This is a genomic window from Pseudomonas sp. BF-RE-21 (assembly GCF_019947305.1).
GTDB lineage: Bacteria > Pseudomonadota > Gammaproteobacteria > Pseudomonadales > Pseudomonadaceae > Aquipseudomonas > Aquipseudomonas migulae.
On sequence record NZ_JAGYGF010000002.1, the window covers coordinates 1 to 230,686 of the forward strand.

Genomic DNA, 230,686 nt, shown 5'->3' on the forward strand with positions numbered 1-230,686 from the left:
ATGGTGTGTCAGCCACACAGGTTTGACTGACACACCATCGCGAGCAGGCTCGCTCCTACATTTCGGGGTCAGGCAGGTTCAGCAACCGTGCCGAACGCACCTTGGCGCGACAGCAAAATCACCAGTCCGAACGCCCCCGCCGCCATCAACAACGGCAACGCATGACCGCTGATCCACTGACTACCAGCGCCAGCCGCCAATGGTCCGACCAGGCAACCAATGCCCCACAACTGCGCAATATGCGCATTGGCCCGCACCAGCGCATCGTCGCGATAACGCTCGCCAATCAGGATCAGCGACAAGGTGAACAAGCCCCCGGCACTGGCGCCGAACAGCACCCACAATGGCCAAATCAACAACGTGTCGATCAGCAATGGAATCGCCAGGCTCGAGAGCATCAGCACCACAGCGCAACCGGTGAACAACGTGCGTCGCGACAAGCGATCCGCCAGTGCGCCAATCGGCAATTGCAGCAAGGCATCGCCCACCACCACGGTGCTGACCATCGCCAACGCGATTTCCGTGGTAAAGCCCTGGCGCAGGCAATAGACCGGCAACAAGGTCAGGATCATCGCCTCGAACGCTGCGAACAGCGCCACGCCCCAGGCAATCGCCGGCAGGCCTCGGCAAAAGCCCCACAAGTCGCTGAAAGTCACGCTGCAGGCTTCGCTGGTCGGCGCACCGCTGCGGCCGAGCAACAGGAACGGTGCCGCCGTCAGCAAACCGACCCCGACCCAGAATCCATAATCGTGCTCAGTCCCCAGAACACCCAACAACAAAGGCCCGGCCAGCTGACTCAGCGCATAGCTGCTGCCATACAGCGCCACCAGCCGACCGCGCCATTGCTCGACCACCAACTGGTTGATCCAGCTTTCACCCAGTATGAAGACGAGGGTCAGGATCACCCCGATCATCAGCCGCAGCACCAGCCACACCGGATAACTCGGCAACAGCGCCAGCAAACCGATGGACGCCGCCCCGGCCCACAGGCACAAGCGCATCAGATTGGCCGTGCCGAGCCGTGCTGCCAGATGGCTGGAGATCTTCGCCCCCAGCAATACGCCAATCGCCGGCATCGCGGCCATTACGCCGATGGCAAACGAACCGTAACCCCAGCCTTCCAGGCGAAAGGACACCAGCGGCATGCTGACACCCAGGGCCAGGCCGACACTCAAGACAGACGCCAACACGGCGAAATAAGTCGCCCAACGCATGTTCCACGCTCCTGTGGATATTTTTTGTGCAACACAAAACACTGTGGGAGCGAGCCTGCTCGCGATGACGGAACAACATTCAACATTTTCGTCGACTGTTACACCGCTATCGCGAGCAGGCTCGCTCCCACAGGGGATTCGCGTCCTGAGGGGGAACCTGTTTTAGACAGGCTCCCCTACTGGCTTACAACTTGATCCAGGTCGCCTTCAGCTCGGTGTACTTGTCGAACGCATGCAACGACTTGTCACGACCGTTGCCCGACTGCTTGAAGCCACCAAACGGTGCAGTCATGTCGCCACCGTCGTACTGGTTGACCCACACGCTACCGGCACGCAATGCACGGGCGGTCAGATGCGCCTTCGAGATGTCCTTGGTCCACACCGCAGCAGCCAGGCCGTAAGGCGTGTCGTTGGCAATCGCGACGGCTTCTTCGGCGGTATCGAAAGCGATGACCGACAATACCGGGCCAAAGATTTCTTCCTGGGCGATTTTCATCGCGTTGCTGACGCCGTCGAAAATCGTCGGCTCAACGTAGGTGCCACCGGTTTCCTGCAGCGTGCGCTTGCCGCCAGCAACCAGTTTGGCGCCGTCGGTGTGGCCGGATTCGATGTAGGACAGCACGGTGTTCATCTGCTGGGTGTCCACCAGCGCGCCAACGTTGGTCGCCGGGTCCAGCGGGTTGCCCGGCTTCCAGGCTTTCAAGGCCTCGATCACCAGCGGCAGGAATTGGTCCTTGATCGAACGCTCGACCAGCAGACGCGAACCGGCGGTGCAGACTTCGCCCTGGTTGAAGGCGATGGCGCCCGCAGCCGCTTCCGCAGCTTCCTGCAGGTTCGGGGCATCGGCGAACACGATGTTCGGGCTCTTGCCGCCGGCTTCGAGCCAGACGCGCTTCATGTTCGATTCGCCCGAGTAGATCAGCAGTTGCTTGGCGATCTTGGTCGAACCGGTGAACACCAGCGTGTCGACATCGTTGTGCAGGGCCAAGGCCTTGCCGACCGTGTGACCGTAGCCCGGCAGCACGTTCAGTACGCCTTTCGGGATGCCGGCTTCAACGGCCAGCGCCGCGATACGGATGGCGGTCAGCGGTGATTTTTCGGATGGCTTGAGGATCACCGAGTTACCGGTGGACAGCGCCGGGCCGAGTTTCCAGCAGGCCATCATCAGCGGGAAGTTCCACGGCACGATGGCGCCGACAACGCCGACCGGCTCGCGAGTGACCAGACCCAACTGATCGTGCGGGGTCGCAGCGACTTCGTCGTAGATCTTGTCGATAGCCTCACCGCTCCAGCTCAGGGCTTGCGCCGCGCCGGGAACGTCGATGTACAGGGAATCGCTGATCGGCTTGCCCATATCGAGGGTTTCAAGCAGGGCCAGCTCTTCGGCGTGCTGTTTCAGCAGGCCGGCAAAACGGATCATGGTGGCTTTGCGTTTGGTCGGGGCCAAACGCGACCAGGCGCCGGAATTGAACGTGGCACGAGCGTTTTCAACAGCGCGCTGGGCGTCGGCGGCGTCACAGCTGGCAATCTTGCCCAGCAGACGGCCATCGACCGGGCTGATGCACTCGAAGGTCTCGCTGGAGACGGCATCGGTGTATTCGCCATTGATGTAGGCACGGCCTTCGATCTTCAGATCGCGAGCCCGTTGTTCCCAATCGGCACGAGTCAGGGTGGTCATTCGAGTGTCCTCCTCTTATTGAATACGAGCGCCCCGCGTTCTTCGCGGACGTCCCCAGGAATTCTGCCCAGCCAGCCTGCAATTCGGCCGAAGGCAACCGTCACCCTAAACCAGTGGCCGGGGTTGTTTCAATATATTTGACATAAGGTCGGTAAACGGCCTTGCGGTGTTCATTTTAATAAACATAGACTTTGGGCTTTCCAGCCATCTTTCCAGCCAATCGCGCCGCAATCACGGGGGATAACAATAATGAGCATCCAGAATATCGTCGATTTTAGCCAAGCCACTACCGAGCCCGAGCGTTACAGGCCGGACCCGGCGAAAATCTTGAAGGGCGACCCCGAGCAAGTGGTTTACAACCACTACAACAGCCCTTGCGGCCAGTTGAATGCCGGCGTGTGGGAAGGCGCGGTTGGCCAGTGGACGGTGAACTTCACCGAGCACGAATACTGCGAAATCGTTCAGGGTGTTTCAGTGCTGCGTGACCTCGACGGCAATGCCAAGACGCTGCGCGTGGGTGATCGCTTCGTGATCCCGGCGGGCTTTCGTGGCACCTGGGAAGTGCTGGAGCCGTGCCGCAAGATTTATGTGGCGTTTGAACAGAAGGCCTGACGACTTGCGTTGTTCGGGCCGGCCTCTTCGCGGGCAAGCCTCGCTCCTACAGTGGATTGCGTCCGCCCTGTAGGAGCGAGCGGTGCGACGATTCGACTTGCCCGCGAAGGGGCCCTAACAGGAAACGCAAAACCTTCAGGCAACAAAAAAGGCCCGTATCTCGCGATACGGGCCTTTTTCGTAAGAGGGAAAAATCAATTACTTGATTTTGCCTTCTTTGTAGATCACGTGCTTGCGAACAACCGGATCAAATTTCTTGATCTCGATTTTGTCCGGAGTAGTGCGCTTGTTCTTGTCGGTAGTGTAGAAGTGACCAGTACCGGCGCTCGAAATCAAACGAATCAATTCACGCATGATTAGCTCCCTTAGATCTTGCCAGCGGCGCGGATTTCGGCCAGCACGACAGTGATGCCACGCTTGTCGATGATACGCATGCCTTTGGCAGATACGCGCAGACGCACGAAACGTTTCTCTTCTTCAACCCAGAAGCGGTGATGCTGCAGGTTCGGCAGGAAACGACGACGGGTTTTGTTGTTTGCGTGGGAAATGTTATTCCCAGTCACCGGACCCTTACCGGTAACTTGACATACTCTCGACATGCCTCAGCCCTCTAAAACCACATGCCCAACCCGGCATGGGTTGGCCGCTTAATCTCTCAGTCATTTGGCGCCAGGCGCCGCGTTTCTTTAGAGGTCTTACCGGCTACACCTACAGTGAAGGAACCGGGCCCCTAGAAAAGAGCGCTGCTTTATACCAGAAAGACTGAGGTGCAACAACATTCCGTGCGCACCGACTTGATAAAAACCCCATTTTTCAGGCTGCGAGCGCCTTGGGTAAAGGCTATCGTCGATAAAGACCGCTCGTCGCAGAAAATCGGCCAACCGGCCAATCCAGGGGTTTTCTCGGCCGGCATTCACCGAAAACGATCGCACATAGTCCCCTTAAAATGAAAAAGGGGATAGTCATTTACAAAAGAGCCCTCTAGGGTAAGCCTTTTCCAGACTGCACTTGCAGATGGGCCTTCGATCTGTAAAGGAATCCGACCATGCGCCTCGCTGCCCTACCGCTGTTGCTCGCCCCGCTTCTACTGAGCCCGCTGGCCCACGCCGCCGCCCTGAGCGTCTGCACCGAGGCCAGCCCGGAAGGGTTCGACGTGGTGCAATACAACTCGCTGACCACCACCAACGCCTCGGCCGACGTGCTGATGAACCGTTTGGTGGACTTCGATACCGCCAGCGGCAAAGTGGTCGCCGGCCTTGCGGACAGCTGGGAAGTCAGCCCGGATGGCCTGACCTACGTGTTCAAGCTGCATCCGCAGGTGAAATTCCACCGCACCGAATACTTCAGTCCGACCCGCGAACTGACCGCCGAAGACGTGAAATTCAGCTTCGAGCGCATGCTCGACCCGGCCAACCCTTGGCATAAAGTGGCGCAGAGCGGCTTCCCGCACGCGCAATCGATGCAATTACCGGCGCTGATCAAGAAGATCGACGCGCTGGATCCGCTGACCGTGCGCTTCACCCTCGATCATCCGGAATCGACGTTCCTGCCGACCCTGAGCATGGGCTTCGCCTCGATCTACTCCGCCGAATACGCCGACCAGTTGCTGAAAGCCGGCACCCCGGAGAAGCTCAACAGCCAGCCGATCGGCAGCGGCCCGTTCGTGTTCACGCGCTTTCAGAAGGACGCAACGATCCGCTACAAAGCCAACCCGGATTACTTCCGTGGCAAGCCTTCGGTGGACCCGCTGATCTTCGCCATCACCCCGGACGCCAACGTGCGGTTGCAGAAACTGCGTCGTAACGAGTGCCAGATCGCCCTCTCGCCCAAACCACTGGACGTACAAGCCGCGCTGAAAGAGCCGACACTGAAAGTCGAAAAGACTGATGCGTTCATGACCGCGTTCGTTGCCATCAACAGCCAGCATCCGCCACTGGACAAGCCTGAAGTGCGCCAGGCGATCAACCTCGCGTTCGACAAGGCCAACTACGTCAAAGCCGTGTTCGAAGACACCGCCGAAGCCGCCAACGGCCCGTATCCGCCAAATACCTGGAGCTACGCCAAAGGCTTGCCGGGCTACGCGCATGACGTTGAAAAAGCCAAGGCATTGATGGCCAAGGCCGGCCTGAAAGACGGTTTCCAGACGACGATCTGGACCCGCCCGTCCGGAAGCCTGCTGAACCCCAATCCAAGCCTCGGCGCGCAACTGCTCCAGTCGGACCTGGCGGAAATCGGCATTCAGGCCGAGATACGCGTGATCGAATGGGGCGAAGTGATCCGCCGCGCCAAGGCCGGCGAACACGACCTGCTGTTCATGGGCTGGGCTGGCGACAACGGCGACCCGGATAACTTCCTGACGCCGCAGTTCTCCTGCGCGGCGGTCAAGTCCGGCACCAACTTCGCCCGTTACTGCAACCAGGACCTGGACAAGCTGATCAGTGCCGGCAAGACCACCTCCGAGCAAGGTGTACGCACCAAGCTCTATGAGCAGGCTCAGGCGCAGATCCAGCAGCAGGCGCTGTGGCTGCCACTGGCCCACCCGACGGCTTTCGCGCTGATGCGCAAGGAAGTCGAGGGGTATGCGGTGAGCCCGTTTGGCCGCCAGGATTACTCCAAGGTCAACCTCAAATAACAGCCACACGCAAAACCTTGTAGGAGCCAGCTTGCTGGCGATGGCGTCAGCACATTCAACACCCAAGCTGAATTTACTGGCCTCATCGCCAGCAAGCTGGCTCCTACAGGGTTCGCGCTTTGCCCTGCATCACATCCACCCATACTCGGCCATCGACAGCGGATCCCCGTCGCCGATGATGAAATGGTCAAGTATCCGCACATCGATCAAGTCCAGCGCCTCTTGCAGGCGCTTGGTCAGCTTTCGGTCGGCATGACTAGGGTCGGGATTGCCTGAGGGATGGTTGTGGCAAAGGATCAAAGCTGCGGCGTTGTGAGCCAAAGCGCGCTTGACCACCTGACGCGGATAAACGCTAGTGCAGTCGATAGAGCCGCGAAACAGTGATTCAAACGCCAGTACTCGATGTTTCGAATCGAGGAACAGACAACCAAATACTTCATGAGGCTCATGTCGCAGCATCGACTTGAGGTAATCACGCACCATCAGCGGATTCTCCAACACGGAGCTGTGGCGCAAGCGCTCAGCCAGATGCCGACGGGCCATTTCCAACACTGCCTGCAACTGCGCAAACTTTGCCGGCCCGAGCCCCAACTGTCCGCTGAATGCCTTTAGATCGGCCTCCAGCAAGGCGCGCAAACTGCCAAATTGACTCAACAAATGTCGCGCCAGATCCACCGCACTTTTACCGGACACGCCGGTCCGTAAAAAGATCGCCAACAGCTCAGCGTCCGAAAGGCTCGCCGAACCCAACTCCAGTAACCTCTCCCGCGGCCGCTCGGCCACCGGCCAATCGCGAATACTCATAGCACCTCCCTGTCTGTGGGCGCCGCTGTTCCGTAGCGGTCGCTGTGATATCGTAGCCCATCTTTTTTGTGGGCGATTTCACTCCTGGGGAGGGGGTATCGCTACGCAGTCATCAACGAAATGAAAGGCAGACCTATGCAGCGGCTGTATCGGAAACGCATCGTTCTGGGCGTCGGCGGCGGTATTGCTGCCTACAAGAGCGCCGATCTGGTTCGCCGCCTGATCGATCAGGGCGCCGAAGTGCGCGTGGTCATGACCCGTGGCGGTGCCGAGTTCATCACTCCGCTGACCATGCAGGCCCTGTCCGGGCACCCGGTTCACCTGGACCTGCTGGACCCGGCGGCCGAAGCGGCGATGGGCCACATTGAACTGGCCAAATGGGCCGACATGGTGCTGATCGCTCCGGCGACCGCGGACCTGATCGCCCGTCTGGCCCAAGGCATCGCCGACGACCTGCTGACCACGCTGGTGCTGGCCACCGACGCAGTGGTCGCCGTCGCTCCGGCGATGAACCAGGCCATGTGGCGCGACCCGGCGACCCAGGCCAACCTGCAAACCCTCGAAAGCCGCAGCATCAAGGCCTTCGGCCCGGCCTCGGGCAGCCAGGCCTGTGGTGACGTTGGCCTGGGCCGCATGCTCGAAGCCGTCGAACTCGCCCAATGCGCGGCGGACTGCTTCCAGCGTCAGGCGCTGACCGGTAAACACGTACTGATCACCGCCGGCCCGACCCAGGAAAACATCGACCCGGTGCGCTACATCACCAACCACAGCTCCGGGAAAATGGGCTTTGCCCTGGCCGAAGCCGCCGTTGAAGCAGGCGCCCGCGTGACCCTGATCACCGGCCCGGTGCACCTGCCGACGCCGGATCGCGTCACCCGCATCGACGTGGTCAGCGCTCGCGACATGCTCGCCGCTTGCGAAGCCGCGATCCCTTGCGACCTGTTCATCGCCTCGGCAGCAGTCGCGGACTACCGCCCCGAAGTCGTCGCCCCACAGAAACTCAAGAAAGACCCTACGAACGGCGACGGCTTGCTACTACAAATGGTCCGCAACCCAGACATTCTGGCCACCATTGCCACGCGCCCCGACCGCCCATTCAGTGTCGGTTTCGCCGCTGAAACCGAACACCTGCTCGATTACGCTGCGCGCAAGTTGAAAGACAAGAACCTCGATTTGATCGTCGCCAACGACGTCGCCAACCCGAGCATTGGCTTCAACAGCGAAGAAAACGCCTGCAGCGTGATCGACCGTGAGCTCCACGCCACACTTTTCGCCCAGACCAGCAAGAGCAAAATTGCTCGCCAGCTGATCACTTTTATCGCCGAACGTCTGAACCAGGTTTAATTTACATGCACGCTTTGCAAGCCAAGATCCTCGACCCACGCATCGGTACCGAATTCCCGCTGCCGCAATACGCCACCCCAGGCTCCGCCGGCCTCGACCTGCGCGCCATGCTGGAAAAAGACATCGTGATCAAACCGGGTGAAACCGTGCTGATTCCGACCGGCCTGTCCGTCTACATTGGCGATCCTGGTCTGGCGGCGCTGATTCTGCCGCGCTCCGGCCTGGGCCATAAGCACGGCATCGTGCTGGGCAACCTGGTCGGCCTGATCGACTCCGACTACCAGGGTCCGTTGATGGTTTCGTGCTGGAACCGTGGCCAGACCGATTTCAACATGGTGGTCGGCGAGCGTTTGGCCCAGCTGGTTCTGGTGCCGGTGGTTCAAGCGCACTTCGAGATGGTCGAAGAGTTCGTTGAAACCGAGCGCGGTGCGGGCGGTTTCGGGCATTCCGGCAAGCATTGATTTCTGGTTTTCAGGCTGGGCGCCCTGCCCGGCCTGAAGGGTGCTCTGCATTTTCAGAATGAAAATTGCATAGCCGTCATCTGGAAGGTTTAACACTGGAAAACAAGGCATTGGCTGGCCAAATCCTGGTTGGCGTTGGTGGCATGGCCTTTTCGCACCACGAACTCTCTGCGAAAAACGCCGTCATACCCTTCAGTTCGAGCCCGCCGAAGCGTTCTTCGCGCGCAGGTCCAGCCACTTTCGAGATGGAGCATTCCCACAGATGAGCAACCCAGCCCAAGTCGCACCCAAGTTCCCCGACAGCATTTTCCGCGCGTACGACATTCGCGGCACCGTCCCGGAATTCTTGAACGCTGAAACCGCTTACTGGCTCGGTCGCGCCATTGGCGCCCAAAGCCTGGCCCAGGACGAACCGAACGTCTCCGTTGGCCGCGACGGTCGCCTGTCTGGCCCGGAACTGGTCGAGCAGCTGATCAAAGGCCTGGCCGAGGCCGGTTGCCACGTCAGCGACGTCGGCCTGGTGCCCACCCCGGCGCTGTACTACGCCGCCAACGTATTGGCCGGCAAATCGGGCGTGATGCTCACCGGCAGCCACAACCCGTCGAACTACAACGGCTTCAAGATCGTCATCGCCGGCGACACCTTGGCCAACGAACAGATCCAGGCCCTGCACGACCGCCTCAAAACCAACAACCTGAGCAGCGGCAAGGGCAGCATCACCAAGGTCGAGATCCTCGACCGCTACAACACCGAAATCGTCCAGGACATCAAACTGTCCCGCCGCCTCAAAGTCGTGGTCGACTGCGGCAACGGCGCGGCCGGCGTGATCGCCCCGCAATTGATCGAAGCGCTGAACTGCGAAGTCATCCCGCTGTTCTGCGAAGTCGACGGCAACTTCCCGAACCACCACCCGGATCCGGGCAAGCCTGAAAACCTTGTCGACCTGATCGCCAAGGTCAAGGCAACCAACGCCGACATCGGCCTGGCCTTCGACGGCGACGGCGACCGCGTTGGCGTAGTGACCAATACCGGCAGCATCGTCTACCCGGACCGCCTGCTGATGCTGTTCGCCCGCGACGTGGTGGCGCGCAATCCGGACGCGGAAATCATCTTCGACGTCAAATGCACCCGCCGCCTGACGCCGCTGATCAAGGAATACGGCGGTCGCCCGCTAATGTGGAAGACCGGTCATTCGTTGATCAAAAAGAAAATGAAACAAACCGGCGCCCTGTTGGCCGGCGAAATGAGTGGGCACATTTTCTTCAAGGAACGCTGGTTCGGTTTCGACGATGGCATTTACAGCGCCGCACGGCTGCTGGAAATCCTCAGCAAGGAAAAATCCACCGCGGAAGAGCTGTTTGCGACCTTCCCGAATGATATTTCTACGCCGGAAATCAATATCCATGTGACCGAAGAGAGCAAATTCAGCATCATTGATGCATTGCACGACGCGAAGTGGGGCGAAGGCGCCGACCTGACCACCATCGACGGCGTGCGAGTCGACTATGCCAAAGGCTGGGGCCTGGTGCGCGCCTCCAACACCACACCGGTGCTGGTGCTGCGCTTCGAGGCCGATGACGAGGCTGAATTGCAACGCATCAAGGACGTTTTCAAAGTCCAGTTGAAGCGTGTTGCACCTGATCTCCAACTACCGTTCTGATTCACCCGGAGCCCTGAATGACCCTCGAACGCGAAGCCGCCGCCAACACCGCCAAGGTCCTGTCCGAAGCGCTGCCTTACATCCGCCGCTATGTCGGCAAGACGCTGGTGATCAAATACGGCGGCAACGCGATGGAAAGCGAGGAGCTGAAAACCGGCTTCGCCCGCGACATCGTGCTGATGAAAGCCGTCGGGATTAACCCGGTGGTGGTTCACGGCGGCGGCCCGCAAATCGGCGATCTGCTCAAGCGACTGTCGATCGAGAGCCACTTTGTCGATGGCATGCGCGTCACCGACGCGGCAACCATGGACGTGGTGGAAATGGTCCTGGGCGGCCAGGTCAACAAAGACATCGTCAACCTGATCAACCGTCATGGCGGCAGCGCCATCGGCCTGACCGGTAAAGACGCCGAGCTGATTCGCGCGAAGAAACTCACCGTCACCCGCCAGACGCCGGAGATGACCCAACCGGAAATCATCGACATCGGCCACGTCGGTGAAGTGGTCGGCATCAATACCGACTTGCTGAACCTGCTGGTCAAAGGCGACTTCATCCCGGTGATCGCGCCAATCGGCGTCGGTGCCAACGGCGAGTCTTACAACATCAACGCCGACCTTGTGGCCGGCAAGGTGGCCGAAGCGCTGAAAGCCGAGAAATTGATGCTGCTGACCAACATCGCCGGGTTGATGGACAAGTCGGGCCAGGTCCTGACCGGCCTGAGCACTCAGCAGGTCGACGACCTGATTGCCGACGGCACGATCTACGGTGGCATGCTGCCGAAGATCCGTTGTGCGCTGGAAGCGGTTCAGGGTGGCGTGGGCAGCTCGCTGATCATTGATGGTCGCGTGCCGAATGCGATCTTGCTGGAAATCTTCACCGATACCGGCGTGGGTACTTTGATCAGCAATCGCAAGCGTCACTAAGCGATAGCGCATACAAAAAGACCCCGCTCAGCCTGGCTGAGCGGGGTCTTTTTTTGTGCGGACGTGCGCCTGATAAATCGCGGCGCCGCCATCGCCGGCAAGCCGGCTCCTACAAAATCGATGAGATCCCTGTAGGAGCTGGCTTGCCAGCGATGGCGGCGTGCCTGGCACACCGCGTTGCATTGATCGCCAGCAAGCCGGCTCCTACAGGGTCAGACGCCGAATTGGGCGCGGTAGGCTTCTACGGCTGGCAGGTGCTGCTTGAGCTGTGGATCGTCGGCCAGGAATTCCAGCACCTGATTCAGCGAAACAATGCTGATCACCGGAATGCCGAAATCACGCTCCACTTCCTGGATCGCCGACAACTCGCCGTTGCCACGCTCTTGACGGTTCAGGGCGATGAGCACGCCTGCCGCCTTGGCGCCGTCCTGGGAAGCGATGATCTGCATCACTTCGCGGATCGCGGTGCCAGCGGTGATCACGTCGTCGATGATCAGCACATCGCCGGTCAATGGCGCGCCGACCAGGCTGCCGCCTTCGCCGTGGGCCTTGGCCTCTTTGCGGTTGAAGCACCATGGCAAATCACGGTCGTGATGTTCAGCCAGGGCCACTGCGGTGGTCGCCGCCAAAGGGATGCCTTTGTAGGCCGGGCCAAACAATACGTCGAAGGGAATGCCGCTCTCGACGATGGCCGCCGCGTAGAAACGACCCAGCTGCGCCAGGGCCGAACCCGAGTTGAACAGGCCGGCATTGAAGAAGTATGGACTGGTACGCCCGGACTTCAGGGTGAACTCACCGAAGCGCAAAACGCCGCGATCGATGGCAAAACGAATGAAATCGCGCTGATACGCTTGCATGAAAAAAACCCCAAATACCACGGATTTAGCTAATTAGGTTGACGCCGTGTATCATACACGCACGCGATTTTTGGGGCCATTTATGCGGATCATCAGTGTGAACGTCAATGGTATTCAGGCTGCAGTGGAGCGAGGTTTGCTCAGTTGGCTGCAAGCACAGAATGCCGACGTCATCTGCCTGCAGGACACCCGCGCCTCCGCCTTTGAACTGGACGATCCAGCCTTCCAACTGGATGGCTACTTCCTTTATGCCTGCGAAGCCGAAGTTCCCGCCCAGGGTGGCGTGGCTTTGTATTCGCGGTTGCAGCCGAAGGCAGTCATCAGCGGTCTCGGTTTCGAGACGGCCGACCGCTACGGGCGCTACCTGCAAGCCGATTTCGACAAGGTCAGCATCGCGACCTTGCTGCTCCCTTCGGGGCAGAACGGCGATGAAGACTTGAACCAGAAGTTCAAGCTAATGGACGACTTCGCCCGTTATCTGGATAAACAGCGACGCAAACGTCGCGAGTACATTTACTGTGGCTCGCTGTACGTGGCGCAACAGAAGCTGGATATCAAGAACTGGCGCGACAGCCAGCAATCCCCGGGCTTCCTGGCACCTGAGCGTGCCTGGATGGACGAGATTGTCGGCAACATGGGTTATGTCGATGCCCTGCGCGAAGTCAGCCGTGAAGGTGATCAGTACAGCTGGTGGCCGGACAATGAGCAGGCTGAGATGCTTAACCTGGGCTGGCGCTTCGATTACCAGATACTGACGCCGGGCCTGCGCCGCTTTGTACGTAGCGCTCGTTTGCCACGTCAGCCACGGTTTTCGCAGCATGCACCGCTGATCGTGGACTACGACTGGACGCTGACCATCTAGACGTCGTTACACAGACACAAAAAAGCCGACAGCAGTGTCGGCTTTTTTGTGGGCGCTGATTTTGCTTTCTGTAGGAGCGAGGCTTGCCCGCGAAAGCGATTTAACAGCCGACATTTATGCCGGATGTGACGGCCTCTTCGCGGGCAAGCCTCGCTCCTACAGGGCTGTGTCGCCTATTTGATCAACCGCCAAGTGAACGGATACCGATACGGCACCCCTTCATTGGCCTTCACGCCAGCAATGATCGTCAACACCAACGCACCGATCGCCAGCAACCCAAACAGGAAGAACCCGATGATCAACACCATCAGCAGGAAGCAGATGGCCGAAGCGATGGCGACGGTGATCTGAAAGTTCAGCGCCTCCTTGCCCTGCGCATCGACAAACGGGTCCATCTCGCGCTTCATCTGCCAGAGAATCAGCGGGCCGATCAGCGTGCCGAACGGAATCCAGATCCCCAGCAAGGCGGACAGGTGACAAAACATCGCCCATTGCCGAACTTCTTTGCTCGGGACGGGAAGCAGCTCTTGCTCGTCACTCATGTTGTCCTCCTTGTCTGGGATGGTTCCGGTCAGTCAGCCAGTGCAGCCTTTTGCAGTTCGAAGATTTCGGTCATGCCTTTCTTCGCCAGTTCAAGCATAGCGGTCAACTCTTCAGGCTGGAACGGCGCGCCTTCGGCAGTGCCCTGAACTTCGATGAAGCCGCCAGTGCTGGTCATCACCACGTTCAGGTCGGTCTCGGCAGCCGAGTCTTCCAGGTAGTCGAGGTCGAGCACAGGCTCGCCCTGGTACATACCCACCGAAACAGCGGCGATCATTTGCTTGAGCGGGTCGCCGCCTTTCAGGCCGCCGCGCTTCTTGATCACTTTCAAGGCATCGACCAGCGCAACCATCGCGCCGGTGATGGACGCGGTGCGGGTGCCGCCGTCAGCCTGGATCACGTCGCAGTCGACGTACAGGGTGACGTCGCCCAGCTTGGACATGTCCAGCGAGGCGCGCAGCGAACGACCGATCAGACGCTGGATTTCCAGGGTGCGGCCGCCTTGCTTGCCGCGGCTCGCTTCACGCTGGTTACGCTCGCCGGTGGCGCGCGGCAGCATGCCGTATTCGGCGGTCAACCAGCCTTGGCCCTGACCTTTGAGGAAACGCGGCACGCCGTTTTCGACGCTGACGGTGCAGATGACTTTGGTATCACCGAACTCGACCAGTACGGATCCCTCGGCGTGTTTGGTGTAGTTGCGGGTAATGCGGATCGAGCGGAGCTGATCGGCAGCGCGACCACTTGGACGTTTCATAGGGAATACCTGTACGGGGGACGGAAAACTGCCGAGCATTATAGAGCCGCGCGCCAATACTGGGCACTTCTAAAAAATCCGCCCGACGATTGAAGGCTCTGGCCTGAGCTTGGAACAGCGCTTTACCGACGGCCTGCAGCCCTTTGTCACACCGTGTGTTTGGGCGCATCCGCCCCACTGCGCTACAATCCTGCGCCTTTGCTGCCTGTCGGCTTTAATTCACAGATAGCGGGTCCGCGAAACCTTTGGTAACGCATCGACCTGCATTGCGAGGTACCTCCATGGTGCACAGCATGACCGCCTTCGCCCGCGTCGAGAAAGCCGGCGTCCAAGGCACCCTGAGCTGGGAACTGCGCTCGGTCAACAGCCGCTACCTGGAACCGCACTTGCGTCTGCCGGAGTCGTTTCGCGATCTCGAAGGCGCGGTCCGCGAAGCGCTGCGCCAAGGCATCTCCCGAGGCAAACTCGAATGCACCCTGCGCTTCACCGAAGAGAACACCGATAAACCCCTGCAAGTGGATCGCGAGCGCGCCGCGCAATTGGTTGCGGCCGCCGAGACCATCGCCGGCCTGATCAAGAACCCGGCCGCGCTGAACCCGCTGGAAGTCCTGGCCTGGCCCGGCGTGCTGGTGGGCGATGCCACCGACCCGCAAGCCCTGAATGCCGAAGCGCTGGCGCTGTTCAACGAAGGCCTGAAGGAACTCAAGGCTGGCCGCGAGCGCGAAGGCGCGGAGCTGGCACGGTTGATCAACGATCGCCTGACGTCCATTGAAGAAGACGTGGTGACCCTGCGTGAACTGGTCCCGCAGATGCTCGCCACCCAGCGCCAGAAAGTCCTCGACCGCTTCGCCGACATGAAGGCCGAAATGGACCCGCAGCGTCTGGAGCAGGAAATGGTCATGCTCGCTCAGAAGAGCGACGTCGCCGAAGAACTGGATCGCCTGAGCACCCATATCATCGAAGTTCGCCGGGTACTCAAGTCCGGCGGCGCTGCCGGCCGGCGCCTCGACTTCCTGATGCAGGAGCTCAACCGCGAAGCCAACACACTGGGCTCCAAGGCCTTCGACCCGCGCAGCACTCAGGCGGCGGTCAACCTCAAGGTGTTGATCGAGCAGATGCGCGAACAAGTGCAGAATATTGAGTAAGGCAAACCCGACATGACCCACAGCACCGGCACCCTGTACATCATTTCCGCCCCTTCGGGCGCGGGCAAGAGCAGCCTGGTCAAGGCCCTGACTGACGCTGATGCGGAGATCCGCGTCTCGGTCTCCCACACCACCCGTGCCATGCGCCCCGGTGAAGTGGACGGCGTGAACTATCACTTCGTCGAACGCAGCGAGTTCGTGAAGATGATCGAGCACGGCGATTTCCTCGAGCGCGCCGAAGTATTCGGCAACCTCTACGGCACTTCGCAAAGCCACCTGCAGCAGACCCTGGACGAAGGCCACGACCTGATTCTGGAAATCGACTGGCAAGGCGCCGAGCAAGTGCGCAAGTTGATGCCCCAGGCCCGTTCGATCTTCATTCTGCCGCCGTCCCTGCAGGCCTTGCACCAGCGTCTGACCAATCGCGGCCAGGACAGCGACGAGATCATTGACGGTCGCATGCGTGAAGCCGTCAGCGAGATGAGCCACTACGTTGACTACGACTACCTGATCATCAACGACGATTTCGCCCATGCCCTGCGCGATTTGCAGGCGATTTTCCGTGCCAATCAGCTGCATCAGAAGCGTCAGCAGCAGCGCAACGGCAAACTTTTGGCTGAATTGCTCGGCTAAACAGCTCTTCCCAAAACCGCTGCAAGGGCTTTACATTGGCACTTGCAGCGCGCTGAAGGGCTTGGTCAAAAAATCAGCGCTTCCCTAATCGCTGGTGATTTTTTAAACTGTTGAGTCCGCTCGCCCAACCGGGCAGCGCGCATATTGCATTCGCTCCGAGGAATACCATGGCCCGCGTAACCGTTGAAGACTGCCTAGAACACGTGGAAAACCGCTTTGAGCTGGTCATGCTCTCTACCAAGCGTGCCCGTCAACTGGCCACCGGTGGCAAAGAGCCGCTGGTTCAGTGGGAAAACGACAAGCCTACCGTTGTAGCGCTGCGTGAAATCGCTGAAGGCCTGATGAGCTACGAGTTCATCGCCGAGCAAGAAATCGTCCAGGATGAACCGCTGTTCGCAGCGTTCGAGGACGAGTCCAACGAGGCCGTCTAAGCCTATGCCTGGTCGACGTAGCACGGCGCGGGGTCACAGCGAACGGCAGGAGTCATCATGCCGAGCATAGACGCCCTCGCCGATCGCTTATCGACCTACCTCGGCAAGGACCAGGTCAACCTGGTCCGCCGAGCGTACTTCTACGCCGAACAAGCCCACGACGGCCAACGCCGCCGCAGTGGCGAGGCGTACGTCACGCATCCTCTTGCGGTGGCGAATATTCTCGCCGACATGCACATGGACCATCAGAGTTTGATGGCTGCGATGCTGCATGACGTGATCGAAGACACCGGTATTGCCAAGGAAGCGCTGCAAGCGCAGTTCGGCGAAACCGTGGCCGAACTGGTCGATGGCGTCAGCAAGCTGACCCAGATGAACTTCGAGACCAAGGCCGAGGCCCAAGCCGAAAACTTCCAGAAAATGGCCATGGCCATGGCGCGCGACATTCGCGTGATCCTGGTCAAACTCGCCGACCGCCTGCACAACATGCGCACGCTGGAAGTCCTGTCCGGTGAAAAACGCCGGCGGATCGCCAAGGAAACCCTGGAAATCTATGCGCCCATCGCCAACCGGCTGGGCATGCACGCCATCCGCATAGAATTCGAAGACCTCGGCTTCAAGGCCATGCACCCGATGCGTTCCGCGCGGATCAACCAGGCAGTCAAACGCGCCCGGGGCAACCGCAAGGAAATCGTCAACAAGATCGAAGAATCCCTCGGCCACTGCCTGGCCATCGACGGCATTCAGGGCGAGGTCAGCGGTCGTCAGAAACACCTCTACGGCATCTACAAGAAAATGCGCGGCAAGCGTAGGGCCTTCAACGAGATCATGGACGTCTATGCGTTCCGGATCATCGTCGACAAGGTCGATACCTGCTACCGCGTGCTGGGTGCTGTACACAATTTGTACAAACCGCTGCCGGGGCGCTTCAAGGATTACATCGCGATCCCCAAGGCGAACGGCTACCAGTCGCTGCACACCACGTTGTTCGGCATGCACGGTGTTCCGATCGAGATCCAGATCCGCACCCGTGAAATGGAAGAGATGGCCAACAACGGCATCGCCGCCCATTGGCTGTACAAATCCAGCGGCGACGAGCAGCCCAAAGGCACTCACGCCCGCGCCCGCCAGTGGGTCAAAGGCGTGCTGGAAATGCAGCAACGCGCCGGCAACTCGCTGGAATTCATCGAAAGCGTGAAGATCGACCTGTTCCCGGACGAGGTCTACGTGTTCACGCCCAAAGGCCGGATCATGGAGCTGCCCAAAGGCTCCACGGCGGTCGACTTCGCTTACGCGGTGCACACCGACGTGGGCAACAGCTGCATTGCCTGTCGGATCAATCGTCGTCTCGCGCCGTTGTCCGAACCGCTGCAAAGCGGCTCCACGGTCGAGATCGTCAGTGCTCCCGGCGCACGGCCGAACCCGGCGTGGCTCAACTTCGTGGTCACCGGCAAGGCGCGGACCCACATCCGCCATGCGCTGAAACTGCAACGTCGCTCCGAATCCATCAGCCTCGGCGAACGCCTGCTGAACAAGGTCCTCAACGGTTTCGACAGCGCCCTGGACAAAGTTCCGGCCGAGCGCGTCAAAGCGATGCTCACCGAGTACCGCCTCGAACTGATCGAAGACTTGCTCGAAGACATCGGCCTGGGCAATCGCATGGCTTACGTCGTCGCCCGCCGCCTGCTCGGCGAAGGCGAACAGCTGCCAAGCGCGGAAGGCCCGCTGGCGATTCGCGGCACCGAAGGTCTGGTGCTCAGCTACGCCAAGTGCTGCACGCCGATCCCGGGCGACCCGATTGTCGGTCACCTGTCGGCGGGCAAAGGCATGGTTGTGCACCTGGACAACTGCCGCAACATCAGCGAAATCCGCCACAACCCGGAAAAATGCATCCAGCTCTCGTGGGCCAAGGATGTCACCGGCGAATTCAACGTCGAGCTGCGCGTCGAGCTGGAACACCAGCGCGGCTTGATCGCACTGTTGGCCAGCAGCGTCAACGCGGCCGACGGCAATATCGAAAAAATCAGCATGGACGAACGCGATGGTCGCATCAGCGTGGTCCAACTGGTGGTCAGCGTGCACGACCGTGTGCATCTGGCTCGCGTGATCAAGAAACTGCGCGCACTGACCGGGGTGATCCGCATCACCCGCATGCGCGCCTAAGCCAACCTATTACAAGGAGTCATTCATGACCAAGACTGTTATCACCAGCGATAAGGCCCCGGCCGCCATCGGCACTTACTCCCAGGCGATCAAGGCTGGCAACACCGTTTACATGTCGGGTCAGATTCCTCTGGACCCAAAAACCATGGAACTGGTTGAAGGCTTCGAAGCCCAGACCGTCCAGGTGTTCGAGAACCTGAAAGCCGTGGCCGAAGCCGCTGGTGGTTCGTTCAAGGACATCGTCAAACTGAACATCTTTCTCACCGACCTGAGCCACTTCGCCAAGGTCAACGAGATCATGGGCAAGTACTTTGACCAGCCATACCCAGCCCGCGCCGCCATCGGCGTAGCCGCCCTGCCAAAGGGTTCGCAGGTTGAAATGGATGCCATTCTGGTCATCGAGTAATGCGTTCGGCGCAGCCCGAAAGGCTGCGCCAATGCCGTATGTATAAAAAGCGTTTTGAAAGGATTCCACCATGCGCACTGCGCTTGCTGTCTCGCTGGTCGCCCTACTCTTGGGCGGATGTGCCAGCAACCCTGCCGACCGCGACATCAGCGGCACCTGGATCAATCAGGTGGCGATCGATGCTGCGTCCAAAGGCGGCCCCCTGCGCGAAGCGCTCCAGGCCTATGGTCCGAACCTGGAATGGGACGTCAACACCAAGGCCGGTCAGGCCCGCTACACCAACGGTTTTGAGAACGTCGAAGGCAAGCTGCTGGGCGAAGCGTCCGGCGCCTGGAAAGTCGACTTCTACGGCAGTTCCGCCAGCGAGCTGAAGCGTGACGGCAAGCAACTGGCCCAAGTCGCCAGCGACAACGAACCCGCACAGGTCTTCGACCGCGCGCTGATCCCGGTGCCGGATGGCGCACCGATGGGTGCCAGCTTCGAACGCGCGCTGTATTCCGCCTACATGGGCGGTAGCTGGAAAGTCGTCAGCGGTCCTGGTGAAGGCAGCTCAGTGCAGTTCCAGGCCGACGGCCAGGTAACCGGTTTGCCGGGTGCGGATCGCTACGCGCTGTGCCTGGCGGGCGATTGCGCGTCGATGAGCGGCGGCAACGACAACATGTGGTTGCAACTCAAGGGCCAGGGCAACACCTGGATCTTTGCGCGCAAGGGCAAGGAACTGGAGATCCTCCAGGCTGTGAACACCGCGCAGGCAGACGAAATGCCGCAGTTCACGCCGGGTGATCGCAAGTGGTTGCTGGAAAAGCAGTAACCCGGCTCTAAAGCCAACGCAAAGCCCAATGTAGGAGCGAGGCTTGCCCGCGAAGACGTCGTAACATCCAACATCAACGTTGATTGTTACACCGTCTTCGCGGGCAAGCCTCGCTCCTACAGTATTGATGGGGCCCGGAAATCAGCAGCGGCCTTCGAGGATAGCGGCGTACCCTTCGCGATAGCTTGGGTACTTCGGCACCCAACCCAAGGCCTTCACCCGCGCATTGCTGCATTGCTTGCTGCCAGTGCGCCGCACACTCGCATCGTCGGCCCATTCGGTCACGCCCAGATATTCACGCAACCAATCCACCACTTCGCCCAGCGGTGCAGGCGCGTCGTCGACGCCGATATAAACGTCATCCAACGCCACACCGCGCCGATCCGCCTCAAGCAGAAACGCCAACAAGCCAGCCGCGTCATCCACGTGAATCCGATTGCCGTACAACGGCGGATCAATCGCCACGCGATATCCGCGACGAACCTGCGTCAGCAGCCATTCGCGGCCCGGGCCGTAGATGCCGGTCAAACGCACGATGCTTGCCGGAATGCCACTGTTGAGTGCCACTTGTTCCGCCTCCAGCATCAGTCGACCTGAATAGCCGGCAGCGATGGTCGGCGACGTTTCGTCGACCCACTCGCCGTCCTGCTGGCCGTAAACGCTGCTACTGGAAACGAACAGCAGGCGATTGGGCACCTGTCCGTAGTCGTCCAGCCACTCGATCACATGCTGCAAGCCCTCGACATAAGCGGCTCGGTAACCGGCTTCATCGTGAACGGTGGCTGCCGCGCAATACACCAGGTAGTCCACCGCACCGACCGGCCAGGTTTGCGGACAGTCTTTGTTGAACAAGTCGCCGGCAACGCCAATCACCCCCTCGGGCAGGCGCGAGACGTCACGGCGCAGACCATGGACCTCCCACCCGCAAGCGAGCAATTGTGTAGCCAGACGACTGCCGACATCACCGCAGCCGGCGATCAAAACAGAGGGCGCGGACATCAAAAAACTCCTATCGGAAAGCCACAGACTAGCGCCGGCAATGGACGAGCGGCTAGCAATGAAGGAAAAAAAGATACTCTATTACTTCTGTTAACAAGAATTACTTGCAATAATGCCCGCCACTTTTGTTCTCGGCCTTCGAGGCCTGGAAGAACATTTACCGTCTTTTCCTCTCAGGTCCGGCCAGCATGACACGCAATCAATTCCCCGCTTCGCCAACCAATCGACCTCGCGCCTGGAGCGCGGTGGCCGCCCTGTTGCTCAGCCTGATGCTGGCGCCAACCGCCGCCTTCGCTGACGCACAAGCCCCGGCCACCCCAGCCGCCGCCACTGCGCCCGCTCCCGCCGACCACTCTGCCGAACACGCCGCACCGGTTGCCACCGATCCGGCCCAGGCCGTAGACGCCGCTGGTGAAGACGCGCCGCAAGTCCTCGAAGCCGACAACAGCCTGGGCATGGCCCATGACCTGTCGCCGTGGGGCATGTACCAGAACGCCGACATCATCGTGAAAATCGTGATGATCGGCCTCGCCATCGCGTCGATCATCACCTGGACCATCTGGATCGCCAAGGGCTTCGAGCTGATGGGCGCCAAGCGTCGTCTGCGCACTGAAATCGTCCACCTGAAGAAAGCGGCCACCCTCAAGGAAGCCAGTGTAACGGCAGCCAAGCCCGGCACCCTCGCCAACCTGTTGGTGCACGATGCGCTGGAAGAGATGCACCTGTCGACCAACAGCCGCGAGAAAGAAGGCATCAAGGAACGCGTCGCCTTCCGTCTTGAGCGCCTGGTCGCAGCCTGCGGTCGCAACATGAGCAGCGGCACCGGCGTCCTCGCCACCATCGGCTCCACCGCCCCGTTCGTGGGCCTGTTCGGCACCGTGTGGGGCATCATGAACAGCTTCATCGGCATCGCCAAAACCCAGACCACCAACCTCGCCGTCGTGGCTCCCGGCATCGCCGAAGCCCTGTTGGCCACCGCGCTGGGCCTGGTGGCCGCGATTCCGGCCGTTGTGATCTACAACGTGTTCGCCCGCTCCATCGCCGGCTACAAGGCGCAAGTGTCCGACGCCTCGGCAGAAGTCCTGTTGCTGGTCAGCCGCGACCTCGACCACCAGCCTGAGCGCAGCTCGCAACCGCACATGGTGAAAGTGGGGTAATCGGCCATGGGCCTGCATTTGAAAGAAGGCGCAGACGACGATCTGGCCGAGAACCACGAAATCAACGTCACGCCGTTCATCGACGTGATGCTGGTGCTGTTGATCATCTTCATGGTGGCCGCTCCGTTGGCCACCGTGGACATCAAGGTCGACCTGCCTGCCTCCAGCGCCAAACCGGCGCCGCGGCCAGAGAAACCGGTGTTCCTCAGCGTCAAGGCTGACCAGCGCCTGTTCCTCGGCGAAGACGAAGTGAAAGCCGAAGCACTTGGCGCCACGCTCGACGCCAAGACCCAGGGCAAGAAAGACACGACGATCTTCTTCCAGGCCGATAAAGGCGTGGACTACGGCGACCTGATGAGCGTGATGGACAACCTGCGCGCTGCCGGCTACCTGAAGGTCGGACTGGTCGGACTCGAGACGGCAGTGAAGAAATGATCACGACGCGCCATAAGCTGACGCGTTACGGCGGTAGCCTGGCCGTGGTGCTGGGCGTCCATGCGCTGGCCATTGCGCTGGCGCTGAACTGGACGTCGCGCCCACCTATCGAGCTGCCGCCGCAGGCGATGATGGTCGAGTTGGCGCCGGTTCCGGCACCGCCTCCTCCGGCACCACCGAAGGTGATAACGCCGCCACAACCCCCTGCGCCGGTGGAAGAGCTGCCGATCCCGAAACTGGCCGAAGTGCCGAAGGCAGAAATCACCGTACCGAAGCCGGTCAAACCCAAGCCCAAGCCTCAACCGCCCAAGCCTGTGGAGAAAAAGCCGGAGCCGCCGAAGGAAAAACCGTCCGAGGAAAAACCGAGCGAAGCGCAACCGACCCAGGCACCGTCGGAGAAATCCGCTCAACCGGCACCGGGCCCATCACCTGCGCAGCAAGCGGCCAAGGCCAGTTGGCAAGGCACCCTGCTGGCGCACCTGGCCAAGTACAAAAAGTACCCGGCCAGTGCACAGGCGCGGGGCAAGGAAGGTTTGAACCGTCTGCGCTTCGTGGTGGACGGCGAAGGTAACGTGTTGTCGTTCGAACTGGTGGGCCGCTCGGGCAATGCCGATCTGGACCGGGCCACCCTGGAAATGATCAAGCGTGCCCAACCGCTGCCCAAGCCACCGGCCGACATGCTGAACAACGGCTCCATCGAAATTGTTGCACCGTTTGTTTACTCGCTGGAACGCCGCCGCTAAAGAGAACCCTGTAGGAGCGAAGCTTGCTCGCGAAAACGGTGTGTCATTCACGAATGATTCGACTGACATACCGCTTTCGCGAGCAAGCTTCGCTCCTACAGATTCTGTGGCGGTAACAAGATATGCAAAAGGCACCCGAAAGGTGCCTTTTGCATATCCGCCAGCGGCAAACCGGCGTTACCCGGTGTCACTCGACACACTCTCTCTGATAACGTGCGTCTATCGATTGCAGCCGGTATGCTTGGCCCGCAACTTCATGGACGCTCGCTATGACTCTTACAGAATTACGCTACATCGTTACCCTCGCCCAAGAGCAGCACTTCGGCCACGCGGCCGAGCGTTGCCACGTCAGCCAGCCGACCCTGTCGGTGGGCGTGAAAAAGCTTGAAGACGAACTCGGTGTGCTGATTTTCGAGCGCAGCAAGAGCGCCGTGCGCCTGACCCCGGTTGGCGAAGGCATCGTGGCCCAGGCACAAAAAGTCCTGGAACAGGCCCAAGGCATCCGCGAACTGGCCCAGGCCGGCAAGAACCAGCTGACCGCCCCGCTGAAAGTCGGCGCCATCTACACCGTCGGCCCGTACCTGTTTCCGCACCTGATTCCGCAACTGCACCGGGTCGCCCCGCAGATGCCGTTGTACATCGAAGAAAACTTCACCCACGTGCTGCGCGACAAACTGCGCAACGGCGAGCTCGACGCGATCATCATCGCCCTGCCGTTCAACGAAGCCGACGTCCTGACCCTGCAGCTCTACGACGAGCCGTTCTACGTCCTGATGCCGGCCCAGCACCCGTGGACACAAAAGGAATCCATCGACGCCGCCCTGCTCAACGACAAGAGCCTGCTGCTGCTCGGCGAAGGCCACTGCTTCCGCGATCAAGTGCTGGAAGCCTGCCCGACGCTGACCAAAGGCAACGACGGCGCCAAGCACACCACGGTGGAATCCAGCTCGCTGGAGACCATTCGCCACATGGTCGCCTCGGGGCTCGGGATTTCGATCCTGCCGCTGTCGGCCGTGGACAGCCATCACTACGCCCCCGGCGTGATCGAAGTGCGCCCACTGACCGCGCCGGTGCCGTTCCGCACCGTGGCCATTGCCTGGCGCGCGAGCTTCCCGCGTCCGAAGGCCATTGAAATCCTCGCTGACTCCATTCGCCTGTGCTCGGTGGCCAAGCCGCCCGCGCCGGTGGCTGCGGCTTAAGTCGCTGTCATGACCGAGTTGTCGCAAGTGTCGGTCACGGCACTCAAGGGTGTCGGCGAGGCCATGGCCGAGAAACTGGCCAAAGTCGGCCTGGAGAATCTCCAGGACGTGCTGTTTCACCTGCCGCTGCGTTATCAGGACCGCACTCGCGTTGTCCCGATCGGCCACCTGCGACCGGGGCAAGATGCCGTGATCGAAGGCACCGTCAGCGGCGCCGATGTGGTCATGGGCCGGCGCCGCAGCCTGGTCGTGCGTTTGCAGGACGGCACCGGCGGGCTCAGCCTGCGTTTCTACCATTTCAGCAACGCCCAGAAAGAAGGCCTCAAACGTGGCACGCGGATTCGCTGCTACGGCGAAGCGCGGCCCGGTGCGTCGGGACTGGAAATCTACCACCCGGAATACCGCGCCCTCACCGGCGACGAGCCGCCGCCCGTGGATGAAACCCTGACGCCGGTGTACCCGCTCACCGAAGGTTTGACCCAGCAGCGTTTGCGCCAGCTCTGCATGCAAACCCTGACGATGCTCGGCCCGACCAGCCTGCCGGATTGGTTGCCGAACGAACTGGCGCGGGACTATCAACTGGCGCCGCTGGCCGATGCGATTCGTTACCTGCATCACCCGCCGGCCGATGCCGACGTCGACGAACTCGCCCTCGGCCATCATTGGGCGCAGCACCGTCTGGCCTTTGAAGAACTGCTGACTCATCAACTCTCGCAGCAGCGTCTGCGCGAAAGCATGCGCTCCCTGCGCGCGCCGGCGATGCCAAAAGCCAGCCGATTGCCGGCCCAATACCTGGCCAATCTCGGCTTCAATCCAACCGGCGCCCAACAACGCGTCGGCAACGAAATCGCCTACGACCTCAGCCAGCACGAACCGATGCTGCGCTTGATTCAGGGCGACGTCGGCGCGGGCAAAACCGTGGTCGCCGCCCTTGCCGCGCTCCAGGCACTGGAAGCGGGTTATCAAGTGGCGTTGATGGCGCCGACCGAGATCCTCGCCGAGCAGCACTTCATCACCTTCAAGCGCTGGCTCGAACCGCTGGGCATTGAAGTCGCGTGGCTGGCCGGCAAGCTCAAAGGCAAGAACCGCGCGGCCGCGCTGGAACAGATCGCCAGCGGCACGCCGATGGTGGTCGGCACTCACGCGCTGTTCCAGGACGAAGTGCAGTTCAAGAACCTCGCGCTGGCGATCATCGACGAACAACACCGTTTTGGCGTGCAACAGCGCCTGGCGCTGCGGCAGAAAGGCGTCGGCGGGCGCATGTGTCCGCATCAACTGATCATGACCGCCACGCCGATCCCGCGAACGCTGGCGATGAGCGCCTACGCCGACCTCGACACCTCGATCCTCGACGAACTGCCGCCAGGCCGGACCCCGGTCAACACCGTGTTGGTCACCGACACCCGGCGCGTCGAAGTCATCGAACGGGTGCGCGGCGCCTGCGCCGAAGGGCGTCAGGCCTATTGGGTGTGCACGCTGATCGAAGAGTCGGAAGAGCTGACCTGCCAAGCGGCGGAAACCACCTTTGAGGACCTCACCGCCGCCCTCGGCGAGTTGAAAGTCGGGTTGATTCACGGCCGCATGAAGCCTGTCGAGAAAGCCGCCGTGATGGCCGAATTCAAGGCCGGCAACCTGCAACTGCTGGTCGCCACCACCGTGATCGAAGTCGGCGTCGACGTGCCAAACGCCAGCCTGATGATCATCGAAAACCCCGAACGCCTCGGCCTCGCGCAGTTGCACCAATTGCGCGGCCGCGTCGGTCGGGGCAGCGCCGCCAGCCATTGCGTGCTGCTCTACCATCCGCCGCTGTCACAGATCGGCCGTCAGCGCCTGGGCATCATGCGCGAAACCAACGACGGTTTTGTCATCGCCGAAAAAGACCTGGAACTGCGCGGCCCCGGCGAAATGCTCGGCACGCGGCAGACCGGTCTGCTGCAATTCAAGGTCGCCGACCTGATGCGCGACGCCGATCTGCTGCCCGCCGTGCGCGACGCCGCCCAGGCATTGCTGGAGCGTTGGCCGGATCACGTCAGCCCGCTGCTCGACCGCTGGCTGCGCCACGGGCAGCAATACGGCCAAGTGTGAGCACCGTCGCAGTTTCTGGACCCTGCCCTTAAACAAGCTGGTTATACTCCTGCAATTGTTTGAATACGGATACAGACCATGACTGAAGCTGCCCTCGTCCCCGAAACCCCGCACGCTCCGTCTGTTATTCGGCTGCTGCTCGCCAAACTGGGCATCGCCTACGAAGAAGTCCTCGACCACCACGGCCTGAACGCCTCGCGCAAAGTGCAAGCGGTGCTGCTCGACGACGCCGTGGGCGCGCTGATGGTGCTGTTCCCGCAAAGCCAGTTGCTCGACCTCAACCGCCTCGCCGAACTGACCGGCCGCCGCCTCGCCGCCGTGTCGACCGAGCGCCTGGAAAAGATGCTCGGCAAACACAACCTGAGCCTGCTGCCCGGCCTGCCGGCGCTGACCAGCTCGCCCTGCCTGTACGAAGAAAGCCTGCTGCGCGAACCGAAGTTGCTGATCAACTCGGGCGAGCCGGGCGTGCTGCTGGAAATCACCAGCGAAGCCTTCAAGACCATGCTGACCAAGGCCAGCGCCGCCAACTTCGGCGAGAACGTGAGCAGCATCCGCCCGAACCTCGACCGCCCCGACGATGACCGCGAGGAAATCACCCAGGCCGTCCAGGCGTTCACCGCGCGACGCATCCAGCAGCGCCTGGAAGCCACCATCGAAATTCCGCCACTGGCCGAGACCGCGCAGAAAATCATCAAACTGCGCGTCGACCCCAACGCCACCATCGACGACATCACCGGCGTGGTCGAAACCGACCCGGCCCTTGCCGCACAAGTCGTCAGCTGGGCAGCGTCACCGTACTACGCCTCGCCGGGCAAGATTCGCTCCGTTGAAGACGCCATCGTCCGCGTGCTGGGCTTCGATCTGGTGATCAACCTGGCGCTGGGCCTGGCCCTGGGCAAAACCCTCAGCCTGCCCAAAGACCACCCGCAACACACCACGCCGTACTGGCAGCAATCGATCTACACCGCCGCCGTCATCGAAGGCCTGACCCGCGCCATGCCGCGCGCCCAGCGCCCGGAAGCCGGCCTGACCTACCTCGCCGGCCTGCTGCACAACTTCGGCTACTTGCTGCTGGCCCACGTATTCCCGCCGCACTTCTCGCTGATCTGCCGCCACCTGGAGGTCAACCCGCACCTGTGCCACAGCTACGTCGAGCAACACCTGCTCGGCATCAGCCGCGAACAGATCGGCTCATGGCTGATGCGCTATTGGGACATGCCCGATGAGTTGGCCACCGCGCTGCGCTTCCAGCACGACCCAAGCTACGACGGCGCCTACGCTGAATATCCAAACCTCGTGTGCCTGTCCGTGCGCCTGCTGCGTAGCCGCGGCATCGGCTCCGGCCCGGATGAAGATATCCCGGATGCCCTGCTGGAACGCGTCGGCCTGACTCGCGACAAAGCTAACGACGTCGTCAGCAAAGTCCTCGAAGCCGAAGTCCTGCTGCGCGAACTCGCTTCGCAATTCACCCAAGCCTAAAAGCTTCGCGGGCAAGCCTCGCTCCTACAGGATTTCGTGATTCCTGTAGGAGCGAGGCTTGCCCGCGAAAAATCCACCTCGGTCTACCTGACCACCTCAAACCTTAGCGGCAGCCTTCGCCTTCTTCGGCTTCAAATACTTGGTCAACCCCTGAAACCAGATCACCAACGCCGGGTTACCCTTGATCTGAATCGACTTGTCCTGAATCCCCGTCATAAACGCCAACTGCTTGTTCTTCGCCTGCATCGTGGCAAAGCCATACGCCGCATCTTTAAACGCAATCGCAAACGCCGGCTCGGCATACACGCCCGACTTACTGGTAATGCGCTGATCCTTCACAAAGAAATGCCGCGCCACTTTCCCGTCCAGGGTCTGTAGCTGAAACACCAATTCCTTGTCACCCAACTGCTGTTGAAACGCAGGATTGGTCCGACTGGCCTTACCCATCAACAAACCCAGCATCCACAGAAGAAAACGAAATTTCATGCGCACAGCCTCAAAAGGAAAATGAACGGCCGGCGCAGTGTAGCGGCTTCGAGCGAGAACGCCACTATTGCGCAGTGTTAGAAGAAGATGCCGTGGTTTTTGACGCTGATGACTACCAAGTCATTGACGAAACGTTGTTGTTTAAAAGCTGATGCTTATTGAGGTTTCTACACTCACTCCTATCAGACATTTCCTGCTAAACGCCGAGCTGTCCATGAACTAGGCAACCTCTTACTTCACCGATAACCTTTGCCCGTCGCCGCGAAATCGGCGACCGGATGTGCAAGTCCGAAATCGGAGAAAACATTTTATTAACTCCAAGGATTTACACCTATGACCAATCCGACATCCAAATCGCCCGAAAATGAAGCCACTTCCCCCTACGAATCCTTAGATTCCAAGAAACTCCACGAAGCCGCCGAGCGCGCCCTCGACCATCACTTCGGCACAACTGCGGATAAACCATCGAAATCCCGCAAGGGTGCGCTCTTCATCGTCGCTCCCGACCTCCACACCGAAACCCTCCTGGCCAATGCCTCCGAAGACCTGCTGTCCATCAGCGCCATCGCCGCCGACCTGGCCGACGGTGTAGAAGGCTCCCGCCGCTCAGTCGCCCTGGCCCTCAGCAGAATGGCGGACGGTGTGCATCTGTTGGTGGAGCGAGCGCTGGACCACATTGATTCGCCGACCCCAGAAGAACATCGCGCCAAGGCGTAAGGCTGAACTGGCTAACCAAGCAAACAAAAACGGCCCCGATTGATGTTGCCAACAATCGGGGCCGTGTTCTTTTCTGGCTCAGGAACCCGGGCAGACCTTTGGTTCCTTCGCTTCAAAATAGGCTTTGTCAGGGTAATTGGGTACCAAACTAAAAGGACGGCCCACCAGAGCCGCCCTTATCTTTGTACGGCTACACGTTCTTTTCAGACGACTTCAAGTTACTGGCCTGATCAGCCACCAAGTCGAGCCAGCCACTGGGCTTGTCCTCTTCGTTCGCCGCATTCGCCAGCATACCGGCCAATGCACCCACGTCTTTCTTGCGAGCAGCTTCGACTGCTTCAAGCGCCTGATGGGCTACCAGGATTTTCTGCAGCGCCGGGGTGTTCGCTGTGGCTTCGGTCAATGGTTTCAGCGGTGGCAAGGCTGCGACTTTGGCCACCAAATCACCCGGCGCCTTCGTGAAGGTCCGTAGAGAGTCCAGATTATCGAGCATTGGTATTGCAATACCGGTAAGCGGATCGAACGCGCTGATCTCAGGCAAACCAACCTTCCCGGTAAGAATAGGACGAGCCACGTTCATGAGAGGGAGTGCCAGCAACATTCGCGGATCACGCTTTTTAATGCTCAAGCCAATACTGGCCACCGCGATACCGATACCGATGACGCGACCCGCTGTGGCAACCAAAGACAGTTGCTTGTTGGACTCGTTATCGAAATGCACCAGACGTATGCGGAAGTAATCCGTAAAGGGTTCGCGGGGACCAATGCCGGATGTGTTCATAAACCATGCACGAGAGTCGTGAACCTGATCATCGAACAGTGCAACCAGGTCTTCCTGGCCCTGCCGTACTTTGTTTGGTGCGCTGAACATCTCCTTGTAACGCGCCGTGCCATTGTCGTACAGGTAGTTGTACTCCTCGGCCTCATCCTCCTCATTGATCGCGTAGACCGTGCCGCCAACCAACATATCAATGATCGTGCTGCCGATTTTCCAGTCATCCAAAATGCCCCATTCTTTGAGGTAGTCATGGCGGAATTCGGCAGCAGCACCCAATAGCTGTACTTGGTCTAGGGGCGGATCGAAGGCTTTTTCCAAACGAATGTTGTCGACCTTTTCCTGGCCTCCGACAATCTGAACATTCAGTTGATATTCTTTTTCCTGCGCCTCGGTATACGTCGGCAGCGGCTGCCCTTGGGCGGCGGCAGCGGACTCAGCGGAGCGACGTGCATAGATCGCTTTCCATGCATCCTGTTTAGCCACGGGCATGTCTTTGTCGACGTTCGCAAAGAAACCACGCTGCGCCAGGCCACCGGCATAACGGTCGATGCGCCAGCCTGTAAGTAGTGCCTGCTCTCGTTTGATCATTTCTTCGAGGGTGCCGACTTTGACTTGAGACTGCCACGCGTTGAAGCGCTTGATCAGCTCGTCTGAAACGTTGAATTCGATCTCCGTATCAGGGGCCATAACACGCCAGATTTCATGAACGTCGGGTTGATGTGCCGGTTCGGGGACTTGCAAAGGTGCGCCTGCTTTAAAAGCTTCCGCGTATAGATGATGAAGCGGAATCTGCGATACCAAATAATCTGTACCCGGTAGTGCCTTACCCTGATTACCAGGTGAGTAACCGCCACCTACATCGGAGTGCACACCGGGGTACAAAAATTCTTCGGTTCCACTTCGATAACTGGATGCTTGTGTATCATCTCGTTGGCCCGCTGAGTTTTTGGGCCTGCGTCGAATAGAGTCCAAGGGAAAGCTGGCACGCTGCTCATGCGCCGATACCAAATGAACGCAACGTTTTAAAAAGTGACAGTCATCTGGCAAAGCAGTGCTCATGCACTTTTCTATAGCTTCATCAGGTAGGCGCATTGTGTCATCAGCCCAACCCATGTGGCCGGCGGCAAAGGGCATGCTATCCGCCATACCCACTGCCGCAACCGTGTCGCAGATGCCCAAAAATTCTATAGAAATAGGCAGTCCGGCAAAGCGGTATTCAGTTTGGCCATCGCTACCAGTGCAACGCGTCAATGTTTGCAGCCAATTGGCGAATGTCCGGGCTTGCGCGGCACCACGCGAAAATCCATACACATACAATCGCATAGCGAGAATATGAGGTTTAACTTCGGCATCGACGCGTTTTTTCAGCGCGTCTTCCAGTTTCTGAATCTCAGGTCGCATTGCTGCTTCGCGTTTTTTTTCTCCATTGGCCAAGAGACCACCGGTGAGCGCAGTCACTAGTCCAGTAGACATGGCATCTATCAGTCCGCGCATTTCAGGTACGTTGAGACCAGTCGATTCCAGTGTCTGCTTCAACGCATCGAGTAATCGAGTGAGTCCCCAGTTGATTCGGTTCTCACCCCCACTCGCAAACATAAGCCCACCATCGCTAGGCGTGTATTCGAGTATGTCAGGGAAAACCGTGCCTACTCCGGGGCTGTAGTAACGGAAATATCCTTGCTCCTGAGCTGAACTGATTCCGCCAATACTGGCATGGAACATTCGAGCAATATTGCTACGCGAGGACGGTGTCGATGCACCATCTGCCTGGTCATTGTTGTTGGTACCATCGAATGCAATGGTGATATGCAGGGACTTGCTGCAAGGTGGACCGCTTTGAATATTGCCTTTAGCCTGCAACAACTTTCGCTGCTGATTTCCAAACGCGGCTTCATCGCGTTTTTGCAGTTTAATATTTTTCGTTAACTGGCCTGGTTCTCTTGGCAATCGTCGAGCCAATGGAAAGTTTGGCGCAGCAAATGCGCTAGCAGGTTTAGGAGCACCTCCTGAACTCAAAATCTCGGACATACGGAGGACTCCTTCGAATTGAAATAAGCTCTATCTGGATAATCGGGGTGTTCCGGTGTATAGCACGTAGTAGAAACACGAACTTTATCGCAAGGCAGGAAATGAACCTGCAACGCACAAAACTTATCGTCATATTTAGGAATATCAACGACTGCTTTGTGATGAGTGTAGTTAGCGGCATGACGACTGTAATCGCCAGACTCGATTTGACCGTATTTATCCCGTTTTATAGCTGCACGCGGGGCCGGATCACTTTCCCATTCAATAATGGCTTTTAGTCCTGGATTCCAGCTTCGAGGTAGCGTGGTACAACAGGTTTGTGAACTTAACCCTCCTTGAAACGGACCTATATTGGGCCCTCCAGCGCCATTCACGGTAAATCGGTTGATGTTGCTAGATGTATGGTTATAGCCCGAGACCGGGGTGCCTAGCATCTCAGACTGTGCTTGACATGCACCTAAGTTCAACACACCAAAAAACAATAAAAAGGCATTGGCCAATCGGTGGTTGTTAGAGAACCTAATGTTGGGTACACATTGAGCGATCAAGCTATAACCTCGATAGAAAAAACTTGGCATCAACGCCGTGAAAAATTGCAGACTGCTTTCCTTACTTATACACCTAGACATATATTTGGCCGCTCCATATTTATCGGGCAATTAATTAAACATCCGGAAAACCGGGGTTGATGTTTGTGCAGGATCAAAGAATCAGACATGAAGTCAGCTCCTTAACCTGAAAATATGCTTTATCGGGATAGTTCGGATTTGAAGGCGTGTAGCAAGTTGTCGAAACCCGCACCTGATCACACGGCAAAAAATGAACCTGCAACGCGCAGACGCTTTCGCCGTATTGGGGAATATCAACAACCGCCCTGTGATATGAATACTTTTGTCTTTGTTCAGCCATGCGCTTCCTCCATGCGTCGGAGTAGGGACGCTCGCTCCAGGTACTGGAAGAACCGGGTTCAGGATCCTTCTGCCACTCGACGATTGCCTTCAGGTCCGGTGTCCAATGGCGAGGAAGCGCTCCACAGCAGACCTCACTGCCACCACCGTGGTGAGGCCCGATATTCGGACCACCAGCGCCATTCACAGTAAATCGGTTTATCGATGCGGACGTATGGTTGTAACCCGTCACCGGTGCCGCCAGCATTTTCGATGGAGCACTGCTGCAACCACTCAACATCACCACACCCCCTAACACCCACCCACGAACCAGCCAGGAAGAACTCATCCCCCCCAGCCCACGAGCGAGCCCCTCCATCAAATCAACGCCTTCGGTGGCTCATCAATCACAAACGGCGAGTTCTCCACCAGCCACTGCTCAATAAACGGTTCCCGCTCTTCCGGTTCCTTCAACCCCTTCTGATTCGCCGCGATCTGGCTGCGATACAAATGTCGAATAAGCCCCTCATTGCGGCTCAAGCCGTAGTTCTGCGGCACGGCGCAGCGGTCGACGCGGTAGGCGTCGGCTTTGGTCCAGGCGAGCAGGTTGGCGACTTGTGGGTGGTCGAACATGACGGGGCCGTTGGCCGGTGTGGGGGCGTGGCGGACGTAGTTGCCGGGCAGGCTTTGTGGGTGTTGGTCGCGGTCGAGCCAGTGCCAGGAGATGACGGCGGCGTGGAAGGCGTTGCTTTGTACCGGGGTCAGGGTTTCCGCGACGGGCAGCAGCATGCGCGGATCGTAGTAGCGCAGCACGCCTTCGGAGCGGCCCTGGTTCCATTTTGCCTGGGTGTAGCCGCGCAGGTGTTCGGCCAGCGCATCGAACGCCCAAGGGCTGAACAGGGCGACGACGTGTTTGTTGCAGTCGACGGCGCTGATGAAGGTTTTCAGCCAGGCGCGTTGGGCCGTGTCGACGCGCAGCAGCAGCGGGCCGAAATCGGCGATGGCGACTTCCGGGGTGTTTTCAAACAGCTTGGCCAGTTTTGGCCCGTCGGGCTGCTCCGCCAGTTCTTGCAGCAGCGGGTAGTCGAGGCTGGTGGCGTCGATCAACAGGTCGAGGTGCGACTGTTTCAGTTGCAGGGCGTTGACCCATAACTCATCCAGCCAGTGCACGTTGCTTGTGTACATGAAGTCGTCCTTTATCGTGCGGCCAGGGCCTGGGCGTTACGTTTGGCCCGGGCCAGGCATTCCTTGCAAACCGGGGGCGGCGCCATCGGTGCGTTGCCGAGAGCCTGAGGCGGCACGGCGCCGGCGATGTCTTTGTCCGCTGCACCTGGCAGTATCGGCGGTTTGATGCCGATCCCGGTCCCCGAGCCTGCCGAGCCGCCGGCATTGATCTTCACGATCGGTCCGACCACGGTCACGCCGCCGGCATCCAGTTTGATGAAGCTGCCACCGCCCTTGATGGTCAGTTCCGAGCCAGCCTCGATGACGATTTTCGCCCCAGCCTTCAGGTGAATCTCTTTCCCGGCGCTGGTCAGTTGTGCGGTGCCGAGTTTGACATGCTGGTTCTGCCCAATCGTCAGGTGATCATCCACCCGCGTTTCCACCTTGCGATCAGCAATCGTGGTGCGATGCTCTTCAGCCTTGAGCTCGGTGTAGGTGTTCTTCACCACCGTGTCATGCCGCTCATTGCCGACGCGAATCTTCTGGTCGTGCTCGATGTTTTCATCCCAATCCCGCTGGGCATGGATGAAGATTTGCTCCGCGCCTTTTTTGTCTTCTATCCGCAGTTCGTTGTACCCGCCGCCGCCCGGTGAGCTGAGGGTTTTGAACACGCTGCGGGTTTTGTTGGCGGGCAGGTCGTAGGGCACCTGGTTTTCCTTGTGGTACAGGCAACCAGTCACCAGCGGTTGATCGGGGTCGCCTTCGAGGAAGGTGACGAGGACTTCCATGCCGATGCGCGGGATGACGATGGCGCCGTAGCGGTCGCCAGCCCAGCTTGAGGAGACGCGCATCCAGCAGCTGGTTTTGTCGTCGGCCTGGCCTTCGCGGTCCCAGTGGAATTGCACTTTGATGCGGCCGTATTGGTCGCAGTGGATTTCTTCGCCGGCGGGGCCGGTGACTTTGGCGGTCTGGCTGCCGAGTACGCGGGGTTTTGGGTGTTGCAGTGCCGGGCGGTAGAACACGGCCCATGGGGTGGCGAGGAAGCGGTTGCGGTAGCCCTGGTGGAAGTCGTCTTTGTTGTCGGTGGTGTCGCTGGTCACGGACTCTTCGAGGACTTGCGGCTGTTTGCCTTCGTGGACGATTTCGGTGAGCAGCCAGAGGTCGTTCCACTCGGTGCGCGGGTGGTCGGACATTTCCAGGAAGTGGCCGCTGATCAAGCGGGTCTGGTCGCCGTGGCCTTCGGCTTGCTGGTAGTCGGCGCGGTGGCGTTCGAGGATGCGCTGGCTGAGGAATTTGCCGCGCGCGCGGTCGAGGAAGCGGCCGGGGTAGTCGTAGTCTTCGAGGTCTGGTTCGTCGCTCTGAACATCAGGCTTGTAGGCCGCTTCGAGTTGCAGCCGTGGTTTTTCGAAGTCGTAGTCGCGGCGGGTGGTGCGGCTGGTGCGGGTTTCCAGGCGCAGTTTGAAGCCTTTGATCACCGGTTCGTCGGCGACCATGCCGCTGCCTTGCACGTACGCGGTTGGCTGGCCGAGTTTGGGGAATACGGTCTGATCATCACCGAATACCAGCAAGTGAGCTTTTTCGCTGTGCTGGAAGTGGTAGTGAATGCCTTCCTCTTCGCACAGGCGCTGGACGAAATGCAGGTCGGTTTCGTCGTACTGCACGCAGTAGTCGCGGTCCGGGCATGGCTGGCTGAGCTGGAAGTTGTAGGCGTTGCCCTTGATGCCGTGTTCTTCGAGGATCAGCGCGATGATTTTCGGCGCGGACATCTGCTGGTAGATGCGCTGGTTGGTGCGGTGATGCAGGTATTGCAGGTGCGGCACCAGGGAGACTTTGTAGCGGGTCAGGCGCTTGCCGGCATCACCTTGGGCGACGCGGTAGATCTGGCCGTGGATGCCGCTACCCTGCGGATCGAACGCGAGGAATGCCTGTTTGTGCAGGAGTTTTTCCAGGTCCAGATCGGGGTTTTCGCTGACCAGTTCGAGGTCGAAACGATACGGCTGGCTGATGCCTTCGGTGCCGGTGAACGACAGCACTTGCAGGTCGCCCACATAGTCTTCGACAGTCAGGCTGAAGTGCGTTTCGTTAGCTGGGTTGAACATTGCTTGCTCCCTGTTCGGTAGTCATCCGTTACGCCCGAAGTCGCAGACGTTGCAGCAAAGACGAAGTGGCGCCCATGGCGTCACGCAGTTGTGCGGCGGTGATCGTTCGATCGGCCGCATCGAATGCCAGCGCCGTTCGCAGGGCTGGCCAGCAGTGTTTCGGTAGATTTTTCGGGGCGTGCAGCTCGCGTTCCAGGTGTTCGTCACGGGCCTGGGTCGAGGGCAAGCGGCGGAACGGGTGTTTGCCGCCCGCCAATTCGTAAAGCACGCAGGCCACGCCGTAGACGTCGGCGCTGGCGGACAGCGGCTGGCCTTCGAGCAGTTCCGGTGCGGCGTAGCCCGGTGTCCAGGCGTTGAAGCGGTCGCGGCTCAGGTGTGGCAGGCCTGGAAGGATGCCCTCCTCGGCCTGGCCCAGACCGAAGTCGAACAGGCGCACGCCTTCTTCGCTGAGCATCACGTTGCTTGGCTTCATGTCGCCGTGCAGCACGCCGCGCGCGTGGGCGTAGGCCAGTGCGTCGAGCAGCGGCAGCGCGATGTCGCGCAGTTCGTTCCACGGCAGGCCAAGTGGCCGCTCGCAGAGCAGTTTGTCCAGGGTCAGCCCACGCATGAGTTCCATGGTGATGAAGGCACGCTGGCAATCGGTGTCCACTTCAAAGGTGTGCGGTCGCAACACATTGTTATGGCGCAGGCGTCGGGTCAGGGCGAACTCGCTGTAGAGCAAGGCGCTGGCATCCGGCGATTCTGCAAATTCTTCGCTGAGGATTTTCAGCGCGATGTAAGGGTCGGGATCGCCGAACTGTTCGCTCAGCAAGTCCCGTGCACGGTAAACCGCGCCCATGCCGCCGGCACCGAGCAGGCGCTCGATGCGGTAACGGCCTGCCAGCACGTCCGGCAGTTCACCGACGCTGGCCCTTGTCGGCGCCAACGCGGGTTCCGCTTGATGCGACTTGGCAAACGCAAAGTAAGTCAGGTTATTGGCTTGCTCTTCGCTCATCAGCAGGTCGTCGAGCGGCGGCATGAGTTGGGTCATTGGCGGATCACCACGGCAGTCAGGTTGTCCCGGGCCGAGCCACGTAGCGCGCCGTCAAACAGACGCTCAAGCGCGACATGCGGCGCGGTCAGGCTCAGGGCGCTACCCAAGGCATCGCTGCTCAGCCCGTTGTACAAACCATCGCTGCACAACAGAAACGCATCGCCGGGGTAAACCTCGAGTTCGAGCACGTCCAGCGTCAGCTGCTCGGCCGCCCCGACCGCACGGGTCAAGGCATGCGCGGCGGGATGGGCACTGGCGTCTTCGACGCTCATCTGCTGCTCGTCGATGAGTTGCTGTTGCAGCGAATGGTCCTTGGACAGCTGGTACAAACGCTGGCCGCGCCACAGGTAACAACGGCTGTCGCCGGCCCAGATGCAGGCCGCGCGATTGCCTTCCACCAGCAGCGCCACGACGGTGCTGCCCATGATGCTGTCGTGGCGCCCGGCGGTGACGGTCAACTCCTGACCCAAGCGGCGGTTCAGCCAGTGCAGACACTGGCGAATGCCTTTGAGTCGTTCGTCGAAGTCATCCTGCGCCGGCAATTCCGCCAGGCTGGCGACGATCAACTGGCTGGCAACGTCGCCGCCCTGATGACCGCCCATGCCGTCCGCGACCACCCACAGCCCCTGCTGCGGACAGTCGAGGAAAGCATCTTCGTTGCGCGCCCGAACCTTGCCGGCATCGGTACGCGCAGCGCTGCGCCAGGGACTGGCAACCAGCATCAGAGCTGCACCGGCATGCGGAAGGTGCGCAGCACGCCCATGTCGAACGGGTTCGGCGTGCGCTGGCTGGTCAGCAAGTAGTTGGCGCGCAGGCCACCGACGTCCGCCTTCAGCACCAGCACGTCACGACCGCTGAGGTACTCGGTCTGCATCAGGTCGAACAGACGGAACAGCGACCACGGGCCGGAGTTCTTCTCGATGCCGATCGGGCGGCCCGCCATCTTGTCCATCACCAGGCTGGTGCGCCCGTCTTCAGCGTCAGTCGGCCATTTGAACGACACCGGCACAATCGGGCCGTGACGGTACTCGATGGTCTTGTCGCCGAACTTGAACTCGGAACGGCTGACGGCCGGGTCGAGGGTGTACGGCTCCAGTTTGAACTGCACTTGCGGTTCCGCCGGGTTGATCGAGAAGAAGCTCTGGCGGATCACTTGGGCCGCGGCCATCTGGTCGAGGTAGACCTTGGAGATCGGCATGCTGTGACCGTCAATGCTGCGCAGACGGTAGTTGCCCGGATCGCCACTCACGAACGGACGCATGTAGGTATCAAAGAAGCGATCGGCAATGCCCTGCGCCTTGAAGAACTCGCGGAAGTCGCTGATCGCCACGTCGCTGGTGCTGTGGGCGCTGAACGGGTAGCGCTTGTTGATTGCCTTGCCGTAGAAGCTGTACAGCTCGCTTTGATAACGCTGGTTCAGGTACTGGTAGGAATCGTTGAGCACCAGACGCCAGGTGTCTTCAGCCAGCACGTTGAACCACACACTGACCGGGCGCGGCAGACGGTTCGAGGCACTGCGCAGGTTGCTCAGCGCATCACGCTGGCCGCTCATGCGGGTCTTGGCCATTTCGAACGCGGCCTGCTCCGGCGCACTGGCGCGCGCAAGGCTCGACAGTTGCATTTGCAGGTCGTTGAGCGCCGTCAGCGCCGGGGTCAAATCAGCGGCCGGGCCGTTGTTGTCATCCAGCAAACGGTGCAGCGGTTCGAAGCGGCGTTGCAGGGATTTCTTCGCGGTGTCCGGCAGGTTTTTGATCGCCGCCATGTCCGAGGCTTTGTCCGCGGCGGCAGACGCCAGTTTGCCCAGCTTGCCCAATTTGCCTTTCTGCTCGCCCAGTGCGGCAGCGGCATCAGCCGCTTGATCGACCGCCTCGGCTTCTGCCGGGAACCGGGTGTTCTCGCGCACTTCCACCAGCAGTTGCAGCACCGGCGAGTTGGCCGAGGTCAGGCCCGCCAGTTGCTCGGCGCCCTCACTGAAATCGCTGATCGGAGGCAGTGCAACCTGGCCCACGGCTTCGCTCCAGAAGTTGGCGTAGTCGCGGAAATACAGCTGCTCCAGTTCGACCATCAGGCGACGCAAGTCCATGCCGCTGATGCCTGAACCTTCGCCCAGCACCCAGTTGTCACGCAGGATGTCGGTGACCAGCGCACTGCCCTGCACCGAGAAATACTGCTGATAACCCTGCTGGGTGTAGAAGCCCGGGATCACGTAATCGGTGCCGACAAACAGCGCACCTTGCGGGCCCAGGTGTTGGCTCAAACGGTATTCCGGCAGGTCTCGGGCCTGCTCGCGCAGCATCCGGTAAACCACGTTGGCCAGCGACTCGCTGCGCAATACCTGACGCGCCTGAGCCACCAGTTGATCGTTCAGCGGGTAGATAAACGGAAGCTTGAGCAAGCGCTCGAAGTGCGTGTTCAGGCCGTTCTGCACCGCCGTGTTGCCGGCGTAACGCAGGGACCAGTCAGTCGCGACCCAATCCTTGAGCCACACCGCATCGCGGCGATCTTTCATGTTCAGCATCAGGTACGCGCGCAAGCTGTTGAGCAGGCGTTCGCGGTCCTTCATGTTGGCGCGGATCTGCCCTTCCAGCAGGGTCGCGACCTTCGGCAGCAATTGCTTTTCGAGCTCGCGCTCGTAAGCCGCCTTGACCACCGGGTTGACGTCTTCGCCCTGATACAGACCGCCACGCTCGTGGTAACCCACGTCACCCTTTTTCGGGAACACCTGGGTCGCTGCGTAGCTGGTGTCGAGGGTCTTCAGTACCGCCATCGAATCATCACGGGCGGTCAGGGCCGAGCGCTGTTGCGTCCAGGTTTGTGCCAGGTTGCGCAGGTTTTCCAGGCGCTCATAGTTGGCCGAGAAACCGCTCGCCCACAGCAGGCCGAACAGGCCCAACGCCGCCAATGCACCGACGTACAACGCACGCTGGCCCCAATGGATGCGGCTGCGTTCACGCTTGTCCAGACCGGCCAGATCGGCCTCAGGGAAAATCACCCGGCTGAGCAAATGGTGAATGAACCGCGAACGGCCGCTGCGCAGGGTCGGCAATACGCCGGAATTGATCCCCAGATTGGCGCCGATGCCGGCGGTGGTCTGGTCCATTTCCTGGGTCAGGTGCGGTGCGCTGGTCAGGTAGAAACCGCGCAACTGGCTGACACGCTGGTAACGGTTGCCGGTGAACGCCATGTCGACGAACAGGCACAGGCGCTCGCCGATCTGCCCCAGTTGATGCGGGAAGTCGAGGATGCGGCCACGGCGCTGGGTGTCGCGCTCCTGGTGCATGCGCATGATCACCTGGCTGTTCAGGCGGCGCAGCAGCTCTTCGAACTCGGCGCGCAGCACGGTGACGTCGGTGCCGCTCTGCTCTTTGCGGAAGCTGGTGCCGAGCACCTGATCGCTCTCTTCGCGGGTCAGCTGGTCGAAGAACTCGTCGAAACCGAGCAACTGGTCAGCCTTGCTGAGGACCAGATAGATCGGCACATCGACGTGCAGTTTCTGATGCACGTCTTGCAGGCGCGCACGCACCTGACGCGCCAGCGTCTCCAGATCCTGCTCGTTAGCGCCCAGCAGCAATTCCACGGGAATGGTCACCAGCACGCCGTTCAACGGACGGTTGCGACGACGCTTGCGCAGCAGGTCGAGCAAAGTGCTCCAGGCGCTGCCGTCGACTTCGGCATCCGCCTGGGTCAGGTAACGTCCGGCGGTGTCGATCAGCACACCGTGGTCGGCGAAATACCAGTCGCAATGCCGGGTGCCGAGGGTGTCGCGGGTCAGTTTGCGGTCGATCTTGTTGATCGGAAACTCAAGGCCCGAGAAGTCCAGCAGGCTGGTCTTGCCGCTGCCCTGCGGACCGATCAGCAAGTACCACGGCAAATCGCTGCGCCAGCGCTCGCTGCGGCCGCGATAGAGGCTCGAGGTCTTCAGGGTTTTCAGGGCGTCCTTGAAACGCTCCTTCAACTCCTTCTGCTCTTCGTCGATCAACTCTTCACGGCGGATACGATCCTGACCATCCTCAGTCTCTTCGACCGCTTTCTTGCGTACACCGGCACGCCAGCTGACGAAGACCATGGTCAGGCCCCAGATCAGGAACAGCACACTGATGGTCAGCAGGCGGGAGGTCGAACCTTCCCAGAACTTGTAGTCATCGACGGCCAACAGCGGCCCGACAAACCAGACCAGCAGTGCGACGAACAGCACCAGCAGCAAGGTCCAGACCCAGGTCTGGCGCACGAACGCGCCGACTTTCTTGAAAAACTTTTTCATCACACGTCCCTGTTTACGGCTGCGACAGCGGCTGGGCCGCGGCGGAATCCAGCGGCTGATAAGGTTGCAGAACGGTGTCGCGCTGCTCGCCCAAGACCCAGGCGAAGCCCGAATACATCACCACCAGGCAGACCACGGTGAACAGCACCACCATCCACGCCGGCACGATGCGCACCAGGCTGCGACGCTGGTCGTTCAAGCCTTCCCAATGCGGCGACAGTTCACGCGGCACGTCGCCGCGCAGCTGACGAATCTGCCGATACAAGGCGTCGCGGATGCCTTCGAGTTCGAGCATGCCGCGCGCTTGCACGCGGTACTTGCCTTCGAAACCGAGGGACAGGCACAGGTACATCAGCTCCAGCATCGGCAGGTGCTTGACCGGGTTTTTCGACAGGCGATCCAGCAGCTGGAAGAACTTCTCGCCACCGAAGGTTTCGTTGTGGAAGCTGCTGAGCAGGCTCATCTGCGACCACTCGCTTTCGTTGCCCCACGGCGTGGTCACGACGGCTTCGTCGACCACGGTGCAGAGCACGTAACGCGCAGCCATCACCTGGCTGCTTTCGGCGCCGTTGTGCAGCGCACGCACTTCAAACAGTTTCAGCCCGGCGGTCAGGCGCTCGTTGAGCGCGTACATGTCTTCGCGGCTGTCGCTGTGCTTGAGGCGAACCACTTCCGACAACAGGTCGGAACCGGCGGCCACCAGCGAATTGAGGCTGATGTTGAAGGTCTCTGCCGGGCGCAGGCGGGCGGCGTAGATCATCCGCTCTTCGAGTTGTTCGAAACGCGGCGGTGCGGCGAAGTCGGTCAGCGGACTTTGCGCCGGGCCGTGGCCCTGGCGGTCGAGCAAGACGGTTTTATCGTCCTGATGGTGTTCCATGTCCTTGATCATGTCGGTCAGTTCCTGATGGCCCAGAATTTCAATTCAAGCTCGGCGAATTCGCCGGACACGTGGAACGCGAAGCCGCCGGAGCGCTCCAGTTGTGCCAGGTCTTCGGAACTGAGTTCGAGGATGAAATAGGTTTTGTTGGAGTGGAACGCGATCTGCCGTGGGGCCACCGGCAACGGTTTGACCTTGATGCCCGGCAGGTGCAGGTTGACCAGTTGGCGGATGCGTTCCACCGGGCCGACCTTGAGGTGCGCCGGCAAGCGGTGGCGCAGTTCTTCGGAATCGCAGTTGGCACTGGCCGCGAGCACGAACGACGCCGAGCCCAGCAGTTTGTGGTCGTGCAACGGCGAGACGATGATCCCGTACTGACGTGCTTGCAGGACCAGTTCGATGGCGTGCTGTTCGAGCACCATCGACAGCACCTGACGAATCGCTTCCATCAGTTTGCGAAAGCTCGCGCCCTGATCGCTGTGCTGGTAACGGCTGTCCAGACGCGGGCGTTTGCTGTCGCTGGAGAAGGTCGCCAGATCACCGAGCATGGTCAGCAGCGTGCGGTACAACTCTTCCGGGTGAACCTGTTCCAGACCGAGGTAGTGACGCAGCAGCAGCTCGGTGCGGTTGATCAGTTGCAGCATCATGAAGTCGCCGACTTCCGCGCCACCGACCTTGCCGTTGGAGCGGATGCGCTCGGCGATGGTGTCGCCCCGGTGACCGAGCATGCTGATCACTTCTTTCAGGCACGACAGCAAATAGCTGGAGGAATGCGCCTGAATGTAGGTCGGCACGAAATCCGGATCGAGGCTGATCACGCCGTCGGGCGTGGTGTCGAGCACGTCGCAGATCTTCAGCTTCACGTAGGCCTGATCGCTCTGCTGCTCGCCGAGCAACAGTTTGAAGTCCGGGCGACCGCAGCTGACCTGGCTGGCGGAGTCGTCGCCGGCGTTGGAGTCGGCCACTTCCGCTTCGTACGCGGTGTAGCGCGCCAGCACGTCGGATTGCTCCGGGCGGCGCGACTCGATGTGGTTACCGGTGACCAGCGGCAGCGCCAGGTAAATCGGCGTGTTGCCGGTGTTCGGCGGCACGTCCAGCGCCAGCGGCTCGGTGTTGCCGCCGAGTTCGAACAGGCTGCCATCCGGCAGAATCCCCGAGGCCTGGCTGATCACCAGTTTGCCCATGTTGAGGAACTGCAAATCGATGTCGAGATTGAGGAAACCCCAGGTGTAACTGCCCAACAACTGCGTGCGGGTTTTCATCTGGTGGTCGTAGTAGCGATCGTTGTGCTGGAAGTGCTGCGGACGCAGCAGCATGCCTTCCTGCCAAATGACTTTATGGGAATTCATGATCAGTCATCCGCCTTGGCGAGCTTTTCGTTGCTGTTGCGAATACCGGCCTGGTCGAGGGTCAGGTCAGCCTCGGTGACTTCCAGCGGGGTGACTTGCACCGTGTAGCGCCATTTGGTTTCCGGCAGGTCGCGGTAGGCCGCGAGGATCCCGACGTAACGGCTGCCCTCCTCCACACTGAGTTTCAGCTCAATGGTTTCGCCCGGGCGCAGTTCGAGTTCTTCGCTGGCCACCAGGTCCGGGGCCAGGGATTCCTTGGCGCGCTCGTACAGGCTGAAGAAGTCGGCATTCTCGAACGTCACCGGGTGCTTGAGCTCGAACAGACGCACGACAACCGGCGACGGGCGCCCGTTGAGGTCCGGGTTCAGCTGATCGCTGCCGGTGAGCTTCAGGTTGACCTTGGTCACTTTGGAATACGGCGACAGCGACGAACAACCGGCCAGCAGCACCAGCACCGCGAACGCAGTCAGCATCTTGAAAAAAGCGGTCGAGCAGCGAGACATGCGCATCATCCTTGGTGGTCGGTGTGAAGGGTGGAAATCAGGCGGATCTGTTCTTCGTAGGCCTGAGCGAAGTCGCGGGCCAGCAGGCGCTCACTCCAGTCATCGTCCTGACGCAAGGCCTGGTGATAACGACCGTACGCCCTCCAGCGGCTGCCAGACGTGGCCAGCAACGGCTTGTTGTCGCGCTCGAAACGCAGGGTCAGTTGCTGCGGCGAGAAGTGTTCCAGGGTGCCGCGAACGGCGGCGCGGCTGGCGGTCAGCAAGGCCACCTGATGCGCCTGCAAATCGCGGAACGCACGGGAGATCGACTGCTCGGCCGGCAATTGGCCCGGCTTGTTCGGCTGCAACAGAATGCCCAGCGCCTCACCGGCATCGACGGCGAATTTCAGCGGGTTCTTGTTCGTGCCTTGCACGGTGGTCTGGGCCAGACGCAGTTCGTTTTTCAGTTCGCTGCGGGTGCGCAGGCTCTGCTGCAAACCGCCGACGCTTTGCTTGAGCAGGCGTGCAGCGTTCAGCGCCAGGGCTTCGCGGGCGTCGTGGTCGAGGCCTTTGAGGTCCACGCCCAGCGCCGCACCGAAGTGCTCCCAGAAACCTTCGCTCTGGCGCTCAGGCGCTTTTGCGACAGGGCTTGGCGCAGGTTCGGCGGGGGCGTTGATCAACTCCGGCACCATCAGGCTTTCCATGTCGATGCGCGCATAATCGGCGCGCTGACGGGTGTCCTCGATCGTGGTGCTCGGGGTGATCAACTCTTCGATTTCCGAGTACACGCGCTCTTGTTGATCAAGGGCGTTCAGCGGATCGAGGTCAAGGAACGCGTCATCCGGGATGATGCTGCCCGCTGCTTGTGGGCGACCGACTTCGACGTCGAAGGTCGCCGGGTCGCGCACCAGCCGCGCACGGATCTCGAAATCACCCAGCACGTAGGTGCTGCCATGCTCGATGCGCATCGGTTCGCCCTTGCGCAGGCGTGCGCCGCTCCCGCCATCCTGGACACCGTTGCTGCTGGTGTCGGTCAGGAAAAACGTCCCTTCGCGAAAGCTGATGTCCACATGGTGATTGGACAGGTGACGCTTGCGGTCCGGGATGATCCAGTCGCAATCCTCGCCCCGGCCAATCACGCCGCCGGCCTGCTTGAAGGTCTTCTGGCACAGCTCCGTGGGCACGAACTGCTTGGTGTTCAGCATTTCGAAAACCAATTCCATGGTGATACTCCTTGCGGTCACTTGCCGCGATTGACCGCCTGCGGATCACCCAATGGGCGATAGGTGTTGTCGTTGAATTTGTAATTGCCGCTGCAGCCGCCAAGGCCGCATAGAACGACGAGGGTCAGCAGGACGGCTTGCCAGTGACGAACAGACATCAGAGGGTCTCCAGGGGTAGACAAAGCACAAAGCGCCGGCCCGTTCGGGCGGCGCTATCAGAAGCGAATGAGGTGAAATCGACGGTCATTTGCCTAGCCATCGAAGTCACCGAGATTGATGTTCAGGCGCCCGAGGCGGTACAGCAGCGTGCGACGCGGCAGCCCGAGTTCGCGGGCCGCGAGGGTCTGGTTGCCGTCGTTTTTGCGCAGACAATCGAGCAGCAGGCTGCGTTCGACCTGCTCCAGGCGTTCACGCAGGTTCAGGCTGTTGTCTTCCGGCACGGCTTCCATGCGCAGGGAGAAATGCTCGGCCAGCAACTCGCCGCCCTCGCACAGCAACACCGCACGCTCGACCAGGCCTTTGAGTTCGCGCACGTTGCCGGGGAACGCATAACCGGACAGGTGATCCAGCGCCGCATCGGACCAACGCACCGCATCGCGTTGCAAGAACGAGCAGGCCTTGTCGGCGAAGTGCCGGGCCAGGTCGAGGATGTCGCCTTCGCGCTGACGCAGGGCCGGCAACTCGATCGGGAATTGCGCGAGGCGGTAGTACAAGTCCTCGCGGAATTTGCCTTCGCTCACCAGCACCGACAAATCCCGGTGCGTCGCGGCGATGATGCGTACATCGATTTTGTGGGTGTCGTTGGAGCCCAGCGGACGAATCTCGCCTTCCTGCAACACGCGCAGCAACTTGGCTTGCAGCGACAACGGCATGTCGCCGATTTCATCGAGTAACAAGGTGCCGCCATTGGCCGCGTCGAACAGCCCGGCACGGTCGCGATCCGCGCCGGTGAAGGCGCCTTTGCGGTAGCCGAACAGTTCGCTTTCCAGCAGGTTCTCGGGGAACGCCGCGCAGTTCTGCACGATGAACGCCTGGGAACGGCGCGGGCCGCAGTCGTGAATGGCGCGTGCGACCACTTCCTTGCCGGTGCCGGTCTCGCCTCGCAGCAGCACGGTGTACGGGCTGTGCAGGACTTTGCTGATCAGCGAATAGGTTTCGCGCATGGCCTTGCTCTTGCCGATCAAGCCGTAACCACTGGCACTCGGGACGCTGGCCTTCAATGGCCGTGCATCACCGACCGGCTGACGCAGACGTTGCAGCAGATGCAGTTGGCCGAGCACAAACGACCCCAGTTGCCCGAGGGAATCGGCAAAGCCTTGCAGGTCCATGTGTCGGCGGCTGGCGCACAGCAGCAAACCTTCGACCGCCTTCTGCTGATTGACCAGCGGCACGCACAGCAGCGACTGCCACGGCGTGGCTTGCGGCGGCAGGAAGCTGGTTTCGTGCAGGCTGCCGCTCAGTTCGCCGAGGCTCACCACACGGTTCTGGCACAGGGCGAATTGCAGCAGTTGTTCACCGTTGTAATCCGCCGGCAGGCTCGCCGATTCGCGCGGCTGCAGAATGCCGTTGAGGCACTCGGCGTTCATCCCCAGGCACGTGTGGGTCGCGTCCAGCAGGTACAGCTGCGTCAGCTCGCAACCGCTGAGTTCCGCCACGCCGCGCACGAAGTCACCCAGCAGCGCAGCGCCATCCGCCGCGCGCGACAGGCTGGCGAACTGCGCCAGCAACGCTTCGGCATACACCAGCGGCTGCGGCACTTGAGTGAACATCACACCCACCTCAGGCGAACTCGCAGGTCACGCTGGCGCCGCCGTCGAGCGTCGCGTGGACGCGCTTGAGGCTTTCACCGGTTGCCATCGCGTCGAGCAAGCGATCAGCCACCAGCGGCAGTACGTGCAGGTCCAGCAAGTGGTCGATCAGACGCGCGCCGCTGTCGCTTTGGGTGCAGCGCTCGGCCAGGTGATCGACGAGGTCTTGCGAGTAGCTGAAATCCAGCTGACGACGGTTCAGGCGTTCGCCCAGACGACCGAGTTTGATTTCGATCAGCTCGCGCAGTACCGGGCCGCCGACCGGGTAGTAAGGCACCACGCGCATCCGCGCCAGCAGCGCCGGTTTGAAGTGTTTGCTGAGCACCGGCCGGATGGTTTCTTCGAGCACTTCGGCAGTTGGCCGTGCACCGTTTTCGCAAAGGTCGCTGATGCGGTCGCTGCCCAAGTTCGAAGTCATCAGGATCAGCGTGTTACGGAAATCGATCTCACGCCCTTCGCCGTCGTTGGCCACGCCTTTGTCGAAGATTTGGTAGAACAGGTTGAGCACGTCCGGGTCAGCCTTTTCGACTTCATCGAGCAGCACAACGGAGTACGGCTTCTGCCGCACGGCTTCGGTGAGCATGCCGCCCTCGCCGTAACCGACGTAGCCCGGCGGCGCACCGATCAAGCGCGAGACCGTGTGCTTCTCCTGGAACTCGGACATGTTGATGGTGGTGATGAAACGATCACCGCCGTACAGCAAATCGGCGAGGGCCAGCGCGGTTTCGGTCTTGCCGACGCCGCTCGGGCCGACCAGCAGGAACACGCCCACCGGTGCGTCCGGTTTGTTCAGGCCGGCAGCAGTGGCGCGCATCGAGCGGTCCAGTGCGTGAACGGCTTGTTCCTGACCACGGATGCGCGTGCGCAAATCGGTGGCAAAACTGGCGACCTTGGCGTTGTGTTCGCGGGCCAGTTGCGCCAGCGGCACGCCGGTCCAGGCGCTGATGACTTCGGCGACCAGACGCGGGCAGACTTCGAAGCTCACCAGGCGTTCTTTGACCTGAGCATCGGTCAGGGCTTTGTGAGTTTCGTTGAGCGCGGTTTCGAGGGACGCGACGTCATTCACTGTTTCGAGGGTTTCGATCACGGTGCCTTCGGCGTCTTCCTCAACCGTGACGGTCGGTTCGACGGCAGCCGCTTCGCGAGCCTTGGCCAGTTGCTGACGCAGATCCAACAGGCGCTCGGCCAGCTCTTTCTGCTCGGTCCACAGCGTTTCCAGCGCGACCATTTCGTCTTCGGCGGCGGCCAGACGATCTTCCAGCGCGTCGAGCGCTTCGTGATCAATCAACAAACCGGCTTCAGCATCACGACGCAGCGCCTGACGCTGACGGCCACCTTCAGCCAGTTCGCCACGCAGGCGCTCAAGGCTTTCAGGGGCGGCGGCGAGGCTGATGCGCACGCGGGCGCAGGCGGTGTCGAGCACATCGACGGCTTTGTCCGGCAGCTGACGGCCCGCCAGATAGCGCGCGGACAACTCAGCCGCCGCCACCACCGCGTCATCGCGCAGGTAGATGCCGTGGCTCTTCTCGTAGACCTGCGCCAAACCACGGAGGATGGTCACCGCTTCGCTCACGGTCGGTTCGTGCAGTTGCACCGGTTGGAAACGACGGGCCAGCGCCGGGTCTTTTTCGAAGTACTTCTTGTACTCCGCCCACGTGGTGGCGGCGATGGTGCGCAACTCGCCACGGGCCAAGGCTGGTTTGAGCAAGTTGGCCGCATCGGAACCACCGGCATTGCCGCCCGCGCCGATCAACGTGTGGGCTTCGTCGATGAACAGGATGATCGGTTTCGGCGAGGCTTTGACTTCGTCGATCACGCCTTTGAGGCGACGCTCGAACTCACCTTTGACGCTGGCGCCGGCCTGCAACAGGCCCATGTCCAGCGACAGCAGCTCCACGCCTTTCAACACTTGTGGCACTTCACCGGCGGCAATGCGCGAAGCCAGACCTTCGACGATGGCGGTTTTACCAACACCAGCTTCGCCAACCACAATCGGGTTGTTTTTGCGGCGACGGGCGAGAATGTCGACCATCTGCCGGATCGCGCCATCGCGGCACAGCACCGGGTCGAGTTTGCCGTCGCGGGCCTGTTGGGTCAGGTTGTGGGTGAAGCGCTGCAGCAGTGATTCACCCGGCACGGCAGGCTTGCCGGTGGCCGGTTGCTCTTTCTGCGACAGGGCGAATTCTTTCAGGCGCTCAATGTTCAGCTTGGCCAGCAACGACTGGTAGCGGCTGCCGGCGTAGCGCATCGGGTTGCGCAGCAGTGCGAGGATCAACGCGGCTTGCTCGACCTGGCTCTGGCCCAGTTCAAGGTTGGCCACCAGCAACGCGTCTTGCAGCCACTGCACCAGTTCCGGGGCGAACACCGGGTTGCGCGAGGCGCTGTGCTCGACCCGCGATTGCAACGCGGCGCTCAGCTCGCCGGCATCCACTTCGGCGTCTTGCAGCGCACGTGCGAGCAGGCCTTGCGGGCGCTCCAGCAGGCCCAGCAGCAAGTCTTCGACGAGGATCTTGCTGCCGCCACGGGCGACGCAACGCTCGGCAGAACTTTCCAGATCACGACGGGTTTCGGCGTCCAGCGCCTGGATAAGTTGTTGCAGGTCTACGTTGATCATTGGTCATCTGTCCTTAATGAATTTTGCTGCCCAGGGTCACCACGCCGTCCGCTTTTTCGCGGCCCAGCCAACTGGTCCATCCCAGGCGACAGGCGTTCTGCTCACCGATGCGCAGTTCGCGGATTTCTTCCTGGCGCAACACCAGGCGAATGTCGTAGTCGAGCGGGTCACGCAGGGTGAACCGCACCAGCGCGCACAACGGCTGGTAGCCGAAACCGATTGGCAGGAACTCGTGAAAGCGTTGCCAGTCGAGTTCGCGGATGTGAATGCGGAATTTGCCGCTGCGGTCGCGCACGTGTTCGCCCAGCACCAGGTCTTCGCCGAGCAGGCTGTTGGCGCGACCCAGACGGTTGCGCTGCTCGTCGAGAATTTCCACGCGGCGCTCGATGCATTGCTCGATGGTCAGCTCGGCGTGCTTGAAGTAGTAACGCAGCACCGCTTCGATCAGCGCCGCCGAGTGCGCCCGCAAGCTGAGCAAACCGAGGTACGGCAGCAGACGTTTCCAGTTCAGTTCCTGGGCCTTGCGGATCTCTTCGCCGCCAAGGCCGATCAAGGCAAACAGCTGCGCCGAGAACGGGTCGAGCGCGCCGCTCTGGAAGCTTGCGCGGTAGCGGTATTTGCGCCAGATCGGCAGCATCAGCCGTTGCAGGCGATGGTGAAACAGGTCGAGAAAATTGCGGGTCGGGTTGCCGTCTTCGCTGTCGCCCAGCGCCTGTTCGCCGTAGAACGCCGGCAGCGGCGAACCGGAACCGACCAGGCCGATCAGGTTGAACCGCAGGCGCGCACGCATGTGCCCGTGCTCATTGAAAAACTCCACGCGATCAACGTCGCTGCCAGGGAAACCCAGGCTCGGGTTGGCCTGGAACTCCAGCTGGTCGTACAGGTCGTCTTCGCTCAGGTGCGGGTGGGCCTCGCGCAGCCGGTCAATCACCAGCAGCACGGCCTGAAACAGCGAGTACTCGCGTATTCCTCGGGTCAGTCCGCTTAAAGAAGCGGCTGCAGGCCCATACGTGGTGTCCATTGGTACACCTCTCCCTGTGTGCTTTTTACCCGCAGCTCGTGGTACGAATTGAGACTGGCGTAAAGCGCGAAAAACTCGTTGAGAACCGAAGCGAAAACGAACAAGTCGCCCTCACCGATATACCCTTCCGGGTCGATGGTCAGCTCGGTGCGCAACCCGCGAACCGGCAACCCTCGGTGCAACCGGTCGACGTGGTGGTGCTTGATCGACTTGAGCCCGCCGAGCAGGCGCTTGCTGACTTTTTCCGCGTGTTGGTCGTAGTAGCGCGGCAAATCGTAAGTTTCGAGAATCACCTTCAACGCATTGACGTCGGCCAGGGACAAATAGTTAAGCGACATGTTGCTGATCAACTTCCAGAGGAAGTCGCGGTTCAGCGGCGGCGCGAAACTCGACGTGGCCGGGGTGATGTTGCGGAAGCTCAAAAACTCCGGCGTCTCTTCACAGGCCATGCAGATGTCGCCGAGCTTGAGCTTGCGCGGCAGGTTCTGGTTGGTGCACATCAGCTCGATCGACAGGGTTTCATGGGCTTCGGTGTGGCGGATGCCGAAGCTCAGGTAGGTGTCGAGGCCGTCGTGCAGCAAGGAGGAACGCTGGCGAATGCTGTAATGGGGACGGCTGTTGGGCACGTCGAAACTCGGGTCGTGCTCGAAGGATTCGAACGGCACGTACTCCTGATAACCGAGGCCGCCGGGCTTCCAGCCGGTCACGGTTTCCACCGAGAACACGCCGCAATTTTGCAGATCGAATTCGGCGGGCAGCAGCAGGTATTCGTCCTGCTTGCCGTCGAGGCGGATCGGCAAGGCGTCGTGCTTGAACAGGTTGACGATGGGCGTGCAATAGAGCTTCACGTTATCCAGCGTCGGACGCATGCGCATGATGCCGCTCTTGCGAATGTCGAAGCGCAATTCGAGGCCGCGCATCTGCTTGAGCGTGTCTTCCGGCAGGGCTTTGAGCAGGTCCAGACCGTTGATATCAACGAAGAGGAATTTGTCCTGGAAGGCGAAGTATTCCTGCAAGTAGCGGTAGCCACGGAAGGTGTTCAGCGGATACGGGATCAACGCTTCTTCTTCGGCAAAACCCACCGGCTGCACACGGTCGCCGGGCATCTTGAACGCCATCGGCGTGCCGTTGACACCGTTGATGGGCTTGCCGGCGCCGTCCAGCGGGATCAGCTCGATGCCTTCCAGATTGCGCAGCAGGCTCAGGTACAGCATCTGGCTGATGTAGCGCTCACCGGCGAAGTGCAGACGCAGGCGGCTCAGTTCCAACTCACCGAGGTGACCGTCAGCACTCATCTCCAGACGCAGGCTCAACAGAGAACCGTCGCCCTTCACCGAGTAATTCAGCGCGGCCAGATCCAGCGGCAACACCTCGGTTGGGTAGCAGGTGCGGAAGCGGCAGCGCACGTCATCGATTGGCACGCTCTCGATCGGCGTGTCGCGCTCGACCCTCAACGCAGGCCCCGAACGCTTCAACGGATCGAACTGCAAAATGCTGAACGCCGGCAGCGGCCGCATGTAGTTGGGCCACAGCAGGTGCATCAGGGAATGGCTGAGCTCCGGCAGTTCGTCGTCGAGCTTCTGGCGCAGGCGGCCGGTCAGGAACGCGAAACCCTCCAGCAACCGCTCCACGTCTGGATCTCGGCCGGCCTGCCCAAGGAAAGGCGCCAACGCCGGGCTACGCTCGGCGAATCGACGACCTAACTGGCGAAGTGCGGTGAGTTCGCTTTGGTAGTAGTGGTTAAAGGACACGGGGTACCTTCCTGGTGGTGGATCTCATGAAAAAACTGTCCTGTGGATTACGCTCGATGTCCGACCTGATCATTGGACGGAACTCAGCATTGCGATCAGGCATCGCAATGCCCTGCCCTTCCTCCATAGGGTCCGTACCATTAGAAAACCTCACGGAACACCCATTGATTGAATCGATAAAGCGCAGCCACCCCAAACATCGAGGCCATCAAGGAAGGAATTCCGACACGTAAGCTTTTGGATTTGGCAGACATCACGATCGATTTCACGAAATAACAGAAAGCGACAACCATCAGAGGAACAAAAAGAAAGGTGCAAAAAACAAACAACCCAACATGAGCATCCGCCTCTGTTTCCAATCCAAAAAATCCGCCGTTGACCGGCCATTGGCTTTTGGGCTCGGTGAATGTCATCAACCAAAATGCTGAGCAAACAAAAAAATAAACACCGTTCATTTACAGCCATCCTTGGGGTTCGAGCCGAGGGAGTGAAAACGAGAAAACTGGGGACAGTCCCTTTTAGCGCTCATGCACGGCCAGACCGATGATGCGACGGCTATTCATGTGCAACTCCAGCCAAGGCTTTATCGGCGCTCAGGACCTGGCTTTGCTGAAGGTAAATAACGCCTTCGCCGGCGAAGAACATCACACTGTCGGCAGTCAATGGCTGGCTGTTTTCATCTCCGAACTTCAGCCAACCCTGATCCCACAATGACCCGTCATCATTGCGGACCTGCACGAAATAATAGGGTGGTTCAGATTTGCTGATTTCTACGAACTGGCCACCATCGGCACCACCACGCCATTTCGCATTCGGGTACTCGCTCAAAACGCGAGGCTCATCTTTCGAAAAGTCCATGTAGGAAACGATCACCACCAACACCACGCTGGCGAGCACACCCATTGCCATGAGGAAGCGCTGTAACCAGATCATTTCGACACAGTCCGGGCGAACGGATGGGGACGCAAGAGGCGGGTCATCTCGTGACTCTTCCGTAAGAGTTTCGAGAGAGCCATCGGTCGATTGTCAAACGCAGCACAAACGCCAATACGCTCATACTGGTAGTGAGACCACCATAGGCAAATGCTCGCACCGGGTTGTCTGGCAGGAAATAAAACAACACAACACTCAGCATTACTGCTATCACCAGCAACTTCAACATGACCTTTGGCATAAAGAAAACTATAAGGTTGGCAAAAATAAAAAAATAAAATGTCAGCTCTGCGGTGCCACCTATTGCAGCCCCCCTGTCTGTAAAGCCCACATGCGACTTGTAATAAACAACACCAATATCGTGCACATAGAAATACAAAACGCCGACAAGCAGGTAAATAACGGCACCAACGAGAGCTTTCAAAATCACGCTTCCCATGTTTTGTATTTCGCAAACAGGCCTGCGTCAATCGACGTCTTGAGCCTTACATTAGAGGCTGGTTTGAGCACTGTACTTGCGACTGTCGCACCGCCGATCCCGAATCTTTGACCGCTCATAGCTCTTTTCTCGAGCACCAGCTCAAAGTTTTCAGAGTAAACATTCGGGACAGTCCCCTTTTCCGTAAGGTTAAGGAAAGCGCATGCTGTCATGTTACTTCACCAACGCCGGGTTCAACTTCAATGCAGTTTCGTCCTGCAAGTAAACTTCATCACCTCCGTCGTAACCCATAAAATCTTCGTTAGAAAGCTGGCTCCCGTCCTTCTTCACATGTGTCACCCAGCCTTTGGACCAGATATCACCGCTTTCATGGCGTATTTCAACGTAGTAGCTTGGGGGGCTCGACTTTGTAATTTCAAAGAAGGAGCCACCGTCTTCCGCGCCGCTCCAAAAAGCATTTGGATGATCTTTCAATGCAGGCCCCTTTCCGTCATCACGCTCCAGCAGAGCAAACACCGCCACTACGAGCAGAACAAAGATAATAGCGAGTGAGATGGCTAGTCTTTTCAGAGTCTTCATTCGTCTATTTCCAATTTGTCATCAGCAAAATTGTAATCAAGGTCTATTTCAGACAATTGAAATTGTGTCATATATAGAGTTGGAGCCACTGTACGAGAACGAAATGGAGGGGAAAACCCCACATTCTCTGCCAAGTCCGCAGCGAACGTTACGCAGTTATGGTTACCTAAATCGTAGGCCTTTCGCGTCTTGTCATTGTTTTCAGCAAACTTCCCGTCTAACCATGCCAACGCGTTTGCGTAAACGGCTCCTCTCAGCACGACGCCTTTAATATTCCCTGATTGGCCGTGACCTATGGAGATCTGCCTTAGCGTCTTTTTCAACGACGATTCAGTAATATGCCCGGCGACTATTTTTACGTCAGGAATACTGCCTTTTTGTACTCGTCCAGCCGGACCTGGTCCTTTGTATCGACCGTACTCATAGTATTTAGACACACCCGTTTTGCCGTTAATTAGCAGAACACCTGCATGACCAAGCAAAGGTGCTTTTGGAAACTCGATTTTGATTTTTTGACCAAACCAAGTGTCTTTATAGTCATCCAGTACATGGATTTCGAATTGGGGGAAAACCAGAGGGATGAGAAAGTCGTTATCCGCAGTCAAGTAAACCTGAATTGGTGAAACGTCGGCGGCAGGTGTGGTGGCGACAGTTGCCACCTGGACGGCTTGCGGCATCTCACTCCCCTTTTAGCAGCCAGTTCGGTTTCACCGAAATCTGGACGTTTTGTGATTGAGCTTTTTTGCCTAGTGCTTTCGAAAATCCAGCTGCATCGGTCTTACCGTGAACCTCTGTGCCATCTTCAAGCGTGGCGATGTAAGAGACATTCTTGAGCGGCGCTCCAGATGCTTGATCCATCAGTTGAACCCGAACGTCGAAACCAAAAATGTTCAGAGGCAACGGCGGAACAAACGGCACCGGCGAATGCGAATTCCCGATAATCACCGTCCCGGAACCGGCCGTAACCTTGTTGCCATGCGTCCCAACGGAATCCACCGTCGCAGCCGGTTTCCCGTTAATCAAAACCGTCGTCGCCAACCCGCCCGACATCGCACCACCACACGCCGAGGCATCGCCTTGGCGGGCGGCCGCGAGGCCGTCGAAGAAGACGTCGCCGGAACCGGCGGCGATCGGGTTGGTGCCGTGGCCGGGGAGCGGGCAAGCGGTGGGGTCGGATACGCGTGCTGCTGGTTTGCCGGACATACGAATCTCCTTAAGTGACCTTGACTTGACCGCTGCCATCCAGGCGCGCGGCGAAACTGACCTGGCGCTTGAAACCATCAACTTCCAGCAGGCCTTCGATGCTGAAGGACAGGCGAAGCTGATCGTTGTCACGCGGCAGGGAGATGACACGCACGTTGCTCAGGCGCGGTTCGTAGGCTTCGATGAAGCTTTCGATGGCCAGGCGGGCCTGACTCAGGGAGTCGTGCAGGCTCAGGCGCATGTCATTGAGATCGGGTAGCCCGTAATCGGACAGCGTTTGCACGCTGCCCGCACGGGTGCTGAGCATCTTGGCCAGATGGGCAGCCACGGACGCCATGGCGGAGACCTCGCGGCTCCAGCCGACGCGTTTGTCCGCGTCGCCACCCAGGCGTTCGAAAAGGCTGCCGTATCCAGTCATGAGTTAGCTCCGCTTACTCTTTGTCCAGCTTGCCAACCAGCGACAGGGTGAAATCGGCACCCATGTACTTGAAGTGCGGGCGCACGTTCAGGCTGACGCGGTACCAACCAGGCTCGCCTTCGACATCGCTGACGATGATCTGGGCAGCGCGCAGTGGACGACGGCCACGAACTTCGGCGCTCGGGTTTTCCTGGTCGGCCACGTACTGGCGGATCCACTTGTTCAGTTCCAGCTCGAGGTCGGTGCGCTCTTTCCACGAACCGAGTTGCTCGCGCTGCAGCACTTTCAAGTAGTGAGCCAGGCGGTTGACGATCATCATGTACGGCAGTTGGGTGCCGAGCTTGTAGTTCAGCTCTGCCGCCTTGCCTTCTGCGCTGATGCCGAAGAACTTCGGCTTCTGCACCGAGCTTGCGGAGAAGAACGCCGCGTTGTCGGAGCCTTTGCGCATGGTCAGGGAGATGAAGCCTTCCTCGGCCAGTTCGTATTCACGACGGTCGCTGACCAATACCTCGGTAGGGATCTTGGTTTCGATTTCGCCCATGCTTTCGAAGTGGTGCAACGGCAGGTCTTCAACCGCGCCACCGCTCTGTGGGCCGATGATGTTCGGGCACCAGCGGAATTTGGCGAAGCTGTCGGTCAGCTTGGTGCCGAACGCGTAGGCGGTGTTGCCCCACAGGTAGTGCTCGTGGCTGTTGGCGACGGTTTCTTTGTACACGAACGATTTGACCGGGTTTTCTTCCGGGTCGTACGGGTTGCGCAGCAGGAAACGCGGCACGGTCAGGCCAATGTAACGGGAGTCTTCCGACTGGCGGAAGCTCTGCCATTTGGCGAATTGCGGACCTTCGAAGTGATCTTTCAGATCCTTCAGGTCCGGCAGGCCGGTGAAGCTTTCCAGGCCGAAGAATTTCGGGCCGGCGGCGGCAATGAACGGCGCGTGGGACATGCACGCAACGCTGGACACGTACTGCATCAGTTTCACGTCCGGCGAGCTTGGGGACATGAAGTAGTTAGCGATGATAGCGCCTACCGGCTGACCACCGAACTGGCCGTATTCAGCGGTGTAGATGTGCTTGTACAGGCCAGCCTGCATCACTTCCGGCGAATCTTCGAAATCGTCCAACAGGTCTTCTTTGGAGACGTTGAGGATTTCGATCTTGATGTTTTCGCGGAAGTTGGTGCGGTCGACCAGCAACTGCAGGCCACGCCACGACGATTCCAGGGACTGGAAGTCCGGGTGGTGGAGGATCTCGTCCATCTGACGGCTGAGCTTGGCATCGATCTCGGCGATCATGCGGTCAACCATGGCTTTCTTGACCGGCTCACCGTTGTTCTGCGGCTTGAGCAGCTCTTCGATGAAGGCCGACACACCGCGCTTGGCGATGTCGTAGGCTTCGTCGTCCGGCGTCAGGCGGGTTTCGGCGATGATGCTGTCGAGAATGCTGTATTCGCCGTTCTCGTTACTCTTTTGCTGCGCTGCACTCGTGCTCATGTTGGCTTCCTTGGCTGATGGAGACTCAGGCGTCCTGGGCTGCGGCGTTCAGGCCCAGCTCACCCAGTACGCGACCGCGGGATTCGTCGTCGGCGAGAACGCCTTCGATGGCTTTGCGGAACGCAGGCGCGTTACCCAGCGGGCCTTTGAGGGCCACCAGCGCGTCGCGCAGTTCCATCAGTTTTTTCAGCTCAGGCACTTGCTCGACCAGGCTGGCCGGGTTGAAGTCCTTCATCGAGTTGACGCGCAGTTTCACGGCCAGTTCTTCAGTGTCGCTTTCTTCCTGAAGACGGTTCGGTACGCTCAGTGTCAGCTGCAGCTCTTGCTTGGCCAGCACCTCGTCGAAGGTCATCTTGTCGATGCTGATCGGCTTGCGATCTTCGACTTTGCGTTCGTCCTTGCGGTGGGTGTAGTCACCGATTGCCAGTAGTTTCAACGGCAGTTCGATCTCTTCCTGGGCACCACCGGTGGCAGGTTTGAACGTGACGTTGATGCGTTCCTTGGGGGCTACCGAGCCTTCTTTGGCCATGGCTTTTCTCCTTGCGGTTGTGGCCCTGGGGCCTATTCGAGTACCACTTCGAGATCGAGGTGGCACAGCCTGCGATAAATCTCTTCCTTGCGTTCACGTACGGCATGGTTCTGCGGCAACAACTCGCAGCAGCTATGCAGTAAATGCAGCACTTCCAGCGCAAGATCGGGCTCCCAGGCGTGCAGGCCTGAGTCCTGTAATGTTTGGTCGAGGGTTTCGAGTTGGGTCTTGGCCAGTTCGTATTTCTTGGCCATGAAGCACAGCCGCGCGAGGGCGAACTGCCAGAAGAACCGCACGCGCCCGCCGTTGGCGCTTTGCAGGCCCTGCTTGAGGATTTGCACAGCGGCCTTGAGGCCGTCCTTGCGCAGAATCGGCAGGACCTCTTCGAGGGCCAGTTCCCAGGCGGGCTGGGTGTCGGCGACTTCGACTTTGCGCGGCGCACTGGCGCTTTGCAGGTGTGGCATGACGTTGGCGCTGATCCAGGCGCGGGTGGCCGGATCGGCAAACGGCGCGCCGTCATGGAAGCGCAATTCGACGATGCCGGGCAGGCGCTGAACCAAAAGCGCGAAGTGGATTTCCACTTCGCGCATCGCCATTTCTGCGTTGAGTGCCTGGAGGCATTCCCAGACCATTCGCTGGCCATCGAACCAGAACGGCGCCTTCGCCAGGCTCGCCTCCAGTTCCACCAACAGGTCAGCGTATTTGCCTTGGTCGTAACGGTCCTGATAGGCCTTGAGCTTGTCCGCCGGCAAGCCGCGCAGCACGGTGATCTGCTCGGCATTACGTTCGGGGACAGCGTCGATGGGCAACCACAACAGCGTGCGATTGAGGCGCAGGGCACGCAGGTCGGTGGCTTTCTGCTTGAGCCACCAGGCGCACAATGGCCGGGAGCTTTCTTGCTGCGCGCGCAGGGCTTTGTGGGCTTCTTTTTCGTTGTCGATCGGCGCGCCGGGCGTCAGCAGTTGCGTCGCGACTTGTTTGACCTGAGCCACGGCCGCACCGACCACGCCTGGTTCCGGCTGGTTGTCGGCGGCGCGTTGCACCATGTTTTTCAGGCGGCGGGAGATTGGCAGCAGCAACGGCGCGTCGTCACCCAGGTGCTCGGTGCACGCAGCGTCGAGGCCTTCCAGGTGTTCCACCAGACGGCGGAACATCGGCAACTGCTCTTTGATCGCGACGTTTTCGGTCAGCACCTGCTCAAGACGCGGCACCAGCCAACTGATCGCAGCGGAGCGCGTACGCGCCTTGTTCGGGTGGACTTCGGCCCAGTGGCTTTCGCACAGGTAGTGCAGCAAACCGAGGCCGGCGAGCAGGCCTTGGAAGGATTCGCGCTGGTACAGGGCCCAGGTCAGCCAGGCGCCGACGCGCAAATCCTTGGACTGGGTGCGCAGCAGGTTTTCGCTGTTTTCACGGATTTTCAGCCAGTCGATCTGACCGCTTTCGTGCATGGACGAGGCTTTGGCCAGCTCGCTTTCCAGTGACTCATATTCGCTCGAAAAGCGAACATCCTCGCCCGCGAAATTCTCTTTGGAAACAGAGGCTTTTGCGAGATCGAGGTAATGAGCAGAAAGTTTGCTTGAGTAGGACATCCATGGCCTTTAGTTTGGATTACGGTCATACGCTCATTGGAGTTCCAACGGCGTGAGACAGAATCAAAGAGCTGCGAAATGTCTCATCCAATTGAGATCGTGCTCTTTCAAAGTGGGCGCATCGTACTCACGATGATGGCCACTAGCAAGCACCCGATTAAACAATAAGACGAAGCGCGTTTATCACTCGTAGGAGATCTCCCTATATGTAGCAAGGGGATCCCTGATGTCAGTTTAATAATTCAGCGCTCGACCCAACGCCCTGAAACCCTTGAGGTAGAGGCCTCCGCTTCTTTCACCTGAATTAATCGCATATTCATTGCCGATTGCTCCCTTTGGCAGGCGCGCAGCATGCCAAAAACTAAAAAATATAAATGTAGGAGCATTCCGAAATGTTACGGCATCGATGAATAAAGCGACGAGTGACAACTGCCGATAAGAAAAGTGCCATCACTATGATGGCCACTTTGAATTTAAAACAAAGTTCCAAAATGGAACTTCGGGTATCTGGGAAATATCACACCACTCTTCAAGATCCTTCCTACATCAATACTTTGCATGCCTTGTTAGCGTGCCCGGCATTTTGGCGACTTAATCCGGGCACGTATGGCTCGGTTTCGCCGATTTTTTCTTTCCGCTTAAGGACGAGCGACTACGTAGCAAAAGGAAAAGCGCATGCTTGCATCGGCCAACGTTGCTCACTTCACCCTTCTGATCCCGACGATTCGCAACGACTTCAAAGTGCTGGCCTTCGAAGGCACGGAAACCATCAGCGCCTTGTATTCGATCCAGGTTGACCTGGTCAGCGAGCATCCGGATTTCGATCTGGAAAGCTTGCTCAACCAACCCGCCTTTCTCCAATTCGGCCTCAACGGCGAAGGCATTCATGGCCATATCGAAAATGTGGTTGCGGGCGAATCCGGAAAGCGCCTGACCCGCTATCAGCTGACACTGGTCCCCAGCCTCTACTACTTAAAGTTCAGCCACAACCAACGGATTTTCCAGAATCTGACCGTGCCACAAATCATCACTCAGGTTCTCCAAAAACATGGCATGCAGACGGATGTGTTTACCTTCCATGTCAGCACCAGCGTCAAGCGCGAGTTTTGCACCCAATATGGGGAAAGTGACTTCGAATTCGTCCAGCGTCTGTGCGCTGAAGACGGTATTGCATGGCATCACCAGCATTCGCCTGAAAGTCATTTGCTGGTGTTCACCGACGACCAGGTCTTTTTACCGACTCTCGGCGCAACCCCCTATCGGCAAGGCGCCGGCATGGTCGCCGAGCATCCGGTCGTCCACCGGTTTGCCATGGGTTTCAGCACCCGCACCAGCACGGTCACACGCCGCGACTATGACCTGAAACGCCCGAGCCTGTTGCTGGAAAGTAGCTTCACCGCGGAATTCACCCCCGAGCTTGAAGACTACCGCTATCCGCTGCTGATGAAGTCTGAGAAACATGGCAAACAGCTAGTCCGCCAAGCACTGGAGCGACACCGCAGCGACTATCAGTTGGTCGTGGGAGCAAGCAATCAGCCGACACTGCGTAGCGGTTACTTGTTCGACCTGACTGAACACCCGCGCACAACCTGCAACGGCTTGTGGTTGCTGATGAGCCTTCGTCACGAAGGGAAACAACCGCAATCTCTGGAAGAGGCATTCATCAGCGACGCCCCACCCGCGGACGGTTTCACTCAAGGCTACCGCAACGGCTTCAACGCTATTCCGTCAGACGTGCTCTACCGCCCTCCTCTGCCCCCCCGAAAACCTGTGTTGGTCTGCCAGACCGCTCGTGTCACAGGTCCGCCCGGAGAGGATATTTTTTGCGACGAATACGGCCGGGTTCGCGTCGAAATGCCTTGGGATCGAACAGAACTCAACAGCGAAAAAAGCAGTTGCTGGCTACGAGTTGCGTCTAGCTGGGCAGGCGAGGGATTTGGCGCGGTGACGATCCCGCGCGTCGGGATGGAAGTGGTCGTGACTTTTCAGGAAGGCGATCCGGATCAACCGTTGATCACCGGTTGTGTGACCAACAAGGTCATGTCCGTCGCGCATCCACTGCCCGAGCACAAAACCAGAACGGTGCTGCGCAGCCAGAGCTTACCGCGCAATGGCGGCTACAACGAATTGTCGATTGAAGACCGCGCCGGGCGGGAAAAAATCTACCTACGCGCACAACGCGACATCGAGCAACTGATCCTCAACGACAGCCACAGTCTGATCAACAACGACCGCTTCGAACAGGTGGACAACAACAGCACCAGCCTGATCAGGGGCAAGGAATTACACACCACCCAAGGCGCGCGCAGCACGGTGATCGGCAGTGACGAGTTGATCACTATCAGCGGCAACAGCAGCACCACGTCCGCGGGTTCGCTGGTGATTCAGGCTGGTCAACAGGCTCATGTCACTGCCACCAACGTAGTGATCGATGCGGGCATGAGCCTGACGCTCACGGCGGGAGGTCACCACATTGTCATCAACGCGGGCGGGATTTTCAGCAGCGTGGCCATCGTCGAGGGCGGTGCGCCACTGGCGGGTATTCAGCCGTTACAGGCGCTACAAGCTCCGGCTCGCACTGCGAATGCCGCTATCGCCAACCCAATGTCCATCGTCGCCAGCGCCCGACAGCAGGCGGCGGACTACTGCCCGCTTTGCGAGGCCTGTCTTGCTGGCCAATGCAGCATCGGAGAAGTCGCATGAATACCCTTGAACAATGGCTGTTCGATCAATCCCGGTCCGCACGGGAACTCTATCTGGTGCTCGACTCAGACGGTCATCTCGACGAGCGCAACGCGTTAACCAAGGAACTGGGCGCCGAGCGGTACCGCAATCTGTATATAGGTACGGCGGCGAATTCAATGGCGCAAGCAGGCCCAGTTCTTTTTCAGCTGGGGACCGTCAAACATCCGGTCATTCAGGCGCTGCTCGATACGCCAGAGTGTCATTGGGGCTGGCTGGCAAGCGCCGCTCTCACGGACCTTGATGCTTTGGTCGCTCACTGGCGCGACCGGCTGGTGGTCGGTGAGCGCCCGAATCTGGCGCTGTATCGCTTCCACGATAATCGCGTACTGGGGCGCGCCCTCAGCTATCTGAAACCTGAGCAGTACGCCGATTATCTGGGGCCGATTGCCAGCGTTTGTTATTGGCACGCCGAGCAATGGACGGTCACGGACAACCCTGACCCCGGCAAACATCCGCTGCCCCTTGAGCCGGCGTGGCTGAAAACCCCGACGCCGGAGATTGTCTACGCGAATGTTCAGTTCGATAACACGCGCCGCTATTTGGTCCGTGAGCACACCGAAGTCCTGGCTCGGCTCGCCGCAGAGCGGAACGTGGATGACTGGTTGTGGGGCCTGATTCAACTGGCCCATTTATGGAATTGGCAGCAACCCGAGCAGGTGCATTTTTTGTTGACTCAGTGCTTGAAGGCACCGGGGTACTTACCGCCCAGGACATGGCAACCGAAGCCGGAAGAGGACTCGGCGGCGCATTTTGAGCGGGTGTATCAGCAAGTGCTGTATTGGCAGGGAGATGCGGACATATAAAGCGCGTCGTCAGCACCTTAAAAAGGTACGAAATCACCCAATCAATGCGAACTTTAAAAACGACAATATGAAAATAATTAAATTAGCAGCAAACAGAATTATCGTAATTTTGATTACGACCTCTTTAACTGGCTGCATTGGTTACACCCTAAAAACACCTGATCCTTATACACGCAGCGGAGACAAAACAACCCGTGAGTGGTGTGGGATTACGCTATGGGCTCTAATTTTACCAATCCCATTAATGCTGCCTGTATGCAAGGTGTACAAAGACCAAAAATTCAACTCTGATTTTTATGCCTGCGGCCCTCTTATGTTTCTAGGACCTTTAGTTCATAGCTACAAAGGGAACGCTTTGTGTGGAAAATTCCCCGGGTAATCAAAGGTAAGCGCAGAAGGGAACTGACCTTCTACATACCGGCTGATCGCAACACTTCCCCCTTTTTACTTTGGCTGCACGGAAAACAAGGATGAAAACCTATGAAGCATCAAAAAGCGCTGGGGTGCTGTGGAGCTGCTTTGCACGTGAAACGGGTTATTCAAAGCTTAACCCTCTCCGCTGCTCTTTCCCTTACTTTGGGTTGTACTGCTGTTGGAAAGCGAGAGACATTTACCTTCGTCCCCGATTTCCCGCCTGACTTCAAGTACGAACTGACGGCCAACTACGTGCCCGCCCAAGGGCAGACGTGCACCGTGCCGGGCGGGAAAGGTACTCAGCTCGGTTTCAACAAGGTCTACATGGAATACGAAGCGACTTCCGAGATCCCGCTTTACAGAACCGTGAGCGGCTGTCCGCTGGCGTTGAACCGTGTGGAGGTCGAGGTCATGGGCATCTTTGGCCCTGGACGGGGCAACCGGAGCTATGACGATGCCGTTATTGCTGTGCGCCCAGAGTTGTTAGAGCGACAAATGGGCACTTTCAACACTGACGGCGTAGGTGAGTTCTTTGGTGAGTGCCAGTGGGCTTTTCGCACAGTCGGCCCCAAGCGCTACCTGATAAAACTGCTTACTTGCAAAAGAATGGATGAACAGGGAAATGTCGCCCGAGGTCGCCCTTTCACGGCTTACACCCTAAACCAGCTACCTGGCAAAACCGTGAGGCTGAAGATCAAGTTGGCCGAGGAAGAACTACCTGCGATTGGTGATACTTGGGTAAAAGTGCCCGGTGGATGGAAACGCTGCATGGGCGACAACTTCGAAGACCAATACGCGTTTTGCTTCGGTAATCACGAGGATTTCAGCACCTTCAGGTTGGTGGATGAACGGACTTGCACCATTTACCCGGGATGCACGGAAAACAAGGAACAAACCCCATGAGTATTGAATCTTTAGCGGTAAGTGATGTGCCATTTATGGGGGGCAATATCCACGCTTGCCCACTGCGAGGTCATTCGACGAGCTTTCAATTAGTGGACGAGTTCGGTGATGGCAAGCCTTATGCCGGTTTACCCTACGAGATTACTGATTACGAGGATGCCGTTTACACCGGAAAGCTCGATGCAACCGGGGCCGGAAAGGTAGACAACCACTTCTGTGGCCCGGTATTGCTCAAGCTGAATCAGCCATATCAAGGGAGTGAAAAAACATACTCGTTTTTACGTGAAAGACCGAACTACCCACTCCCCATCACCGAACTACAAGTACGTGCCGAAAAAACACGTTTTTTCGACAAATCAGGCGTACGCACTCTCGCAAATCCAGCAAAAGACCTCGCGGATCCCGAAGCCTATTACCAGGTTGAAGTGAGCGAACTGGTCAAGCATGTTGCGCATTTGCCGCCCTTGACCTCGCGCAGCGCCCCACCCAACACGGTGCTACACACGCTGTTCCGCCAGCCCGCAAAAACCAGATCATTCACGCTTCAGAATAAAGGTGCCACGGATGGAGGAATGGGCGCTGTCATGACCCCGGCAGACATGGGCATGTCCGAACTGGGGTTCGTCCCGCCGACGCCCAAGCCAAAAGGCATCGCTTTACTGCCGAACAAACATCATGTGTTGGAAGTACGCCCGATGAGGGCGCTGCGGCCGATGTTGTCGACCAGCAACGAGTTTTGCGCACTCAACCTCTATCAACTGGCACTGATGTCGACGTTGAGTTACACCGATTTTGGTCAAGAGCCGAACACCCAGCCCGTAACCACCGACAACGTGTCATTTCCATTACGGCCCAGCAGCGGCAACTGGTTGGGTCATGCCTTGCCGCAATTTGAAGAGTTATGGCAAGTCGATAACTCACAGACTGAGAAGTTCTACCCCCTGTATGAAGAGGTGCCTTACTCCAAACGTCTGGAAGTGGTGCCGTTCGACCCGCAGTTGTATCCAGAGGTCAACGACCCTGAGTTGGGTGCGGAGCAGGAACACCCGACGAAGCTGCACTTCCTTGATGATCGCGAACTAGAGGAAAGCTCGGACACTCAGGCCTTTATCAGCCATCACGACGAGTTGATATTGATCAGTGTCAGGGGAACCAGTGAGAAATGGCCCGACGCTTGGCTTGATGCGGATGCCCACCAAGTACCCTTCGAGGAAGGGGATGGCAAGGTGCACAACGGTTTTTATCGGGCCGCGAAAGTGGCCTACAAGTTTGCCGTGAAGTATTTGGAAAAATTCTACAGCGGACAAAAGCTGGTAATTTGCGGGCACAGTCTTGGTGGTGCAGTGGCGCTGATACTGGCGGAGATGTTGCGACGCGACACCCAATACTCGCCAGACATCGTGCTTTACACCTACGGCGCCCCCCGCGCCGCCGACTCTACCTTTATCGAGGCTGCACAACCGCTGCATCACCACCGCGTCGTCTTCCACAACGACCCCGTACCGAGCGTTCCTTCCACCTGGATGAACACGCCGTCCAACCGCGTTCCGGTATATGCCACCCATGGAGCGGTACTTGCCTTCCACCCGGTCGGTGGTTTGGCTTTCTTCATCGGCGGGATCATCAACTTTACGGGTGACCCCTATGGGCATCACGGCAAATTACGTCACTTCATGCCGGTGGACTTCGGCGATGGACGTAAATCCTCCATTCTCTGGGAACCGGGTTGCAGTACGATCAACGACCATGGCTACGCCGAGGCGCTGCGACAGACCAATGGCTTGCCCAAGCGTGGTTCATTCCTGCGGCAGATAATAGACGGCGGCCATCACTCGATGGTTGGCAGCTACATTCCCGGCTGCTGGGCCACCCTGCGCCGCTGGCAGGAAGCGCAGGTAAAAAGACGTTCGCGGGTGACGTTGACGGAATTCGAACGGGTCAACGCCAATCTGGAAAACGTCAGAGGGCAACTGAAAGCATTGAGCACGAAAATCGAAAGGCAGTCTCGCGCTTATGCCAATCCTCAGCGAGATGCCCAAGACATCAGGGATCTTGAAAAAGAAGTCGAAAATCTCCGGATGACCCAAGCTCGCCTGGAAGCGCCGCACAAGCACACAGTTACCGTGGCCGATGTTTATGGCAGCCATGCCGACCAGCCCGAGTGGGTGCAAGAAATCCTGCTACGTTGGAGAGCCCATCCGAAAAATACTGCCCACGATCCACTGGCGATGATTCCGTCACCCCCGGAAGACAATGGCGCGGCTATTGCGGCAATTACGGGCGGGCATGCGGTGGGCAAACCCTTCCATTTGGATATTGATTCGATTGTGTAGCGCTTGCCCGAAAGAAAAAAAGTGGCAGTGTCGCTGCCACTTAAACACCACTTGACCGAGCTTGTTTAAAAGCCTTGTAAGTTACTTCCTGAGAGCTACAACACCTTGCGTCGTTGCCTACGGCTACGCCAGAATCCGCCGGCTTGTGCGCCTTGGGGGCGGTCGGTAACTTGGTTCGTGTCACTGCTCATCAGTGATCGGGTTTAGTCGCCCGGCTAGTCATCTACGGTTGCACAAGTGTCATCCAGTCAGGTGTTTGCCTGCACTTGATGGTGGCTGTGCGCATGGCGCCCTTGGGCGCGCCGGGTTTTTGGTGACTTTACCGGTCGACTAACTTGCGCACAGCCGCCTCCTTTTCGTTTAGTCGCGAAATGGTCACGGCCCGACTAAAGGAAAGTAACCATGTTCAAGGTCACACCAAACCCACCGGAAACCGATCCGGTTTCCCCATACGAAAGCCCCGACTCAAACAAACTCAACGAAGCCGCCGAACGCGCCCTCGACCATCACTTCCCGCCAGCCGAACCCAAACCACCGAAACGCAACGGCCAGCTCTTCAGCGTCTGCCCCGGCATCAACACCGAAGCCCTCCTCGCCAACGCCTCGGAAGATCTGCTGTCCATCAGCGCTATCGCCGCCGACCTCGCCGACGATGTGGACGGTTCACGCCGCTCCGTAGCCCTGGCGCTCAGCCGCATGGCCGACGGGGTGCACTTGTTGGTGGAGCGAGCGCTGGATCATCTGGATGAGCCCGAGATGGCGGCGGTTTTTGCCAAGCAACAAAGTCGGGGCGGTTGATCCGTCTCGCACGTATACCTGTAGGAGCCGGCTTGCTGGCGATGGCGGTGTGTCAGGCGACATTGATGTTGGTTGATAGGGCGCTATCGCCGGCAAGCCGGCTCCTACAGTGAGTGTTGTCGTCCGACATTCCGTTGGCATGCCCATTTTTATGTCGCGGCCTCGCCGCGCGGGAAGCCGGGGGATTCACCCGGCACGCAAAACTGTAGGAGCCAGCTTGCTGGCGATGGCGGTGTGTCAGGCAACATTGATGTTGATTGATCCACCGCTATCGCCAGCAAGCCGGCTCCTACAAGGGTTTTGTGTTGTCTCATCCGTGGGCGCCCGGCATGAAACTCGTGGCCATAAAAAATGGGCACCCAACCTGGTTGGCGTGCCCATTTTTTGTTCCGCTCACCCGCTATGCGGGCGTCGGTGCGTGTTACGGATTAACGCTGTCTTTCAACGATTTGCCTGGCTTGAACGCAACGGTGTTGCTGGCCTTGATTTTGACGGGCTCACCGGTTTGCGGGTTTTTGCCGGTGCGGGCGCCGCGGTGGCGTTGCAGGAAGGTGCCGAAGCCGACCAGCGTCACGCTGTCCTTGCGGTGCAGGGCGCCGGTGATTTCTTCGAGAACGGCGTTGAGAACGCGGTTGGCCTGTTCTTTGGTGAGATCTGCTTTTTCCGCGATGGCGGCGGCGAGTTCTGGTTTACGCATTAGTGAAGCCCCTTTGACGGTTTTTTGTTGTTATGTCCGTGCTGTTCTCGTTGGAACAGCGCCCAAAGCGCCGCAGGTGCTCTACTCTGCGGCAGACGGGAGTGAGAATGGCACGCACGGAAGAGCCGCGCCAGTCTCGGCGCGACGTTTGTAGGGGCAAAAGCGGGGTGATTCCGACAGAACGACCGGTATTTACGCCAGCAGCGCTGGAAGTTCTTTGTTCAGTGCGAGTTTTTCCATTACCGCCGTGCCTGTCAGGGCATAACCGAGCAGTTTTCCGGCGGCATCGCGGCATAAAACCTTGATGTCAGCGCCCTGCCCTTCGACGGTCCAGACGCCCTCCAAACCCCGTGGCGGCGGCGAAACCACCAACGGGCAAACCGGCGTTTTGACGGTGATCGGCATCGCGCCGTAGCTCACGGCTGTCGGGTTGCCGGCGAGGGTTTGTGCCAGCGCTCTCGCACAGCTCATGAGGGGCATCACGTACAGCAAATTCAGCCCGTCGACTTCGGCGCAGTCGCCCAGGGCGTAGATGTTGGCGTGAGAGGTTTTCAGGTGACGGTCGACCACTACGCCGCGATTGACCTGCACACCGGCGGCGGCCGCCAGGTCGATGCGCGGACGCAGGCCGATGGCGGAGACCACCACGTCACACGGGATGACCTGGCCGTCCGACAGATGCGCTTCCAAACCCTCTTCAACACGCTGCAAGCGGTTGAGCACCGGCCCGAGGTGGAAACGTGCGCCGAGGCTTTCCAGCCCGGCCTGGACCGCAGCGGCTGCCGCCGGGTGCAGCAAGGTCGGCATGACCTGTTCGCACGGTGCAACCAGTTGCACCTCGTAACCGCCAAGGATCAGGTCGTTGGCGAATTCACAGCCGATCAGGCCGGCACCGAGCAACAGCACCCGACGTTTGCCGGCCGCTGCCGCACGAAAGCGCGCGTAGTCTTCAAGGTCGTTGATCGGGAACACGGCGTCCGCCGCATCACCTTCGATGGGCACGCGCACGGTTTCGGCGCCCCAGGCCAGGATCAGGTCGCGGTAGATCACCGATTCTTCGCCGATCCACAGGCGCTTGTGGCCCGGGTCGATGCCGCTGATGCGCGTGTGGGTGCGCACTTCGGCCTTCAGCTGTTCGGCCATGGCGCCGGGTTCGGCCATGCTCAGGCCGTCGGCGTCTTTGTTTTTGCCGAAGCCCGTGGAGAGCATCGGCTTGGAGTAGGAGCGCCCGTCATCGGCGGTAATCAGCAGCAGCGGGGTTTCGCTATCGAGTTTGCGAAACTCCCGGGCAAGGTTGTAGCCAGCCAGCCCGGTGCCGACGATCACGACAGGTGCGTTCATTCCTTACTCCTCTAAATGTCTTAGTTGATTTCGATCATTTCGAAATCCATCTTGCCGACGCCGCAGTCCGGGCACAGCCAGTCTTCCGGCACGTCTTGCCACAGGGTGCCCGGCGCAATGCCGTCATCCGGCCAGCCGTCGGCTTCGTTGTAGATCAGGCCGCAGACCACACATTGCCACTTTTTCATTCAGGTACATCCTCAGGATTCAGGCTTATTGCCGGCGCGAACGGTCGATGGTTGCAGCGCTGCCGTCCGGCTCAGGGCGTTTTGTACTGATCGGGCCCGGCAGATGCAAGCCTGTTCGACGCAATGGGGCGCCGGATCAATCAAAATCACCGACCGACATGGTAAGCTCGCCGCCTCATTTGCTGCCAATAATGACTCACTGTGCCGCACTCAAAACCTCCTTTCTGGCTTCCCCAAAGCCGACTTTCGCCGCTCCCCGACACGTCTACCCTCGACTGGTTGTTCGACGAAGGTTCGCTGACCCGACGGCTGACCCGTCTGTCGAATGACCGCTTCAGCGTCACGCCGCTTTTCGAAGGCTGGCAACCGCTGCGCGCGGACGAATGCGCGGCACTGGACCTGGCCGAAGACAGTGAAGGCTGGGTGCGCGAGGTGTATCTGCGCGGCCACGGTGAAGCCTGGGTGTTCGCCCGCAGTGTGGCGGCACGCAGCGCGTTGCAGGGCGACGGGTTGCACATGGACGAGTTGGGCAGCCGCTCGCTGGGCGAGTTGCTGTTTTGCGATCAGGCGTTTCAGCGTCGCGCCATCGAGGTTTGTCACTATCCTCAGGAGTGGCTGCCGGTGGAGTGCCGGGCACCTGAATTGTGGGGCCGTCGCTCGCGCTTCGACCGTGGCGCCTTGAGCGTGCTGGTGGCCGAGATTTTCCTGCCGACCTTGTGGCACGCCACCCGCGCCCATCCGGAGAACTGCTGATGTACCAGAGCCTGCTCAAGTCCCTGAACCGCTTGAACCCTCGGGCCTGGGATTTCATTCAGCTGACGCGCATGGACAAACCCATCGGCATTTACCTGCTGCTGTGGCCGACGCTGTGGGCGCTGTGGATTGCCGGTAAAGGTTCGCCGTCGCTGGCCAACGTGGTGATCTTCGTGCTCGGCGTGGTGCTGACCCGCGCCGGCGGTTGCGTGATCAACGACTGGGCGGACCGCAAGGTCGATGGCCATGTGAAACGCACCGAACAACGCCCGCTGCCGAGCGGCAAGATCAGCTCCAAAGAAGCGCTGGTGTTCTTCGCATTGCTGATGGGCGTGAGTTTCCTGCTGGTGTTGTGCACCAATGCGCCAACGGTGTGGTTGTCGTTCGGCGGTTTGGCGCTGGCCTTCACTTACCCGTTCATGAAGCGCTACACCTATTACCCGCAAGTGGTGCTGGGCGCGGCGTTTTCCTGGGGGATGCCGATGGCGTTCACCGCCGAAACCGGCGAACTGCCGGCGGCGGCGTGGTTGCTGTGGATCGCCAACCTGCTGTGGACGGTGGGTTATGACACCTATTACGCGATGACTGATCGCGACGACGACTTGAAGATCGGCGTGAAATCCACGGCGATTCTGTTTGGCGAGGCGGACCGGGTGATCATCCTGACCTTGCAGGGGTTGGCGTTGGGTTGCTTGCTGCTGGCCGGGTCGAAATTCGAGCTCGGTGGCTGGTTTCACCTGGGATTGCTGGCGGCGGCGGGCTGTTTTGCGTGGGAGTTCTGGTACACCCGTGACAAGGACCGGATGCGTTGCTTCAAGGCGTTCTTGCACAACCATTGGGCGGGGTTGGCGATTTTTGTGGGGATTGTCTTGGATTACGCGGTGCGGTGAGGCGGCTGACGCCTTCGCGGGCAAGCCTCGCTCCTACGGAAACGAGGCCGCCGTTTCGGATCGGGCTTACATCTTCGGCCCTTGGAGCACGTGCCAGACGTCCTTCACTTTGTCGCCCGTTTTGTCACCCGGTTTCGCGTCCTTCTTGAAGTAGTACAGCGGTTTGCCCTTGTAGGCCCACTGCATCGTGCCATCGTCACGCGTGACGATTGTCCAGTCACCTTCGGCCTTGGCGCCCGCTTCCGCCTTGAACGGTGGCCAGTACTCTGCACATTCACCAGTGCACACCGACTTGCCAGCGGTGGTGTCCTTGTCGAACGTGTACAGGGTCATGCCCTTGTGGTCCGCCATCACACCGTCTTTCATCATCACAGGCTCAGCCGCGAAGGCCATTGCCGGCAACGCCAGGGCTGCGGTCAGCATCAAAGCCTTGAAGGAATGCGAGTATTTCTTCATGGAAACCTTCCTTTTGTGGTTGTCAGGATTCGGACTTAGAGCTTAGTTCAGGTTCGCGACAATCGCCGGGCGACTAAAATACTGTCACACGACTGCAATAATTCCGTTATCTAATGCGGCGCAAGACAGTTAAATGACAAGAGGATTAAAGGCATGGTTGGCAGGAGCATTCTGATCGTCGACGACGAAGCGCCCATTCGCGAAATGATCGCCGTTGCGTTGGAAATGGCCGGCTATGACTGCCTGGAGGCCGAAAACTCGCAACAGGCCCACGCGATCATCGTCGACCGCAAACCGGACCTGATCCTGCTCGACTGGATGCTGCCCGGCACCTCCGGTATCGAACTGGCCCGCCGCCTCAAGCGCGATGAGCTGACCGGGGACATCCCGATCATCATGCTCACCGCCAAGGGCGAAGAGGACAACAAGATCCAGGGCCTGGAAGTCGGCGCCGACGACTACATCACCAAACCGTTTTCCCCTCGTGAGCTGGTTGCGCGCCTCAAAGCCGTGCTGCGCCGCGCCGGCCCTACCGATGGCGAGGCACCGATTGAAGTCGGCGGCCTGCTGCTGGACCCGATCAGCCACCGCGTGACCATCGACGGCAAACCCGCCGAGATGGGCCCGACCGAATACCGCTTGCTGCAATTCTTCATGACCCACCAGGAACGCGCCTACACCCGTGGCCAGTTGCTGGATCAGGTGTGGGGCGGCAATGTGTATGTCGAGGAGCGCACCGTCGACGTGCACATCCGTCGCCTGCGCAAAGCCCTCGGTGATGCCTATGAAAATCTCGTACAAACCGTGCGCGGCACCGGCTACCGGTTTTCCACCAAAGCCTGATTCAGCCCTTTCCCGCCCGACAAGCTGACAAGGACGCGCGTTCAAGTGAACCAAAACTGGCATGGCACCCTGATTCGCCACATGCTGCTACTGGTCACCGCCTGCCTGGTGATCGGCCTGATTACCGGCTACTACGGCTGGAGCCTCGCTGCGGGCCTGGGCCTTTACCTGGCCTGGACCCTCAAGCAATTGCTGCGTCTGCACGAGTGGCTGCGCCTGCACAAACCCGATGAAGCGCCGCCCGATGGCTATGGCCTGTGGGGCGAAGTGTTCGACAGCATCTATCACCTGCAACGCCGCGACCAACGCGTGCGCGGACGCCTGCAAGCGGTGATCGACCGGGTCCAGGAATCCACCGCCGCGTTGAAAGACGCGGTGATCATGCTCGACACCGACGGCAACCTCGAATGGTGGAACCGCGCCGCGGAAACCCTGCTCGGTCTCAAGACGCCGCAGGACAGCGGCCAGCCGGTGACCAACCTGGTGCGCCACCCGCGCTTCAAGGAATACTTCGAGCAGGACAGCTACGCCGAGCCGCTGGAAATCCCGTCACCGATCAATGATCGACTGCGCATTCAGCTGTACATCACCCGCTACGGCAACAATGAACACTTGATGCTGGTGCGCGACGTGACACGCATCCATCAGCTGGAACAGATGCGCAAAGACTTTATCGCCAACGTTTCCCACGAACTGCGCACGCCGCTGACGGTGATCTGCGGGTATCTGGAAACCCTGCTCGACAACGTCGATGACGTGAACCCGCGCTGGACCCGTGCCCTGCAGCAAATGCAGCAGCAAGGCGGGCGCATGCAGACGTTGCTCAACGACTTGCTGCTGCTGGCCAAGCTGGAAGCCACCGATTACCCGTCGGACAACCAGCCCGTGGCCATCGATGGCTTGCTGCAATCGATCAAGGGCGACGCTCAGCAACTGTCCGGGCAGAAAAACCAGCGCATCACCCTGGAAGCCGATCCGACGATTCTGCTCAAGGGCAGCGAAGCCGAATTGCGCAGTGCGTTTTCCAACCTGGTGTTCAACGCGGTGAAATACACCCCGGCCGAAGGCAATATCCGCATACGCTGGTGGGGCGACGAGCAAGGCGCGCACCTGAGCGTGCAGGATTCCGGGATCGGCATTGACAGCAAACACCTGCCGCGCCTGACCGAACGGTTCTACCGCGTCGATTCCAGCCGCAACTCCAACACCGGCGGCACCGGGCTTGGGCTGGCAATCGTCAAACATGTGCTGCTGCGCCACCGCGCACGGATGGAAATCAGCAGCGTGCCGGGGCACGGCAGTACGTTTACCTGCCATTTCGCGCCCGCCCAGGTCACCAAATCCCGAGTCATCAGCACGGCCGACTGATACCGGCCAGCATTCGCCACTAGGCAAGCACCCGGTCAGCCGCTACATTGGCTGACTTGTGCCTGCCCTTCAGGCACCGCATTGACCCCCTTTTCGAATACACGGAACCCGCAAAACTCCATCATGGACCCTTCCCCTGGCTTGACCCTCGCGACACTCTTTGCCGACTTCGGCATGATTCTTTTTGCTCTGATCCTGGTGTTGCTCAACGGATTTTTCGTTGCGGCGGAATTTGCCATGGTCAAACTGCGCTCGACCCGGGTCGAGGCCATCGCTGATAAAAACGGCTGGCGCGGGCACATCCTGCGCACCGTTCACAGTCAGCTCGATGCCTACCTGTCGGCCTGCCAATTGGGTATCACCCTCGCCTCCCTGGGCCTTGGCTGGGTCGGTGAACCGGCGTTCGCGCACATCCTCGAACCGCTGCTGGAAGCCGTCGGCGTGCAGTCGGCCGAAGTGATCAAGGCCGTGTCGTTCTTCGCCGCGTTCTTTGTCATCTCGTACCTGCACATCGTGGTGGGTGAACTGGCGCCGAAATCCTGGGCCATCCGCAAACCCGAATTGCTGTCGCTGTGGACCGCCGTGCCGCTGTACTTGTTCTATTGGGCGATGTACCCGGCGATTTACCTGCTCAACGCCAGCGCCAACACCATCCTGCGCATTGCTGGCCAGGGTGAACCCGGCCCCCATCACGAGCACCATTACAGCCGTGAAGAACTGAAACTGATCCTGCACTCCAGCCGTGGCCAGGACCCGAGCGACCAAGGCATGCGCGTATTGGCCTCGGCGGTGGAAATGGGCGAGCTGGAAGTGGTCGACTGGGCCAACTCCCGCGAAGACCTGGTGACGCTGGAGTTCAATGCGCCACTCAAGGAAATCCTGGCGATGTTCCGTCGCCACAAGTTCAGCCGTTATCCGGTGTACGACAGCGATCGCCAGGAGTTCGTCGGCCTGCTGCACATCAAGGACCTGCTGCTGGAACTGGCCGCGCTGGACCACATTCCCGAGTCGTTCAACCTGGCTGAGCTGACCCGACCGCTGGAACGCGTGTCGCGCCACATGCCGCTGTCGCAGTTGCTGGAACAGTTCCGCAAAGGCGGCTCGCACTTCGCACTGGTCGAAGAGGCCGATGGCAACGTCATCGGCTACCTGACCATGGAAGACGTGCTGGAAGTGCTGGTCGGCGACATTCAGGACGAACACCGCAAGGCTGAGCGCGGGATTCTCGCGTACCAGCCGGGCAAGTTGTTGGTTCGTGGTGATACGCCGCTGTTCAAGGTCGAGCGTCTGCTGGGCATTGACCTGGACCACGTCGAAGCCGAAACCCTCGCCGGTCTGGTGTATGAATCCCTGAAACGGGTGCCGGAAGAGGAAGAAGTGCTGGAAGTTGAAGGTTTGCGGATCATCATCAAGAAGATGAAAGGGCCGAAGATTATTTTGGCCAAGGTGTTGATGCTGGATTGATCGGCTGATCCGGAACCGCATCGATCCCATCGCGAGCAGGCTCGCTCCCACAGGGAAACGCATTCCAATGTGGGAGCGAGCCTGCTCGCGAAAGCGTCAGTCCGGACTACAAATCATTGCTTGCCGAGCGCAAAGTTCGGCAGGTTGCCCACCGGTTGATTGAACTGGTACGGAATCGACACCAGCCCCATCCCCGTATTGCGCTGCACCACGAAATGCAGGTGCGGCCCGCTGCTGTTGCCGGTGTTGCCCGACAGCGCCAGCGGACTGCCCACCGACACCCGCTGCCCCTCGCGAACACTCACCGAACCCCGCTTGAGGTGCAAGTACACGCCCATCGTCCCGTCATCGTGCAGCACCCGCACGAAATTGCCTGACGGATCGTTGCCGCGCCCGGTCTGGGCATTCTCGGTTTTCACCACTACCCCGCCCCGCGCAGCAATGATCGGCGTGCCCTCAGGCATCGCGATATCCATGGCGTAGCGATTCTTGGGGCCGAAGTGGCTGTATTGGCCATTGGCCCCCTGGCTCAGCCGAAACGGTCCACCGCGCCAGGGGAACGGGTATCGATAGGCCATGGCGGCCCCTGAGGGATCACCCAGGAAGTATTCAAATCTGGGGGTGTACGCGAGCGGCCTTTCGGCCCGCGTCGCCGTGAGCAGCGCCAGACGAATGCTGCTGCGCGCCGGCATGACCCGGCGAATCGGTCGGCTCGGCGCACCGCTGACGTTCTGCAGCCCGGCAAAGCTCAACTCGATCTGTACCGGCGCATACAGGTCGTTGCGCACGTACACGCTGTCCACGCCTTTTTTCTTGGTGATGACGAGGTACACCTGACGCTCAAGGTGCTCGACCATGCGATCACGAAAAGTGAACACCTTGGCGCCTTTCGTGGGGCGGTCGCTGTAGGAGACCACGCCATTGGCATCGGTGGATTTGTAGATGGTCATGGCCATGGCCGTAGAGGACGCCATGAACAGACCACAGCAAAACAGCAGGCGCGCGAGCATGGGCAGGATTCTGTCGAGTAAGGCCTGGGGATGAGCCTAGCAGCTGCAATGGACCCGGGTAGTCGGCAGATGTTTCAAAATTGGCTGTTGCGCAGATGTGCGGTGTATGTGATGGCCCCATCGCTAGCAGGCTAGCTCCCACAGGGAAATGCATTCCAATGTGGGAGCTAGCCTGCTAGCGATGGCGGACTGTCAGGCGACGAAGGTTATGCGCCTGGAACGAAATGCTTCTGCGCCGTACCACGTGCTATCAAACGGGAGATGTAATCCAGCTTCTGCGCATCCTGGTCGACAAAGCGGAACGTCAGTTGCAGCCATTCGCTGTCGGGTTTCTGCTCGTGGGCGACGATGGCGTGCAGGTAACCGTTCAGGCGGGCGACTTCAGCGTTGTCGCCCTGCTCCAGATCGAGCACGGCGCTGTCGAGCACTTGCGGCAGGGCTTCGCTGCGTTTGACCACCAGCAGCGCTTCCTTGAGGCTCAACGCCTTGATCACGCATTGCTGAATGCCATTGGGCAGGCGCAATTGGCCTTGGCCACGACCACCGGTAGGTGCTGCAGACGCCGCCGGTGCTTTTACCGGCGGGCTGTTGAGCAGGCCACGGGACGGGGCAGCCGCCGCGGGTGCTGGCGCTGGTGCAGCGGCGGCAGGTCGGGCAATCGGTGCAGCAGCAGGTGCAACGCTGGCCATGGCAGGCTTGCCGCCGGTCAACGCGCTCAAGGAATCATTGCCGAACGCCGAGTTCATTTTGGTCGGTGCGCTGTTCATCAAGGTGTCGAGCTTGCCGACCTTGTTCAGCGCCTGCTTGACCTTGGTCAGCAGTTGTTCGTTGGTGAACGGCTTGCTGACGTAGCCGGATACACCGGCCTGAATCGCCTGGACAACGTTCTCTTTGTCGCCACGGCTGGTCACCATGACAAAGGGCATGGTCTTGAGGTTGTCCTGCTCGCGGCACCAGGTCAGCAGTTCCAGGCCGGACATTTCCGGCATTTCCCAGTCGCACAGGACCAGGTCGAACGCTTCCCGCGCCAGCAAGGCCTGAGCCTTCTTGCCGTTGACCGCGTCTTCGATCCGGATCCCCGGGAAGTAGTTGCGCAGGCACTTCTTCACCAGGTCACGAATGAACGACGCATCATCCACGACCAATACACTGACCTTACTCATCCATCACCCCTTTAAAAAATCCCGGCAAGCATACCGCTTTACTGATGGCGCATCGCCATAAACCTTCAGTCACGCCGGGACTTTTCGTTCGCGGGTGCTGCATTCAAATTCACAAACCCGTAAACAAAAACGCCCGGCCAAAAGGCCGGGCGCTTTACTTGGGCAATCTTACTTATCGTCAACTTTGCCCGGAACATTAGCGGTTTCACCACTTGTGCCTTCAACTTCTTCTTTCATGCGCTTGAGGCCCAAGTGACGCACGTCGGTGCCGCGCACCAGATAAATCACCAGCTCGGAAATATTGCGCGCGTGGTCGCCGATGCGCTCCAGCGAACGCAGCACCCAGATGATGCTCAAGACCCGCGAGATAGAGCGCGGGTCTTCCATCATGTAGGTGGCGAGCTCGCGCAGGGCGGTCTTGTATTCGCGGTCGATGATCTTGTCGTACTGCGCCACCGACAACGCCAGGTCGGCGTCGAAACGGGCAAACGCGTCCAGTGCATCGCGAACCATGTTGCGCACCTGGTCGCCGATGTGGCGCACCTCGACATAGCCGCGCGGGGCTTCGCCTTCTTCACACAACTGGATGGCGCGACGGGCGATCTTGGTTGCTTCGTCGCCGATGCGCTCAAGGTCGATCACCGACTTGGAGATGCTGATGATCAGACGCAAGTCGGACGCGGCCGGCTGACGACGGGCCAGAATGCGCAGGCATTCTTCGTCGATGTTGCGCTCCATCTGGTTGATCTGGTCGTCGATCTCGCGCACTTGCTGGGCCAGGCCAGAGTCGGCCTCGATCAGCGCGGTGACCGCGTCGTTGACCTGTTTCTCGACCAGCCCGCCCATGGCCAGGAGGTGGCTGCGCACTTCCTCGAGCTCAGCGTTGAACTGCTGGGAGATGTGATGGGTAAGGCCTTCTTTGCTAATCATGTTGGCGTCCTTGGAGCGTCCGGTAAGGTGCGGTGGACCGCAGCGTCAGTTCAGTGAGCAACAACAGCTTCCTAGCCGTAGCGACCAGTGATGTAGTCTTCGGTCTGCTTCTTCGCCGGATTGGTGAACAAGGTGTCGGTATCGCCGAATTCCACCAGTTTGCCCATGTACATGAACGCCGTGTAATCGGAAACCCGAGCGGCCTGTTGCATGTTGTGGGTCACGATGACGATGGTGAATTTCGATTTCAGTTCGTAGATCAGCTCTTCGACTTTCAGCGTCGAGATCGGGTCGAGTGCCGAGCACGGTTCGTCGAGCAGCAGCACTTCCGGTTCCACGGCGATGGTGCGCGCGATCACCAGACGTTGCTGTTGACCACCGGACAGGCCGAGTGCCGATTCATGCAGACGGTCTTTGACTTCGTCCCACAGTGCCGCGCCTTTCAACGCCCACTCGACGGCTTCGTCGAGGACGCGCTTTTTGTTGATGCCCTGGATGCGCAGGCCGTAAACCACGTTTTCATAAATGGTTTTCGGGAACGGGTTCGGCTTCTGGAACACCATGCCGACACGACGACGCAGCTCGGCCACGTCTTCGCCCTTGCGGTAGATGTTGTTGCCGTAGAGGTTGATTTCACCTTCTACGCGGCAGCCATCGACCAGGTCGTTCATGCGGTTGAAGGTGCGCAGCAGCGTGGACTTGCCGCAGCCGGACGGGCCGATGAAGGCGGTCACGCGCTGTTTCGGGATGTTCATGCTGACGTCGTACAGCGCTTGTTTGTCGCCGTAGAACAGGCTCAGGCCCGGCACTTCAATGGCCACGGTTTCCTGCGCAAGGCTCAGGCTCTGTTTGTCGCGGCCCAGGGCAGACATGTTGATGCCGTGGGTATGTGTTTCGTGCTGCATGGGAAGCTCCCTGTGCTGACAAATTCGGTTCGGTTGTCCGCTGGCCTCACATAATGGGCCAGCGGTGTTGCCGTCCTGTAGGAGCGAGGCTTGCCCGCGAAGGCGTCCTTGAAATCGCCTTCGCCGGCAAGCCTGGCTCCTACAGGGAGCGGCGCTAAATCAGCTATCCAGCGCTTTGTATTTCTCGCGCAGGTGGTTACGGATATAAACGGCCGACAGGTTCAATGTCGCGATCACCAGCACCAGCAGCAACGCTGTGGCGTACACCAGCGGTCGTGCGGCTTCGACGTTCGGGCTCTGGAAACCGACGTCATAAATATGGAAGCCCAAGTGCATGATCTTCTGGTCAAGGTGCAGGTACGGGTAGTTGCCATCCAGCGGCAGCGACGGCGCCAGTTTCACCACACCCACCAGCATCAGCGGCGCCACTTCACCGGCGGCGCGAGCCACGGCGAGGATCATGCCGGTCATCATCGCCGGGCTGGCCATCGGCAGCACGATCTTCCACAAGGTTTCCGCCTTGGTCGCGCCGAGGGCCAACGAGCCTTCACGCACGGTGCGAGGAATCCGCGCCAGACCTTCTTCGGTGGCCACGATCACCACCGGCACCGCCAGCAGCGCCAGGGTCAACGAAGCCCAGAGCAGACCCGGTGTACCGAAGGTCGGTGCCGGCAGCGCTTCAGGGAAGAACAACCGGTCGACCGAGCCGCCCAGCACGTAAACGAAGAAGCCCAGGCCAAACACGCCGTAAACGATCGCCGGAACGCCCGCCAGGTTGTTCACAGCGATGCGGATAATCCGCGTCAGCGTGTTCTGCTTGGCGTATTCACGCAGGTAAACCGCCGCCAGTACGCCGAACGGAGTCACGATCATTGCCATGATCAGGGTCATCATCACGGTGCCGAAGATGGCCGGGAAAATCCCGCCTTCGGTGTTCGCTTCACGCGGGTCGTCGCTGAGGAATTCCCAGACCTTGCTGAAGTAGAAACCGATCTTGGTCATCGTGCCCATGGCGTTCGGCTGATAGGCGTGAACCACTTTGCCGATGCCGATTTCAATCTCTTTGCCGTTGGCGTCGCGTGCCGTCAGGCTGTCGCGATTGAACTGGGCGTGCAGGTCGTTCAGGCGTGCTTCGATGTCCTGATAACGTGCGTTCAGCTCGGCGCGCTCGGATTCCATGTCCGCTTGTGCGGTGGCATCGAGCTTGCCGGCCAGTTCCAGTTTGCGACCGTGCAGACGGATGCGTTCGAGACCTGAGTTGATCGCGCCGATGTCGACTTTTTCCAGGGTCTTGAGCTGAGAGGCGAGCTGATTGACGCGGGCAACACGGGCCTGCAACTCAGGCCACGCGGCTTCGCCTTCAGCGATGACCTTGCCGTCCTGCTTGACGTTGACCAGGTAGCCGTAGAAATTGCCCCACTCGCGACGCTCGATGGCCATCAGCTCAGGCGGCGTCTTCTGGTTGGTCAGCCACTCGCCGACGATCCAGGTGAAGTCGTTGCCGTTCAAGTCACGGTTGCCGACCTTGATCAGCTCGCGGGTCATGAACTCCGGGCCTTCGTCAGGCACCGGCAGCCCGGCGCTTTTCAGGCGCGCACGCGGCACTTCTTCTTTCTGCACCACTTCGCCGATGACCAGGTGATTGGCCTGGCCCGGCACGTCGTAGCTGGCGTGAATCAAATCCGCCGGCCAGAAGTGACCCAGACCGCGCACGGCAATCACCGCCAGCAGGCCAATGGTCATGATGACCGCGATGGACACCGCGCCACCGCTGATCCAGACGCCGGGGGCGCCGCTCTTGAACCATCCATTCAGGGAGTTCTGTTTCACAGACTTCTACCTTTCTTAAAGCGACGAGTATTTCTTGCGCAGACGCTGACGAATCAGTTCTGCGAGGGTGTTCATGACGAAGGTGAACAACAGCAGCACCAGCGCCGAGAGGAACAGCACGCGGTAGTGGCTGCCGCCGACTTCCGATTCGGGCATTTCCACCGCGACGTTGGCCGCCAGGGTGCGCAGACCTTCGAACAGGTTCATTTCCATGACCGGGGTGTTACCGGTGGCCATCAGCACGATCATGGTTTCACCGACCGCGCGGCCCATGCCGATCATCAGCGCCGAGAAGATGCCCGGGCTGGCGGTGAGGATTACCACGCGGGTCATGGTCTGCCACGGCGTGGCACCGAGGGCCAGGGAACCGAGGGTCAGGCCACGCGGCACGCTGAACACGGCGTCTTCGGCGATGGAGTAGATGTTCGGGATCACCGCGAAGCCCATGGCCAGCCCGACCACCAGTGCGTTGCGCTGGTCGTAGGTGATGCCCAGGTCGTGGGAGATCCACATGCGCATGTCGCCGCCGAAGAACCAGTTCTCCATGAACGGGCTCATGTACAGCGAGAGCCAGCCCACGAACAGGATCACCGGGATCAGAATCGCGCTTTCCCAACCGTCCGGCACTTTCAGGCGGATGGACTCAGGCAGGCGACTGAAGACGAAGCCGGCCACCAGAATGCCGATCGGCAAGAGCATCAGCAGGCTGAAGATGCCCGGCAAATGCCCTTCTACATACGGTGCGAGGAACAGACCGGCGAAGAAACCGAGGATCACCGTCGGCATCGCTTCCATCAGCTCGATCACCGGCTTGACCTTGCGGCGCATGCCCGGGGCCATGAAGTACGCGGTATAGATCGCCGCAGCGACGGCCAGTGGCGCGGCCAGCAGCATGGCGTAGAACGCGGCTTTCAGGGTGCCGAAGGTCAGCGGAGACAAGCTCAGCTTCGGTTCGAAATCGGTGTTGGCGGCGGTCGATTGCCAAACGTATTTAGGCTCGTCGTAGTTCTCGTACCAGACCTTGCTCCACAGCGCGCTCCACGACACTTCCGGGTGCGGGTTGTCGAGCAGCAGCGGTTGAATCTTGCCGCCGGCCTCCACGATCACGCGGTTGGCCCGTGGCGACAGACCGAACAGGCCCTGGCCTTCCACGACCTGGTCCACCAGCAAGGTGCGGTGCGCGGTGCTGTGGAATACGCCGAGCTTGCCGGAAGCGTCCAGGGCGATGAAGCCTTTGCGACGCTCTTCGGCAGTGATTTCAACGATTGGCGTGGTGCCCATCTGGAAGGTGCGGATCTGCTTCAGGCGCAGTTCGCCATCCGGGTCGCGAGCCATGAACCACTGGGCCAGGCCACCTTTGGAGTCGCCGAGGATCAGTGAGATACCGCCCACCAGTTGGGTGCTGGCGGTGATCTCGGCTTCGCCGTTTTCGAGCAGCTTGTAGCGACCGTTGAGGCTCTTGTCGCGCAGGCTGAACACGTCGGCTTGCGCACGACCGTTAATCACATACAGCCACTGCTGGCGCGGGTCGACGAAGATGTTCTTCACCGGCTCGGTCATCTGCGGCAGATCGATGCGTTTCTGCTCGTTGGTGATTTCGCCGGTCATCATGTTCTCTTCGCTGGTCAGCGACAGAACATTGAGTTGCGAACCGGTGGAACCGACCAGCATCAGGGTCGAATCGGTGGCGTTGAGGCTGACGTGTTCCAGCGCACCGCCCGCCTCGTTCAGCGCAATCGGGGTTTCGCCGTACGGATATTCGACGGCCGGCGAGATGGTCTTCTTGCCGTCCGGGTAGCTGACTTTATAGGTGTGACGGAACACCAGCGCCTGGCCATTGGAGAAGCCCACCGCCACCAATGGATGGCCCGGTTGGTCTTCGCCGATGGAGGTCACGGTAGCGCCGGCCGGAACCGGCAGATCGACGCGCTTGAGTTCGGCGCCACTGTCGATGTCGAAAAACAGTGCCTGCCCTTTGTCGGAAACCCGCATGGCGACCTGGTTCTGCTCTTCCAGGGAGATCATCAGCGGCTTGCCGGCGTCCTGCATCCAGGCGGGCGTGATGGATTCCTTGGCGGTCAGGTCGGCACCCTGGAACAGGGGCAGGACGACGTAGGCAAGGAAGAAGAAGATCAGCGTGATCGCGCCGAGAACGGCAAGGCCGCCAACGAGGACGTACCAGCGGGTCAGGCGATCTTTGAGCGCGCGGATGCGGCGCTTGCGTTGCAACTCAGGCGTATTGAAATCAATTCGCTTGGGGGGATTTGTAGTCATGGTGGAATTGGCCAGATCATTCATGCGCACACCCTAGCGATCCTGTATGACAGAAAGATGACAATGCAGTGACGCAACAAATCCGCCGCCAGCGGGAACTGGCAGTGGATCAAAAATTTGGGGAGGCCGGGCTGCCGGAAATGGCAACCCTGAGCCTTGTAGGAGCGAGGCTTGCCCGCGAATGGGTCGTAACATTCAGTATCAATGTCGACTGACCCACCGCGTTCGCGAGCAAGCTTTGCTCCTACAGGTCCGGGATCAACCCGGACCTAGGGTTTTACTTTTTTGCGACTTCAGCGCCGCCTTCTTGCAGACCCAGGTCAGCCAGTGCTTTTGCAGCAACTTTGGCCGGCAGTGGGATGTAGCCGTCTTTCACTACAACTTCCTGGCCCTGTTTGGACAGAACCAGTTTCACGAACTCGGCTTCCAGCGGGGCCAGAGGCTTGTTCGGGGCTTTGTTGACGTAAACGTAGAGGAAACGCGACAGCGGGTATTTGCCGTTCAGGGCGTTTTCTTCGGTGTCTTCGATGAAGTCCTGGCTGCCTTTCTTGGCCAGGGCCACAGTCTTCACGCTAGCGGTCTTGTAGCCGATGCCCGAGTAACCGATGCCGTTCAGCGAGGAGCTGATCGACTGCACGACCGAAGCCGAGCCTGGTTGTTCGTTGACGTTTGGCTTGTAGTCGCCTTTGCACAGGGCTTCTTCTTTGAAGTAGCCGTAGGTGCCGGATACCGAGTTACGACCGAACAGTTGAACCGGCTTGTTGGCCAGGTCGCCGGTCACACCCAGGTCGCCCCAGGTTTTCACGTCGGTTTTAGCGCCGCACAGACGAGTGGACGAGAAGATCGCGTCGACTTGTTCCATGGTCAGGTGCTGGATCGGGTTGTCCTTGTGAACGAAGACAGCCAGGGCGTCCACGGCAACCGGGATAGCGGTTGGCTTGTAGCCGTACTTCTGCTCGAAGGCAGCCAGTTCGGTGTCCTTCATCTTGCGGCTCATCGGGCCCAGGTTGGAGGTGCCTTCAGTCAGCGCAGGTGGCGCAGTGGCGGAGCCAGCGGCCTGAATCTGGATGTTTACGTTCGGGTATTCTTTTTTGTAGTTCTCAGCCCACAGGGTCATGAGGTTGGCCAGGGTATCGGAGCCGACGCTGGACAGGTTGCCCGACACACCAGTGGTCTTGGTGTAGCTCGGGATAGCAGGGTCAACAGCGGCGAACGCGTTGGCAGTCGCAACGCCAGCAGCGACAAAAGTCATTGCCGCCATCAAACGCTTCAGTTTCATGCCTTACTCCTAGCAGATAGAGTGTGTTAGTCGGGGCCAAGTATCAGCAGGCCGTGTGAACACTCTATGGCTGAAATATGACAATTGGATGAAAGGCCAGTATTCCGTGTTTCAAAGTGATTCCGCGTTATCGTTCATCGCCGGCAAGCCGGCTCCTACAAGGGTTGTTGTAACGACAACGATCAACTGTAGGAGCCGGCTTGCCGGCGATGAGGCCTGTACTAGCGCCCCTTCTTCCAGAGATAACCGCCGACCACAATCCCGACGCCACAAATGATCGCCACGTAATACGCAGGCCCCATCGGGCTCTCCTTCAGCAGCAACGTCACCACCATCGGCGTCAGGCCACCAAAAATCGCATAAGCCAGGTTGTAGGAGAACGACAGCCCGCTGAAGCGCACCACTGCCGGAAAGGCTTTGACCATCACGTACGGCACCGCACCAATGGTGCCGACCAACAGACCGGTCAGGGAATACATCGGGAACAGCCAGTCCGGGTGGTTGAACAGGCTGTGATAGAAGGTCCACGAACTGATCAGCAGCGCGGCACTGCCGAACACGAACACCCGGCCCGCGCCGAAGCGGTCGGCCAACGCGCCGGAAGCCACACAACCGAGGCTCAGGAACACAATCGCCAGGCTGTTGGCCTGCAACGCGGTGGTCGGTGCGAAGTGGTAAACCGTCTGCAGCACGGTCGGGGTCATCAGGATGACCACGATAATGCCGGCGGACAGCAACCAGGTCAGCAGCATGGAAATCGCGATCGCGCCACGATGGTCGCGCAATACGGCACGCAGCGGCACTTCTTCGGCCAGGGCCTTGCGCAGTTGCAGCTCAGCGAAAACAGGGGTTTCGTGCAGCCAGCGGCGAAGGTAAACCGAGAACAGGCCAAACACGCCACCGAGCAGGAACGGGATCCGCCAGGCGTAATCCGACACTTCCACCGGGGTGTAAATGCTGTTGATCGCGGTGGCGACCAGCGACCCCAAAAGGATCCCCGCCGTCAGACCGCTCGTCAGGGTGCCGCAGGCGTAGCCGATATGCCGTTGTGGCACGTGTTCGGAAACGAAGACCCACGCGCCGGGCACTTCACCGCCAATCGCTGCGCCCTGAATCACGCGCATCAGCAGCAACAGGATCGGCGCCCACATGCCGATCTGCGCGTACGTCGGCAGCAAACCCATGATCAGGGTCGGCACCGCCATCATGAAAATACTCAGGGTGAACATCTTCTTGCGACCCAGCAGGTCGCCGAAGTGCGCCATCACAATACCGCCCAGCGGACGCGCCAGGTAACCGGCGGCGAAGATGCCGAAGGTCTGCATCAGGCGCAGCCACTCGGGCATGTCGGCCGGGAAGAACAGCTTGCCGACCACCGTGGCGAAAAACACGAAGATGATGAAGTCGTAGAACTCCAGCGCACCGCCAAGGGCGGACAGCGATAAAGTCTTGTAGTCATTGCGGGTCAACGGACGTGCGGGCTGGGTCGGCTGCGCGATGCTCGAGGGCGCTGTGGTCATGGCAAGGCTTCTCTTATAGTCGGATCTGCAACCTCAACAACGCTGGCGGAGGCTTGGGCAGGTCCGGCACGATAGCAAATTGTTCGAAAAAGCACATAGAGGTGCGTATTTGACGGTCAAAATGAGAACCGGACGGTCGTCTCGGAGTCTACCGACCGATATACTCGGGATCTTGCAACAGTTTGAAAGGGTTGCTGTGCGAAGACGCTGCTGGCCTACCAGTCGATTTCGCAGAGTTTCCCTTTAGGCGCCTTACGAAAAACGTGACGAACGTAGTATGTTCGGGGCTGAATCGTTTTTTCTGAGACGGCTATTCACCTGAAGTACCAATGAAGAGTCACGGGTCAGAGGCACCCCCGGAATGATAGAGCTCGAACAAGAAGATCCAATCCCGCAAGGCGACCTGGCCCTGCAAATCACCGCGCTTCCGCGTGAAACCAACGGTTTCGGCGATATTTTCGGCGGCTGGCTGGTGGCGCAGATGGATTTGGCCGGCACCGCAATGGCCAGCAAAGTCGCGGGCGGACGCGTGGCGACTGTGGCGATCGACCGTATGGCGTTCCTGGTTCCGGTGGCGGTGGGCGCTCAGCTCTCCTTCTATACCCAGGCACTGGAAATCGGCCGCAGCTCGATTCAGATGATGGTCGAGGTCTGGAGCGACGATCCACTGTCCAGCGAGTGGCGTAAAGTGACTGAAGCCGTGTTTGTGTTCGTGGCCATCGACGGCAGCGGTCGCACCCGTTCGGTTCCGCCACGCGCACGTTAAACACGGCGAGCGTTTTGCGGTCCATTGCAGTCATTGTTCCTGATCGAGAATTGCCCCATGAGCACGCCCAACGTTGAAGCCGTGAAACTGGATGAACTGAACTGCTGGCGCATCCGCCACGGTCAGGCCGAATTGCTGGTCGCCCAGCAAGGTGCGCACATCCTCAGTTATCAATTGGCCGGCCAACCGCCGCTGATCTGGCTCAACGACGAGGCTGTGTTCAAGACCGGCAAGAACATCCGCGCCGGCGTGCCGGTGTGCTGGCCGTGGTTCGGCAACCTTTCGCGCAACCCGCAGAGCGTTCAGGCGATGCGCGTCAGCAACGAACCGCCGAGCGCCCACGGTTTTGTACGGGCGATGGACTGGGAACTGGGCGGCATCGAAACCGAAGGTGAAAGCCTGAAGGTGGAATTCGTCCTGCCCTACCCCGATGGCGGCTTCCCCGGCTGGCCGCATCAGGTGGATTTGAAGTTGAGCATTCGTCTGGATGAGCAACTGCACATCAGCCTGACCAGCCACAACCAGGGCTCGGAAAAAGTCACGATCAGCCAGGCGCTGCACAGCTATTTCGCGGTCAGCGATGTGCGCAATGTGCATGTTGATGGGCTGGATGGCTTGAAGTACATCGAGACGCTGGAAGACTGGAAAACCAAGACTCAGACCGGCGACCTGCGTTTTGCCGGCGAGACCGATCGCATCTACCTCAATACCCCGGCGAAGCTGAGCATTGTCGACCCGGCCTGGGAACGGCGTATCGAGCTGACCAGCAGTGGTTCGCGCTCGGCGGTGATCTGGAACCCGTGGATTGATCGCGCAGCGGCGTTCAGCGACATGGCTGATGATGGCTGGCAACGGATGCTGTGCATCGAGACGGCGAATGTGATGGATAATGTGGTGACGCTGGCGCCGGGTGCGAGCCATACCCTCGGCGTAAGCATCGCCAGCACACCGCTATAAGCAACACCGCAAAACCAAATGTGGGAGCGAGCCTGCTCGCGAATGCGTCGTGTCAGACACCATTGATGTTAACTGACACACCGCTTTCGCGAGCAGGCTCGCTCCCACAGTTTTGACCGCCTACAGATCCGATTCCTTCACCACCCGCACTTGCGCCGCATCCAGCGCATACGCTGCATCGGCCAGGTCGTTGTTGACCTTCTCGATCTTCAACGTGCCGGTCACCCACAGCGGCGTGTAGATATCATTGAGCTTCAACCCTTTCGGATATCGCACCAGCACCAACTGGTTAGGCGGCGGTGGCGGCACGTGGATGCAGGCGCCCGGATACGGCACGAGGAAGAACAGCGTGCTGCGGCCCTTGGCGTCGGACTCCAGCGGCACCGGATAACCACCGATGCGGATGTTCTTGTCGTTCATCGACGCCACGGTCTTGGTCGAGTACATCACCGCCGGCAAGCCCTTGCTCTGCTTCATGCCACCCTTTTCGGTAAAGGTGCCATTGGCTTCGGGGGAGTTGTGATCGATTTCGGGCATGGCCTCGAGGGCTTTCTGGTCCGACTTGGGCATCAGTTCGAGCCAGTCGGTTTCCGGCAGTTCGCCGGCATGGGCAAGGCCCGAACCCAGTAAAAGGACAGTCAATAGAAGACGGCGCATGGAGGTGCTCGGTAAAGGAAGGACGATAAGTCGCCGAGCATTCTAGTCCTCCCGGACTGCGCAGCCGAGAGGACTTTGTCGCCTGAATCAGTTCTTTTTGATCAAGCCGTAGATCACCAGCAACACCACGGCGCCGACCAGCGCACCGATGAAGCCCGCGCCTTGACCGGCCTGGTAGATGCCCAGGGCCTGACCGCCGTAAGTGGCCGCCAGCGAACCGCCGATACCGAGCAGGATGGTCATGATCCAGCCCATGCTGTCATCGCCCGGTTTCAGGAACCGCGCCAGCAGGCCGACGATCAAGCCGATAAAGATGGTTCCGATAATTCCCATGGCATTTCCCTCTGATTGGATGGCTATGCCAAAGCCTAGTCAGACTTTGGCATCCTGCCATGAGAGAACGGCGGCCCCTGAATGGTTCCGCCGCTGCCACATGAAACTATTTATTCGGCGATGAGGGCTTCGACCTTGAGGATCTGTGCCGCCAGCGTCTCGCGGTCCGCGCAACGCAGGTTGGCGTGACCAACCTTGCGGCCGACCTTGAACGCCTTGCCGTAGTGGTGCAGATGGCAATCGGCGATGGCCAGGACTTTCTCGGTGTCCGGCACTTTACCGATGAAGTTGAGCATCGCGCTCTCGCCGACCTTGGCGGTCGAACCCAACGGCAGGCCGGCTACGGCGCGCAGGTGGTTTTCGAACTGGCTGCACTCGGCGCCTTCAGTGGTCCAGTGCCCGGAGTTGTGCACGCGCGGGGCGATCTCGTTGGCCTTGAGGCCACCGTCGACTTCAAAGAACTCGAACGCCATCACGCCAACGTAGTTCAACTGCTTGAGCACGCGGCTGGAGTAGTCTTCGGCCAAGGCTTGCAGCGGGTGGTCTGTGCTGGCCACGGACAGCTTGAGGATGCCGCTGTCGTGGGTGTTGTGAACCAGCGGGTAGAACTTCGTTTCGCCATCGCGGGCGCGCACGGCAATCAGCGACACTTCACCGGTGAACGGCACGAAGCCTTCCAGCAGGCAGGCAACGCTGCCCAGTTCAGCGAAGGTGCCCACCACGTCTTCAGCGGTGCGCAGGACTTTCTGGCCCTTGCCGTCGTAACCCAGGGTGCGGGTTTTCAGCACGGCCGGCAGACCGATGGAGGCCACGGCGGCGTCCAGATCGGCTTGCGACTGGATGTCGGCGAACGCCGGGGTCGGAATCCCCAGGTCCTTGAACATGCTCTTCTCGAACCAGCGATCACGAGCGATGCGCAGGGCTTCGGCGCTCGGGTAGACCGGAACGAATTGCGACAGGAACGCCACGGTTTCAGCCGGGACGCTCTCGAACTCGAAGGTCACCAGATCGACTTCATCGGCCAGTTGGCGCAGGTGATCCTGATCGCCGTAATCGGCCCGCAGGTGCTCGCCCAACGCGGCTGCGCAAGCATCCGGCGCGGGGTCCAGGAAAGCGAAGTTCATGCCCAGCGGAGTGCCCGCCAGCGCCAACATGCGACCCAACTGGCCGCCACCGATTACACCGATCTTCATCGTCAACAACCTCAGGCGATGCGTGGGTCTGGATTGTCCAGGACGCTGTCTGTCTGCTCAGCGCGGAAAGTCTTCAGCACTTCGTGGAACTGCGGGTGCTTGGCGCCGAGGATGCTCGCCGACAGCAGCGCGGCATTGATCGCGCCGGCCTTGCCGATGGCCAAAGTGGCAACCGGAATGCCTGCTGGCATTTGCACGATAGACAGCAGCGAATCGACGCCCGAGAGCATCGCCGACTGCACCGGCACGCCCAGCACCGGCAGGTGGGTCTTGGCCGCACACATGCCTGGCAAGTGGGCCGCGCCACCGGCACCGGCGATGATCACCTCGATGCCACGCGCCTCGGCCTCTTCGGCGTACTGGAACAGCAGGTCCGGGGTGCGGTGGGCAGAGACCACTTTCACCTCGTAAGGGATGCCGAGCTTTTCCAGCATATCGGCGGTGTGGCTAAGGGTGGACCAATCGGACTTGGAGCCCATGATCACGCCAACCAGTGCACTCATCGTCGTGCCTCTTCTCTCTGGGCGCCCGCAGGCGCGTCAAAAAACAACAAGCCACGCAAAATGCGTGGCTTGATTGTACGAAAAATGGCCGGACGAACCGGCCGAAGGCCGCGCAGTATACCTCAATGAAGCAGATAAACAGCCCCCGATGCGACCATCTGTCATACGGCGCAAAACCCCGGGTTTATTGACCTGAAGGTCAATCCCCAATCCCTTGTAGGAGCCAGCTTGCTGGCGATCAATGCGACGCGGTTTTTACTGACACACCGCGTTGCCTGGATCGCCGGCAAGCCGGCTCCTACAGTCCGGTGGGGGTCTGGGCGGCGCCGCCTTCGAGTTTGCGCCACAACAACCGTACGTTGGCCTTGCGCACCAACGCGCAGCGGTACAAACGAATTTCCAGCGGCACATGCCATTGCGGGCCGCCGCAGACCACCAGTTCACCGCGCGCCAGTTCGGCACGCACACTCAGTTGCGGCACCCAGGCGATGCCCAGGCCTTCCAGCGCCATGCTTTTCAGGCTGTCGGCCATGGCGGTTTCATACACCGTGGTAAACCGCAGCGCACGCTGGCGCAGCAAGCCGTTCACCGAACGCCCGAGAAAGGCGCCGGCGCTGTAGGCGAGCAACGGAACGCTGGCTTCGCCTTCCAGATCGAACAGCGGCTTGCCGTCGGCATCTGCTGCGCACACCGGCAACATTTCCGTGTGCCCAAGGTGCAGCGACGGGAAAATTTCCGGGTCCATCTGCATCGCGGCGTCCGGGTCGTAGAACGCCAGCATCAAGTCGCAACCGCCTTCGCGCAAGGCATGCACCGCGTCGCCAACGTTGGTCGCCACCAACCGCGTGGCGATGTTCAGCCCTTCGTTGCGCAATTGCGCGATCCAACGCGGAAAGAAACCCAAAGCCAAGGAGTGAGCCGCCGCGACTTGCATCACTTCGCCCTGCCCGCCTTCCAGATGATGAAGATGACGCAGCACTTCGCCGAGCTGTTCGACCACGGTCCGCGCGGTGACGAGGAACAACTGCCCCGCCGCCGTCAGCTCGATCGGCGTGCGCGAACGATTGACCAGTTGCAGCCCCAGCGCGGCCTCAAGGCTGCGGATCCGTCGGCTGAACGCCGGCTGCGTCACGAAGCGGCGTTCGGCAGCCTGGGAGAAGCTGCGGGTGGCGGCCAGAGCACTAAAGTCCTCAAGCCATTTGCTTTCCAGATTCATCAAGTCCTCCCGGACACGCACCAAATTAGGTCACACGTTCGCCACAGACACGGCGTCACACGGGCATTATGCCGAATATGCATAGGCCAGTGTTTAACAGCATTGGCCGAAAATTCTCTACAAGCCTAGCATTTGCGGTGTTCCGGCACAGACCGGGTCCATATTGAGATGATTTCTATCATGTCCTCCGCTGCATCATTCCGCACAGAAAATGACCTGCTTGGCGCTCTCGAAGTACCGGCTCAAGCGTATTACGGTATCCAGACCCTGCGAGCGGTGAATAACTTCCGCCTTTCGGGCGTTCCGATTTCGCACTACCCGAAACTGGTTGTCGGCCTGGCCATGGTTAAACAGGCCGCTGCTGACGCCAACCGTGAGTTGGGTCACCTGAGCGAAGCCAAGCACGCTGCCATCAGCGAAGCCTGTGCACGTTTGATCCGCGGCGACTTCCACGAAGAGTTCGTGGTGGACATGATTCAAGGCGGCGCTGGCACTTCGACCAACATGAATGCCAACGAAGTCATCGCCAACATCGCGCTGGAGGCCATGGGTCACCAGAAAGGCGAATACCAGTACCTGCACCCGAACGACGACGTGAACATGGCGCAGTCGACCAACGACGCCTACCCGACCGCGATCCGCCTGGGTCTGCTGCTGGGTCATGACGCTCTGCTGGCCAGCCTCGACAGCCTGATTCAGGCATTCGCGGCCAAGGGTCAAGAATTCAACCACGTCCTGAAGATGGGTCGTACCCAGCTGCAAGACGCCGTGCCGATGACCCTGGGTCAAGAGTTCCGTGCTTTCGCCACCACGATGGGCGAAGACCTGGCCCGTCTGAAGACGCTGGCCCCGGAACTGCTGACCGAAGTCAACCTGGGCGGCACCGCGATCGGCACCGGCATCAACGCCGACCCGCGTTATCAGGCTCTGGCCGTACAGCGTCTGGCGCTGATCAGCGGTCAACCGCTGGTTCCAGCCGCCGACCTGATCGAAGCCACCTCCGACATGGGCGCCTTCGTGCTGTTCTCCGGCATGCTCAAGCGCACTGCGGTCAAGCTGTCGAAGATCTGTAACGACCTGCGCCTGCTGTCCAGCGGCCCACGCACCGGCATCAACGAGATCAACCTGCCGGCGCGTCAGCCAGGCAGCTCGATCATGCCAGGCAAGGTCAACCCGGTGATCCCGGAAGCCGTGAACCAGGTTGCGTTCCAGGTCATCGGTAACGATCTGGCGCTGACCATGGCAGCCGAAGGCGGCCAACTGCAACTGAACGTGATGGAGCCGCTGATCGCTTTCAAGATCCTCGACTCGATCCGCCTGCTGCAACGCGCCATGGACATGCTGCGCGAGCACTGCATCGTCGGCATCACCGCCAACGAAGCGCGCTGCCGTGAACTGGTCGAGCACTCGATCGGGCTGGTCACCGCACTGAACCCGTACATCGGCTACAAAAACGCCACCCGCATCGCCCGTATCGCCCTTGAAAGCGGCCGTGGCGTGCTGGAACTGGTGCGCGAAGAAGGCTTGCTCGACGAAGAAATGCTCGCCGACATCCTGCGCCCGGAAAACATGATTGCTCCGCGTCTGGTTCCGCTTAAAGCCTGAACCGACGCGTTACTTGTAGCACCGCTCACCAGGTCGAGGGACTAGACACCTCTCACCTTTTGAGGGCTTGGGGATTTACTCCCCAGGCCCTTTTTTTTAACTCTTTTGCAACAACCCAGAACCTGTGGGAGCGGGCTTGCCCGCGATGAACGACAACGCGGTTTACCTGAAAGACCGCAGCGTCTGCATCGCGAGCAAGCTTGCTCCTACAAGAGCCCGACGCCGGTAACGTCGGGTGTTTCAAAGGCTTCGCTTCACCGAATGCACCACAATCGTGCAGACGGACGGCACTGTCATCGGTATAGTGCCGCCCCTCTTCGCGTGAGCGGTCGTCGGTAACGAGGCCCAAACCCATGCGAAACCCGAACTAATAACAAACCCGCAATATGAAATCGGGACGAACCTTCGCCTCGCCTGTTGTGCCGTGCGCACAGCGGTGTAACGCGATGTTTCCGACCGTCCAGCATTTGCCTACACAAAAAAAACAGCGAGGAATAATCCATGCTCGAAGTCATTAACGACTTCCTCTCAGGGAAAGTACTGATCGTGCTCATTGTCGGGCTCGGTAGCTACTTCACGATCCGCTCGCGTTTCGTTCAATTGCGTCACTTCTTCCACATGTTCGCGGTGTTCCGCGACAGCCTCAAAAGCAGCGCCGGGCAACTCAGCTCCTTCCAGGCCCTGATGCTCAGCCTCGCCGGCCGCGTCGGTGCGGGCAACATCGCCGGTGTCGGCATTGCCGTGACCCTCGGCGGGCCAGGTGCGGTGTTCTGGATGTGGGTGACCGCGCTGGTCGGCATGTCCAGCAGCTTCTTCGAATGCTCCCTCGGCCAGCTCTACAAACGCGCCGATGCCGACGGCACTTACCGTGGCGGCCCGTCCTATTACATCCAGCACGGCCTGCAGAAACGCTGGTTGGGCATGATCATGGCGTTCCTGCTGCTGATCACCTTCGGGTTTGCCTTCAACGGCCTGCAATCCCACGCCGTGACTCACTCGCTGAACAACGCGTTCGGCTTCGACACCACCTGGACCGGTCTGGCCCTGGCGGTGTTGCTGGGCCTGGTGTTCATCGGCGGGATCAAGCGCATCGCCAAGGTCGCTGACCTGTTGGTGCCGGTGAAAACCCTGGTGTACATCGGCGTGACCATCTACGTGATCGTGCTGCAATTCGACCACGTACCGGCGATGCTGATGACCATCGTCAAAAGCGCGTTCGGTCTGGACCAGGCCTTCGGCGGCCTGATCGGCAGCGCCATCGTCATGGGCGTGAAGCGTGGCGTGTTCGCCAACGAAGCAGGCCTGGGCAGTGCGCCAAACGTAGCGGCCGTGGCGTCGGTTGAACACCCGGTTTCACAAGGCGTGGTTCAGGCGTTCAGCGTGTTCCTCGATACCTTTGTAATCTGCACCTGCACCGCGTTGCTGATCCTGCTTTCGGGTTTCTACACCCCGGGCTTCGAAGGCGACGGCATTGCCCTGACCCAGAACTCGCTCGCCGCTGTGGTGGGTGACTGGGGCCGGATGTTCATCTCCGTGGCACTGGCGCTGTTCGTGTTCACCTCGATTCTCTACAACTACTACCTGGGCGAGAGCAACCTGCGCTTCCTGATCGGTGAAAACCGCAAGGCGCTGATCGGCTACCGCGCGCTGGTACTGGTGTTGATTTTCTGGGGTGCGATCGAGAACCTCGGCACGGTGTTCGCGTTTGCCGACATCACCATGACCCTGCTCGCGTTCGTGAACCTGATCGCGCTGTTCCTGCTGTTCAAGGTCGGCATGCGCATCCTGCGTGACTACGATGACCAGCGCGCTGCCGGCATCAAGACACCGGTGTTCGATTCGAGCAAGTTCCCGGACCTGGACCTGGACCTGAACGCCTGGCCAGCCAACCCGCCAGCTGCTGCCACCAAGGCTGAAGCTGAAGCGCAAGGCATACCCGCAGCGCAACGCTGATCGGTTAAAGTGCGAAAAACCCTGTAGGAGTGAGACCGGCTTGCCGGCGATGAGGGCGTGTCAGGCGACATTAATGCTGGCTGATAGACCGCTATCGCCGGCAAGCCGGTCTCACTCCTACAAGGGGAACTCATCGTTCTCGGAGCATCTCCATGAATTCCTCGACCTACCCTGCCGCCCAGCACGTCATGGTGCTCTACACCGGCGGCACCATCGGCATGCAAGCCAGCGAACACGGCCTGGCTCCGGCCTCCGGTTTCGAAGCGCGGATGCGTGAATACCTGCACAGCCAGCCTGAGCTGGTGGTGCCGCAGTGGCGCTTTCGCGAGATGTCGCCGCTGATCGACAGCGCCAACATGTCCCCGACCTATTGGCAGCAACTGCGTGAAGCAGTGGTCGATGCCGTCGACGTTCAGGGCTGCGACAGCGTGTTGATCCTGCACGGCACCGACACCCTCGCCTACAGCGCGGCGGCCATGAGCTTTCAATTGCTCGGCCTTAATGCGCGGGTGTGCTTCACCGGTTCGATGTTGCCGGCCGGCGTGACCGACAGCGATGCCTGGGAAAACCTCGGCGGTGCTCTGGTTGCTTTGGGCCAAGGTCTGGCGCCGGGTGTGCATCTGTACTTCCACGGCGAGCTGCTGGCGCCAACCCGCTGCGCGAAGGTGCGCAGTTTCGGTCGGCATCCGTTCAAGCGCCTGGAGCGTCAAGGCGGCGGAGCGAAGGCCCCGTCACTGCCAGCAACGTTGAACTACAACCAGAGCAAGCAACTGGCGAAAGTCGCTGTGTTGCCGCTGTTCCCCGGCATTGGCGCCGAGCAACTGGATGGCGTGCTGAACAGCGGCATCCAGGGCCTGGTGCTTGAGTGCTACGGCAGCGGCACCGGGCCGAGCGACAACCCCGAGTTTCTCGCCGCGCTTTCGCGGGCACGGGACAACGGCGTGGTGGTCGTTGCAGTGACGCAGTGCCATGAAGGTGGCGTTGAGCTGGACGTTTACGAGGCCGGCAGCCGCTTGCGTGGTGTCGGTGTGTTGTCCGGTGGCGGCATGACTCGTGAAGCGGCGTTCGGCAAGTTGCATGGGTTGCTGGGTGCAGGTCTGGACACCGCTGAAGTGCGGCGACTGGTCGAACTCGACCTCTGCGGCGAACTCACCTGACCCTGTAGGAGCCGGCTTGCTGGCGATTCATGCAACGCGGTGTGTCTGGAAAACCGCGTCGACTGGATCGCCAGCAAGCCGGCTCCTACAAGTGCTCGGCACATAACTTGCTGCGTTCCAGCCATCCCAAGGCTGGAAGCCGCTCATGCTGCACTCCCACCTCACCACCCTCAATGCTGTCTCTCTGGTGCTCAACGCCTTCAAGGCCGAAGGCCTGTCCAGCGACGCCTTGCTCGCGGGGAGCGGTATCAGCGCAGCGGACTTGAACCGTGCCGACACGCGCATCACCACCAACCAGGAAATGCAGGTCTGCGCCAACGCGGTCGCGCTCAAGCGTGACATCGGCCTGGAGCTGGGTCGGCGCATGCACGTTTCCTGCTACGGGATGCTCGGTTATGCGCTGCTCACCAGTGCCACCTTCGGTGACGCTTTGCGCCTGGCGATACGTTTTCCGGCGCTGTTGGGAACACTTTTCGAGCTGAGCCTGGAGGACGACGGCGAACGCATCTGGTTCGTCGCCGCCGACTACCGGGAGAGCCCGGCGATGGCGGTGTTCAATGCCGAGTTCTGCCTGGTGTCATTGAAAGTCACCTGCGACGACCTGCTCGGTCACCCGCTGCCGTTGATCGCCGCACGCTTCGAACATGCCGCGCCGGACTATCAAGCGACCTACGCCGCACACTTCAACTGCCCGCTGCACTTCGAAGCGCGGGACAACGCCTTTGCTTTCGACAAGCGCTGGCTCGACCAACCCCTGCCGCTCGCGGATGTCATCACCCATCAGGCCATGGCCGAACGCTGCCGCAAGCAGAACCTCGAGTTCACCGGACGTCAGGCGTGGCTGGGGCGGATTCGTCAGTTGCTCAGCGCGCAATTGAACGCTGCACCGGGGCTCGAAGGGTTGGCCGAGCAGATGAATTGCTCGGCGCGGACATTGCGTCGCCACCTCAAGGACCTGGGGTGCAGTTATCAGGAGTTGCTGGATGAGCTGCGATTCGAGCAGGCCAAGCAACTGCTCTGCGAAGACCAGATGCCGATCTACCGGATCGCCGAAGTGCTGGGCTTCAGCGAGACCGCGAGCTTCCGCCATGCCTTTGTGCGCTGGAGCGGCGTGGCGCCCAGCCAGTTCCGCCCTTGAAAACGAGCCGATCCCTGTAGGAGCGAGGCTTGCCCGCGAAGGCGTCCTCGAGAACGCCAAAAAGCTTCGCGGGCAAGCCTCGCTCCTACAGGGATCGGGTCGTTTGGGGGCGTTGCGGTGTCGAAAAGGGGCGAATTTCGGTCAACTATTTTGGCCACATCGATCCCCTTTTGGCCTTTCCTGCCGTTCTCCGAATCGCCATCCGCCGCAAGACTGTGTTCAACCGAATCAGCCTGCGGAGAACAAGAAATGCTGACGATCTACTCGGACGATCACCACCTGCACCACGGCCGTTGTGAATTGATAGACGGGCAACTCAAGCCCTGCTTCGAAATGCCCTCGCGCGCCGACCATGTGCTGTCACGGGTGCAAAACCAGAAGCTCGGCCCGGTAGAAGCGCCGAAGGATTTCGGCCTCGACCCGATCGCACGCATCCACAGCCGCGACTACCTCGACTTCTTCAAAGGCGCCTGGGCACGCTGGACCGAGTTCAACACCGACGGCGACTTGCTGCCTTACACCTGGCCGGCCCGTACCTTGCGCCGCATCAAACCCACCAGCCTGCACGGCGAACTGGGTTATTACAGCTTCGACGGCGGCGCCCCGATCACCGCCGGCACCTGGCAAGCCGCGTACAGCGCAGCCCAAGTGGCGCTCACCGCCCAGGCGGAAATCCAGCGCGGTGCGCGCAGTGCCTTCGCGTTGTGCCGTCCACCGGGACACCATGCCGCCAGCGACTTGATGGGCGGTTATTGCTACCTCAACAACGCCGCCATCGCCGCTCAGGCGTTCCTCGATCAGGGCCACAAGAAAGTCGCGATCCTCGACGTCGATTACCACCACGGCAACGGCACCCAATCGATTTTCTATGAGCGCAGCGATGTGCTGTTCACTTCGATCCACGGCCATCCGGAAGCCGAGTTTCCGTTCTTCCTCGGTTATGAAGACGAGCTCGGAGAAGGCGCGGGCGAAGGCTTCAACTTCAACTACCCGTTGCCCGCCGGCAGCGGTTGGGACACCTGGTGCGCAGCGCTGGAACAAGCCTGCAAAGAGATCGAAAAGTACGGTGCCGAGATCGTCGTCGTGTCCCTGGGCGTCGATACGTTCAAGGACGATCCAATCTCCCAGTTCAAGCTCGACAGCCCGGATTACCTGGCGATGGGCGAGCGCATCGCCAAGCTGGGCGTGCCAACCCTGTTCGTGATGGAAGGCGGTTACGCGGTCGAAGAAATCGGCATCAATGCCGTGAACGTTCTTGAAGGTTTTGAAAGCGCCCAAGGGAAATAACAACAATGAACACACTCAAGCGTTTCATCGTGCCCGCGCTCTGCGCCACGGTGCTCAGCGGAGCCGCTCACGCCGAAGAGCGCACGTTGCGCGTCTACAACTGGTTCGACTACATCACCCCCAAAGCGCTGGAAGACTTCAAGGCGCAGAACACCCAGACCAAGCTGATCTACGACATCTTCGACACCAACGAAGCGCTGGAAGCCAAGCTGCTGACCGGCAACTCCGGTTACGACGCGGTGGTGCCGTCCAACGTGTTTCTCGCCAAGCAGATCGAGGCCGGTGTTTTCCAGCCGCTGGACCGCAGCAAACTGCCGAACTGGAACCACCTCGATCCCAAGCTGATGAAGCTGATCGAAGCCAACGACCCCGGCAACAAATTCGCCGTGCCGTACATGTACGGGACCATCCTGATCGGCTTCAACCCGGACAAGGTCAAAGCAGCGCTGGGCGCCGACGCGCCGGTTGACAGCTGGGACCTGATCTTCAAGGAAGAGAACATCAGCAAGCTCAAGCAGTGCGGCGTCGCCCTGCTCGATTCGCCGTCGGAAATCCTGCCCCTGGCCCTGCAACACCTCGGCCTGGACCCCAACAGCAAGAAGCCGGCGGACTACGAAAAGGCTGAAGCGCTGTTGATGAAGATCCGGCCGTACGTCACGTATTTCCACTCCTCCAAATACATGGCCGACATCGCCAACGGTGACATCTGCGTCGCGGTCGGTTATTCCGGCAGCTTCTCCCAGGCGGCCAACCGCGCCAAGGAAGCAAAGAACGGGGTGACCGTCGACATGCGCCTGCCGAAAGAAGGTGCGCCGATCTGGTTCGACATGCTCGCGATTCCGAAGGGCGCGAAGAACACCGAGGACGCCTACACCTTCATCAACTACCTGCTGCAACCGCAGGTGATCGCGCCGGTCAGTGACTTCGTCGGTTACCCGAACCCGAACAAGGACGCCACGGAACTGGTCGACCCGGCGATCCGCAACAACCCGAACCTGTACCCGACCGAAACGGCCATGGCCACGCTTTACACCCTGCAACCGCTGCCGCGTGATGCCGAACGTGCGCGCACGCGGGCCTGGACCAAAATCAAGTCAGGGACCTGAAGCCCCTTTCTGAAAAACGAAGACCCGCCGTGATGCGGGTCTTTTTTTTTGCCTGCGATATTTATGTACCGCCAGACACCTGAGCCCGCCCGATACCGTCCCCTGATCCAGCGCTGCGCAATCAACAACAGCGCACCCTCAATCAGGAGACGACCATGCCCGATACCCCTTCCCCGAGTGCAGAAAATGTACTGACCCAACTGGTCACCGGCCCCTCGATCAGAGAGGTTGCAGCGACTGCATTGGCGCCTGCACTCAACGCGCTCTACCCGCAGTTGAAGATAGATCCGACGCTCGCCACGGTCGTCACTCCGACCTGGGTCAATACCGGCAGCGATGTCGTGCCGGGCAATGACCTGTATGAATCGCTCACCGATGTGTTGGTGCGGCTCGGGTTGTCGGGTTCGACGGTGACGTTCATCGATGGCGAGCATTTCCTGACCCTGCAACCGGGCGTTGCACCGCCGGCTCAACTGCCCGTGAACATCACGGCCATCGGTTCGCTGATCAATACGCTCGCACCGCAGCTGTTCATCGCCTACCAGCAACAGCAACTGGATTACTGGAATCAGCAGACAAGCCCTTCGACCCCACGCTGGCATCAGCTCTCGCAGGCGCTGCAAGACATCTGGAACCTCGATGCGACCACCGACTGGGATGCCGATCAAAAAGCAATGGCCCTTGCCGTGTTCACTCAGCCGGATCAGGCAGCACGGCGCTCACAGGACAAGTACCTGACCAAGGCCTGCCTGATCGATACCGAACACGTTGAAAGCGCGCAGAGCAAACATCTGCGGGTTCTGGATATCGCCGTGTTTGTGGGTACGTTGGACAGTCGAACCCTGGTGCTGACCCACTCGATTACCGAAGGGTTCAGGCGTTACGACTCTGTTGCGGCGCTGGGCGAAACATTGTTTGCAAACCCTGGGGCGTCGAGCACCGGGCAGACCCTGCAATGGCGCCTGTATGAACCCGAGGGCAACTTCTTCCATCATCAAGCGTGTGCGCTGATCGCACTCGAAGCCGAAGCCATCGGTGCCTTCAATACATTCCAGAGCACTACGCCAACCAGGCTTTCACCGCAAATCAGCGCGGCGGCGAAGAGCTTCACTGAGTTTGAAGCCCTGCCTTCGTCGCGCTTCAACCAGGTTCAGGGGTTACTGACAGGCTGGCTGAACAACGCATCGTCAGCGGACCTGACCCGTTACAGCCGACACCTGATGGACCTGGCGCAGTTGCGAGAGCAGGACGCAGGAAAAACCTTCGACGAAGGCATCGCTTCACTGCCGGAATTTACCCTGCAAACCCTGCGAGAGCAGATGATCAAAGATCATCCAACAGCAGCGGACCTGAATCTGAAAGACATTCAAATCAGCATCACCAGCCTCATCGTGCTGGGCACTTTCGTGGTCCCCGGCAAGACGCAGACCGTTACGTTGTCGCTGATCGAATTGGCACTGCAAAACCTGATAGCCGTTCCGTTGGGCAACAAGACGGTGCAGTACAAAAACGGCGACCCTGTGCCCGCCTGGATGACACCCGCCTACCTGGAAAACCTCGTCACCCAGGTTGATATCGGCGCGGTTTACCCCGCGCTGATCAAGCGCAAGTTGCTGGATGACTCGCGAGAATCGTTGCGCCGACAAACGCTCTACACGCGTCATCTGCGCACCCAGTTGCCCTTGCAGGCGCTGCAACACAAGATGCGCGGCGAAGCCGGCATTGATGAACGAGGCTACCAATACGTCAACGCAGCCCTGCAGCAAAGCACGGCCGACCGCCGAGTGAACGGGCACGAGATTGTCATTCGCCCGCTGGCTTTTATCAGCAGTGAAAGCGCCGACAACAAGGGCGACGAAGTCGCCAATATGTTCGTCATCGGTCCGCGATCCGCTGATCAGGGACCGTGCCTGCTCTACCGGCCATTGCTCGTGCCCTCGCTGACGCAGTACCCGAACGAAGCCAATCTGCTGTACGCGATCAAGCATGAAAAAACCCTTCGCCAATCGGTCCTGGCGTGGCTGGCCGACGACGTGCGCTTCAACTATTCCCAGTATGTGTTTTCCGGTGAGTTGCCTTCGGTCTGGACCCTGACCCAATTGCTGGTCGATCCCACCTCGGCGCTGGGCAAGATGGGCGCGGTGTCGCTCAGTGCAGCAGCCCTTGATGATGATTCACTGGCGCCGCTGTTCAAAGCCAATGCCAACGCCATGATGACGTTGGCTGACCGTCAATCAGTGTCCAATGCACAAGCTCGCTGGGAAACGTTCAAGCACGGTGCATGGATGCTGTTCAACGTCGCCTTGCCCTTCCTCGGGCGCACTGCCGGGGTTGCCGCGTGGATCTGGCAGATCATGGACGACTTGCAGGAAATCACCGATGCCGCAGAAAGCGAAGACAGCCAACTTGCCTGGTCTGCCGTGACCGATTTGCTGTTGATGCTCGGCATGGTACTGGCTCATCGGGCTGCCGCTCGCCATAAACCGGTCTCGCGATTAGCCGAGAAACTCGAGCCACCACCGGTCACACCGCCCATCAAGCCTGCGCAGAAAATCACGGTCACTCGCCTGCCCGACCTTAATCAACTGCCTCACGACCATGAGACGTCTTTGCACGCCGTCGCCACGCTGCCGCCTCTAGCGTTGGGCATCTTGCTGGATGAACTGGCCATTGCCGAACCCAAGGGAATGGCCGTCGCCTCCAGCGTGGCCGGCCCTCACCAGCACCTCAGTTCACTAAACGGAAAATGGTATGCGAAGGTCGGCCAGCGATGGTTCGAAGTCACCCTCAACGACAATAACGACGTGCAAATCATTGACTCACGCCAGTCCCCCACGCGCACCGGGCCGTTGCTGATCAAGAACGCCAGCGGCGAATGGTTTATCGATACACGGCTGAGGCTGCGGGGCGGGGGCAGGGAGAGGCAGCGGCTGGAACAGCAAAACAAAGTGCGTCTGGCTGAACTGAAACAGCAAATGACAGCGTTCGAAAGCCAGGTCAAAAGCCGGGAAACAGAACTCAAGGAAGCTGAAAAAAACGCGAAGGCAGCGAGCGCCACCGACACCCATCGCCGCTTGTACCTTGAAATGCTCGATGCGCAGATGTCATTCATCAGCGCCAACATTGAACAGATGAAAGCGTTCAATGCTCGCGAAGCCATTCCCAATTTCCGAAAAGCGATGATCAGCCGCCTGGATTTCCAGCTATCGCTGCTGGAGAAATGGTTCGACCACCAGCGCCCTGTTTTCGACAATCAAATGCGTCTCTCCCTCAATCTTCTCGACACACAACCAACGGAAAACACGCAGGCCGCCCGACAGACCTTTCAACACATGAGCGATCTGACCGAGGGCTACATCAACAAAATCGAATTCGCGCAATCGCGCTTCGAGCAACTGAACCTGCTCGGCAAAGAAGCCGTGGAAGTGATCCGCGACGTCAAGGCCAACATACCGACGTTCGATTTACAGGACCTCAAACTGTTCCAGATCACGCTGGCCCAGGAGTTGTGCCTCGCACCCTCGGTTGCGCTCACGCATGAAGCACGCCCGGCGCTGGAGAGCGTTGTCGAAAACGCAGCGCTCGCCATCCAGGCTTCACTGGATCTGGCCGCTGACGAAGACGTGTTGCGCTTGCCGGAGCGAATAGAGGGGCTCAGTGATCTGGTGGAGCAACTCACGGTCACCGATCAGCGCATCATCGATCTGCCCGGCGAGTTCCCCGGTCAGTTCCTGCAACCCTCGCTCGACCTGATGCGCCAACGCATCGACGCGTTTCATCAGCGCACTGTGAAGCACCTGGCGAACCTGCTGCGCGAGCGCCAGGCGCTCGAACCGCAACCAGGCTCTTCCCGTCTGCCGACCGCGCCCGCCAAACGCATCATCAAGACCCGTTACAACGGCACGGTGGTCGGCCAACTACGCGCCGATGCCGTGGCGGACGGATCAGAACTGGTCGACGTAACCTCGACGCTGACAGGCAAAGTCATCTCGACCTTTCATGAGAAAACCCCAGGAGTGTGGGTTGAACGAGTGGCCGCGAAACCGGTTTCCCCTGCCGTCGTCCAACCTGATTTGGGTACAAGCGTTGTTCAAGGTCAGGCAATGCTGGACGGGCTGGAGGCATTCATCCGTCGAACGGACGCCCATTCAAAAGGAGCGCGGCGAATTCCCGTGGAAATCGAGGAAATGTTCCATCAGCAGGCCCATCGACTGCAGGAGGCCGCCAAGGCAATCGACGAAGCGCTGATTTCCAGCAACGCCACCGATGACGGTCCGGGGTCTGCCGTGACACTGGTCAAGCATCTGAATGACGGAGCAACCCGCCTCTACAGCCAAGGACGCGCAACGCGAATCAGCATGACAAAACTGCAGCCGCCGACGGCAGAGCGGGTCCAGTGGCTGCAAAGCGAAGGTCAGGTCGATATCGTCAGAAACCCCGGCCGACGCTTGCTCAAAAGCCGTAAAAAAGACTACCTCGAGGAATATGAGGTCCGTGACCACACCGGCAAAAATGTTCTGTGGTATGCACACTTTCACTATGCGCAGCCCGCGTCGCCTGTCCAGACGTTCACGGCGGCGCATCTGAAAACCGTGCAGCAACGGCTGCTGGGCGGCGCATCCGAGGCGCGCAGTGCAAATGACGACCTGCACGCGATTGCGATCTATCGCAGCGAAATCAGCCCACAACTGGCGACTGCACTGTTTTTCGCGAAGGTGCTGCCGTCGGCCTCAAAATCGTAAGTCTTGCGTCGGGGTGAGCCGTGACTGCTTAACGCCGCCAGACCTTTTCCAGTCGTCCGAGTGCGGTGCTGATGGCCACCTCGGGCACGGCCGCGAAACCCAGGACCAGCCCGGCACGCTGGTCAACCGGTTTCTGCGAATCCGGCAACCAATAGCTGCTCAGCGCATTGATCTCGACATCGACGCTGGCGGCTTTTTCTATCAATTCGTACTCGCGCGCCTGTGAGTCGACCGCCACCGTCAGATGCAGCCCTGCCGCGACACTCGGCAGGCTGCCGATGCCGGGGATGTTCTGCGGCCAGCCCGCCAGCAACGTATTGCGTCGACTCAGGGCGGCACGGCGCATGCGGCGGATGTGCCGCTGGAAATGCCCGGCGGCCATGAACTCGGCCATCACCGCCTGGGTGCTGACTTCGGAATGCCGGACGTCCACCGCTCGACGTTGAGAAAACGCCTGCACCAGAGCCGGCGGCAACACCAGATAACCCAGGCGCAACGCCGGGAATGCAACTTTGCCAAAGGTCCCGACGTACAAGACCCGGCCCTGCCGATCGAGTGCCGCCAACGGCGCCAGGGGTGCGCCGCTGTAACGGTATTCGCCATCGTAGTCGTCCTCGACGATCCAGCCTTGGTTACGCTCCGCCCAAGCGAGTAATTCAAGTCGCCGCGCCAGGCTCATTACCACGCCGGTCGGGTATTGATGCGAAGGCGTGACATAGGCCAGTCGACAATCGCTGAGCCGGGCCAGTTCGGTGCAGTCGATGCCCTCGCCGTCCACCGCCACCCCATGCAATTTCGCCCCGGCCACGGCGAACGCATGACCTGCCGCCCGATACCCCGGATTTTCAATCGCCACCCCGTCGCCCGGCTCCACCAGCAGCTGTGCACAAAGGCTAATCCCCTGCTGTGCGCCGCTGGTGATCACTATTTGCTCAGCCGTGCACTGCATCCCCCGCGAACTGCGCAAATAAGCGGCGATCAGGCCGCGCAAGCGCGCATCGCCCGCCGGATCGCCATAACACAGCTGCTGCAAATCCGGTTTACGCCAGAAAGCCGCATTCAGCTTGGCCCACACCTCGAAGGGAAACAGGTCGAACGCCGGAACGCCCACCCGAAAAGCCCGAGGCGGACCGCTGGGCGGCGTGGCCAAATGGTTCTTTTCAACGCGCCCCAGCGCTCCGCTGTGGATAACTTTACTGGATGAAACCACAGGTAAATCCAGCCAATTTGTGGATAAGGCTGTGGGTAACCCTGTTGACAACCCTGTGGATACTTTTGTGGATAGTTTTTTCGTGGGCAACGCCGCTTGAGGCAATTGCGCGACGTAAGTCCCGTCCCCGACACGTCCCTCGATGAAGCCTTCTGCGTAGAGCTGATCGTAGGCGCGAACCACGCTGTTGCGGGAAATCGCCAACGCCGCCGCCAAGTCCCGGCTGGCCGGCAATCGAGTGCCACTGGCCAATCGCCCGTCGAGCACCCGCAGGCGCAAGGCCTGATAGAGCTGACGACTAAGCCCCTGACGGCGATCAAGTTCGATACCGGCGGGGTTGAACGATAGGGAAAGCGGCGCTTCGCTCATGGCAATGGACCTATGAAATTGGTCGTTAATGGCTCTTACAACAGACCAATAGCCTGCCTAGGATGGATGCATTCGCCAAGGAATTTTTCCATGTACAACCCCAGCGGCTTTGCCATCAAAGATTTGCATGAACTGCAGCAGCAGATACTCGACACGCGTCTTGCCGTGGTGATTACCCACGACGAGCAAGGCCTGCAAGCCAGTCACCTGCCGTTGCTGTTCAGCCCTGACCAAGGTCCGAATGGCACCCTGTACGGTCATTTCGCCCGGGCCAACCCGCACTGGAAGGCACTGCAAAACGGTGCCGAAGCGCTGGTCATTTTCGCCGGTGCCGACGCGTACATCAGCCCGGGCTTTTATCCGAGCAAAGCCGAGCACGGCAAAGTCGTACCGACCTGGAACTACGTCGCCGTACACGCTTACGGCACCGCAGAGGTTTTCACCGACGCCGACCGCCTGCTCAACCTGGTCAGTACGTTGACCGATCGCCATGAAGCCGGTCGCGACCAACCATGGAAGGTTGCCGATGCACCCGCCGACTACATCGACGGCATGCTCAAGGCCATCGTCGGGTTTGCCCTGCCGATCCAGCGCCTGGAAGGCAAACGCAAACTCAGCCAGAACCGCAGCACCGCAGACATCGCCGGTGTGCGCGAGGGGCTCGCCGCCAGCCCCAACGTGCACGACCAGGCCCTCGCCCACTTGATGCGCTAAGGATTGAACATGAGTCAGATTGAAATCCGCCAGGTCACCGCTGCTGATCACACTGCGTGGCTGCCGTTGTGGCAAGCCTACCTGCGCTTCTACAACACCGAACTGCCTGAGGCGGTCACGGACAGCACATGGCAACGCCTGCTCGACTCGAATGAACCGACTCATTCGGCATTGGCGTGGAGCGATGGCAAAGCGGTCGGCATGGTGAACTTCATCTACCATCGGTCGAACTGGAGCATCGAAAACTCCTGCTACCTGCAAGACCTGTTGGTAACACCCGAAACCCGCGGCACCGGCGTCGGCCGAAAACTGATCGAATTTGTCTACGCGACCGCCAAAGCGGACGGCTGCTGCAAGGTCCACTGGTTGACCCACGAAACCAACGCCACCGCGATCCAGCTCTACGAGCGCATCGCCGAGCGCCCTGGTTTCATCCAGTTCCGCAAAGCCCTTTAAGGTTCAAGGAGAACGACATGACGACTTCACTCGCAGACTGGAAAGGCGTCCCGGCGCCAACGGTGCAAACCATCGAAGGGCGCTTCATCCGCCTGGAAAAACTCGACCCGGCACGCCATGGCGACGGTTTGTTCAAAGCCCTGCAAGGCCCCGGTGCCGACCCGAAACTCTGGGATTATTTGCCTTACGGTCCTTTCCCGGAGCGCAGCGTTTTCAACGACTGGCTGAACAATCACGCGGCCAACAGCGACCCGTATTTCTTCAGCGTGATCGACCGTGCCAGCGGCGATGTGCAAGGCATTCTCAGCTTGATGTCGATCGTTCCGTCTCAGGGCCGTATTGAAATCGGCCACGTCACCTTCGGTGCGCCGATGCAGCGTTCGCCGAAAAGTACCGAGGCTGTGTATCTGCTGGCCAAAGAGTCGTTCGCGCTGGGCTACCGGCGTCTGGAGTGGAAATGCAACAACGGCAACGCTCGCTCCAAGTACGCGGCTGAGCGCTTGGGGTTCAGTTTTGAAGGGGTGTTCCGCCAGCACATGGTGGTGAAGGGGCAGAACCGGGATACGGCCTGGTATTCGATTCTGGATTCGGAATGGCCGGTGGTTGGGGCGGGGTTTGAGCGGTGGTTGAGTGATGAGAATCAGACGGGGTCGGGGCAGGTGAAAACTCTGGCTGAGTGTCGCGGGTAAATCAGCGGCGCCTGGACGGACGCCTTCGCGGGCAAGCCTCGCTCCTACGGGATCATACGAACCTGTAGGAGCGAGGCTTGCCCGCGAATGGCATCACACCAATTTCTGGGCAAGCACCGCAATATGCTCCGGCCCAATCCCGCAGCACCCACCCAAATGGCTGGCACCGCGCTCTTTCCAGTCCGCCGCCCAATGCAGGTAGCCCGGCGGGTCCAGATCGTCGCGCAACGGGTCCAGACCATCATTGGCTGTCGCCTCTTTCGGTTGCGGCGGGAAGGCATTGGCGTACGCGCCGATGTGAATCTTCACCCCCAGACGCTCGAACGTTGCCCGCGCCGCATCAATCGCCGCACCGATCACTTCCGGCTGGCTGCAGTTGAACAGCAACGTCTCGACGCCCAGCTGCGCAGCCACCGCAGCGGCTTCGGCCACAGGTTCGCCGGAACGCAAACGCGGGACTTCGTCCGTGTCCTCATCCTTCAGGGTAAACGACAGCCAGAACGGCTTGCCGTCCTTCGGCAGACCGGCGTGAATCGCTCGCGCTTCCACGATGGAGCTTTGGGTTTCAGCCAGCCACAGGTCGACATGCGGGGCCAGCCCCTCGACCAGCGGCGCGAGCAATTCCGTCACCCGAGTCGCGTCGAACAAATCCGGCCGATAGGAACCGAACAACGGCGGCAATGAACCCGCCACACGCACCGGTTTGCCCGCAGCGTCCACCGCACGCCTGGCCAACTCCCCGGCCAACGCCGCGAGGGCTCGACCCTCAGCCGCAAAACGTTCTTCGCCAATGTGAAAAGGCACCACCGCATAGCTGTTGCTGGTGATCACGTTCGCGCCGCTTTCGATATAAGCCGCGTGCACCGCCTCGACGGCCTGCGGCGCTTCGCTCAAGGCCAGCGCCGACCATTCCGGCTGTCTGAACGGCGCACCGCGGCGCTGCAACTCACGACCCATGCCGCCATCCAGAATCACTGTGCTTGCTGCGCTCATATGCTTTTCACTCATATGCTTATGAAAATAACTCACTACCAGAGTCGTTCTTATAACTATTTAATACGCACCATCCGGTTAATAACAACCATTTTTTTTTAGGGCTCGACTGTGAAACTTCAACCACTACTGGCCCTGGGCCTGACGATTCTGGCTGCCTCCACCCAAGCCTTCGGCGGCGCCACGCTGGACCGCATCGAGCAAAAGAAAGAACTGGTCGGCGTGCTGATGGAAAGCTATCCGCCCTTCTCGTTCCTCAATGACCAGAACCAGCTCGACGGCTTCGACGTTGATGTGGCCAAAGCCGTGGCCAATAAACTCGGGGTCAAATTGCGCCTCGAAACACCTTCCTGGGACGTGATCGCTGCCGGCCGCTGGAGCGGGCGCTACGACATTTGCATCTGCTCCATGACCCCGAGCAAGGCCCGCGCCGAAGTCTTTGATTTCCCGGTCGAGTACTACGCCTCACCCGCGGTGATCGTGGTCAACGCCAAGGACGACAGCATCCACAACGCCAAGGACCTGAGCGGCAAGAAAGTCGGCCTCACCAGTGCTTCCAGCTACGAAAGCTACCTGAACAAAAACCTGGTGATCGAAGGCGCCGAAGACACGCAGTTGCAGTACCCGTTTGAAAACGTGCAGATCGCCCCGTACGACACCGACAACGTGGCGTTCCAGGACCTGGGGCTGGGCGCTGGCGTGCGACTGGATGCGGTCCTCACCAACCTGGTCACCGCGCAGCCGCGCCTGACCGAAGACAAACGCTTCAAGCTTGCCGGCGAACCGCTGTACTCGGAGCCAAACTCGGTGGCCATCGAAAAAGGCGATGCACAGTGGGACGCCAAGGTGCGTGACGTCTTCGCGCAACTGAAACAGGACGGCACCCTGAGCAAACTCTCGCAAAAATGGATCGGCGCCGACATCAGCAAATGACTTCCTTTCCCAACCCACCTCAGCCGCCACAACCGGTGGCTGAGTCCCGGCTGCAACGGATCTTCGGTTTTCGCACGCGGCTGTACCTGACCTGGGCGGCAATGCTGGGTCTGTTCGCCAGTTTCTTCCTGAGCTTCGACCTGAAGTTCTCGATCATCCTCGACAAGCTGCCCAACCTGATCGGCCTGCACCTGGCGCCGAACGGCTTTCTGCAAGGCGCGGCGCTGACCCTGTTTTTGTGCCTGTGCTCAATCGTCGCGTCGTCGCTGCTGGGCTTCATCACCGCCCTCGCACGGCTGTCGAAAAGCGCCGTGGCCTTCGGGATTGCGAGTTTCTACGCCTCGTTCTTTCGCGGCACTCCGCTGCTGATCCAGATCCTGCTGATCTACCTCGGCCTGCCGCAACTCGGCATCGTGCCGGGCGCCGTCGTCGCCGGCATCATCGCCCTGTCGCTGAACTACGGCGCGTACCTGAGCGAAATCTTCCGCGCCGGCATCCTCGGCGTCCCCCACGGCCAGCGTGAAGCCTCGCTGGCACTGGGCATGCGCGAAACCGTGATCTTCTGGCGCGTCACCCTGCCGCAAGCCATGCGCACCATCATCCCGCCGACCACCAACCAATTCATCTCGATGCTCAAAGACTCGTCACTGATCTCGGTGATGGGTGTTTGGGAGGTGATGTTTCTGGCGCAGTCGTATGGGCGCTCGAGCTATCGCTACATCGAGATGCTGACGACGGCGGCGGTGATTTACTGGGTGATGTCGATTGGGTTGGAGCTGATTCAGGCGCGGATGGAGCGGCATTATGGGAAGGCGTATTTGAGTCGTAGTTAGCGAAGGACTGCAGCTTTCGAACCTGCGCAACCCTTGTAGGAGCCGGCTTGCCGGCGATGGCGATCTCAAGGACGCCATCGCCGGCAAGCCGGGCTCCTACAAGTACCTCCAGAGCAATGAATCGAGGCGTCACAGCCTTTGGCTCAACGCGATGAGCTGTGGGTAGACGAGTTTCCAAGTCGTAACAAACAGACCAGTCCTGAAATGCTGTAGGCAAAAACGCTCGCTCATGAAGGCCACTGCGCGATTAGACTTCAGGGTTAAATATTAGCTACAACCGAATGTCCAAGACCCTGCAAAAATGCCGGAAACGCCCGGCATTCAAGGCCAGGGCCTGCCTCCTAAAGTTCGACCTCCTGAAAAACGAGGTCGTACTCAATGCCCAAGCCTTACCCTCATCGCCCGCACCGAATCGCGTTGGCGGTCGCCCTCACACTCGGCAGCATCGAGTTGTCCATGGCTCAGCAAGCAGAGCTCGATACCGTCATCGAAGCCCCCGCCAAGAAGGCTCGTGCAACGCCTTGGCCTAAAAGAGATGACCTTCTGGCGATCAAAAATTTCATTGGCCCTATGTCGCATGCCGCCAACGCCGCTGCGCCTGAGCCGATAGAATCGTCCATTCCGGTGGTATCCGCACCACCGGCTCCAGAACCTGTGGATCTTTACGCAGACCTCTACGAGTTTCCCGAAACTCTCAACGATTCACTCTTACCAAACCTGCCCGAAAAAGTCGCAGAGCGCATCGCCGCCGAACCGGCCATCAATGACCTGTTAACGACCGGGAAATTGATCCCTGCGACGGAACAGCATAATCAGGCCCACAAGACACCTGACACACCTTCCGAACCGGTAAACGACGACGTCCCGCTCACGTTCGAGGACTTTGCAAAAGCCGACACAACCAAGCGCACTACTGCGTCAGGGCGGTACACAAGCATCGACGGCGTCTCACTGTCGCTAGGGGACGCAAATGACCTGTTGATAATCAACAAGGGCGCCAGCTTTTCAGGGGAAATACAGGGCGGCGACGGGGTGAACGGCATACTCCTGGACTCCCCCGAAGGTGGCGTACTCGGCCAGACCCGTAACTTCCTTGGGTTGCGAGTTGCCCGAGGTGCCTGGTCCTTGACCGGCAAAGGTGACTTTGACGTAGGAGCAGAAGTGTTGAACGGTGCGAAGCTGTTCAACATGGGCAGTATCGCGGGTGATGTCGACGTTTTCGAGGGTGGCACCTACGGTGGGCACGGTGAAGTTCGCGACTTGTTCGTAGGGGGCACGTTAATGGTCACTGAGGCGCTGGGGGCGCCACACGTCAAAGGAGACCTGATCCTTACGCGAAACGCCACGCTGTCTTACGCAGTAACCGCTGCCGGTCAAATGCCAACCCTTGTGGTCGACGGTGTTGCGGACCTTTGGAACGCCTCTCTGAATGTCGCTGCACTGCCGGGCAGCTATTCAACCAGCAACGTATACACCCTGCTCCGAGCCAGCAAAGTGGACGGTGAATTCGATCGTGTCACCAGTAATCTGGCGTACCTGACTCCAAAACTATTCCAGTCCGAAACCGAGGTGATGCTGCAATACACTCGCAACGAATTGCCACTGGATGACTTCGCCCTCGACAACAACAGTGAGAACTTTGCCCTGAGTGTTGTGGAGCCTGCCGCCTCGGCAAATGCCGCCATTACTGCCCTGCTCGGTTCGACCGTGGATACTGCGGCCAATGCCCTCGATCAACTCGCTGGTTACAGCACCGCCAATCTCGCCAAGATAACGCTGAACAGCGACGCTCCGGTGAGCGCCAGCATGCTTTCGGCCATGCGTCAGTTGGATGACGCCTATAGCAAACCCGGCAGGCGAAGCAGCTCACCTCGCCTGGCTGCCGGTAGCGAAAACGAAGGCAGAGTCTGGCTGCAAGCACTGGGGCACGGTGGAAAAGTGGATCGTGATTTTGACGCTCTGCAACATTCCACCAAGGGTCTGGTAATGGGCGCTGATTGGAGAGTTGATGAGGAATGGCGCCTGGGTGTGATCGGCGGCAAATCCGACACTCGCCTGGATAGCCGCACACTCGATGGTCGCCTCGATAGCTGGCATTTGGGGGCCTATGCACTGCGCCGGAATGGACCGATGTCGCTTCGTATGGGGCTCTCCCATAACAGCCACGATGGCAGCACCAAACGTCGAGTAGCCTTCAACGGATTCAGCGACAACCCCAAAGGTCGATACGACGCCAATACGCAGCAAGCCTTTGCGGAAGTGGGTTACAACGTGGGTCGCGACGTCTATACCATCGAGCCGTTCGCCAGCCTCGGCTATCAGCGCTATCAACGCGACGGCTATACGGAAAAAGGTGGGGACGCGACCCTGAAAGTCTTGGGACAAACACGGAACAACGTCAACAGCACCTTCGGTCTGCGCGTGGCGAAGCTCAACACGCTGAACAACGGAATCAAGTTGACCCCACATCTGAGCGCTGGCTGGAAACATACCTATGGAGAGGTCTTAAGCCACACCCGGCAAAAACTGGCGACCGGAGGCACGCGTTTCACCGTGGAAGGTGCGCCGCTGGATCGCAACAGCGTGATGCTCGATGCCGGGCTCGACCTGTCGCTTTCGGCGCGGCATACGCTGGGCGTTGGCGTCACCGGGGAGATCGGCACCGACAGCCGAAATCATGGCATCACGGGCCAATGGCGAATGACCTTCTAAACCCCATAAATACCGGGCGAAAAAAAAGGGGAGCACATGCCCCCCCGAGGTTTAAAGCGTTGTATCGAGGCTGTTAACTCAGCCTTCGATCTCGATCAGGATTTCGCCCGGGTTGACCCGGTCGCCCTTGGCCACGTGGATGGCGGTGACTTTGCCGGCGATGGCCGCCTGCACTTCGGTTTCCATCTTCATCGCTTCGGTGATCAGCACGGCCTGGCCGGCTTTCACAACGTCGCCTTCCTTGACCAGCACGTCGACGATGTTGCCCGGCATGGTGGTGCTGACGTGGCCCGGTGCCGTGGCTTGTTTGCGCTTGCTGCTGCCGCCGCTGACGAATTCGTTGAGTGGTTCGAACACCACTTCTTCCGGCATGCCGTCGATGGACAGGTAGAAGTGACGCTTGCCTTCAGCCTTGACGCCGACACCGGTGATGTCGACGCGGTAGGTTTCGCCGTGGACGTCGATGACGAACTCGGTCGGCACGCCTTCGCCGCCGGCAGAGGCTACGCCGCCCGCTTCCGGAATCGGCAACAGCACTTCTGGAGTGAGGGTGCCGGCAGCGCGTTCCTCGAGGAATTTGCGACCGATGTCCGGGAACATCGCGTAGGTCAGCACGTCTTCTTCAGACTTGGCCACGGCGCCGATTTCGGCACGCAGCTTGGTCATTTCCGGCTTGAGCAGGTCAGCCGGACGAACGTCGATCACTTCTTCGCTGCCGATGGCCTGGCGACGCAGTTTTTCGTTTACGGTGCCTGGCGCCTTGCCGTAGCCGCCTTGCAGGTAGAGCTTCACTTCGTTGGTGATGGTTTTGTAGCGCTCGCCGGCCAGCACGTTGAAGAACGCCTGGGTGCCAACGATCTGCGAGGTCGGGGTTACCAGCGGCGGGAAACCGAGGTCTTCACGAACGCGCGGGATTTCGGCCAGCACTTCGCTCATGCGGTTCAGCGCGCCCTGCTCTTTGAGCTGGTTGGCCAGGTTGGAGATCATGCCGCCCGGTACCTGGTTGACTTGCACGCGGGTGTCGACGGCGGTGAATTCGCTTTCGAACTGGTGGTACTTCTTGCGCACGGCGTAGAAGTACAGGCCGATCTCTTGCAGCAGTTCCAGGTTCAAGCCAGTGTCGAATTCGCTGCCTTTAAGGGCGGCGACCATCGACTCGGTGCCAGGGTGGCTGGTGCCCCAGGCGAAGCTGGAGATCGCGGTGTCGATGTGGTCGGCACCGTTTTCGATGGCCTTCATCTGGCACATCGCAGCCAGGCCAGCGGTGTCGTGCGAGTGAATGAACACAGGCAGCGACTGCTCGGCTTTCAGTGCCTTGACCAGTTCGCCTGTGGCATATGGGGTCAGCAGGCCGGCCATGTCCTTGATTGCCACCGAATCGCAACCCATGGCTTCCATTTGCTTGGCCTGGTTCACGAATGCCTCGATGGTGTGCACCGGGCTGGTGGTGTAGGCGATGGTGCCTTGGGCGTGTTTGCCCGCCGCTTTCACCGCTTCGATGGCCACGCGCAGGTTACGCACGTCGTTCATGGCGTCGAAGATGCGGAACACGTCGATGCCGTTGACCGCCGCCTTGGCAACGAAGGCCTTGACCACGTCGTCGCTGTAATGGCGGTAGCCCAGCAGGTTCTGGCCACGCAGCAGCATTTGCAAACGGGTGTTAGGCAACGCCGCGCGCAGTTGGCGCAGACGCTCCCACGGGTCTTCTTTGAGGAAGCGTACGCAGGCGTCGAACGTCGCGCCGCCCCAGCACTCCAGCGACCAGTAGCCGACTTTGTCGAGCTTGTCGCAGATCGGCAGCATGTCTTCGGTGCGCATGCGGGTGGCGAGCAGCGATTGGTGGGCGTCGCGCAGGATTGTGTCGGTAACGTGGATTTGCTTGCTCATTGTTCTATTCCTCACAGGCCTGCGTGGGCGGCGATGGCGGCGGCGATGGCCAGGGCCAGCTCTTCGGGTTTGCGCTTGATCGAGTAATTGGTCAGTTCAGGGTGGCTTTCAACGAAGCTGGTATTGAACTGGCCGCTACGGAATTCCGGGTTACGCAGGATTTCCTGGTAGTACGCGGCGGTGGTCTTGACCCCTTGCAGACGCATGTCGTCGAGGGCGCGCAAGCCACGGTCCATCGCCTCTTCCCAGGTCAGCGCCCACACCACCAGTTTCAGACACATGGAGTCGTAGAACGGCGGAATGGTGTAGCCGGTGTAGATCGCCGTATCGGTACGCACGCCAGGACCGCCGGGTGCGTAGTAACGGGTGATCTTGCCGAAGCTCGGCAGGAAGTTGTTTTTCGGGTCTTCGGCGTTGATCCGGAATTGCAGCGCGAAACCGCGGTGCTGGATGTCTTCCTGTTTCACCGAAAGCGGCAGGCCGGACGCGATGCGGATCTGCTCACGCACGATGTCGATGCCGGTGATTTCTTCGGTGATGGTGTGTTCAACCTGCACCCGGGTGTTCATCTCCATGAAGTACACCTCGCCCTCGGCGAGCAGGAACTCCACGGTGCCGGCGTTCTCGTAACCCACTGCCTTGGCTGCGCGCACCGACAGGTCGCCGATGTAGGCGCGCTGTTCCGGGGTCAGTTGCGGGCTTGGCGCGATCTCGATGAGCTTCTGGTTGCGGCGCTGGATCGAGCAGTCACGTTCGAACAGGTGCACCACATTGCCAAAGCTGTCGCCGAGGATCTGCGCTTCGATGTGTTTCGGGTTGACGATGCATTTTTCCAGGAACACTTCCGCCGAACCGAAGGCCTTGGTGGCTTCAGAAATGACTCGAGGGAATGCTTGTTCAAGTTCTTCTCGGCTGTCGCAGCGACGGATACCACGGCCACCACCACCAGAAGTCGCCTTGAGCATCACCGGATATCCGATGCGGTCGCCTTCGACCAAGGCTTCGGCGATGTCCGCGACGTTGCCCTCGGTACCCGGGGTGACGGGTACGCCAGCCTTGATCATGCTGCGACGGGCTTCAGTCTTGTCGCCCATGCGGCGAATCACTTCAGCCGATGGACCGATGAACTTGATGCCGCGTTCTGCGCAGATATCTGCCAGCTCAGCGTTTTCCGAGAGGAAACCGTAGCCGGGATGCAACGCATCACAACCGGTTTCTACTGCCAGATTCACCAGCTTGCGCGCATTCAGGTAACCGGCCAGTGGCTCGGCACCGATGCTGTGGGCTTCATCCGCACGCTTCACATGCAAGGCATGGCGGTCGGCGTCGGAATAGATCGCAACCGAGCGAATGCCCATCTCGGCGCAGGCTCGCACGATTCGTACGGCAATCTCACCACGGTTGGCGATCAGGATCTTTGTTATCACTTGGAGTTTCCCTTGAGCCGGTGGTACCCACGACCTGCTAGACCAGGTCGACGCGTGACCAAATGTTTCAATTCAGTCGCAGGCCCACACTAGCCCCCGCAAGGGATTAACAAAAATGATTAATTATTGGGTCAGGCATAAGTAAAGACTTATAGTTGATGTATCAGCCTGCGGCAGGAGCTTTCAGATAATGCGTAAGTCATTGATGCGTATGACATTGCGTCAATTGCAGATCTTCAATGAGGTCTGTGATTTACGGTCTTACAGCCGTGCGGCGGACGAAATGTCGCTCACACAACCTGCCGTGAGCCTGCAGATTCGTCAACTTGAGGAGCTGATTGGTCAGCCTTTGTTCGATTACGTCGGCAAAAAACTCTACATGACCGAAGCGGCTGAAGCGCTTCAGCGGGCCAGCCGGGATATTTTCGGGCGCCTGGAAAACCTCGACATGCAGCTGTCGGACATGCAGGGATCACTGCAGGGGCAACTGAAACTGGCGGTGGAATCCAGCGCCAAGTATTTCGTGCCGCACCTGTTTGCCGCGTTCAAGCGCCAGCATCCGGAAGTGAATCTGCAACTGACCGTGGTCAACCGTGGGCAAGTGATCCGCCGTCTCTCCGACAACCGCGACGACCTGGTGATCATGTCCATGGTGCCGCAGGACATGGGGCTGGAGTTCCTGCCGTTCCTCAACAATCCGATCGTGGCCGTGGCGCCGCCGGATCATCCGCTGTGCCATATGGGACCGTTGCGCTTGCAGGACCTCGAACCCTACACGCTGCTACTGCGCGAACCCGGCTCGGGGACGCGACTGGCGTGCGAAGAGTATTTCAAAGAGAAGCGCGTGCATTTCAACCAGACCCAAGAGGTCGCATCGGCCGAAGCTCAGCGTGAATGTGTACTGGCGGGTCTGGGCGTCGCGCTGTTGACGCGCCACGCCCTGAACCTGGAGTTGGCGACCGGCGGACTGATCGAGTTACCGGTCGAAGAACTGCCACTGTTTCGCAGCTGGTGCCTGGTGCAGGCCAAGGCCAAACGGCTGTCGCCGGTGGCTCACGCATTCCTTGCGTTTATCCGCAGCGAACGGGTGCAGATCAGCGCCCTGGTTGAGCGTTTCGACGGGAAGTTGCGGGAGCTGCCTGCCAGTAGTTGAGTTCCAGCTCGGGAAAATCACCGATCTCGGCCAGCAACTGGCGGCGTTCGCAGCGATCTTCGATAGCGCGGCGAAATTCCATGCGGCGCTGGTCTTCTTGCTGACGACGGGTTTTGACGGCGCTGTTGCGTTCTTCGTAGGGCTGGGCCATTTCGAGTCTCCCAAGGCGATTACGGGAGTTACAGGATGGGCGCGAGGGATGACGGTTTGGCGGCTTGCGCGTTACAGGCAGATGAAAGTTGTCATGTTTGAGGACGCCTTCGCGGGCAAGCCTCGCTCCTACAGGTTTGCATTGTTTGTAGGAGCGAGGCTTGCCCGCGAAGACGCCCTCAAGACGAATCAGTCGTCCAGGGCTTTCACCGATTTGGGCGACAACCGCAAGCTGCGCAGGCTGCGCTTGACGCTCTTGAGGTGGTTGACCAGGCTCGGCCCGCGCGCCATGGCTACGCCCATCGCCAACACGTCGATCACCACCAAATGGGCGATGCGCGAGGTCAGCGGTGTATAGATTTCGGTGTCTTCATGCACGTCGATGGCCAGGTTGACGGTCGACAGCTCGGCCAACGGTGTCTGGCTCGGACACAAGGTGATAAGCGAGGCACCGCTTTCACGCACCAGATTCGCGGTAATCAACAGATCCTTGGAACGCCCGGACTGGGAAATGCAGATCGCCACGTCAGTCGGCTTCAAGGTGACCGCCGACATCGCCTGCATGTGCGGGTCGGAATACGCGGCTGCCGTCAGCAGCAACCGGAAGAATTTGTGCTGGGCATCCGCCGCCACCGCACCTGACGCGCCAAAGCCATAAAACTCGACACGCTGGGCCTGGGACATCAGCGATACCGCTCGCTGCAACTCCACCGGGTCGAGCTTCTCGCGAACCTCCATCAGGGTGTGCAGGGTCGTGTCGAAAATCTTCAGGCTGTAGTCGGCGACCGAATCGTCTTCATGGATCGCGAACTGGCCGAAGCTCGCACCGGCCGCCAGGCTTTGCGCCAGCTTCAGTTTCAGATCCTGAAACCCGGAACAACCGATGGCGCGGCAGAACCGCACGATGGTCGGCTCGCTGATGCCCACGCTGTGGGCCAGGTCGGCCATGGAGCTGTGCATCACCGCCGCCGGGTCAAGCAGCACGTGGTCGGCGACCTTGAGCTCCGACTTGCGTAACAGGTGGCGTGACTGGGCGATGTGTTGCAGCAGATTCAAGGGGCTGGACTCTTTGTTATTGGCAGGCGCCGGGGATGTAGCAAGCTTGTAGTTATACTACATGAATTGGCTTTTTGCCTGCTCATTGCGCAACCGAATCCCTCGTTTTCAGGCGTGCGCGCTTCATGTAGCACTCATTATCAGAGCCGCAGCGCAACCGAAGCACACCCTTAGGCTAACAACCCTCCCTGATCGACTCACTCAAAGTAGCAGGGTCTTAGTTGCTACAAGTGCAAAAAACAAAACACTCAAACTTACAAATGCAAATAACAACCCTCTTCCAAAAACAACTTCACCTAGTTACCTTGATCGTGCAGGAAGCAATCAAACCTAATTAAAGGAGTTACACACTATGAGCATTAAAACCAAAGACTGGACCGCACAAATTGACCGTATGCCTGGCGCAGCTTCTTTCCGCGCTTTCGGCACCGTAACCGTTGCACACACAGGCATTACCCCCAAGCTGGTAATGACCGATCTTCAGGATAAATCCTTTGATCTGCGACTGGAGTTGATTCTTGAAAACTCCAACGAAATTTCGCTGCAAGTTGAAACAGACAAAGTTGTCGAATATAAAGCACTGGGGGACTCTAATGTTTCCGGCGTGAGCATCTTTTATAAAGGTGAAAAAATTCACCACATCGATAAAGTTCTGATTACAAACTAAGCCTATAAACACCTTCCCGTCATTTTAGTGGCGGGAAGGTGTGATTGTGCGACACACCTTCAGTAGGCGGATTGCGCTCGCAGAAGGTCCGCCAACCCACCCGCTTCTATCGGGCGACTGATCAAATACCCCTGCACTTCATCGCAGCGCTCAGCCTGCAAAAACTCAAGCTGCTCCGACCGCTCCACGCCTTCAGCCACCACCTTCAACGACAACCCGTGGGCCATCGCAATGATCGCCCGGGTGATCGCCGCATCCACGCTCCCCTCCCCCAGGCCGCGAATGAATGCCTGATCAATCTTCACGTAATCCACCGGAATGCGCTTGAGGTAGCTCAGGGACGAATAGCCGGTGCCGAAATCGTCGATGGCCAGCTTCACCCCAAGATCACGTAGCTGCTGGAACGTCGCGATGATGTGCTCAACGCTGTCCAGCAACTGGCTTTCGGTAAGCTCCAGTTCGAGGTAGTGCGGCGCCAGCCCGGTTTCTTCCAATACCTGACGCACCAGGCTGACCAGCTTGCCCTGGCGCAATTGATGCACCGACAAATTGACCGATACCCGGATCGGCTCCAGCCCCTGACGTTGCCATTCGCAGGCTTGCCAGCACGCCTGACGCAACACGAACTCGCCGATCGGGCCGATCAGCCCGGTTTCCTCGGCCAGGCCGATGAAGTCCGACGGAGGCACGCGACCCATGGTCGGGTGATCCCAGCGCACCAATGCCTCGGCGGCATTCAGCCGGCCTGTGGCGAGGCAAAGCTTGGGTTGGTAAAACACTTTAAGTTGATTTTCTTCGATGGCTTTACGCAGCTGGTTTTCCAGCTGCAAGCGCTCAAGCGTGCTGGCTTGCAGACTGTCGGTGTAGAACTGGAAATTGTTGCCGCCCAAGTGTTTGGCATGTTGCATGGCCATGTTCGACTGACTCACCAGCGCGGAGATTTCCCGTGCGTTGTCCGGCAACATGCTGATGCCCATGGACGCGCTGACCACCAGCTCGTGCCCCTCGACGGTCACCGGCAAACGCAGCTTGGCCGACAGGCGAGTCGCCACCCGCGCCAGGCTCGAAAGGTTGCCGTAAGCGTCGAACAGCACGGCGAACTCATCGCCGGACAATCGGGCGATGGTGTCTGCTTCCGGCAGTGCGTTGACCAGCCGCCGGGCCATTTTCTGCAACAACTGATCGGCGATTTCATGGCCAAGGCTGTCGTTGAGCAACTTGAAGCGATCAAGATTGATGTGCAACAACGCCAGACTGCGCCCGCCCTGGCGCACGCGCTGATGGGCTTCACGCAACCTTTCGCGGAACAATGAACGGTTGGCCAGGCCAGTCAGTTCATCGTAGTGAGTCAGGTAACGCATGCGCTCTTCGGATTCGCGCCGCGCCGAGAGATCGGCGAAGAAGCCGACGATATGGCTGACATTTCCCCGCGTATCGCGTACGGCGTTCAATTGCAGCCATTGCGGATACAGCTCGCCGTTCTTGCGCGTTTCCACCAGCTCGCCCTGCCAGCTGCCGTGTTGCTCCAGCGCCTGATGAATCGCCCCGTAGTGGCGACGGGCATCGCGACTGCACGGCAGCTCCACGACGTTGCGCCCGAGCATGTCGTCGATGTCGTAGCCCGTTAAGCGGCTGAACGCCTGGTTTACCGCGATGAGTGCGTAATTCGGATCGAAAATCATGATGCCTTCGCTGGCGGCCTCGAACACCGTCGCCGCCAGTTGCTGCTGGGCTTCCAGCATCTTGCTGGCGCTGATGTCGCGGCGGGTGCCGACCATGCGGATCACCCGACCGCCGTCACTGCGCTCCACCGCTCGACCGCGGTCCTCGATCCAGACCCAATGACCATCGCCATGGCGCACGCGGTATTCGATCTGATAGTCCTCGCTGCGGCCCTTCAGGTGCTCGACCAGTGCGCGCCTCAGCGACGGCAAGTCCTCGGGATGCAGGCGCGGCTTGAGGTGACGCAGCATGGCCGTCACGAATTCCGGCTCCAGGCCGAACAACTCTTGAATATGAGTGTGATGGACTTCGTCGGTTTGCAGGTTCCAGTCCCACAGCCCCAGTTCACTGGCCTTCAAGGCCAGCGCCAGGCGCGCCTCGCTTTTGCTCAGGGCCTGGTTGGCAGCATCCAGCTCCAGGCTGCGCTGGGCGACGCGGCTTTCCAGCCCAATCTGAATTTCTCGCAACTCGTCTTCGGCACGACGGCGCTGATCGATTTCTTTGGCAAGATCATGGTTCAACTGGTCGCTGCGGCTCTGGGCCTGCTGCAAATGCTCGATCAATGCCTGATTCTGGAAGCGGCGCAACAACCCGCGATCAATCAGCCGATTGACCTGCCAGGCGACCACGCTCAACGCTCCCAGCAAAATCAGGCCGAACCAGCCCCAGCCCTGCTCCTGCTCGTCACCGCCCCAGAACAGGTAGGCGATGGCCGGTAACAGGCACGGCAAGGTGAAGGACAGGAAGGCTGGCAGGCTGACGGCATAAGCGACGCTGGCCGAGAGGGCTGCCGCGCCGATCAGGCCGAACACCCAGGCTTGCTGGATGAAATTGTCGGCGGGCACCAGGGCAATGCCGGCGCCGGCCAGGGTCAGGCCGGTCATGGCCGAACCGAGCAAAAACATGCGACGCCAGACCGGATGGGCCTGGCGATTGGGAATGGCCGAATCGAAAGCGGCGACCTGAATCACCCGCAGCGCCACCAGCGACAATAGCCACACCAGCCAGACGCTGACCAGGAAGTAGCGCTGCGGACTCCAGAGCAATCCCGCACACACCAGGCCATTGATCAGCATGAACAGCGTCGGCAGCAACGAGCCTTGATAAAGCAGGCGCGTGCGCTCGACCGCCATTTCCATGGCGTACTGTTTGCGGATAACCCGGGGCTCCACAGTGGGGCCCGACAGGTCGGAGCTGAGGGTCATAGGCAATGTTCTTGTTCTTATAATGATGAGCATGAGCCCGAAACGTGGACGGAGCATACACAAGCCAATGCCCTTACCAAACTGCTCCAGATCATAATTTCTGCAAAAGCCCGGAGCCCTTTTACCCCCTGGAAACGCTGGAAGCGAGCCCCGCCAACGCCTGCAGCCAGTGACCGACCGGTCGTCCTTCGCGTATCTTTCATCGGCTAAAGCAAAGCGGGGTTTGCCCGGTGTGGCGCCGCCCCCTAGAATGCCCCGATGCGCGATGATCTCTCCCTTCTGCTGAACTCCCTCAACGATGCCCAACGCCAGGCCGTAGCAGCCTCCGTGGGTCGTCAGTTGGTCCTGGCCGGTGCTGGTTCCGGTAAAACCCGAGTGCTGGTGCACCGTATCGCCTGGTTGATCCAGGTCGAAAACGCCTCGCCCCACTCAATCCTGTCGGTGACCTTCACCAACAAGGCCGCTGCCGAGATGCGTCATCGCATCGAGCAGTTGATGGGTATTAACCCGGCCGGCATGTGGGTCGGCACTTTCCACGGCCTGGCGCACCGCTTGCTGCGGGCGCACTGGCAGGAAGCCGGCCTGAGCCAGACCTTCCAGATTCTCGACAGCGACGACCAGCAACGCCTGGTCAAACGCGTTATTCGCGAATTGGGTCTGGACGAGCAACGCTGGCCGGCCCGTCAGGCGCAGTGGTTCATCAACGGGCAGAAAGACGAAGGTCTGCGTCCGCAACACATTCAAGCCAGCGGCGACCTGTTCCTGGCCACCATGCGCAGCATTTATGAGGCCTACGAGGCCGCGTGCCTGCGCGCTGGCGTGATCGATTTCTCCGAATTACTGCTGCGAGCCCTCGACTTGTGGCGCGATCACCCGGGTTTGCTGGCGCACTATCAGAAGCGCTTCCGGCACATCCTGGTGGACGAGTTCCAGGACACCAACGCCGTGCAGTACGCCTGGCTGCGACTGTTGGCCAAGGGCGGCGACAGCCTGATGGTGGTGGGCGACGACGATCAGTCGATCTACGGCTGGCGCGGCGCGAAAATCGAGAACATCTATCAGTACTCCGACGATTTCCCGGACGCCGAGACCATTCGTCTGGAGCAGAACTACCGCTCCACTGCCGGTATCCTCAAGGCAGCCAACGCCCTGATCGCCAACAACACCGGGCGCATGGGCAAAGAGCTGTGGACCGACGGCGGCGAAGGCGAAGCGATCAATCTGTACGCGGCGTTCAACGAACACGATGAAGCACGCTACGTGGTGGAAACCATCGAAAGCGCGCTGAAAACCGGCTTGGCTCGCAGCGATATCGCGATTTTGTACCGCTCCAACGCCCAATCCCGCGTTTTGGAAGAAGCCTTGCTGCGCGAGCGCATCCCGTACCGCATCTATGGCGGTCAGCGCTTCTTCGAGCGGGCTGAAATCAAGAACGCCATGGCTTACCTGCGTTTGCTGGAAGGTCGTGGCAACGATGCAGCACTGGAGCGGGTGATCAACGTTCCGGCGCGCGGCATCGGCGAGAAAACCGTTGAAGCGATTCGCGACCATGCGCGCCACAGTGATGTGTCGATGTGGGAAGCCATGCGCCTGCTGGTTGCCAATAAAGGCCTGACCGGTCGCGCAGCGGGTGCGCTTGGCGCGTTTATCGAGCTGATCGAGAACCTCGCCGCCAAGTGCATGGAAATGCCGCTGCACCTGATGACCCAGACCGTCATCGAGCAGTCCGGTCTGATTGCCTATCACGAAGCGGAAAAAGGCGAAAAAGGCCAGGCTCGGGTAGAAAACCTTGAGGAACTGGTCAGCGCCGCACGCAACTTCGAAAACGCTGAAGAAGACGAAGACCTGACCCCACTGGCGGCGTTCCTCGGTCACGCGTCGCTGGAGGCTGGCGATACTCAGGCCGACGAGCACGAAGACAGCATTCAGCTGATGACTTTGCACAGCGCCAAAGGCCTGGAATTCCCTTACGTGTTCCTGGTGGGCATGGAAGAAGGCCTGTTCCCGCACAAGATGAGCCTGGAAGAGCCGGGTCGCCTTGAGGAAGAACGTCGTTTGGCCTACGTCGGCATTACCCGGGCGATGCAGAACCTGGTGATGACCTATGCTGAAACCCGACGCCTGTATGGCAGCGAAACCTACAACAAGGTCTCGCGTTTCGTACGTGAAGTGCCGAAAGGCCTGATTCAGGAAGTGCGCCTGTCCAACAGTGTCAGTCGCCCGTTTGGCGGCGGCCAGCAGCAGAGTTCCAGCAGCCTGTTTGGCGGCAGCGAGATCCCGGACACCGGGTTCAGCCTCGGTCAGACCGTACGGCATTCGGTGTTTGGCGACGGCGTGATCCTGAACTTCGAAGGTGCCGGCGCGCAGGCCCGGGTGCAGGTGAACTTCAGCGAAGGCAGCAAGTGGCTGATGTTGGGTTACGCGAAACTGGAAGCGATCTAAGGGTTATCGGCTTTTCTGTAGGAGCGAGCCTGCTCGCGAATGAGGGCGCCGCGGTTTATCCGGAAAACCGTGGTGCGGCTATCGCGAGCAGGCTCGCTCCCACAGGGGTTTGTGGTTAATCCACCTCGGCAGGTTGATCTTATAAAGGCGCGAACCATGGGCTCAGGTTTCTTTTCTTCCTGGACATTCTGGGCCCTGATGTCGGCAGCTTTTGCCGCCATGACCGCGATCTTTGCCAAAATCGGCATCGAAAACGTCAACTCCGACTTCGCCACGTTGCTGCGCACCGCGGTGGTGTTGGTCAGCCTGGCCTTGATTTTGTACGCCACGGGCCAATATCAGTCATTAGGATCGATCTCGGCCAGGAGCTACCTGTTCCTGCTGCTGTCGGGACTGGCCACCGGTGCCTCGTGGATCTGCTACTTCCGCGCATTGAAACTGGGGCCGGCCTCGCTGGTCGCTCCGGTGGACAAACTCAGTGTGGTGCTGGTGGCGGTGCTCGGCGTGATCCTGCTGGGTGAAAAACTCGACCTGCGCCAATGGGGCGGAATCGGCCTGATCACGGCCGGTGTGGTCATGCTTGCGCTACGACGCTAGGCCCCTTCCTACAGAACCTATCCACTCGTCCTACGGACCAAAGTTAACAGGCCTTATTGCCCTGACTGAAGCTGAACACGACCTGTCAGGCAAAAGCCCGAAACACTCTGCCGCTAGCCAGTAACACTTCAGCTGTGCAACATGGCGCGCGTGCCATCCACAAATGGGAATTCCCTTTATGAAACGTTTTCTTAGCATCGCCATGGCGTTGTGCATCGGCCTGACGATGAGCCTCGACGCCAACGCCAAGCGCTTTGGTGGCGGCAAGAGCTCCGGCGCTGCGCCGACTCACCAGACCAGCCAAATGGCTCCTTCTTCTGCTGCAGGTGGCGCTGCTGCCACTGCGGGCGCGGCCGGTGCCGCTGGCGCTGCCGCCAAGGCCGGCGGTGCTTCGCGCTGGCTCGGCCCTCTGGCCGGTATCGCGGCCGGTGGCCTGCTGGCTTCCATGTTCATGGGCGGCGGCTTCGAGGGCATGCAGATCTTCGACATCCTGATCATGGCCGTCATTGCCTTCCTGGTCTTCCGTTTCATCGCCGCTCGTCGTCGCAAGCAACAGGAGCACCTGGCTCCGGCTGGCGCCCCGATGCAGCGTGAAGTGTTCGAGCAGAAGCCAAGCGCCATGGGTTCGATCTTCGGTGGTTCGGCCGCTCCGGCTGCCGCTCGTCCGGTCATCAACGCGCCAGCCTGGTTCAATGAAAAGAACTTCATTGAAGCGGCCCGCAACCACTTCCAGTCCCTGCAGCAACACTGGGACGCCAACGAAATGGACAAGATCGCCGAGTTCGTGACCCCGCAGCTGCTTGAGTTCCTCAAGCGCGAACGTGCCGATCTGGGTGAGGGTTTCCAGTCCACCTACATTGATAACCTCAATGTTCAACTGGATGGCGTCGATGATCGCGCCGACAAGACCATCGCCACCCTGACCTTCAGCGGCGTGTCGAAAACCTCGCGTTTCGACCAGGGCGAAGTGTTCAGCGAAAGCTGGAACATGGAACGTCCACAGGGTGAGAACCAGCCTTGGCTGGTTGCCGGTATCCGCCAGAACGGCTGAACCGACCTGCGTTAAATGTGTCGCAACAAAAACCCCGGCCTCGGCCGGGGTTTTCTATTTCACGGTTGCATCTATAGCGAGCTACTGTATAAACCGCCCCAACTAAACCGCGCCATACAAGCAAGAGGATCCCGGACGTGGAAGAAATCATCGAACAACTGCGTGAAGCCAACGAACCGGTACCGGTCCCCTTGGAGCTGCCCGACGAAGATCTGCTGGTCGAAATCGAAGAACAACTGTTCATCGACATCCCATTTGTTTTCAGAGAATTTTTGCTGACCGTCAGCGACGTGGTCTACGGCAGCCTGGAGCCGGTGACCGTCACCGACCCGCAATCCCACACCTACCTGCCGGACGTTGCTGCCAACGCCTGGGACGCCGGTGTCGATCGCAGCCTGATCCCGATCTGCCAGGACGGTGACGACTACTACTGCGTCGAAGAAGACGGCACTGTAGTGCTGTGGCAAGCCGAAGAAGAGCTGATTGCCGAAGAAACCTGGGAATCGGTGTGGCACTGGGCACGAGACGTCTGGCTGGAAAGCTGAGCCGTCTGACGCGCCGCGTGGTCAATGCCCCGAAGATTCCTTGTGATTGTCCAGGGTTTCCAGCAAGGCCACCTGCATCCGCGTGTGCACGCGGATGAACCAGCGCCAGAGCAGCGCCGCCACGGCGGCCGCGACCACGACAATCAGCACCAGCAACTTGTTGGTCGGCAGAATACTGGCCGACAAGGCTGCCAACAGCAGGAAGATCACCAACAGCGAAAGGATCGGGATCACCTCGGCGATCACCCGACGCACTCGCTGCGTGTGACGGCCGGCCATCTCCGGTTTCACGCCCATCTCCGCCAACAACATCGACAGTGCCTTGAGCTTGCGATAGGCGGCGATCAGGAACGGCAGCGACAACAGCAATGCCCCACCCCAGATCAACGCCTTCTGCCAGCTTGGGTCGCTGATCCAGTCCTGCAAATAGGGAGACATCCGCTCGGCAAAAAAAGCGCCCGAGAAGAAAATCGCAATCACCAGCGCCAGATTGACCCCCACCTGCAACAGAATCCTCCGGATCATCGACGCCAGTAGCGCGCCCTCGCCCTGAGGCTGGATGCTGCGCAGCCATTCGCCATACATCCCCAATACGCGGCCCAACCGCTGCGGCATCACGCCAGCCAGTTTGATCGACAGCGGATCAGCCGCGCGGATCAGATACGGCGTCAGCAGCGTAGTGATCACCGACACCGCAACGGCGACCGGGTACAGGAAGTTGCTGGTGACCTGCAGGGTCATCCCCAGTGCCGCGATGATGAAAGAAAATTCGCCAATCTGCGAAAGCCCCATTCCCACGCGCAGTGAGGTGCGTCCGTCATTGCCAGCGATAAAGGCTCCGAGGCCACAGGACAGCATCTTGCCGAGTACCACCGCGACGGTAATGACTGCGATTGGCCAGGCGTATTGCAGCAGGATCATCGGGTCGAGCATCAGCCCGATGGCGACGAAAAAGATCGCACTGAACAGGTCGCGAACCGGCTCGATCAGGCGCTCGATCTTCAGCAATTGCCGCGACTCGGCCATGATCGCGCCAATCAGGAACGCGCCGAGCACCATGCTGTATTCAAGCTTGACCACCAACAGGCAGAAGCCGAAACACAGGCCCAGCACGGTGATCAGCAGCATCTCGTTGCTTTCGAATTTGGCCACGTAGGCCAGCAGGCGCGGCACCAGCAGAATCCCGATTACCAGCGCGACGATCATGAACAGCGAGAGCTTGCCGACCGTGGAAAACACTTCGCCGGAACTGACCGTGCCACTGACCGCGATGCTCGACAGCAAGGCAATGATGCCGATGCCGAGAATGTCCTCGACGATCAGTACGCCGAAAATCAGCTGCGCGAAACGCTCGTTTTTCATCTTCAGGTCATTGAGTGCCTTGACGATGATGGTGGTCGAAGAGATGGCCAGGATCGCGCCGAGGAACAGCGAGTCCATGGTGTTCCAGTCGAACCAGCGGCCGATTTCGTAGCCGATCCAGATCATCAGCACGATTTCCAGGAACGCCGCGATAAACGCCGTGGCGCCGACCTTGAACAGTTTGCGCAGGCTGAACTCCAGGCCCAGGCAAAACATCAGGAAAATCACCCCGAGTTCGGCGAGGGTCTTGATGGTTTCTTCGTCGTGGATCAGGCCGAAGGGTGGCGTGTGCGGGCCGATGATGAACCCGGCGACGATGTAGCCGAGGACGACCGGTTGTTTGAGGCGGTGAAACAGTACGGTCACCACGCCTGCGACCAGCATGATCACTGCCAGATCCTGAATAAAACTGATGGCATGCATGGCGTGGGGCTCCTTAAGGTCGACTTTCGGAGGTTAACACCGCGACTTCCGTCAGAAAGGCGGTGCAATATATGGAAACAGATCGATCCGGCGTGACGGCGATCACCCGCCCGGCGTCCCGATAACTGTGGTTTGAAAAAACCGAACAGGCACCCGCAGAGGTGCACTCCTCCGAAACCTGCCTTGAACCGTGAGAACGTTATGGAACCCGGAAACGCCCAGCTGTCGATGACGGTACTGATGACTCCCGACATGGCCAACTTCTCTGGCAATGTCCACGGCGGCACCTTGCTCAAGTACCTGGACGAAGTGGCCTACGCCTGCGCCAGCCGCTATGCCGGCCGCTACGTGGTGACCCTGTCGGTGGATCAGGTGATTTTTCGCGAGCCGATCCATGTCGGCGAACTGGTGACCTTCCTGGCGTCGGTCAACTACACCGGCAACACCTCCATGGAGGTCGGCATCAAGGTGGTGACCGAAAACATCCGCGAGCGCTCGGTGCGCCACACCAACAGCTGCTTCTTCACCATGGTTGCGGTGGATGACGACCGCAAACCGGCCGCCGTACCGCCGCTGCAACCGCAGAACAGCGAAGACAAACGCCGCTACATGCAGGCCCAGCAGCGTCGGCAGATTCGTCAGGAGCTGGAAAAGCGGTATCAGGAGATCAAGGGCGACGCCTGATACGTTTGACCGTTAAATCGCATTCGCGGGCAAGCCTCGCTCCTACAGTTTGTATGCGATCCCTGTAGGAGCGAGGCTTGCCCGCGAAGCTTTTAAAGGCTGATCGCGGTGGCTTCAAACCGCACGCGCGGATGCGCAATCCGGTCCTGCGCCCGCACCAGCTCCAACTCGTAACTGGCGCACGCCTGGGTCTCCAGCAGCACTTCATGCACCGCCGACGCAGCAAATTCGAACGCCGCCACCAGGCTGTCGCCCAGCAGTACACGCGCCAGAAACAGGCCGGATGTCAGGTCGCCAACGCCCACCGGCTGACGCGGAAACGCCAGCATTGGACGTCGCAGGTGCCAGCTGCCTTCGCTTGTCACCAGCAACATCTCGAACACATCCTCCGGTTTGCCGGGATAGGCCAGATGCTTGACCAGCACCGCCTGCGGACCGCGTGCCAGCAACGCTTTCGCCATGGCCAGGCAATCGAACAGCGACTGCGGCTTGCGGCCCGAGAAGCTGTCCAGCTCAAGTTGGTTCGGGCACATGAAGTCCGCCATGGCTGCCGCTTCCTCCAGCAGAAAATCGCTGACTTCAGCCGGCACGCTGCACCCCTTCTCTGGATGGCCCATCACCGGGTCGCACAGATACAGTGCCTTGGGATTCATCGACTTGATCCGCGCCACGCCCGTCAGGATCGCCCGGCCCTGGGCGGCACTGCCGAGGTAACCGGACAACACCGCATCGCAATTGCCCAGCTCGCCAATTGCTGCGATGCCTTCGACCAATTCGGGAATCTGCTGCGGTGCCAGCACGTCGCCCGCCCATTGCCCGTATTGGGTGTGGTTGGAGAACTGCACGGTATTGAGCGGCCAGACATTCACCCCGACCCGCTGCATCGGGAAAACCGCGGCGCTGTTGCCAGCGTGGCCGAACACCACGTGGGACTGAATGGCGAGCAGATGGGGCGTACGTTTCATGCGGTGAGTTTTCCGTAAACCGATTGAAATTCAAGCCGCGCAGTATGCGACTAAACGCAGCCTGTACGACAGGCCGGCGACGCAGTTAAGCTGACACTATCTAGTTGGAGCACCCTGTTGATGCTGACCCTCGGAAATATCTTCGTGTTGATGCTGCTCGCCACTGGCGGCGCGTGGCTGTGGCACAACCATGGCTTGCGCGAGCGTGCGCTGGAGCGGGTCAAGCTGCACTGCGTCAAGCTCGGCATCGAGTTGCTGGACGGCAACGTGGCGCTGAAAAAAATCGCCTTCATCAAGGATGCCAACGGGCGGCGACGCCTGGCCCGCGTGTATAACTTCGAATTCACGGTGACCGGTGAAACCCGCCACAACGGCACCATCACCCAGTTCGGCGCCCACAGCGCGCAGATCGAACTGGCGCCCTACCCGATGCCGTTCGACGACACGCCTCCGGTGGTCGACGTGGCGAAGCCTCGCGCTGAAGTGATTGAGCTTAGTCAGTGGCGGCAAGAACACACAAAATGGCGTCCTTAATTCAACCGACAGTCGGCCAGTGCGCTCTGCAATGAATCAACCTGCTGCGGCTCGCTGAAGATCAGCTCGATCCGCGAATCCCGGCGCCATTCACTGGGCTGCCACGCCAATTGCGAGTTATCCAGGGCATTCGCTGAAACCCAGCCGTCGCTGCTGTGGATAACCAGCTTCGCCCGCCGCCAGGCAAGGCTTTCAAGCCATCGGCCAACGCGCGCGGAATCGAATGTCTGGCTCGGATGCCAGCGCCAGCCAATGCTCCAGCCCCCCTCCTGCTCCTGACTCAAGCAAATCGGCACCTCGGGATCGGTCCAGACGGTCGGCATCTGCGCCATTCCTTTGGGTTGGATGAAGTTATCCACACCCGCCACAGCCTTCGCCTCCAGGCCGGGCAACTCGCTCAATGGCAACCGCGCCTGTTGCGTCCAGTACACGCGACGCGCCGGCAACTGCGCAACGATTCGCTGACGATCGCTCGTGTCGAGGTTTTCCGACTTGTTCAGCAGCAACAACCCGGCGCTGCCCAACGCCTCCTGCTGCGTCACAGGCAGCGGTTTGCCGGCCGCCAGCGCTTGGGCATCCAGCACCAGCACGCTGGGCTGGACGGCCAGCACACCCAACCACGGCGCCTCTTGCAGTTGCCTGAGCAACTGCGCCGGATGGCCCAGCCCGGACGGCTCGATAAACAACCGATCCGGCCGCGCCTTGCGCAGCAAACGTCCGAGGCCGATCTGAAACGGCGCACCATTGACGCAACACAAACAGCCCCCGGCCACTTCGCCCAGTGCGATACCATCGGCGTCCCGGGTCAGCAACGCAGCGTCGAGGCCGATCTGGCCGAACTCGTTGATCAACACCGCCCAGCGCTCGTTCGCCGGCCGCTGCGCCAACAGATGCTTGATCAAACTGGTCTTGCCTGCGCCCAAGGGGCCGGCAATGACGTGCGTGGGAATGTTCTGCAACATGGTCGGTGTTTTCTGAGGAGGTAAAGGATGCGGTTGATTGGCTGGACGTTGCTTCTGGCGCTGGTTTGCGGCGAGGCGCTGGCCCAGGCTTGCGTAGTACATAGCACGGCTGAGCGCCTCGACGTGAAAGTCTGCCAGCAGAACCGCAACATCCCGGAAAAGCTCTTCGCCGACGGGTTCTGCCAGCCCAACCTTGCAGGCCAGAAAGTCGATGTGCAATACGTCGACCAATGCCCCGGCGGCGCATTCGGTGTGTGCAGCAACGCCCAAGTCGCCAATATGCCTTACCGACAGGATATTCACTATTACGGCGTGGCCACCGACGCGGCGTATCTGAAGCCGTTTTGCGAAGGCCAGAGCCAGGGCAACTGGCTCAAGCCTTGATTCGCTAACCCAACCAGTCGAGGGTCAGGATCAAGCGGCGCTCGCCCGGCGCGGGTTGCGGCGAGCGGTGGATCAGGCCAAAGCCTTCGTTGCCGTGCCATTTCTCGCCCTTGAGTAAAGCCACGTAACCGCTGCCGATGTGCTGGATCAGCGAATCATCCGTGGGTTCGGCTTCGGGCTTGCTCAATTGGCGGCGATCCATTGCCCCTTCCTTCAGCCATTCGCTGCCGATTCCGGCGTACGTGGTGATCAAGCGCACGGGCACATGATCGACGTGAAAACGCGGGCACATGGCTTTGTCCAGAACCCGTAGACGCACGCCGATACGCTTGGCGCCCAACAGACAGGCGAATGCGCTGACCAACCAAGAAACATCGGTGATGAAGCCTTCGTAGCCTTCAAGATCGTTGAAGCCCGAGGCCAGTCCCTGCAGATTGGGCTCGGTGTCGTCAGCGGGCATTTCCAAAACCAGCGACTCGGCCAATGGCTCGTTCAGGGACAGCAACAAACGGCCGAAATCGGCGATGTGCACCGGGAGTCGGCGCTGCCAAATGGCGAGGTTCACGCCGTCGTCCAGAATTCGCGCGAGGGCTTGCGGCGTCTCACCCTGAACCTGGCAAATGACCGGTCGTAACTTCAAGGTCGGCGCCAGCATCACGCGGCGTCCTCTTCATGCCAGGGGCCGAACGGATCGGGCAACAATCGCCAGCCCTCGACGCCGGACGCCATTTCTTCATCACTCAGCAGGCAGTCGTCGAGTTCCGCAGTGAGTAAGTTGAAGTCGATGTTCTGGCCAATGAACACCAGTTCCTGCCGGCAATCGCCAGTGGCGGCGGTCCAGTTTTCCATGATCCCGGCGGTGCTTTCTTCGTCCTGCGGCCATTGGGTTTTCGGCACGAAACGCCACCAGCGGCCGGCAAAACCATGGCGCATCAAACCGCCCGCCTGAGACCAACTGCCCGCGTCCATGGGTTTGCTCGCGAGCCAGAAAAAACCTTTCGAGCGCAGCAATTTGCCATTTACCCACGGACGGTCGATGAAGCTGAAAAAGCGCTGTGGATGAAACGGCCTGCGTGCTCGATACGCCGTGGAAGCGATGCCGTATTCCTCGGTTTCCGGCACGTGCTCACCGCGAAGTTCCTGCAACCAGCCTGGCGCCTGCGCCGCTTTTTCAAAGTCGAAACGACCGGTGTTGAGGATCTTTTTCAGCGGGATTTCGCCCATGACCATCGGGATGATTTCGGCTTGCGAGTTCAATCGTTCGAGGATCGCGATCAGCTCCTGACGCTCGCGGCTGCTGATCAAATCGATCTTGCTGATCAGGATCACGTCGGCGAATTCGATCTGCTCGATCAATAGGTCGGTGATCGAGCGCTCGTCCTCTTCGCCAAGGGTTTCGCCACGAGAGGCGAGGCTTTCGGCGGCCTGATAATCGAGCAAAAAGTTCATGCCATCGACCACAGTGACCATTGTGTCGAGACGTGCGATGTCGGCCAGGCTTTGCCCTTCTTCGTCGCGGAAAGTGAAGGTTTCCGCCACGGGAAGGGGTTCGGAAATGCCGGTGGATTCGATCAGCAAGTAATCGAAGCGGCCGTCCCTGGCGAGTTGGCTGACTTCTTCGAGCAGGTCTTCGCGCAAGGTGCAGCAGATGCAGCCGTTGCTCATTTCCACGAGTTTTTCTTCGGCGCGGTTCAGGGTGACATCACGCTGAACTTCGCTGCCATCGATGTTGATTTCGCTCATGTCGTTGACGATCACGGCGACTCGCAGGTTGTCGCGGTTACGCAGCACGTAGTTGAGCAGCGTGCTTTTGCCGGCGCCGAGAAAGCCCGACAAAACGGTCACGGGGAGACGATTGGGCATCAGGTAGTCCTCACAGGAGATGCCCGGTCGCAGTGTCGGGCTTAATTCAATGTTATAGTATAACAATGCAATTAAACTACTCCCCTCTTGCCGGCAGTGACAAAGGGCAGGATGCTGGAGCCCGTTCGCCCCGAGAGAAACCCCATGCGCACTGCCTTGAAATTAACGCTGATTAGCGTTTCGTTGCTGGTCGCCGTAGACGCTTGGGCGCAAATCCCGAGCCTGGCCAGCTGCACCCGCAGCGCCAACCTGCTGGCCTGCGTGGATGCCGACGGCAACGCTTACAGCGTCAACACCGCCGGCAGCACGATCTACTTGCGAGGCTTCGAACGGGCGGGCAAGCGCTATTGGGCGCAAACCAACAGTCGCTACGGGCAACTGACATTCTTCACAGGGATCGCTTCCGACGGCGAAGCCTGGGTGGGCTACAACCGTCGGGTTGGCTGGACCACCATCAACCGGTTTTCCAGCTCAGGTGGCAGCAGTGCCAGGTTCACTTGCAGCCGGATCACCGGTTGCTAGGCCTGCGCTTTTTGCTGTTCTTGTTGCCAGGCGATGTAACTGTTGACCGGCGGATTCTTCTGGAAGTAGCGCTGTAATCCTTCGAACAATCCGTCAGCCACGGCCTGCTGATGCCGCGCCGTGACCAGCCGCTGACTGTCGCGAGCGTTGGAAATGAAGCCGGTTTCCACCAGGATCGACGGCACATCCGGCGATTTCAGCACGGCAAATCCTGCCTGCTCCACGCGCTTCTGATGCAACGTGGTGATGCCCGCCAGACTGCCGAGCACGGTGCTGCCCAACTGCAAACTCGCGGCGAGGGTGGCGTTCATCGACATGTCGAGAATCACCCCGGCCAGCATCGGGTCCTTGTCCTTGAGATTGAGCAGGCTGGTGGCGCCCAGCAGGTCCGCGCCGTTCTCTCGCTGCGCCATGAAGCGCGCCGTGGCCGACGTCGCTCCGCCCTCAGACAAGCAATACACCGACGCGCCAGAAGCCGTGAGACGCGGCGCCGCATCGGCATGCACCGAGATGAACATATCGGCGTTGTGTTTGCGGGCGATCTCCACGCGCTTGCGCAGCGGGACGAAGAAGTCGTCGTTGCGCACCAGTTTCACGTCGAAGCCCTTCTCCCGTTTCAGCCGTTTGGCCAGCAGCTGAGCGATGGACAGCACCACGTCTTTCTCACGTTCACCTTTGGCACCGACCGCGCCCGGGTCTTTGCCGCCATGACCGGGGTCGACCACCACGATGATGTCCCGTTTCGGGTGAGCCTTGTCGATGGCTGTCACGGGCGCGGCGGCTATTTGCAAGGGTGCCGCTGTCTTCAGGTCGAGCACCAGCCGATGACCCTGCCCGTCCTGCGGCGGCAACAAAAAGCTGTTGAGCTGCACCGGGCCGCTGAGGTCGAGAACGATCCGCGTATCGCCCTGACCAAAGTGCCCGGAGCGGATCGAGCGAATCACCGTGTTGCCAAGCACCAGCTGGCTGAAGTCGCCACTGAGGTCGGCGCCACTGAGGTCAATGATCAGCCGCTCAGGCGCGCTCAGTGAAAAGGTTTTGTACTGCACCGGCCCGCTCAGATCGAACACCAGGCGCAGCTTGTCATCCGAGCGCCAGAGCCGCGCGTTGCGAATTTGCGTGGCGCCAACACCGAAGGGCAATGCGAAGGCCGCGCTGGCCAGGATCAAGTTGAGCAAGTGACGTCTGTGCATGGTGAAAGCCGCTCGTGAAAAAGGCGTAGTCGATTTTAATGTAATAACATAACATGTCGAACCGACTTCCACGATGGACCTGCTCATGAATGCGCTGACTCTGCCGGATATCGCCGCGCAGGCCTCACGCCAAGCCCTGCCACTTGAATGGGTGGGCATGTGCGGCATTGCTCTTCCAGTTTTGTTCGATGGCCAACGATTGAGCGCGAAGGCCGATGCGGGCGTGAGCCTCGACGATGGAGAAGCGCGCGGCATTCATATGTCGCGGCTGTACCTGGCGCTGGAAATGCTCGAACAGGAACGGCTGACACCCGCCCTGTTGCGGCGTGTCTTGCAGCGATTTCTTGATACCCATGAAGGTCTATCCCACAGCGCTTACCTGAACATTCACGCAGATTTGCTGCTCAAACGGCCAGCGCTGATCAGTCCATTGTCCGGTTGGAAATCCTATCCAGTCAGCATCAATGCGCGTTTGAAAAACGCGATGTTCCACGTGGAACTAAACATCGACATCCCCTATTCCTCAACTTGCCCCTGTTCAGCTGCACTGGCGCGGCAGTTGATTCAGCAGCAATTCGTCGACGACTTTGCCAACCAGCCACTGCAACACGCCGATGTTTTGGCTTGGCTCGGCACCACAAAAGGCGTCGTTGCCACGCCTCACAGCCAACGCAGCAATGCGCAGCTGAGGCTGCGTCTCGATGATTATCTCGATGACCTGCCACTGATTGCACTGATTAACGACGCCGAAGCCGCCCTCGGCACCGCCGTGCAAACCGCGGTAAAGCGCGCGGACGAACAAGCCTTCGCGCTGGCCAATGGTCAAAACCTGATGTTCTGCGAAGACGCCGTTCGCCGTTTGAATCTGGCGTTGAAGCGCTCGCCCGGCATCAATGCCTTCCACTTGAAAGTCGTCCACGCCGAGAGCCTGCACGCCCACGACGCCGTCGCCGAAAGCCGATGGAATTGGGAGGCCGCATGATTCGCTGCGAGGCGTTGCGCTGGGGTGCACCGGGCCAACCGCTCACGCCGCCGGTAGATTTCGAACTGAACCAAGGCAGCCTGACCGCCGTGATCGGCGCCAACGGCTCAGGCAAAAGCAGCCTGCTGAAAGTCATCGCCGGCCTGCAAAAACCACTGACCGGCAAAGTGATCCTGGATGTTCCACGCAAAGGCTCACTCTCGTTCCTCCCCCAGCAACAGCACCTCGACCGGCAATTCCCGATCAGTCTGCAAGAGTTGGTCGCCGCGGGTTTCTGGGGCACCAAGCAATCCCCCGAAGTCCGAAGCCAACGCCTTAAAGCCGCACTGGAAAACTGGTGCCTGACCGGTCTGGAGCAGCGCCCATTGATGGCCCTCTCCGGCGGCGAATTGCAGCGCGCCCTGCTCGCCCGATTGAGCCTCGCCGAAGCGCCCTTGCTGTTGCTCGATGAACCTCATGCTGCCCTCGACGAACTCGGTCAATCACTGCTGTGGAGAAACATCCACGCCTGGCACGCCGAAGGTCGAACCCTGGTGGTCGTGTGTCATGACCTCGCCGCCGTGCGCCAACACATTCCTCAAACGCTGCTGATCAAAAGCAGCGGCTGCGTCCTCGGCTCCAGCACCGAGCTTATCCGCCAACAACCACAGACGCAGGTGGCCTGATGCTCGCCGCTGCCCATCTTTGGCAACCGTTCCACGAGTTCGTGTTCATGCGCCGGGCACTGCTCGGTGGATTGGTGTTGGCCTGCAGCACGGCACCGCTCGGGGTGTTTCTGATTCTGCGACGCATGAGTCTGATCGGCGACGCGGTCGCTCACGGCATTCTGCCCGGCGCCGCGCTCGGCTTCTGGTTCGCCGGGCTGAGCTTGCCGGCATTGACCTTCGGCGGCCTCGGTGCGGGCTTGAGCATGGCCGGGCTCGCGGCATGGATCACCCGCCGCACAGGTCTGAGAGAAGACGCGAGCCTCGCCGCAATCTACCCAATCTCCCTCGCCAGCGGCGTGCTGATCCTCGGCATCGCCGGTAAACGCCTGGACCTGCTGCACCTGCTTTTTGGCTCGGCGTTGGCGGTCGACGGTCCGACGTTGACCGGCATGTTGTGGGTCTCAGGGCTCAGCCTTATCGCCATGGCGCTCATCTACAAACCGTTGTTGCTGGACACCCTCGACCCACTGTTTCTGCAAACCGTCAGCCGTCTTGGTCCGCTGGCACACGGCGTATTCCTGACATTGGTGGTGCTGAATCTGGTGATCGGATTTCAAGCCATTGGTGCGTTGATGGTCGTCGGTCTGATGATGTTGCCCGCCGCCGCGTCGCGTTTCTGGAGCCGACGCTTGCCCGTGTTGATGGCCATCGCCGGGCTGCTCGGCTGCCTCTCGGTGTGGCTCGGCTTGTTGCTGTCGTTCTACTACTCGCTGCCCAGCGGCCCCGCGATCGTGCTGGTGGCTGGCGGCGGGTATTTGCTGTCCGTGGTGTTCGGACCGGTGCACGGCTTGCTGCGCCGCCCGCCCTTGCTCACATCCCAATGAGGTGTTTCCCGATGCGCGCTTTACTCGTGCTGTTCAGTTTGATGCTGTCGATGTCGTTGTCTGCGGCGGAAAAACTGCAGGTGGTCACCAGCTTCAGCATCCTCGCCGACATGACCCATCAGGTCGGTGGCGAGCACATCCAGATCACCAACATGGTTGGCCCCGACGCCGATGCTCACACCTATGAGCCGACCCCGGATGATGCCAAGGCATTGCTCAAGGCCAGACTCATCATCAAAAACGGCTTGGGTTTCGAGCCGTGGCTGGACCGCCTGGTGACAAGCACCGAGACCAAAACCCCGGTCATCAGCGCGAGCCACGGCGTCATCCCACGCTCGCTGGATGAAGATGGCGAGACCGTCCCCGACCCTCACGCCTGGCACAACCTGGCGAACACCGAGCTGTACATCAGCAACATCACCAAGGCGCTGATCGCCGCCGACCCGGCGAACAAAGCCGACTATGTACGCAACAGCCAGGCCTACCTGAAACAGATCTACGCGCTGCTCGCCGAAGCCAAAGCCAAGCTCGGTTCGCTGCCACCGGGCAACCGCAAGATCGTCACGTCCCACGACGCATTCGGTTATCTCGGTCAGGCCTACGGCATCGACTTCATGGCGCCGCAAGGTCTGTCCACCGAGCGCGAACCTTCCGCCGCCGAAGTCGCTGCGCTGATCACCCAGATTCGCCAGGCCAAGGTCAAAGCGGTGTTCATGGAGAACATCAAGGATGCCCGCCTGCTCAAGCAGATTGCCGATGAAAGCGGTGCGCACATCGGCGGCACGCTGTACTCCGATGCGCTCGCCGCCAGCGGTCCGGCGAGCACCTTTACCGGGTTGTTCGAGTACAACCTCAACACCTTGTACGAGGCGTTGAGCAAGCCATGATCCGCAAGAATCCCTCAGGTGATTTGCCGCTGATTGCGGAGTCCGCCTACGTCGATAAGACCGCGATCATCTGCGGCAAAGTGGTGATCGGCGAGAACGTTTTCGTCGGCCCCTACGCGGTGATTCGCGCGGACGAAGTCGACGCCTCGGGCGAGATGGAGCCGATCACCATCGGCGCCAACTCGAACATCCAGGACGGCGTGGTGATCCACTCCAAGTCCGGTGCGGCGGTGACGATCGGCGAGTTCAGCTCGATCGCCCACCGCTCCATCGTTCATGGACCGTGCTCCGTGGGCGACCGGGTGTTCATCGGGTTCAACAGCGTGCTGTTCAACTGCGCCGTCGGTGATGGCAGCGTGGTGCGGCACAACTCGGTGGTCGACGGTCGCGACTTGCCTGCCGACTTCTACGTGCCCTCCACCACCCGCATCGGGCCCAAGACTGACCTGTCGCAATTCCCGCCGGTGAGCGTCAGCGCCTCGGAGTTTTCCGAAGACGTGGCGCGCACCAACGTCGATCTGGTGCGTGGCTACAAAGCCCTGCAAAACGAGTTCTGACCATGAACAACGTGCTGATTCGCAATGCCCGGCTGGTGAATGAAGGACGTGAGTTTGACGGTGATCTGTTGGTCGGCCATGGTCGCATCATCAAGATCGCGAGCAGCATCGAAGGGGAAAATGCTGCCGTCGAAATCGATGCTGACGGCCAGTGGTTGATGCCTGGAATGATCGATGATCAGGTGCACTTCCGCGATCCCGGTTCGCCCGACAAGGGCAGTTTCTACACCGAATCGCGAGCAGCGGTGGCCGGCGGCATCACCAGTTTCATGGACATGCCCAACACGAATCCGGCGACCCTGACGCTGGCAGCATTGGCCGATAAGAAGCGCCGCGCAGCGATCAATTCGGTGGCCAACTACGGCTTTCACTTCGGCGTGAGCAACGACAATCTCGACACCATCGCCGCGCTCAATCCTTGCGAAGTGGCCGGCGTAAAAGTGTTCATGGGCGCGTCCACGGGCAATATGCTGGTAGATGATCCCAAGGTTCTGGAGCGGCTATTCGCTGAAGTGCCGACCATTCTGTTGGCCCACTGCGAACACACGCCCAGCATCGACGCCAATGCGGTGAACCTGCTAGCGCTGTTCGGCGAGCATATTCCCGCCGCAGCCCATCCGCTGATCCGCAATGCCGAGGCCTGCTTCCGTTCGTCCTCGATGGCCGTGGATCTGGCCAAGCGGCATGGCACCCGGCTTCACGTGTTGCACCTGACCACCGCCCGCGAACTGGCGTTGTTCGAAGACAAGCCACTGACACAAAAACGCATTACCGCCGAAGTCTGTCTGCACCACCTGTTCTTCGACGATCGCGACTACGCAGCGCTCGGCAACTTGATCAAATGCAACCCGGCGATCAAGACCCAGGCCGACCGAGACACCTTGCGCCGAGCCTTGATGAGTGATCGACTGGACGTCATCGGCAGCGACCACGCGCCTCACACCTGGGACGAGAAGCAACGTCCCTACTGCCAGGCACCGTCCGGCTTGCCATTGGTGCAACACGCCCTGCCCGCCCTGCTGGAGTTGGTGGCGGATGACGTTCTACCGATCACCACCCTTGTGGCCAAGACCAGTCACCGTGTCGCCGATCTGTTTGCGATTCCCGACCGAGGCTATTTGCGCGAAGGGTATTGGGCCGACCTGGTGTTGATCAAACCCGAACCTGGTGGCGTTGCCGTCTCCCAACAGCCGATCCTGTCTCAATGCGGCTGGACGCCCTTCGCGCAACGGCGCTTTCGCCACAGCGTTAGCACTACGTTGGTATCGGGGCAAATGGCGTGGCACGACAAATGTCTTAATGACAGCTGCCAGGGTTTACCGCTACGGTTTACACGCTAGTGCAGCACTCGAGAGCACCGACATGATCCACATCACTCTGAGCGATGGTTCATTGCGTGAATACGACCAACCGTTGTCGGTGTACGAGTTCGCCGCGAGCATTGGTCCCGGGCTTGCCAAAGCAGCCGTCGCCGGCCGGGTGGACGGCGTATTGGTGGACTGTCAGTTCTTGATCGAAGCCGATGCCCGGGTCAGCATCGTCACGCCCCAAGAGCCCGATGGCCTGGAGATATTGCGCCGCTCCTGCGCATTGATGCTGGCGATGGCCGTGAAACAGCTCTATCCAAAAGCGCAATTGCAGACCGGATCGGCGCTGGGTGACGGGTTCTATTATGAGTTTGCCTTTGAACGACCGTTAAACCTGGACGACCTTGCGGGCATCGAAGCGCGCATGAAGACCCTGGCGGCGACCAATCATTCGATCCGCCGGCGCGAGCCGTCACCGCGTTCCAAGTACATGGAAAAACTTGCGACCTACCTGCTCGGGGACTTCGAATGTGTGTCGATGGGCCCGCATGCTCCGGCAACCAGAGTGTTGCAGGCATTCGCGCTCGATCACATCAGCGGCCTTTCGCCACAGCGGATCTATGGCACGTGCTGGTCTTGCCAGGAGGAACTGGACGACTGGCGGGCACCGCCGCACGTGATGGTCGTGAGCATGGATGATCGCCAAACGGATTACGCACAGTGGGTGACCGAGGCCTTGCGCCGAAGCGGCGTACGCGCCCGTGCGGACCTGCGCAACGAGAAGGTCCGCCACAAGATTCGCGAACACAGCCAGCAAGTGCCGTATCTGGTGGTGATTGGGGAGAAAGAAAAAGAAGGCGGGTTTGTCAGCGTGCGCAGTCGCACCGGAGAGGATTTTGGCCGGATGGCCATTGAGGCGGTGTGTGATTGGCTGAGATCAACGGGGATTGCGGGTGTCTGAAATGACGCCTTCGCGGGCAAGCCTCGCTCCTACAGGATTCACACCGTCCCCGTAGGAGCGAGGCTTGCCCGCGAAGCTTTTAAGCCCTTGGCTTCACTGTCCCGCAATCCTGCCCCAACCACACCGCGCGAGTATCAAGGCTACCTTTCTGCTGAATGCCGGTAGCGTTGAACGTGCCATTCACCTTAGTGGTGAACTCACGATCACTGAGGAATGTGGCCACACCCGCACCCTGCGCTTTCGGGCAACTGAAGCGGAATTTCCACTGGTTACCGGTGCGCTCGGTGATTTCCTGCTTGCAGCCCGATTGCGGATCCGTCAGCGGAATGTTGTCGGTCTTCACTTGCTCCGGCGTCAGGCAAGCCCGGATCCCCTTGCCGCCCATGGTGATGCCCTGCTTCTCCAGCTGCGCACGCTGTTCAGGCGTCATCTGGCTCTGTATCTGACCGAGGATCAGTTGCAGATCCGGCATGTTCTGGTCATCGACCTTCATGTTGCTCGAGGTCAATTCCCACAAACCCGGCTGCAGCATCTGCGCCTGAGCGGCCACCGGAAGTGCTAAACCTAAAGCTACGGCCAAACCCAGCAGACGAACGTTCATTGAGTAACTCCTGATCGATAGTGGCCGTTAGACGTCAGCCACGAGCTTCGGTTCATGGGCCAATTAAATAGCGACATTCTGCACGGAACATGGTCTGTTAAGCACTGAATCTTCAGGAGCAAGGCTGCCCCCATGGATTACTTTGGACCGCACATTTTCGGTTACCTGATCGCCCTGCTGCACTCGTTAGGCATGATCGCCGCCATTCATGCCGTGTTGACCGTTCGGACCGCTCAGGGCTCGATCGCCTGGGCCTTGTCGCTGCTGTTCATTCCCTACTTCACGCTCATTCCCTATCTGGTCTTCGGCCGCAGCACCTTCGATGGCTACATCAAGGCACGGCGACAGGCCAACGAAGAAATGCGCAAGGCCATCTCCGATCTGAACTGGCGCCCGTGGGTCGAAGAAGCACTGACCGCCCGCGCTTCCAACGCCTACGCATCTTTAAGGGCGATGCCAAAACTGGGCCGCATGCCCTGCCTGGCGAACAACGAAGTCAGCCTGCTGATCAACGGCCACGCCACATTCGAGGCGATCTTCGAGGCCATCAGTCAGGCGAAGGAAGCCGTGCTGATCCAGTTTTTCATCATCCACGACGACCGTCTGGGCCAACGCCTGCAAACCTTGTTGCTGAAAAAAGCCGCCGAAGGCGTCGCCGTTTATTTACTGTACGACCGCATCGGCAGCCACTCCCTGCCCCACAGTTATGTGCAGCCGTTGCGCGATGCCGGGGTCGAGGTCAAAGCCTTCGCGACGCGTAGCGGCTGGCTCAATCGCTTTCAGGTCAACTTCCGCAACCATCGCAAGATCATCGTGGTGGACGGCGTGTTGGGCTTCGTTGGCGGGCATAACGTAGGCGACGAATACATGGGCGAGAAACCACCCCTCGCCCCTTGGCGCGATACCCACGTGCGGGTGCGCGGGCCGGTGGTGGCGTGCATGCAGGAGTCCTTCGCCGAAGACTGGTTTTGGGCAGCGCGCTCCTTGCCGCCGTTAATACTGCCGGACGTGTATCCGGACAACGGTGTGCTCTGCCAATTGCTTGCCAGCGGACCGGCAGATTCCTACGAAACCTGTTCGTTATTCTTCGTCGAAGCCATTCACGCGGCGACCGAGCGGGTGTGGATTACCAGCCCCTACTTCATCCCCGATGAAGCGGTGTTTGCCGCCTTGAGGCTGGCGGTTCTGCGCGGCGTGGATGTGCGATTGCTGCTTCCTTCACGACCGGATCACCGCATCGTCTACGCCGCCTCCAGCCTGTATGCCTTCGAAGCCGTGCGCGCCGGTGTGCGGGTATTTCGCTACCAGCCCGGTTTCCTGCATCAGAAAGTGGTGTTGATCGACAGCGAAATCAGCGCCATCGGCAGCGCCAATATGGACAACCGCTCGTTCCGGCTGAATTTTGAAGTGATGTTGCTGACTGTCGACAGAGTGTTTGCCGGCGAGGTGGAACAGATGCTCAACGACGACTTCGACCAGGCGCATGAAGTCGCCAAAGAAGAAAGCCGGGAGACCCACCGCCTGCAACAGGTCGGCATGCGGATCGCCCGGCTAATTTCACCGATACTTTAAGGGTTGTAGATGTCGTCGCGGGTCCAGGGCAGTTCATGGCTGCCATCGGGGTGGGCTTTCACTGCGAGGATCTGGTGCAGGTTGATCCAGCCCCGGGCGAACGCATAAGCGCATCCCGCCAGGTACAGCCGCCAGATTCGCAAGGCCTGCTCCGGCACTTGCCGGGCGGCCGCTTCCAGGTTGTCCTCCAGGCGTTCGCTCCAATGGTCCAGGGTGCGCGCGTAGTGCAGGCGCAAACTCTCAACATCGACGATCTCCAGCCCCGCTTCGCTGATCTCGGCAGAGATCATCGACAGGTGCGGCAGCTCGCCGTTGGGGAACACGTACTTCTCGATAAAATCACCCGCGCCGCGTCCCACTGGCCGGCCATCGGTGTGCTTGGCGGTGATGCCGTGGTTCATCACCAGGCCGCCCTCTTTCACCGCGCCGAACAGGGTTTTGCAGTACTCGGCCAGGTTCTCATGGCCCACATGCTCGAACATGCCAACGCTGACCACTTTATCGAAGCGCCCGTCCTGAGGCAGATCGCGGTAGTCCAGCAGTTGCAGCTCGACCAGATCGTCGAGGCCTTCCTCCTTCACCCGCTCGCGGGCCAGGGCCAGTTGCGCTTTGCTCAGTGTGATCCCGAATACCTTCGCGCCAAACTCCCGCGCCGCATAGCGCGCCAAACCGCCCCAGCCACAACCTACATCCAGCAGATACTCGCCAGGTTGCAGGCGTAGTTTGCGACACAGGTGGCGGAACTTGGCTTGCTGGGCCTGCTCAAGCGTTTCGCTGCCGGTCTCGAAATAGGCGCAGGAATACGCCATGTCACTGTCGAGCCACAGCTGATAAAACGCGTTGGACAGGTCGTAGTGATAGGAAATCGCCTTGGCGTCGGTTTCCTTGTCGTGGGCGGTGCGAACAGGCTGACTGTCGATGTCGCCCAGCAAGGCCTGACTCCATTCATCAACGACGCGGATCACCTCGCTGATGGAGCCTTCCAGCTCAAGTTTGCCCTCGACGAATGCCGCTCCGAGCGCATCGAGGCTGGGATGAGTCAACTGGGTAACCATTTGTGGGTCCTTGACCACAATCGTGACGCTGGGCGTCGGCCCCAGATTAAATTCATGGCCGTCCCAGAGTCGCAGGCGTAGCGGTAACTGCAGATTCTGTAAGGCCGGTGGAAGTTGCGCGAGCATGGAATATCCCCCTTGTTTCAGACGTCTGATGTGAGGGTAGACCATCCTTGAAAAATAGCAGGCTATCGATTTAATAGCCGTCTTCTATGATTTGCAGCGCTGGAAACAAGCGCCGCAAAATCACAGAAGTGATTGCCCTCACACTAGATGACTGCGAATTTCGCGCACAGTTCTGAAATGTTCACATCGCTCAGACGTCTTCCTTCATCTTGAGCAACGGCTCTTGGAAACGCAGCAGCCGTCCGGCGTTGCCCAATACCAGCAACGTACTCAGGTTATGCAGCAGCGCAGCAATCATCGCCCCTGCCGCACCGAGCCAGCCGAAGGCAGCGAAAGCAACAATTGCCAGTGTCCAGCCTAGGCCGATGATCACGTTGACCTGCAACGTCTGCCGGCATTGGCGACTCAAACGTACGCAAGTGCCGAGCCGACGCAGGTCGCTGCCGATCAGCACGATGTCGGCTGAAGCCAAGGCAATATCCGCCCCGCCCGCGCCCATGGCGACGCCCACCACACCGGCCTTGAGTGCCAGCGAATCGTTGATGCCATCCCCGACCACCATCGGCCGGAAGCCGCTGCCGATTTCTTTCAGCACACGGTTGAGTTTGTCCTCGGGCAAGGCCTGGGCTTCGACATCGCTGATCCCGACATCCAGGGCCAACGTATTCGCGACGCTTTGGCGATCGCCGGTGAGCAACAATTGCCGGCCCAATCCGAGTTCACGTAACTCACTCAAGGCAAACCGCGCTTCAGGCTTCACGCTGTCCGCGAGCAACAGCCAGGCCAGGAATTCACCGTTGAGCGCCAACCCGGCAATCGGACCATCGTGTTCGGGAACAGCAGAAGTAGCGATCGCCAATTGCGCAAACAACTCCGGTCGCCCGAGCGCCGCTTCACCCTGCTCAGTCATCGCTACCACGCCCAGGCCCTGACGTTCGTGAATGTCCGTGAGCAGCAGAAAATGTTCCTGGCTAACCAACCCGGCGAGCGCGCGACTGACCGGGTGACTGCTGGCGGAACCCAGGCTGGCAGCCAGTTTCAGCACGTGGTTGCGATCTTCCAGCGGACTGTCGATCGATTGCAGGCGCAAGGTGCCGAAGGTCAGCGTCCCGGTTTTGTCGACCACCAGCGACGTCAAATCCGCCAGCTCTTCGAGAAACGCCGAACTGCGGATCAGAATCCCGTGTCGTGCGGCAACCGCGACGCCGGCAATCGCCGTGGCCGGTGCCGACAACACCAACGCACATGGACAGGCTGCCACCAACACCGCGAGCATCGCTTGCGCATCATTGGTGATGAACCAGGTCACTGCGGCCAGCAACAACACCAGCACCATGTAGCTGCCAGCGTAGCGTTCCAGCAAACGGGTGATTGGCGGCTTGGAACGCTCGGCGCTTTGCATCAGCGCGATGACTTTACCAAGAGTCGATTCATTGCCGGTACGGGTCACTTCTATGCGCAGCAGGCCATCAAGGTTGATCGCCCCGCCGAACACCGTCATGCCGACGCCCGCCTCCACCGGCACCGACTCGCCCGTGATCGATGCGGTATCGAGACTCGCCTGACCGGAGAGCACACGACCATCGGCCGGCACCCGATCACCGGCGCGGACCTCCACGCGGTCGCCAGCCTTGAGTGTGCCGTTGTCGACTTCGACGATGGAGCCATCCGCCTGAACCTTGCGCGCATGGCTGCGTGTCAGTTTGCCGAGTGCGTGAATCGCCTCCTGGGAACCGATCACGCTGCGCTCTTCCAACACATGACCGAAGATCATGATGATCGGCAACAACGCAGCGGTCAGCAGATCGCCCGTTGCCCAGGCACCCAACATCGCCAACGCAATCAACTGATCGGTGATCCCGTGCAAGCTGGGATAACGCAGGCTGTACCAGGCAGAACGCATCACCGGCACGGCCACCAGCAACGAGGCAAAACCCAGCAGCAATTGACTGACGCCCGTCTGCTCCGGCGACCACCAGCGCCAGATCAAACCGAGCGCCAGCAAGCCGAGCGCGAGCATGGCCAGGGTCAGTTGGCGTGCAGCGCTGCGTTGTTCGGCCGAGGACAACATGCTCGGTGCGGCGGCAGTTTGGGCGGTCATTGTGCAGCTCCCTGAATGATCAGGCGGGAATCGTCTTTCGGATTAACCGTGGTCACCGAGCCGGCCTGACCGAGGATTTTTGGCAAGCGCTCGCGGTAAATGCGCAACAGCATTTGCGGGTCGGTGCCTTGTTGTTGCGCCTTGGCCAAGCTCAATACCGTGGCCGTGTCGGCGGAGGCTTTGGCCAGCCGTTCGCTGGCTTGAGCGTGGGCGACTTGCAGCGCACGGTCGGCTTGCTCGTTGGCGGCCTGAGTGAGTTTCTCGGCTTCAGTGCGGGCATTGGCCACGGCTTTATCGGCTTGCTGACTTGCCGTCAGAACGGCGTTGAAAGCATTGACCGCAGGTCCTGGCAGACTCGACTGCACATCCACGCGCGCCACTTCGATCCCCAGTCCCTGCCCCGTTGCAGTCAATTGCGCGAGTCGTTGATTGATGCCTTGTACCAAATCCCCGCGCAGGCGCTCGCGTCTTTCCGCCGCTTGATTATCCGCGCCGATCAACTCCGGGCGCGCCACCAGGATGGTGTCCAGATCTCGTGCGGCGGTGAGTGCCACGGCGCTGCGAGTTACCAGGCGATCCAGTGCCGGCAGCACGTGTTCACCTTGAACAACGAACGCATACGGTTCGGTGACTTTGTAAAACACCCGCACATCCAGTTGCACCACACCCGCGTCACCCGTCAGCAGATAACCGGAACCTGCCAGCGCATCACTGAGCGGCGTGGCGAAAGTGGCTGCTCGGTCGGCCTGCAACGCGGCATCGCTGCGCAGCAGATTATCGACCCGACGCTCGATCACCCGATCCGCCGCTGGCAACAAAACCACCTGCTCGAACGGCCTCGGCCACGCCAACAGCAGACCGGCATTCTGAATGCGATCCAGCGCGCCAAAGTGCAACACCACCGCGCGATTTTGCGGGTCGATTTGCCGCACGTTGGAGAATGCCCACGCCAACGCGGCCAAGACTGTCACCGCATACAGGGCGAGAAAAGCCAATCGCCCGGCCTGAATCCAGGGGCTGCTTAACTCATTTGTTCCACGTGGAACCAAACTCATGGCTGCGATCCGGACTTGTTATCGAGCGTCGGCGGACCGTCAACCAACACCCGGAACGGCGCGGCATCGGTGCGCAGAATCAGTTTGGTGCCAGGTGTGACGATGGTGCCCAAGGTGTCGAGGGAGCGCAGCAAGTTATACAGCTGCGGCGAACCCGCGTAAGCACGGCCGTAAATCTGTGCGGCTTCGACCCGGGATTGAGCCTCGATGTCGGCAGCTTTAACCGTGGCATCGGCCTGGACGATTCGCGCATCACGCTCGGCAGCAGAGCGAATTTGCGCTGCCTCACGTTTGCCGATGGCCGTGCGTTCGGTGGCGATTGTTTCACGCTCGGCGCGCATGCGATCGACGGTGGCGGTCAGGGTCACCGACGGCAAGGTCAATCGTTCGATGCCGACTTGCAGCACACGAACGCCATAAGTGGCGAGTAACTGCTGATCGATTTGCTGACGCAACTGCGCTTCAAAATCAGCGATGTGCACCTGGCTGGCATCGGTGTTCACCAGATTGGCCAGGTCAAAACTGCTGGCCGTGGTTTCCAGTGCCGAGCCGACGAAGGTGCGAATCTGCCGCGCCGCTTCGTCCGGCTGATTCTGCACGGCGCGCATGAAGCGCTGCACATTGTCCGGATCGCCCTGCACCTGCCACGCCACGTAAGCCTGAACGATGATGCGCAAACCGTCGCGCGTACCCACATCCTGCAAACCGCTGGACGTGGTGCGCAGACGCAGATCGACCGGAATCGCCGCTTCAAAAGGCGCGGGCCAACGCCAGCCCAGCCCCGGCTCCAGCAACACCCGCGACGGATTACCGAAGCGCGTGATCACCGTGGCTTCGCCGGAGCGCACCTGCACCAGGCTTGCAGCCGCGATGGCAAACGCCACCAACAACGCCGCCCACCCCATGCGCCGCCACGGGAATGGACCCGCTTCCTGCGGATCGCCGTGGTGGTGATGGTGATGCCCGTGATGATGCCCGCCATGACCGTGATCGTGGCCGGCGTGATCATCGTGATCGTGAGTGTGCGACTGGCTCAATTGGCAGCTCCTGGCTGAGCAGTTTTACGCGCCGATGCAGGGTCAACCGGCAGCGTGAAAGTACGGAGGTCGATGGTCGGCGCGTTGCCGCTGCCGCCCAGACGATGATCGAGAACCAGCAACCTGGCGTTGGTCAGGCCTTGGGAGAGCTGGCTGAAATACTGTTCCAGCACGAAAGCCTGGCCCGCGCTGGCGTAGGCCTTTTGCTCGGCGCTGAATTTCAGATCGGCCGCTTGCGCAGCCGCATTGATTTCACGCGCGCTGGCCGTCGCTTGATCCCGTGCGATGCTGGCCTGCAATTGCGCCTGATTGGTGGCCTCTGCAGCCGCGCCGCGCTCACGCGAGATCAAGGCCTGCGCAGCAATTTGCGCCGCTTGCACACCGTGATAAGCGTTGGCCGCGCCGGCCGGTGGGTGAATCGCTTCAACCACAGTCGCGAGAATTTCCACGCCGCTGTCGAGTTTTTCCAGGTCCGCTTGCACCGCGCGGCCAATCTCTTCGGCGAGCCCTACCCTGTCCTCACCGAGTAGTCCGTCGAGGGTACGAGACGCGAAGTCGTGCACCAGAATCCGGCTGGCGGTGCTGCGGATCAGTGTCGGCACGTTGGCGCTGTTGTACGTCGCGGCCAACGCCGCTTGATCCGTGAGGCCGATGCGATAGACAAAACGCACGTCCATGTTGACGATCTGGAAGCTCTGTTTGTCGGCGCGACTGCTGGCAATCACCTGAGACTTGTCGTTCACGTGGCTGGCGTCCCACAAGCGATTGGCCGTCGCCGGCGCCGGACCTTCAGCCGGTTCAGCCACAATCGGCGCCGTCGCTTCGCCAACACTGGTGGCCAACTCGTGGACCACGCCGTTCTCGACACTCAACACTCGACCCAGAGGCCACGGCAGACCTGCGTGCAAACCGGGGCCGAAGACCTCCACCGGTTTGCCGAAACGCTCATAGATGCCCCGCCCTTGCAGGGAAATTTCGTGAATGCCGGTGAGCGACCAACCGACCAGTGCCACCACCGCCAGTACCGGGACGAATGCCCGGCGCATGTAAGTGAAGGCCCAGATCTGTCGTAGATCGATGCCGAAGCGGTTATGTAATTCATGTTGCAGCGCCAGCAACGGTTGGGGCGGCCAGCGCAGCATGTCGGCGACGAAACTTCGCGCCAGCAACGCAGGTTCGAGTTGTTCACGCTGCGGACTGAACAGTGACAACACCGCGCGTAGCAGCAGTTCTACCGCGACCAGACCCGGCAGCAGGCCAATCAGTACAGCCAGACGTACCGGCCAAACCGACGCTTCGCTGCCCAACAACAGGCACAGCGCGCTCAGCACAAGACAGATGATTGCCACGCGCGTCAGCTGCGCAAGCGAACCTGCTTCGGGCCACTGGGCCACGTTTTCCTGGGCAAGTTGCCGCTCCAGCACCAGCAAACCGAAGGCCAGCAGTAACGACAATGCCGCCGCGACACTCGCGGAAAAACCGAGCGCAGCGGGAGGCAGGGCCAGGTTCCAGACTTGATTGATGCTGAACACTACCAGCAGCGCCCAAGCGCCAAGCCACAGCGTCGAAGCGCCGATCTGCGCCAGCAGCCGCAACCATCGCTGGCTGATCCGCTCCAGCAGCCGTTCATACCAGCCTTCCGGCGGTGATTCAGCGACGACTTCCACAGGGAGCATCGCCGGGTTCATCGCCCTTTCACGCCACTGTGTCACCCACCACGCCGATTGCAGCCCGGCGACCAGCACCAGCAAACCGGCACTCTGATTGACCAGCACCGCAGGCCAAAGCGACTGCGGTGCAAACAGCCCGACGAAAAACGCCAGCACCCAGCCTGCCCCTGCGAGCGCGCCGAGGCCGATTGCCAACTGCCGCAATCGCCGCCCTTGAAAGACTGCCTGCTGAAAGCGCGGTAGCCCGGCTACCGTTGCGCCCTCAATCTCGAGATCGACTTGCATACCACCCCAGTGATTTTCTTTGCTCACGTCGCAATTCGTTACGATATAACGAAAGCCGTGAAATTTTCGTACTAAATCTCTTTATCTAAAGACGCTCAACCTGTCGCTTGGCTGAAGCCTTGACCGAAAGGCGTGGCTGCGCACATATTACGCTCGTAATTTTATTCAGGAACTACGTTTATCCAGCCCGATTCCCATCCAATTCAGGAGTACATCCATGAGCAACTATGACGTCGTGATACTGGGCGGAGGCCCCGGCGGCTATAACGCGGCAATTCGCGCCGGCCAATTGGGCCTTAAAGCCGCCTGTGTCGAAGGCCGCGCCACCCTCGGCGGCACTTGCCTGAACGTCGGTTGCATGCCGTCCAAGGCATTGCTGCATGCTTCTGAATTGTATGACGCGGCCATGGGTGCGGAATTTGCCAACCTCGGTATCGAGGTCAAACCCACGCTGAACCTCGCGCAAATGATGAAGCAAAAGGATGACAGTGTTGCCGGGCTGACCAAGGGCATCGAGTTTTTGTTCCGCAAAAACAAGGTCGACTGGATCAAGGGCTGGGGCCATATCGACGGGCCGGGCAAAGTCACGGTGACGGACAGCCAGGGCGGCAAGACTGAGCTGAGCGCCAAGGACATCATCATTGCCACCGGCTCCGAGCCCACTCCCCTACCCGGCGTGGACATCGACAACACGCGCATCCTCGATTCCACAGGTGCGCTTTCTTTGTCCGAAGTGCCCAAGCATCTGGTGGTGATTGGCGCCGGGGTCATTGGCCTGGAATTGGGCTCGGTGTGGCGGCGTTTGGGCGCACAGGTGACCGTGGTCGAGTTTCTCGACCGGATCTGCCCTGGTGTGGACGGCGAAGCGGGCAAAACCCTGCAACGTTCGTTGAGCAAGCAAGGCATCAGCTTCAAGCTGAGTTCGAAAGTCACCCGCGCCACGACCTCGGCGAACAGCGTTCAGCTCAGCGTCGAACCGGCCGCCGGCGGTACTGCCGAACTACTCGAAGCCGATTACGTGCTGGTCGCCATCGGGCGCCGGCCTTACACCGAGGGGCTGGGGCTGGAGAACGTCGGCCTCGCCACGGATAAACGCGGCATGCTCGCCAACAAGGGTCATCGCACTGAAGCGGCAGGCGTATGGGTCATCGGCGATGTCACGTCGGGGCCGATGCTCGCGCACAAGGCCGAAGATGAAGCCATGGCCTGTATCGAGCAGATCGTCGGCAAGGCAGGCGAGGTCAATTACGACCTGATCCCCAACGTCATTTACACCAGGCCGGAGCTGGCCAGCGTCGGCAAGACCGAAGAGCAACTCAAGGCTGAGGGCCGCGCGTACAAGGTCGGTAAATTCCCCTTCACCGCCAACAGCCGGGCGAAGATCAACCACGAGACTGAAGGCTTCGCCAAAGTGCTGGCCGATGAGCGCACCGACGAGATTCTCGGCGTGCACCTGGTAGGCCCGAGCGTCAGTGAAATGATTGGCGAATATTGCGTGGCCATGGAGTTCAGTGCTTCGGCTGAAGACATTGCCCTGACCTGTCATCCACACCCGACCCGCTCCGAGGCGTTGCGCCAGGCGGCGATGAATGTGGAGGGGATGGCGACGCAGATGTAGGGCTGGAGACCTGTTGAGACTGATCTACCGCCATCGCGAGCAGGCTCGCTCCCACATTTGATCTGTGGCGCACACAAAACCATTGTGGGAGCGGCGGTGCGACGATTCGACTTGCTCGCGAAGGGGGCAACTCGGTCTAGAGCGGCAAATGCTCCAACGGCAACGCGCCCGGCGTTTTCACAGTGTGAATCGCAAAGTTGCTGCGGATGTCGCTCACGCCCGGCAACTTCAGCAAACGCCCGGTGAGAAAGCGGTCGTACGCACGCAAATCCGGCACCACCACCTGCAACAGAAAATCCGATTCCCCTGACACCAGAAACGCCGAAATCACCTCGGGCAACGCCATCACCGCCACACGGAAGGCTTCGGCCTGTTCGTCGTTGTGGCGTTCGACCTTGACCCCGACAAACACCGTCAGCCCCAACCCGACTTCATCGCGGTCCAGGTTGGCCTGATAGCCGCGAATCACCCCGGCCTCCTCCAGCATCCGCACCCGACGCAAACAGGGGGACGCAGACAGACCGATTTCATCCGCCAGTTGTACGTTGCTCAGACGACCGTCACGTTGCAGGGCCGCGAGAATTTTTCGGTCGTAAGCGTCCAGTTTCATGCTTGGCAGATCCTGATGGTTCATGCGTCAAAGAATGGCAGGTTATGCCAATTCAAGACTGTTTAGAAGCAAACTACGCAACCACCTGCCCTGTGCTTCAGCCCTAGACTGGCGCTACCGAATCGACAACGAAAGGGGTGCAACATGGCGGGGCTTTGGCTGTTTTTCATGGCGCTGGCAGTGGTTTACCTGCTCCCAGGCCCGGACATGATTCTGCTGCTGCAAACCGGCGCTCGTCAGGGCAAAGGCGCGGCGCTGGCCACGGCGGTGGGATTGGGTATTGCCCGAGGATGTCACGTGGCGTTGGCGGCACTGGGGCTGGCGGCACTGTTCAAGGCCGCGCCCTGGACGTTCGATTTGGTGCGCCTGGCCGGGGCCGCGTACCTGTTGTGGATCGGCATTCAATGCCTGCGGACCACGATGCTCCCGAGCCTGAACGGCGCAGATTCAGCCTGTGGAAAACCTCGTTGGCGCGAAGCCATTCAGCGCGGATTGTTGACCAATCTGCTGAACCCCAAGGCGCTGCTGTTCTGCTCGGTGCTGCTGCCGCAGTTTATCGATCCGCATGCAGGGCCGGTGCTCGCACAATTCGCGACCCTGGGCGTGGTGCTGGTCAGTGTCGGTTTGTTGTTCGACAGCGCGTACGCCTTGGCCGGCGCCGCGCTTGGCCGCTGGCTGCAACGCAGTCCTTCAGCCCAGCGCGTACAGCAGTGGTTGTTTGGCAGCCTGTTGATTGGTTTTGCCCTGCGACTGACCTTTGTTCAACAGGTTTGAACCTTACTGCGACTTACGGCGGCGACGATTGATCAGTAACAATGCCGCTGCCGTGACCGCCAACACACCGCCGATCTGCAAAGTTTTTTTGTAAGGCCGCAGCTCGGAGCGCACGGCGTCGGTGACCTGGGTGACGTAGCGCTTGTCGGCGCGCTGAAAATCCGGGTCCTGGCATTGGTGACCGAAATCACCCGCCCAGACGACATACGGGCCTTCCTCGACATAACGACGGTAGAACGCGCTTTGCTCTTGCAGGCTCGTCCCCCACGACGAAGCCTTGCACAGCACCGACGCGAAAGCCTGGCTGCTGTGGGGCAAAAGATCAGCCGCTTTACTCGCCAGCGCGGTGGCAACAAACCGGTAATGGAAACGCTCATCAGGTTGCGCCAACGTGGCTTGCTGCCGTTTCACCTCACCCTCGGCCATTAATGGGCCGACCTTGAGCTCGGGAGTCTCGAGACTGTAATTGCCACCGAAAGTGGCGTAATCCGGAGACATCTCGTAGCCCAACAGCTCCATTCCGTCGAAACGAGCCACTGTCGCGGCATGGTAATAAGCGAATGCCCGTTTGGTTGGCCACCATTTCGACTCGGCGTCGTGGCGCAACTCCCCGTACCACTTGGCCTTGGCCTGCAAGTCGGCATTATCGAAATAGCCTGGCGCCTCGTCATAACGGCCCTCACGCAACAATCGCCGCCCCAGCAGGTTGCGCAACTTCGCCGCCACCGACAACGGCACGTAGTTATCGCGATCCTGTTGAGTCAGCGCTGGCGGCGCCGGCACTTGAGTGTCGACGTAGTGCTTGAGTTCATCGACGGTCAGTACACGCTCAGCGACGGTCGCAGCGTCGAACCAGTAAATGTCATTGCTGCGATAAAGCTGATCGAATGCCTGCAAATAATCCCCACGTTGCAAGGCCAGGATCGCGCTTTCCCCCTCGACGCGGCACTTGGGCTGAAGCGTTTCGAAATCCCAGTCCGGTGTCCGTCGCTCGCCCCAGGATTCGTTCTGCGGGAAGGCCTGGGCAGCCTTGGCGTACGCGGCGGCGGCAGCCGTTTTATCACCCTCGCGCATCGCCAGTTTCGCCCGCAGCCACCATGCCAGGCCACCGTCACCGGCGTGTTCAAGAAATGCCTTGGCGCTGGCGTAATCGCCCTGTTGATAATTCACGGCGGCCAGTCGATCAGCATTGTCGAGGCTACCGCGCGTGCTGTTCTGCAGCAGTTTGATCAGTTTTTGTTCGTTTGGCGGTTGATCACCAAATGACCAACCCAACCGGCTGATCAGTGACGCCGTGACCAGCTGCTGCACTGGTTTGCCTTTAAGCAACGCGGCCAGTTGCTCGTCGGGCATCGCCGCCAGATCGGCCATCAACAGCTTCAATGAGGTGTAACCCACTGCGGAACCGTGGAGGTTTTGCGTGGCGTAGAGTTTTATAGCGTTGTCCCAATCGCCCGCCGTGCGAGCGACACGCGCCTCTTCGCCGAGGCTGGCGACGCCAAGCCCCAATGGGTCGCTGAAACCGTCGATGCTCAACTGGCGCGCCTGCTCAAAGGCCTTGCGCGACTGCGTCAGCAGATCGGGCGTGGCGTCCGCTTCGCTGCTCATGGCAAACAGCGCCCGGCCCAGCGAATAAGCGGCCCACGTGCTGCGCAACGCGCGTTGATCCGCCGGCAATGCGAGCACTTTCTGGAAGTAATCGGCGGCCAATCCATGGTCACCGGCGCTGAACGCCACGGCGCCCGCCAGATAGAGCCTGTGCTCGGTCGGCAGGCCTGCGCCCTGCGCCTCGACCTGATGAGCATCGCTCAGCGTGCGCAGTTGTTTGACCAACGCCTGCTGCGGCGCCGTCAAACCAGCCTGTTCGGCGTCGTCGCGCTGCACGGCATAGTCAGGCGCGTCCATGCTGTAGACGACTTCGCTGACGTTCTTCAAACCCGTAATCGCCTGCCCGAGACGACTGATCTCGAACCGGAAGTTGCCTTCCGGCAGCTCCGCCATCGACTGGCCCCGGTTGTCGAGCAGGCGCATAGGGAAATCCGGCCCGCAGGCCACTGCCGAACCCAGTGGAAAACCGAGGCTCAGGCAAAGCAAATGGCGGGGCCAGTTACGGGTGAACATTCGAACCTCCTTGATCAATGTTTGTGCAGCGCGCCCAACCGATGGCGCGCTGCCCACCGGCCGGGATCCGACCGTCGCGCAGGCGGGTGAAGGTAAGCAGATCCGGGCTTTGTTGCAACGCATAACCGGCCAGGGCATCGGCGCCTTCACAGCCTCGTACCGCGAGCGTCAGGCGTTCGGGCCAGGCGCTGTCGAGGTTGCCTTGATTGCTGATGCTGACGTCATAGAGGCCATCCTGCGCCGAGAGTTTCAGCGTCAGGCGACTATCGAGGGCTTCGCCACGGGCTACGGCGCGCAGGGTCGTCAGGCTCCAGGCCCGGCGATCATTGGCCAATGGCAGGCGAAACCAGATCAGCCCGGCCAGATGAGCCGGCGGATCGTTGCGCAATTGGATGGCAAGTGTGCTCAGTTGCTGCGGATCGGCCAGCAATTCCCGGCGCTCGCCGACGCGCTCAATGGGCACTTCGCTTTCCACGTCGGGTGCGCCGCCGGCCTGCGGCAACAACGCTACGCCATAGGCCGGCAGCGCCAGATAAAAAGGTTTCGAAGTGATGCGGCTCCAGGCGCCGGCCCATTTTCTGGCCTGATCCGGGTCAAACAATCCCATGCGCGGGTCGCTCACCGCATGTACCTGCAACACGCTGCTATCGACTGTGGATAACAATGCAGGCAGTTCAGGACTGTCGAGCCACGCTGGCAGCGCAGTAATGCTCAATGGCATGGAAGCCGGCAGCACCGCGCGCAAATCCGTGAGGAATTTCCGATAAGCCGGTAGCCGAGCGTTCCCGGCATCGTGGTCGATTTCCACGCCGGAGAGCACCAGCCCCTGCGCCTGCCAATCGTTGAGCACTTGCAGGATCTGCGCAGCGACCTCGTCCTGATCCAGCGACTTGAGCTGGCCATCGAGACGAATCACCGCAATCAGCGGCCGGCCATCCCGTTTGAGCAGCACCGGGTCGATTCGCGCCCGGTTCCAGCCCGCCTTGGGGAATGCCTGCAAGGCCAGCACCCGCAGGGTCGCAAAATCCGCACGGCTGTCTTTGAGTGCGGCTTCGTGGGCCGGCGTCCATTGTCGTTGCCATACATAAAGTTGCTGATCGAGCGGCGGTGCGTCCTGTTGTTCGCAGCCGCTAAGCAAAGCCAGCATCACCAGCAAGCCTGACAGGCGAGCGAGAAAAACCATAAAACTCCTAAGCCTGAATCTCATATTTGTAGGAGCGAGGCTTGCCCGCGAAGCTTTTGGCGGAGTTTAGGACGCCTTCGCGGGCAAGTCGGGTCGCCGCATCGCTCGCTCCTACACGCCGCGTCAGATGCTACAGGTCGAGCACCAAAGGCTGCGAGCCCTGCGCCGGAATCGCACAACAAATCAGGACATGTCCTACTTCCGGCACTTCCGCTGGTGGCTGTGGATAATTCACCTGACCGCTGATCAGGCGAGTCTTACAGGTCCCGCAGGAACCGCCGCGGCAACTGAATTCCGGGCGCAACCCGCGGCTTTCCGCCAACTCCAGCAAACTGCCGCCGTCGGGTTGCCAGCGGGCTTCTTTGGCCGAACGCTCGAACACCACCGGCACCGACGTGGTCGCGGCGGGCGGTTGCTCGATGACCACCGCGTCGGGGTCCGGCCGGCGACGCAAGGTCGACGGGCCGAAGGTCTCGGCGTGAATCCTGCTGTCACGGATGTCCAGTTCCCGCAGGCTGTCGTACAGCCCCTGGGTAAAACTGCCCGGCCCGCAGAGTACAAAATCGAGCTGATCGTAGTCCTCCACTTCAAGGATGTTCTTCAGCAACGCGGCGTCTATCCGTCCGGTCAGGTCAAAGTCCTCACCCTCGTGAGCATCGGCCTCCGGCTGACTGAGCAGACGCAGCACCCGCACCGAATCACCGGCGTCATCCAGCAAACGATCCAGCTCGGAGCGAAACGGTTGATCAGCCAGCGTGCGCGAACTCTGGAAAAACCATGTAGGCCGAATGTGTCGGGTGCGCAGGCCTTGATACACCACCTCCCGTACCATCGACAGCAGCGGCGTAATGCCTACGCCGGCGGCCAACAACACCAGCGGCCGACGTTCATGGGTTGCCACGGTGAAGTGCCCCTGAGGCGCGCGGGCTTCCAGCAGGTCACCGACACGAACCTGCTCATGCAGATGCGAAGACACCCGCCCTTCTCGCTTCACGCTGATGCGGAAAAAGTCATCGGACGGCGCGCTCGACAGGCTGTAGGTGCGGATATGCACCTCGCCGCCAATGTTGAACCGCAGCGGTAGATGCTGCCCCGCTTGAAACAGCGGCAACCCGGCGCCATCGGCGGGCTCCAGATAGATCGAGCGGATGTTGTGGCTTTCCGCTTCGATGCGCACCACCCGCAGCGGCCGCCAATGATCACCCAGCGCCCGGGCTTGCAGGCGTGCGTTGGCCTGCTCCCAGGTGCCCGTCAGCAAACTGGTGGGCGATACGCCGTCGAAGCGCCAGCGCAGAGCCAGTGCTGCGGGCCGACGCACCACCTGCTCCACCTCGAATGTCCACAGACGCTCGGCGCCTTGAAAGGCTTCTACTTGGGGGCCTTCAAGGATGATTTCGGTACGACCGCTGAGGTGCAGCAGGTCGCCGGAGTTGAAATCGATAAAAAGCAAACCCGCCCGTGGATTGATCAACAGGTTGCCCAGGGTATTGAAGAACAGATTGCCGGCGAAGTCCGGGATGGTCAGACGATTACCTTCCACGTGTACGAAACCGGCCTGACCGCCACGGTGGGAAACGTCCACTGAGCGCCGACCGTCGACATCCACATAACTGGCGACGAAGAAGGTATCGGCGTCGGCAATCATGGCTTTGGCAGCGTCATCCAGAGCGCCCAGGTGCTGCGCGATGCGCGTCGAGGGATCCGCCAGCGGTATCGAACGAAACTGCCGCAATTGAATGTATTGCGGGCAGTTGCCGAAGGACTGTTCGACCATTACGCCGAAGCCATTCGCCGTCACGGCGCCGACGCGACCATTGAGGCGGTTGCGCCGCCGCGTGTGCAGTTCGATCCCCAACAAGCCGATCGCCGCGCCATCGGTCAATTGCGCCGGGTCATCCGCCCCCGGCAAGCTGTTGAATTGCAGCGCACCTGGCTGGGGCGAATGAGCGAAACCCGGTTGCCCTTCAAGAATGCTCGCCCAAGGATTGCCGTCGATGTCCACTGCGCCGTACAGCATGAACGGCAGTTGCTCATAGAATTTGCGGTGTTGGTCCGGCATCTCAGTGCGAACCACCCTACGACCCAACTCCTCCATTCGCTGGGCAACACCGACGTGTGCCTGCAACTGTTTTTCGCCCGCGTGCCAAGGTGACTGGTCCATTACGGCTTCTCCCGTGCGCGCCAGGCGCAGTGTGAACGGCCCGACAATGCCGGGCCGCAGGTATCAGGCAGTTTTTTGCAGGCCGGCGACAGTGCGCGGCATGCCGACAAACCCTGGCAAGGCTTCGATGCGCGCCAGCCAGGCTCGTACGTTGGCGTAGTCCTCGAGCGACACGTTGCCTTCCGGTGCGTGGGCGATGTAACTGTAGGCGGCCACGTCGGCAATGGTCGGCTCGCTGCCGGTCAGGTAAACCGTATCCGCCAGTTCCTGATCGATCAGTTTGAGCCAGACGTGGGCGTAAGCGATCGTCTCTTCAGCCCTGTAAGGCGCGCCAAACACCGTGATCAGCCGGGCCCGGCCCGGGCCAAAGGCAATCGGTCCAGCCGCCACTGACAACCAGCGTTGAACCTTGGCGGCACCGAGCGGGTCGTCTGGCAGCCAGCGACCGTTACCGTATTTTTTCGCCAGGTAAACCAGAATTGCGTTGGAATCGGCCAGCACCACGCCTTGATCATCGATGGCCGGGACCTGTCCGAACGGGTTGATCGCCAGGTAATCGGGTTGTTTGTGCGCACCCTTGGCCATATCGACCAGGATCAGCTCGGTCGGCAGTTGCAGCAGGGATAACATCAGCTCCACACGGTGAGCATGGCCGGAACGTGGGAAGTTGTAGAGTTTGATCGCTTGCATGGTCGACTCCGCTGGGTGGTGGCGCCGTTCTGAAACGATCAGCGCCGATGGGAGCCATCTTCCACCCCCAACCAAAACAACAGAATAACCAGCAAACGCAATCAATTATTTCAGCCAGTGCAATAACCCATCAGCCCTGCAAGGCCGGGTGTTCGCGCAGCGCTTTCACCGTGAAGTCGACAAAACTGCGAATCCGGGCCGGCGCATTGCGGCCGCCCTGATACACCACATGGATGGGCAATGGCGGCAGTTCGAAGTCAGCCAATACGATTTCCAGTTCGCCGGAAGCGACTTTACTGGCGACTTGATAAGACAGGACACGGGTGAATCCCAGCCCGAGACACGCAGCCGTAATGGCTGCCTGATTCGCCGTCACCACCAATCGCGATTCAACCCGCACGCTGAGTGGCTCGCGCGCATCCTGAAAAGGCCAGCTTTTAAGCTGACCAATAGCGGACGTCGAAATAACCGGTGCACGCGCCAAATCCTGAGGATGCACGGGCCTGCCCTGTGCCTCCAGAAATGGCGGAGCAGCGCAAATCACCCGCCGTACTTCGCCGACGCGGATCGCGTGCTGGTTGCTGTCGGGCAATTCACCGATGCGCACAGCCACATCAATCCCCTCCTCGACCATGCTCACTACCCGATCGACCAGCAAGCCGTTGATGCAGACTTCAGGAAACTGCTTCAGATAACTCACTATTACCGGCGTAACGAACAACTCACCAAATAACACCGGCGCGGTGATCGTCAGTTGCCCACGGGGTTCGGCATGACTGCCCGCAGCTGAATCCTCCGCTTCCTGCACCTCGGCAAGGATCCTGCGACAGTCTTCGAGATACCGCTGACCCGCCTCGCTCAAATGCACGCTGCGTGTGGTGCGCGTCAGCAAGCGTGTGCCAATGCGTTTTTCCAGCGCGGCCACGGCACGGGTAACACTGGCCGCCGACAGGCCCAAACGCCGCGCCGCTGCCGAGAAACCTTGGTCCTGGGCGACGGCGGCGAAGACCTGCATTTCCTGGAATCGGTCCACTGGGTATGTCCTCTACTCAGATATTCGCTACCGTCAGGCTGCGAATCCAATACGGCGTTCAAAACAATCTAGTCTGACATAACCGGGAATTTGCGAGGTCTTGATTATGGCAAAGGATAAGAAGCGCCCGCTTAAGCAGAACGCTGCAGACAGCTCGAAGATGTCTAACAAGGATTACCTGGAAGAACTGCGCCGACTGCACGTCGAAACCGTCAAGTTGCAGGAGTGGGTAAGGCAAAAAGGGATCAAGGTGTGCATTGTTTTCGAGGGCCGCGACGGTGCCGGCAAGGGAGGGACAATCAAGGCCCTGACTGAACGGGTGAGCCCACGTATCTTTCGGGTGGTGGCGTTGAGCGCGCCGACCGAACGTGAGAAAACCCAGATGTATGTCCAACGGTACCTGCCGCATCTGCCGGCGGCTGGCGAAGTGGTGATCTTCGATCGCAGTTGGTACAACCGTGCGGGCGTTGAACGCGTGATGGGGTTCTGCACCCAAGAGCAGGTCGACCGTTTCCTGAAGTCGATTCCGTTGGTGGAACGTGCAATCGTCGATTCAGGCGTCATCCTGATCAAATATTGGCTGGAGGTCAGCCAAGAGGAACAGACACGACGTCTTCAGGCACGCATCAAGGATGGACGCAAAATCTGGAAGCTCACCGGCATGGATCTCAAGTCATACAGCCGCTGGTACGACTATTCACGCGCCCGTGACGACATGTTCAAGATGACCGACACCGAACATGCCCCCTGGTTCGTGGCCAACTCCAATGACAAGCGACGGGCTCGCCTGAACATCATCACCGACCTGCTCAGCCGCATTCCTTATAAGGATGTTCCGAGGGAGCCTGTGAAGTTGCCCAAACGCCAGAAACCAGGCAGCTATCGAGAGCCGAATTATCCACTGCGATTGATAGAGGAAAAATTCTGAGCTGAATGTAAAAGGGGCAAGGTCCTGTCAACAACAGGAACCCTGCCCCTTGAATTTAGAGAATAAAAACTGTCGCGAGAAGCCCCCGTAAATCGCGGCTTTCAAGCCAAAAAAACAAAGTCGCAAAACAGTCGCAGCCACCGAAAAAGCTACCTGAGCGTGAAGCTCTTGGGAATAAAATCTGTCGCAGACAACTAATTCATTGATTTTATTATAGTTTATTGCCATTTCCTGCTCATAAAACCACCGCTAGCAGAGCCTTTTCCTTCGGGTATTGAGCCCGTTTCGCTCCAATTACGCTGGCCTCATCCGAAAAGCGCCCAAAGGTCGAATTTTTTATTGATGGCAAACTTCACTCTAAACACTAGCGTTAACAACGCAGCTTTAAGACGTCTAGACAAGAGATAGATTATATTCTATATCCTGGAAACAACCGGGAGGGTGTGTTGATGAAGACTTCAATTGCAGCTCGACACCCGACGAAAAAGAAACACCTTTCACGGAAAGGGGGAATCACAGCCTTTTGGCGATTCAGCTCCCATCTTGCTTCTCTGACGGAATTTGAGAGGCTGCTCCAAATAAAAACCGGCCTTCCGGCTGACCTTGCCCCTGCTCTTCGCTCGGCCTTCGGCCTCCAAGAGCGCGAATTGGGGACACTGCTCAGTGCATCAATTTCATCGCTTGAAAGATTGAGGCGAGAGCAAAGGAACCTTGACCCTGTCGCCTCGGAGCGTTTGGACAGAATCGCTACTGTCAGTCATTTGGCAGAGAAGATCTTTGAGACACAAACCTCTGCTACACATTGGATGTCGGCCCCGAACAGAGCCCTCGGTGGACTTGCTCCAATCATGCTCTGTGAAACGGAGATCGGCGCGAAGCAAGTTCGCCGTGTCCTTCAGGCTCTGATGTCTGGTGGCGCAGCGTAATGAGCGTATGTAGGTAGAACACGCTCGCACGTGCGGGAGAGCCTAATCCGACAGGACTGACCGGAAAGTCATTCACTCCGTTGGCTCAAACAGCCTTACCAAACTATTCAGCTAGCTAATGACAAGTGGATTAGTCCTTTCATTTTTTTGGCTTCGATGGCGGCTTTATCAAGCCGACAATTTCATGGAAAGCTTTTTCCGTTTCATCATCTGACATCTTTGGTACCGGCGGGCGACGTTCGCGCTTGGTCGCGCGCATCATGTCGTCAGGTATCAAATCCAAGGGGTTTGAGCGCTCGCTTTTGTTCAGGGCCGAAAAATAGACCGTCGCGTTCACACGGTCGTCTCGGTCCGCACGAGCAAATTTCACTACGTTGGAATTCGTGTCAGCTGGAAGGTCAAAAGGGCAAGTTAGATCCAGGCGCGTGCCAGTTCCACGTGCTTGAATAGCATGCAGTTGTAGATATTCGACGTCCATAGAATTGCTGGTGTACGCACTGGAGCGATATGCCCGAGTTATATCAGCAAGTTTTACAGACTCCCGACCGGCATTGCGGCACTCTATATAAGCGAGCTTCAAAAGCTGTACAGCGAGGCGCTTGATCCCGAAAGTAGAGCGATAAAGCTCTGCCGCTAGGTCATTGATATCAACTTGAATGTGACCACCACTAACCCTTATGCACTCGCTGACGTAGGCTTTCCAGTCCTGGCTTTCAGGGTGATCCGGCAGCATGATCCTAGGCTCCGAGAGCAACCGCTGTTTGTCTTCGCTGTTTCGACGAAGCAGCTTACGCGCCAGGCTGTAGTTGGAAACGAAGATCACAGGAGGACCTATCGCAGCTAACGTCAGCAGAATGTCAGTTATCTTGGAGGCGCCCAAGCCGGTATTGATATGCTGGGTTTCTTCAAGCATGACCAGAGAGACACCATCTCGATTGGCTCGTCTACGGCTTTCAACGAGCAGCTTTGCCAAATTCCACGCTCTGCAGGATTCTTCGCTGCCTATCACGAAGTCAGATAACAACTGCTTACCGCCCGCCTTCCCGCGGGCGCTTGCATACCAATGTGAAATCAGTTTTATCGCCCCATGGTAATGATCACAGGAAAAATCCATGGGCGGCGGCAAGACTTTCCTCAACGCCGTAATCGTTTGACTCTTTCCAACTCCAGCTAACCCCGTTAAGCAAACCGGCAGCACTTCTACTTCCGGTGGGGAATAGATCTTTGAAACGTATTCAGCTTCGCTGGAAAAAAGCTTACCGCTGTGCAGAGATGCCCTGCCAGCCATCTCCTTTATGAAGTTTAGGGAGAACGCGTTGGGCAAATAGATTTTCATCAGATTGCCTGCCAATGCCTCAGCAGCAATGAGGGGATCGATTGTGCTCAAGGCTCCTATAGTTTCCGGATTGACGGTAACCCGCTCTCGAATTTTATTGATATCCAAACAATCGTCGAACCTGCTAGCTATTAGCCTGTTCATTGGGCTTTACCTCGGAAGCGATTGAAATCGTCTGTATCACGCTGGGCGGCTCCTCCCTTAGTGGGCCTCCCAAGCTTGCGCTCGCCACCATCCCAATCTTCCCCCGTATTAAGCTTAAATTGATCCCTAATCAACTGACGAGACGGGGGTATTTCATCCCGAAGCACTGCTGCTTCGTCACGTCGCAATTGATCGATCTCTTGGAGGTCGTGCAGTGAAAGATCCGAACTAAGAGAAGTGGTTCTAGCAGATCGCACAAAGTCCAACTCATACAAGACGCCTTGAATCTCAATCCAAATATGCCGAACAGACATTGCCAAAACAAGTACGGTAGTTTCAATAACTCCCTTCCTAGCGACCATATCAAATATGCCCGTAGCGGCTAACGCTTGAGATTTATATTTACGACTATATAAATAAACTGCATCTCTCCTTATGCTGGCTGGGCAAGGTCTTAGAAAGGTCTTGATGGCAATATCAAATTGCATACCGATCGAAGAATCTCGACCACGACTACTCCAATAGTTGTAGATGCCTAACGGCGTCGGTTTGACGCCAGCCAGATACAGATCTTCGTCCATTCGAGCACCAGCATTCGAAGTAATGTTATCCTCAATGACTCGCAAAATTTCACGCTTGGCCATTTGAACAAAGTTCAGCCGGCTATGGAAATACGTCGGCTGTTCAAGAGACTTTTTATCCCGAGGATGAGAAGACTCAACAGTCGCTTTGGACTGCCCAGAATAAACTGGAGTCAATTCGAAGGATTTTAGCCAATTAATGTTGGGCTCACTTTCGAAGCCCGCCCCTGGTCCCCGATCAAATACAATACCACCGGACAGTCCCTCTGTTGGCCATTGCCAAGGTTCAATCTCCAGACCAAACAGCTCGCAGAACTTCACCTTATTGGTAGCCATGCAGAATAGGGCCATCCTGTAGGCATCCATATTTTCTTTCCCTTCCGCGAAGCCGATGCCCAGAACGGCTCCGGACAAGCCGCACAAAGCGCGAACCACGCAATAGCTATCAACCGCGCTTCCCTCTGTGAGGCCAGACAATTTTTCCGATATGTAATATCCGTCAAACTCAACACGTTGATTAACATTTACAATATTCTCAGCAAAGCTTCCTTCAGAGCCGGAAATAGATCGAGCTTTATGCTGTCCCTTTAACGCTTGCTTGAGCTCCTTTGGGCTAATCAATTTTTTGATCCAATACTTAAATTGATTATATGAAGGAAATGCCTTGCCCTCCGGGTGACGGAATTCCGCCGATTTCTTGTGTAGAAATGACTCGCACCCAAATTCGCGAGTAATAACCTCACGATAAATGTCAGCCAACGTCTTATGCGGAGACCTAAATTTCAAGAAACCGGAAAGTATCGCCCCCTTCATAATTGCGTCGCAAGGATAACCCGACCGCTTTCCTTTTCTAGACGGTCTACCCAATTTTCGTGGAGAAACTTCTCGGTTCCAACCACCAATACGGTGGAGGGGTGGCATCAACGCCCATTTGTTTTGCCCGAATGTAATGTAGGTGTAGAACCATAACCGCAGTCGCGCAGCATTCTGCTGTGGTCGTAGCTCCTTAGCATGCGTATTAATAATGCTGTCCGGATTATCGCTGGCAAAAATCTCATCCATGCGGATGACTAGATCCGATATAGCCGCGAATCGCCGATTGACCTTCTGGTCGTAGGTTTCCTTTACTGAGCGCCTGTGACCCTCCAAATAGGTAACTGATACACCTTCAATGGGTGCAAGCCAGGGAGGGAATTTGTCACTTGAGCCGTCTTCCAACACCCAGCCGTTTTCAAGTGCATCTTCAAATTCAACTCTGGTAAGCGTGATGAGCTCGGCACGCAATTCCTTACCTTCGTCACTGAATATCACGAGCCTAACCCTGTTCAGATTGCCGTTACTGTTCAGGAAATGGTAGATGACGCCCTTGGAGAGGCATTGAAACCCCTCTGGTGCAACAAGTCGTGAACCCGTCATCATGACTCTGTCTCCTCGAAGAGGGAGCCATAAACCGAAAACAGGTCTCCACCCTCAATGGAAAAAGGGTGATCGATAAGGATCGGATTGAAAAAATTCAGGGTTAGCTTTCGATTCCAAATGTCTTGGTAGATCCTGGCTATAAACTGATCACGACCACCCCATCGTGCACCGTATTGGATAGCGACATACGCCACTGGAGTTCCTGCTTGGACTGCTCCTCTGACATCCGCACTAAAATCATCGAGCAATGTTTTGTCATGGCTTAGCGGAAGGTCTTGCACGACAAAAAGCATATCCAGGTTTGCAATGACTGCAGGTTCAACCCGGTCCAGGGAAACCTGCACGGTTCGGATGCCGGCGCTAGCGTAATAGCTCCTCTCCAGCTCGGTCCTCAACAAGGCATGATCGCGATCCTGCTTCTGCTGAAAAGGCGTCTTTGCCCTCGAGCTTCTTCTCTCGCGAAATTCTTCTGCTCGATCTTTGACGGTCCAATTAACGGCATAAGGGATCCCGTCATGACCTTTCATGTAGAGAAGCAGGTCACCTTGGTACGGAAAAGGCATTTTCTGGCGCCTGTTATCGTCGCCCTCAAACACGAACATGTGATGCTTGAAGCCGATCTCTTTGGCTATTTCAACCGTCCCACGGACAGGGGTTGGAAAAGTGCCTTTTGTCAGCGGATGTCCATGAAGTGGATGCCCAGCGCTGTACGGCGAAAGCATTTTTTGTTCATGGATATCCAAGAGATCTGGATGGCAGAGTGCAAGCTGCGTGAACACCCGCTCGGGTGTTGAGAGCACATGCAAAGTGCGGCCGAGCTTCCCGCTATTCAGCCTGCTAATCCGAGAGCCCTTCGGCGCTTCACGTGGAACCGCCAACGTAGACGGAACATACTCACGCCCCCATTGGAACCATCGCTGGCGGCTCATGATCAGCGTAAACTTTTCCTGCATTTTCATCCAAAGCTTCCAATTTCGTTTGGGTACGCACACGCCGTTTAGGCTGGGGATAACAGCCAAGGCGTAAAGCGAACCCCTTACCCAGCGGGCAGCTGCACGCGCGCATCGCTGTGGATAACGCGCGGCATCTTGTGGACGAACGAAGTCGTGCGGGACTTGACGTCCCACATGTATGAAATAGACAATGGATTTGTCAGGCACCTAATCTGACTTATCCACAGGGGCCCAAGGTCGCACTTGGGCCTTTGTCTATCTGACTTCCAGCTTCACAGTTAGCTAGACTTCATCTGAATTCCTCTATCAAAGTGCGCTCGCACGGCTTTTCCGCCTGGGACAAGCACCACAAGAAGCTCATAGGTTTGGGCACCACTTCCGAAACGAGTGGCTTATTCCCTTTTTGATTAATCGAATCATGTTACCGCTTGAAATTAGCTGCTGACAACCAAAAAAAGTTGCCAATTTGCGCCTCCGGAGGCGCTGCAACGGACCTTTGCCATGCAGTACAGCGCTTTTGATGAGCGATTTAAAAGTCCGACATGGTACTTGATAAAACATCACGAAGAGAGCGAGCTATAAATGAACACTAAGTAATTACCATGCTAGTTTTAATACCAACGGAGAATTTCATGAAGCTATCGGAGATGCATACCATAACTGCAACGGCCTGATGGAAAAAACCATGAACCCTTCAAGCGGTCAATCGCAGGACATACTCGTGCGCTGGTTTGAAGATGAGATTTTTTACAGCCTCTGTAGTCGCCAGCATCACTTTTTGGCACATCTGAATACTTCGGCCACCTTAAGTTGGCTTTTCGGGGAAAAGCATTGTGCTATCACCCACGATTTCCCTTGCAACCTCGATGCCCTGAATAGCCAGGCTAAGGCCATATGGGGAGGCCCCACATCGATTATCAGTGAGCACACCATTCTCCCCGTCTTCTTTCCGTTTCAATCGGAACAGCAAATTTCAGCCGTGGTTGAGACGATGAAAAGTGCTCAGATTGGATCGATAAAATATCGTTTGGGGCTTTTGACAGGCCGGTTCGGCGCAGAGCACCCTTTGAAGGCCTGCACAGCCTGTATGGCAACTGATCGCACAACCTATGGAGTTGCTTACTGGCACTTGTCTCATCAGTACCCAGGCGTGGTTTTGTGCCCTATTCATGGCTTCATGCTCAGAGAGAGCACTTTAAATCGCCAATGGTCGGGAAGCTTTCAATGGGCCTTACCGAACGAGGTTTTTCTTGCAGAGCCTACGGCGTTGGTACCTTCAAGCGCCGCTGAGAAAGCTCTCCACCAGCTAGGTACCGGGATCCTTGATCTTGTAACTTACGGAATCCCCGGGCGTTTTAACCCAAACACAGTGAGATCAGTCTATAAAGAAGCGCTAATTAAACTAGGGCTGTCTGGACCGAAGAGGGTAAGAGCGGCGATTTCTTTCGCTGAATTTTCATCACAGATCCAGCCATATCCACCGTTCAACTCCTTGCCTATCACGGCTCAGAGGGCAGAAGCCTTCATTGATCAGCTAACCCGCAACCCGCGTGGCCATTGCCATCCGCTCAAGCACCTGACTTTTATCACTTGGCTTTTTGGCCGATTGAACGCGTTCATTGAGGCCTACGATCGCCTGGATCGCGCACCCGACCAGACATTTCAAATCAAGCACGCGAGCAGTACCAAGCCTGTCATGGTAAATGAGCCCAAGGCTGCCACCATCTCCGAAAAATCGGTTATTCGAAAGCCCAAAAAACTCAAATCGCGGCTTAGAGCGGCGATACTGGAATGCCTTCAAAACGGCGATTCGAAAGATATGATCTGTTCGCAATTCGGAGTTTCGATTTGCACCGTAAACAGGCTGCTCCGTTCGGAGCCGGCGGTGCTTAAAGCAAGGGCAGGACAGCATAGGGAGGCGCTACTACTTCAGCATCGTACTAAATGGCTGGCTGTCGTTGCCGCGAACTCTGGTGCGAGTACAAAGTGCATCCGATCTGTGATCCCAAACATTTACGCATGGCTGTATAGAAATGACCGGGAATGGCTGAGCGCACAAACTTGTTGTCTCCCAAGCGGTCGTATCGGAAACTACTCTAACGTTGATTGGCAAGAGCGCGATTGCAAGCTCGCGAATTTAGTTCGCAATCATCTCACTCGAATCCCCCACCTCGACGGAGAACTGAAAATAGAAAGAGCAGAGCTTTTTACGCAAATTCCTGCGTTATCATGCTCGTTAGAAAAAAGAAGCCATTACTTACAAACAAGAAAATTATTATCAGAAATAACACAAGCCAATAAATAAATCAGAACAACCACATTATATATTTGTCTTCTTTAGCTTCTTACTCCTTTACCTTTCCGAGATTGTTAGACTTACGCAGTGCATCAGCGGGCTTTTACACTTCGTTCGTAAGTATTCACTGATAAACTCGACGATCGCCAAAATATATATGTAGCTTTGGTGAATGCGCAATCTCCGGGACTCAAAATTCACAGTGTTTTACAACAGACCACTGGAGTTGTGCACTGCCTCGTTGCTCTCGCCCGCAACAGAACAAACATCTTGATGATTACAATTCTTCGAGGGCAAAGTCACTGCCTCAAAGATGATCTGCATGTGCTCGATGACATTCCCCGCTTTTACGAAATCAGCACGCAAAGGCATGCTCCCGTCGTGGCCGGAGGCCCAATTGTGGCGCCTCGTTCCATCACAATCGGCATTTCAGCTCGGTGGATCTCAGGAGGGAGTCGATTTTGTTGGCCCAGTCACATCACCGGCCAGGTGATGACAGCAGCCTCACTGAATGTTCATCCGTGGATGACCCCGGACACTTCCTCCTTTGCCGCAGCGAGCACGCCTGAGGGATTGGCAGAGAGCACTTCCTTCGGACGCTTCCCACTGAGGAACGTGTTCGGCGACGCAATCCAGATCGCCATTGACCACCCATCTTTCATCGTGGCCAAGGTCGCAATTACATTCTTCAGTGCAGAGAACGGTCGAAATCCTTGCCCCGGGTCGAGCCCGTAAATCGGGAAATAATCGACGCCCTCATGTCTCAGAGCAAAAATTTTCCCGGCATGCTTCCATTTGTTGGGCTGCGAGCTGGGGTTACCGGAGCTGAAGTGTGCGAGGCTCGAGACCTCGCTGGCTGTTACCCAGTCGCTACTTTGAAGGATCTCGGTTTTAGCCTGTGCCAGCATTCGGGCCTCACGCAGCAGCGTCGATGGCACCGGCTTTTTAGGAACCGTGATGGAGACGATGGAAGAAATCGTTTCCGCAGGAACGGGGTACAGCTGAGCGAGAAATGCCCGGGTAAGCATTTCTAGTGAGCAAACGTAAGCACCGACTAGATCCTGGGACTTTACATCCACAGTAATAACAACCTTATGCCGAGAGCGCTCCGCTCCTTGAGATGGGTTTTCAATCTCAATCACCAGCGATTCCCGAACGATTTCATTCGCATCAGTACTGAACGTCATACCAATCTCCCAAAGGATTTCGGCGCGATCAAAAATTGCCCACAGCCAATCTATCTCCGACTATTGCTTGTCGCAACGACCACCTGATTGGGCATCTCTCCCAACTCAGCTGTAATCACCTCTCGCTCGGGAACGGTTGGTCAAGTGGAGTGCAATTTCGCAGTTTTCTAAAGCGAATACTTATGACGCAGACAGCAATTGCAGAATAATGTGGCATATTGCCACTTGTCGGCAAGTGACACACGCCTAGGGCATTTCCGTCGAGGCGTAGTCGTGGGGTTTTCTGCACAAATCAGAATTGATCTGTAAGTAGGTGCTTGTGAAAGTCTACGAGAATGTGGTCATAGGGAATTTTCTCTATTCCTTGGGATTCTCGGTTCGGTCCCATCTCAACAAAAATACTCCGTTCCCGAGCGTGGTGAACCTTCTCCAGCAGACGCCCGTAGATAAGGAATTGGGCGACGTTTTACTCACGTTTCCCGGCTTGGTTCGATTGATCGAATTCAAGATGAAGGGCGCTAGCCTGAAAAAGGAAAAGCGTAGGCATCAACTCCTTTCCCTGGCGTTAGAGCGCGAAAACGCCATGTTGGTCGAGACGTCCAAGAGTGTTCACTGGTATGTCGAACTTTCCGCTAAAAGCGACACGGCCCCTTTGATCTCTCGGGTGGTGCCTTACCTCGACGCTTTTACGGATTCGGAATCGCTAAGGCCCGGCGGCATCGAGGAGATGGTTGACCAGACTGCTCGGCAAGCGGTGTCGGAAACTGATCCATTGTCGCGTGAACAAGCACGGGCCTATTTGGACCTGGTGCGATTGACGCTGGGTAAAGAAAAACCTGTCGGGGCCGGGGGGTTGCTACTGGTGATGGATGCTCAAGGCGGCATGCATTTCGCCCAGGTGCAGGATCTTGTCGATCTTAATTTGCCGGATGGATTGTGGCTCGAAAGAATGCTCGCGGGACCTGAAATGGGACCTTTAGACCTTTCCGTCAATCGTGAAAAGGCTGGTCCTACGCTCAAGCACGAGCCTACTCATGAAATCTCCTTTCACATGCGATGAAACCTTAATCTGAATCCGAGTACGTACGATGTCGCAAATGGATCCGCAACAATTTGATCGAGTCAGAGTGATAGTGACAGCTGCGCAAAATATCCTCGAAGCTGCAGAGAATGACCGCGCAGCCGTGAATCAGCTCCTCCAAAAATTGCAGCGATTGGAGGGGAAAGTGGATCAATCCTTGGCGCAGATTCCTGCCACGATTGAAGGATCGTTGCGCAATTTGGCGAGCGCGACAGCCCAAGGTGCTGCTGCACAGCTAAGCGAAAAATTTGTACATGCGAACAAAGCAGCCAGCGATGCCACACAGTTGTTCCAAGCCGCTGGCAAAAATGTTTGGCGCAATTTTTGGATCGCCACAGCGGCAACTCAGTTCGCAATCGCCTTGGCTTTGGTCGCAGCCGCTTACTATTTCATCCCCAGCAAAGCGGAGATCACAAGTAGGCAAGAGGAGCTTGCCGAGCTTACTCGCGCTATTGCGTCGTTAAAAAATGGGAAGCGATGAGCTCCTGTACAGGTAAGTGAGCGCCTGGTACGCGGAAATCCATAAACATACAAGAATTCATTTTTAACTGGCTTGTGTTCTGTCGCGGATCTTTCCAGCGGAGGTGCCTTGGCAAAGTGTGGGCTATGGGTAGGTTTCAGCCGGTCACGGCGGGCAGAAATCGGCCAAATGTAGCCATTCGCGGTGGGAATTACCCATGTCTTTCTAGACCGTGTCTCAGGAAAGCAAATGACCTGACTCACTGCCAAATTTAACTTAGTGATCCGTTGGGGTGCCGAATATGCATTGCCAGTTGCATATTTCATGCGCCGTACCAATCGCCCATGATGAAAAAAGGTATCTGAATCCAGAAAGTCCTCTGCGAACAGGCAGATAACCCAGCAACCCACCAGTCGGAAATATCGACGAAATCAGGTACGGATCACACGTAGTTCGCCCCAATTCGGCAAAGGAATCAGGGGATCTACTATGCTCAATGAGTTGAAGTTATCGTCGCTTACGACTCAGACGGGGCCGACTGCATCGCAAGCGCAATGCGGAGGCAGAGATGGCATCGATATCCAGAAGACTCTTCCTGAAGTTGGGAGGCGGGGCTGCTGCAAGCGTAGCAATAGGGCTACCCGAACTCACACAGGCTGCAAGCCCAACGGTAGAGGGGCGAGTGAATCTCCCCTACAAAATGAAGGCGCTGACCAAAGCGCAGAAATTGCAGATCAACACGCCAGTCCTGTTTTCCTATCCCGACGCGGCTTCACCCTGCGCATTGATCAAGATGGGCGCTCCCGTCCCGGGTGGCGTTGGCCCAGATCGCGATATTGTCGCCTTCAGCACGCTATGCACACACATGGGTTGTCCGGTCGCCTATGACGCCGGGCAGAAGTTGTTCAAGTGCCCCTGTCATTTCAGTATTTTCGATCCTGAAAATATTGGCCAAATGGTTTCCGGCCAGGCCACAGAGAACCTGCCGAGCATAGTGCTTGAGTACAACCCCAATGACGATTCGGTACGTGCTGTTGCCGTCGAAGGGTTGATCTACGGACGTCAGTCCAACCTCCTTTCATAAGGAGATTAACAATGGCAACCAACAAAGATCGCATGGCGCTGCCCCCGACAGATGCCCAAAAGACCAACCTGACATGCCACTTCTGCATCGTGGGTTGCGGTTATCACGTGTACAAATGGCCGGAAAATCAGGAAGGCGGACGAGCCCCCGATGAAAATGCGCTAGGGCTCGACTTCCGTAAACAGTTGCCCCCCATGGCTATCATCATGACGCCGGCAATGCAGAACACGGTTACCGACAAGGACGGTAAGCGCTACAACATCATGGTCGTGCCGGACAAACAGTGCGACGTTAATAAAGGGCTCTCGTCCACGCGAGGGGGACAACTGGCCAAGGTCATGTACAGCCCCGATGGTGTAGGTAAAGAGCGGTTGCGCAGTCCACGTGTGTATGTGGCTGACCAATGGGTAGATACCAGTTGGGATGATGCTCTCGCGCTTTACGCCGGGGTGACCAAGAAGATTCTTGATAACGATGGGCCTGCCTCGCTCGCCTTTGACTGCTTCGATCATGGAGGCGCTGGAGGCGGATTCGAGAATACCTGGGGCACTGGCAAGTTGATGTTCACGGCATTGCAAACGCCGCTGGTACGCATCCACAACCGCCCAGCCTACAACTCCGAGTGCCACGCGACCCGCGAGATGGGCATTGGTGAACTCAACAACAGCTACGAAGACGCCGAGCTGGCCGATGTCATTGTTGCGATCGGTTGCAACTCATACGAAACCCAAACCAATTACTTCTTGGCGCACTGGCTTCCCAACTTGCAAGGGCAGACAGTCGACAAACGTAAGCAGCGTTTCCCAGGAGAAACCGTTGCTCCAGCCAAGGTTATTTTTGTCGACCCTCGCAGGACACCAACCATTGCAGTCGCCGAGCAAGCGGCGGGCAAGGACAACGTGCTTCACCTGGATATCGAACCTGGCTCGGATATCGCCTTGTTCAATGGCCTGCTGACTTACGTGGTTGACCAAAAATGGCACGACCAGGAATTTATCGCGGCCCATACCAAGGCGTTTGATCAGGCACTTCAAGCCAATCGAATGTCGCTTGAAGAAGCCAGCCGCGTTACTGGTGTATCGGTGGACAAGCTCAAGATGGCCGCCGAATGGGCTTACAAACCCAAAGCCTCTGGGCACCGCCCCCATGCCATGCATGCCTACGAAAAAGGCATCATCTGGGGCAATGACAACTACCTCATCCAGTCCGCCTTGGTCGACTTGGTGCTTGCGACCCACAACGTCGGCAGACGAGGTACTGGTGTGGTACGGATGGGTGGGCATCAAGAGGGTTACACACGCCCCCCTTATCCAGGCAGTACCAAGATCTATGTGGATCAGGAAATCATCAACGGCAAGGGCATGATGTACACGGCGTGGGGAGCCAACCCGTTCCAGACCACGCTGAATGCCGAGCAACATCGTGCGGTCATTCTGAAGCGCGCCGGCATCGTCAGGGAGGCCATGGCCAACGTTCGCGGCGGTACAACCGCGCAGATGGTGGATGCGGTCTACGACGCGGTGAAAAACAAAGGCGGGCTTTTCCTCGCCAATATCAACCTCTACCCCACCAAGCTGGCAGAAGCCGCCCATTTGATGCTACCGGCAACCCATCCGGGTGAGATGAATCTCACCTCGATGAACGGGGAACGGCGGATGCGCCTGTCACAAAAATTCATGGATCCTCCCGGTTCGGCGAAAGCCGATTGCCTGATCGCAGCGGCTATCGCTAACACCCTTCGGCAGATGTATACGGACGAAGGTAAACAGGACATGGCGGCGCGCTTTGCAGGGTTCGACTGGAATAGCGAGGAGGACGCCTTCAATGACGGCTTCCGGATGGCTGGCCAACCCGGCGCAGGCCCAATCGACAGTCAGGGCGGGACCACGGGTAATCTTGTCACCTACGAGCGGCTGAAAGCCATGGGCAACAATGGTGTCCAGTTACCCACTAAGGAGTACCGAGACGGCAAGCTGATCGGCACCGAAATGCTCTACACCGATTACAAATTCGATACGCCGGACGGCAAAGCAGAGTTCAAGCCAGCTACATGGCCAGGATTGCCAAAACCAGTAGCGGAACAGAAGGAGAAACACCAGTTCTGGGTCAACAATGGACGCATCAACGAAGTGTGGCAAACCCTCTACCACGACCAGTACAACGATTTCGTACAGCGGCGCGTGCCGATGGCTTATCTGGAGATCAATCCCGATGATGCACAGGCGCTGAAAATTGAATCTGGAGATGTGGTCGAAGTGTTCAACGATTACGGTTCGTCCTATGCGCTGGCCTATGTGGAGCCTGACATCAAACGGAATCAAACCTTCATGCAGTTTGGACACTTCAACGGTGTAATGGGAGATTTGACTACGCCATGGGTCGACCGCAACGTGGTGCCCTACTACAAAGGAACATGGGCGAGCATCCGTCGCATCGGAAAGGTGGAGGAATTCAAAGAGACGATCAGCTTCAAGTCACGCCGGTTTAACGTGATCGCGGTGGGTTAACAATAAAACCGTTAAACAGACACCTAGCCCCCCTTTCCACCTAAATGATGTGAGGGGGCTAGGCGTCTCGTAGCTATTTTACTTTTTGGATGGATACTACTGTTGCTTTCCCGCCCTCAGATTTGAATTCGAAAACCACCTGATCTCCGGCGTTTAGACCTGCCACTTGCTCCGCCGTGGCGGAAAAAGCCATGGTCATAGCTGGCCACTGCACCGCCGGTACAGGGCCATGAGCGATGGTTACAGTATGCTTCTCAGAGTTGATCGCTTTGATTGTGCCCTCCGCTTTGGCTACTGGAGCTTGCTTTGATTCTTGCTCCATCTGCATACCTTCCATACTGTCCATTTTCATGCCCGGCATGTCCTCCGCATGGGCAGAAAGCGAAAGCATAAACGCCATGCTTGCAACTGCTATCAGGGTCAGTTTCATACGAATGTTCCTTGTGGTTTGACGGGTTCTACGATGAGGTGCCGGCGACGCATCAGGCGATAGGCAGCCGGAATGACAAACAGGGAAAGCAAGGGGGCCGTGACCATGCCGCCGACCATCGGCGCAGCAATGCGGCTCATCACCTCGCTACCGGTGCCACTGCCCAACAGGATCGGCAGTAAACCGGCAATGATGACGGCCACGGTCATAGCCTTGGGTCGAACGCGCTGCACGGCGCCTTCACGGATCGCCGCCACCAGCCCGCGCTCAGTGCTGTCGCCGAGGTCTTCCCGTTCGGCCCAGGCATTTTTCAGGTAGAGCAGCATGATTACGCCAAACTCGGCGGACACACCGGCCAGGGCGATAAAGCCGACCCCGGTGGCGACCGACAGGTTGAATCCCAACAGATAGAGGAACCATGCTCCGCCCGTAAGAGCGAATGGCAGCGTGGCCATGATCAGCAAAGCCTCATCGAAGCGGGCGAACGTCAGATAGAGCAGCACGAAGATGATCAGCAGCGTGGCAGGCACCACCAGCTTGAGTCGTGCGTTGGCCCTTTCGAGAAATTCAAACTGTCCTGAGTAGCTCAGGCTCATGCCTGGCTGCAACTTGACCTGATCACTGACGACTCGGCGCAGATCGGCGACCACCGAGGCAATGTCCCGACCACGCACATCTATGTACACCCAGCCCGAAGGTCGTGCGTTCTCGCTCTTGAGCATCGGCGGGCCATCCGTGACCTTGACCTTCGCCACTGTGCCGAGGGTGATCTGGTTCCCTAGCGAGGTATAGATCGGCAGTTGCTCCAAGGCACCGACCGAGTCACGCCACTCCCGTGGGTAGCGCACGTTGATCGGAAAGCGTGCAAGACCTTCAATGGTTTCTCCGACGTTTTCACCGCCGATAGCACCGGCCACGATGGACTGCACATCGGCGATATTCAGTCCGTAGCGAGCGGCGGCCTTGCGGTCGATGTCCACGTCCAAATAGCGGCCACCGGTCAGCCGCTCAGCCAAAGCCGAACTGACACCGGGTACGCCCTTGGCCACACGCTCGACTGCCTGAGTCGCGGCATCGATCTCCGTTAGGTTGGTGCCGGCAACTTTCACTCCGATGGGACTCTTGATCCCAGTGGCTAGCATGTCGATACGGTTGCGAATCGGTGGTATCCAGATATTCGTCAGCCCAGGGACTCGCACCACTCGATCCAACTCTTCCACCAGTTTTTCCTGGGTCATGCCTGCACGCCATTGCTTATGTGGCTTGAACTGGATGGTGGTTTCGAACATTTCCAGTGGCGCCGGGTCGGTAGCTGTTTCAGCACGACCGGCTTTACCAAAGACGTGCTCGACCTCGGGCACCGATTTGATCAAGCGGTCGGTCTGTTGCAGCAATTGCGCTGCTTTCTGCGCTGACAAGCCTGGCAATGCCGAAGGCATGTAGAGCAAATCACCCTCGTCCAGCGGTGGAAGAAACTCACCACCCAAACGAGACATTGGCCAAAGCGCACTGACAAAAACCAACAGCGCTACCAGCAACGTGATCTTTGGTCGATGTAAAACGGCGTCCAGCGCTGGCTGATAAATCCGGATCAGCCAACGGTTTAACGGGTTCTGTTGCTCATTGGGTATTCGCCCTCGAATCCAGTAGCCCATCAGCACGGGCACCAGGGTCACGGATAATCCCGCCGCTGCGGCCATGGCATAGGTCTTGGTGAACGCCAATGGTCCAAACAGCCGTCCTTCCTGAGCCTCCAGGGTGAACACCGGAATGAACGATAGGGTGATGATCAACAAACAGAAGAACAATGCGGGGCCTACCTCCGCCGCCGCTTCGGTCATCACGTGCCAATGACGCTCCCCCTTTAGTTCTTCCCCGGGATTCGCCGCGTGCCAGTTCTCGATTTTCTTGTGCGCATTTTCGATCATGACAACGGCAGCATCCACCATGGCGCCGATGGCGATGGCAATTCCGCCCAGGGACATGATGTTGGCGTTGATGCCTTGATAACGCATGACGATGAAGGCCATCAGCACACCTACCGGCAGTGAAATGATCGCCACCAGCGATGAGCGCAAGTGCCAAAGAAAGATCCCGCAGACCAATGCAACGACGATGAACTCTTCGATGAGCTTGTGGCTGAGGTTTTCCACGGCTCGGTCGATCAGCTTGCTGCGGTCGTAGGTGGTGACGATTTCCACACCAGCCGGCAGACTGCTTTTCAGTTCGTCGAGCTTGGTCTTGACCGCTGCAATGGTCTCGCGTGCGTTCTTGCCACTGCGCAAAATCACCACGCCGCCGACGGTCTCGCCTTCGCCGTCGAGTTCGCTGATGCCGCGACGCATTTCCGGCCCCAACTGGATCGTGGCAACATCGCCAAGGGTCACTGGCACACCACCCGAGCCCAGTTTGAGCGGGATCGCCCGAAAATCATTGAGCGTCTTCAGGTAGCCGGACGCCCGCACGATAAACTCGGTCTCTGCCATTTCCAGCACGGCACCACCAGTTTCCTGATTGGCCTTGCCGATAGCCTCGGTTACCTCATCCTGAGTGATACCGAGGCTGGCCAGTTTGAGCGGATCAAGCTGTATTTGGTACTGCTTGACCATGCCACCCACGGTGGCCACCTCCGCCACGTTGGGCAGGGTCTTGAGTTCGAACTTGAGAAACCAGTCCTGAAGTGCGCGTAACTGCGCCAGATCGTGTCCGCCACTGCGATCCACCAGTGCGTACTGATAGATCCAGCCCACCCCCGTCGCATCCGGTCCCAACGCCGGCTTGGCGCTGGCCGGCAAACGGCTTTGTATTTGGCTCAGATACTCCAACACCCGCGAGCGAGCCCAGTACAAGTCAGTGCCGTCTTCGAACAGCACGTAAACGAAGCTATCACCGAAGAAAGAATAGCCACGCACAGTCTTAGCTCCCGGTACTGAGAGCATGGTGGTGGCCAACGGATAGGTCACCTGGTTCTCGACAATCTGCGGCGCTTGTCCCGGATAAGGGGTGCGGATAATCACCTGAACATCAGAGAGATCTGGTAGCGCATCGATGGGCGTGCTCTGCACCGACCATATGCCCCAAGCCGTGACGAACAGCGTCGCCAGTAGCACCAGGAATCGGTTGGCCACTGACCAACGAATCAGGGCAGCAATCATGGCTGGCTCCCCGATTTATCCAGTCGCTCGACCCGTAAGCCATCATCGGTCTGACTCACCGCGACCCGGACCTTGTCGCCCGCTTTCAGACCCTGTTTCAGCTCCGGGTTGGCGAGTGGGAACGTCATCGTCATGCCCGGCATGCCGAGTGTCTTGAAGGGACCATGGGCGAGCGTGATTTCTTTGTCGGTGATCTCAACGATCTGTCCATCCGCTTCATGAAAGCTGGAGACTGCTGCGTTGGGCGGTGTCTGTTCCTCTGAATTTGCAACGATGCCCTTAAGACTGGCCTCTGAGTCGAGCAGGAACTGGCCAGACGTCACTACCTTCTGGCCTTCCTCCAGACCTTTCAATATCGCCGTCTTGCCATCGCTTTCCTGCCCGAGTTGCACCTCCACAGGACGATAGCGACCGGCGTCTTCGGCGAGCATCACCAGGGCACGTCGACCTGTGCGAATGACGGCTTCGCTGGGCACCGACAACACACTCTGCTCGGTCGAGCGGTTCAGGCGTACCTGCGCCGTCAAACCCGGTCTGAGGCGTCCGTCCGGATTGGGTAGCTCCACCCGCACGCGAAGGGTGCGGCTGTCCGGATTGGTCTCAGGCAAAATCGCGCCGACCTTGCCATTAAGTATTGTCCCTGGAAAGGCTGGCAGACGCGCTTCGACACTCTGCCCCACGGTGATAGATCCAGAATCCGATTCTGGAACGGCGACGGCTAGCCAAACACTGCTCAAGCCATTGACGCGTGCCAAAGTGTCACCCGTCGCCACGGTCATACCCGCGCGTACGTTCAACTCTTGCAGCACACCTCCAATGGAACTGGTCAGAGTCAGATACGGCTGGACTTTGCCACTTCGCTCTACCTGCGTAATCAGTGTTGCTGGCATCCCGGTGAGCCGCAGCCGTTGTCGGGCCGCAGACAACAATTCAGCATCTCCATTGCGTCTCAGCGCAAGAAACTCTGTCTGGGCAGCGGCCCATTCTGGCACCAGAATATCAGCCAATGCCGCATTGGCTTTGAGCACATCGCCGGGAGCATGGGCATAGACCCGCTCCACAAAGCCCGAGGTACGGGCCTGAATCACCACGACATCACGCTCGTTGAACCCCAAGACACCTGACACATCGAGGTTGGAACCAAAGACTCCACGGGTGACAGTCGCAAAACGCAGGCCGAAATTCTGGGTCAGACTCGGGTCGATGCTGACGCTCGCACGGTCCCCTGCGCCGCTGGCATATTGGGGAACCAGTTGCATGTCCATGAAGGGGGATTTACCCGGCTTATCGAATTTTTGCTGTGGGTACATGGGGTCGTACCAATACAGCGCCTTGCGTTCGCCCGGTGAATTGAGGCTCTGCTCCTGTGTGGTACTGGGTACTCCGCTCATACGCTGATGTGCCAACCAGTAACCACCGGCAACACCCAATCCCAGCGAGATGCCTACCAGCAATGCCCCGTTCCATTTTTTAAGGATCATTGGCTGGACTCCCCATAAGCAAAATACAGCCGCGCGCTGGTCAGTGCTCGCTGCTCTTCCACGTCGATTTGTTTGAGGCGGGCTTCGATGAGTTCACGCCGGGCAGCAACAACAGCGTTTAAATCGCCTTTGCCAGAACGATAACTGGCCATGCTGAGTTCGACCTTTTCCTTGGCCAGCGGTAACAGGCTTTCCTGGTTTCGCCGCACGGCACGATTGAGGCGCTCATAGTCAGCCAGTTCGTTCTCCAGTTGTTGAGTGTGCTCGCGTGACAGGGCTTCCCGCTCGGCCTCAAGCTGGCTGAGTTCAGCCTGTTTGGCTGCGATTTTGGGATTTTGGCGAGAGTCAGGAAACAACGGTAAATCCCAGGAAAATTGCACGCTGACCATGTCGCCAAACTCGCGGCCACGGTGCTGGTAATCCACTTCCCAACTCCAGTCGGACTGTTTTTCCGACACGGCTTCACGCACCTTGGCTTGCGCTTCGCGAGTCATCGGTGCAAACGCTGCCAGTTCTGGATGGTGTTGCAGTTTATGGCCGTAACTGGAGGTATCGACGGGCCATTCAGGCAGGCTGCCCACAGGCTTGTCATTGGCGGCGGGACCAATCCAGCGCTTGAGGGCTGCTCGGGCCTGTACTCTCTGGAGAACCAGATCGTCCTGCTGCTCCGCCAGTTGAGCCGCTTCCTGCTTGGGCGTCACCGCATCGGCGGGTTGAGCGCGACCACCGGCAATCTGGGCACGGACCGTATCCGTCAGCAGGCGGTTTTCTTTGTAGAAATCCTGGAACAGCGCATCTTTGCGTTCAACCGAGTAGCTGCTGATCCAGGCCAGCGCCGTGGACTGGCGCACCTTCAATCGTTCGACCCGACGCTCCGCTGCGGCACGATCAACGGCTGCGTCGGCGACCTCAATACGGGCTTTGCGCTTGTCGCCGTTCGGCATCTCCTGCCGGACTCCGACCATTTGCATGGTCATGAAGTCCTGGTCGATGCTCCAGCGATCCGGGCCTCCAACGGGGTAATTCTGCACACCCAATAGCAGTTTGGGGTCAGGTAGCTCACCGGCTGGAATAGCTGCGCTGCTGGCAGCCTGAATTTTGGCATCTTGTGCCGTCAGCGACGGCGCATTGTTTTCGGCCAGCCGCAACGCTTCATCGAGTGTCAATGCGGCAGCGAAGCTCGGCAATGCCAGCACGCTTGCCACCAGACCGGCCACGAGGGACCAACCTGTGCAATAGCACTTGGAGTTCATGTCTACGATTCCTGTGATCATCAACTGCGCGCATCAAAAGACATACGCACAGCCAGGTCATCCCGCTAACGCGGAATGCGGCTCAATGTGGGACAGGAATCAAACGCGGGGCGGTCGCCATACCCCGGACGGGGTCTGAACAGGCAGGGAATCGCTGAGGAAAGATAGCACTACGGGGCTGAATACGGTTACCGGAGGCTTGAAGATCGAGACTTGCAGCATGCCGCCTGTCTTGCACTCTTGACCCGGCTTGCAAGGTTTGCCGTGATCGACAGGGCTTTTCATATCGTTGCAGCAGTCCATTCCCATGTCGTCCATCATCGCCATGCCCATCGTCTTCATTGGGCACGGTTCTGTCGGTGCCTGAACGCCCGCCATCCCGCTGAGGGGAAGCGCCAAGCTGATCATGAAAATGATGCAAAACCGCAGATAGCGTTTCATGGGGTTCGAGTGTAGCCGTTAGAAATAGTGCTAACAATCAATAGAGCGCACACGCGTAAGGTGACGATTTCACGTGATCTCAGCTAATCAGGATTAAGTCATCATTAGCGGCAAAAATAGTGCCTCTGGTCACCATGGTCCCACGCTAAAGCGCGCCTGTAGTTCAAGCTTTCAAAATGAGCTGGATCAGCAGGAGGAAAAATTGACTCGCTATACTGGACCGTCTTGCATCGATCCAAGGTTCAGCCAATGACTGATTCGCTCAGCGCTCAACTAGACGTGGTCATTATCGGTGGGGGGCAATCAGCCCTGGCTGTAGCGTATTTCCTGCGTCGGACAGCTCTCTCATTCGTCATCCTCGATGCGGAGGAAGAACCCGGCGGTGCCTGGAGACATGGTTGGAATTCGTTGCGCCTTTTCTCGCCCGCCACTTGGAGTTCGATCCCTGGCTGGATGATGCCTTCCACGCAAGATGGCTACCCTTCTCGAAATCATGTGATTGATTACCTAAACCAATACGAGCAACGCTACCAATTTCCGGTAGAGCGCCCGGTTCGGGTCACTTCAGTTGAACTCACGGAATCAGGTGTACGAGTTCGTTCTGGCGACAAGCATTGGGATACCAAGGCTGTTGTCAGCGCTACTGGCACCTGGAGCAATCCCTACATACCTCACTACCCCGATGCCGAGCTATTCACCGGTCGACAGTTGCATTCCGCGCACTATGTCGAAGCACAACCGTTCGCGGGCAAGAAGGTGTTGGTGGTAGGTGGCGGCAATTCAGGGGCACAAATTCTGGCCGAAGTCTCAAAAGTCGCGGAAACCACGTGGGTAACCCCAGTAGAACCGATGTTCTTGCCTGACGACGTGGATGGGCGGGTACTGTTCGAGCGCGCAACTGAGCGCTGGAAAGCCCAGCTGGAGGGGCGTGTCATCGAACAGCCAGTTGGTGGCTTGGGCGATATCGTCATGGTGCCGCCAGTTGTCGAAGCCCGCGAGCGCAATGCCCTCAGGTCTGTGCGACCTTTCGAAAGTTTCACTCGCAACGGGGTTGTTTGGGTTGATGGTTCTGAGTCTGCGGTAGATGTGGTGATTTGGTGCACCGGATTCAGACCAGCCTTACAGCATCTGGATTCTCTGGGGGTGGTTAACACAGAGGGTCGCGTTGAAGTCGAAGGCACCCACTCAACCGCAGAGCCAAGGCTGTGGCTGGTCGGTTACGGCGAGTGGACCGGATCGGCATCCGCCACGCTGATCGGTGTGACACGAACAGCGCGAAGCACTGTTAACGAAATAGTGGCCGCTTTTGCCAGTCAGTCCACCTAGGGTGGATTGCAATCAATCTTGATGTAAACCGCCTGTTGTTGAGGGCTTCATATCGCCTCGGCATGCCTAGGTAAGCCGATAGAAATCAGGGCGGCGAACAGCACGAATGCACTCGATATCCACAAGCATGCTTCCAGCCCATACACCTGATAAACCCAACCGGACAGCACCGTGCCGATGAGCCGTCCCATGGCGTTGGACATGTAATAAAACCCCACATCCAGCGACACACCGTCTTCCTTGGCATAGGACACGATCAGGTAGCTGTGCAGCGACGAATTCACCGCGAACAGTGCACCAAAGACCATCAGTCCGCCGAGCAGCACCGCCTGCTGCGACAAACCGGTGTTCAGCCCGAGCGCAATGGCCGCAGGTAGACCCGCCAGAGCCAGTGCCCACAGAAACGCCGCACGACCGTCCGGTACATGCCCACGTTTCTTGCCGGTGATGTTGGGTGCAAAGGACTGCACGATGCCGTATCCAATCACCCAGGCCGCCAGGAAGCCGCCAACCTCCCAGAAGTCCCAGCCGAACACGCTGCTCAGGTACACCGGCAAGGCCACCACAAACCAGACATCGCGGGCACCGAACAGAAACATCCGTGCCGCCGAGAGAATATTGATCGCTCGGCTCTTGGACAGGATGTCGCGAAACTTTGGCTTGGCTTTCGCTTTGCCCAGATCTTTCTTCAGAAGGACCAGGCTGCTGATCCAGATCAGCGCCAGGACACCCGCCATGGCCAGCAAGGCGCCTTTAAAGCCGATCAGTGCCAGCAAGGCCCCACCAAGGAAGAAGCCGACCCCCTTGAGTGCGTTCTTCGATCCAGTAAGGATCGCCACCCACTTATAGAGTTTGCCCTGCTGCCCATCCGGAACTAGAAGTTTGATGGAGCTTTTGGCACTCATCTTGTTCAGGTCTTTGGCAATCCCTGACAGCGCCTGAGCGCCCATCACCCAGGGGATGGTCAACAAGGCCGAGGGCACTGTCAGCATCAACAGCGCAACCACCTGCATGCCCAGCCCGATGTTCATGGTCCGGTTCAAACCCACCCGGGCACCGAGATAACCACCCACCAGGTTAGTGATCACGCCAAAGAGTTCGTAGAACAGAAACAATGCCGCGATTTGCAGTGGGCTGTAGCCCAACGCGTGAAAGTGCAACACCACCAACATGCGCAAGGCGCCGTCGGTGAGGGTGAAGGCCCAGTAGTTGCCCGTGACGAGCAGGTACTGCCGCACTTCCGGAGCGAGGGCTGACAACGCTTTCATGACCGCTCCTTAGACTGCCAGACCGACCATTTTGGCCAGTTCGACGGTGCGGTTGGCATAGCCCCATTCGTTGTCGTACCAGGCGTAAAGTTTGACCTGGGTGCCATTGATAACCATGGTCGACAGCGCATCGATGATCGATGAACGCGGGTCGGTACGGTAGTCGATGGACACCAGTGGACGCTCCTCGAAACCGAGGATGTCTTTCAGCTCGTTCTCAGAAGCGTCCTTGAGCAGTTGGTTCACCTCTTCGACCGTGGTGGCTCGCTCGACTTCAAAGACACAGTCAGTCAGCGAAGCGTTGGCCAGCGGTACGCGTACGGCATGACCATTCAGGCGTCCACGCAGTTCCGGGAAAATCTCGGCAATGGCGGTGGCCGAGCCGGTACTGGTCGGAATCAGGCTCATGCCGGAAGCACGCGCACGGCGCAGATCCTTATGCGGCTGATCGAGAATGCTTTGGGTGTTGGTCAGGTCGTGGATGGTGGTGATCGAGCCGTGACGAATGCCCAGCTTCTCGTGGATCACTTTCACCACGGGCGCCAGACAGTTGGTGGTGCACGAAGCGGCGGTGACGATGCGATGTTCCACCGGGTTGAACAGCTGATGGTTAACGCCCATGACGATGTTCAACGCACCCTTTTCCTTCACCGGAGCGCAGACCACCACACGTTTAACGCCCTGATCCAAGTAGGCCTGCAACACCGCGACGGTTTTCATCTTACCGCTGGCCTCGATCACCAGATCGCAACCCGACCAGTCGGTGTCGGCAATCGCTTTGTTCGCACTGACCTTGATGCGCTTGCCGCCAATCACTACCTGATCGCCCTCTGCGCTGGCTTCGTTGTGCCAACGACCATGCACAGAGTCAAAGTTGATCAGGTGCGCATGGGTGACTGCATCACCGGCCGGATCGTTGATCTGTACAAACTCAAACTCTGGCCAGTTCCAGGCTGCTCGCAGAGCGAGGCGACCGATCCGACCGAAACCATTGATGCCAACTTTGATAGTCATGTTGTTGTGCTCTGTATCTGTTGTCAGTGGGAGTTCGACTGGGTGTCGAACTGGCCGATGTATTCAATGTGGGCAGGATGCTGGATGGCGCGCGGACGCAGCGACTGAACATCGCGGATGGCATCGCTGAATGGCACACCGCTTTCGATCAGCAGCTGAGCGGCAATCAAGCCGGTACGCCCCGAGCCACCTTTGCAATGGATGGCGATGGTTTTCCCTTCGGTCAGCAATTGCTTGAGACGCGGATGGTGCTGTTCCCAGGCCGCCTTGAACGCTTCACCAGGCGCTTGGTCATCGTCCACTGGCAGGTGAAACCACTCGATGCCGAGCAATTGGCATTCTTCGGGCAGCAGGTCGATTTCGTTCTGAAGCAACTCCTCGGAGGGCATCAGCGTCAGCAGCGCCGATGCGCCTGCGTCCTTGAGGGTTTGCAACGCCTCGAAGGGCTTGGTGCCCTTCGTGCCTGGGCACGGGGTGAAGATCAGTTGACCATCGAACTGTGCCAACGGCAGTACGGAATATGGGTGTTGTTGCACGGTGAAAATCCTCAAATGGAGCGCTGATTGACACGTTTCATGAGTTCTTCCGCCGATTCCTTACGCTCGGAATAACGGTCGACCAAATAGTCCTGACGGTCGCGAAGCAGCAGCGTGAACTTCACCAACTCTTCCATCACATCAACGACGCGGTCATAAAACGGGGAAGGTTTCATCCGGCCGTTATCGTCGAATTCCATATAGGCCTTCGGTACAGAGGACTGGTTGGGGATGGTGAACATGCGCATCCAGCGGCCGAGCACTCGCAGCTGATTGACCACGTTGAACGACTGCGAACCACCACACACCTGCATGACTGCGAGGGTTTTGCCTTGGGTCGGGCGAACCGCACCCATGGACAGTGGCACCCAGTCAATCTGCGCCTTGAACACTGCACTCATATTTCCGTGACGCTCTGGAGAGCACCAGACCTGTCCCTCGGACCACAACACCAAGTCGCGCAGCTCCTTCACGCGTGGATGATCGTCGGGAGCATCATCTGGCAGCGGCAAACCGGAGGGATTGAAAATCCGCGTCTCGGCGCCGAAGTGCTCCAGCAGCCGAGCAGCTTCCTCTACCAGCAGACGGCTGAAGGAGCGCTCTCGGGTCGATCCGTACAGCAGCAAAATGCGCGGCTTGTGGATGGAGGTCTTTACGATACCGAGCTTGTCAGTCGATGGGAGATCAACCAATTCAGTTTCGAGTTGGGGGAGATGGTCATCAAACATAGTCTTTGTCCTGCGCAATAGCGCTCTTGGGTTCATCGAACCAGCGGCGTTTCAACCACAGGGCCACACCGACCAGGGAAATCAGCACCGGTACTTCCACCAGCGGACCAATCACCGTGGCGAAGGCGACCGGGGACGCAAGGCCGAAGGTGGCAATGGCGACGGCAATCGCCAGTTCGAAGTTGTTGCTCGCGGCTGTGAAGGCCAGTGCAGTGGTACGTGGGTAATCAGCCTTGAGCAGCCTGCCCATCCAGAAGCTGATGAAAAACATCACCACGAAGTAGATCGTCAGAGGGATTGCGATGCGCAATACATCCAATGGCAATTGCAGGACCACGTCACCCTTGAGGCTGAACATGGCCACGATGGTCAACAGCAATGCCACCAGTGTCAGTGGGCTGATCTTGGGAATGAAGTGCTCCTGAAACCAGACTGCACCTTTACGGGCGATGAGGATCTTGCGGGTCAGGAAGCCTGCCAGGAATGGCACACCCAGGTAGATCAGCACCGACTCGGCAATGCTGACAAAGCTGGTTTCGATCACGCTGCCTTCCAGGCCAAACAGCGGCGGTAACAGCCCAAGGAAAACCCAGGCATACACACTGAAAAACAGGATCTGGAAGATGCTGTTGAATGCCACCAATCCGGCGACGTATTGATTGTTGCCACCCGCGATCTGATTCCAGACCAGCACCATCGCGATGCAACGCGCCAAGCCGATCAAGATCAGCCCCGTCATGTATTCCGGTTGGTCTCGAAGGAAGATGATCGCTAGTGCGAACATCAACACCGGGCCGATGACCCAGTTCTGGACCAAAGACAAAATGAGGATGCGCTTGTCCTTAAAGACCTCCGGCAGTTCCTCATAACGAACCTTGGCCAGAGGCGGATACATCATCACGATCAAGCCGATAGCGATGGGGATGTTGGTTGTGCCCACAGAAAGACTGTTGAGCCATTGTGGCCAGCCTGCGAACAGACTCCCCAAGCCAATGCCCAAAGCCATGGCGAGAAAGATCCACAGGGTCAGGTAACGATCCAGGAACGAAAGGCGGCTTTTACTCATGATCATTGCTCCTGTGGTTACAGCGTGCCAATCAGGGCCAGCTCTGCCTTGAGCTGTTCGGCACTCAGCTGGGAAAGTGGCAAGGCCAGGAAGGCTTCAATACGGGTTCTGATCTGCTCCGAGGTGGCTTCAAAAGCCGCTTCGATTTCTTCTTGAGTTCCATGGTATTCCGAAGGATCCGCCAGCCCCCAGTGGGCTTTGGTGGCCGGTCCGAAAAATACCGGACAGGCTTCACCGGCCGCCTTGTCGCACACCGTGATGACGAAATCAGGTGCCAAGTTCACATGGACATCGCTGGACTTACTGAACAGCCCAGACGTCGAAATACCAGCTTTCTCCAACGTATTAAGACTCAGCGGATGCACTTCGCCTTTGGGCTGACTGCCAGCGCTGTAGGCTTTCATGCCTTCCGGTGCCAAGTGATTGAAGACCGCTTCACAAAGGATGCTGCGGCAACTATTGGCAGTGCAGAGGAACAGGATTTTCATCGGGCGATCTCGTAGTCGAAGGCGGAATCAGACGATCCAGCTTTAACAGCAGGCGAGTGCCCGTTCAGGACGGTCGCCCATCTCATCAAGGCGTTTGGCATCTGGGCTCAACCAGTGCTTATTGCTTTCCAGCACCGTGGTCAGCACTTGATGGACCCAGTCCGGCAGATTGGGGTGCAGTCGGTAATAGACCCATTGGCCTTGCCGACGGTCCGACAACAGGCCACAAGTTCGCAGTTGTGCGAGGTGCCTGGAGACTTTTGGCTGACTCTCGTTCAACGCGCAGGTCAGCTCGCAAACGCACAGCTCTCCTTCACTAGTGATGAGCAGCATCGTGCGCACCCGAGTGTCGTCAGCCAGGCATTTGAAAACAGTGGTTGGTGTCAGATGGTCAGCCATATCGGTTCTCAGTGTTTGTTTTTGACCAAGACGAACATCTTGATGCGCTCATGAATTTCGTGAAGGGTGTGACGGAAGGCATCGGGTTTGGAGCTGGTTACCGGGTCCTCAAAACTCCAGGCCAACGCCTCGCCAGCGCCAGGTAACGACAGGCATTCGGCTGCGGCTTTATCACACAAGGTGATGACGTAATCGAAACGCTCACCACGGAATTCGTCTATCGACTTGCTGCGTAATCCTTCGCTGCTCACACCGATGTGTGAGAGCGCCTCAAAGGTACGCGGATCTATCTGAGTCGGCGTTGTGCCGGCACTGAATGCCTCGAAATGCTCTGAGTCGGTATGTCTCAACAACGCTTGGGCCAACTGGGAGCGTGCAGCGTTGGCGGTGCAGACGAACAGGACACGGGCTTTGCTGGTCATTGTGAAGCCTCAGCTCATATACGGTTTTACGAATATATGTTTTTTCGCATAGAAGGTAAAGCCTCGGTGGGAAATTTGCTCTGAAGCCCATTGGTGTAACAATTTCGGTATCGCTCAGACATCACAAGCAAAGGGAAATATCAGACAGGCCCACATGGCGCTTCTAAGACATCCGATCATATGCATATGCGGTTTATGTAATAAGCGTGCCGCTTGACTATGCGATCTGACTGCAACACCGCACTCCAAACGCCACGATTGAACAGATGCACTTGGCCTGCCCCATCCCTGCCTGGCTCATAGACAATTGCCAGAGCACGCTATAACGTCGCGGGGCTATTTTTCCGGCATTCAACCTGTCAGCGGATCTGTTGATTGCCAGGACATTCAGGAAGCTTAAGCAGGCAGCTTTCAATTTTCGGGGCAAGAGGAAGAAAGAGAACAATGACTCCCGTTAGAGAGAAAAACAAAATCACCATATTCGGTAGCGGCACCATTATCGGCGCCCTAGGCGGATTGATTGGCCTGGGTGGTGCGGAGTTTCGACTGCCCTTGCTCATTGGGCTGTTCGGTTTCGGTGCGCTGGAAGCAATTATCCTCAACAAGGCTATGAGCCTTGTGGTGGTAGCTACGGCCCTTCCTTTTCGTGCGTTTGCTGTCCCTTACGCGCAGGTGTTTGAGCGATGGGACATTATTGTCACGCTGCTGGCCGGAAGCCTCGCAGGTGCCTGGTTTGGAGCCGGGTGGGCAACCAAGCTTAAAAGCAAAACCTTGTACCGTGTATTGGCAGTGCTGCTTGTGGGGATTGCCGCAGCTTTGCTGTTCGGCCATGAGACGAGCTCGACTGGAACGCCTCTGTTTCAAGGCGTGATACTGGCTATTGTCGGGATCGTAGTCGGATTCGGTATTGGAGTGGTTGCTGCATTGATGGGCGTCGCTGGGGGGGAGCTGCTCATACCGACAATCGTTCTTTTATTCGGTGCTGACATCAAGCTCGCCGGCAGCCTCTCACTTGCGGTTAGCCTGCCCACAATGATTGTGGGCTTCACGCGATACAGTCGCGATCAGAGCTTTTCAATAATCCGCGCCCAACGGCCCTTTATTTTGATCATGGCAGCAGGCTCCATCATCGGAACATTTATCGGTGGACAATTGTTAGGTCTAATCCCGACGGCATACTTGCTGCCGCTGCTTGCGGCAATCCTGTTGATATCCTCAGTCAAGGTATGGCGTCACAGCTGATTGTTGACCCGATCAGCTCAGGGCTGGATCTCGACCACGAGTTGTATTCAGAAATCGTCGACTAAGTTGACGAGAAATAAGTATCCAGCCCTGAGTGACCCCGGTAAATGCTCTAGCCATTGCAACACTTCGGCGAGGTTCGAGATGCGACCTCAGGGATAGCCCCTCCAGTGCCGCAACAAGCCCCCTCACTTGGCGAAGTCCCCAATCGATCATCAGCCCCTTCGAAATCCGAGTTGCATACGCCGGTCTCCGGGAGGACCAGCTCAACCCTTTTGGCTGCATCCCAATCGCCCGCCAATGCCGCAACGACAGATCGAACCTGCTCATACCCCGTCATCAACAAGAACGTAGGCGCCCGGCCATAACTCTTCATCCCCACAATGAACAAACGTTCCTCGGGATGGGTCAGCTCGACCGCGCCATGGGGCCTGACCGTACCGCAGCTGTGCTCGTTGGGATCAATCATAGGAGCTAGTAACACTGCGCTTTGGGTCGCGGGATCAAGCGCGATACGCAGCTCAGCGAGCAGGCTCAGGTCTGGGCGGAATCCCGTCGCCACAATGAGTTCGTCCACTGGTGGAAGTATCTGCTCTCCCGCCTTCACGATCAGCCCTTGGCCATTGTCTGCAACCTGATCGATAGCAATGTTTTTGAACAGCTCGATCACACCGTCATTCAGCAACTGGCGAATCTTCAGGCCAAGCTTTCCGCGCTCTTCCAACTGATCATTTGCCCCCCCCCCCAGAATGCGCTCAAGGGAATTGCCCCGGATCGCCCAGAGCACTTTGGTTTGCGGTGCCTCCTGAGTCAGGCGCACCAGATCCTGTAGGGCGTTAAACGCGGAGTGCCCACCACCCACCACGAGGACTCTTTTGTTGGCATAACGATTCCGGGCACGGCCCAGCACCGCCGGTATGCCGTACGCAATGTGCGAGGCATGGGGGATCTCGCCCAAGGCCGGGATGCCATGGGCACCCATCCAGTTTGGCGTCAGGTAGGTGCCCGAGGCATCAATGACAGCGCTGGCCAGCACGTCCTGCTCACCCGCTGGCCCTGCAACACGGAGCAAGAAAGGAGCTGTCGATCTGCCCTGGGTCTTCATCACATCCTGACCGACGCGAGTGGCTGCCAGAACACGGGTATTGAGCTGCAAGTGACGCTTGATCTGTTCGAGGTCCGCGAGAGGTCGAACAAACCGGTCCAGCAGTTCACGACCCGTTGGATACTCATTCTCCGGTGGTGGAGTCCAACCAGCGGCCAGCAGAAGTTTGACCGCCTCCTTGTCCACGTTGAACTGCCATGGAGAGAACATCTTCACATGCGCCCATTCTTCAATGCTGGACCCCGCCGTCGGGCCAGCTTCCAGAATCAGCGGCGTGATACCTCTGGCCAGCAGATGAGCGGCTGCGGCAAGGCCCACTGGGCCCGCTCCAATTATGGCGATGGGAAGGTGAGTGTTTTCCATGATCGACTCCTTCTTCAGGCTGGCTGATTGACCGGAAACAGGCGCTCAACAATTGCGCAGTCGAGCCAACGTCCTTCCAGGCAAGCATGTTTTTCATACACGCCCACTTGGCGGAAACCGCAGGCTTCGCACAGTGCTAGGCTGGCGTGATTGAAGGTAAAAATGCGTGAAAGGACTTTCCAGAAACCACGAGCTTCGGCTTCTTTCAGCAGTGACTGAAGCAACTGCTTACCGAGCCCCTGGCCGCGAACACTGCGATCCAGATAAATAGAAAAATCCGCAATGCCGTCGTAACAGGCACGGGCGCGATAACTACTGAGCCCAGCCCATCCAACAACCTGATCGGCCTCATTGACCATGACCAACACTGGATAACGTTCCATTGAGTTGATGCGATCAAGCATGTCTGCCGGACTGCGAGGAGTCGTTTCAAACGTAGAACTACGCTCCTCAATCCCTTGGTTGTAGATGGCAGCTATAGAAACGGTGTCTTTGGCTTCAGCTAAACGAATTTGCATTGTTGGCATTCCATTACGTTGGTAGTAACAACATTTTTGGCAAAAAAAGGGAAAACCCTCCCTTTTTCAATCCTCGCTTTTCACCGCTGGGCAGCACTCGCTCACAAGCCCACAGCGAATCTCCGTGGCCCGCGTAATCTGCCTGAGCAAACTCAGCGCCCCCTGCCTAGCTTCAGCCGAGAGGTTCTCGATCATCGCTCGCTCTTCAGCAATCAGGTCAGCTCTGATTTTCTCGTATAGCTCACGTCCAGCCGCCGTTGCCTGGATTCGCACTGCACGCCGATCTTCATCATCCTCGACACGGGATACATACCCTTTGCGCTCCAGGGTATCGATCACTCGACTCGCCGTGCTCTTGTCCAAGAACATTTCTTCCGCCAAGACCTGAAGGCGCAGCGAGCCCCTTTTGACCAGCGTTTCGACGGCATAACACTGGGTTACAGACACGTCATAACAGCAGATCCGATCACGATCACGGAACTGATGGACGCGAACCAGCTGGTTCAGCGCCTCGTACAAGTCCTCAGAATCCTGAGTCAGCTGATCGTTTTTACCCTTCGTCATAACCGTCACAAATTAGTTGGTAGCAGCAACAATAATCCTGCTATCTCGGAATCGTCAACACGGATTTCCCGGTTGACGGTCCCCAGAGGAAAGCGCTAGCTTGTTGTTACTGCCAACTAAAAACGAGCACGCCGGTCGTGACACTTCCCGAGCAGATTCATCCCCCGATTAATCGCTCCAGGCTCGTATGGGGGATGGGTTTCACTCAGATTCTTGCCTGGGGTTCGACCTATTACTTGCCCGCCGTGCTTGCGGCACCGATAGCCAAAGAAACCGGGTGGTCCATCACCAGTGTGGTGGGTGGCTTGTCCTGGGGGCTGCTGGTTGCGGGAGCTTCCTCGCCGGCAGTTGGTCGTCAGATTGATCGTTATGGCGGACGCTCTGTCCTAGCCGCCAGTTCATTGCTGCTGGCTCTCGGCATGCTACTGATGGGGCTGGCGGAAAACACTGCCATTTACTATCTCGCCTGGACCCTGATCGGCGCTGCCATGGCAGCGGGTTTATACGACGCAGCCTTCTCAACTCTAGGACGTCTTTTCGGTGAGGGGGCTCGAACGTCAATTACCGGGCTAACCCTGTTAGGTGGGTTCGCCAGCACCATAGGCTGGCCGGTGATAGCGGGACTGGAGAGTTGGATCGGTTGGCGAAGCGCCTGCTTTGTCATCGCAACTGCTCACTTGGTAATAGGATTCCCTATTCATGCCCTGTTGATTCCCGGAAGCACAAAACAACCGCCTCACCCCATCATTACCGAAGCACCCAATGCATCAGAGCTTCGCCCCGACACTACCAACCATCTGTTCTTGCTGATTGGCGCGATGCTGACGATTCTGGCGCTGGTGGTATCAGGTATCTCAGTGCACCTGCTCAATGTCCTTAAGCAACTGGGGATTGCGACTGCTGTGGCCTTGGCCGCCGGCATGGTGATTGGCCCTTCGCAAGTCGTGGCACGGGTGGCAGAGTTTTCCATAGGCAGAAACCTCCACCCAACTTGGTCCGCACGAGTTGGCGTGTTGCTGTGTTTGATCGGACTTGGCCTGCTAATCTCAGGCCTGCCTTGGCTGGCGTTCGTGGCGATTGCGCTTTACGGAGCAGGTAATGGCATTCTTACTATCGCTCGCGGCACTCTTCCACTGGCCCTATTTGGGCCCAAAGGGTATGGCGCACGAATGGGATTGCTCGCAAGGCCCATCCTTGTCGCCCAAGCTTGCGGCCCCATCGCCGCTGCTTACGTTCTGGATAGCTTCGGAGCATCGGTATTGCTTAGCGTGATGTGCGGGCTTCTGTTGCTGTGCTTCATCGCCACTTGGCGTCTGCCAACTACGCAAAAAGGCAGTTAATTACGATGTTCCGGTAGACGCAGTGTTGAGCAGAAAAAATCGATAGCCGGCATCAAGCGAACACGGGGTGCGATGCATCGTGAATGAAGCGCATCAAGCTAGGGATGATGTGAGAAGCATCTCGTCCGACGCCTCTAAGGGTGGCCGAAGCAAAGTTTCGCTGCTTCGGTAATCCCACAAAATACAAACCCGGTACATGCTCCGCCTTCCCGTTGCGTTGGGTCAGGCTTTCATTGCCCGTCACGTGCAAACCTGCCAAAAAACCAAGGTTCGGACGAAACCCGGTCGCGAAAACCAAACTGTCCACGTCCGTGTGCTGCCCATCAGCCCAGATCACGCCCGTTGACGTTACCTCCGTGAACATCGGCTTGCACTCAAAAAGTCCCTGCTTAATGGCTCGACGATAGGTGCCATCATCCAGTACGGGGGTACTTTGGTCATTCAGCCAACGAGTCTTCTCCATCCCTGTCCACTTGAGCCAAGCATGAAAATCCACACCGAGGATCTTTTGCGGGAAAAACCGAATCGATTCCCTTGTCGCCAAAACGACGCTGCTGACTTGAGCCAACTCATGGGCAATTTGTACAGCTGAGTTGGCAGCACCTATGACCACTACTCGTTGATCAATGAAGCCGTCGACGTTTCGGTAATCAGCACTGTGTAAACGTTGCCCGCGAAAATTCTCCAGCCCCTGAATGTCAGGGATGAACGGCTGATTGAATCCGCCAGTGCAAACAATCAATGCTTTTGAGCAGAAACGCTGACCATCAGATGCCTGAAGCAGAAATAGTCCATCCTCCCTACACACTTTCTGGACTCGTATGTTCTGCCGAATGGGTAGCTGGAAAGCGTCCGCGTACTGCTCCAAATAACGTACGACTTCATCGCGTAGCGGATAGTGCTTAGCTTCAGCGGGAAAAGGCATCCCAGGTAACGATGAGTAAGCAGCAGGGGAAAAAAGTCTCAGGCTGTCGTAGTAATTGCGCCAGTTTCCACCTGGCTGGCTCTCGGCATCCAGGATGAGAAAACTGAGATTCTGCTGCCGCAGATGCCAACCACACGCGAGCCCAGCTTGGCCCGCACCAATAACGATGACATCCGTGGGCTCATTAATTATGTTCATTTATGCGCACTCATGCATATATTGAAATAATAAAAAACTACTCTGGCACACCAGGGCAGCAAAACGGGGCCAGACTCTTCATGTGTTGGAGAATGGCTTCGAGCCGTGTCACCACCGCCGCCCCATCCACCTCGTAGAACATCTGCCGGCTGACCTTGGTAGCACGGACGATGCCCGCCTCTGATAGCACTTGCAGATGACGAGACACCACTGAACGCTCTTGAGGCACCCCTTCGGCAATCTCGGCGATATCCGCACGCCCCAGTTGCATGACTCGCTTGAGCACAGCTACCCGCGACGGCTCGCAAAGTGCTTTGAAGAAGGCTCCATCGAGAGAGTCGATTGCGGCATCAATTGCCCGAGAACGTGTAGAGGCTGGGTTCGTCATGCGGATCACTATATGTGCATATCCATGCACGCGTCAATTGTCCGAATGAACGTCAACAATAGATATCAATAGCGCCTGATCAATGTGACAGTGAGCGCTCTGCTAGGCAGTCAGATCCAGAATCGACCAGCCGGCTGACTCCAGTGCTGTTCTACGTTTCACCCCGATAGAACCCTCTCCCAAGCTACTTTGGCGTATTGCGAGGCACAGCATATGAGTGGGGCGGGTCATTCCGACGTACATCAACATCATGTCCTTCCTGGCTGTCTCTTGCGGTCGTTTGGCAGCCGATTTTTTGCCTTCAAGCCAAGGCATGAGCTTTTGGATGAAATGCGTCCCTCTGAAGGTTTCCAGAATCAGCGTTGCAGCATGTGTCTTGCCTTTCTCAGAGTGGATGGATGACAGGCGAATATCGACACCTTTCTGACCTTCTTCGAATCTGTAGGTATTGATCAGCGACCCGCCACTCTCCACAGAATCTGCAGCAGCAGGAGCAGGCCCCCACGCCAGATACTCGTTACTTTGGGTGGCGGCTGTACGGACGTCAGAGTCCTGAAGAGCAGCCGCTACGCGCAAAAGCTTAGATGAGACCACGCCATCCCATTGCTGCTCCGTCATTTCCGTGGGCTCGAACAGGAGTTGCTGGAGGCACTCCCGGTAAAGGGCAGCTACGTCAGGCTTCGTGAACAGGCCTTGCTCGATCATCTGGTGGCGCCGGTTTTTTACAGGTAGGACGGTAGCTGGGAACGCCAGGACTGCTAGGTTGGCCAGGCAGGAGGCCAGCAGCTCTACCCCTGACGCCGCTGTCGGCTCGCGCGCAACATACCGACGAGCGATATGGACCCCCTCTACAAAAGTGCGAGGCTTGAACGATGTTTTGCTCACCTCTGATTGGTAGGGTGCCCAGTAATGCGCCAGTGCTTTGGGATACTGGTTTTCCTTGAAATTCTCCAGTCTGTGCACTGCACCTATGGCGAATACCCCCGATTTGAGCGCATCAGCAGGCAAGTGCTCCACTACCAACCGACCATAGGCATCCAAAACCTGGCTGGTGTCCTTATCAGGGAAAACGATGATCGTATTCGGGATGGGCCTTGACTCACGCTGTGCACGAAGCCCAATCAAACCGTCCGTAATTGGCAAATAGGCGAAGGGGTTGGCGATCGATGCGATTGCCTGGTCGAACCGGAAACTACTGGCGATCTCCAGCTGGCGGTGAGGATCCGGAAATGGATCAGCCAACGGGGTCTTCTTCTCGAAAATCTCCTGATTGGGATCGCCTACCCGGATAACGCGGACATTGGGATCATCGTGAGGAAACACCCGTTGGAGAATGCCCGCCTGGTCGGATTGGGTGTCCTGCATCTCATCCACCAACACACAGGGGAAGCGCAGGCGTAGCGCAGCAGCCACACCATCCTCTTCATCAAGCAGCGCGTTCCCGAGTACAAATACCTCATCAAAGCAGAAGTACCCTGCTTTGGCAGCTTGGCCAAGTGCCTTGGACACGCTTTTGTAGGTGGCGGTATGAGGCGCAAAGTCAAAGTCTCGCCCTTGGAGCGGGTGATAAAAGTCGACGGATTTGATTCGCAGGCTCTCGACACGTAGAAATTTGCGCGTAAATGCAGTATCGACACCGCGATACTCAGCGGGTGTCAGCGCCCTCCTGCGAGCTTTGTGGGTAGCGTCGTCATCGATCGCAGTTAGAGGAATCCCCTTGGATCGCAACCATGGAGAAGCAAGAAAGCGTCCAGTGAATCCGTGGATGGTGTCGATATAGTGGGGAAACCTCAGTAGGCGTTGGCCAATCTCAGTGCCACCGAGGCGATGCTCGATCTCTTCCCGGGCTGCATTGGTATGTGAGAGCACGCAAATGCCCTGCATTCGGCTCTTCCAATGGCGGGCCAGGATCGCAAGCTTCGCAACAACCAAGGTCGTTTTACCGCTTCCTGGGCATGCGGATATGTCCATCGTATCCATGGATTTCAGGAAACGGCGGCGAGGTTCGTCTAGTGGTTTCAAGCGCATTAGCTCGATAACCCAATCGATGTCGGCGTCCGTGATTGGGTCGATCAGTTGGCCCAGAATCATTCCTTGCTCTCTTCGACCGGAGCAGGAGCCCCTGAATCGGAAATCAGGCTAGCGATCGCTGGCGTGGTGATACCACCAGTTGTCGACAAGGCTGAGCCACGGGTTGCGTATTCGATTGCGTGAACCACGTATGTCGGCAGAAGTCCGCGTAATCCGCTGGCATCCAGATTGCCGGAGTAAAACCGCTGGTCAATCAAATCAATCAAATGCTGAGCGGCGATCGCCTTGGACGCCCGCTTGAACAGCTTGTAGATCGCGGAACAACGGGCGTCAGCAGCAGAATGCTTGGTTTCGATTTCTGTATAGGCTGCGTCGGCTTTGGTTAACAGGCTTGCTTTGGTTTCCTTTGCCTCATCGATTTTTTCCTCATTGATGGCGAAATAGGCTGCGTGATGCACTTCCTTCGAAAGGCCGTTGAATGCCAGGTCATACTCGAGCGTCCAATGATCGGCAACAAACGTTCGCACGCATTGGCCGTCGCTTTCCGTGCGCTTATCTCGGTGCTCCTTGAGGCCCAGCTCCAGCTCGGTGGCTGTGCTTCCAAAATCCTTCTTCGCTCGCCAGCGTCGATTGGCCTTGTCGGGCCAGGTTGAGCCTGAAACGCCTTTCAATCCCAAGATGTGAGGAGCGCAATCGGGCATTACATCCATGTCGGTGATGCACGCTGTCGGAACCGTGATTTCTCCTTTCGAGGTATCACGGCGCTGCAGGATTTTCGAGTAACGCCTCAGCCCTACGCCGCCCACGTTGATGATCGAGACGCCGTGCTTGGTGAGATCCTTACCGAGCCTACGAGCGAGAGCTGGCAGCAGAATTGCCTCGGCGTCGCCTTCGACCACGAGGAGGCCTTTTGCGAAGAAGAGCCCGGCCTTTGTGACGTCGAGAAATCGGCTCAGAAATCGATAGTCGTCAACAGCCAAGCAAGTCTGATCTTCAGCAAGTGAAAACGCTTGTTGTCGTTGCATCAAGACAAGATTCTGCAGTGGTATCTTCGAGCTCAAATTCGGGCTATGGGTGGTCAGAATGACTTGAACCGGCCGGAACCCTTCAGCAGGTTTTGTCGCCTTTTCGAGGAACTCCATCAATTGAAGCTGACGCTGCGGATGCAAATGCGCCTCTGGCTCTTCCACCAGGAGTAGAGGTAATCCATCCGGCTCCTTGCCCAGGAGCAATAATTCGCACGCCATGAACAGGACGTTGTTGGAGCCCAATCCGTAGACGCCTCGCGTTTCCCCAGAGGCCTGATCCAGCAACCCCAGTTCCAGGCGCTCGAGGATCTGCTTGAGCTTCGCTGAGTCCGTACCGCCCTCACCAAAACCGATCCGACTCGTCAGGGGTTGACCAGCCAGTGACAACGGGCCGAGATAGGACTCGTTGATTTCCTTCTGGGCAGCGATTATGGCGCTGTGCTTGTTCACCAAATGACGAAGGTAATCCCCCATGCCCGCGATGCTGAGTGCCTCAGCATCAGGGATGCCAGCAGGCGGTACAACTTCATCGAAGGCATTCCCGGCATCAATGCTCGGAAAGCTGTTCAGCACCTGTGATAGACGGGAGTTTCTACCCGGGGACATTTCCCGCTCAGCATCTCGCAGCGGTTTGAGGTATGCGGTAGCCAGTAGCTGCCGTACACCTACATCCAGTGACGGGCCCTCTCCGTTTTCGCCTGAGCGGATAGAGATATCGACCCATTTGCGCGTCGCCGCCGAGGCAGCTACACGTCGGGCGGACCAGTGGACGTAGAGCCGACCTGCGCTGCCCTTATAGGTCACATATTCAGCGAAGGCTCCTAGCTCCATGGCACTAAGCCCCTCTAGGACACACACAAGGGTTATGGTTTCGGCCTGAGTGCCGTCTTTCGCGATATGGAAATCTTCGAGCTGCAAACGAAGATACTCGGCATCCCGGGTCTGCAGCACGTAGCGGATAGCGTCGATGACTGCGGTTTTGCCCGCATCGTTCTCTCCGACGAGGGCGGTCACCCCTTCATTGAATCGGATATCCAAGCCATGCTTGGCGTGACCGAACTGCCGGAAATTCTCGATTTTCAAAGCGGAAAGGTACACAGCAATGCTCCCTCAATCGTAATTCATGGCAGGGAGCGGCTGTCCTCGAGCATTCGCTGGCAGGCCCTATTTCTTCCCTGAAGACGATAGTTATATGCCATGAAATGCACATCACGACTACCCATCCGCACGATTGAATTTCGCCCAGCGCCAGGGTTAACACCTGTAGCTGTTCTGCTACCGCTCGTATCCGCAGAAAGGCTGGATTGAGTTGAGCACGGTGGTTGAGCGTACGATTACAGTGATGCGTTGGTATGAGGCACAACTGGAGCAAACTCGGCTTCTTGGCTTTCGCGATCCTTACTGATCAATGACGACTTCTGGCCTACAGCAGTATGACGCGATCTTCAGTCAAGTTCCGGTCGCCCGCTTCCGCGCAGCTGCTCACTGCCATACCGATCCACCTCACGGAAGTGGGCCATCGGGCGGCCGATATCTAGCATCTGAAACTCTGGTTTTTGACGCATTCCATGCCTAAAAAGGTATATCAAAATCATGTCGCCATGAGGCTCGAGAGATATCTTCCACTCGTGGCAGTCGATTCCAAGGAGCAACTGGACCACTGGGATTCACCTTTGCATCATCGAGAAGAACAGCAAACTCAACGACCCCTTGGCTTGCCAGTAGCGTCATGAGCGTCTCGAGACTCTTGAACTCCCTCGTCCCACCTCGTTGTCGTTGCAGAATAAACACCCCCTGAGGCGTTGCGATCTCTAAAACGAAGTGTCCTCCACGTTGGCGGCGAACATAGGGAACGGCTCCAGGCACTCTCAAGCGCTCTCGTAAATTGATCTCCACGAAACCCAGCATTTCTCACCTAATCAATAATCAATTTTTGATTCATTTTAGCTCTTTTGATGGCCTATTTTGATAGGTAAGACGATCTAGAATTAACTAATCAAAAAAAGCTCAAAGCCACGTCTAATAAGGCCTTGCCTGCATTTTTTGAATAATCGATCATCTAGATGCTGGTGGGGGAGGAAGGAAGAATGGCTCCATAACTGATTTCGGAGCACACGAAAATGGATCAATTCTTCAATATTTTCTCGGCAGCCCTCACGGCAAATCCACTCAACCTTGCACTGTGTGCGGTGATCACCCTCTCAGTTGCAGTGGTTGCGATCGTTTGGAAACGGAGTTGATCTATGAGTAGTTCCGAGACGGTAGATTTCGCGCGACTCCCCATCAAATGGATTCAAAGTGGAGGCGTTACGGTCTTCGACAGTCGCGTCGGTGAAGAGTCGAAGAATCGCGTACAGCAGAACTCAAGCATCGCTGCGTTGAAGCTATTCATTAGCCTGTGCATGCTTGCTGACTACCATAGTGGGCAGCTGGCTACGACGTATCCAAAGCTGATTGCGCTTTCAGGGTTATCCCGACCGATAGTAGCCCGAGCATTGAAGCGCTTGATTCAAGAGGGGCTGCTCGAGAAGGTTGAAAAGCCCATACGCCAGGGCACCATTTTGCAAATGGCGGGATGGGGCGAGAGCTATCATGGGAAATTGCCCAAATCTAGACTTTACGATGGCAGCCGAACCAAATTGCTCGTCTTGCAGGAATTTGAATTCAGCGCTTTGAGCCTCTATGCCCTAAAGGTTTACTTGGTCATCTCCGCCTTCAGAGATAGAAGCAACTTTCATATCGCAACGATCAACTACAAAACCATTTCACGGCTCGCGGGCGTCCCTATCCATCAAATACCGCAATCACTGAACCGCTTGTACCATTTTGAGCTCATTTCCTATAAGCAGGCAGACTACTACGAGCCAGGAAACACTGAACAGGACCGGACAAATCGTTACTTAATTCGTGGCCTAGGCGACAGATGGCCTGCATTCAATCCTGAGCGCGCAAGCGGCAACCCTGCAAGGCCAAGCAAGGTGAAAATAGCCGCGTCTAATAATTTTGTTGCCGGCAAGAAAACACAAGCAACAAACAGATAAGACGAGATTTCAGATGCTCTAACGGATAGATTGTCTTAATAGAAAGACGCCTTAAACACGGCACCAGGCGTTCGAAGAATAAAAGTTAGATGCCTACCAGGGCGCACTCGACTACAAGGAAAGCTACGCTAACGCATTCTATGATGCGACTGCCGAGTCCATAACGTCAGGTGGATACGACGTCAGCAAGCTGCGCATTGTACTGGACGCTCTCCAGCGTCAATGCAGTCAAATGGCTGAGGAGATGCTCCCAATCGCACAGCATTCCGATTGATGAGTCCAGTTTGTATCGACCGAGACGCCCGACAGGCTACAAATGCTCTCACGGGCGTTATCCGTGTGCATTCGAAGAATATCTGTGCTTGATTCGGGCTAACACGCGGCACCACTTCTGACCTCAATCAACCCGGAAATCGGTTGATTCAGTCCCAAGCGGTTGGTAGTTGGCCCAAAGAGTTTCGGTTGATCGAAGAACAACAGAGTTGCTTCTGAGATCGCTCATAAAATTACTAAAGCTATCGTAAGTAAGCAATATTGCTTCAAAGACCAGCCCCTTAAACTTGCTCTCGAAGTGATAGTCAAACTTCTGCTCATTCATAAGTAAGACTGTATTATTGAGTAGTTCTATTACCACATCACCGATTGGAGATGCGAGTAACTCCGGATGGGACTTTGATGATAGCTTCTCGTGCAAAAGGATAAGCGCAGCCTCTTCCGATACGTGAAAGCCGAAGGAGTAAATATCACGGAGAAGCTTTGAACGCTTGTGCTCAAAGGGATCTTGATTACTCACGGCAGTAATGGTCGCGAGACTATTCCCCTCACAGCCGTTCCACATGACTTCCAATCCATGCCCCATCCGCGTGAAAGGCATGTCACAGAATGGACAGTCTCTCTGCAAAACAAGGTTATGTTTAACGCAAACCTTCATACCGATTTGGTGAGATCTTCGCCAGAAAGAAAAGCCAAATGAGATCATGTCTTCTCTTATGCATTCAGGACAAAAAGCTGAAGGTCTCCTTTTTGTTTCATCGCATTTATCATTTCGCAGGTAAGCATCCTGAGAATATGAAAGATTATCGACCCTTTTGAAAACTGAGCTACGAGGGTAGTCCGTATGGAAATGCAAGAGTCGATTGAAGCCTTGGCAGCCATGCCAATTCATTGCTGATGCGATGGTCCTCATTTCCGAAAAAAGTAGAACTGATTTCGAGAATGGTTTGAAAAAATCAGCGGTGGAGTTTCCCCAGTTTAGGAAGATGTTCCTGTCCACGTAGGATTGAAGGGATTCGTCGCGTTGAATCGTCAAAAGCATTGTTGATCACGAAGAAGGCTGCCTAAATCAGGCGCAGATCACGAGATGAGGCATGTCACAGGAAGGAGAGACCTCCTGGCCTCCACCCCCTCTGCGACAGTTTTTATTCCCCAGCGACAGTTTTTATTCTCTAATTTCACCCTTGATTCAGCTGTGGATAACTTATTCCACGGTGACTGACTTCGCCAGGTTGCGCGGCTGGTCAACGTCTGTGCCTTTCAACACCGCGACGTAGTACGACAGCAACTGCAGCGGGATGGTGTAGAGGATCGGCGACAGGATGTCGTGGATGTGCGGCATGTGCACAACGTGGGTGCCTTCGCCGTTGGTCATGCCGGCCTGTTCGTCTGCGAAGACGATCAGTTGGCCGCCACGGGCGCGCACTTCCTGGAGGTTGGACTTCAACTTCTCCAGCAGTTCGTTGTTGGGCGCCACGGTCACTACCGGCATGTCGTTATCCACAAGCGCCAACGGGCCGTGCTTCAGTTCGCCGGCCGGGTAGGCTTCAGCGTGGATGTAGGAGATTTCCTTAAGTTTCAGGGCACCTTCCATCGCTACCGGGAATTGCGCGCCACGACCGAGGAACAGGGTGTGGTGTTTCTCGGCGAACAGCTCGGCGATTTTCTCCACCGTGCTGTCCATGGCCAGGGCTTCGCCCAGACGGGTAGGCAGGCGACGCAGTTCTTCGACCAGGGTGGCTTCGACGCCTTTGGCCAAAGTGCCGCGCACCTGACCGAGGGACAGCGTCAGCAACAGCAGGCCAACCAATTGAGTGGTGAAGGCTTTGGTCGAGGCCACGCCGATTTCGCGACCGGCCTGGGTCAGCAAGGTCAGGTCGGACTCACGCACCAGCGAGCTGATGCCGACGTTGCAGATCGCCAGGCTGGCGAGGAAGCCCAGCTCCTTGGCGTTGCGCAGCGCGGCCAGGGTGTCGGCGGTTTCGCCGGACTGGGAAATGGTCACGAACAGGGTGTCTGGCTGCACCACGACTTTGCGATAGCGGAATTCGCTGGCGACTTCGACCTGGCACGGGATGCCGGCCAGCTCTTCCAGCCAGTAACGGGCGACCATGCCGGCGTGGTAGCTGGTGCCGCAGGCGACGATCTGCACGTTGCGCACTTTGGCGAACAGCTCGGCAGCCTGTGGGCCGAAAGCTTGTACCAACACACCGTCCGGGCTCAGACGACCTTCGAGGGTACGCTGCACCACAGCCGGTTGTTCGTGGATTTCCTTGAGCATGAAGTGGCGGAACTCGCCCTTGTCAGCCACGTCGGCACCGTCACGGTACTGCACGGTTTGACGCTCTACGACCTTGCCGCTAACGTCCCAGATCTGCACGCTATCGCGACGAATTTCGGCGATATCGCCTTCTTCCAGGTACATGAAGCGGTCAGTGACCTGGCGCAGGGCCAACTGGTCGGAAGCGAGGAAGTTTTCACCCAGGCCAAGGCCGATAACCAACGGGCTGCCACTGCGAGCGGCGAGCAGACGATCCGGTTGCCGAGCACTGATCACGGCCAGGCCGTAAGCACCGTGCAACTCTTTAACGGTGGCCTTGAGGGCTACGGTCAGGTCGTTCAGATCTTTGAGTTTGTGGTTCAGCAGGTGGGCGATGACTTCAGTGTCGGTGTCCGATGTGAACACGTAACCCAATGCCTTGAGTTGTTCGCGCAGGGCTTCGTAGTTCTCGATGATGCCGTTGTGCACCACCGCCAGATCACCGGAAAAATGCGGGTGAGCGTTGCGCTCGCACGGCGCACCGTGAGTGGCCCAGCGAGTGTGGGCGATGCCCAGGCGGCCGGCCAGCGGCTCGGCTTCGAGCGCCAGTTCCAGCTCGCTGACTTTACCCGGACGACGCATGCGCTCGAGCTGTTGGTCATTGGTATAGACCGCCACACCGGCGCTGTCATAGCCACGGTATTCCAGGCGCTTGAGGCCTTCGAGGAGGATGGCAGTGATGTTACGTTCTGCGACTGCACCGACAATTCCACACATGCTATTTCTCCTGACTGACAGCCGCGCATATCAGCGTGATACCGCGGGCTTGTATCTGATCGCGTGCCTCCAGCGGCAGGCGATCATCGGTAATTAGGGTATGGACGCTGCTCCATGGCAGCTCCAGGTTGGGAATCTTGCGGCCTATCTTGTCGGACTCCACCATCACGATCACTTCACGGGCAACATCCGCCATGACGCGGCTGAGTCCCAGCAATTCATTGAAGGTGGTGGTACCGCGCACCAGGTCGATGCCGTCGGCACCGATGAACAACTGATCGAAATCGTAGGAGCGCAGCACTTGCTCGGCGACCTGCCCCTGGAAAGACTCGGAATGCGGGTCCCAGGTACCGCCGGTCATCAGCAGCACCGGTTCATGCTCGAGTTCACTCAAGGCGTTGGCGACATGAAGCGAGTTGGTCATCACCACCAGGCCCGGCTGCTGGCCGAGTTCCGGAATCATCGCTGCCGTGGTGCTGCCGCTGTCGATGATGATCCGGGCATGCTCGCGGATCCGCGCAACGGCAGCGCGGGCGATCGCCTGTTTGTACCTGGAAACCGGTTGCCCGATATCGGCGACCAGTTCCTGAGGCATGGTGATCGCACCGCCATACCGGCGCAACAAAAGACCATTGCTTTCGAGCGCCGCCAGGTCCTTGCGAATCGTAACTTCCGAGGTTTCGAAGCGCTTGGCCAGTTCATCAACACTGACTTCGCCCTGCTCATTGAGCAAGGCGAGGATATTGTGACGGCGTTGAGGTGTATTGCGCTTCGACATGACCTGGTAAGTTTCGATTCGAAAGATAACGGAAGCAATCAAAACCTATTGGTGAAACTTCGTCAAGCGCGAGGCGATAAAAAGGTCTGTGGATAAAAGCTTCGCGGGCAAGTCGGATCGCCGCACCGCTCGCTCCTACGGGATCGTAGTCAATCCACATAATGTGTACGACTTCATCTGTAGGAGCGAGCGGTGCGGCGATCCGACTTGCCCGCGAAGGCGATCTAACGAACACCGCAAACGCTTGTGGATAACTCAGGCCTTTTTGATTTTCACTGGCCGTTTCCAGCCATCGATATTCTTCTGGCGCGCACGTCCGACGGCCAGTTGCTCTTTATCCACATTCTGCGTGATGGTCGATCCGGCCGCAGTGGTCGCACCGCTAGAGATATCCACAGGCGCCACCAACGAGCTGTTGGAACCGATGAACACATCCTCACCCAACACGGTTTTCCACTTGTTGGCACCGTCATAGTTGCACGTGATGGTGCCTGCACCGATGTTGGTGCGTGCGCCAATCTCGGCATCGCCCAGATAGGCCAAGTGACCGGCCTTGGCGCCTTCGCCCATGTGAGCGTTTTTCAGCTCGACAAAGTTACCCACATGCGCACGAGCCTCCAGCACGGAGCCGGGACGCAGGCGCGCGAATGGACCGGCATCACTGCCTTCGCCCATGATCGCGCCTTCGATATGGCTGTTGGCCTTGATCACCACGCCTTTGCGCAAAGTGCTGTCCTTGATCACGCAGTTCGGGCCGATCACCACGTCATCTTCGATGACAACCTTGCCTTCGAGAATCACGTTGATGTCGATCAGCACATCGCGACCGACAGTGATGTCACCACGGACATCGAAACGTGCCGGGTCGCGCAGGGTCACGCCCTGGGCCATCAAACGACGACCCGCGCGCAGTTGATAATGACGCTCGAGCTCGGAAAGCTGCTTGCGATCATTGGCGCCCTGCACTTCCATCGCATCGTGAGGCTGCTCGGTCGCCACCACCAGACCATCACTGACTGCCATGGCAATCACGTCAGTCAGGTAGTACTCGCCCTGGGCGTTGTTGTTGGAAAGACGGCTCATCCAGCCGCCCAGTTGCGCGAACGGCAGCGCGAGAATACCGGTGTTGCCTTCAGTGATCGCACGCTCGGCTTCGTTGGCGTCTTTCTGCTCGACGATAGCCGTCACCTTGCCGGCAGCATCACGAACGATGCGGCCATAGCCGGTTGGATCATCCAGCTGAACGGTCAGCAAACCCAATTGCTGCGGTGCAACCTGCTTGAGCAGACGTTGAAGGGTCTCGACTTCGATCAACGGCACATCGCCGTAAAGAATCAGGACGGTGTCGGATTCAATGAACGGGACTGCCTGAGCAACCGCGTGGCCAGTACCCAACTGCTTGTCCTGCAGGACGAAATTCAGATCATCGGCTGCCAGTCGCTCACGTACGGCGTCGGCACCATGGCCAATCACCACGTGGATGCGCTGTGGATCAAGTTGCCGCGCGCTGTGGATAACATGGCCAAGCATCGAGTTGCCGGCAATCGGATGCAGGACTTTCGGCAGTGCCGAACGCATGCGAGTGCCTTGGCCGGCAGCGAGGATAACAATTTCAAGAGACATGACTGGCTACCAATCCTGGATGGTCAGCGGCTGCGACCAGGTTATGAAAATCGGAAAAGAAAAAAGGGTAGCCGAGGCTACCCTTTTTAATCAATCGCGCAACAAGTGATGGCCTGTTAGTGGCCAAACTTCTTGCGGATCTGCTGGACGGTGCGCAGCTGAGCTGCAGCCTCGGCCAGACGTGCGGCAGCAGAACCGTAATCGAATTCCGCGCCCCGCTCATGCAAGGCCTTCTCGGCAGCCTTAACGGCTTCCTGAGCGGAGGCTTCGTCCAGGTCGGCAGCTCGTTGCACGGTGTCGGCAAGAACCTTGACCATGTTCGGCTGAACCTCGAGGAAACCACCGGAGATGTAATACACCTCCTCTTCCCCGCCCTGCTTGACCAGGCGGATCGGGCCAGGCTTGAGATTAGTGATCAGCGGCGCGTGGCCCAGGGCGATACCAAGATCACCCAGTGCACCGTGCGCAATCACCATCTCGACCAGGCCGGAAAAGATTTCTCCTTCCGCGCTGACGATATCGCAATGGACTGTCATAGCCATCTGATTGCCTCAACCTAAATTAGCGCCCGTTGCCGGGCGCCGGGATTACAGTTTCTTGGCTTTCTCGATCGCTTCTTCGATGCCGCCGACCATGTAGAACGCTTGTTCTGGCAGGTGGTCGTAGTCACCGTTGAGGATGCCTTTGAAGCCAGCAATGGTGTCTTTCAGGGAAACGTATTTACCCGAGGCACCGGTGAAGACTTCAGCCACGAAGAACGGCTGCGACAAGAAGCGCTGGATCTTACGAGCACGGTTTACCAACTGCTTGTCGGCTTCCGACAGCTCGTCCATACCCAGGATCGCAATGATGTCCTTCAGTTCTTTGTAACGCTGCAGAACGTACTGTACACCGCGAGCGGTATCGTAGTGGTCCTGGCCGATTACGTTCGGGTCCAGCTGGCGCGAAGTCGAGTCGAGTGGATCGACCGCTGGGTAGATACCCAGGGAAGCGATGTCACGGGACAGAACGACGGTGGCGTCCAAGTGGGCGAAGGTGGTCGCTGGCGACGGGTCAGTCAAGTCATCCGCAGGTACGTATACCGCTTGGATCGAGGTGATCGAACCGTTTTTGGTCGAAGTGATACGCTCTTGCAGAGTACCCATCTCTTCGGCCAGGGTCGGCTGGTAACCTACTGCGGAAGGCATACGGCCCAGCAGTGCGGATACTTCAGTACCGGCCAGGGTGTAACGATAGATGTTGTCGACGAACAGCAGAACGTCGTTACCTTCGTCACGGAACTTCTCGGCCATGGTCAGGCCGGTCAGTGCTACGCGCAGACGGTTACCCGGCGGCTCGTTCATCTGACCGTAAACCAGTGCCACTTTGTCCAGAACGTTGGAGTCCTTCATCTCGTGGTAGAAGTCGTTACCCTCACGAGTACGCTCACCCACACCGGCGAACACGGAATAACCGCTGTGCTCGATGGCGATGTTACGGATCAGTTCCATCATGTTTACGGTTTTGCCTACACCGGCACCACCGAACAGACCAACTTTACCACCCTTGGCGAACGGGCAAACCAGGTCGATAACCTTGATGCCGGTTTCCAGCAGGTCGTTGCCGCCCGCTTGCTCAGCGAAGGTTGGCGCAGGACGGTGAATGCCCCAGCGCTCTTCGGTGGCGATCGGACCAGCTTCGTCGATCGGGTTGCCCAGTACGTCCATGATCCGGCCCAGAGTCGCTTTACCGACCGGTACGGAGATGGCTGCGCCAGAGTCGGTGACTTCCAGACCGCGCTTCAAGCCCTCGGTGGAACCCATCGCAATGGTACGAACCACGCCGTCGCCCAGCTGCTGCTGAACTTCGAGAGTGGTGCCTGCATCGCTTTTTACACTCAAAGCGTTGTAGATGCTCGGTACGCTGTCGCGTGGGAATTCCACGTCGATAACGGCGCCGATGATTTGAACGATACGTCCGCTACTCATAGCTGGATCCTCTGAATATTTGAACCGTTAAACCGCGGCAGCGCCGCCGACGATTTCCGAGATCTCTTGGGTGATCGCAGCCTGACGCGCCTTGTTGTAGACCAGCTGCAAATCGCTGATCAAATCACCGGCGTTGTCGGTAGCGTTCTTCATCGCGATCATCCGCGCAGCTTGTTCAGCCGCGTTGTTCTCGACCACCGCCTGGTAGACCTGCGACTCCACGTAACGGACCATCAAGCCGTCAAGCAGCTCTTTGGCGTCCGGTTCGTACAGATAATCCCAGTGGTGCTTGAGTCCTTGATCCGGGGTTGCCACCAGTGGAATCAACTGCTCCACGGTAGGCGTTTGCGTCATGGTGTTGATGAACTTGTTGGACACCACGGACAGGCGGTCAATACGGCCGTCCAGGTAGGCATCCAGCATCACCTTGACGCTGCCGATCAGGTCATTGATCGACGGCTCTTCACCCAGGTGGCTGATAGCTGCTACGACGTTACCGCCGAAGTTGCGGAAGAAAGCCGCACCCTTGCTACCAACAACACACAGATCAATCTCGACGCCGTTTTCGCGGTTTACCGCCATGTCCTTGACCAGAGCCTTGAACAGGTTGGTGTTCAAGCCACCACACAGACCACGGTCACTGCTCACCACGACATAACCAACACGCTTTACTTCACGGTCGATCATGAATGGGTGGCGATATTCCGGGTTAGCGTTGGCCAAATGGCCAATAACCTGGCGGATGCGCTCCGCGTAAGGACGGCTAGCAGCCATGCGCATTTGTGCCTTGCGCATTTTACTGACCGCCACTTTTTCCATGGCGCTGGTAATCTTTTGCGTGCTTTTGATGCTCGCAATCTTACTGCGAATCTCTTTTGCGCCTGCCATGTAACACCTATCAGGTTAGCAAGCGGGAGCCTTGCGGCTCCCGCTGCGGCTTACCAGGTTTGGGTGGCCTTGAACTTCTCGATACCGGCTTTCATGCCAGCGTCGATTTCGTCATTGAAGTCACCCTTCACGTTGATCTTCGCCATCAATTCGGCGTGATCGCGGTTGAAGAAAGCAATCAGCGCTTGTTCGAAGCTGCCGATCTTGGCGATTTCAACGTCAGTCAGGAACCCACGCTCAGCGGCATACAGCGACAGCGCCATGTCAGCGATCGACATTGGTGCGTATTGCTTCTGCTTCATCAGCTCGGTAACGCGCTGACCATGCTCAAGTTGCTTACGGGTCGCTTCGTCCAGGTCAGAAGCGAACTGGGCGAATGCAGCCAGTTCACGGTACTGAGCCAGAGCGGTACGGATACCACCGGAGAGCTTCTTGATGATCTTGGTCTGAGCGGCACCACCCACACGGGATACCGAAACACCGGCGTTCACAGCAGGACGGATCCCGGAGTTGAACATGGCCGATTCCAGGAAGATCTGACCGTCGGTGATGGAAATCACGTTGGTCGGAACGAACGCGGAAACGTCGCCAGCCTGGGTTTCGATGATCGGCAGTGCGGTCAGGGAACCGGTTTTGCCGGTCACTGCGCCGTTGGTGAACTTCTCTACGTATTCTTCCGAAACGCGGGATGCGCGCTCCAGCAGACGGGAGTGGAGATAGAACACGTCGCCTGGGTAAGCTTCACGGCCTGGTGGACGGCGCAGCAGCAGGGAAATCTGGCGGTAAGCCACTGCTTGCTTGGACAGATCGTCATAAACGATCAGCGCGTCTTCACCGCGGTCGCGGAAGTACTCACCCATGGTGCAACCGGAGTACGGTGCCAGGAATTGCAGTGCTGCAGATTCCGAAGCGCTCGCTGCCACGACGATGGTGTTAGCCAGTGCGCCGTTTTCTTCCAGCTTGCGAACCACGTTGGCGATGGTCGATTGTTTCTGACCGATCGCTACGTAGACGCAGAAAATGCCGCTGTTTTTCTGGTTGATGATCGCGTCGATCGCCAGAGCGGTTTTACCGATCTGACGGTCACCGATGATCAGCTCACGCTGGCCACGGCCGACAGGGATCATGGCATCGACAGCCTTGTAGCCAGTCTGTACAGGCTGGTCTACCGACTTACGCCAGATCACGCCTGGAGCAACTTTCTCGACCGCGTCGGTCTCGGTGTTGTTCAGCGGACCTTTGCCGTCAACTGGGTTACCCAGTGCGTCGACTACGCGACCCAGCAGTTCCTTACCAACCGGAACTTCGAGGATGCGGCCGGTGCACTTGGCGCTCATGCCTTCAGCCAGAGTCTGGTATGCGCCCAATACAACGGCACCTACAGAGTCTTGCTCCAGGTTGAGGGCCATACCGAAGACGCCGCCCGGAAACTCGATCATCTCGCCGTACATTACGTCGGCCAGACCGTGAATCCGCACGATACCGTCAGATACGCTGACGACAGTGCCTTCGTTACGGGCTTGGGAGGTCACATCGAGCTTGTCGATGCGGCCCTTGATAATTTCACTTATTTCGGAAGGATTGAGTTGCTGCATTGCTCTGCTGCCCCTTCAAACTCAAGATTTCAATGCTTCGGCAAGGCTCGCGAGTTTGCCGCGAACCGAGCCATCGATAACCAGGTCGCCGGCGCGGATGACAATGCCCCCAATAAGGGATTTGTCTTCCTCGACTTGCAGGCGCACTTCCCGGTTGAGTCGTGCACTGAGAACCTTGGCGAGTTTGTCTTGCTGTTCTTGGTTCAATGCAAAAGCACTGGTCACTTCAACGTCTACCGACTTCTCTTGTTCGGCCTTGTACAGGTCGAACAGAGCGGATATCTCCGGCAACAGCGGGAGACGGTCGTTTTCGGCAACGACGTTGATGAAGTTCTGTGCCTTGGCATCAAACTTGTCGCCGCACACGTCAATAAACGTGGCGGCCTTGTCTGCGCTCGTCAGTCGCGGGGCCTTGAGCACGCGCTGCATGGTGTCGTCTTGCGACACTGCTGCAGCCAGGCCGAGCATGGCTGACCAAGAGGCCAGTTGCTGGTGGGCCTGGGCGTGCTCGAAGGCTGCCTTAGCGTAAGGTCGGGCCAACGTGGTCAATTCTGCCATGATCGCCCTCGCTTAAATTTCAGCAGCCAGTTTGTTTACCAGCTCCGCGTGCGCGTTTTGATCGATTGTGGCACCCAGGATCTTCTCGGCGCCGCCAACGGCCAGTGCACCCAGTTGGGCACGCAGCGCGTCTTTGACACTGTTCAGTTCCTGCTCGATCTCGGCCTGAGCCTGAACCTTCACACGGTCAGCGTCGATACGGGCTTTTTCAACAGCCTCTTCAACAATCTGGTTACCGCGTTTCTTGGCTTGCTCAATGATTTCAGCTGCCTGAGCCTTAGCTTCGCGCAGTTGTTGACCCGCTTTATCTTGGGCCAACTCCAGGTCGCGAGCTGCTCGGGCGGCAGCGTCCAGTCCATCCGCGATCTTCTTCTGACGTTCGTGCAAAGCCGCGATGACCGGAGGCCACACGAACTTCATGCAAAACAGTACAAAAATGAAGAACGCAACGGACTGGCCAATCAGGGTTGCATTAATGTTCACGCCAACACCTCGCTCGTTCGTTGCACATCAAACCAATCACTCGAAGGTTCGAGTGATTAGCCAGCGAGTTGACCAACGAATGGGTTCGCGAAGGTGAAGAACAGAGCGATACCAACACCGATCATGGTTACGGCGTCGAGCAGACCGGCAACGATGAACATTTTAACTTGCAGCATTGGAACCATTTCTGGCTGACGCGCTGCGCCTTCCAGGAACTTGCCGCCCAACAGGCCGAAACCAATTGCGGTACCCAGTGCGCCCAGGCCGATCAACAGTGCAACAGCGATAGCGGTTAGACCAACTACAGTTTCCATCTTTCCTCCCGACTTTTACGTCGTATGGTTTAGGTTTTTTAGATTTTAAAGCGGTAAAACAAATCGTTTCATAGCCCTGTTCGGGCCCCCACCCGTTTGACCGGGTGGGACATCAGACTAGTCGAGACTGGCCTTAATGGTTCTCTTCGTGCGCCATCGAAAGGTAAACGATGGTCAGCATCATGAAGATAAACGCCTGCAGGGTGATGATCAGGATGTGGAACACAGCCCACGCCCACTGCAGAACTACGCCCAGGCCGCTAAGCCAGAGCAGACCGCTGCCGAACATCACAGCAATCAGAATGAAGACCAGCTCGCCGGCGTACATGTTGCCGAACAGACGCAGTGCCAGGGAGATTGGCTTGGCTACCAGCGTCACGAACTCCAGCAGGAAGTTCACCGGAATCAGCAGGGCCTGAACGAAGATGTTCTTGCTGCCGAACGGGTGCAGGGTCAGCTCGCCGACAAAGCCGCCGATGCCCTTGACCTTGATGCTGTAGAAAATGATCAACGCGAACACCGACAGGGCCATGCCCAGGGTAGCGTTCGGGTCAGTGGTCGATACGGCACGGAACGGAATGTGCGCATCACCAGTGATCAGGATGGCCAGCTGAGGAATCCAGTCGACCGGGATCAGGTCGACGGCGTTCATCAGGAAGACCCAGACGAAGATGGTCAGTGCCAGCGGTGCAATCACCGGGCTACGGCCATGGAAGCTGTCTTTCACGCTGCCATCGACGAATTCGACCAATACTTCAACGAAGTTCTGCAAAGCACCAGGCTGACCGGAAGTCGCTTTCTTTGCCGCCATGCGGAAAAGAAGAACGAAGATCAGACCCAAAGCGACCGACCAGCCGAGGGTATCGACGTGGAAAGCCCAGAAGCCCATTTCTTTGGCTTCTGCTGCGGTGTGGGCAAAACCCCACCCGCCGGTTGGGTGCTGACCGAAGGTCAGGTTCTGCAAGTGGTGCTGGATATAGCCCGAAGCGGTTGTTTCTGCCATGGTTGCCTCAAACGCCCTAAGGTCTCGAAAGTCTTGTTCTCATCAGCAGGGGCGCGAACCAGCTGACCAGTTGGGTCAACACGAAGACGCCGAATACAGCTAGCGGCGCCAATGGCTTCACACCTGCAAACGTCAATGCAAAAAGCACTGCCGTCAAAATCAGTTTGCCCGCCTCGCCGGCATAAAAAGACCGGACGATGGCTTGAGCTGCTCGGGCGCCGGAAAACCGAAATGCCCTGTGAGCGAAATAAACATTGGGTAGCAAGGCTATCAGGCCTCCGCAGAGTCCTGAGTACCCGGCAACGACTCCGTGCCATTGCCACAGCGCCAAAGCGGCGATCAGCAACACGACAAACTGAGCCATCAACACCGGAAAAACTGCCAGGCGATGGAACGGCAAGCGGTTTGGCGTGCGGGTTTCCATCACTAATACTCCCCAATGGTCGGCTGCCAGAATTCAATAACTTGGCATAATTTGTGCCGACAAAATGCGCGCAGAGTATAGGGGCGGTTCTGCCCCTATTCAACTGTCAGGTAGTGATTTCCGACTGCACGCTACATGAGGAAATGTTTCAGCGAATGTGTGCGAGCACACCCTGAAGCTCATCGAGGGAGTTGTAACCAATTACCAACTGCCCTTTCCCCTTCTTTCCGTGTCGGATCTGCACCGCAGAGCCTAGGCGCTCAGCCAGACGCTGCTCGAGTCGGGCGATATCCGGGTCCGGTTTTACCGGTTCGGCAGGCTCCTGTTTGCCACTCAACCACTGGCGAACCAGTGCCTCAGTCTGGCGCACAGTCAGCCCCCGTGCGACAACATGTCGCGCCCCTTCAACCTGTTGATTCTCCGGCAAACCAAGCAAAGCACGGGCATGACCCATTTCCAGGTCACCGTGCGACAGCATGGTCTTGATAACTTCCGGCAATGCGATCAAGCGTAGCAGGTTGGCCACAGTCACGCGGGATTTGCCCACCGCTTCGGCCACTTGTTGCTGAGTCAGCTGGAATTCCTGCTGCAAACGCTGCAAGGCCACCGCTTCTTCGATCGGATTGAGGTCTTCGCGCTGGATGTTCTCGATCAGCGCCATGGCGATGGCGGTTTCATCCGGCACATCGCGCACCATCGCCGGGATGGTTTCCTGGCCAGCCTGCTGGCTCGCACGCCAGCGACGTTCGCCGGCGATGATTTCGAAGCGGCCGCTGCCGATCGGGCGAACCACAATCGGCTGCATCACGCCCTGGGCCTTGATCGATTGCGCCAGTTCTTCCAGCGCTTGCGGGTCCATGTCCCGACGCGGCTGGTACTTGCCGCGCTGGATCAGGTCCAGGGGCAAATGCTGCAGCTCACGCTGATCGGCTTGTACAGCCTGCTCTTCCAGCGAGCTGACAGTCGGACCGCTCAGCAGTGCATCCAGTCCACGTCCGAGACCTCGTTTCTTGACGGCCATGGGGATTCCTTAAGTTGCCTGAGCAGCGGCAGTGCGTGAGTTTTTGCGCTGACGGCGAACCATCTCGCCGGCAAGTGCCAGATAGGCAATGGCGCCCCGCGAAGTCTTGTCGTAAGCCAGCGCCGGCATGCCGTAGCTTGGCGCTTCGGCCAGGCGGATGTTACGCGGGATAACCGTGTCGTAGAGCTGCTCGCCGAAGTGTTCTTTCAACTGCGCCGACACGTCGTTCATCAGGCTCAGGCGCGGGTCATACATCGTGCGCAACAGGCCTTCGACTTTCAGGTTCGGGTTCAGCAGTTCAGCGATGCGCTTGATGTTATCCACAAGGTCGCTCAGGCCTTCGAGCGCAAAGTACTCGCACTGCATGGGGATAATTACCCCGTCAGCGGCGACCAAAGCGTTCAGCGTGAGCATCGACAGCGACGGCGGGCAGTCGATCAAAATGTAATCGTAGTTTTCACGGATCGGCGCCAGCGCGCTGCGCAGGCGGCTTTCCTTCATCTGCATTTCCAGCAGAACCACTTCGGCCGCGGTCAGGTCGCGGTTGGCCGGCAACAGCTGGTAACCACCGTGCTCGGAGAAGTGCATGGCCTGGGCCAGATCGCATTCGCCGATCAGCAAGTCGTAGACCGAGTTTTCCAGGCCGTGTTTATCCACACCGCTACCCATGGTGGCGTTGCCCTGTGGATCGAGATCGATCAACAGCACCCGGCGCTTGGTAGCAACCAGGGAAGCTGCGAGGTTGATGCAGGTGGTGGTTTTACCCACACCACCCTTTTGGTTCGCTATCGCGAATACCTTAGCCATTCTTGCTTGTGTTCCCAATCATGCCGTGCGGCGCAGTATCAGCAGATGGCGTTGGCCTTGGCAACCAGGTACGGCCAGGGCGTGTTCGCTATCGAGGTGGAAGTCTGCCGGCAATGCTACCAGCTCATCGGCCGGATGAACGCCCTTCATTGCCAGCCAACGTGTATCGGCATCGCCAAGGTGGCGCGTCCAGTTGCTGAAGTTCTCCATGCTGCTGAACGCCCGGGAAATGATCCCGTTGAAAGGCTGTGCAGGCTGGAAGGCTTCGACGCGACTGTGGATAACTTGCAGGTTATCCAGTTTGAGTTCGAGTTTGACCTGGGTCAGGAAGCGGGTTTTCTTGCCGTTGCTGTCCAGGCAGGTCACTTGGGACTCTGGAAACAGGATGGCAAGTGGAATGCCCGGCATGCCGCCGCCACTGCCAACGTCCAGCCAGCGACCGTTTTCGATGAACGACATCACGCTCAAACTATCGAGCAGGTGACGCGAGACCATTTCGTCCGGATCGCGCACGGCGGTCAGGTTGTAGGCCTTGTTCCATTTGATCAACAGGGCCAGATAACCCAACAACTGCGCGTGTTGGGTTTCGGTCAATGTGACACCGAGCTGGCGAGCACCTGTGGATAACTCTTCGGCGTGTTGCGAGGTGACCAACGAACTCAAGCGCTTTGCTCCAACTGACGGCCAGCGCCGCGTTTTTTCAAATGAATCATCAACAGCGAAATGGCTGCCGGTGTAACACCCGGAATGCGTGACGCCTGGCCCAGTGTTTCTGGACGGGTCGCACCGAGCTTGCTCTGGATCTCTTTGGAGAGACCGGAAATGTTCGTGTAATCGATATCCACAGGCAGTTTCGTGTCTTCGCTCGCCCGCAGACGTGCGATTTCATCTTGCTGACGATCGATATAACCGGCGTATTTGGTCTTGATTTCGACCTGTTCGGCGACTTGTGGATCTTCTGCGCCCCCGCCAGTCACAGCGATCAGACCAGCGTAGTCGATTTCCGGACGGCTCAAGAGGTTGAGCAGGTTGTATTCGTGAGTCAGCGGCGTGCCGAATTTCTCGGAAATCGCATCGCCCTGCTCGGTGCCCGGGCGAACCCAGGTACTTTTCAGGCGCTGCTCTTCCAGCGTGATGCTTTCGCGTTTGGTGCAGAACGCCGCCCAGCGCGCGTCATCCACCAGACCCAGCTCGCGACCTTTTTCGGTCAGGCGCAGGTCCGCGTTGTCTTCACGCAAGATCAGACGGTACTCGGCGCGGGATGTGAACATCCGGTACGGCTCTTGAGTTCCAAGGGTAATCAGGTCGTCAACCAACACGCCGATGTACGCCTCGTCGCGACGCGGGCACCAGGCGTCTTTGCCTTGCGCACGCAGTGCAGCGTTGGCCCCGGCCAGCAAACCCTGGGCGCCGGCTTCTTCGTATCCGGTGGTGCCATTGATTTGTCCGGCGAAAAACAGACCGCCGATAACTTTGGTTTCCAGGCTGTACTTCAGGTCACGCGGGTCGAAGTAGTCGTACTCGATGGCGTAGCCCGGACGCACGATGTGCGCGTTTTCCATGCCGCGAATCGATTGCACGATCTGCAATTGCACGTCGAACGGCAGGGATGTGGATATCCCGTTCGGGTACAGCTCGTGAGTGGTCAAACCTTCCGGTTCGATGAAGACCTGGTGGCTTTCCTTGTCGGCAAAGCGGTGGATCTTGTCTTCGATCGACGGGCAGTAACGCGGGCCGATACCTTCGATCAACCCTGCATCGGAATACATCGGCGAACGGTCGAGGTTCGCTGCGATGATTTCGTGGGTCCGGGCGTTGGTGTGGGTAATCCAGCAGCTGACCTGTTTCGGATGCTGCTCTTTGGAACCCATGAACGACATCACCGGGATCGGCGTATCACCGGCTTGCTCGGTCATCACCGAGAAATCCACAGACCGACCGTCGATACGCGGCGGTGTACCGGTTTTCAATCGGCCAACACGCAGTGGCAATTCGCGCAGACGGCGAGCCAGGGCGATCGACGGCGGATCACCGGCACGACCACCGGAATAATTCTGCATTCCGATGTGGATAAGTCCACCGAGGAAGGTGCCAGTGGTCAACACCACGGAGTCGGCGAAGAAACGCAGGCCCATTTGGGTGACAACACCGCGCACTTGTTCCTGTTCAACGATCAGGTCATCAGCGGCTTGTTGAAATATCCACAGGTTCGGCTGGTTTTCCAATGCTTCGCGGACAGCGGCCTTGTACAGAACCCGGTCTGCCTGGGCGCGGGTTGCACGCACGGCCGGGCCTTTGCGGCTGTTCAACACGCGAAACTGAATGCCGCCTTTATCGGTAGCCATGGCCATCGCGCCGCCGAGGGCATCGATTTCTTTTACCAGGTGGCTTTTGCCGATCCCGCCAATGGCCGGGTTGCAACTCATGGCACCGAGGGTTTCCACGTTATGCGTCAGCAACAGGGTTTTTGCCCCCATACGTGCTGAGGCCAGTGCTGCCTCGGTACCGGCATGACCGCCGCCGATGACGATCACTTCAAAACGGGAAGGGAAATCCACCACGCACCTCGTGCCTGCTTAAGTAGGTAATTCAGGAATAGTTTGAGCTCAGGTTTTTGGACCTGGTCGACAAGTATAGGGACTTCGCCCTTCCTAAAGAACCCTTTGCACAAAATTTAACCAGCTGTGGAGAAGTCGGGGTTATAGAAATTAAAAAGAAAGAAATTTATTAAATCTTTGTTTTTATGTTTATTTCTACTGAGCACCATTTCTGTGGATAGATTCGTACAGCCCTTTGTTTTCAATATGTACAGAGAATCAAAACCCTGTGGTCATGTGCCAATGAGGCCCTTGGATAACCGGTGTAAGCCTGTGGATGAAAGGGGTGGTTATCCACAGAGGCGGTTATCTTCAGTTTTGAGGCCCTGTTATCAACTGCCCTTAGCGGCAGTTATTCACAGGGCTTAATCCACAGAAAAGCAGCGATTGATCAAATCCCGGGCGCAGAAAATCCGCCCGGGCAGAAAGAATCTGCTCGGCACTGGAGGCAATTCAGGAAAAGGGGTGAGAACAGACAGGCGCGAATGGCCTGTCTGTGGACAACGATAGGGCTATTTGCCGATACAGAAACTGGAAAAGATCCGTCCCAGCAGGTCGTCGGAGCTGAATGCACCGGTGATCTCGCCCAAGGCATGTTGAGCCTGGCGCAAATCTTCGGCCAGTAGCTCGCCGGCACCCGCCAGAGTCAGCTGCGCACGGCCGTGCTCGAGGGATGCACTGGCATGACGCAACGCCTCAAGGTGACGCCTGCGAGCACTGAAGCTGCTTTCCGACGTCTGTTCATAACCCATGCAGGCCTTGAGATGATCACGCAGCAGTTCCAGGCCTTCGCCGGCCGACTTGGCACTCAGACTGATGGTCACATGGCCATCCTCACTGACTTCCAGGGCAATCGCTTCGCCCGTAAGGTCGGCCTTGTTACGGATCAACGTGACTTTTGCCGGACCCGGGCGGGTTTCCAGGAACTCTGGCCACAACGCGAACGGATCAAGCGCTTCCGGTGCGGTGGCATCGACCACCAACAGCACTCGATCAGCTTCGCTAATGGCTTTCAACGCCCGTTCAACACCAATTTTTTCCACATGGTCATCGGTATCTCGCAGACCAGCGGTATCTACCACGTGAAGCGGCATGCCATCGATGTGGATATGTTCGCGCAAAATGTCACGGGTGGTGCCGGCAATCTCGGTCACGATCGCTGCTTCACGACCCGCCAGTGCGTTGAGCAAACTGGATTTACCGGCATTTGGCCGACCGGCGATCACCACCGTCATGCCGTCACGCAGCAACGCACCCTGCCCGGCTTCGCGCAGCACGGTGGATAACTCTTCCCTGACTTTGTCGAGCATGCTCAGTACATGGCCATCGGCAAGGAAGTCGATTTCTTCTTCCGGGAAGTCGATGGCCGCTTCTACGTAAATCCGCAGGCCGATCAGTTGCTCGGTGAGGTTATGCACACGATCGGAAAATGCCCCCTGCAAGGAGCGCAATGCATTGCGGGCGGCCTGTGCAGAACTGGCCTCGATCAGGTCGGCGATTGCTTCGGCCTGTGCCAGATCGAGTTTGTCATTGAGGAACGCACGCTCACTGAATTCACCTGGTCGTGCCAGACGGCACCCCAGTTCAAGGCATCGCTTGAGCAGCATGTCGAGAACAATCGGGCCGCCATGACCCTGGAGTTCCAGCACATCTTCGCCGGTGAACGAGTTCGGGCCCGGAAAATACAAGGCAATGCCCTGGTCCAGCACCTCTTCGTTTTGATCGAAAAACGGGCCGTAGTGGGCGAATCGCGGCTTGAGTTCACGACCGCTGAAGGCCTTGGCCGCAACGCTCGCCAGCGGCCCGGAAATACGGACGATGCCTACGCCGCCACGACCTTGAGCGGTGGCGACGGCGGCGATGGTTTCACGAGGAGCGCTCATAAACCGGTATCCAGACAAAAGTGACAGATAGCAAAACGCCCCACTAGGGGGCGTTTTGAGTGGTTATCCACAGTGTAAATCAGGCAGCTGCTTTAGTAGCCGCTTCGATTTTACGAGTGATGTACCACTGTTGGGCGATGGACAGGCAGTTGTTCACTACCCAGTACAGCACCAGACCAGCCGGGAACCACAGGAAGAAGAAGGTGAAGATGATTGGCATCAGCTTCATCACCTTGGCCTGCATCGGATCCGGAGGAGTCGGGTTCAACTGCTGCTGGATGAACATGGTTGCACCCATGATGATCGGCAGAATGAAGAACGGATCCTTGATCGACAGGTCAGTAATCCACAGCATGAACGGCGCTTGGCGCATTTCAACGCTTTCCAGCAGAACCCAGTACAGCGAGAGGAAAACCGGCATCTGCACGAGGATTGGCAAGCAACCACCCAGCGGATTGATCTTCTCTTTCTTGTACAGCTCCATCATGGCTTGCGACATTTTCTGCCGGTCATCGCCATGTTGCTCTTTCAGCGCGGCCAGTTTCGGTGCCACTGCGCGCATGCGGGCCATGGATTTGTAGCTGGCTGCCGACAGCGGGAAGAAAATCCCTTTGATCAGCATGGTCAGGAAGATGATCGACCAGCCCCAGTTACCGACCAGCGCGTGGATGTGTTGCAGCAGCCAGAAGATTGGCTGGGCAATGAACCACAGAATGCCGTAGTCGACGGTCAGTTCCAGACCTGGGGACAACTCTTTCAGCACAGCCTGGCTTTTCGGACCGGCGTACAGAACAGCGCTGGTTTCGGCTTTCGCACCTGGCGCAACAGTCATTGCCGGGGCGGTGTAGCCGATGATGTAGTTGCCTTTGCTGTCTTTACGGGTCTGGACGACGTTGTTTTCGCCCTTCGCCGGAATCCATGCGGTCACGAAGTAGTGTTGCAACCAGGCAACCCAACCACCGTTCACGGTTTCTTTCAGCTGAGCCTTGTCCATGTCCTTCATCGACACTTTCTTGTACGGCTCGTTACTTGTCCACAGGGCGGCGCCCAGGTAAGTCGCGGTGCCGGTGGCAGTGCTGGAAGAAGGATCGGAGCTGGCGTCGCGCTTCAGTTGGGCGAACATCGCGCCCGACCAAGGCTTGGCGCTTTCGTTGTCGATCACGTAGGAAACGGTTACGTCGTACAGGCCACGTTTCAGTGTGAAACGCTTGATGTAGTTGACGCCGTCCTTGCTGAACTTCAGGTCTACGACCAATTGGTCCTGACCGTCAGCCAGTTGGTAGATCTTCTTCTCGGAGGAGTAAACCGGACGACCGGCAGGACTTGCGTCCGGACCATCGGTACCGATCAAACCGCTTTGAGCCAGATAAGTCCGCTCGTTGCCGTTATCGAACAACTGGAATGGAATTTCCGGATGGTCCTGGCGACGTGGATACAGCGGCAGCGTCAACTGTGCAACATCGCCACCTTGTGGATCGATAGCCAGGTTGAGCACATCCGTTTTGATCTGGATGAGGTCTTTGCTTGCAGCTACTGGTGTTTCAGCAGGTGCAGTGGCACTGGTATCGCTTGCGGCGCGCGGAATGTCGTCACTGACAGAAGCATTATTGCCAGTCGCCGTATCCGGTAGGCCCGGTGCGGAAGTACTGGAAGCAACATTCTGAGTCGGCAGGGCAGCCTGGCCATAGTCCTGGTTCCATTTAAGAACCATAACGTAGGACACGATTGCCAGGGCGACGATCAGGATCGTGCGTTTGATATCCATGATTACTCGGCCATCGAAGAAGAACGGGAGGTAGGGATAGGTGGAACCGGGTCATAACCACCGGGATTCCACGGATGACAGCGACCTAAACGACGAAAGGTCAGCCAGCCACCGCGCAGAAGGCCATGATTTTCTATGGCTTCTAACGCGTAGCAGGAACAACTGGGGTAGAAACGACAGTGACTGGCCATCAGAGGACTAATGGCATAGCGATAAAACTGGATCGGAACGAGTGCCAGTTTACGCATCGGGACTGTCTACCCCTACAGTTTCGGTTTTGACTGCTGGTACCGGCGTGCTGCGTGCCAGACGCTTCCAGAGTTTGCCGAAATGCTGAATCAATTCGGGGTTTTCTACGTCACCCAAACCTTTGCGCGCGACGATAACGATATCCCAGCCGACCAGTGAATCCTGGTTCAGACGGAACGATTCGCGCATCAGACGTTTGAGGCGATTGCGCTCGACGGAGAGCTTTACGCTCTTTTTCCCGATAACCAGCCCGAGACGGGGGTGATCAAGATCGTTGTTGCGCGCAAGGAGCAGGAGATTTTTCCCCGGAACCTTGCCGGTAGGGGAGTCAAAGACTGCCTTGAAATGCCGGGGAGTAAGCAGACGCTTTTCCCGACTGAAGTCCTGACTCACCTCCAGTGCCGGCTTATCAAACTGCCAGACGCGCACGACCTTTGGCGCGACGACGCGACAGAACGGCACGACCGTTCTTGGTAGCCATGCGAGCACGGAAACCGTGGGTACGAGCGCGTTTGATAGTGCTTGGTTGGAAAGTACGTTTCATTGTCGTGTTACCTGGTTCGTCCACAACGGGCCGGAATGGCCCCCGTTTTAAGAGACCGGGGATTCTAGAGAAAGCAAGCCTCTAGGTCAATTTCCAACCAACGTTTCCTTATAAATAGATCTCCAGACGTTTTGCTCGTCTTCACCTCCAGCCAAATATAAAAATAAAGAAGGAAAGTATTTAAAGCTTTTCTGTAAAGCTTATAAAAGCTAGGACACCGATCATCTGTGGATAACTACCTTCAGGCCTTCTATCCCGTGATGTACAGAGAATGACAACTACGGTGGAAAACGGTGGTCAGCCTGTGCTGCGCTGTCGGATAAGCTGTGTGTGAAAGGGGCTGTTATCCACAGGCAGGTTATCCACCGAGTTTCGCCCCCACTTGTGCAACGACCTCAAGGGCGGTTATCCACAGACCTTATGCACAGACCACTGGTCGTCTTTTTTACCTATAAAACGTTGATTCTTCTTGGTCAGTAACCCACCTACGTGTGGATAAGTCGGCGTCTGGTCGCTACAATGGCCGCTTGTTTTTGCCTCACCGGCTTTCAACTTAGGGGATATCCGTGTCAGTGGAACTTTGGCAGCAGTGCGTGGAGCTTTTGCGCGATGAGCTGCCTGCCCAACAATTCAACACTTGGATCCGTCCACTACAGGTCGAAGCCGAAGGCGACGAGTTGCGTGTCTACGCGCCGAATCGTTTTGTTCTCGACTGGGTCAACGAAAAGTACCTGGGCCGCGTCCTTGAACTGCTGGATGAGCATGGCAATGGCATGGCGCCGGCGCTTTCCTTATTAATAGGCAGCAAACGCAGTTCGGCGCCACGGGCTGCCCCGAATGCTCCACTGGCTGCCGCTGCGTCTCAGGCACAGGCGGCTCAAGCGCCTGTCAGTGCGCCGGCACCTGCCCCGACGGCCACACCGACCAAGCGTTCGACCCAGAAAGTTGCCGAAGTCAGTGAAGAGCCATCGCGCGACAGCTTCGATCCGATGGCCGGCGCCAGTTCTCAACAGGCCCCGGTGCGTTCCGAGCAGCGCACGGTGCAGGTCGAAGGTGCGCTCAAGCACACCAGTTACCTGAACCGCACTTTCACCTTCGAGAACTTCGTCGAAGGTAAGTCCAACCAACTGGCCCGGGCTGCGGCCTGGCAGGTGGCGGACAACCCCAAGCACGGTTACAACCCGCTCTTCCTTTATGGCGGTGTTGGCTTGGGTAAAACTCACTTGATGCACGCTGTGGGTAACCATCTATTAAAGAAGAACCCGAATGCCAAGGTCGTGTACCTGCATTCGGAGCGTTTCGTGGCCGATATGGTCAAGGCTCTGCAACTGAACGCGATCAACGAGTTCAAGCGCTTCTACCGTTCGGTGGACGCATTGCTGATCGATGACATTCAGTTCTTCGCCCGCAAGGAACGTTCGCAGGAAGAGTTTTTCCACACCTTCAACGCCCTGCTCGAAGGTGGCCAGCAGGTCATTCTCACCAGTGACCGCTACCCTAAAGAAATCGAAGGCCTTGAAGAGCGCCTCAAATCCCGCTTCGGCTGGGGCCTGACGGTAGCCGTCGAGCCGCCGGAGCTGGAAACCCGTGTCGCGATCCTGATGAAAAAGGCCGACCAGGCCAAAGTCGATCTGCCCCACGACGCGGCGTTCTTCATCGCCCAACGTATTCGCTCCAACGTCCGTGAGCTGGAAGGTGCGCTTAAACGCGTAATCGCCCACTCGCACTTCATGGGCCGCGATATCACCATCGAGCTGATTCGCGAATCCCTGAAAGATCTGTTGGCGCTGCAAGACAAACTGGTCTCTGTGGATAACATTCAGCGCACTGTCGCTGAGTACTACAAAATCAAGATTTCCGACCTGCTGTCCAAGCGTCGTTCACGCTCGGTCGCTCGTCCGCGTCAGGTTGCCATGGCGTTGTCCAAAGAGTTGACTAACCACAGCCTGCCGGAAATCGGCGATGTGTTTGGCGGCCGCGACCACACGACTGTTTTGCACGCCTGCCGCAAGATCAACGAACTTAAGGAATCCGACGCGGACATCCGCGAGGACTACAAGAACCTGCTGCGTACTCTGACAACTTGATGAACACCAGCGCAGCTTATTAAGGCAAGGGACTAGACCATGCATTTCACCATTCAACGCGAAGCCCTGTTGAAACCCCTGCAACTGGTCGCAGGCGTCGTCGAGCGCCGACAGACCTTGCCGGTGCTCTCCAACGTGCTGCTGGTTGTCGAAGGCCAGCAACTGTCGCTGACCGGTACCGACCTGGAAGTCGAGCTGGTCGGTCGTGTACAACTCGAAGAGCCTGCTGACCCGGGTTCCATCACTGTGCCTGCGCGCAAGCTGATGGACATCTGCAAAAGCCTGCCGAACGACGCGCTGATCGACATCAAGGTCGACGAGCAGAAGCTGGTGGTGAAGGCTGGCCGTAGCCGCTTCACCCTGTCGACCCTGCCGGCGAACGATTTCCCGACCGTTGAAGAAGGTCCGGGTTCGCTGACTTGCAGCCTTGAGCAAAGCAAACTGCGTCGTCTGATTGAACGCACCAGCTTCGCCATGGCCCAGCAGGACGTGCGTTATTACCTGAACGGCATGCTGCTGGAAGTCTCGGCCGGGATCATCCGCGCCGTGGCCACCGACGGTCACCGTCTGGCCATGTGCTCGATGCAGGCCGACATCGGTCAGCCGGATCGCCACCAGGTCATCGTGCCGCGCAAGGGTATCCTTGAGCTGGCGCGCCTGCTGACCGAGCCGGACGGCAATGTCAGCATCGTCCTGGGCCAGCATCACATCCGCGCCACGACAGGCGAGTTCACCTTCACCTCTAAACTGGTCGACGGTAAATTCCCGGACTATGAGCGTGTTCTGCCGAAGGGCGGCGATAAACTGGTGCTCGGCGATCGTCAGGCGTTGCGTGAAGCTTTCAGCCGTACCGCGATTCTGTCCAACGAGAAGTACCGCGGTATCCGTCTGCAACTGGCCAGCGGTCAGTTGAAGATCCAGGCCAACAACCCGGAGCAGGAAGAAGCGGAAGAAGAAGTGGGCGTTGAGTACAACGGCGGCAATCTGGAAATCGGCTTCAACGTGAGCTACTTGCTCGACGTGCTGGGCGTGATGACCACTGAGCAGGTTCGCCTGATCCTGTCCGACTCCAACAGCAGTGCGCTGGTGCAAGAGTCCGACAATGATGACTCGGCCTACGTTGTCATGCCGATGCGTCTGTAATCATGCTCAGCAGAAGCTAGATGTCATTAAGTCGCGTCTCGGTCACCGCGGTGCGCAATCTGCACCCGGTGACCTTCTCCCCTTCCCCCCGAATCAACATTCTTTACGGCGCCAACGGCAGCGGCAAAACCAGTGTTCTGGAAGCCATTCACCTGCTGGGGCTTGCCCGTTCGTTTCGTAGTACCCGCCTTTTGCCGGTTATTCAGTACGAGCAATTGGCCTGCACCGTATTCGGTCAGGTTGAGTTGGCTGAGGGCGGGCACAGCGCACTGGGGATATCACGGGACCGCCAAGGCGAATTCCAGATCCGTATTGACGGGCAGAACGCGCGCAGTGCGGCACAGCTGGCGGAGATCCTGCCGCTGCAACTGATCAACCCTGATAGCTTCCGCCTGCTTGAAGGTGCACCGAAGATTCGCCGACAGTTTCTCGACTGGGGCGTGTTCCACGTGGAACCGCGGTTCATGTCCACCTGGCAGCGCTTGCAGAAGGCCCTGCGCCAGAGAAACTCTTGGCTGCGGCATGGTACACTTGACGCCGTTTCGCAAGCGGTTTGGGACAGGGAACTGTGCCAGGCCAGCGCTGAAATTGATGAATACCGCCGTGCCTATATCAAAGCCTTGAAACCAGTCTTTGAACAGACCTTGAGCGAACTGGTTGAGCTTGAAGGTTTGACGCTCAGCTATTACCGAGGCTGGGACAAAGACCGCGAATTGAGTGCAGTGCTCGCTGGGTCCGTTCAGCGAGACCAGCAGATGGGGCATACCCAGGCCGGACCACAACGCGCTGATTTGCGCCTCAGATTGGGCGCACATAACGCCGCGGACATCTTGTCCCGCGGTCAGCAGAAGTTGGTGGTCTGTGCATTGCGGATTGCCCAAGGGCACCTGGTCAGCCAGGCCCGACGCGGCCAGTGTATTTATCTGGTGGATGACTTGCCGTCCGAACTGGACGAGCAGCACCGCCGCGCGCTTTGCCGCTTGTTGGAAGACTTACGCTGCCAGGTGTTTATCACCTGTGTAGATCACGAATTATTGAGGGAAGGCTGGCAGACGGAAACGCCAGTCGCTC

At 58.5% G+C, this 230,686-nt stretch carries 203 protein-coding genes and 2 pseudogenes (1 of these 205 cut by a window edge); 79 read left to right on the forward strand and 126 right to left on the reverse strand.

Annotation, left to right across the window (positions count from 1 at the left end; translation table 11 throughout):
* Positions 1-68: 68 nt before the first annotated feature.
* Positions 69-1,214 (reverse strand): MFS transporter, encoded by a 1,146-nt coding sequence (locus KGB25_RS01615; RefSeq protein ID WP_192228203.1) that lies wholly within the window; start codon positions 1,212-1,214, stop codon positions 69-71.
* A 184-nt stretch (positions 1,215-1,398) separates the two neighbouring features.
* Positions 1,399-2,892 (reverse strand): aldehyde dehydrogenase, encoded by a 1,494-nt coding sequence (locus KGB25_RS01620; protein ID WP_008038003.1) that lies wholly within the window; start codon positions 2,890-2,892, stop codon positions 1,399-1,401.
* Positions 2,893-3,141: 249 nt separating this feature from the next.
* Here KGB25_RS01620 and KGB25_RS01625 point away from each other — a divergent pair, with 249 nt between their 5' ends.
* Complete coding sequence (locus KGB25_RS01625; RefSeq protein WP_008030568.1) at positions 3,142-3,504, forward strand: cupin domain-containing protein; 363 nt, start codon at positions 3,142-3,144, stop codon at positions 3,502-3,504.
* Positions 3,505-3,702: 198 nt separating this feature from the next.
* Here the strand turns inward: KGB25_RS01625 and rpmG are convergent, their stop codons facing one another.
* Entirely contained in the window at positions 3,703-3,858 is a 156-nt protein-coding gene (gene rpmG, locus KGB25_RS01630) for a 50S ribosomal protein L33 (RefSeq protein ID WP_007894709.1), read from the reverse strand.
* Between the two features lie 11 nt (positions 3,859-3,869).
* On the reverse strand, positions 3,870-4,103 hold the full coding sequence (gene rpmB, locus KGB25_RS01635; RefSeq protein WP_003176907.1) for a 50S ribosomal protein L28: 234 nt from the start codon (positions 4,101-4,103) through the stop codon (positions 3,870-3,872).
* A 446-nt stretch (positions 4,104-4,549) separates the two neighbouring features.
* Here rpmB and KGB25_RS01640 point away from each other — a divergent pair, with 446 nt between their 5' ends.
* On the forward strand, positions 4,550-6,136 hold the full coding sequence (locus tag KGB25_RS01640) for an ABC transporter substrate-binding protein (protein ID WP_192228201.1): 1,587 nt from the start codon (positions 4,550-4,552) through the stop codon (positions 6,134-6,136).
* Positions 6,137-6,265: 129 nt separating this feature from the next.
* On the opposite strand, the gene radC is transcribed toward KGB25_RS01640, so the two are convergent.
* Complete coding sequence (radC, locus tag KGB25_RS01645) at positions 6,266-6,940, reverse strand: RadC family protein (protein ID WP_008038019.1); 675 nt, start codon at positions 6,938-6,940, stop codon at positions 6,266-6,268.
* A gap of 135 nt (positions 6,941-7,075) precedes the next feature.
* Between radC and coaBC the strand changes: the two genes are divergently transcribed.
* The 4 genes and pseudogenes from coaBC (at position 7,076) to argB (ending at position 11,328) form a co-directional block, all read left to right on the forward strand.
* On the forward strand, positions 7,076-8,284 hold the full coding sequence (gene coaBC / locus KGB25_RS01650) for a bifunctional phosphopantothenoylcysteine decarboxylase/phosphopantothenate--cysteine ligase CoaBC (RefSeq protein WP_008030577.1): 1,209 nt from the start codon (positions 7,076-7,078) through the stop codon (positions 8,282-8,284).
* A 5-nt stretch (positions 8,285-8,289) separates the two neighbouring features.
* A complete protein-coding gene (gene dut / locus KGB25_RS01655; RefSeq protein ID WP_008030580.1) occupies positions 8,290-8,745 on the forward strand; it encodes a dUTP diphosphatase in 456 nt (151 codons plus the stop codon).
* Between the two features lie 283 nt (positions 8,746-9,028).
* A pseudogene (locus tag KGB25_RS01660) lies at positions 9,029-10,405 on the forward strand (phosphomannomutase/phosphoglucomutase); the annotation flags it as partial.
* A 17-nt stretch (positions 10,406-10,422) separates the two neighbouring features.
* Positions 10,423-11,328 carry an acetylglutamate kinase gene (gene argB / locus KGB25_RS01665; RefSeq protein ID WP_008030582.1) on the forward strand — a complete coding sequence of 302 codons (906 nt, stop codon included), beginning with the start codon at positions 10,423-10,425 and terminating at the stop codon, positions 11,326-11,328.
* A 212-nt stretch (positions 11,329-11,540) separates the two neighbouring features.
* Here argB and pyrE read toward each other — a convergent pair whose 3' ends face one another.
* Positions 11,541-12,185: an orotate phosphoribosyltransferase gene (gene pyrE / locus KGB25_RS01670; protein ID WP_008038033.1), complete on the reverse strand. Its 645-nt coding sequence runs from the start codon at positions 12,183-12,185 to the stop codon at positions 11,541-11,543.
* Between the two features lie 82 nt (positions 12,186-12,267).
* Here pyrE and KGB25_RS01675 point away from each other — a divergent pair, with 82 nt between their 5' ends.
* On the forward strand, positions 12,268-13,047 hold the full coding sequence (locus KGB25_RS01675; protein ID WP_008030595.1) for an exodeoxyribonuclease III: 780 nt from the start codon (positions 12,268-12,270) through the stop codon (positions 13,045-13,047).
* A 173-nt stretch (positions 13,048-13,220) separates the two neighbouring features.
* On the opposite strand, the gene KGB25_RS01680 is transcribed toward KGB25_RS01675, so the two are convergent.
* Both KGB25_RS01680 and rph read right to left on the reverse strand, forming a co-directional pair.
* Entirely contained in the window at positions 13,221-13,589 is a 369-nt protein-coding gene (locus KGB25_RS01680) for a DUF4870 domain-containing protein (RefSeq protein ID WP_008038052.1), read from the reverse strand.
* A 29-nt stretch (positions 13,590-13,618) separates the two neighbouring features.
* Entirely contained in the window at positions 13,619-14,341 is a 723-nt protein-coding gene (gene rph, locus KGB25_RS01685) for a ribonuclease PH (protein WP_008030600.1), read from the reverse strand.
* Positions 14,342-14,622: 281 nt separating this feature from the next.
* On the opposite strand from rph, the gene KGB25_RS01690 reads away from it, so the two are divergent.
* The 6 genes from KGB25_RS01690 to KGB25_RS01715 all read left to right on the forward strand — a co-directional run bounded on the left by KGB25_RS01690 (position 14,623) and on the right by KGB25_RS01715 (position 19,930).
* Complete coding sequence (locus KGB25_RS01690; RefSeq protein WP_008030602.1) at positions 14,623-15,486, forward strand: YicC/YloC family endoribonuclease; 864 nt, start codon at positions 14,623-14,625, stop codon at positions 15,484-15,486.
* Between the two features lie 12 nt (positions 15,487-15,498).
* Positions 15,499-16,119 carry a guanylate kinase gene (gmk, locus tag KGB25_RS01695; protein WP_008030603.1) on the forward strand — a complete coding sequence of 207 codons (621 nt, stop codon included), beginning with the start codon at positions 15,499-15,501 and terminating at the stop codon, positions 16,117-16,119.
* Positions 16,120-16,286: 167 nt separating this feature from the next.
* The gene (rpoZ, locus tag KGB25_RS01700) at positions 16,287-16,550 is read left to right on the forward strand and encodes a DNA-directed RNA polymerase subunit omega (RefSeq protein WP_008030604.1); all 264 of its coding nucleotides are present in this window, start codon (positions 16,287-16,289) and stop codon (positions 16,548-16,550) included.
* Positions 16,551-16,607: 57 nt separating this feature from the next.
* Positions 16,608-18,713 (forward strand): bifunctional GTP diphosphokinase/guanosine-3',5'-bis pyrophosphate 3'-pyrophosphohydrolase, encoded by a 2,106-nt coding sequence (gene spoT / locus KGB25_RS01705; protein WP_008038056.1) that lies wholly within the window; start codon positions 16,608-16,610, stop codon positions 18,711-18,713.
* A 25-nt stretch (positions 18,714-18,738) separates the two neighbouring features.
* Positions 18,739-19,119: a RidA family protein gene (locus KGB25_RS01710; RefSeq protein ID WP_003229509.1), complete on the forward strand. Its 381-nt coding sequence runs from the start codon at positions 18,739-18,741 to the stop codon at positions 19,117-19,119.
* Positions 19,120-19,189: 70 nt separating this feature from the next.
* The gene (locus KGB25_RS01715; RefSeq protein WP_223434088.1) at positions 19,190-19,930 is read left to right on the forward strand and encodes a hypothetical protein; all 741 of its coding nucleotides are present in this window, start codon (positions 19,190-19,192) and stop codon (positions 19,928-19,930) included.
* A 141-nt stretch (positions 19,931-20,071) separates the two neighbouring features.
* On the opposite strand, the gene KGB25_RS01720 is transcribed toward KGB25_RS01715, so the two are convergent.
* Positions 20,072-20,929 (reverse strand): SDR family oxidoreductase, encoded by an 858-nt coding sequence (locus KGB25_RS01720; protein WP_223434089.1) that lies wholly within the window; start codon positions 20,927-20,929, stop codon positions 20,072-20,074.
* Between the two features lie 188 nt (positions 20,930-21,117).
* Between KGB25_RS01720 and exbB the strand changes: the two genes are divergently transcribed.
* The 6 genes from exbB to KGB25_RS01750 all read left to right on the forward strand — a co-directional run bounded on the left by exbB (position 21,118) and on the right by KGB25_RS01750 (position 28,027).
* A complete protein-coding gene (gene exbB, locus KGB25_RS01725) occupies positions 21,118-22,086 on the forward strand; it encodes a tonB-system energizer ExbB (RefSeq protein ID WP_192420536.1) in 969 nt (322 codons plus the stop codon).
* Between the two features lie 6 nt (positions 22,087-22,092).
* Positions 22,093-22,521: a TonB system transport protein ExbD gene (gene exbD / locus KGB25_RS01730; protein ID WP_008030611.1), complete on the forward strand. Its 429-nt coding sequence runs from the start codon at positions 22,093-22,095 to the stop codon at positions 22,519-22,521.
* A complete protein-coding gene (locus KGB25_RS01735) occupies positions 22,518-23,264 on the forward strand; it encodes an energy transducer TonB (RefSeq protein ID WP_008030614.1) in 747 nt (248 codons plus the stop codon). The genes exbD and KGB25_RS01735 overlap by 4 nt, the downstream gene beginning before the upstream one ends.
* Before the next feature lie 269 nt (positions 23,265-23,533).
* Complete coding sequence (locus KGB25_RS01740; RefSeq protein WP_008030615.1) at positions 23,534-24,463, forward strand: hydrogen peroxide-inducible genes activator; 930 nt, start codon at positions 23,534-23,536, stop codon at positions 24,461-24,463.
* Positions 24,464-24,472: 9 nt separating this feature from the next.
* Positions 24,473-26,548 (forward strand): ATP-dependent DNA helicase RecG, encoded by a 2,076-nt coding sequence (gene recG / locus KGB25_RS01745; protein ID WP_223434090.1) that lies wholly within the window; start codon positions 24,473-24,475, stop codon positions 26,546-26,548.
* Between the two features lie 78 nt (positions 26,549-26,626).
* Entirely contained in the window at positions 26,627-28,027 is a 1,401-nt protein-coding gene (locus KGB25_RS01750; RefSeq protein WP_008030618.1) for an aminoacyl-tRNA deacylase and HDOD domain-containing protein, read from the forward strand.
* Positions 28,028-28,123: 96 nt separating this feature from the next.
* On the opposite strand, the gene KGB25_RS01755 is transcribed toward KGB25_RS01750, so the two are convergent.
* Positions 28,124-28,513, reverse strand: coding sequence for a helicase (locus KGB25_RS01755; RefSeq protein WP_223434091.1), 390 nt, complete (start codon positions 28,511-28,513; stop codon positions 28,124-28,126).
* Between the two features lie 333 nt (positions 28,514-28,846).
* Between KGB25_RS01755 and KGB25_RS01760 the strand changes: the two genes are divergently transcribed.
* Entirely contained in the window at positions 28,847-29,230 is a 384-nt protein-coding gene (locus tag KGB25_RS01760; protein ID WP_223434092.1) for a DUF6124 family protein, read from the forward strand.
* A gap of 190 nt (positions 29,231-29,420) precedes the next feature.
* Here the strand turns inward: KGB25_RS01760 and KGB25_RS01765 are convergent, their stop codons facing one another.
* From KGB25_RS01765 to tssA, 27 genes are all read right to left on the reverse strand, one after another.
* On the reverse strand, positions 29,421-32,036 hold the full coding sequence (locus tag KGB25_RS01765; protein WP_223434093.1) for a T6SS phospholipase effector Tle1-like catalytic domain-containing protein: 2,616 nt from the start codon (positions 32,034-32,036) through the stop codon (positions 29,421-29,423).
* The gene (locus KGB25_RS01770; RefSeq protein WP_411740549.1) at positions 32,021-32,614 is read right to left on the reverse strand and encodes a DUF3304 domain-containing protein; all 594 of its coding nucleotides are present in this window, start codon (positions 32,612-32,614) and stop codon (positions 32,021-32,023) included. The genes KGB25_RS01765 and KGB25_RS01770 overlap by 16 nt, the downstream gene beginning before the upstream one ends.
* A gap of 124 nt (positions 32,615-32,738) precedes the next feature.
* Positions 32,739-33,272, reverse strand: a complete 534-nt coding sequence (locus KGB25_RS01775; RefSeq protein WP_223434094.1) for a DUF3304 domain-containing protein — start codon at positions 33,270-33,272, stop codon at positions 32,739-32,741.
* 29 nt (positions 33,273-33,301) lie between these two features.
* On the reverse strand, positions 33,302-34,108 hold the full coding sequence (locus KGB25_RS01780; protein ID WP_223434095.1) for a DUF4123 domain-containing protein: 807 nt from the start codon (positions 34,106-34,108) through the stop codon (positions 33,302-33,304).
* A gap of 11 nt (positions 34,109-34,119) precedes the next feature.
* On the reverse strand, positions 34,120-36,186 hold the full coding sequence (tssI, locus tag KGB25_RS01785; protein ID WP_223434096.1) for a type VI secretion system tip protein TssI/VgrG: 2,067 nt from the start codon (positions 36,184-36,186) through the stop codon (positions 34,120-34,122).
* A 28-nt stretch (positions 36,187-36,214) separates the two neighbouring features.
* A complete protein-coding gene (locus tag KGB25_RS01790) occupies positions 36,215-37,216 on the reverse strand; it encodes a serine/threonine-protein kinase (RefSeq protein WP_223434097.1) in 1,002 nt (333 codons plus the stop codon).
* Positions 37,213-37,941, reverse strand: a complete 729-nt coding sequence (locus KGB25_RS01795) for a PP2C family protein-serine/threonine phosphatase (RefSeq protein WP_084317742.1) — start codon at positions 37,939-37,941, stop codon at positions 37,213-37,215. The genes KGB25_RS01790 and KGB25_RS01795 overlap by 4 nt, the downstream gene beginning before the upstream one ends.
* Positions 37,941-41,480 carry a type VI secretion system membrane subunit TssM gene (gene tssM, locus KGB25_RS01800; protein ID WP_192228189.1) on the reverse strand — a complete coding sequence of 1,180 codons (3,540 nt, stop codon included), beginning with the start codon at positions 41,478-41,480 and terminating at the stop codon, positions 37,941-37,943. The genes KGB25_RS01795 and tssM overlap by 1 nt, the downstream gene beginning before the upstream one ends.
* Before the next feature lie 13 nt (positions 41,481-41,493).
* Positions 41,494-42,369: a type IVB secretion system protein IcmH/DotU gene (gene icmH / locus KGB25_RS01805; protein ID WP_008030654.1), complete on the reverse strand. Its 876-nt coding sequence runs from the start codon at positions 42,367-42,369 to the stop codon at positions 41,494-41,496.
* 5 nt (positions 42,370-42,374) lie between these two features.
* Positions 42,375-43,706, reverse strand: coding sequence for a type VI secretion system baseplate subunit TssK (gene tssK / locus KGB25_RS01810; protein WP_008030656.1), 1,332 nt, complete (start codon positions 43,704-43,706; stop codon positions 42,375-42,377).
* A gap of 2 nt (positions 43,707-43,708) precedes the next feature.
* On the reverse strand, positions 43,709-44,209 hold the full coding sequence (gene tssJ, locus KGB25_RS01815) for a type VI secretion system lipoprotein TssJ (protein WP_008030657.1): 501 nt from the start codon (positions 44,207-44,209) through the stop codon (positions 43,709-43,711).
* Positions 44,210-44,214: 5 nt separating this feature from the next.
* On the reverse strand, positions 44,215-45,411 hold the full coding sequence (gene tagH, locus KGB25_RS01820) for a type VI secretion system-associated FHA domain protein TagH (RefSeq protein WP_008030658.1): 1,197 nt from the start codon (positions 45,409-45,411) through the stop codon (positions 44,215-44,217).
* Positions 45,412-45,428: 17 nt separating this feature from the next.
* The gene (locus KGB25_RS01825; protein WP_008030659.1) at positions 45,429-45,569 is read right to left on the reverse strand and encodes a hypothetical protein; all 141 of its coding nucleotides are present in this window, start codon (positions 45,567-45,569) and stop codon (positions 45,429-45,431) included.
* A gap of 93 nt (positions 45,570-45,662) precedes the next feature.
* Positions 45,663-47,180: a sigma-54 interaction domain-containing protein gene (locus tag KGB25_RS01830; RefSeq protein ID WP_192420516.1), complete on the reverse strand. Its 1,518-nt coding sequence runs from the start codon at positions 47,178-47,180 to the stop codon at positions 45,663-45,665.
* Between the two features lie 10 nt (positions 47,181-47,190).
* Complete coding sequence (gene tssH, locus KGB25_RS01835; protein WP_223434098.1) at positions 47,191-49,833, reverse strand: type VI secretion system ATPase TssH; 2,643 nt, start codon at positions 49,831-49,833, stop codon at positions 47,191-47,193.
* A 13-nt stretch (positions 49,834-49,846) separates the two neighbouring features.
* A complete protein-coding gene (gene tssG / locus KGB25_RS01840) occupies positions 49,847-50,854 on the reverse strand; it encodes a type VI secretion system baseplate subunit TssG (RefSeq protein ID WP_223434099.1) in 1,008 nt (335 codons plus the stop codon).
* Positions 50,818-52,605 carry a type VI secretion system baseplate subunit TssF gene (gene tssF / locus KGB25_RS01845; RefSeq protein ID WP_008030663.1) on the reverse strand — a complete coding sequence of 596 codons (1,788 nt, stop codon included), beginning with the start codon at positions 52,603-52,605 and terminating at the stop codon, positions 50,818-50,820. Before tssF ends, tssG begins: the two co-directional genes overlap by 37 nt.
* Positions 52,606-52,745: 140 nt before the next feature.
* On the reverse strand, positions 52,746-53,060 hold the full coding sequence (locus KGB25_RS01850) for a hypothetical protein (protein ID WP_223434100.1): 315 nt from the start codon (positions 53,058-53,060) through the stop codon (positions 52,746-52,748).
* Positions 53,061-53,160: 100 nt separating this feature from the next.
* Positions 53,161-53,538 (reverse strand): hypothetical protein, encoded by a 378-nt coding sequence (locus KGB25_RS01855; RefSeq protein WP_223434101.1) that lies wholly within the window; start codon positions 53,536-53,538, stop codon positions 53,161-53,163.
* Positions 53,539-53,581: 43 nt separating this feature from the next.
* Complete coding sequence (locus KGB25_RS01860; protein ID WP_223434102.1) at positions 53,582-53,977, reverse strand: hypothetical protein; 396 nt, start codon at positions 53,975-53,977, stop codon at positions 53,582-53,584.
* Positions 53,978-54,190: 213 nt separating this feature from the next.
* Positions 54,191-54,556 carry a hypothetical protein gene (locus tag KGB25_RS01865; RefSeq protein ID WP_223434103.1) on the reverse strand — a complete coding sequence of 122 codons (366 nt, stop codon included), beginning with the start codon at positions 54,554-54,556 and terminating at the stop codon, positions 54,191-54,193.
* On the reverse strand, positions 54,553-55,233 hold the full coding sequence (locus KGB25_RS01870) for a DUF6695 family protein (RefSeq protein WP_223434104.1): 681 nt from the start codon (positions 55,231-55,233) through the stop codon (positions 54,553-54,555). The genes KGB25_RS01865 and KGB25_RS01870 overlap by 4 nt, the downstream gene beginning before the upstream one ends.
* A gap of 1 nt (position 55,234) precedes the next feature.
* Complete coding sequence (locus KGB25_RS01875) at positions 55,235-55,759, reverse strand: PAAR domain-containing protein (protein WP_223434105.1); 525 nt, start codon at positions 55,757-55,759, stop codon at positions 55,235-55,237.
* 10 nt (positions 55,760-55,769) lie between these two features.
* Positions 55,770-56,177: a type VI secretion system baseplate subunit TssE gene (gene tssE / locus KGB25_RS01880; protein ID WP_008038101.1), complete on the reverse strand. Its 408-nt coding sequence runs from the start codon at positions 56,175-56,177 to the stop codon at positions 55,770-55,772.
* A 13-nt stretch (positions 56,178-56,190) separates the two neighbouring features.
* Positions 56,191-57,666, reverse strand: a complete 1,476-nt coding sequence (gene tssC / locus KGB25_RS01885) for a type VI secretion system contractile sheath large subunit (protein WP_008030678.1) — start codon at positions 57,664-57,666, stop codon at positions 56,191-56,193.
* A 25-nt stretch (positions 57,667-57,691) separates the two neighbouring features.
* Positions 57,692-58,195 (reverse strand): type VI secretion system contractile sheath small subunit, encoded by a 504-nt coding sequence (gene tssB / locus KGB25_RS01890; protein ID WP_223415127.1) that lies wholly within the window; start codon positions 58,193-58,195, stop codon positions 57,692-57,694.
* 32 nt (positions 58,196-58,227) lie between these two features.
* Positions 58,228-59,784, reverse strand: a complete 1,557-nt coding sequence (gene tssA / locus KGB25_RS01895; protein WP_223434106.1) for a type VI secretion system protein TssA — start codon at positions 59,782-59,784, stop codon at positions 58,228-58,230.
* A gap of 675 nt (positions 59,785-60,459) precedes the next feature.
* On the opposite strand from tssA, the gene KGB25_RS01900 reads away from it, so the two are divergent.
* The 5 genes from KGB25_RS01900 (at position 60,460) to KGB25_RS01920 (ending at position 67,780) form a co-directional block, all read left to right on the forward strand.
* Positions 60,460-62,487, forward strand: a complete 2,028-nt coding sequence (locus tag KGB25_RS01900) for a type VI secretion system tip protein VgrG (RefSeq protein WP_223434107.1) — start codon at positions 60,460-60,462, stop codon at positions 62,485-62,487.
* Positions 62,484-63,332, forward strand: a complete 849-nt coding sequence (locus KGB25_RS01905) for a DUF4123 domain-containing protein (RefSeq protein ID WP_223434108.1) — start codon at positions 62,484-62,486, stop codon at positions 63,330-63,332. Before KGB25_RS01900 ends, KGB25_RS01905 begins: the two co-directional genes overlap by 4 nt.
* A 525-nt stretch (positions 63,333-63,857) precedes the next feature.
* Positions 63,858-64,649, forward strand: coding sequence for a hypothetical protein (locus KGB25_RS01910; RefSeq protein WP_223434198.1), 792 nt, complete (start codon positions 63,858-63,860; stop codon positions 64,647-64,649).
* Positions 64,646-66,982 (forward strand): lipase family protein, encoded by a 2,337-nt coding sequence (locus tag KGB25_RS01915; protein WP_223434109.1) that lies wholly within the window; start codon positions 64,646-64,648, stop codon positions 66,980-66,982. Before KGB25_RS01910 ends, KGB25_RS01915 begins: the two co-directional genes overlap by 4 nt.
* 402 nt (positions 66,983-67,384) lie before the next feature.
* Entirely contained in the window at positions 67,385-67,780 is a 396-nt protein-coding gene (locus KGB25_RS01920; RefSeq protein ID WP_223434110.1) for a DUF6124 family protein, read from the forward strand.
* A 421-nt stretch (positions 67,781-68,201) separates the two neighbouring features.
* Here KGB25_RS01920 and KGB25_RS01925 read toward each other — a convergent pair whose 3' ends face one another.
* The 3 genes from KGB25_RS01925 to KGB25_RS01935 all read right to left on the reverse strand — a co-directional run bounded on the left by KGB25_RS01925 (position 68,202) and on the right by KGB25_RS01935 (position 70,006).
* Entirely contained in the window at positions 68,202-68,477 is a 276-nt protein-coding gene (locus KGB25_RS01925; protein ID WP_003213368.1) for an HU family DNA-binding protein, read from the reverse strand.
* Positions 68,478-68,669: 192 nt separating this feature from the next.
* Positions 68,670-69,818, reverse strand: a complete 1,149-nt coding sequence (locus KGB25_RS01930; protein WP_223434111.1) for an NAD(P)/FAD-dependent oxidoreductase — start codon at positions 69,816-69,818, stop codon at positions 68,670-68,672.
* Between the two features lie 20 nt (positions 69,819-69,838).
* The gene (locus tag KGB25_RS01935) at positions 69,839-70,006 is read right to left on the reverse strand and encodes a rubredoxin (protein WP_007954349.1); all 168 of its coding nucleotides are present in this window, start codon (positions 70,004-70,006) and stop codon (positions 69,839-69,841) included.
* 201 nt (positions 70,007-70,207) lie between these two features.
* Here KGB25_RS01935 and KGB25_RS01940 point away from each other — a divergent pair, with 201 nt between their 5' ends.
* Both KGB25_RS01940 and ubiA read left to right on the forward strand, forming a co-directional pair.
* The gene (locus tag KGB25_RS01940; RefSeq protein ID WP_192417712.1) at positions 70,208-70,759 is read left to right on the forward strand and encodes a chorismate--pyruvate lyase family protein; all 552 of its coding nucleotides are present in this window, start codon (positions 70,208-70,210) and stop codon (positions 70,757-70,759) included.
* The gene (ubiA, locus tag KGB25_RS01945) at positions 70,759-71,649 is read left to right on the forward strand and encodes a 4-hydroxybenzoate octaprenyltransferase (RefSeq protein WP_223434112.1); all 891 of its coding nucleotides are present in this window, start codon (positions 70,759-70,761) and stop codon (positions 71,647-71,649) included. Before KGB25_RS01940 ends, ubiA begins: the two co-directional genes overlap by 1 nt.
* A 66-nt stretch (positions 71,650-71,715) precedes the next feature.
* On the opposite strand, the gene KGB25_RS01950 is transcribed toward ubiA, so the two are convergent.
* Positions 71,716-72,105, reverse strand: a complete 390-nt coding sequence (locus KGB25_RS01950; RefSeq protein ID WP_192228182.1) for a hypothetical protein — start codon at positions 72,103-72,105, stop codon at positions 71,716-71,718.
* A 153-nt stretch (positions 72,106-72,258) separates the two neighbouring features.
* Here KGB25_RS01950 and phoB point away from each other — a divergent pair, with 153 nt between their 5' ends.
* The 3 genes from phoB to KGB25_RS01965 all read left to right on the forward strand — a co-directional run bounded on the left by phoB (position 72,259) and on the right by KGB25_RS01965 (position 75,780).
* Positions 72,259-72,948, forward strand: a complete 690-nt coding sequence (gene phoB / locus KGB25_RS01955; protein WP_007896474.1) for a phosphate regulon transcriptional regulator PhoB — start codon at positions 72,259-72,261, stop codon at positions 72,946-72,948.
* Positions 72,949-73,029: 81 nt separating this feature from the next.
* Positions 73,030-74,316 carry a phosphate regulon sensor histidine kinase PhoR gene (gene phoR / locus KGB25_RS01960; protein ID WP_219739792.1) on the forward strand — a complete coding sequence of 429 codons (1,287 nt, stop codon included), beginning with the start codon at positions 73,030-73,032 and terminating at the stop codon, positions 74,314-74,316.
* Between the two features lie 123 nt (positions 74,317-74,439).
* Positions 74,440-75,780 (forward strand): hemolysin family protein, encoded by a 1,341-nt coding sequence (locus KGB25_RS01965; RefSeq protein WP_008030693.1) that lies wholly within the window; start codon positions 74,440-74,442, stop codon positions 75,778-75,780.
* A 113-nt stretch (positions 75,781-75,893) separates the two neighbouring features.
* On the opposite strand, the gene KGB25_RS01970 is transcribed toward KGB25_RS01965, so the two are convergent.
* From KGB25_RS01970 to KGB25_RS02005, 8 genes are all read right to left on the reverse strand, one after another.
* Positions 75,894-76,790, reverse strand: coding sequence for a peptidoglycan DD-metalloendopeptidase family protein (locus KGB25_RS01970; RefSeq protein WP_223434113.1), 897 nt, complete (start codon positions 76,788-76,790; stop codon positions 75,894-75,896).
* Positions 76,791-76,996: 206 nt separating this feature from the next.
* The gene (locus KGB25_RS01975; protein ID WP_008038130.1) at positions 76,997-77,953 is read right to left on the reverse strand and encodes a response regulator; all 957 of its coding nucleotides are present in this window, start codon (positions 77,951-77,953) and stop codon (positions 76,997-76,999) included.
* A gap of 168 nt (positions 77,954-78,121) precedes the next feature.
* Positions 78,122-78,883 carry a phosphate signaling complex protein PhoU gene (phoU, locus tag KGB25_RS01980; RefSeq protein ID WP_008030696.1) on the reverse strand — a complete coding sequence of 254 codons (762 nt, stop codon included), beginning with the start codon at positions 78,881-78,883 and terminating at the stop codon, positions 78,122-78,124.
* Positions 78,884-78,954: 71 nt separating this feature from the next.
* Positions 78,955-79,788, reverse strand: a complete 834-nt coding sequence (gene pstB, locus KGB25_RS01985) for a phosphate ABC transporter ATP-binding protein PstB (protein ID WP_008030698.1) — start codon at positions 79,786-79,788, stop codon at positions 78,955-78,957.
* Positions 79,789-79,947: 159 nt separating this feature from the next.
* Complete coding sequence (gene pstA, locus KGB25_RS01990) at positions 79,948-81,618, reverse strand: phosphate ABC transporter permease PstA (RefSeq protein WP_008030699.1); 1,671 nt, start codon at positions 81,616-81,618, stop codon at positions 79,948-79,950.
* Positions 81,619-81,633: 15 nt separating this feature from the next.
* Positions 81,634-83,916, reverse strand: a complete 2,283-nt coding sequence (locus KGB25_RS01995) for an ABC transporter permease subunit (protein ID WP_008030700.1) — start codon at positions 83,914-83,916, stop codon at positions 81,634-81,636.
* A 253-nt stretch (positions 83,917-84,169) separates the two neighbouring features.
* Positions 84,170-85,171 carry a phosphate ABC transporter substrate-binding protein PstS gene (locus KGB25_RS02000; protein ID WP_008038131.1) on the reverse strand — a complete coding sequence of 334 codons (1,002 nt, stop codon included), beginning with the start codon at positions 85,169-85,171 and terminating at the stop codon, positions 84,170-84,172.
* A gap of 221 nt (positions 85,172-85,392) precedes the next feature.
* The gene (locus tag KGB25_RS02005) at positions 85,393-86,691 is read right to left on the reverse strand and encodes an MFS transporter (protein WP_008030702.1); all 1,299 of its coding nucleotides are present in this window, start codon (positions 86,689-86,691) and stop codon (positions 85,393-85,395) included.
* A 361-nt stretch (positions 86,692-87,052) separates the two neighbouring features.
* On the opposite strand from KGB25_RS02005, the gene KGB25_RS02010 reads away from it, so the two are divergent.
* Positions 87,053-87,457, forward strand: a complete 405-nt coding sequence (locus tag KGB25_RS02010; RefSeq protein WP_007896491.1) for an acyl-CoA thioesterase — start codon at positions 87,053-87,055, stop codon at positions 87,455-87,457.
* 57 nt (positions 87,458-87,514) lie between these two features.
* A complete protein-coding gene (locus KGB25_RS02015; RefSeq protein ID WP_223434114.1) occupies positions 87,515-88,414 on the forward strand; it encodes a D-hexose-6-phosphate mutarotase in 900 nt (299 codons plus the stop codon).
* Positions 88,415-88,534: 120 nt separating this feature from the next.
* Here the strand turns inward: KGB25_RS02015 and KGB25_RS02020 are convergent, their stop codons facing one another.
* From KGB25_RS02020 to KGB25_RS02040, 5 genes are all read right to left on the reverse strand, one after another.
* Positions 88,535-89,071, reverse strand: coding sequence for a DUF3299 domain-containing protein (locus KGB25_RS02020; protein WP_008030706.1), 537 nt, complete (start codon positions 89,069-89,071; stop codon positions 88,535-88,537).
* An 87-nt stretch (positions 89,072-89,158) separates the two neighbouring features.
* Positions 89,159-89,404: a GlsB/YeaQ/YmgE family stress response membrane protein gene (locus KGB25_RS02025; protein WP_008030708.1), complete on the reverse strand. Its 246-nt coding sequence runs from the start codon at positions 89,402-89,404 to the stop codon at positions 89,159-89,161.
* A gap of 110 nt (positions 89,405-89,514) precedes the next feature.
* Positions 89,515-90,597 carry a 5-(carboxyamino)imidazole ribonucleotide synthase gene (locus KGB25_RS02030; protein ID WP_008030711.1) on the reverse strand — a complete coding sequence of 361 codons (1,083 nt, stop codon included), beginning with the start codon at positions 90,595-90,597 and terminating at the stop codon, positions 89,515-89,517.
* Between the two features lie 11 nt (positions 90,598-90,608).
* Positions 90,609-91,100, reverse strand: coding sequence for a 5-(carboxyamino)imidazole ribonucleotide mutase (gene purE / locus KGB25_RS02035; protein WP_008030713.1), 492 nt, complete (start codon positions 91,098-91,100; stop codon positions 90,609-90,611).
* A 298-nt stretch (positions 91,101-91,398) separates the two neighbouring features.
* Positions 91,399-92,316 (reverse strand): LysR substrate-binding domain-containing protein, encoded by a 918-nt coding sequence (locus tag KGB25_RS02040; RefSeq protein WP_008030714.1) that lies wholly within the window; start codon positions 92,314-92,316, stop codon positions 91,399-91,401.
* 180 nt (positions 92,317-92,496) lie between these two features.
* Between KGB25_RS02040 and aspA the strand changes: the two genes are divergently transcribed.
* The 7 genes from aspA to KGB25_RS02075 all read left to right on the forward strand — a co-directional run bounded on the left by aspA (position 92,497) and on the right by KGB25_RS02075 (position 105,304).
* Positions 92,497-93,921: an aspartate ammonia-lyase gene (gene aspA / locus KGB25_RS02045; RefSeq protein ID WP_008030715.1), complete on the forward strand. Its 1,425-nt coding sequence runs from the start codon at positions 92,497-92,499 to the stop codon at positions 93,919-93,921.
* A gap of 501 nt (positions 93,922-94,422) precedes the next feature.
* On the forward strand, positions 94,423-95,874 hold the full coding sequence (locus KGB25_RS02050; RefSeq protein ID WP_008030716.1) for an alanine/glycine:cation symporter family protein: 1,452 nt from the start codon (positions 94,423-94,425) through the stop codon (positions 95,872-95,874).
* A gap of 152 nt (positions 95,875-96,026) precedes the next feature.
* Entirely contained in the window at positions 96,027-97,031 is a 1,005-nt protein-coding gene (locus KGB25_RS02055; RefSeq protein ID WP_008038134.1) for an asparaginase, read from the forward strand.
* 145 nt (positions 97,032-97,176) lie between these two features.
* The gene (locus tag KGB25_RS02060; RefSeq protein WP_008030718.1) at positions 97,177-98,169 is read left to right on the forward strand and encodes an AraC family transcriptional regulator; all 993 of its coding nucleotides are present in this window, start codon (positions 97,177-97,179) and stop codon (positions 98,167-98,169) included.
* 249 nt (positions 98,170-98,418) lie between these two features.
* A complete protein-coding gene (locus KGB25_RS02065) occupies positions 98,419-99,456 on the forward strand; it encodes a histone deacetylase family protein (protein WP_192228177.1) in 1,038 nt (345 codons plus the stop codon).
* A 5-nt stretch (positions 99,457-99,461) separates the two neighbouring features.
* Positions 99,462-100,562 (forward strand): polyamine ABC transporter substrate-binding protein, encoded by a 1,101-nt coding sequence (locus tag KGB25_RS02070; protein ID WP_008038136.1) that lies wholly within the window; start codon positions 99,462-99,464, stop codon positions 100,560-100,562.
* 155 nt (positions 100,563-100,717) lie between these two features.
* Positions 100,718-105,304 (forward strand): dermonecrotic toxin domain-containing protein, encoded by a 4,587-nt coding sequence (locus KGB25_RS02075; protein ID WP_223434115.1) that lies wholly within the window; start codon positions 100,718-100,720, stop codon positions 105,302-105,304.
* 28 nt (positions 105,305-105,332) lie between these two features.
* Here KGB25_RS02075 and KGB25_RS02080 read toward each other — a convergent pair whose 3' ends face one another.
* On the reverse strand, positions 105,333-106,883 hold the full coding sequence (locus KGB25_RS02080) for a PLP-dependent aminotransferase family protein (protein ID WP_223434116.1): 1,551 nt from the start codon (positions 106,881-106,883) through the stop codon (positions 105,333-105,335).
* Positions 106,884-106,973: 90 nt separating this feature from the next.
* Between KGB25_RS02080 and KGB25_RS02085 the strand changes: the two genes are divergently transcribed.
* The 3 genes from KGB25_RS02085 to KGB25_RS02095 are packed head-to-tail and all read left to right on the forward strand — an operon-like array spanning position 106,974 to position 108,742.
* The gene (locus tag KGB25_RS02085; protein ID WP_223434117.1) at positions 106,974-107,597 is read left to right on the forward strand and encodes an FMN-binding negative transcriptional regulator; all 624 of its coding nucleotides are present in this window, start codon (positions 106,974-106,976) and stop codon (positions 107,595-107,597) included.
* A gap of 9 nt (positions 107,598-107,606) precedes the next feature.
* Positions 107,607-108,053 (forward strand): GNAT family N-acetyltransferase, encoded by a 447-nt coding sequence (locus tag KGB25_RS02090; RefSeq protein ID WP_223434118.1) that lies wholly within the window; start codon positions 107,607-107,609, stop codon positions 108,051-108,053.
* 17 nt (positions 108,054-108,070) lie between these two features.
* On the forward strand, positions 108,071-108,742 hold the full coding sequence (locus tag KGB25_RS02095) for a GNAT family N-acetyltransferase (RefSeq protein WP_008030727.1): 672 nt from the start codon (positions 108,071-108,073) through the stop codon (positions 108,740-108,742).
* A gap of 93 nt (positions 108,743-108,835) precedes the next feature.
* Here the strand turns inward: KGB25_RS02095 and KGB25_RS02100 are convergent, their stop codons facing one another.
* Complete coding sequence (locus tag KGB25_RS02100; RefSeq protein WP_223434119.1) at positions 108,836-109,735, reverse strand: homocysteine S-methyltransferase family protein; 900 nt, start codon at positions 109,733-109,735, stop codon at positions 108,836-108,838.
* Positions 109,736-109,846: 111 nt separating this feature from the next.
* Here KGB25_RS02100 and KGB25_RS02105 point away from each other — a divergent pair, with 111 nt between their 5' ends.
* The 3 genes from KGB25_RS02105 (at position 109,847) to KGB25_RS02115 (ending at position 114,213) form a co-directional block, all read left to right on the forward strand.
* Positions 109,847-110,668: an ABC transporter substrate-binding protein gene (locus KGB25_RS02105; RefSeq protein WP_207284982.1), complete on the forward strand. Its 822-nt coding sequence runs from the start codon at positions 109,847-109,849 to the stop codon at positions 110,666-110,668.
* Entirely contained in the window at positions 110,665-111,501 is an 837-nt protein-coding gene (locus tag KGB25_RS02110) for an amino acid ABC transporter permease (protein ID WP_008030736.1), read from the forward strand. Before KGB25_RS02105 ends, KGB25_RS02110 begins: the two co-directional genes overlap by 4 nt.
* A gap of 378 nt (positions 111,502-111,879) precedes the next feature.
* Entirely contained in the window at positions 111,880-114,213 is a 2,334-nt protein-coding gene (locus KGB25_RS02115; protein ID WP_223434120.1) for an autotransporter domain-containing protein, read from the forward strand.
* 78 nt (positions 114,214-114,291) lie between these two features.
* Here KGB25_RS02115 and oadA read toward each other — a convergent pair whose 3' ends face one another.
* Together oadA and KGB25_RS02125 are read right to left on the reverse strand one after the other, a co-directional pair.
* Positions 114,292-116,100 carry a sodium-extruding oxaloacetate decarboxylase subunit alpha gene (oadA, locus tag KGB25_RS02120; RefSeq protein ID WP_008038148.1) on the reverse strand — a complete coding sequence of 603 codons (1,809 nt, stop codon included), beginning with the start codon at positions 116,098-116,100 and terminating at the stop codon, positions 114,292-114,294.
* An 11-nt stretch (positions 116,101-116,111) separates the two neighbouring features.
* A complete protein-coding gene (locus KGB25_RS02125; RefSeq protein WP_008030739.1) occupies positions 116,112-117,527 on the reverse strand; it encodes an acetyl-CoA carboxylase biotin carboxylase subunit in 1,416 nt (471 codons plus the stop codon).
* Positions 117,528-117,717: 190 nt separating this feature from the next.
* Here KGB25_RS02125 and KGB25_RS02130 point away from each other — a divergent pair, with 190 nt between their 5' ends.
* Entirely contained in the window at positions 117,718-118,680 is a 963-nt protein-coding gene (locus KGB25_RS02130; RefSeq protein ID WP_008038154.1) for a LysR family transcriptional regulator, read from the forward strand.
* Here the strand turns inward: KGB25_RS02130 and KGB25_RS02135 are convergent.
* Positions 118,622-118,831, reverse strand: coding sequence for a PA3496 family putative envelope integrity protein (locus KGB25_RS02135; RefSeq protein ID WP_008030742.1), 210 nt, complete (start codon positions 118,829-118,831; stop codon positions 118,622-118,624). The genes KGB25_RS02130 and KGB25_RS02135 overlap by 59 nt on opposite strands.
* A gap of 188 nt (positions 118,832-119,019) precedes the next feature.
* A complete protein-coding gene (gene hexR, locus KGB25_RS02140; RefSeq protein WP_008027445.1) occupies positions 119,020-119,886 on the reverse strand; it encodes a transcriptional regulator HexR in 867 nt (288 codons plus the stop codon).
* 352 nt (positions 119,887-120,238) lie between these two features.
* On the opposite strand from hexR, the gene KGB25_RS02145 reads away from it, so the two are divergent.
* Positions 120,239-120,553, forward strand: coding sequence for a hypothetical protein (locus tag KGB25_RS02145; protein ID WP_008038170.1), 315 nt, complete (start codon positions 120,239-120,241; stop codon positions 120,551-120,553).
* 59 nt (positions 120,554-120,612) lie between these two features.
* On the opposite strand, the gene KGB25_RS02150 is transcribed toward KGB25_RS02145, so the two are convergent.
* A complete protein-coding gene (locus KGB25_RS02150; protein ID WP_223434121.1) occupies positions 120,613-123,480 on the reverse strand; it encodes an EAL domain-containing protein in 2,868 nt (955 codons plus the stop codon).
* 258 nt (positions 123,481-123,738) lie between these two features.
* Here KGB25_RS02150 and uvrD point away from each other — a divergent pair, with 258 nt between their 5' ends.
* From uvrD to KGB25_RS02170, 4 genes are all read left to right on the forward strand, one after another.
* Positions 123,739-125,922: a DNA helicase II gene (uvrD, locus tag KGB25_RS02155; RefSeq protein ID WP_008027451.1), complete on the forward strand. Its 2,184-nt coding sequence runs from the start codon at positions 123,739-123,741 to the stop codon at positions 125,920-125,922.
* Positions 125,923-126,078: 156 nt separating this feature from the next.
* The gene (locus KGB25_RS02160; RefSeq protein WP_223434122.1) at positions 126,079-126,519 is read left to right on the forward strand and encodes an EamA family transporter; all 441 of its coding nucleotides are present in this window, start codon (positions 126,079-126,081) and stop codon (positions 126,517-126,519) included.
* A gap of 178 nt (positions 126,520-126,697) precedes the next feature.
* Positions 126,698-127,570: a Tim44 domain-containing protein gene (locus KGB25_RS02165; protein WP_192229995.1), complete on the forward strand. Its 873-nt coding sequence runs from the start codon at positions 126,698-126,700 to the stop codon at positions 127,568-127,570.
* 137 nt (positions 127,571-127,707) lie between these two features.
* Positions 127,708-128,115: an SMI1/KNR4 family protein gene (locus KGB25_RS02170; protein WP_003187120.1), complete on the forward strand. Its 408-nt coding sequence runs from the start codon at positions 127,708-127,710 to the stop codon at positions 128,113-128,115.
* Positions 128,116-128,136: 21 nt separating this feature from the next.
* Here KGB25_RS02170 and KGB25_RS02175 read toward each other — a convergent pair whose 3' ends face one another.
* On the reverse strand, positions 128,137-129,900 hold the full coding sequence (locus KGB25_RS02175) for a cation:proton antiporter (protein WP_008027455.1): 1,764 nt from the start codon (positions 129,898-129,900) through the stop codon (positions 128,137-128,139).
* Positions 129,901-130,101: 201 nt separating this feature from the next.
* Between KGB25_RS02175 and KGB25_RS02180 the strand changes: the two genes are divergently transcribed.
* Positions 130,102-130,584 (forward strand): acyl-CoA thioesterase, encoded by a 483-nt coding sequence (locus KGB25_RS02180; protein ID WP_008027457.1) that lies wholly within the window; start codon positions 130,102-130,104, stop codon positions 130,582-130,584.
* Between the two features lie 92 nt (positions 130,585-130,676).
* Here KGB25_RS02180 and pdxY read toward each other — a convergent pair whose 3' ends face one another.
* Positions 130,677-131,549 carry a pyridoxal kinase PdxY gene (pdxY, locus tag KGB25_RS02185; RefSeq protein ID WP_008041336.1) on the reverse strand — a complete coding sequence of 291 codons (873 nt, stop codon included), beginning with the start codon at positions 131,547-131,549 and terminating at the stop codon, positions 130,677-130,679.
* 120 nt (positions 131,550-131,669) lie between these two features.
* On the opposite strand from pdxY, the gene KGB25_RS02190 reads away from it, so the two are divergent.
* Positions 131,670-132,083: a DUF3301 domain-containing protein gene (locus KGB25_RS02190; RefSeq protein ID WP_008027461.1), complete on the forward strand. Its 414-nt coding sequence runs from the start codon at positions 131,670-131,672 to the stop codon at positions 132,081-132,083.
* On the opposite strand, the gene KGB25_RS02195 is transcribed toward KGB25_RS02190, so the two are convergent.
* A complete protein-coding gene (locus KGB25_RS02195) occupies positions 132,080-133,045 on the reverse strand; it encodes a CobW family GTP-binding protein (RefSeq protein ID WP_223434123.1) in 966 nt (321 codons plus the stop codon). The two genes, KGB25_RS02190 and KGB25_RS02195, sit on opposite strands and share 4 nt — an antisense overlap.
* A gap of 27 nt (positions 133,046-133,072) precedes the next feature.
* On the opposite strand from KGB25_RS02195, the gene KGB25_RS02200 reads away from it, so the two are divergent.
* The gene (locus tag KGB25_RS02200) at positions 133,073-133,429 is read left to right on the forward strand and encodes a hypothetical protein (protein ID WP_008027465.1); all 357 of its coding nucleotides are present in this window, start codon (positions 133,073-133,075) and stop codon (positions 133,427-133,429) included.
* A 4-nt stretch (positions 133,430-133,433) separates the two neighbouring features.
* Here the strand turns inward: KGB25_RS02200 and KGB25_RS02205 are convergent, their stop codons facing one another.
* Positions 133,434-134,084: a DUF1826 domain-containing protein gene (locus KGB25_RS02205; protein ID WP_223434124.1), complete on the reverse strand. Its 651-nt coding sequence runs from the start codon at positions 134,082-134,084 to the stop codon at positions 133,434-133,436.
* Positions 134,084-135,292, reverse strand: a complete 1,209-nt coding sequence (zigA, locus tag KGB25_RS02210) for a zinc metallochaperone GTPase ZigA (protein WP_223434125.1) — start codon at positions 135,290-135,292, stop codon at positions 134,084-134,086. The genes KGB25_RS02205 and zigA overlap by 1 nt, the downstream gene beginning before the upstream one ends.
* A 144-nt stretch (positions 135,293-135,436) precedes the next feature.
* On the opposite strand from zigA, the gene KGB25_RS02215 reads away from it, so the two are divergent.
* On the forward strand, positions 135,437-135,814 hold the full coding sequence (locus KGB25_RS02215; protein WP_192228165.1) for a glutamine synthetase: 378 nt from the start codon (positions 135,437-135,439) through the stop codon (positions 135,812-135,814).
* On the opposite strand, the gene KGB25_RS02220 is transcribed toward KGB25_RS02215, so the two are convergent.
* Positions 135,811-137,007 (reverse strand): N-acetylmuramoyl-L-alanine amidase, encoded by a 1,197-nt coding sequence (locus KGB25_RS02220; RefSeq protein WP_223434126.1) that lies wholly within the window; start codon positions 137,005-137,007, stop codon positions 135,811-135,813. The two genes, KGB25_RS02215 and KGB25_RS02220, sit on opposite strands and share 4 nt — an antisense overlap.
* 85 nt (positions 137,008-137,092) lie before the next feature.
* Between KGB25_RS02220 and folE2 the strand changes: the two genes are divergently transcribed.
* The 7 genes from folE2 to KGB25_RS02255 are packed head-to-tail and all read left to right on the forward strand — an operon-like array spanning position 137,093 to position 143,232.
* Entirely contained in the window at positions 137,093-137,989 is an 897-nt protein-coding gene (gene folE2, locus KGB25_RS02225; protein WP_223434127.1) for a GTP cyclohydrolase FolE2, read from the forward strand.
* Positions 137,986-138,654, forward strand: coding sequence for a metal ABC transporter ATP-binding protein (locus KGB25_RS02230; protein ID WP_223434128.1), 669 nt, complete (start codon positions 137,986-137,988; stop codon positions 138,652-138,654). The genes folE2 and KGB25_RS02230 overlap by 4 nt, the downstream gene beginning before the upstream one ends.
* Positions 138,654-139,520 carry a metal ABC transporter permease gene (locus tag KGB25_RS02235; RefSeq protein ID WP_008041350.1) on the forward strand — a complete coding sequence of 289 codons (867 nt, stop codon included), beginning with the start codon at positions 138,654-138,656 and terminating at the stop codon, positions 139,518-139,520. The genes KGB25_RS02230 and KGB25_RS02235 overlap by 1 nt, the downstream gene beginning before the upstream one ends.
* Positions 139,521-139,531: 11 nt before the next feature.
* Positions 139,532-140,407 (forward strand): metal ABC transporter substrate-binding protein, encoded by an 876-nt coding sequence (locus tag KGB25_RS02240; RefSeq protein WP_223434129.1) that lies wholly within the window; start codon positions 139,532-139,534, stop codon positions 140,405-140,407.
* Positions 140,404-140,964 carry a DapH/DapD/GlmU-related protein gene (locus KGB25_RS02245; protein WP_223434130.1) on the forward strand — a complete coding sequence of 187 codons (561 nt, stop codon included), beginning with the start codon at positions 140,404-140,406 and terminating at the stop codon, positions 140,962-140,964. The genes KGB25_RS02240 and KGB25_RS02245 overlap by 4 nt, the downstream gene beginning before the upstream one ends.
* Positions 140,965-140,966: 2 nt before the next feature.
* Positions 140,967-142,304, forward strand: a complete 1,338-nt coding sequence (locus KGB25_RS02250; protein WP_223434131.1) for a dihydroorotase — start codon at positions 140,967-140,969, stop codon at positions 142,302-142,304.
* Positions 142,305-142,326: 22 nt separating this feature from the next.
* Positions 142,327-143,232, forward strand: coding sequence for a His/Gly/Thr/Pro-type tRNA ligase C-terminal domain-containing protein (locus KGB25_RS02255; protein WP_223434132.1), 906 nt, complete (start codon positions 142,327-142,329; stop codon positions 143,230-143,232).
* 79 nt (positions 143,233-143,311) lie between these two features.
* Here the strand turns inward: KGB25_RS02255 and KGB25_RS02260 are convergent, their stop codons facing one another.
* Positions 143,312-143,833, reverse strand: a complete 522-nt coding sequence (locus tag KGB25_RS02260) for a DUF3617 domain-containing protein (protein ID WP_008041357.1) — start codon at positions 143,831-143,833, stop codon at positions 143,312-143,314.
* A gap of 132 nt (positions 143,834-143,965) precedes the next feature.
* Between KGB25_RS02260 and cls the strand changes: the two genes are divergently transcribed.
* Positions 143,966-145,405 carry a cardiolipin synthase gene (gene cls, locus KGB25_RS02265; RefSeq protein WP_223434133.1) on the forward strand — a complete coding sequence of 480 codons (1,440 nt, stop codon included), beginning with the start codon at positions 143,966-143,968 and terminating at the stop codon, positions 145,403-145,405.
* On the opposite strand, the gene cfaB is transcribed toward cls, so the two are convergent.
* From cfaB to hflK (KGB25_RS02290), 5 genes are all read right to left on the reverse strand, one after another.
* Entirely contained in the window at positions 145,402-146,586 is a 1,185-nt protein-coding gene (cfaB, locus tag KGB25_RS02270) for a C17 cyclopropane fatty acid synthase CfaB (RefSeq protein WP_008041360.1), read from the reverse strand. The two genes, cls and cfaB, sit on opposite strands and share 4 nt — an antisense overlap.
* A gap of 190 nt (positions 146,587-146,776) precedes the next feature.
* Positions 146,777-148,687, reverse strand: coding sequence for a cation-translocating P-type ATPase (locus KGB25_RS02275; RefSeq protein WP_223434134.1), 1,911 nt, complete (start codon positions 148,685-148,687; stop codon positions 146,777-146,779).
* A complete protein-coding gene (hflK, locus tag KGB25_RS02280; RefSeq protein ID WP_008027495.1) occupies positions 148,684-149,742 on the reverse strand; it encodes a protease modulator HflK in 1,059 nt (352 codons plus the stop codon). The genes KGB25_RS02275 and hflK (KGB25_RS02280) overlap by 4 nt, the downstream gene beginning before the upstream one ends.
* Positions 149,739-150,779 (reverse strand): protease modulator HflC, encoded by a 1,041-nt coding sequence (gene hflC / locus KGB25_RS02285; protein WP_032828679.1) that lies wholly within the window; start codon positions 150,777-150,779, stop codon positions 149,739-149,741. The genes hflK (KGB25_RS02280) and hflC overlap by 4 nt, the downstream gene beginning before the upstream one ends.
* Positions 150,776-152,734, reverse strand: a complete 1,959-nt coding sequence (gene hflK, locus KGB25_RS02290) for a protease modulator HflK (protein WP_223434199.1) — start codon at positions 152,732-152,734, stop codon at positions 150,776-150,778. Before hflK (KGB25_RS02290) ends, hflC begins: the two co-directional genes overlap by 4 nt.
* A gap of 217 nt (positions 152,735-152,951) precedes the next feature.
* On the opposite strand from hflK (KGB25_RS02290), the gene lpdA reads away from it, so the two are divergent.
* The gene (gene lpdA, locus KGB25_RS02295; protein ID WP_223434135.1) at positions 152,952-154,352 is read left to right on the forward strand and encodes a dihydrolipoyl dehydrogenase; all 1,401 of its coding nucleotides are present in this window, start codon (positions 152,952-152,954) and stop codon (positions 154,350-154,352) included.
* A 136-nt stretch (positions 154,353-154,488) separates the two neighbouring features.
* Here the strand turns inward: lpdA and KGB25_RS02300 are convergent, their stop codons facing one another.
* Positions 154,489-154,962, reverse strand: coding sequence for an Lrp/AsnC family transcriptional regulator (locus KGB25_RS02300; protein ID WP_008027506.1), 474 nt, complete (start codon positions 154,960-154,962; stop codon positions 154,489-154,491).
* A gap of 144 nt (positions 154,963-155,106) precedes the next feature.
* Here KGB25_RS02300 and KGB25_RS02305 point away from each other — a divergent pair, with 144 nt between their 5' ends.
* Complete coding sequence (locus KGB25_RS02305) at positions 155,107-155,736, forward strand: LysE family translocator (RefSeq protein WP_008041366.1); 630 nt, start codon at positions 155,107-155,109, stop codon at positions 155,734-155,736.
* A 3-nt stretch (positions 155,737-155,739) separates the two neighbouring features.
* On the opposite strand, the gene KGB25_RS02310 is transcribed toward KGB25_RS02305, so the two are convergent.
* From KGB25_RS02310 to KGB25_RS02330, 5 genes are all read right to left on the reverse strand, one after another.
* On the reverse strand, positions 155,740-157,857 hold the full coding sequence (locus KGB25_RS02310; RefSeq protein ID WP_223434136.1) for a hypothetical protein: 2,118 nt from the start codon (positions 157,855-157,857) through the stop codon (positions 155,740-155,742).
* Positions 157,844-159,040 (reverse strand): DUF3142 domain-containing protein, encoded by a 1,197-nt coding sequence (locus KGB25_RS02315; RefSeq protein ID WP_223434137.1) that lies wholly within the window; start codon positions 159,038-159,040, stop codon positions 157,844-157,846. The genes KGB25_RS02310 and KGB25_RS02315 overlap by 14 nt, the downstream gene beginning before the upstream one ends.
* A 130-nt stretch (positions 159,041-159,170) precedes the next feature.
* Positions 159,171-161,201, reverse strand: coding sequence for a pyridoxamine 5'-phosphate oxidase family protein (locus KGB25_RS02320; RefSeq protein WP_223434138.1), 2,031 nt, complete (start codon positions 161,199-161,201; stop codon positions 159,171-159,173).
* Between the two features lie 63 nt (positions 161,202-161,264).
* Complete coding sequence (locus KGB25_RS02325) at positions 161,265-161,891, reverse strand: glutathione S-transferase family protein (RefSeq protein ID WP_008041372.1); 627 nt, start codon at positions 161,889-161,891, stop codon at positions 161,265-161,267.
* Positions 161,892-162,021: 130 nt separating this feature from the next.
* Positions 162,022-162,924: a LysR family transcriptional regulator gene (locus tag KGB25_RS02330; protein WP_223434139.1), complete on the reverse strand. Its 903-nt coding sequence runs from the start codon at positions 162,922-162,924 to the stop codon at positions 162,022-162,024.
* 106 nt (positions 162,925-163,030) lie between these two features.
* On the opposite strand from KGB25_RS02330, the gene ppk2 reads away from it, so the two are divergent.
* Both ppk2 and KGB25_RS02340 read left to right on the forward strand, forming a co-directional pair.
* Positions 163,031-163,852: a polyphosphate kinase 2 gene (gene ppk2, locus KGB25_RS02335; protein ID WP_223434140.1), complete on the forward strand. Its 822-nt coding sequence runs from the start codon at positions 163,031-163,033 to the stop codon at positions 163,850-163,852.
* Between the two features lie 449 nt (positions 163,853-164,301).
* A complete protein-coding gene (locus KGB25_RS02340; protein ID WP_223434141.1) occupies positions 164,302-164,778 on the forward strand; it encodes an antitoxin Xre/MbcA/ParS toxin-binding domain-containing protein in 477 nt (158 codons plus the stop codon).
* 139 nt (positions 164,779-164,917) lie between these two features.
* On the opposite strand, the gene KGB25_RS02345 is transcribed toward KGB25_RS02340, so the two are convergent.
* The 3 genes from KGB25_RS02345 to KGB25_RS02355 are packed head-to-tail and all read right to left on the reverse strand — an operon-like array spanning position 164,918 to position 169,217.
* Entirely contained in the window at positions 164,918-166,222 is a 1,305-nt protein-coding gene (locus KGB25_RS02345; protein WP_223434142.1) for a transposase, read from the reverse strand.
* A 32-nt stretch (positions 166,223-166,254) separates the two neighbouring features.
* Positions 166,255-168,258 (reverse strand): transposase, encoded by a 2,004-nt coding sequence (locus tag KGB25_RS02350; RefSeq protein ID WP_223434143.1) that lies wholly within the window; start codon positions 168,256-168,258, stop codon positions 166,255-166,257.
* Positions 168,255-169,217 carry a hypothetical protein gene (locus tag KGB25_RS02355; RefSeq protein WP_223434144.1) on the reverse strand — a complete coding sequence of 321 codons (963 nt, stop codon included), beginning with the start codon at positions 169,215-169,217 and terminating at the stop codon, positions 168,255-168,257. The genes KGB25_RS02350 and KGB25_RS02355 overlap by 4 nt, the downstream gene beginning before the upstream one ends.
* 679 nt (positions 169,218-169,896) lie before the next feature.
* Between KGB25_RS02355 and KGB25_RS02360 the strand changes: the two genes are divergently transcribed.
* Entirely contained in the window at positions 169,897-171,516 is a 1,620-nt protein-coding gene (locus KGB25_RS02360) for a TnsD family transposase (RefSeq protein WP_223434145.1), read from the forward strand.
* 506 nt (positions 171,517-172,022) lie between these two features.
* Here KGB25_RS02360 and KGB25_RS02365 read toward each other — a convergent pair.
* Positions 172,023-172,694: a hypothetical protein gene (locus KGB25_RS02365; protein WP_223434146.1), complete on the reverse strand. Its 672-nt coding sequence runs from the start codon at positions 172,692-172,694 to the stop codon at positions 172,023-172,025.
* 319 nt (positions 172,695-173,013) lie between these two features.
* On the opposite strand from KGB25_RS02365, the gene KGB25_RS02370 reads away from it, so the two are divergent.
* The 4 genes from KGB25_RS02370 to KGB25_RS02385 all read left to right on the forward strand — a co-directional run bounded on the left by KGB25_RS02370 (position 173,014) and on the right by KGB25_RS02385 (position 177,826).
* Complete coding sequence (locus KGB25_RS02370) at positions 173,014-173,754, forward strand: hypothetical protein (protein ID WP_223434147.1); 741 nt, start codon at positions 173,014-173,016, stop codon at positions 173,752-173,754.
* Between the two features lie 37 nt (positions 173,755-173,791).
* Positions 173,792-174,256: a hypothetical protein gene (locus tag KGB25_RS02375; protein ID WP_223434148.1), complete on the forward strand. Its 465-nt coding sequence runs from the start codon at positions 173,792-173,794 to the stop codon at positions 174,254-174,256.
* A 661-nt stretch (positions 174,257-174,917) separates the two neighbouring features.
* The gene (locus tag KGB25_RS02380) at positions 174,918-175,319 is read left to right on the forward strand and encodes an arsenate reductase (azurin) small subunit (protein WP_223434149.1); all 402 of its coding nucleotides are present in this window, start codon (positions 174,918-174,920) and stop codon (positions 175,317-175,319) included.
* Positions 175,320-175,330: 11 nt separating this feature from the next.
* Positions 175,331-177,826 carry an arsenate reductase (azurin) large subunit gene (locus KGB25_RS02385; protein WP_223434150.1) on the forward strand — a complete coding sequence of 832 codons (2,496 nt, stop codon included), beginning with the start codon at positions 175,331-175,333 and terminating at the stop codon, positions 177,824-177,826.
* Positions 177,827-177,899: 73 nt separating this feature from the next.
* On the opposite strand, the gene KGB25_RS02390 is transcribed toward KGB25_RS02385, so the two are convergent.
* The 5 genes from KGB25_RS02390 to KGB25_RS02410 form a co-directional block, all read right to left on the reverse strand.
* Entirely contained in the window at positions 177,900-178,256 is a 357-nt protein-coding gene (locus tag KGB25_RS02390) for a copper-binding protein (protein WP_223434151.1), read from the reverse strand.
* On the reverse strand, positions 178,253-181,411 hold the full coding sequence (locus tag KGB25_RS02395) for an efflux RND transporter permease subunit (protein ID WP_223434152.1): 3,159 nt from the start codon (positions 181,409-181,411) through the stop codon (positions 178,253-178,255). The genes KGB25_RS02390 and KGB25_RS02395 overlap by 4 nt, the downstream gene beginning before the upstream one ends.
* On the reverse strand, positions 181,408-182,892 hold the full coding sequence (locus KGB25_RS02400) for an efflux RND transporter periplasmic adaptor subunit (RefSeq protein WP_223434153.1): 1,485 nt from the start codon (positions 182,890-182,892) through the stop codon (positions 181,408-181,410). Before KGB25_RS02400 ends, KGB25_RS02395 begins: the two co-directional genes overlap by 4 nt.
* Positions 182,889-184,145 (reverse strand): TolC family protein, encoded by a 1,257-nt coding sequence (locus KGB25_RS02405; RefSeq protein ID WP_223434154.1) that lies wholly within the window; start codon positions 184,143-184,145, stop codon positions 182,889-182,891. The genes KGB25_RS02400 and KGB25_RS02405 overlap by 4 nt, the downstream gene beginning before the upstream one ends.
* 99 nt (positions 184,146-184,244) lie before the next feature.
* The gene (locus KGB25_RS02410; RefSeq protein ID WP_223434155.1) at positions 184,245-184,586 is read right to left on the reverse strand and encodes a hypothetical protein; all 342 of its coding nucleotides are present in this window, start codon (positions 184,584-184,586) and stop codon (positions 184,245-184,247) included.
* Between the two features lie 249 nt (positions 184,587-184,835).
* Between KGB25_RS02410 and KGB25_RS02415 the strand changes: the two genes are divergently transcribed.
* Positions 184,836-185,912 carry an ArsO family NAD(P)H-dependent flavin-containing monooxygenase gene (locus KGB25_RS02415; RefSeq protein ID WP_223434156.1) on the forward strand — a complete coding sequence of 359 codons (1,077 nt, stop codon included), beginning with the start codon at positions 184,836-184,838 and terminating at the stop codon, positions 185,910-185,912.
* Positions 185,913-185,959: 47 nt separating this feature from the next.
* On the opposite strand, the gene arsJ is transcribed toward KGB25_RS02415, so the two are convergent.
* The 8 genes from arsJ to KGB25_RS02455 are packed head-to-tail and all read right to left on the reverse strand — an operon-like array spanning position 185,960 to position 191,833.
* Entirely contained in the window at positions 185,960-187,180 is a 1,221-nt protein-coding gene (gene arsJ / locus KGB25_RS02420) for an organoarsenical effux MFS transporter ArsJ (protein WP_223434157.1), read from the reverse strand.
* 9 nt (positions 187,181-187,189) lie between these two features.
* On the reverse strand, positions 187,190-188,194 hold the full coding sequence (locus KGB25_RS02425) for an ArsJ-associated glyceraldehyde-3-phosphate dehydrogenase (protein WP_223434158.1): 1,005 nt from the start codon (positions 188,192-188,194) through the stop codon (positions 187,190-187,192).
* 23 nt (positions 188,195-188,217) lie between these two features.
* Positions 188,218-188,730 (reverse strand): cyclin-dependent kinase inhibitor 3 family protein, encoded by a 513-nt coding sequence (locus tag KGB25_RS02430; protein WP_223434159.1) that lies wholly within the window; start codon positions 188,728-188,730, stop codon positions 188,218-188,220.
* Between the two features lie 11 nt (positions 188,731-188,741).
* Positions 188,742-189,458, reverse strand: a complete 717-nt coding sequence (gene arsH, locus KGB25_RS02435; RefSeq protein ID WP_223434160.1) for an arsenical resistance protein ArsH — start codon at positions 189,456-189,458, stop codon at positions 188,742-188,744.
* Positions 189,451-190,524 carry an ACR3 family arsenite efflux transporter gene (gene arsB / locus KGB25_RS02440; protein ID WP_223434161.1) on the reverse strand — a complete coding sequence of 358 codons (1,074 nt, stop codon included), beginning with the start codon at positions 190,522-190,524 and terminating at the stop codon, positions 189,451-189,453. The genes arsH and arsB overlap by 8 nt, the downstream gene beginning before the upstream one ends.
* A gap of 17 nt (positions 190,525-190,541) precedes the next feature.
* Positions 190,542-191,012: an arsenate reductase ArsC gene (locus tag KGB25_RS02445; RefSeq protein ID WP_223434162.1), complete on the reverse strand. Its 471-nt coding sequence runs from the start codon at positions 191,010-191,012 to the stop codon at positions 190,542-190,544.
* Between the two features lie 42 nt (positions 191,013-191,054).
* Positions 191,055-191,411 carry a metalloregulator ArsR/SmtB family transcription factor gene (locus KGB25_RS02450; RefSeq protein WP_223434163.1) on the reverse strand — a complete coding sequence of 119 codons (357 nt, stop codon included), beginning with the start codon at positions 191,409-191,411 and terminating at the stop codon, positions 191,055-191,057.
* 8 nt (positions 191,412-191,419) lie between these two features.
* Positions 191,420-191,833: an arsenate reductase ArsC gene (locus KGB25_RS02455; RefSeq protein ID WP_223434164.1), complete on the reverse strand. Its 414-nt coding sequence runs from the start codon at positions 191,831-191,833 to the stop codon at positions 191,420-191,422.
* 444 nt (positions 191,834-192,277) lie between these two features.
* Between KGB25_RS02455 and KGB25_RS02460 the strand changes: the two genes are divergently transcribed.
* Positions 192,278-193,075: a sulfite exporter TauE/SafE family protein gene (locus KGB25_RS02460; protein ID WP_223434165.1), complete on the forward strand. Its 798-nt coding sequence runs from the start codon at positions 192,278-192,280 to the stop codon at positions 193,073-193,075.
* A gap of 112 nt (positions 193,076-193,187) precedes the next feature.
* On the opposite strand, the gene KGB25_RS02465 is transcribed toward KGB25_RS02460, so the two are convergent.
* The 3 genes from KGB25_RS02465 to KGB25_RS02475 form a co-directional block, all read right to left on the reverse strand.
* Positions 193,188-194,543 (reverse strand): NAD(P)-binding domain-containing protein, encoded by a 1,356-nt coding sequence (locus tag KGB25_RS02465; RefSeq protein WP_223434166.1) that lies wholly within the window; start codon positions 194,541-194,543, stop codon positions 193,188-193,190.
* A 14-nt stretch (positions 194,544-194,557) separates the two neighbouring features.
* Complete coding sequence (locus tag KGB25_RS02470; protein ID WP_223434167.1) at positions 194,558-195,061, reverse strand: arsinothricin resistance N-acetyltransferase ArsN1 family A; 504 nt, start codon at positions 195,059-195,061, stop codon at positions 194,558-194,560.
* 66 nt (positions 195,062-195,127) lie between these two features.
* Positions 195,128-195,625, reverse strand: a complete 498-nt coding sequence (locus tag KGB25_RS02475; protein ID WP_223434168.1) for a MarR family winged helix-turn-helix transcriptional regulator — start codon at positions 195,623-195,625, stop codon at positions 195,128-195,130.
* 194 nt (positions 195,626-195,819) lie between these two features.
* Between KGB25_RS02475 and KGB25_RS02480 the strand changes: the two genes are divergently transcribed.
* Positions 195,820-196,965, forward strand: coding sequence for an MFS transporter (locus KGB25_RS02480; RefSeq protein ID WP_223434169.1), 1,146 nt, complete (start codon positions 195,820-195,822; stop codon positions 196,963-196,965).
* 52 nt (positions 196,966-197,017) lie between these two features.
* On the opposite strand, the gene KGB25_RS02485 is transcribed toward KGB25_RS02480, so the two are convergent.
* From KGB25_RS02485 to KGB25_RS02500, 4 genes are all read right to left on the reverse strand, one after another.
* Positions 197,018-198,088, reverse strand: a complete 1,071-nt coding sequence (locus tag KGB25_RS02485) for a flavin-containing monooxygenase (protein ID WP_223434170.1) — start codon at positions 198,086-198,088, stop codon at positions 197,018-197,020.
* Between the two features lie 37 nt (positions 198,089-198,125).
* Positions 198,126-198,476 (reverse strand): ArsR/SmtB family transcription factor, encoded by a 351-nt coding sequence (locus KGB25_RS02490; RefSeq protein WP_223434171.1) that lies wholly within the window; start codon positions 198,474-198,476, stop codon positions 198,126-198,128.
* A gap of 102 nt (positions 198,477-198,578) precedes the next feature.
* Positions 198,579-200,567 carry a UvrD-helicase domain-containing protein gene (locus tag KGB25_RS02495; RefSeq protein WP_223434172.1) on the reverse strand — a complete coding sequence of 663 codons (1,989 nt, stop codon included), beginning with the start codon at positions 200,565-200,567 and terminating at the stop codon, positions 198,579-198,581.
* Positions 200,564-202,633, reverse strand: a complete 2,070-nt coding sequence (locus KGB25_RS02500; protein ID WP_223434173.1) for an ATP-dependent nuclease — start codon at positions 202,631-202,633, stop codon at positions 200,564-200,566. The genes KGB25_RS02495 and KGB25_RS02500 overlap by 4 nt, the downstream gene beginning before the upstream one ends.
* 1,145 nt (positions 202,634-203,778) lie before the next feature.
* On the opposite strand from KGB25_RS02500, the gene KGB25_RS02505 reads away from it, so the two are divergent.
* On the forward strand, positions 203,779-204,576 hold the full coding sequence (locus KGB25_RS02505) for a hypothetical protein (RefSeq protein ID WP_223434174.1): 798 nt from the start codon (positions 203,779-203,781) through the stop codon (positions 204,574-204,576).
* Positions 204,577-204,973: 397 nt separating this feature from the next.
* Here the strand turns inward: KGB25_RS02505 and KGB25_RS02510 are convergent, their stop codons facing one another.
* From KGB25_RS02510 to rpmH, 23 genes and pseudogenes are all read right to left on the reverse strand, one after another.
* Positions 204,974-205,414 carry a hypothetical protein gene (locus KGB25_RS02510; RefSeq protein ID WP_223434201.1) on the reverse strand — a complete coding sequence of 147 codons (441 nt, stop codon included), beginning with the start codon at positions 205,412-205,414 and terminating at the stop codon, positions 204,974-204,976.
* Between the two features lie 72 nt (positions 205,415-205,486).
* Positions 205,487-205,891 (reverse strand): annotated as a pseudogene (locus KGB25_RS30490) (TniQ family protein); the annotation flags it as partial.
* A gap of 162 nt (positions 205,892-206,053) precedes the next feature.
* Positions 206,054-207,886, reverse strand: coding sequence for a glutamine--fructose-6-phosphate transaminase (isomerizing) (gene glmS / locus KGB25_RS02520; RefSeq protein WP_008041429.1), 1,833 nt, complete (start codon positions 207,884-207,886; stop codon positions 206,054-206,056).
* A 1-nt stretch (position 207,887) separates the two neighbouring features.
* Complete coding sequence (locus tag KGB25_RS02525; RefSeq protein WP_008027522.1) at positions 207,888-208,664, reverse strand: DeoR family transcriptional regulator; 777 nt, start codon at positions 208,662-208,664, stop codon at positions 207,888-207,890.
* A gap of 255 nt (positions 208,665-208,919) precedes the next feature.
* On the reverse strand, positions 208,920-210,287 hold the full coding sequence (glmU, locus tag KGB25_RS02530) for a bifunctional UDP-N-acetylglucosamine diphosphorylase/glucosamine-1-phosphate N-acetyltransferase GlmU (RefSeq protein WP_223434175.1): 1,368 nt from the start codon (positions 210,285-210,287) through the stop codon (positions 208,920-208,922).
* A 116-nt stretch (positions 210,288-210,403) separates the two neighbouring features.
* Positions 210,404-210,829, reverse strand: a complete 426-nt coding sequence (locus KGB25_RS02535; protein WP_007969909.1) for a F0F1 ATP synthase subunit epsilon — start codon at positions 210,827-210,829, stop codon at positions 210,404-210,406.
* Positions 210,830-210,874: 45 nt separating this feature from the next.
* Complete coding sequence (atpD, locus tag KGB25_RS02540) at positions 210,875-212,254, reverse strand: F0F1 ATP synthase subunit beta (RefSeq protein ID WP_008027526.1); 1,380 nt, start codon at positions 212,252-212,254, stop codon at positions 210,875-210,877.
* Positions 212,255-212,281: 27 nt separating this feature from the next.
* Entirely contained in the window at positions 212,282-213,142 is an 861-nt protein-coding gene (gene atpG, locus KGB25_RS02545; RefSeq protein WP_008027528.1) for a F0F1 ATP synthase subunit gamma, read from the reverse strand.
* Between the two features lie 50 nt (positions 213,143-213,192).
* Complete coding sequence (gene atpA / locus KGB25_RS02550) at positions 213,193-214,737, reverse strand: F0F1 ATP synthase subunit alpha (RefSeq protein ID WP_008027530.1); 1,545 nt, start codon at positions 214,735-214,737, stop codon at positions 213,193-213,195.
* A 21-nt stretch (positions 214,738-214,758) separates the two neighbouring features.
* The gene (locus tag KGB25_RS02555; RefSeq protein ID WP_008027533.1) at positions 214,759-215,295 is read right to left on the reverse strand and encodes a F0F1 ATP synthase subunit delta; all 537 of its coding nucleotides are present in this window, start codon (positions 215,293-215,295) and stop codon (positions 214,759-214,761) included.
* A gap of 12 nt (positions 215,296-215,307) precedes the next feature.
* Complete coding sequence (locus tag KGB25_RS02560) at positions 215,308-215,778, reverse strand: F0F1 ATP synthase subunit B (protein ID WP_008027535.1); 471 nt, start codon at positions 215,776-215,778, stop codon at positions 215,308-215,310.
* 56 nt (positions 215,779-215,834) lie between these two features.
* Positions 215,835-216,092 (reverse strand): F0F1 ATP synthase subunit C, encoded by a 258-nt coding sequence (gene atpE / locus KGB25_RS02565; protein WP_002555987.1) that lies wholly within the window; start codon positions 216,090-216,092, stop codon positions 215,835-215,837.
* 133 nt (positions 216,093-216,225) lie between these two features.
* A complete protein-coding gene (gene atpB / locus KGB25_RS02570; protein ID WP_008027537.1) occupies positions 216,226-217,095 on the reverse strand; it encodes a F0F1 ATP synthase subunit A in 870 nt (289 codons plus the stop codon).
* A gap of 16 nt (positions 217,096-217,111) precedes the next feature.
* Positions 217,112-217,519, reverse strand: a complete 408-nt coding sequence (locus tag KGB25_RS02575; RefSeq protein ID WP_008027539.1) for a F0F1 ATP synthase subunit I — start codon at positions 217,517-217,519, stop codon at positions 217,112-217,114.
* Between the two features lie 148 nt (positions 217,520-217,667).
* Positions 217,668-218,540 (reverse strand): ParB/RepB/Spo0J family partition protein, encoded by an 873-nt coding sequence (locus KGB25_RS02580; protein ID WP_008027541.1) that lies wholly within the window; start codon positions 218,538-218,540, stop codon positions 217,668-217,670.
* A 9-nt stretch (positions 218,541-218,549) separates the two neighbouring features.
* Complete coding sequence (locus KGB25_RS02585) at positions 218,550-219,347, reverse strand: ParA family protein (RefSeq protein ID WP_008027543.1); 798 nt, start codon at positions 219,345-219,347, stop codon at positions 218,550-218,552.
* An 18-nt stretch (positions 219,348-219,365) separates the two neighbouring features.
* On the reverse strand, positions 219,366-220,010 hold the full coding sequence (gene rsmG / locus KGB25_RS02590; protein WP_007948096.1) for a 16S rRNA (guanine(527)-N(7))-methyltransferase RsmG: 645 nt from the start codon (positions 220,008-220,010) through the stop codon (positions 219,366-219,368).
* Positions 220,007-221,905: a tRNA uridine-5-carboxymethylaminomethyl(34) synthesis enzyme MnmG gene (gene mnmG, locus KGB25_RS02595; protein ID WP_008027545.1), complete on the reverse strand. Its 1,899-nt coding sequence runs from the start codon at positions 221,903-221,905 to the stop codon at positions 220,007-220,009. Before mnmG ends, rsmG begins: the two co-directional genes overlap by 4 nt.
* 551 nt (positions 221,906-222,456) lie before the next feature.
* Positions 222,457-223,827, reverse strand: a complete 1,371-nt coding sequence (gene mnmE, locus KGB25_RS02600; RefSeq protein ID WP_223434176.1) for a tRNA uridine-5-carboxymethylaminomethyl(34) synthesis GTPase MnmE — start codon at positions 223,825-223,827, stop codon at positions 222,457-222,459.
* A gap of 79 nt (positions 223,828-223,906) precedes the next feature.
* Positions 223,907-225,592 carry a membrane protein insertase YidC gene (gene yidC / locus KGB25_RS02605; protein ID WP_008041448.1) on the reverse strand — a complete coding sequence of 562 codons (1,686 nt, stop codon included), beginning with the start codon at positions 225,590-225,592 and terminating at the stop codon, positions 223,907-223,909.
* A gap of 2 nt (positions 225,593-225,594) precedes the next feature.
* Positions 225,595-225,840 carry a membrane protein insertion efficiency factor YidD gene (yidD, locus tag KGB25_RS02610; RefSeq protein ID WP_010207715.1) on the reverse strand — a complete coding sequence of 82 codons (246 nt, stop codon included), beginning with the start codon at positions 225,838-225,840 and terminating at the stop codon, positions 225,595-225,597.
* Positions 225,833-226,234: a ribonuclease P protein component gene (gene rnpA, locus KGB25_RS02615; RefSeq protein ID WP_028620331.1), complete on the reverse strand. Its 402-nt coding sequence runs from the start codon at positions 226,232-226,234 to the stop codon at positions 225,833-225,835. Before rnpA ends, yidD begins: the two co-directional genes overlap by 8 nt.
* Positions 226,235-226,250: 16 nt before the next feature.
* Positions 226,251-226,385: a 50S ribosomal protein L34 gene (gene rpmH / locus KGB25_RS02620; RefSeq protein ID WP_003213577.1), complete on the reverse strand. Its 135-nt coding sequence runs from the start codon at positions 226,383-226,385 to the stop codon at positions 226,251-226,253.
* A gap of 566 nt (positions 226,386-226,951) precedes the next feature.
* Between rpmH and dnaA the strand changes: the two genes are divergently transcribed.
* The 3 genes in view from dnaA to recF are tightly spaced (at most 39 nt apart) and all read left to right on the forward strand, a layout consistent with a single transcriptional unit that may run on beyond the window.
* Positions 226,952-228,472, forward strand: a complete 1,521-nt coding sequence (dnaA, locus tag KGB25_RS02625; RefSeq protein ID WP_008027554.1) for a chromosomal replication initiator protein DnaA — start codon at positions 226,952-226,954, stop codon at positions 228,470-228,472.
* A 39-nt stretch (positions 228,473-228,511) separates the two neighbouring features.
* Positions 228,512-229,615: a DNA polymerase III subunit beta gene (dnaN, locus tag KGB25_RS02630; RefSeq protein WP_008027555.1), complete on the forward strand. Its 1,104-nt coding sequence runs from the start codon at positions 228,512-228,514 to the stop codon at positions 229,613-229,615.
* A 20-nt stretch (positions 229,616-229,635) separates the two neighbouring features.
* Positions 229,636-230,686 carry the 5' portion of a DNA replication/repair protein RecF gene (gene recF / locus KGB25_RS02635; protein WP_008041454.1) on the forward strand. 53 nt of this gene lie beyond the right edge of the window, so only the first 1,051 of its 1,104 coding nucleotides appear in the window; its start codon is at positions 229,636-229,638; its stop codon lies off the right edge, out of view.

Excerpts from the sequence above, each read along its gene's own strand:
- KGB25_RS01615 (WP_192228203.1), bottom strand. The coding sequence starts at position 1,214 with ATGCGTTGGGCGACTTATTTCGCCGTGTTGGCGTCTGTCTTGAGTGTC.
- KGB25_RS01620 (WP_008038003.1), bottom strand. The coding sequence starts at position 2,892 with ATGACCACCCTGACTCGTGCCGATTGGGAACAACGGGCTCGCGATCTG.
- KGB25_RS01625 (WP_008030568.1), top strand. The coding sequence starts at position 3,142 with ATGAGCATCCAGAATATCGTCGATTTTAGCCAAGCCACTACCGAGCCC.
- rpmG (WP_007894709.1), bottom strand. The coding sequence starts at position 3,858 with ATGCGTGAATTGATTCGTTTGATTTCGAGCGCCGGTACTGGTCACTTC.
- rpmB (WP_003176907.1), bottom strand. The coding sequence starts at position 4,103 with ATGTCGAGAGTATGTCAAGTTACCGGTAAGGGTCCGGTGACTGGGAAT.
- KGB25_RS01640 (WP_192228201.1), top strand. The coding sequence starts at position 4,550 with ATGCGCCTCGCTGCCCTACCGCTGTTGCTCGCCCCGCTTCTACTGAGC.
- radC (WP_008038019.1), bottom strand. The coding sequence starts at position 6,940 with ATGAGTATTCGCGATTGGCCGGTGGCCGAGCGGCCGCGGGAGAGGTTA.
- coaBC (WP_008030577.1), top strand. The coding sequence starts at position 7,076 with ATGCAGCGGCTGTATCGGAAACGCATCGTTCTGGGCGTCGGCGGCGGT.
- dut (WP_008030580.1), top strand. The coding sequence starts at position 8,290 with ATGCACGCTTTGCAAGCCAAGATCCTCGACCCACGCATCGGTACCGAA.
- argB (WP_008030582.1), top strand. The coding sequence starts at position 10,423 with ATGACCCTCGAACGCGAAGCCGCCGCCAACACCGCCAAGGTCCTGTCC.
- pyrE (WP_008038033.1), bottom strand. The coding sequence starts at position 12,185 with ATGCAAGCGTATCAGCGCGATTTCATTCGTTTTGCCATCGATCGCGGC.
- KGB25_RS01675 (WP_008030595.1), top strand. The coding sequence starts at position 12,268 with ATGCGGATCATCAGTGTGAACGTCAATGGTATTCAGGCTGCAGTGGAG.
- KGB25_RS01680 (WP_008038052.1), bottom strand. The coding sequence starts at position 13,589 with ATGAGTGACGAGCAAGAGCTGCTTCCCGTCCCGAGCAAAGAAGTTCGG.
- rph (WP_008030600.1), bottom strand. The coding sequence starts at position 14,341 with ATGAAACGTCCAAGTGGTCGCGCTGCCGATCAGCTCCGCTCGATCCGC.
- KGB25_RS01690 (WP_008030602.1), top strand. The coding sequence starts at position 14,623 with ATGGTGCACAGCATGACCGCCTTCGCCCGCGTCGAGAAAGCCGGCGTC.
- gmk (WP_008030603.1), top strand. The coding sequence starts at position 15,499 with ATGACCCACAGCACCGGCACCCTGTACATCATTTCCGCCCCTTCGGGC.
- rpoZ (WP_008030604.1), top strand. The coding sequence starts at position 16,287 with ATGGCCCGCGTAACCGTTGAAGACTGCCTAGAACACGTGGAAAACCGC.
- spoT (WP_008038056.1), top strand. The coding sequence starts at position 16,608 with ATGCCGAGCATAGACGCCCTCGCCGATCGCTTATCGACCTACCTCGGC.
- KGB25_RS01710 (WP_003229509.1), top strand. The coding sequence starts at position 18,739 with ATGACCAAGACTGTTATCACCAGCGATAAGGCCCCGGCCGCCATCGGC.
- KGB25_RS01715 (WP_223434088.1), top strand. The coding sequence starts at position 19,190 with ATGCGCACTGCGCTTGCTGTCTCGCTGGTCGCCCTACTCTTGGGCGGA.
- KGB25_RS01720 (WP_223434089.1), bottom strand. The coding sequence starts at position 20,929 with ATGTCCGCGCCCTCTGTTTTGATCGCCGGCTGCGGTGATGTCGGCAGT.
- exbB (WP_192420536.1), top strand. The coding sequence starts at position 21,118 with ATGACACGCAATCAATTCCCCGCTTCGCCAACCAATCGACCTCGCGCC.
- exbD (WP_008030611.1), top strand. The coding sequence starts at position 22,093 with ATGGGCCTGCATTTGAAAGAAGGCGCAGACGACGATCTGGCCGAGAAC.
- KGB25_RS01735 (WP_008030614.1), top strand. The coding sequence starts at position 22,518 with ATGATCACGACGCGCCATAAGCTGACGCGTTACGGCGGTAGCCTGGCC.
- KGB25_RS01740 (WP_008030615.1), top strand. The coding sequence starts at position 23,534 with ATGACTCTTACAGAATTACGCTACATCGTTACCCTCGCCCAAGAGCAG.
- recG (WP_223434090.1), top strand. The coding sequence starts at position 24,473 with ATGACCGAGTTGTCGCAAGTGTCGGTCACGGCACTCAAGGGTGTCGGC.
- KGB25_RS01750 (WP_008030618.1), top strand. The coding sequence starts at position 26,627 with ATGACTGAAGCTGCCCTCGTCCCCGAAACCCCGCACGCTCCGTCTGTT.
- KGB25_RS01755 (WP_223434091.1), bottom strand. The coding sequence starts at position 28,513 with ATGAAATTTCGTTTTCTTCTGTGGATGCTGGGTTTGTTGATGGGTAAG.
- KGB25_RS01760 (WP_223434092.1), top strand. The coding sequence starts at position 28,847 with ATGACCAATCCGACATCCAAATCGCCCGAAAATGAAGCCACTTCCCCC.
- KGB25_RS01765 (WP_223434093.1), bottom strand. The coding sequence starts at position 32,036 with ATGTCCGAGATTTTGAGTTCAGGAGGTGCTCCTAAACCTGCTAGCGCA.
- KGB25_RS01770 (WP_411740549.1), bottom strand. The coding sequence starts at position 32,614 with ATGCCAAGTTTTTTCTATCGAGGTTATAGCTTGATCGCTCAATGTGTA.
- KGB25_RS01775 (WP_223434094.1), bottom strand. The coding sequence starts at position 33,272 with ATGAGTTCTTCCTGGCTGGTTCGTGGGTGGGTGTTAGGGGGTGTGGTG.
- KGB25_RS01780 (WP_223434095.1), bottom strand. The coding sequence starts at position 34,108 with ATGTACACAAGCAACGTGCACTGGCTGGATGAGTTATGGGTCAACGCC.
- tssI (WP_223434096.1), bottom strand. The coding sequence starts at position 36,186 with ATGTTCAACCCAGCTAACGAAACGCACTTCAGCCTGACTGTCGAAGAC.
- KGB25_RS01790 (WP_223434097.1), bottom strand. The coding sequence starts at position 37,216 with ATGACCCAACTCATGCCGCCGCTCGACGACCTGCTGATGAGCGAAGAG.
- KGB25_RS01795 (WP_084317742.1), bottom strand. The coding sequence starts at position 37,941 with ATGCTGGTTGCCAGTCCCTGGCGCAGCGCTGCGCGTACCGATGCCGGC.
- tssM (WP_192228189.1), bottom strand. The coding sequence starts at position 41,480 with ATGAAAAAGTTTTTCAAGAAAGTCGGCGCGTTCGTGCGCCAGACCTGG.
- icmH (WP_008030654.1), bottom strand. The coding sequence starts at position 42,369 with ATGATCAAGGACATGGAACACCATCAGGACGATAAAACCGTCTTGCTC.
- tssK (WP_008030656.1), bottom strand. The coding sequence starts at position 43,706 with ATGAATTCCCATAAAGTCATTTGGCAGGAAGGCATGCTGCTGCGTCCG.
- tssJ (WP_008030657.1), bottom strand. The coding sequence starts at position 44,209 with ATGTCTCGCTGCTCGACCGCTTTTTTCAAGATGCTGACTGCGTTCGCG.
- tagH (WP_008030658.1), bottom strand. The coding sequence starts at position 45,411 with ATGGAATTGGTTTTCGAAATGCTGAACACCAAGCAGTTCGTGCCCACG.
- KGB25_RS01825 (WP_008030659.1), bottom strand. The coding sequence starts at position 45,569 with ATGTCTGTTCGTCACTGGCAAGCCGTCCTGCTGACCCTCGTCGTTCTA.
- KGB25_RS01830 (WP_192420516.1), bottom strand. The coding sequence starts at position 47,180 with ATGTTCACTCAAGTGCCGCAGCCGCTGGTGTATGCCGAAGCGTTGCTG.
- tssH (WP_223434098.1), bottom strand. The coding sequence starts at position 49,833 with ATGATCAACGTAGACCTGCAACAACTTATCCAGGCGCTGGACGCCGAA.
- tssG (WP_223434099.1), bottom strand. The coding sequence starts at position 50,854 with ATGGACACCACGTATGGGCCTGCAGCCGCTTCTTTAAGCGGACTGACC.
- KGB25_RS01850 (WP_223434100.1), bottom strand. The coding sequence starts at position 53,060 with ATGAACGGTGTTTATTTTTTTGTTTGCTCAGCATTTTGGTTGATGACA.
- KGB25_RS01855 (WP_223434101.1), bottom strand. The coding sequence starts at position 53,538 with ATGATCTGGTTACAGCGCTTCCTCATGGCAATGGGTGTGCTCGCCAGC.
- KGB25_RS01860 (WP_223434102.1), bottom strand. The coding sequence starts at position 53,977 with ATGGGAAGCGTGATTTTGAAAGCTCTCGTTGGTGCCGTTATTTACCTG.
- KGB25_RS01865 (WP_223434103.1), bottom strand. The coding sequence starts at position 54,556 with ATGAAGACTCTGAAAAGACTAGCCATCTCACTCGCTATTATCTTTGTT.
- KGB25_RS01870 (WP_223434104.1), bottom strand. The coding sequence starts at position 55,233 with ATGCCGCAAGCCGTCCAGGTGGCAACTGTCGCCACCACACCTGCCGCC.
- KGB25_RS01875 (WP_223434105.1), bottom strand. The coding sequence starts at position 55,759 with ATGTCCGGCAAACCAGCAGCACGCGTATCCGACCCCACCGCTTGCCCG.
- tssE (WP_008038101.1), bottom strand. The coding sequence starts at position 56,177 with ATGACTGGATACGGCAGCCTTTTCGAACGCCTGGGTGGCGACGCGGAC.
- tssC (WP_008030678.1), bottom strand. The coding sequence starts at position 57,666 with ATGAGCACGAGTGCAGCGCAGCAAAAGAGTAACGAGAACGGCGAATAC.
- tssB (WP_223415127.1), bottom strand. The coding sequence starts at position 58,195 with ATGGCCAAAGAAGGCTCGGTAGCCCCCAAGGAACGCATCAACGTCACG.
- tssA (WP_223434106.1), bottom strand. The coding sequence starts at position 59,784 with ATGTCCTACTCAAGCAAACTTTCTGCTCATTACCTCGATCTCGCAAAA.
- KGB25_RS01900 (WP_223434107.1), top strand. The coding sequence starts at position 60,460 with ATGCTTGCATCGGCCAACGTTGCTCACTTCACCCTTCTGATCCCGACG.
- KGB25_RS01905 (WP_223434108.1), top strand. The coding sequence starts at position 62,484 with ATGAATACCCTTGAACAATGGCTGTTCGATCAATCCCGGTCCGCACGG.
- KGB25_RS01915 (WP_223434109.1), top strand. The coding sequence starts at position 64,646 with ATGAGTATTGAATCTTTAGCGGTAAGTGATGTGCCATTTATGGGGGGC.
- KGB25_RS01920 (WP_223434110.1), top strand. The coding sequence starts at position 67,385 with ATGTTCAAGGTCACACCAAACCCACCGGAAACCGATCCGGTTTCCCCA.
- KGB25_RS01925 (WP_003213368.1), bottom strand. The coding sequence starts at position 68,477 with ATGCGTAAACCAGAACTCGCCGCCGCCATCGCGGAAAAAGCAGATCTC.
- KGB25_RS01930 (WP_223434111.1), bottom strand. The coding sequence starts at position 69,818 with ATGAACGCACCTGTCGTGATCGTCGGCACCGGGCTGGCTGGCTACAAC.
- KGB25_RS01935 (WP_007954349.1), bottom strand. The coding sequence starts at position 70,006 with ATGAAAAAGTGGCAATGTGTGGTCTGCGGCCTGATCTACAACGAAGCC.
- ubiA (WP_223434112.1), top strand. The coding sequence starts at position 70,759 with ATGTACCAGAGCCTGCTCAAGTCCCTGAACCGCTTGAACCCTCGGGCC.
- KGB25_RS01950 (WP_192228182.1), bottom strand. The coding sequence starts at position 72,105 with ATGAAGAAATACTCGCATTCCTTCAAGGCTTTGATGCTGACCGCAGCC.
- phoB (WP_007896474.1), top strand. The coding sequence starts at position 72,259 with ATGGTTGGCAGGAGCATTCTGATCGTCGACGACGAAGCGCCCATTCGC.
- phoR (WP_219739792.1), top strand. The coding sequence starts at position 73,030 with ATGCTGCTACTGGTCACCGCCTGCCTGGTGATCGGCCTGATTACCGGC.
- KGB25_RS01965 (WP_008030693.1), top strand. The coding sequence starts at position 74,440 with ATGGACCCTTCCCCTGGCTTGACCCTCGCGACACTCTTTGCCGACTTC.
- KGB25_RS01970 (WP_223434113.1), bottom strand. The coding sequence starts at position 76,790 with ATGCTCGCGCGCCTGCTGTTTTGCTGTGGTCTGTTCATGGCGTCCTCT.
- KGB25_RS01975 (WP_008038130.1), bottom strand. The coding sequence starts at position 77,953 with ATGAGTAAGGTCAGTGTATTGGTCGTGGATGATGCGTCGTTCATTCGT.
- phoU (WP_008030696.1), bottom strand. The coding sequence starts at position 78,883 with ATGATTAGCAAAGAAGGCCTTACCCATCACATCTCCCAGCAGTTCAAC.
- pstB (WP_008030698.1), bottom strand. The coding sequence starts at position 79,788 with ATGCAGCACGAAACACATACCCACGGCATCAACATGTCTGCCCTGGGC.
- KGB25_RS01995 (WP_008030700.1), bottom strand. The coding sequence starts at position 83,916 with ATGAATGATCTGGCCAATTCCACCATGACTACAAATCCCCCCAAGCGA.
- KGB25_RS02000 (WP_008038131.1), bottom strand. The coding sequence starts at position 85,171 with ATGAAACTGAAGCGTTTGATGGCGGCAATGACTTTTGTCGCTGCTGGC.
- KGB25_RS02005 (WP_008030702.1), bottom strand. The coding sequence starts at position 86,691 with ATGACCACAGCGCCCTCGAGCATCGCGCAGCCGACCCAGCCCGCACGT.
- KGB25_RS02010 (WP_007896491.1), top strand. The coding sequence starts at position 87,053 with ATGATAGAGCTCGAACAAGAAGATCCAATCCCGCAAGGCGACCTGGCC.
- KGB25_RS02015 (WP_223434114.1), top strand. The coding sequence starts at position 87,515 with ATGAGCACGCCCAACGTTGAAGCCGTGAAACTGGATGAACTGAACTGC.
- KGB25_RS02020 (WP_008030706.1), bottom strand. The coding sequence starts at position 89,071 with ATGCGCCGTCTTCTATTGACTGTCCTTTTACTGGGTTCGGGCCTTGCC.
- KGB25_RS02025 (WP_008030708.1), bottom strand. The coding sequence starts at position 89,404 with ATGGGAATTATCGGAACCATCTTTATCGGCTTGATCGTCGGCCTGCTG.
- KGB25_RS02030 (WP_008030711.1), bottom strand. The coding sequence starts at position 90,597 with ATGAAGATCGGTGTAATCGGTGGCGGCCAGTTGGGTCGCATGTTGGCG.
- purE (WP_008030713.1), bottom strand. The coding sequence starts at position 91,100 with ATGAGTGCACTGGTTGGCGTGATCATGGGCTCCAAGTCCGATTGGTCC.
- KGB25_RS02040 (WP_008030714.1), bottom strand. The coding sequence starts at position 92,316 with ATGAATCTGGAAAGCAAATGGCTTGAGGACTTTAGTGCTCTGGCCGCC.
- aspA (WP_008030715.1), top strand. The coding sequence starts at position 92,497 with ATGTCCTCCGCTGCATCATTCCGCACAGAAAATGACCTGCTTGGCGCT.
- KGB25_RS02050 (WP_008030716.1), top strand. The coding sequence starts at position 94,423 with ATGCTCGAAGTCATTAACGACTTCCTCTCAGGGAAAGTACTGATCGTG.
- KGB25_RS02055 (WP_008038134.1), top strand. The coding sequence starts at position 96,027 with ATGAATTCCTCGACCTACCCTGCCGCCCAGCACGTCATGGTGCTCTAC.
- KGB25_RS02060 (WP_008030718.1), top strand. The coding sequence starts at position 97,177 with ATGCTGCACTCCCACCTCACCACCCTCAATGCTGTCTCTCTGGTGCTC.
- KGB25_RS02065 (WP_192228177.1), top strand. The coding sequence starts at position 98,419 with ATGCTGACGATCTACTCGGACGATCACCACCTGCACCACGGCCGTTGT.
- KGB25_RS02070 (WP_008038136.1), top strand. The coding sequence starts at position 99,462 with ATGAACACACTCAAGCGTTTCATCGTGCCCGCGCTCTGCGCCACGGTG.
- KGB25_RS02075 (WP_223434115.1), top strand. The coding sequence starts at position 100,718 with ATGCCCGATACCCCTTCCCCGAGTGCAGAAAATGTACTGACCCAACTG.
- KGB25_RS02080 (WP_223434116.1), bottom strand. The coding sequence starts at position 106,883 with ATGAGCGAAGCGCCGCTTTCCCTATCGTTCAACCCCGCCGGTATCGAA.
- KGB25_RS02085 (WP_223434117.1), top strand. The coding sequence starts at position 106,974 with ATGTACAACCCCAGCGGCTTTGCCATCAAAGATTTGCATGAACTGCAG.
- KGB25_RS02090 (WP_223434118.1), top strand. The coding sequence starts at position 107,607 with ATGAGTCAGATTGAAATCCGCCAGGTCACCGCTGCTGATCACACTGCG.
- KGB25_RS02095 (WP_008030727.1), top strand. The coding sequence starts at position 108,071 with ATGACGACTTCACTCGCAGACTGGAAAGGCGTCCCGGCGCCAACGGTG.
- KGB25_RS02100 (WP_223434119.1), bottom strand. The coding sequence starts at position 109,735 with ATGAGCGCAGCAAGCACAGTGATTCTGGATGGCGGCATGGGTCGTGAG.
- KGB25_RS02110 (WP_008030736.1), top strand. The coding sequence starts at position 110,665 with ATGACTTCCTTTCCCAACCCACCTCAGCCGCCACAACCGGTGGCTGAG.
- KGB25_RS02115 (WP_223434120.1), top strand. The coding sequence starts at position 111,880 with ATGCCCAAGCCTTACCCTCATCGCCCGCACCGAATCGCGTTGGCGGTC.
- oadA (WP_008038148.1), bottom strand. The coding sequence starts at position 116,100 with ATGAGCAAGCAAATCCACGTTACCGACACAATCCTGCGCGACGCCCAC.
- KGB25_RS02130 (WP_008038154.1), top strand. The coding sequence starts at position 117,718 with ATGCGTAAGTCATTGATGCGTATGACATTGCGTCAATTGCAGATCTTC.
- KGB25_RS02135 (WP_008030742.1), bottom strand. The coding sequence starts at position 118,831 with ATGGCCCAGCCCTACGAAGAACGCAACAGCGCCGTCAAAACCCGTCGT.
- KGB25_RS02145 (WP_008038170.1), top strand. The coding sequence starts at position 120,239 with ATGAGCATTAAAACCAAAGACTGGACCGCACAAATTGACCGTATGCCT.
- KGB25_RS02150 (WP_223434121.1), bottom strand. The coding sequence starts at position 123,480 with ATGACCCTCAGCTCCGACCTGTCGGGCCCCACTGTGGAGCCCCGGGTT.
- uvrD (WP_008027451.1), top strand. The coding sequence starts at position 123,739 with ATGCGCGATGATCTCTCCCTTCTGCTGAACTCCCTCAACGATGCCCAA.
- KGB25_RS02160 (WP_223434122.1), top strand. The coding sequence starts at position 126,079 with ATGGGCTCAGGTTTCTTTTCTTCCTGGACATTCTGGGCCCTGATGTCG.
- KGB25_RS02165 (WP_192229995.1), top strand. The coding sequence starts at position 126,698 with ATGAAACGTTTTCTTAGCATCGCCATGGCGTTGTGCATCGGCCTGACG.
- KGB25_RS02175 (WP_008027455.1), bottom strand. The coding sequence starts at position 129,900 with ATGCATGCCATCAGTTTTATTCAGGATCTGGCAGTGATCATGCTGGTC.
- KGB25_RS02180 (WP_008027457.1), top strand. The coding sequence starts at position 130,102 with ATGGAACCCGGAAACGCCCAGCTGTCGATGACGGTACTGATGACTCCC.
- pdxY (WP_008041336.1), bottom strand. The coding sequence starts at position 131,549 with ATGAAACGTACGCCCCATCTGCTCGCCATTCAGTCCCACGTGGTGTTC.
- KGB25_RS02190 (WP_008027461.1), top strand. The coding sequence starts at position 131,670 with ATGCTGACCCTCGGAAATATCTTCGTGTTGATGCTGCTCGCCACTGGC.
- KGB25_RS02195 (WP_223434123.1), bottom strand. The coding sequence starts at position 133,045 with ATGTTGCAGAACATTCCCACGCACGTCATTGCCGGCCCCTTGGGCGCA.
- KGB25_RS02200 (WP_008027465.1), top strand. The coding sequence starts at position 133,073 with ATGCGGTTGATTGGCTGGACGTTGCTTCTGGCGCTGGTTTGCGGCGAG.
- KGB25_RS02205 (WP_223434124.1), bottom strand. The coding sequence starts at position 134,084 with ATGCTGGCGCCGACCTTGAAGTTACGACCGGTCATTTGCCAGGTTCAG.
- zigA (WP_223434125.1), bottom strand. The coding sequence starts at position 135,292 with ATGCCCAATCGTCTCCCCGTGACCGTTTTGTCGGGCTTTCTCGGCGCC.
- KGB25_RS02215 (WP_192228165.1), top strand. The coding sequence starts at position 135,437 with ATGCGCACTGCCTTGAAATTAACGCTGATTAGCGTTTCGTTGCTGGTC.
- KGB25_RS02220 (WP_223434126.1), bottom strand. The coding sequence starts at position 137,007 with ATGCACAGACGTCACTTGCTCAACTTGATCCTGGCCAGCGCGGCCTTC.
- folE2 (WP_223434127.1), top strand. The coding sequence starts at position 137,093 with ATGAATGCGCTGACTCTGCCGGATATCGCCGCGCAGGCCTCACGCCAA.
- KGB25_RS02230 (WP_223434128.1), top strand. The coding sequence starts at position 137,986 with ATGATTCGCTGCGAGGCGTTGCGCTGGGGTGCACCGGGCCAACCGCTC.
- KGB25_RS02235 (WP_008041350.1), top strand. The coding sequence starts at position 138,654 with ATGCTCGCCGCTGCCCATCTTTGGCAACCGTTCCACGAGTTCGTGTTC.
- KGB25_RS02240 (WP_223434129.1), top strand. The coding sequence starts at position 139,532 with ATGCGCGCTTTACTCGTGCTGTTCAGTTTGATGCTGTCGATGTCGTTG.
- KGB25_RS02245 (WP_223434130.1), top strand. The coding sequence starts at position 140,404 with ATGATCCGCAAGAATCCCTCAGGTGATTTGCCGCTGATTGCGGAGTCC.
- KGB25_RS02250 (WP_223434131.1), top strand. The coding sequence starts at position 140,967 with ATGAACAACGTGCTGATTCGCAATGCCCGGCTGGTGAATGAAGGACGT.
- KGB25_RS02255 (WP_223434132.1), top strand. The coding sequence starts at position 142,327 with ATGATCCACATCACTCTGAGCGATGGTTCATTGCGTGAATACGACCAA.
- KGB25_RS02260 (WP_008041357.1), bottom strand. The coding sequence starts at position 143,833 with ATGAACGTTCGTCTGCTGGGTTTGGCCGTAGCTTTAGGTTTAGCACTT.
- cls (WP_223434133.1), top strand. The coding sequence starts at position 143,966 with ATGGATTACTTTGGACCGCACATTTTCGGTTACCTGATCGCCCTGCTG.
- cfaB (WP_008041360.1), bottom strand. The coding sequence starts at position 146,586 with ATGCTCGCGCAACTTCCACCGGCCTTACAGAATCTGCAGTTACCGCTA.
- KGB25_RS02275 (WP_223434134.1), bottom strand. The coding sequence starts at position 148,687 with ATGACCGCCCAAACTGCCGCCGCACCGAGCATGTTGTCCTCGGCCGAA.
- hflK (WP_008027495.1), bottom strand. The coding sequence starts at position 149,742 with ATGAGTTTGGTTCCACGTGGAACAAATGAGTTAAGCAGCCCCTGGATT.
- hflK (WP_223434199.1), bottom strand. The coding sequence starts at position 152,734 with ATGCAAGTCGATCTCGAGATTGAGGGCGCAACGGTAGCCGGGCTACCG.
- lpdA (WP_223434135.1), top strand. The coding sequence starts at position 152,952 with ATGAGCAACTATGACGTCGTGATACTGGGCGGAGGCCCCGGCGGCTAT.
- KGB25_RS02300 (WP_008027506.1), bottom strand. The coding sequence starts at position 154,962 with ATGAAACTGGACGCTTACGACCGAAAAATTCTCGCGGCCCTGCAACGT.
- KGB25_RS02305 (WP_008041366.1), top strand. The coding sequence starts at position 155,107 with ATGGCGGGGCTTTGGCTGTTTTTCATGGCGCTGGCAGTGGTTTACCTG.
- KGB25_RS02310 (WP_223434136.1), bottom strand. The coding sequence starts at position 157,857 with ATGTTCACCCGTAACTGGCCCCGCCATTTGCTTTGCCTGAGCCTCGGT.
- KGB25_RS02315 (WP_223434137.1), bottom strand. The coding sequence starts at position 159,040 with ATGGTTTTTCTCGCTCGCCTGTCAGGCTTGCTGGTGATGCTGGCTTTG.
- KGB25_RS02320 (WP_223434138.1), bottom strand. The coding sequence starts at position 161,201 with ATGGACCAGTCACCTTGGCACGCGGGCGAAAAACAGTTGCAGGCACAC.
- KGB25_RS02325 (WP_008041372.1), bottom strand. The coding sequence starts at position 161,891 with ATGCAAGCGATCAAACTCTACAACTTCCCACGTTCCGGCCATGCTCAC.
- ppk2 (WP_223434140.1), top strand. The coding sequence starts at position 163,031 with ATGGCAAAGGATAAGAAGCGCCCGCTTAAGCAGAACGCTGCAGACAGC.
- KGB25_RS02340 (WP_223434141.1), top strand. The coding sequence starts at position 164,302 with ATGAAGACTTCAATTGCAGCTCGACACCCGACGAAAAAGAAACACCTT.
- KGB25_RS02350 (WP_223434143.1), bottom strand. The coding sequence starts at position 168,258 with ATGATGACGGGTTCACGACTTGTTGCACCAGAGGGGTTTCAATGCCTC.
- KGB25_RS02355 (WP_223434144.1), bottom strand. The coding sequence starts at position 169,217 with ATGAAAATGCAGGAAAAGTTTACGCTGATCATGAGCCGCCAGCGATGG.
- KGB25_RS02360 (WP_223434145.1), top strand. The coding sequence starts at position 169,897 with ATGAACCCTTCAAGCGGTCAATCGCAGGACATACTCGTGCGCTGGTTT.
- KGB25_RS02365 (WP_223434146.1), bottom strand. The coding sequence starts at position 172,694 with ATGACGTTCAGTACTGATGCGAATGAAATCGTTCGGGAATCGCTGGTG.
- KGB25_RS02375 (WP_223434148.1), top strand. The coding sequence starts at position 173,792 with ATGGATCCGCAACAATTTGATCGAGTCAGAGTGATAGTGACAGCTGCG.
- KGB25_RS02385 (WP_223434150.1), top strand. The coding sequence starts at position 175,331 with ATGGCAACCAACAAAGATCGCATGGCGCTGCCCCCGACAGATGCCCAA.
- KGB25_RS02390 (WP_223434151.1), bottom strand. The coding sequence starts at position 178,256 with ATGAAACTGACCCTGATAGCAGTTGCAAGCATGGCGTTTATGCTTTCG.
- KGB25_RS02395 (WP_223434152.1), bottom strand. The coding sequence starts at position 181,411 with ATGATTGCTGCCCTGATTCGTTGGTCAGTGGCCAACCGATTCCTGGTG.
- KGB25_RS02400 (WP_223434153.1), bottom strand. The coding sequence starts at position 182,892 with ATGATCCTTAAAAAATGGAACGGGGCATTGCTGGTAGGCATCTCGCTG.
- KGB25_RS02405 (WP_223434154.1), bottom strand. The coding sequence starts at position 184,145 with ATGAACTCCAAGTGCTATTGCACAGGTTGGTCCCTCGTGGCCGGTCTG.
- KGB25_RS02410 (WP_223434155.1), bottom strand. The coding sequence starts at position 184,586 with ATGAAACGCTATCTGCGGTTTTGCATCATTTTCATGATCAGCTTGGCG.
- KGB25_RS02415 (WP_223434156.1), top strand. The coding sequence starts at position 184,836 with ATGACTGATTCGCTCAGCGCTCAACTAGACGTGGTCATTATCGGTGGG.
- arsJ (WP_223434157.1), bottom strand. The coding sequence starts at position 187,180 with ATGAAAGCGTTGTCAGCCCTCGCTCCGGAAGTGCGGCAGTACCTGCTC.
- KGB25_RS02425 (WP_223434158.1), bottom strand. The coding sequence starts at position 188,194 with ATGACTATCAAAGTTGGCATCAATGGTTTCGGTCGGATCGGTCGCCTC.
- arsH (WP_223434160.1), bottom strand. The coding sequence starts at position 189,458 with ATGTTTGATGACCATCTCCCCCAACTCGAAACTGAATTGGTTGATCTC.
- arsB (WP_223434161.1), bottom strand. The coding sequence starts at position 190,524 with ATGAGTAAAAGCCGCCTTTCGTTCCTGGATCGTTACCTGACCCTGTGG.
- KGB25_RS02445 (WP_223434162.1), bottom strand. The coding sequence starts at position 191,012 with ATGAAAATCCTGTTCCTCTGCACTGCCAATAGTTGCCGCAGCATCCTT.
- KGB25_RS02450 (WP_223434163.1), bottom strand. The coding sequence starts at position 191,411 with ATGGCTGACCATCTGACACCAACCACTGTTTTCAAATGCCTGGCTGAC.
- KGB25_RS02455 (WP_223434164.1), bottom strand. The coding sequence starts at position 191,833 with ATGACCAGCAAAGCCCGTGTCCTGTTCGTCTGCACCGCCAACGCTGCA.
- KGB25_RS02460 (WP_223434165.1), top strand. The coding sequence starts at position 192,278 with ATGACTCCCGTTAGAGAGAAAAACAAAATCACCATATTCGGTAGCGGC.
- KGB25_RS02465 (WP_223434166.1), bottom strand. The coding sequence starts at position 194,543 with ATGGAAAACACTCACCTTCCCATCGCCATAATTGGAGCGGGCCCAGTG.
- KGB25_RS02470 (WP_223434167.1), bottom strand. The coding sequence starts at position 195,061 with ATGCAAATTCGTTTAGCTGAAGCCAAAGACACCGTTTCTATAGCTGCC.
- KGB25_RS02475 (WP_223434168.1), bottom strand. The coding sequence starts at position 195,625 with ATGACGAAGGGTAAAAACGATCAGCTGACTCAGGATTCTGAGGACTTG.
- KGB25_RS02480 (WP_223434169.1), top strand. The coding sequence starts at position 195,820 with ATGGGTTTCACTCAGATTCTTGCCTGGGGTTCGACCTATTACTTGCCC.
- KGB25_RS02485 (WP_223434170.1), bottom strand. The coding sequence starts at position 198,088 with ATGAACATAATTAATGAGCCCACGGATGTCATCGTTATTGGTGCGGGC.
- KGB25_RS02490 (WP_223434171.1), bottom strand. The coding sequence starts at position 198,476 with ATGACGAACCCAGCCTCTACACGTTCTCGGGCAATTGATGCCGCAATC.
- KGB25_RS02495 (WP_223434172.1), bottom strand. The coding sequence starts at position 200,567 with ATGATTCTGGGCCAACTGATCGACCCAATCACGGACGCCGACATCGAT.
- KGB25_RS02505 (WP_223434174.1), top strand. The coding sequence starts at position 203,779 with ATGAGTAGTTCCGAGACGGTAGATTTCGCGCGACTCCCCATCAAATGG.
- KGB25_RS02510 (WP_223434201.1), bottom strand. The coding sequence starts at position 205,414 with ATGTGGAACGGCTGTGAGGGGAATAGTCTCGCGACCATTACTGCCGTG.
- glmS (WP_008041429.1), bottom strand. The coding sequence starts at position 207,886 with ATGTGTGGAATTGTCGGTGCAGTCGCAGAACGTAACATCACTGCCATC.
- KGB25_RS02525 (WP_008027522.1), bottom strand. The coding sequence starts at position 208,664 with ATGTCGAAGCGCAATACACCTCAACGCCGTCACAATATCCTCGCCTTG.
- glmU (WP_223434175.1), bottom strand. The coding sequence starts at position 210,287 with ATGTCTCTTGAAATTGTTATCCTCGCTGCCGGCCAAGGCACTCGCATG.
- KGB25_RS02535 (WP_007969909.1), bottom strand. The coding sequence starts at position 210,829 with ATGGCTATGACAGTCCATTGCGATATCGTCAGCGCGGAAGGAGAAATC.
- atpD (WP_008027526.1), bottom strand. The coding sequence starts at position 212,254 with ATGAGTAGCGGACGTATCGTTCAAATCATCGGCGCCGTTATCGACGTG.
- atpG (WP_008027528.1), bottom strand. The coding sequence starts at position 213,142 with ATGGCAGGCGCAAAAGAGATTCGCAGTAAGATTGCGAGCATCAAAAGC.
- atpA (WP_008027530.1), bottom strand. The coding sequence starts at position 214,737 with ATGCAGCAACTCAATCCTTCCGAAATAAGTGAAATTATCAAGGGCCGC.
- KGB25_RS02555 (WP_008027533.1), bottom strand. The coding sequence starts at position 215,295 with ATGGCAGAATTGACCACGTTGGCCCGACCTTACGCTAAGGCAGCCTTC.
- atpE (WP_002555987.1), bottom strand. The coding sequence starts at position 216,092 with ATGGAAACTGTAGTTGGTCTAACCGCTATCGCTGTTGCACTGTTGATC.
- atpB (WP_008027537.1), bottom strand. The coding sequence starts at position 217,095 with ATGGCAGAAACAACCGCTTCGGGCTATATCCAGCACCACTTGCAGAAC.
- KGB25_RS02575 (WP_008027539.1), bottom strand. The coding sequence starts at position 217,519 with ATGGAAACCCGCACGCCAAACCGCTTGCCGTTCCATCGCCTGGCAGTT.
- KGB25_RS02580 (WP_008027541.1), bottom strand. The coding sequence starts at position 218,540 with ATGGCCGTCAAGAAACGAGGTCTCGGACGTGGACTGGATGCACTGCTG.
- KGB25_RS02585 (WP_008027543.1), bottom strand. The coding sequence starts at position 219,347 with ATGGCTAAGGTATTCGCGATAGCGAACCAAAAGGGTGGTGTGGGTAAA.
- mnmE (WP_223434176.1), bottom strand. The coding sequence starts at position 223,827 with ATGAGCGCTCCTCGTGAAACCATCGCCGCCGTCGCCACCGCTCAAGGT.
- yidC (WP_008041448.1), bottom strand. The coding sequence starts at position 225,592 with ATGGATATCAAACGCACGATCCTGATCGTCGCCCTGGCAATCGTGTCC.
- yidD (WP_010207715.1), bottom strand. The coding sequence starts at position 225,840 with ATGCGTAAACTGGCACTCGTTCCGATCCAGTTTTATCGCTATGCCATT.
- rpmH (WP_003213577.1), bottom strand. The coding sequence starts at position 226,385 with ATGAAACGTACTTTCCAACCAAGCACTATCAAACGCGCTCGTACCCAC.
- dnaN (WP_008027555.1), top strand. The coding sequence starts at position 228,512 with ATGCATTTCACCATTCAACGCGAAGCCCTGTTGAAACCCCTGCAACTG.